Here is a 230,686-nt window from a genome sequence, read left to right as displayed (position 1 = left end):
CGACGGTCAATACGTACGAACAGCGCATCCTTAGGATCGAATTCAAAGTCTAACCATGAACCACGGTAAGGAATGATACGTGCGTTATACAGCACCTTACCTGATGAGTGGGTTTTACCACGGTCGTGATCGAAGAATACGCCTGGGCTGCGGTGTAATTGAGATACGATTACACGCTCAGTACCGTTGATCACAAAGGTACCGTTGTCAGTCATCAATGGGATATCGCCCATGTAGACTTCTTGTTCTTTAATATCTTTTACAGTGCCGGCCGCTGCTTCACGATCATACAACACCATGCGTAATTTAACGCGCAGTGGAGCTGAATATGTAACACCACGGATCTGACACTCTTTCACATCAAAAACAGGCTCGCCAAGCTTATAGCTGACGTATTGCAGTTCTGAATTACCAGAAAAGCTCTTGATGGGAAAAACGCTACGGAAGGCGGCTTCTAGACCGCGCTCACCGGTAGGATCTTGATCGGTGAACTTCTTAAAAGAGTCTAACTGAATAGACAAAAGGTAAGGAATATCCAACACCTGTGGACGCTTACCAAAGTCTTTGCGAATACGCTTCTTTTCAGAATAGGAGTAAACCATGGGTTTCCTCTGCTTGCGAGATGTGACCAAGACTGAACTTATAACAATCGTCATTAAATTCAGCACGTTTGCCCATCACCGTTGATGGCAAGAACCTAACCAGTAATCTCTGCTAGGGACTGCAAAATTTGGCGATAAACGGTGAAAAAAAATCGCCGACGCATATAGCGCAAAAAAGGCCGACGGTTAAAAAACCGCCAGCCTCCACCCAATTGGCTTGGGTGAGTAAGCTACATAATAGCTTACTTGATCTCTACTGTAGCACCAGCTTCAACCAGTTCTTTCTTCAGAGCTTCAGCTTCTTCTTTAGAAACGCCTTCTTTAACTGCTACTGGAGCAGCTTCAGACATTGCTTTAGCTTCTTTCAGGCCTAAACCAGTTGCGCCACGGATGGCTTTAATAACAGCAACTTTGTTGTCGCCGTGAGCAGTTAACATAACAGTGAATTCTGTTTGTTCTTCAGCAGCAGCACCTGCATCAGCAGCACCGCCAGCAACTACTGCAGCAGCAGCAGAAACGCCGAACTTCTCTTCCATAGCTTCGATCAGTTCAACAACTTCCATTACAGACATAGCTGCAAAGGCTTCTAAGATTTGGTCTTTAGTGATAGACATAACAAATGTTTCCTATTGTTCTGAATTCAATTTTATTAAGCAGCCAGCTTAAAATTAAGCGGCTTCTTGTTTTTGATCGCGCAGGGCGGCCAGAGTACGAACGAACTTGCCAGCAGATGCTTCTTTCATAGTCATCATTAACTGTGCTAGTGCTTCTTCGTATGTTGGCAGTTTCGCCAAACGATCAATGTCAGCTGCAGGGATGAAATTCCCTTCAAAGGCTGCGCCTTTAACTTCGAAGTTAGCTTGCTCTTTAGCAAAGTCTTTTAACAGACGAGCTGCAGCACCTGGGTGCTCGTTAGAGAAAGCAATCAAAGTTGGGCCAGTGAACGTTTCTGCTAGGCACTCAAATGCAGTACCTTCAACAGCACGACGAGCTAGAGTGTTACGTACTACACGTACATAAACACCAGCTTCACGAGCTTTTTTACGCAGACCGGTCATAGCACCTACAGTTACACCGCGTGAATCAGCGGCTACTGCAGATAGCGCACCTTTGGCAGCTTCGTTGACTTCAGCAACAATCGCTTTTTTGTCTTCGAGTCTTAATGCCATTGGCTTTACTCCTGGATTCCACCTAGGGTATTCCCCTAGTATTTACCATACTAAATACTTATGTATTTAGTGACTTACGGTGCAGATTATCCAGTAAAAAAATTTAGCTGGGGCCTGACACCGTCTACGCAGGAAATTAAGTAAACCAATAAGGAAAACACCTGCGGTCTTGGACGGAAGCCCGTTTCACAATGCGTTACGCATCAAAAAACAGGCTTCAACCCACAAAGTGCGCGCATTATAGACTAATGCGCGCACTTTGTAAAATTAGTTAGCTGTATCGAGAGTCGCTTGGTCGATAGCTACACCTGCACCCATAGTGGTAGAGATGCTAACTTTCTTCACGTATACACCTTTAGCAACTGCAGGCTTAGCCTTTTTCAGTGCAGAGATTAACGCTTCCAAGTTTTCTTTCAATTGAACTGGTGTGAAATCCACTTTACCGATAGTAGTGTGGATAATACCGTTCTTGTCGTTACGGTAACGAACTTGACCAGCTTTAGCGTTCTTAACGGCTTCAGCAACGTTTGGCGTTACTGTGCCAGTTTTTGGGTTAGGCATTAAACCACGTGGGCCTAAGATTTGACCTAACATACCAACAACGCGCATTGCATCTGGAGATGCGATAACTACGTCGAAGTTCATTTCACCGGCTTTGATTTGCTCAGCCAGATCATCCATACCAACGAGTTCTGCACCAGCAGCTTTTGCAGCTTCAGCATTTGCACCTTGTGTAAATACTGCAACGCGAACTTCACGACCAGTACCGTGTGGTAATACAGTAGCACCACGAACGTTTTGGTCTGATTTACGTGGGTCGATACCCAGGTTAACAGCAACGTCAACACTTTCAACGAACTTAGCAGTTGCTAATTCTTTTAACAGAGCAACAGCGTCGTTGATTTCGTATAACTTAGTACCGTCAACTTTCTCGCGGATTACGCGCATGCGTTTAGTTAGTTTTGCCATTATATTAACCCTCTACAACCAAACCCATTGAACGCGCAGTACCTTCGATTGAGCGAGTCATCGCTTCAACATCAGCACCAGTCATATCGGCCGCTTTCAATTCAGCAATTTCTTGAATCTTAGCACGAGCGATAGTACCTACTTTCTGAGTGTTTGGACGTGGAGAACCTGATTTCAGGCCTGCAGCAGTCTTCAGTAAGTAAGAAGCTGGCGGAGTCTTAGTTTCGAAAGTGAATGAACGGTCACTGTATACAGTGATCACGACTGGAATAGGCATGCCTTTTTCCATTTTTTCTGTACGGGCGTTGAACGCTTTACAGAATTCCATGATGTTCACACCTTTCTGACCCAGAGCTGGACCAACTGGTGGTGAAGGGTTCGCAGAACCTGATTTCACTTGTAGCTTAATATAAGCATCAATCTTTTTTGCCATCTGACATTTCCTCAGTTTGGGTTCAAACGCGCATCAGCGACATGCCGACGTGCTCCCCCGAAAACAACGGGGGCGGATTATATAGAAATCCGCACCCGTTGCCAAACGGATTTTTGTATTTAATTTAATCAGCCTTTTTCGACCTGATTAAAATCGAGCTCAACCGGTGTAGAACGACCAAAGATCATTACTGACACTTTTACGCGGCTCTTGTCATAATCCACTTCTTCAACGGTACCGTTAAAGTCAGCAAATGGACCATCACAAACACGCACCACTTCGCCCGGCTCGAAAATAACACGGTGAGTCGGTGAAGCTGTGGTTTCTTGTAAGCGACGCAGAATTGCATCCGCTTCTCTATCTGAAATTGGGGCAGGACGATCAGAAGTTCCGCCAATAAAGCCTAAAACACGCGGGATGCTTTTGACTAAATGCCAGCTGTCATCGTTCATTTCCATCTGGACTAACACATAGCCAGGGAAAAACTTACGCTCGCTCTTACGACGCTGGCCTGCACGCATTTCGATGACTTCTTCAGTCGGAACTAATACTTCGCCGAAGTACTGTTCCATGCCGTGCATTTTAATGTATTCAATCAGTGACTTACAAACTCGGCCTTCATAGCCTGAGAATGCCTGCACTACATACCATCTTTTTTTAGCTTCTTTAGCTTCAGTCATTCGAGGTGCCTATACGCCAGTGATGAAATTGACAATGTGCATTAACACTGCATCTAAACCCCATAAAACAAGGGCTAAAATACCTGTTGCAGCAAGGACAATAAAAGTGGTGTTAAGCGCTTCTTGACGTGTTGGCCATACGACCTTGCGCACTTCAATTTGCGACTCACGAGCGAACGCTAAGGCTTTCTTACCCTTTTCTGTTTGCAGGGCAATAAAACCAGCAATAGCGAATGCAACGATAACAGCCAGTGCACGGATCACGGCACTTGTCTCGCTATACATCTGATTGCCAATAACAGCAGCGGCCAGCAATAGGATCGCTAAACCCCACTTCACGATATCCAGAGAGTTAGTCTGGTTTTCAGTATTTGTTGTCATCGGTTATTCCGTTACTCAATACGGCCTGAGCTTGAGCACAATAATTAGGGACATACGACCCAGTTACAATACGCTTTAGATACTCTGCATTCCGAATACCCTTAGAAACGCATCATGTTGCATAAGCTCAGGGTCAAAAATCGGCCATAGATTGTATTCTTATTCGACTTTGTTAGCAAGGATGCACAGCCGTTGCAACCCACAAAACCTAGTAAATAATCGACTTAAACAAAAAAGGAAGCCGAAGCTTCCTTTTTCAGTACTATAGCAAGTTCGCGATTAAGCGAAAATCTTAGCTACAACACCAGCGCCTACTGTACGGCCACCTTCACGGATTGCGAAGCGTAAACCTTCGTCCATCGCGATTGGGCAGATCAGAGTCACTTTCATCTTGATGTTGTCGCCTGGCATTACCATCTCTACGCCTTCTGGCAGTTCGATAGTGCCTGTCACGTCAGTTGTACGGAAGTAGAACTGTGGACGGTAGCCTTTGAAGAATGGAGTGTGACGACCACCTTCTTCTTTTGACAGAACGTATACTTCTGATTCAAAAGTAGTGTGTGGGTTGATTGAACCTGGCTTAGATAATACTTGACCACGTTCTACGTCATCACGCTTAGTACCACGTAACAGGATACCACAGTTCTCACCTGCACGACCTTCGTCAAGCAGCTTACGGAACATTTCAACACCAGTACAGGTTGTCTTAGTGGTTGCACGGATACCAACGATTTCTACTTCGTCACCAACACGTACGATACCACGCTCAACACGACCTGTTACTACTGTACCACGGCCAGAGATTGAGAATACGTCTTCGATTGGCATCAGGAATGGCTTATCGATATCACGCTCTGGTTCTGGAATGTAAGAATCCAGTGCCGCCGCTAATTCGATGATCTTAGCTTCCCACTCTGGCTCGCCTTCAAGGGCTTTCAGAGCAGAACCTTGGATAACTGGTAAGTCATCACCTGGGAAGTCGTATTCTGATAACAGTTCACGTACTTCCATTTCAACTAATTCTAACAGCTCAGCATCGTCAACCATGTCACATTTGTTCATGAATACGATGATGAATGGTACGCCTACTTGGCGAGACAGCAGGATGTGCTCACGAGTTTGTGGCATTGGGCCGTCAGTAGAAGCTACTACCAGGATCGCGCCGTCCATCTGTGCAGCACCAGTGATCATGTTTTTAACATAGTCAGCGTGGCCTGGGCAGTCTACGTGTGCGTAGTGGCGAGTTGGCGTATCGTATTCGATGTGAGAGGTATTGATGGTAATACCGCGCTCACGCTCTTCTGGAGCGTTATCGATTTGAGAGAAGTCTTTAGCTTCACCACCGTAGGTCTTAGCCAGTACGTGAGAGATAGCTGCAGTCAGAGTGGTTTTACCATGGTCAACGTGACCGATGGTGCCCACGTTAACATGGGGCTTATTACGTTCAAATTTAGCTTTTGCCATGGTATTGCCTCAATCCAAGAGTCTTGGTGATGAAAACATACATATAGAAAAAATCCGATGCATATAAATGACATCGAACCGATTATTTAGGTATAGGAGCTTAATTTAGAAAGGCTGGTGCTGATAGGCAGATTCGAACTGCCGACCTCACCCTTACCAAGGGTGTGCTCTACCAACTGAGCCATATCAGCAACTAAATTTGGAGCGGGCAGCGGGAATCGAACCCGCGTTATCAGCTTGGAAGGCTGGAGTAATACCATTATACGATGCCCGCGCAACCTAACTAAGGCTACCTAACTACCTAGAAAATGGTGGAGGGAGAAGGATTCGAACCTTCGAAGGCGGAGCCGTCAGATTTACAGTCTGATCCCTTTGGCCACTCGGGAACCCCTCCAGTAAAATGGTGCCGGCACCAAGAGTCGAACTCGGGACCTACTGATTACAAGTCAGTTGCTCTACCAACTGAGCTATGCCGGCAAATCATTTCGGAACGGGATATTAGGTAAATGTGTGCCCAAGTGCAAGCAAAAATCGACGATTTGTTTAAAAAAAGCAATCAAATGATGCTTTTTTACACTTAAACCTAGGCTGTCGTGCAATTATTCTGCGAATACTCAAGCGTGACCAATAAATGGGGCATCGAGAATAGATTTTATATTGTCGATACTTAAGTCATGGTGTACTGTGCGATCCCTAAGCCGAGGAAAGCCTATGACGTCAAAAAATCCAATTCAAAAAGCACTCTATCTTGCCTTTGAGCGCGCGCAATGGTCTGTTTTACGGGACGCAGTGCCGATGACACTGAGTGAACAAGACTTGGAAAATTTGCGCGGTATTAATGAGAAGGTCTCCCTCTCAGAAGTTACCGACATTTACTTGCCACTCAGCAGGTTACTCAATCTCATCGTAAAATCGAAGCAACAACGTGGCTTAGTCTTGGATGAGTTTCTCGGCCAAAAACCCTCAAGTAGCCCTTATATCATTAGTATCGCCGGCAGCGTTGCCGTAGGTAAAAGTACCACAGCGCGTATTTTGCAAGCCTTGCTGCGCCACTGGCCTGAGCATCCTAAGGTCGATTTAGTCACTACTGATGGTTTTTTATATCCTTTGGCTGACCTAAAGCGCAAGGGTTTACTGCAGCGTAAAGGCTTTCCCGAAAGCTACGACATGAAGATGTTGGTAGAATTTATTTCGGCGGTAAAATCGGGGCAGGCCCATGTGAATGCGCCTATCTACTCCCACGTGACTTACGATCGTATCCGCGGCCAGCATCAAACGGTCTCTCAGCCCGATATTTTGATCCTAGAAGGACTCAATGTACTGCAAACCGGCTTAGATTCACCAGTAGATATACGCCGCCCCTTCGTCTCCGACTTTGTCGACTTCTCCATTTACGTCGATGCCGAAGAGCACTTATTAAAGCAGTGGTATCAGGAGCGCTTTTTGCAGTTCCGCAAAGGTGCCTTCAGTGATGAAAAGTCGTATTTTCATCACTATGCCAGCCTAACAGATGATGAGGCGAATGCCATTGCAGCGAAGATTTGGGACACGATCAACGGCCCCAATTTGCAACTCAATATCCAGCCGACAAGAGAGCGGGCACATCTGATCCTGCAAAAAGGCCAGGATCACTTGATGTCCCACGTATTGTTACGCAAATAATCTATCTTGGTCTTAAACTGATTTCACCGCCGATGTATGCCTGTGTGCCATCGGCGGTTTCAAGTAGCACTGCGCCCTGTTCGTCGACACCGCGGCAAATACCCTCAACATGATTTTCACCCATGAGCAAACGGATCTCTTTGCCATAGAATAGATCAGCCGCTTGCCAACGCAGTTTGAATGCCGCCAGTCCTTCTCGCTCAAAGAGTTGAATGTCTTTCTTCAGCTGCTTTTGCAGCGCAATCACGAGGTCCGTTTTATTCGGCATAGTCGCTAACGCGGATAAATCGCTCCAAGGCTGGTCTATGCCTTTTCCTTGGTCTTCTGACATGGCCATATTAACGCCAATACCAATGATCAATTGGCACTCGCTGTCCGCCTGACCTGACATTTCAATTAAAATCCCAGCAAGCTTTTTATAATTCAGGTAAATGTCGTTTGGCCATTTCACGCCGATATTATCTACCCCAAAGGATTTCAATACCTCGACCAAACTACAAGCCACCACTAGGCTTAAGCCCATCGCCTGCGCCATCCCCTGGGGGAATGACCAAAACTGCGAGAAATATAAGTGATGCCCATATGGAGAAACCCAAGTACGGCCGCGACGACCTCGCCCTGCCGACTGGTACTCCGCGACACACAGGTCGCCACTCTTAAGCTCACCCGTATGACTTAACATAAATCCGTTAGTACTAGGGATCTCATCAAAATAAAAGCAGCGATTATCAATCGACTGAATTAACCGCGCTGAGTCGATGAGGGAGATGGGGTTCGCTAACTTGTAACCACGGCCTTTGACACTGTAAATTGCCACGCCGTAATCTTCCAAAGCATCCACATGCTTACTCACCGCCGCACGAGAAACACCCAGTTGTGTCGCCAATTCTTCACCCGAGACAAAATGTTCGCTCGACAGCAATCCCAGTATTTCGCGTTTTCTCACCCAGTTATCAGACATCGAGACTCGTCTCCCCTGTTAATCCCATAATTCTTGGCTCCGCTTCGAGCTTAACACCAAAAACCTCATTCACTCTCGTAATCACATGCAATGCTAATCGACAAATATCTTGGCCAGTCGCATGGCCTAAATTGACTAAGACTAAAGCTTGCTTCGCATGCACGCCTGCATTCCCGAGGGCAAAGCCCTTAAGACCCGCGTGCTCAATCAGCCAACCCGCAGCCAGTTTAACCTCTCCATTGGGTTGCGCATAACCGACGATACTCGGGAAACGCGCAGCAAGCTGCATATAAGTCGCTGCGCTTACGATAGGATTCTTAAAGAAACTGCCTGCATTACCTAGCACTTCTGGATTAGGTAGCTTTTCGCTCCTCACTTCACAGACCCGGTCAAAAATCTCCCTTGGGGTCACTGTCTCAGCAGTAAATGATTGCAACGGACCATAGGCCAATTTCGGTTGCCAAGCTTTAGGAAGGCGCAAACCAACGGCGGTAATCACAGCTTTGTCGCGTAAGCTGCCCTTAAATATCGACTCCCGATAGGCAAACTCACACTCATCGACTGTAAGTCTTAGCAAGTTACCAGACGCGAGGTCCAGATATTCGACCCAATCACAAATATCGCAAAGCTCAACGCCATAGGCGCCGATATTTTGGATCGGAGCCGCACCAACGGTGCCAGGGATCAGCGCTAAGTTCTCAAGTCCTGGCATATTCTGATTTAAGCTGAACTGAACCAACTCATGCCAGTTCTCACCCGCCTCAACAGCAAGGTAAAAGTGAGTGTCATCTTCCGAGCAGGAAATGCCCTTAGACAAAACTCGCACTACAGTGCCATTAAAATCATCGGTGAATACGATATTGCTGCCGCCACCGAGTACGAGCATAGGTCGCTTAGACTGATATAAGGATAAACAGGCCGATTGCAGCTCAGCCTTGGAATGGACTTCAATCAAGGATAAGCAGGATTGCTCCACGCCAAAAGTATTAAACGGCTTTAGCGAATATGGAAAAGACATGATGATGTTCTGCCGCGACAAAAGCGACATTGTAAACGCTTCACCCTAGAATTGCAGCAAACTGAGGTCGATCGGTCAAAGCAGACAAATAAATGAAGCAAGATCTTGAAAAAGAGTAAAAATAACAGTGGAAGTGGCAGTTAAGAACGCTAAATGCAAAAAAGCCAGCTTATGCAGCTGGCTTTTTTGTTTCATTAGGCGCTTGGCAATGACCTACTCTCACATGGGGAGACCCCACACTACCATCGGCGCGATTGCGTTTCACTTCTGAGTTCGGGATGGGATCAGGTGGGACCACAATGCTATTGTCACCAAGCAAATTTGTTATTTACTACCTGTCTTATTGTCGCAGGCAGTAAATTAATTCGGAAAGCTGGTTTGAGTTGCACTTCTTAAGTGTTTGTATTCAAGCTAAGAACTGTACGACCTCCAGGGAAGGAGGAAGTACTGGAAAATGTCTGGAACATTTTCAGTAAAACCCATCTGGGTTGTATGGTTAAGCCTCTCGAGTCATTAGTATCAGTTAGCTCAACGCCTCACAACGCTTACACACCTGACCTATCAACGTCCTAGTCTCGAACGGCTCTTTAGTGGACTTAAAGTCCAAGGGATGACTCATCTTGGGGCTCGCTTCCCGCTTAGATGCTTTCAGCGGTTATCGATTCCGAACATAGCTACCGGGCAATGCCATTGGCATGACAACCCGAACACCAGCGGTTCGTTCACTCCGGTCCTCTCGTACTAGGAGCAACTCCCCTCAATCATCCAACGCCCACGGCAGATAGGGACCGAACTGTCTCACGACGTTCTGAACCCAGCTCGCGTACCACTTTAAATGGCGAACAGCCATACCCTTGGGACCGACTTCAGCCCCAGGATGTGATGAGCCGACATCGAGGTGCCAAACACCGCCGTCGATATGAACTCTTGGGCGGTATCAGCCTGTTATCCCCGGAGTACCTTTTATCCGTTGAGCGATGGCCCTTCCATTCAGAACCACCGGATCACTATGACCTACTTTCGTACCTGCTCGACGTGTCTGTCTCGCAGTTAAGCTGGCTTATGCCATTGCACTAACCGTACGATGTCCGACCGTACTTAGCCAACCTTCGTGCTCCTCCGTTACTCTTTGGGAGGAGACCGCCCCAGTCAAACTACCCACCAGGCACTGTCCTTAACCCCGATTAGGGGCCCAAGTTAGAACATCAACACTACAAGGGTGGTATTTCAAGGACGACTCCACGAGAACTAGCGTTCCCGCTTCAAAGTCTCCCACCTATCCTACACATGTAGGGTCAATGTTCAGTGCCAAGCTATAGTAAAGGTTCACGGGGTCTTTCCGTCTAGCCGCGGGTATACGGCATCTTCACCGCAATTTCAACTTCACTGAGTCTCGGCTGGAGACAGCGTGGCCATCATTACGCCATTCGTGCAGGTCGGAACTTACCCGACAAGGAATTTCGCTACCTTAGGACCGTTATAGTTACGGCCGCCGTTTACCGGGGCTTCGATCATGAGCTTCTCTTGCGATAACCCAATCAATTAACCTTCCGGCACCGGGCAGGCGTCACACCGTATACGTCATCTTGCGATTTTGCACAGTGCTGTGTTTTTGATAAACAGTTGCAGCCACCTGGTATCTGCGACTGCCGTCAGCTTAGGGAGCAAGTCCCATCACCAACAGCAGCGTACCTTCTCCCGAAGTTACGGTACCATTTTGCCTAGTTCCTTCAGCCGAGTTCTCTCAAGCGCCTTGGTATTCTCTACCCGACCACCTGTGTCGGTTTGGGGTACGATTCCCGCTAACCTGAAGCTTAGAAGATTTTCCTGGAAGCATGGCATCAACTACTTCATCCCCTTGGGGACTCGTCATCAGCTCTCAGTGTATAGTGACCCGGATTTGCCTAAGTCACCCACCTACCACCTTAAACGCGGACTACCAACGCCGCGCTAGCCTAGCCTTCTCCGTCTCTCCATCGCAGTTAGCGGAAGTACAGAAATATTAATCTGTTTCCCATCGACTACGCCTTTCGGCCTCGCCTTAGGGGTCGACTCACCCTGCCCCGATTAACGTTGGACAGGAACCCTTGGTCTTTCGGCGAGGGGGTTTTTCACCCCCTTTATCGTTACTCATGTCAGCATTTGCACTTCTGATACCTCCAGTGTGGGTTACCCCTTCACCTTCAACGGCTTACAGAACGCTCCTCTACCGCGCAACCCTAATGGATTGCACCCGTAGCTTCGGTGGTATGTTTAGCCCCGTTACATCTTCCGCGCAGGCCGACTCGACTAGTGAGCTATTACGCTTTCTTTAAATGATGGCTGCTTCTAAGCCAACATCCTAGCTGTCTAAGCCTTCCCACATCGTTTCCCACTTAACATACACTTTGGGACCTTAGCTGACGGTCTGGGTTGTTTCCCTTTTGACGACGGACGTTAGCACCCGCCGTCTGTCTCCCGGATAGCACTCTTTGGTATTCGGAGTTTGCAAAGGGTTGGTAAGTCGGGATGACCCCCTAGCCTTAACAGTGCTCTACCCCCAAAGGTGTTCGTCCGAGGCGCTACCTAAATAGCTTTCGAGGAGAACCAGATATCTCCCGGTTTGATTGGCCTTTCACCCCCAGCCACAAGTCATCCGCTAATTTTTCAACATTAGTCGGTTCGGTCCTCCAGTTGATGTTACTCAACCTTCAACCTGCCCATGGCTAGATCACCGGGTTTCGGGTCTACGCCTTGCAACTAAACGCGCAGTTAACACTCGGTTTCCCTACGGCTCCGCTATTCGCTTAACCTCGCTACAAAACGTAAGTCGCTGACCCATTATACAAAAGGTACGCAGTCACGGTCTCAAGAACCGCTCCCACTGCTTGTACGTATACGGTTTCAGGTTCTATTTCACTCCCCTCACAGGGGTTCTTTTCGCCTTTCCCTCACGGTACTGGTTCACTATCGGTCAGTCAGGAGTATTTAGCCTTGGAGGATGGTCCCCCCATATTCAAACAGGATATCACGTGTCCCGCCTTACTCGTTTTCATCAAAGGTTAGTTTTCGTGTACGGGGCTATCACCCTGTGCCGCTGGACTTTCCAGACCATTCCACTAACACCCCTCTGACTTAAGGGCTAATCCCCGTTCGCTCGCCGCTACTAGGGGAATCTCGGTTGATTTCTTTTCCTAAGGGTACTTAGATGTTTCAGTTCCCCTCGTTTGCCTCATGTAGCTATGTATTCACTACATGATGACCGCTTATGCGGCCGGGTTCCCCCATTCGGACATCGTTAGCTCAAATGCTTGTTACTAGCTCGCCAACGCTTTTCGCAAGTTACTACGTCCTTCATCGCCTCTGACTGCCAAGGCATCCACCGTATACGCTTAGTCGCTTAACCATACAACCCAAATGAGTTTCACATCACTTGCGTCGTTGCGACCAGCTGGTTTTACTTGTCTCATCTTCGACCAAGAAGATGGACTCGCCTTAGACTTGAATATTCAAGACACTTAAAAAGTGTTTTAAGAACTCAATTTTTTCGTATTAACACAACGACAGACATCATTGTATTAATTACTATCAGCTTTCCAAATTGTTAAAGAGCGGGCTTAAAAAAGCCAAAGATAATTTTCAGTTTATCTTTGGCATCTCTAACCAGATTGCAGTAAATGGTGGAGCTATGCGGGATCGAACCGCAGACCTCCTGCGTGCAAGGCAGGCGCTCTCCCAGCTGAGCTATAGCCCCATTTACATGCAGTGCGAGTATCAGATGTCCCAACCCTCAAAGGATTGGTGGGTCAGAGTGGACTTGAACCACCGACCTCACCCTTATCAGGGGTGCGCTCTAACCAGCTGAGCTACAGACCCATCGTTTACTCTATCTTCTATCAAGCAAATCTGTGTGAACACTCAACAAACATCAAGTTAGTCGTATAGGTAAGGAGGTGATCCAGCCCCAGGTTCCCCTAGGGCTACCTTGTTACGACTTCACCCCAGTCATGAACCACAAAGTGGTGAGCGCCCTCCCGAAGGTTAAGCTACCCACTTCTTTTGCAGCCCACTCCCATGGTGTGACGGGCGGTGTGTACAAGGCCCGGGAACGTATTCACCGTGGCATTCTGATCCACGATTACTAGCGATTCCGACTTCATGGAGTCGAGTTGCAGACTCCAATCCGGACTACGACGAGCTTTGTGAGATTAGCTCCACCTCGCGGCTTTGCAACCCTCTGTACTCGCCATTGTAGCACGTGTGTAGCCCTACTCGTAAGGGCCATGATGACTTGACGTCGTCCCCACCTTCCTCCGGTTTATCACCGGCAGTCTCCCTAGAGTTCCCGCCATTACGCGCTGGCAAATAAGGATAGGGGTTGCGCTCGTTGCGGGACTTAACCCAACATTTCACAACACGAGCTGACGACAGCCATGCAGCACCTGTCTCAGAGTTCCCGAAGGCACTAAGCTATCTCTAGCGAATTCTCTGGATGTCAAGAGTAGGTAAGGTTCTTCGCGTTGCATCGAATTAAACCACATGCTCCACCGCTTGTGCGGGCCCCCGTCAATTCATTTGAGTTTTAACCTTGCGGCCGTACTCCCCAGGCGGTCTACTTAATGCGTTAGCTTGAGAGCCCAGTGTTCAAGACACCAAACTCCGAGTAGACATCGTTTACGGCGTGGACTACCAGGGTATCTAATCCTGTTTGCTCCCCACGCTTTCGTGCCTGAGCGTCAGTCTTTGTCCAGGGGGCCGCCTTCGCCACCGGTATTCCTCCAGATCTCTACGCATTTCACCGCTACACCTGGAATTCTACCCCCCTCTACAAGACTCTAGTTTGCCAGTTCGAAATGCAATTCCCAGGTTGAGCCCGGGGCTTTCACATCTCGCTTAACAAACCGCCTGCGCACGCTTTACGCCCAGTAATTCCGATTAACGCTTGGACCCTCCGTATTACCGCGGCTGCTGGCACGGAGTTAGCCGGTCCTTCTTCTGTAGGTAACGTCACAGCTGCAAGGTATTAACTTACAACCTTTCCTCCCTACTGAAAGTGCTTTACAACCCGAAGGCCTTCTTCACACACGCGGCATGGCTGCATCAGGGTTTCCCCCATTGTGCAATATTCCCCACTGCTGCCTCCCGTAGGAGTCTGGGCCGTGTCTCAGTCCCAGTGTGGCTGATCATCCTCTCAGAACAGCTAGGGATCGTCGCCTTGGTGAGCTATTACCTCACCAACTAGCTAATCCCACCTAGGTTCATCCAATCGCGGAAGGCCCGAAGGTCCCCTCCTTTCCCCCGTAGGGCGTATGCGGTATTAGCAGTCGTTTCCAACTGTTATCCCCCACGACTGGGCAGATCCCTAGGCATTACTCACCCGTCCGCCGCTCGCCACCTCAGGAGTAAACTCCCTTGTGCTGCCGCTCGACTTGCATGTGTTAGGCCTGCCGCCAGCGTTCAATCTGAGCCATGATCAAACTCTTCAATTAAAAGTTTTGTGAACCCTAAGGTTCGGCTCAATGAATTCTGATTTGTCGTTTCAACTCGAAAGTCAAAACAAACTGTACATATTGCTATGAACACTCATTCATTGATTTAAATTTTGATTACTCGCCAAACGGCAGAGTAATTTCGATTAACTCAACACCTGTGAGTGTCCACACAGATTTGCTTGATAAATTGTTAAAGAGCGTTGACCATCGCCTTATCGTAAGTGATTTCAGCGGGTCAGGGCTGCGTATTCTACGCATTCCCGTTTTTGCGTCAAGTAGTTTTTGCAACTTTCTTTTCGCTCATCGAGGAGTGAATCACTCGATGAACTGACACTTGAAACTGCGTATCGCTGTCTGCCGTGTCAGTGGATGCGCATTATAGGGAGCTGAACTTTTTGTGCAAGGGCTTTTTTCGCTTCTTTAAATCGTACGTCGATATTTTAAACATCATGTCTATTTTTTATCTCTTTCTGCTTTGTTATTCGATTTAAAAGCGAATTTTTATCTGAGAAATGATAATTCACGCTCAATTTTTCGGCAGCGGTCTAGTGTAAAAGTAAATAATTCATTACCATATGACTTGCTGTTAACAGTTATTTATCATTTTCTATTTCATTCAGAGAGCATTTATATGCAAAAGTCATTTCTTATTGTTTTGGTTATTGCCATTCTCGGCGCAATCGCGCTATCTCAATTTGCAACTACATTACCTGCGTACATCGCTTTTGTTGCTGGCGTTATCATTACTACTCTCGTTTTTAAATTTGTCCCAGAGACAAACCAAGCTCAAGGTGCAGATGAGCAATATGTTGGCCCGACCATGACACTCTATGTAGGCAACTTGCCTTATCGTGTCCATGAGGGTGAAGTGAAGGTTCTGTTTGGTGAGTTCGGCCCCGTCAACTCAGTACGTTTAGTACGTGATCGTAAAACGGGTCGTCGTAAAGGGTTTGGCTTTGTGGAAATGTCCGAGGCGGGAGCTCAAAAGGCGATGGTCAAGTTGAACGATTTCAACTTCCAAGAAAGAACCTTAAAGGTTAGAGAAGCGAAGACTCAAGATTCGGAAGCTGCCGACCGTACAGGTACCGATGAATAATCCGCGTTAATTTATCCGTTTGAGTTGATTGTGGTGATTCGCTCTAGGGTTGAAAAGCCACAATCGACTAACGTGGTCGCTAATCCCTCACTGATTTCTGCTTTAGTATAAAACGCCTGCATAAGTAAATTACTGTGCGCGTCTTCTTCCTGAACTTGCTCATCACTCTTAGTCTCAGCCAACAAGGTTTTGACTCGCTTGGCGATAGCCTCTCCAGAATCGAGCAAGGTGACACCTTGGCCTAATACCTGTTGCAGTTCATCACGCAGCATGGGGAAGTGAGTACATCCAAGCACCAAAACATCTAAGTCCGCTTCGACTATTGGTGATAGCACCTGTGTTAACCGCACCATATCTAATTGGCCGGTAGCAATCTTCTGTTCGGCCATTAGCACTAATTCGGAAGATCCGAACAGCTCAACGTGGCAATCATCGGCAAATTGGCTAATGAGTTCGTAGGTATAGTGACGCTTGACCGTACCAGGAGTGGCCAGCAAACCAATACGCTTACTTTTAGATAACTGCGCCGCGGGTTTAATGGCGGGGACAACGCCCACCACAGGAATAGATAGAGTGGCACGCAGCGCGGGCAGCACAACAGTACTCGCGGTATTGCAAGCTACGACAACAATGGCAGCGTGGGTACGCTCGACAACTTGGTCGATGAGCGCAACACAACCCGAGATAAGTTCCTGCTCTTCCAATTCGCCATAGGGCAATCTGGCATTATCGAATAAATAGCAGTAATCGTGATGTGGGAGCAGTTTGCGAATTTCGGCCAATACGGATAGACCGCCGATGCCAGAATCGAATACTAATATTGGTTGCGACAAGCCCGTCTCCAGTTAATTCGTTGCCCCATGCGCGGGCGGATTTTCCCACAGCTTTGCTCAAACCGCAAAACCAAGATGCTGGACATTCGTGTCACCTAGTATAAAATTTGCGCCCCAATTTACAGCCACGGTGAATCGACAATGAACTTAGCAGCAATGGATCCCACGACCTATGATGCGCAACTAACGGCAAAGCGTATCAAGCTAGAGCAAGCCTTTGCCCAATTTGAGACACCGAGTGTTGAAGTGTTTGCCTCAGAACCTGCCCACTATCGGATGCGCGCCGAGTTTCGCGTATGGCACGAGGGCGACGATTTATACTATTACATGTTCGATAAAGTATTGAACGACAAAGTTCGTTGCGATCAATACTTACCCGCGAGTGCCTTAATCAATCAGATGATGGCGGCTCTGATCACCGAGTTAAAACCGAACCACAGCCTACGCCATAAACTCTTCCAAGTTGATTTTTTATCAACGCTCAGTGGTGAGATTTTAGTGTCACTGCTGTATCACAGACAGCTTGATGATCAATGGCGCAGCGAAGCCGCTGCACTTAAAGCCAGATTGAGTAGCCAATTTAAGGTCAATATCATTGGCCGTGCGCGCAAACAGAAAATCGATTTAGATAAAGACTTCGTGGTTGAGTCACTGCAAGTGAATGACAAAGTTTTCCATTACAAACAAATCGAAAACAGCTTTACCCAGCCAAATGCCAAAGTGGCTATCAAGATGCTGGAGTGGGCTATCGACGTGACTCAAAATAGCCAAGGGGATTTACTGGAGCTTTACTGTGGTAATGGCAACTTCTCCATCGCGCTGGCACAAAACTTTAATCGCGTGCTCGCAACCGAGTTGGCTAAACCTTCAGTCGATGCTGCCCAGTACAATATCGAAGTCAACAATATCGATAATCTGCAGATTATCCGTATGTCGGCGGAAGAATTTAGCGATGCGATGGCGAAAAAGCGCAGCTTTAGACGCTTAGAAGGCATAGATCTGGATAGCTATGTCTGCAACACCATTTTTGTCGACCCACCACGAGCAGGTATCGACCCTGCCACGTTGGAGTTAGTGCGAGGTTATGAGCGGATCCTGTATATCTCTTGTAATCCCGACACCTTGAAAGACAATTTGCAGCAATTAAATCAGACTCATAAAGTCACCCGTTTTGCCCTGTTTGATCAGTTCCCTTATACCGATCATATGGAAACAGGTGTACTGCTTGAGCGTCGTTAAGCGACTCTATGTACCTAAAAATAAAGGAGCCAATGGCTCCTTTATTTTTGGGTTAAATCACAATTTCACTTAACGATGCTCAACCTTATGTTGTAAGGCTTCGGCGCCCTTCGCCACCATACGTAATTGCATCACCAGTTGATCGGCAAGCACTTTACGATCGGCACGCTTCATATCCAGTGCCGACGCTCCGGCGTTAAACACTAAGGTCACGAGCGCTTCTGCCTGTGCTCTGGCCAGTATAGGCGTGCGGCCCGCCGTCGCTTCGGTGTAATGGGCCAGTTCAGAGATAAAATGTTCAATCTCACGGGCTACCGCCGCGCGGAAGGCCGCCGAAGTCCCTGAACGCTCATGTAATAAGATTCTGAAAACGTTTGGATTAGAATCAAGTACTTCCATAAAGGTATCCACAGAAATGCGGATCACACTGCCCCCGGCTTCGGCACGTTGTCGCCCCTTTCGCATCATCTGTCTTAGGGTGAGCCCGCCTTCGTCGACCATGGTCAACCCAAGCTCATTCATATCCTTAAAATGACGATAAAAGGATGTGGGCGCAATGTTGGCTTCCCTCGCCACCTCACGCAAGCTTAAGCTAGAGAAACTTCGCTCAGCACTGAGCTGGTTAAACGCCGCATCGACTAATGCCCGCCGAGTTTTCTCTTTTTGCTGTGCACGAATACCCATTATTCAATCCGCTAACTGAATGTAATGACGCGATAATACCGCTTTTGCGTCTGAAACACAGCCCCATCCACCTTGACCAAACAAGATTGCTAGGCTAAATTAGCTTACAGTTGTACGCTCAAATGCGGATATTGGAAACTATAATGAATAAACCCCCTATCATCTGGCTAAATGTCATCCTCTTTAGCCTCACCTTCCTCAGTGCAGTTATCCTCGTTCCTTGGTATGGCCTAACCCACGGTTATGGCGCCAGCGAATGGATTGCTTTTGTGGTGTTAGCCTTTGCAAGTGGTCTGTCGATCACAGCGGGTTACCATAGACTCTGGTCGCACAAGGCCTATAAAGCTCACCCTGCGGTACGTTTCCTCTACGCGCTTGGCGGTGCATTAGCATTACAAAACAGTGCATTACATTGGGCATCCGATCATCGCGTGCACCATAAGCATGTCGATGACAATGATAAAGATCCCTACTCGGCTAACATGGGTTTCTGGTACAGCCATATCGGTTGGATGCTGCGCGAATACCAAGCTCAACGTTACCATGACTACCAAAACGTGCGTGATTTGCAGAACGACCGAATCGTGATGTGGCAACACAAGCACTATCTCGCCCTCGTGATTCTGATGAATATTGGTCTGCCCGCGCTACTTGGCTGGTTCACTGGCAATATCGCTGGCATGTTGCTGATGGCGGGATTACTGCGCTTAGTCGTTGTGCATCACTGCACGTTCTTTATCAATTCCCTCGCCCACGTGTGGGGCAGCCAACCCTATACCGATAAAAACACCGCCCGTGACAACGGTTTTCTGGCGATGTTGACCTACGGTGAGGGTTACCATAATTTCCACCATATCTTCGAAAACGATTACCGTAACGGTATTAAGTGGTGGCATTACGATCCGACTAAGTGGTTGATTAAGGGTTTATCTTGGGTTGGCTTAGCCAAAGACCTACGCACCAGTCCACAGGAACGAATTGAGAGCGCACGCCTGCAGATGCAACTGCTGCATGCCAAAAATAAAGTGGTCCATCTGCCCAATGCCGATGAAGTGATTGAGAAAATCCAACAGGAATACGAGTTAATGAAGGAGCATTTACTCGAATACTATCAGGCAAAAAAGGCACTGTTAGACGCCAAGCGTAAACAACTGGTCGATCAACAGTTGTTACTGCAAGTCGAAGAATTGAAGACACGATTCCTCACTCAGCAAAAAAGCTGGAAGAGCCTCACGGCAAGTTATAGCTAGACCACAATTCTCGGTAAAAATCATACGGCCGCCTTGCATGGTGGCCGTATCCTATTATGATGATGCCTCAATCACTTTTTACAGGATGTAGGGCTCATGTCGAATTCCGCTGTATCTTCCGCCGATAGCATTAAACTCACAGAATATAGTCATGGTGCCGGCTGCGGCTGTAAAATTTCCCCTAAAGTACTGACTACGATTCTTGCCTCGCAGCTGCCTGTATTTACCGATCCTAACCTGTTGGTTGGCAATCAAAGCCGTGATGATGCAGCCGTTTATAAGCTCAACGATGAAATCGGCATTATCAGCACTACCGACTTTTTTATGCCTATCGTAGATGATCCCTTTACCTTTGGCCGTATCGCCGCCACCAATGCCATTAGTGATATCTATGCCATGGGTGGCACGCCCATGATGGCGATTGCGATTCTAGGCTGGCCAGTGAACAAACTCCCCGCCGAGATTGCACAGCAAGTGGTTGATGGCGGCCGTCAAGCCTGTATGGAAGCTGGGATAATGTTAGCCGGTGGTCACAGTATCGATGCGCCTGAGCCAATCTTTGGCCTTGCGGTCACAGGGCAAATCGCCCTCACAGATTTAAAACAAAACGATACCGCAAAAGCGGACGATCGCTTGTATCTCACTAAACCTATCGGTATTGGCATTCTCACCACGGCACAAAAGCAGAAGAAGCTCAAAGATGAAGATAGCCAAATTGCAGTAAATGCCATGTGCCAGCTCAATAGCATAGGCGCCAAAATCGCTAAGATTAAAGGCGTGAACGCCCTCACCGATGTCACAGGTTTTGGGCTTGCAGGCCATCTACTGGAAGTATGCCAAGGCGCTAAGCTCACCGCTAAACTTAATCTGGATGCCGTGCCACTCTTACCGCGCGCCCTCGACTATCTAGCGCAAGGCTGTATTCCCGGTGGCACCCATCGTAACTACGACAGTTATGGCGAACACTTACCCACACTTACCGATCATCAAAAAGCCATTTTGTGTGACCCACAAACCAGTGGTGGCTTGCTAGTGGCAGTGTCGAGTGAGGCCGAAGCGGAACTGGTGGCGCTACTTAATGCCCATCAAATTGAGCCTATCTGTATTGGCTCGCTAGAAACGCCCACCTCCACCGCCAATGTGGTGCTGTGTTAATGACAACTAAGCTCATCCCCGCCCAGCAATATCACGATATCTTTATCGCTGGGCAGCCATTAATCGACTTAAGGGCGCCAATCGAGTTTGACCGCGGCGCTTTTCCTTCCTCGGTAAATCTGCCGTTAATGGTTGATAAGGAAAGGGAAAAGGTCGGCACTTGCTACAAAGCGCAAGGACAGCAAGCCGCGATAGCCTTGGGCCATTCCCTCGTGCATGGCGTGGTAAAACAGCAGCGTATTGATGCTTGGTTAAACTTTTTATCTGCAAACCCAGAAGCTTATCTTTACTGCTTTCGCGGCGGGCTACGCTCACAATTAACTCAGCAATGGCTGCAAGAGGCAGGCGTTACCGCGCCTTATGTACAGGGCGGCTACAAAGGCATGCGCCAATATTTAATTGGTGTCATTGAGACGGCGCCAAGTCAGCAACCTTTGCTAAGCCTGAGCGGTATGACGGGAAGCGGTAAAACCGATTTTTTAAGACTGCGTAAAGAAGCAATCGATCTCGAAGGCATTGCCAATCACAGAGGCTCGAGCTTTGGTAAAAACATCGACCCACAACCGACACAAATTAACTTTGAAAATCAGCTCGCCATTGCCCTGCTTCGGCATCAATTAGGCAATCACGCCTGTTTGTTGCTCGAGGATGAAAGCTTTTTGATTGGCCGCTCGGCGCTGCCGCAAAGCTTTTATAGCGCAATGCAGACGGCCGATATTGTGGTACTCGAAGAAGACGATGACATCAGGCTAACTCGTTTACTCGATGAATACGTTCATAAAATGCATCTAGGATTTAGCGAACGTCTCGGCTTAGAGGCAGGTTTCGAAGCCTTTAGCCACTACCTATTACAGAGTCTTGGCAGCATTCGCAAACGTCTTGGCGGTAAGCAATATCAAGAGTTGCAAGACATGATGCAACAAGCACTGTCGCAGCAACTCAATCAAAACCAAACCTCACAACATATGGCCTGGATAAGCCTGCTACTGCACAAGTATTACGACCCCATGTACGAATACCAATTGCAAAAGAAAGCCGGCAATATTCTGTTTAGGGGAAGTCACCAAGCCATGCATGAGTGGCTGGATAACTATTAATAAAAATAGAAAATACACCGCCGCACAATGGCGTACAGCGGTGCTTTTCCTGCAAAACTAATACGTTGAAATAGTGATATCTTCGTAGTCGTAATTGTCAAATTTAGTCGAACGTATAGAATTAGTGCTGCGGCTAGACTTACTCAGCTCAGAGCGTAAATCATATAAATCAGCCATACCACTATAACCCCATACATAGAAACTCATCGATGTCATCGACGAATCATCAAAGGCCGCTTGTAGGTGCGCAGGCAAATCTAAATCAGGAATAGAACCCTTCAGCGGGCCTGAAATAGACCAGTAATCATTGCTTTGCGATAAGGTTACCTGCACCCCTTGCATACGATTAGCGTTGAAACTGAAGTCATAATTTGTACTTCCTGCATTACCAATTGTACTCATTAAGCGTGTAACTTCACTTAGCATTAGATTTTCATTTAATGGTAAATTTAAGCTTAAGTTATTTGAAACATCTGCAACGGCTCTCCGAGTTAATCCGACATAACTCATAGTTCCAATATCATTTCCACCGAGATCGATTTGTTGTGATGCAGACACGAGATTGCGATTAAAAAGCTCGGGGAATAGCTGAACTTCTCTTGTAGGCCATGAAATCCAATTTTGTCGACCGTATTCTGTTTCAGAATAACTACGTAAAAAATAGTTACTGCTATTCACATCTACATTGAGCAAAGTACCCTCATGACTCGCCCCTTCAAACATACTGCTTGAAAGTGAAATAACTTGCGATAAATCAAGCTCATTGGGATCTATACTAGCTGCATAAGCAGCAATACCACCCTGCTTAGGAATTAATATAAAGTTCACCGGCGCGAATTTATTGTCACGCTTACACACATGCAATGGATTATTGGTGAGCGCTGGATTGATATAAGCATTATTACCATAAAGATAGTAGTTACTATAAACAGTAGCTATCTCGCTTGTATCTAAATTGACATCACTACAGTCACAACCATTATTTAAATTTTCATCGGTAAATCGATATATACCATAATCACTGGCTTTAGCATTTAAATCTGTCTGGATCCGCCAAGAAGAGCTACCATTCACAAACTCTTGTGCCGCGACCGTTAAATGTGATGCTTCACTAGACCAAGGGACATCGACATGTCCCTGCGCATCACTCTTATAAGAGTTCAAAATACTACCGTCACGTCGATGAACAATCACATCAACACCTGCTTTCTTTTCTCTTATATTACACATTGACGCTGTGCTCTCGACATCCATTGTGAGTCGAGGTGATGTAGGATTTCCTCCATCGGAGTCATCTGAGTTTGAATCACCAGACCCTCCACACCCACTTAGCACAAGTACCAAAGCGCCTATATAGCATCCCTTTTTCATGACCAAACTCCAACATTTAAATTGTTATCTATATGTAACTTTTTTAACTGAAGGATTACACCATATCTCAATTTCGTAAAGCAAGTAGGTTTACAACTTGCTGCCGTAGATTTGCGCGACTAGTGGACGCTCCCAGAATAGGGCCATCAATATCCACCGATACCTTGGACCAGAAGCGTTTCGGCATAGTAGTCAATGCATGGCCATCTTTATGACTAAAGTAAGAACCCCACAGTCCATTGAGCGCCATAGGGATCACCGGCACGGGATCGCGAGCGAGGATTTTATCTATACCGGGGCGAAACTCGCCGAGTTCACCATCGGGGGTTAAACGACCTTCGGGGAAAATACACACCAATTCGCCATCCGCTAACGCCTCATGAATCGATTCAAAGGCTTGATTGTAAGTTGCCTCACTCTGACGCGGCGAACAAATCGGGATTACTCCTGCATGGCGGAACAGGTATTTCAGCACTGGGATTTCACTGATAGATTTATCCATCACGAAACGAATCGGCCGGGTCGAGGCTCCCATAATGATCAACGCATCCACATAGCTCACATGGTTACAGACTATGATGCCAGCGCCTTCTTTAGGGATCTTTTCTCGCCCAGTCACAGTCACCCGATACATCACATGGCTGAGTAAGTAACTGATAAATCGTTGTGTAAACTCAGGCACCTGCGAATACACGTAAAGCGCAACCACAAAGTTCATCACCGCCAGCAGCAGGAACAACTGTGGAATACTCCAGCCCACCACTCCAAGCAGCAGCATAGACAACAGCGCCGACGCCACCATAAAGAGCGAGTTCATAATGTTATTCGCGGCAATCGCTTGCGCACACTCTCCCTTAGCGGAGCGCGCTTGAATAAAGGCATACAGAGGCACAATAAACAGACCACCGCTGACACCAATCATAAAGAAGTCCAACATCACTCGATAATGCTTCGGCTCGGCAATAAAGGAGTGTAAGCCATAAACAAACTGCGCATCCGCTGGTGCTGGCGGAATCGCCCAAAGTAAGTCCACACCAAACACAGTTAACCCGAGCACCCCAAAGGGCAGCAAACCTAACTCCACATGGCCAAAGGAAAAACGCTCACAGACAAAGGAGCCCACCGCAATCCCGATAGAGAACATCCCCAGTAGAAGCGACACCACAGTCGCGCCAGAGTGCAGGTGCAGCTTGGCAAAGTTAGGGAACTGGGTCAGATATGTGGCACCCAAAAACCAGAACCAGCTAATGGCGAGGATGGCCATCCAAATCGAAGGCGTTTGACGTGCCTTCTTTATGGTGCGCCAAGTGCCTGATAATGGGCGAAATTGGATTTTCTCTACTGTGCCCTGCGGCGGTAAAGCTGGGATCGCGCGGCTAGATAAATACCCCGCCAAGGCAAGGCTCGCGACCGTGATGGCCGACCATAGGGTGGCATTGTTTTCAGACACCAAAATCCCAGCACTCAAGGTACCAATCAAGATAGACAAAAACGTCCCCATCTCAACCCAGGCATTGCCCGCCACTAACTCATCCTCTTTTAAGGCTTGAGGTAGGAGGGAATACTTGACCGGGCCAAAATAGGCTGACTGACTACCGGTTAAAAACAGCAGTAATAACATCATCATGTAATTTTCGCTCACGATGGCCGCGGCGGCGCTGAACATAATGATGACTTCGAGCAGTTTTAAGCGACGGATAAGTTTGGCCTTATCCATATTGTCGGCCACCACGCCTGCATGGGCCGAAAATAGGAAAAACGGCAGGATAAAGACCCCTGCAGCCAAATTGACAAACATGTCGACACTAATAGGTAAGTCGTTGACTTGACTGAAGGTAACCAGCAGCAACAACACATTTTTATAGATATTGTCGTTAAGTGCCCCAAGGCATTGGGTAGCAAAATACGGTAAAAAACGTTTTGTTAGCAGCATGACTCTTCCCTCTGATAACCCATTCCCTGTAAATACCCTGTCACATGACTCTCTAACAAAGCGGGTAAAGATGCCGTATCGGCAAACAATTTATTATCCAGTGATAAGGCAGTGAGGCCGTGGATGCCGCCCCAGAGTACTCGGCTCATTTGGAGTTGCTGCTCAGCAGTTTTATGGGGGAACAACAGGGCTAACTCACGTTCAATTAACCTGAATAAACCTGCGATAAGCTGGCCTTGGGATTCGGGCAAAGGTTCTGAGTCGAGTAGCTGCAGTTCAAATACCAACTTAAAACATTGGCGCTGTGCATGGGCAAACTCAGCGTATTTTTGCGCCATGCTAATGATTTGATTGCGACTATTCTCAGCATTTACCTCGGAGAGCTCATGCATCAGTGCCTGCAACGTTGCCTCAGAAACGGCTAATAGAAGGTAGTTATAGCTACCAAAGATATTGATTAAGGTACTCGGCACATAGCCAATCTGGCTAGCAATCTTGCGCAAACTCAGCTCCTGTGTCCCTTGCTGTTGCAGCAGCGCCATTGCCGCTTCTATTGCCATAGCACGAATCTCATCATGACTATGTTCTTTGCGTCTCGCCATAGGTCTCACTCCCTGTTGAATGCAGTGAGATTAACAGCCTAAAAAATAAAAAAACAACGTTCAAAATAAGTTTATTTTGCGTACAGCATGAAATAAAAGGCATAAAAATGAGGGAAGAAGGGCTAACTTTGAGGTAATCGCTCGATGGGAACCTTGGAAGGAATTTAACTTTCAACGCATAAAAAATGGCGCCCTCAATCGAGGGCGCCATTTCGAGGTTGAACTTTTACCTAGCAGCAGTGATAACTCATCACGACTCTATCGGCCCCGGCGCCAAAATAGTCCGCTTCGAAGGCGGTATCGACAAATCCTAAACGCTGATATAAACCATGGGCAGGATTATGGGGATCGACGGTTAAATCCACCCGCTTAACCTGAGACGGTAGTTGGGTTAAACATTGCTGGATTAATTGTTTACCAATACCTTGGCCGCGGGCTTGCTCACTCACTGCTACGGAGAGAATCCACATACAGGCAGGGTCGCTACTTTGAGCGCAGAGCAAATAGCCTAACAGCTCCCCGCCATCATCTACGGCAACCAGAAACTGCTCAGGCCAACAATCAAATCCCTGACGGAAGAAAAAGTCGGGATAACAATGATCGCCAAAGATAGCCTGTTCGAGTTGAAAAACATCGGCTAACTCTGACTTTAATACTGGACGAATCGACTGCATGTAAAACTATTCACCAATTAAAATTTTATCCCACTCTAAATTGGGCGCACCAACAACAATAAAGTTAGGATTTTCAAGCGTCTCACGCTCGTTGTAGGTTAAAGGTTGCAGCTCGGTATCCATGAGCTGGCCACCCGCTTCCTCAATAATGATCTGCGCGGCACCGGTGTCCCACTCCCCCGTTGGCCCGACTCGCACATAGCAATCGGCGCGCCCTTCGGCAACCAGACAACTCTTCAGGGCCGCACCGCCCATGACCACCAACTCACAATGCTTAGGCTGATTGAACAGGGTCAACACGGATTGGGGATCCTGACGACGACTCACAGCTAACCTAAGAGAAACTTGCTCACGATGCTGAATTTGCCGACTACTGATACGCACTTCCTGCTTATCGGTGCGTTTATAGGCGCCTAAGCCCGCAATGGCGTAATAACACACCTGCGTCATCGGCACATACACAACACCCATTACCGGACGATTGTGCTCCACCAGCGCGATGATCACCGAAAAGTCACCACTGCCCGCAATAAACTCCCCCGTGCCATCGAGAGGATCGACTAACCAATAACGTTTCCAGCCTTCGCGCACGCTTAGGGGAATATCGGCAGCCTCTTCGGACAGGATAGGAATATCGGGTGTCAATGCGGCTAAGCGCTCACAAATCAGCTGATTCGCCGCTAGGTCCGCCGAGGTGACAGGGGTATTATCAGACTTGGTTTCTCGTTCAAAATTACCCTTGAGGTAAATCTCACGAATAGTGCGACCCGCATCCGTTGCTATCGCAATCACCTCGTCGATTAACTCTTCTGGCTTCATAACCACTCCAATCGCAAACTTCGCGAATGATTTACAAGCACTCAGTTGCTGAACGCTTTAACGAAAAAGATTATTTAAGTTGTAGGTGTTTCTGCGCTAAAAACAATGCGCTCACACTACGAGATTCGGAAAAATCGCTATTATCGAGTAACGCTTCCCACTCGGCCAACGCCCAAGGCACTACATCTATGGGTTCAGGCTCATCGCCTTCTAGGCGGCTTTCATATAGATCTTCTGCGATGAAAATTTGCATCTTGCTAGAGAAATAACCCGGCGCAAGACTAAGTTCTTTCAACAGTGTCAGTTTACGCGCCCCAAAACCGATCTCTTCCTGTAATTCTCGATTGGCCGCCTCGATAGCTTGCTCACCAGGGTCGATTAATCCCTTAGGAAAACCTAGCTCGTAATTATCTGTTCCAGCGGCATATTCACGGGCTAACAGCATGTTGCCTTGATGAATGGGTACCACCATCACAGCGCCTCGGCTACCCCCCTTCATCCGCTCATACTGGCGCTCGACACCGTTGGAGAATTTAAGATGAACCTGTTCAATTTGAAACAAGCGGCTCTTAGCGACAACTTCGGTATGTAAGATTTCCGGCTTATGGTGCCGCTGCGACATAACTGCCCCTGGATAAAAATAGCAACAAACTAACTAGGATAAGTGACAATCTTACTATCCTGTCTTTAATCTACAACCTGAATTTAGTGCGGCTATTCCAAAGACCACCACCCAAGCCACGGGATTTAAATCACATACTCAGCCAAGACAAAGGAGAAACGGTTAAAACTTTTCGCTTTTTACCGCGAAAATTCACCAACAAAAAAGGGGCTAAGCCCCTTTTGATGTATACATACGCTAAAACTGATAGCGCAAATTGAGTTGATAACTCAATAGATCATTCGGTTCGATATCTATGTATTGATAACCTAAACCCACGGACCAAGCATCACTAAATTGGTAACTAAAACGCACTCCCGCATACCAATCAGTACCATCCAAATCAGTCTTGATCCTGGTATTGCCCATGGTACTGCTAATATCGGCTTGCCAATGGAACAAGCCAACGGGTACTTCAAAGCGCCAACCTTGATGCTGCAGTAGGGTGAATCTCAGGCCCAACATGACCCCATCGGCAAGCACTGGGGTGACGGTTTTCACCAACTCATGGTATTGCTCCGGCGTTAAAGTTGCGCCCTTAATTTTCGCGCTTCCTTCACCAAAATCTGCATAGCCCAGTTCTAACGCTACGGTCGGCGTCCATTGATAACCCAGACTCACCCCAAATGCGGTATCCGAGTCATCGACGTTGATGAGCTGTCCCTCTCCGACTTGGACGTTCAACTCAGGCAGAGTTTTATCGGCCTGCGCTTGGCCAATGAAACCCTCAACATACCAGTCTGTTGCCTGTGCCTGTTGCGTCACACTGAGCAATAACAGGCTGCCTAAAGCAAATCGCTGTAACTCTCGGCGGCGCAACATGGCGCACGCTAAGATGAATGCCAACCCCCATAAGGTCATACTGCCACCTCCTGACTTATTATCGATAATGACCTCTTGATAGGCTTTCACTGTGATAAGCACTTGTCCTGTCGCTTCACCACCTTGGCCGTCGCTAATCCTATAGGTCACGGTATCCACGCCATCGAATCCTGTTTTAGGGATATAGCGCAGTTTATTCGCTTCGATAGTCACGGCGCCTTGTTGAGCCGTCGCACTTAACAGAGTCAACGTATTACCATCCACATCGGTGTCATTACTCAGCACGTCGATAAGCAAGCTGGTGCGATCATCGGTGGCGGCGCTATCGTCGACAGTCACAGGTGCTGTGTTGCCATTTACCACTATCGTCAACTCACTACTTGCCGTACCACCTTTGCCATCGGTAATGCTATATACCAACACATCGGTGCCGATAAAGTCTGCCGCCGGCGTGTAACTGATCCGTTGGTCCGCTAACACTGTGGCAGTACCAAACTCACTAATCACTTGAGTGATGCTCAAACTATCCCCATCACTATCCGTATCGTTGGCAAGCACGTTCACATCGATACTTTGGTTCCAGGCAATTGCTGCCGAGTCGGGATTGGCGACGGGCAAGTGGTTACCATTGAGCATCACAGCCACGCCACTTGGGTCAACAATAGTACGGTTAGCCACACCATCATCATCGTTAGGGCCGCCGTCTTCGATGGTTAACTGCACACACCAATGGCCTTCGGTTAATCCCGGCGTCCAACGGCTATCCCCCGGTGGAGGGCAGAAACCACGCTCACCTTCGGTACTGGCAACAGTGTTGTTTGCATCAATCACAAAGTCTCGCCAGCCCGCTTGAGCATTGAACTTGCGATAGACGGCATTCGCAGGAACGGGCGAGCGTTGTGGTAATACTAAGCTATAGCTTTGGCCCTGTTGTGGTAGGCCCGTCGCGATAAAGTCGAAAATACCACCAACATTGGCTGCTAAAGCATCTTCAGTCACGACTTCAGGTTGTAGCTGCATGCCGCTCTGCCCACGTCTTAGGGCAATATTCCCTAAACGTAAACAGACGCCCGCCTGCCCTTCGGCCAAGAAGTAAACTGGCTGCAATTCACCTTCAGGCATCACATTACAGTCGTTATTCGCATCCAAATAATCCGGAATACCATCGCTATCGCTATCGCTATAGCCTTCTTGAACATCGGGGATTAAATCGCCATCCGTATCGGCACTCGTCAATGCGGCTAAACTTGGACGCACTACGATGTACACTGTTTCGGTACTAGACAGCACAGGCGAACCATCATCGGTGGCAGTTAGGCTCACGGGATAAATCCCCGGAGTCACCGCTGCTGGAGAGAATGCCATGCCTGTCGAATCCGCTTGCAAACTTAGCGCGCCGCTTGCCCACGTCAGCGTTAATGTATCTTGCTCATTGGCATCGGATGCTGTGGCACGGATATGCACATCACCGCTATTTTGCGCGACAATGACTTGCTGCTGGCCAGCTTGAGTCACCGCCAAACTGACCTGTGGTGCAATATTAGCTTCGGTAATCACAACTTGGGTCTGCTGCTTACTACCAAGATTCAAGCTTGGATCTAGGCTGATAAGCACCTCTTCATCCCCTTCGGTCACACCATCATTCAGGGTAGTAAAGTGGATTTCCGCCATCTGTCCCGAGGTTATCTCGACAACACCATCAACCAAATCATGGTCGCTGCTATCGGCTGAACCGGATACTGTGAATGGAATACTCAGCGGATAACTCGGCGCCTCACCATTGAGATGAACACTCACAGTCACTTGGTTACCTTCGGCTACCACTTGATCTTTGCTCAGTGAAATCAATGGATTGACTTTGACTTTCTGCGCTTTAATCGCCTTATTACCCTCGCCATCCACTGCCTGCCAATAGGCTAAGTAGTTGCCAGGGGCGAAGAACAAGCTCTTATTCACCAGCGACACAGGCAATGGATGGCCATTACGGTCAACCGCCTTGGCAAAACCGAGTTTCACCCGCGTAAACAGGCCAGTCGCATTCACCTCAACATCATCAGGTAGAGTGATCACGGGTTGACTCGCTGAGTCAGTGCCTTCAATCAGCACATTCACTTTGGCGGTTGCCCGCCCTTTGTGACCATCGCTGATGGTATAACGCAGAGCCACAGGCCCCACATAAGCCTCGGGCGCGGTAAAACTGAGCCCATCTGAGGTGATTTGCACACTGCCAATATCTGCAGCAGCGCCATCAATCGTTAGGGTGTCCCCATCAACATCCACATCATTTGCCAATACGGTCAGTGTATAGGTGTCATTGGGGGTACTGGTTAAGGTATAGCTGTCATCGACAGCTTGAGGATCGTCGTTCACTGGCGTAACCGTAATGGTGACAGTCGCAGGCTCTGAGCTTAACTCTGCATCTTTAGCAATAAAGCCAATAGAATCAGTACCATTAAAATCCTTCTCAGGCGTATAGAGCCAGACACTACCATGTTGCTCTAAGGTACCAGAGGCAGGTTGCGCGGTGATCTCATAGGTCAGAGGATCATTATCGACATCCTCAGCGGCAAGCGTGATCATCAGCGAACTATCTTCCTCAAGAGTCACAGTCTGATTGGTCGCAATTGGCGCATCGTTAACATTAGCCACCACAATCGTAAAACTCTGGTCTGCGGTTAAACCATCCACATCCGTGGCGCGTAGCAATACCGCATGACTGCCCACGTTAGCGTTACTTGGGGTACCACTCAGGACGCCCGTCGCCACATTGAAGCTCAGCCAACTTGGGAGTGTGACGGCACTTAACGTGACACTGTCGCCCACATCACTGTCCGTCGCGACCAAGGTGTAGCTGTATGCCGCATCTTGAGTGGCACTGGTGAGTGCGGTTGAGCTGATGGTTGGTGCATCGTTAACGTTTGCCACCACAATCGTAAAGCTCTGGTCAATCGTCAGACCATCCCCGTCCGTGGCACGTAGCACCACCGCATGACTGCCCACGTTCGCGTTAGTTGGGGTACCACTCAGCACGCCTGTCGCCGCATTAAAGTTCAGCCAGCTTGGTAAGGTCACGGCACTTAAGGTGAGACTGTCGCCCACGTCGCTGTCTGTTGCGACCAAGGTGTAGCTATAGGCTGCATCCTGGGTCGCACTCGTTAACGCCGTCGAACTGATAGTCGGTGCATCGTTGACGTTTGTCACCACAATCGTAAAGCTCTGGTCAATCGTCAGACCATCCCCGTCCGTGGCGCGTAACAGTACCGCATGACTGCCCACGTTCGCGTTAGTTGGGGTACCACTCAGCACGCCTGTCGCCGCATTAAAGCTCAGCCAGCTTGGGAGTGTGACTGCGCTGAGAGTCAGACTGTCACCTACATCGCTGTCCGTCGCTACCAAGGTGTAGCTATAGGCCGCATCTTGGGTTGCACTCGTTAACGCCGTCGAACTGATAGTCGGTGCATCGTTGACGTTTGTCACCACAATCGTAAAGCTCTGGTCAATCGTCAGACCATCCCCGTCCGTGGCGCGTAACAGTACCGCATGACTGCCCACGTTCGCGTTAGTTGGGGTACCACTCAGCACGCCTGTCGCCGCATTAAAGCTCAGCCAGCTTGGGAGTGTGACTGCGCTGAGAGTCAGACTGTCACCTACATCGCTGTCCGTCGCTACCAAGGTGTAGCTATAGGCCGCATCTTGGGTTGCACTCGTTAACGCCGTCGAACTGATAGTCGGCGCATCGTTTACGTTTGCCACCACAATCGTAAAGCTCTGGTCAATCGTCAGACCATCCCCGTCCGTGGCGCGTAACAGTACCGCATGACTGCCCACGTTCGCGTTAGTTGGGGTACCACTCAGCACGCCTGTCGCCGCATTAAAGCTCAGCCAGCTTGGGAGTGTGACTGCGCTTAAGGTCAGACTGTCGCCCACGTCGCTGTCTGTTGCGACCAAGGTGTAGCTATAGGCTGCATCCTGGGTCGCACTCGTTAACGCCGTCGAGCTGATAGTCGGTGCATCGTTGACGTTTGTCACCACAATCGTAAAGCTCTGGTCAATCGTCAGACCATCCCCGTCCGTGGCACGTAGCACCACCGCATGACTGCCCACGTTCGCGTTAGTTGGGGTACCACTCAGCACGCCTGTCGCCGCATTAAAGCTCAGCCAGCTTGGGAGTGTGACTGCGCTTAAGGTCAGACTGTCACCTACATCGCTGTCCATCGCCACCAAGGTGTAGCTATAGGCCGCATCTTGGGTTGCACTCGTTAACGCCGTCGAACTGATAGTCGGCGCATCGTTTACGTTTGCCACCACAATCGTAAAGCTCTGGTCAATCGTCAGACCATCCCCGTCCGTGGCACGTAGCACCACCGCATGACTGCCCACGTTCGCGTTAGTTGGGGTACCACTCAGCACGCCTGTCGCCGCATTAAAGCTCAGCCAGCTTGGGAGTGTGACTGCGCTTAAGGTCAGACTGTCGCCCACATCGCTGTCCGTCGCTACCAAGGTGTAGCTATAGGCCGCATCCTGGGTTGCACTCGTTAACGCCGTCGAGCTGATAGTCGGTGCATCGTTGACGTTTGCCACCACTATCGTAAAGCTTTGGTCTGCCGTCAAGCCATCCACATCCGTGGCGCGTAACAGTACCGCATGACTGCCCACGTTCGCGTTAGTTGGGGTACCACTCAGCACGCCTGTCGCCGCATTAAAGCTCAGCCAGCTTGGGAGTGTGACTGCGCTTAAGGTCAGACTGTCGCCCACATCGCTGTCCGTCGCTACCAAGGTGTAGCTATAGGCCGCATCCTGGGTTGCACTCGTTAACGCCGTTGAACTGATAGTCGGTGCATCGTTGACGTTCGCCACCACAATCGTAAAGCTCTGGTCAATCGTCAGACCATCCCCGTCCGTGGCACGTAGCACCACCGCATGACTGCCCACGTTCGCGTTAGTTGGGGTACCACTCAGCACGCCTGTCGCCGCATTAAAGTTCAGCCAGCTTGGTAAGGTCACGGCACTTAAGGTGAGACTGTCTCCCACGTCGCTGTCTGTTGCGACCAAGGTGTAGCTATAGGCTGCATCCTGGGTCGCACTCGTTAACGCCGTCGAACTGATAGTCGGTGCATCGTTGACGTTTGTCACCACAATCGTAAAGCTCTGGTCAATCGTCAGACCATCCCCGTCCGTGGCGCGTAACAGTACCGCATGACTGCCCACGTTCGCGTTAGTTGGGGTACCACTCAGCACGCCTGTCGCCGCATTAAAGCTCAGCCAGCTTGGGAGTGTGACTGCGCTGAGAGTCAGACTGTCACCTACATCGCTGTCCATCGCCACCAAGGTGTAGCTATAGGCCGCATCTTGGGTTGCACTCGTTAACGCCGTCGAACTGATAGTCGGCGCATCGTTTACGTTTGCCACCACTATCGTAAAGCTCTGGTCAATCGTCAGACCATCCCCGTCCGTGGCGCGTAACAGTACCGCATGACTGCCCACGTTCGCGTTAGTTGGGGTACCACTCAGCACGCCTGTCGCCGCATTAAAGCTCAGCCAGCTTGGGAGTGTGACTGCGCTGAGAGTCAGACTGTCACCTACATCGCTGTCCATCGCCACCAAGGTGTAGCTATAGGCCGCATCTTGGGTTGCACTCGTTAACGCCGTCGAACTGATAGTCGGCGCATCGTTTACGTTTGCCACCACAATCGTAAAGCTCTGGTCAATCGTCAGACCATCCCCGTCCGTGGCGCGTAACAGTACCGCATGACTGCCCACGTTCGCGTTAGTTGGGGTACCACTCAGCACGCCTGTCGCCGCATTAAAGCTCAGCCAGCTTGGGAGTGTGACTGCGCTTAAGGTCAGACTGTCGCCCACGTCGCTGTCTGTTGCGACCAAGGTGTAGCTATAGGCTGCATCCTGGGTCGCACTCGTTAACGCCGTCGAGCTGATAGTCGGTGCATCGTTGACGTTTGTCACCACAATCGTAAAGCTCTGGTCAATCGTCAGACCATCCCCGTCCGTGGCACGTAGCACCACCGCATGACTGCCCACGTTCGCGTTAGTCGGGGTACCACTCAGCACGCCTGTCGCCGCATTAAAGCTCAGCCAGCTTGGGAGTGTGACTGCGCTGAGAGTCAGACTGTCACCTACATCGCTGTCCATCGCCACCAAGGTGTAGCTATAGGCCGCATCTTGGGTTGCACTCGTTAACGCCGTCGAACTGATAGTCGGCGCATCGTTTACGTTTGCCACCACTATCGTAAAGCTTTGGTCTGCCGTCAAGCCATCCACATCCGTGGCGCGTAACAGTACCGCATGACTGCCCACGTTCGCGTTACTTGGCGTACCACTCAGCACGCCCGTCGCCGCATTAAAGTTTAGCCAGCTTGGGAGTGTGACCGCACTGAGAGTCAGACTATCGCCCACATCGCTGTCCATCGCCACCAAGGTGTAGCTGTATGACACACCTTGGTTAACGGTTAACGTTGGTGTGCCATTAATGACTGGTGCGCCATTGGGTTTTACCGTGTTACTCGCCGATGAGGCACTACCTAAACCAGCCGAATTTGTCGCAGCTACAGTAAATGAATAGGAAGTACCGTTGGTTAATCCAGAGATAACAATGGGCGAAGAGCCGCCCGATGCAGTAATGCCGCCAGGAATCGAGACTAAGGTATATCCACTAATGGGCGCGCCACCACTAAATCCTGGAGCGGTAAAACTCACTGAGGCTTGAGCATCACCCGCTGTCGCGGTACCAATGGTTGGCGCACCAGGGGCTACTGCACTCACAATAAAGGAACGACTGACCTGAGCCGCAGGCAAATAACTGGCATTACCAGACTGGTCTGCATTGATGGTACAGGTACCAACTGTCAAAAAGGTCATAGCCCCATCATTGGTGATGGCACAAACACCCATTGTGGATGAGGTAAAAGTTGGCGTTAAACCTGAATCTGAAGTAGCGCTAAATGTTGGCGTCGAACCAAAGTTCTGCGCACCGGGGTTATTGAAAGTAATGGTCTGGCTTGCTTTGGGAGTAATAGAGTTTGATACAACTGACGCTGGGCCAGTACCTGCCGCATTATCAGCCCTTACAGTAAAAGTATAGGCCTGACCATTGGTTAAACCATTCACGACAATAGGGGAACCTACCCCATTCACTGGCAATACATCAGGCGGACTGACACTAACAGTATATCCGGTAATGGAAGTTCCACCTGTATTAACAGGATCCGTAAAGGACACACTAGCCTGGGTATCCCCAGCTATAGCAGCAACACTGGTAGGCGCTCCAGGCAAGGCAGGATTAACCGTAAAGGTCCGGGATACTTGATGAGCAGGTAGATAGGCAGAATTGCCAGGCTGGTCCGCATTAATAGTGCAGGAGCCAGCAGTCACAAATGTCAATGTTGTGCTATTGACCGTACAAACACTGGTAGTGGATGAAGTAAAGGCGACAGTCAAACCGGAATCAGCTGTTGCTGTCAACATCGGCGAAGTACCAAAACTTTGCGCGCCAGGGTTAGCAAAGGTAATAGTTTGCGGTGACGCTGGCGTAATGGAATTGGATGCAGCCGAGGCAGAACCTGTTCCCGCCGAGTTGGTCGCAGTGACCGTAAAGGTATAAGACACGCCATTTGTCAGGCCAGTAACCGTAATGGGTGAGCCAGCACCAGTCCCAGTAGCACCGCCAGGGTTGGCAGTGGCTGTATAGCCAGTAATTGCAGCACCGCCAAAACTTGCGGGTGCAATAAAGCTAATCGATGCCTGAGTATCCCCAGCGGTGGCAGTGCCAATCGTTGGAGCTCCAGGCACCACAGCATTTACTGTAAAGGTTCTGCTGACAGTGGTTGCCGCATGGGTAGAGCCATCACCGACTTGATCAGCATCAATGGTACAAGAGCCAGCAGTAACAAATGTCAATGTTGTGCTATTGACCGTACAAACCCCGGTAGTCGATGAACTAAAACTGACGGTTAACCCCGACGTGGAAGTTGCGCTCAGGGTTGGACTGCTACCAAAGTTCTGTGCACCGGGATTTGCAAAGGTAATAGTCTGATCAGTCATCGGAGTCGAGGAACCAGAGGTAGCGGAGGCTGCACTGGTGCCTATGGCATTGGTCGCAGTTACCGTAAAGGTATAGGCGGTGCCGTTTGTCAGGCCAGTTACTGTTATCGGAGAAGACGTAAATCCATTACCACCAGCAGTAATACCATCAGGGCTGGATGTCACGGTGTAACCAGTAATCGCCGAGCCGCCGTTATTGGACGGTGCAGTAAAGGCGACGGAAACCTGTCCATCACCCGCTGTTGCAACCCCTATGGTGGGTGCATCCGGTGCAGTTGGAATGGCTACCGTATGGGGCGTGCCACTGGTATAAGCTGCTGGGCCAGCATTGCCAGCCGGATCAGAAATATTGGTGGAACCATTCAGGTTGAGCTTTATCGTGCCATTGCCAGTAATACCACTCACCGTCACTGTCACACTGGAGCCCGAACCAGCAGATACACTAGCAATCGTGCCTGTTGCACTACCCGTAGTTCCCAAAGCGAAATCGTCAGTGGAAATATTGCTGACAGACTCACTGAAGTTCACGGTGAAATCAACACTGGTATCAGTGGATACTGCTCCACCACTTGGGGCAGTACTGGTCACAGAGGGCACGACACCATCCACCACCAAGGCTTTGTTAGCGCCTAATGAATTAGCCGTTCCGGGTGAAGCCAGCGTCAGGGTTGCGTTGTTGGTAGCCGCATCGCGAATGGTACCGCCATTTAACGACAATGAGGTGGTTGCGACATAATCCAGATCGGAAGAGTTATCACCAGACTGGATGGTGTAGCTAAACGTAAGTGTGCTTGAACCGCTACCGCTCGCATAATTAATCGTTCGATCTGTTGTGCCTGTTTCAAGGGTTAATTGCGGCGTACCAGTGACATTCACCACTTCACTAAAGTTAACTTGAATACTGATGTTATCGCCCACTTTATAAGTGCCATTGGCTGTACTGGAATTGGCCGAGGCCACTGTGGGCACAACACCATCAATCACCAGGGCTTTATTTACTCCCAGAGAGTTGGCCGCGCCGGGTGAAGCTAGAGTCAGAGTTGCATTATTACTTGCCGCATCTCTGATGGTGCCACCATTGAGCGTAAGTGAGTTGGTAGTTACATAGTCCAGATCAGCACTGGTATCGCCTGCCTGCACCGTATAGCTAAAATTGAGTGTGCTTGTACCCGTGCCACTAGTGTAATTGATTGTGCGGTCTGTCGAGCCTGTCTCCAACGTCAACTGCGGAGTGCCAGTCACGTTCACATTTTCACTGAAGTTGACTTGAACAGTTATAACATCACCTAATTTGTAGGTGCCATTTGCAGTACTGGAATTAACAGAGCTGACAGTGGGAGGGGTGATATCAGGAACCGTATTAAATACGAAGCTATCAAATATATCAAAATAACCGCCGCTATTTGAAGTAATAACTACCTTGTCAACATTATCAAAGGGATTGTTGTTTAACGTTACAGTAAATGAGCCATTAGCCTGACCAAATCCTGACCCAGTACTTTGAGTCCCCACAGATGATCCGTCTCTAAAGCCCTCAACCGAGGCAAAACCACCACCAAATGCATTGATGTAAAAACTAACGAAGTCAAATTCATTGCCCGAGGTGGTTTCGACAGTAATTGTTTCAACTCCAGAATACATACCTGCAAATACCCCGGCAGAATTACTCTGACCATCATCCGTATCCTGAAACCAGTTAGCGGCGCTGTAAGTTATTTTAAAGTCACCCTGTGTAAAAACATTTGATCCATGATCTGCACTCTCAATAAAACCAGAAGAATTAAAGTCTATAGTGACATTGGAAGGAATTGAGGCTGCATAGCCATTTATACTGAGTAATGCGACTGCTGCAAAACACAGCCGAGCGATCCACTTAATGCCCGTATTTATTATGACAAATCTACAAGCAGAAGTTTGATATCGGTCATCGGGATAACCTGTTTTGCAGCGTGACATACTAAGTTCCTTAAAGCTGTGCACGAGGAATTTGATTTAATTCAAGAAGCTAAAATCTAGTACTCCAGAAGGTTTTCCTCTCTAGATTACTAAGATATTTTAATAGCAATTATCCGCCGTTAATTACGCGACGGATAAATACCCTCCAACGCGATAATAAAATTCATTCCCAGATAGGGATTGCGAATTCCGACAGGCAGCCCCCCGCCGACAGGACCAACGGTTACTGTGCCTGTAGGTGTTACGCTACCCTGCACTCCACCGAGGCTGGCCTTTGTAGAGTCTGGCGCCGTACCAGTAAACAACCCATTAAACGCAACATTTGCAGGCCCCGCCTTAGCTGTCGTAGCAGAGAGGTAGGTAGTTGCGCCCGTTGCCGGAGGAACCATTGCAGTGGCCGTAGTGGTAGCAACATCAACAGTTGCTGCCACACTACTTGCATTGCCAGTGAAAGTAGCTGTTGGTGTATGAATAGGTAGCTGATTGGTTGTGAGATTGATGTTCTCAGCACCCGAGCTCTGCCCGAGAACAACTGTTGTCAAACCTCCCCCAGTTCCAGTACCCACAGGAGTACGACTTTGCAGATTAGGCAATCCAAAGGTTGTGGTGCCATTGCCACCATAGTTTGTACCCAGAAGAGAGAAGAGCGCGGTGTAGGTGGAAATGGCCAGTAACTGTCCATTGCAAAGCGCCCAGCCACGCGGAGCGAAAGTACCAGCGAACATGCGGATTTCTCCAATAAATGGATCTGCCATTGTATTTCTCCTTAAATAACGATTTTGTCTATGTAACGTCTTTTAATGGTTTAATTACTCACGACAATTAATCGACAGCGAGTTCCTTCTGCTGATTACAACATCATCCGCATCACACATTGGGGAGGGTATTATGCAACACAATTAAAACAGCTTAGTTACAACTAAACATATCTGAAAAATCGGCAAACACAATTAAGCAGAAATAATTTTGTGTAAATTATCAGCCGACGTTTAAGGCCACTGCATTGACTCATAGGTTTCGGAACTGCTTTGAAACTGAAATCCATGCCGTAAATAGAGTGATTTAGCTTGAGTATTTTCACTCTCTACTGATAAATGAACAGGCAACTGACGTTGGCTCGCCTCAAGCTTAACCGCCTCCAATACCGCAGAGCCTAAACCGCGGCCTCGCATGCTTGGCGTAATAATAAAATCAACAAGATGAACCCTATGCTCATTAAGATCGAGCATCAGTTTGCCGACCGCTTGTTGCTGATAAAACAAAATGTAGCTGATGGCATGTGGATATTGTTCCCGATAGGAGACTTGTTGCAGCCGATATTGTTGCTCCAACATGTTCTGTGCGATATCAAGGGGTAAACCAAGCTCATAGAAGAAGGTTTTAGTCGAATAAAAAAGCTCGGCCATAAATAGGTTATCGTTTGCGTTAGCAGGCTTAATACTCAAGCCAGTTAATGGATTTAACTCAGCTAGCATCATGGTTTTTTTCTCGAGCTAAAGGTTGCAACAGTTGCTCATAAGCATTCAATAACAGCTGCCATGAGATAGTTTGTGATTCATTTAATAGGGTAGATTGCGCGGGTACCATGGGCACAAACAATTGCCCTTGCCGCTTAACATCAAAGCGCCAGTGGTGTTGCCAGTGCTCGATATCTTCTTCAGCTAACGGCCAGTCTAGAATGGCCGAAAGTATGCTGGGTTTAAGTGCATTTAATTGTTGATAATCCATTAAGATGCAACGACTTGATTGATAAAGTGCAGCGGTTTGCTGGGTAAAACCATGTAACACACCCATTCGAAATACGTCTAAACTAAGCTCACCATGCGTGTTTTCACTAAGCGGCAATGAATAGGGGAATACAGCCTTCACCCGTCCCGCCATATGCATCCCAGCCTCTCGTTGATGCGAAGCCAAAATATCTCTGGGATGGCGCATCAGACATAGCACTCGACTATCAGGATAGAGTTCTAGCAACATGGGCCAACAAGCTAAATCCCACGCATTCCACTTGATCACTAGCTCACACTCATCAGGCCTCAACCGCCCTTGTAGCCTTAAACATAAATCCACCAGCTGCGGTATTAAGCTCGAAGGCCAAGCATCATGGTGCATCACATCGCTGCAGAGCATAGATTCGGATAACACTCGGCACGTTTTGAGTAGGGAAAAACTGCTAGAAACCAGTGTTGACCCACAACGGGACCAATGGAAAATCATCAAATTCGGATTGATCGAAGGCAGACTTTCGCGTTGGGATAGTAAGGGTTCGAGCAAGGTTTGAGGTTGGATAAAACTGGCCAGTAAACCACGGCGAGCATCGCAGATATCGTCCTCCAAGAAAGGCTTTGATAACCGCTGAAAGACAGGAACCCAACTGGTTGTTTTGGTTTGAGCATGATAACGAGAAGGAAACCAAACTTGGCTAAAGCGTGCTAAATCCGGAATGAAGCCTTGTTGCTGCAAGGCAATAAATGCCAGCATCTGCTCTAAATTTAGCTCGGGCCAATTGAGGAAGTCGGCCATCAAAGTAATAAAATGCTCAACATCCTGCGCTTGATGCAGTAAAAACAATGATTCAGGCTGATGCAGCAATTGCCAATAGCGTTGCTGCTGTTCATGAATATCAATCATTGGCTAGCCATTGGGTAGAAGTTAATGTACTGCACCATGCGGGGTAACAGGCCTCGATTTGGCGTCGGTCCATGGGGCAATGCATGGTGCCAAATAATTAAATCCCCTGCATTTGCCGCAATGGGTTTAATGGACCACTCCTCCCAACGCTGTTGCTGCAACTCAATATCAGTCTTGTTTCGTTCCTGTAGCCAGGTTTCTATTTTGAGGTGAAAGCCGGGAACACAACAAAATGCCCCCTGCTCGGCAGGGGTATCTGTCAGATAAATCAATCCTTGAGTCCCAAATGGCACAGGTAGTTGCAGTGGCATGTCCCAATGCATATTGGGGCCAGGAAACTGCCAAGTGGGCGTTTCAGGAGGATTAAAACTCACTCTATCAGTTGTCATCACTAAATCGGTACGCTGCCATAATTGTTCAAAGACTTGGCGGATTAGCGGTGTTTGCCGATTGGCATCGAGGATGGGATGACGAAATAACTGCAGCATGATTTTCTGCATCAACTCATGGGACTGGTACCAAGTTGATGGATCATTTTCATTCGCGCCAAGCTGCTGCCAAATCACGGCTCGACTCGCCGCACATTGCGCTTTTGACAACACTTGCGGGATGACTATATAACCTTCCCGTTGCCAAGAGGAGAGTTGGGCGTCGGTAAGCACTTGAGGTAAAGCTGCACCATAAGCTAGCTCTGTATTGCCGCTTTCTGGCTCAGCTTGGGATAAGGCACGCAATCGCTGATTGATGCCAACGATATCCGCTGTAGTCAGCTGAGTTTGCCTTTGAACGAAGGCGATAAAATCAGCCTGTGTATCATATTGATAGAGCGCCTTCATCCCAGGCTCTAATCCAATGCCGCACAAATCCAGCAGCGCTTTATCTAGGTTCCATTCTCTCTCAGTAACCTCATTGACCTGTCCACGCTTTTGCAACTGAATTTTTTGCCATAGTCGCTGCAAGTGATAAATCCCCAAACAACTCAAATCCTCACTGCCAACAAGTGGCAATTTCTGCTGCTGATATTGGAAGATAAAATCGGGATAGGTTCCCAGCTCGTAGCTAAAGTCCACTCGACTCAGTGGTTTAAGCCACAGGGATTTTTTATATTGAGATAGGGTTAATTGTGATTGATTTTCAAGTAATTGGTGTTCGCCATAGACCCTGATTTTTGTCGTCAATTTTAGGTTTATGGGTTGAGGATCATAATCGGGTAACAATAAGCTCCCCGCTAACCCACTTCTGTCACCTTGAGCGAGCAAGCGGGCATGGGCTAAATCGAGACAGAATAAAGGGCCCAAATATATTGGCGGCTGCTCTTTTAGCTCGAGCCACGCATCCAACTCAATCGACTCGGGGATCAAACATCCATCCTCTGCTAAAAAATGCTGTAGATGGCTAAAAATCTGTACCTGCGGTTCCTGTTGCAGCAGGTGTTTCATGGTTTCAGAAATAATTAGATCAAAGGCTTGTGTTGATGCTGGCCGCCAAAGCGTAGCGTCAGCACAGATAAGCGCATCGACACGATCCGCTACATCGAAATATGCCAGTAGCTTTTCCACACTCTCCAATGACGCTCGATGAATGTCGAGTATGGTTACTCGCACTTGCTTAGCCGTAAATAGCGGTAATAGGGCCAAAATTAACCAAGCAAAAGGCCCGGTTCCGGCATAGAGTATGTGCACTGGTTGGTTCGAGTTAGCTTTAAGTTTGTCCTGTATCGCTTGATGAATTCCCTGAATAAACACTCTGCTACGCTCGGGATCTTCTGCACATTGCGCCGCAGTTGTTGGAGATACCGCCTTGCCAAAAGGGGTCATGCTGGCCTCAGTATCGAGAAACAACGCCGGGTGCAGCTCCAACCCTGTCAATTGGCATAACTGCGCCAGCATTGGATCGATAAGCCGCTTAGCCTCCCCCGCAGAGTGAGATTGCAGTAGCGCCTGTGCAAACAGCTTTAATCTCAAAAGCGCCTCGCGCTGCCCTGCATCAGGCTTTGATCTTGGCATCATGGATAAGCTCCTTTAACCACGAGTTGACTTCACAGTCGATCACCAAATTGATTCTGGCCTCCACACCTTTGTTCGCGACCCAATGGGTTTGGTCGGCATTGATATACCACAGCTCCCCCGCCTGCATAGGCACACGCTTATCGTCCACATAAAAATGCAGTTGGGCGTGGGTTTGAATGGGAAGATGCAATCTTGCTTCGCCTTGCTCTAGGGATAAGCCTTGATCCCTATGGGGTTTGATTTCAGCACCAGCGTGTAAACGCATTAAGCGTACCGATTTAACCGAGCAAGCAAGGGATTGAATAAACTGCAGCAGCACGGGGCTCGATTCTAATGAGGGCAAGTTATCCCAATCTGTTGCGGCACTAATTGAAAAGGCCTGCAAAATAGGGTGCGCGACTCGATATTCCTCGGCGCAGCGTAGGGCCAACACATCCCAACCACCCTGCGAGCCCGCGTGATAATCCCGCTGGTTTATGTGCGGCAACCACTCATGCTGCAACAAAGAAGTGAGTTCTTGCTGTAAACTAGTGATATTCGGGGCTTGGGTAAGTAAGGCAAATGAGCAGATATCCATATCCAAGTGTCTCATTTTTAGACAAAAACGAATTAATCAAGCCTAGCACAAAGTGTCATGCTGACAAGATAGGCTAATGTAAACCTCATTCTGAGCCGAGTGAACCACACAGGACATCCCATGTTTGACTGGAAGAAGATTGATACTGTACTGCTCGATATGGATGGCACCCTGCTCGACCTGCACTTTGATAACCATTTTTGGTTGAGTCTGGTACCGCAGGAGCTGAGCAAGCAACGGGGATTAAGCCAGAGCCAGGCACAACAACTGGTAGAAGAAGCCTACGGCAGAGTCGCGGGCACGCTCGACTGGTATTGCCTCGATTATTGGCAATCCGAGTTACAACTCGACATTATGGGGCTTCACCGTAACTTAGTTGACCGTATTCAGCTGCGCCAAGACAGCATGCCATTTCTCGATGCCCTTGCCGCCGCGGGTAAAAAACGCATCTTAGTCACCAATGCCCACCCTAAGAGTCTTACGCTTAAGCTGGAGCACACTGAACTGGCAAGCGGCTTAGATGCGATGATTTCGAGCCATGAAACAGGTTATCCCAAGGAACACCCACAATTTTGGCAAACGCTATTTGAAAAATTCGCCCTAGTGCCTGAGCGCTGCCTGTTTATCGATGATAGCGAGCCTATTTTGAATGCAGCGCGCTTAGCGGGCGTAGGTCATCAGCTCGGGATCTGCAATCCCGATAGCCAGAAACCGACCAAAACCTTCAATGATTTTCCGGCCATTAGCGACTATCGCCTGCTGTTTGCCGATCTAGCGGGTTAATCCTTTAAAAACAAAAGGCACCCTAAGGTGCCTTTATCGAATCAATCACAAACTTACTGAAGATTAGAGCCCAGGAATACGCCCCTGATAAACCACAGGGAAGTAACCATCGCTGCCACGCTTGCCGAGCATCCCGAGGGATTTACGCATATCTTCTGGCTGTTCGTTGGTTTCTTTAATCTTAGCGGCAACCTTAACCATATTGCCTTCATCTAGCTGCAGCGTGCCGATAATCCCCAACTGGTTTTTGCTCTCATCGGTGGCGAGCTGGGCTTTACCCTCAACACAACTTAGCCCCAACTCGATATTACCCAGTGGATAATTACCGAATTGGTTCTTCACATTGGTTTGATTTAAAAACAACTTGCCCGATAGCTGCTCGCACCAAGGTTTACCTTGTTCTAGGGTTTCGACCAGCAGGCTGACTTCACCGTTAATTTCGGTTCTAAAGGGCAGTTTAGCATTGCCAATCAAGAAACTATCGGGCGCCTCAAAACGCAATCCTTGAGCGCTGATACCGCCCATAGACCAAGTGATTAACCCTTTGGCACTCACTGGGGTTGCACGGCTACCCACTTGAAAATCCAGCTTCACTTTACCCAAAAACAACGCCCAAGGGCTCAGCTCCCAGCGAACTTGTTCCAATTGGCGTTGCTGCAAATTTAAGGTTTCGATGCTGCCAGACCAAATACTGCCGCTCACCCCAGAAATCCCTACGTTTGCAGGCAGTGGTGCGAGGCGCACAGCGACACTGGCGGGAAATAACGCCAGCAAAAACACTAAATAAACCAGTACACCTATAATGATTTTTTTTATCAAACTCACAGCTACACCTTAACCTATTGCGCTAGTTGGATACGTCTTACTTTGACATAGCCAGGCGCGTCGGCCTCTGCCAAATCAACACTCTCAAGTGATAGGCCTTTTTTCTGCACTAAGTCACTCAAATAATTCAGTAAGGCATCGAATGGCACATCATCCATCCACACTTGTATTTTATCGCCCTGGGGCTGCATGCGAGTGATCACTAATCCGTAAGTGCCCGCCGTTTGGTTAACGACCGAGCTTAAGCTGCCTGACATTGTCGGCTTAGCGCCGCTTTGTTTTAAGCCAGCGATTTTATTTGCCGTTTGCTTTACATAGGTCAGAGTCTGCTGCTGCGCCGTTAAGTTGCGCAGTGCATTGGCTTCGGCATTGGCAATGGGTGTCCAGATGCCCCAGTAAAACACGCCGATCACTAAGAAAACGGCGCCGAAGCCGACGATTTGCTGCTCGCGCGATGCAAGCCCTTGCCACCAAGTCCGCAAATTATCCATCTTATTTGCTCCTCAAGGTTAAGGTGCTGGTGACCTGATCTTCACCGCTGTTCATCGTACCGCCGTCCATTTGGAAGCGACGGCCGACTATTTCTTTAAACTTCTCAATTTGCGCGTAATTCTTAGCCGTGACTTGCATACGGATTTCATTACGTGCGCTCTCAAATCTTAGGGTGTTTGGTTTCAGCTCGGGCACTTGTTTAAAGGCGTCCTGTAAACCATCGAGCATCGCAAAAAACTCAGCACCACTGCCTTGCCCTTGGAGTGCTCGTAATTGGCTTTCCATCTGCGAACGTAAATTCACAATGCGTGAATTCCCCGGCACCACTTGTTGATAAATGGCCTCACTCTGCGCCTTCAAATCGGCAATCTGACCATTCACCTGATGAATGGTTAAGCCCTTATTCACTAAGGACAAGACAATGGCAACACCTAACACGATTGCGGCATTTTTCCACTGCAACAGATGCTTACTGTATTCGCGCTTCGGCGTATACACACCCGTGAGTAAGTTGATGGGCGCATGTAAAATGCCACGCGCCAGTACCAACATAGGTAAATCGAGCGGCTGTGGCTTAAGTTCAACGCCGTCCAGCTCCATCTCAGTGTAACTGGCGACCGACACTTCGTCGGCCTGCGCCGTCAGTTGCTTCATCGCGACTGGCAGCCAAGGTAAAGGCAGACTGTGGCCAGTCCCTAATCCTGTACGCAGTAATAACTCGTTACCGAAACGCATGGCCGCCCATTGGCATTCCTGCAATGGCAAGGCGAGGCAATCAGGCACGATACGCTTCACTTTTAAACCCGCTTCGGCCAAACAGCTGAGCCAAGTTTGCATTTGCTCATGGGCAACGGCCACCACACTGAGGGCATCGCCATTGCGCGGGCCAACGGTAAAGTGCATCGCATCCACATCGTCGGCAATAGTTTCTTCCAACATAAAAGGCAGGGCTTTTAAGGCTTGGCGTTGGCCTTTTTCGGGCAGATTCACGCTGGTGAGCGTCATAGCGGAGGCTGGCACCAATACATCGATAGGCCGATTTCCCGCGCGCTCGGTTAAGGTTGATAAACCTTGGGCGTTGGCAAGTTCACCAGAGGCGATAATTTCTTGTTCTTGTTCGGACCAAACCAGCCAAGAGCATGCCTGCTCTGCGGTTCTGCCTAAGCGAATAAATAGCCGTTCACTCACAGTTTTTCTCCACCAGCTTCCATCTTAAAAGATTGAGCTTGTTTGCTATTATTTTTGTCCACCAAACTGACGGGTGAGCACATCCATTTTGTTACCGCTGCCCTTTTTGAGCACACTCTCCATCCTAAAAATGGCGTTATCGACCTTAGCGCCCGAGGCGAGGAGGAAGTACTGACTGTCCACCACAAAACTGGACTTCATCGCATCTTCCCACTTAATCGACCCCATCGAGGAGGATTCATAAAAATCATCGATCTTGGCAAAACCATCGCCGGGGCGTTGGTTGATAATGCTTTCGGCCTCACCAACCGATATCTGATTATCCAGCATGGCCGCCAGCAGCGCCGCTTGCTCGACATCAATGGTGTTCACGTTTAACAGTTGTCTGTCATTCCCTGGGATGACGCAAATATAAGGCAATAATTTCAAATAAATATCTTGGGTGTAACCTATCACCGCCCGCAGCTCACTCCTGTGATTCATCAGGGTATTCGCGGCGCGATATGGCACATTTCGCGCTTCGTACTCGGCGTCTTCGGCGCCATATGGGCTCGCGACAGTGTCCTCGTCGATATAATCCTTTAGGGTTTGAGTTAAATGATCTGCGGTAAAATCATCCATCCCTAAACTCACTAATAAGGCTTTGTATTGCTTTGCCGCTAAGGGCAATTTAGGTTGACCGTTTTCCACATCTTTTGTGGTGACGGACAAAGCATTTAAGTTAAAACACGAACGCATATCGGTGATCTTGCCTGCAATCTCACCATATTCCGCCGGAAACACCACGTCGCTCATGGCCCAATATTGTTGCTTGTGCACACGGCCTTCCGAATCGTCCAAGTCCTGCTTGAGGATCTTCTTCGCCAGCTCTTCGGCAGAAATTGCGTACCAATAGGCCTGATCGTACTGGGCTAAGTTTAAGGTGCGGCGCATTGACAACTGATTTCGGCTGGTAATATTGGTGGCGATAATCACCACCATGGCCACGATCAGCAACACCACAATCAGCGCGACGCCACGTTGTTTAGCAGGATTTCGCCTTATCATGCGCCATCCTCATTTTCAGGGTCACCTTTGCCGGGGTCTTCTTCTCCGTTACCCGAGCCATCGCCATTATTGTCTTGGTCGCCGTTGTCGTCTTTATTGTCATCGGCGTTGTCGTTCTTGTTGTCCTCATCATTGGATTTCTCTGGCGCCGCCGCGCCCAAGGGCAACATAAACTTACGTTGAATTTTGCCTAAGCCTTCAATCTCAATTTCCATTGCGATGGCTTTGGGTAACTTGGTCGCCTCGACCTTGCGCTCCCATTTGTCCTCCATAAAGAAGGAATACTCGACCGAGAGCACCTTGTCGATAATCACAGTCTTCATTGGCTCGGCACCAAATTCGGGCTCGGGATACGGAAAGTACCAACGCTCTAATTTTCCTTCGCGTACCACGTAGGCAACCGACTGTATGCTGCCACGGGGCAATAAGCCGTCGGGGTTGAGCCAGCCTAAGCGGTAAAACACTAAGGCCTCTGATTCCGAATCTAAAATATCGTTACCCGTTTGGAACACTGTGGTACCACGGCCGCCTTCGAGTAATCTGGGTGTCCGCGCCACCATCTGCCCAAGGTCGCGCTCAATCGCGCCAAAGCCCTGCTGCAATGCCTTTAAACGCACCGAGAAGTTACGGGTCACTTCATCGTTGGTCAGCACAGTGCTAAGTACCGCATTGGCGGCTAAACCTAACATGGCAAAAATCGCAATCGCGATCAGCATTTCCAGCAGGGTAAATCCCTTATGAGCCTTAGTTTGTTTTAAGGACATAACTGCTCACTTGTGCTGCAATACGCTGATAACGCTCATCTTCACTGACACTAATGCGGATCATGCGAAAGTTATCATCCGTGGTTTTCACCACTTCTTTACGCCAGTACCAATCCTTACCCGCGAGTTCTACCTGCCCTTCTTTTTTGCCTAATTCGGGAAATTGCGGATCGAGTCTGGCGTCGACCATTTGATTATCCGCCACCCATTGGGCAAGAGTGCGTGACTCCAGAATCGGCATATTCGCCATCTGTTCACCTAAGCTTTTGGTGATAGAGACGGCGGCGATGGCAAATACCGCCAAGGCCACAATGACTTCGAGTAGGGTCATACCCTTAGCGTATTTCATCGGGTCGCCCTAGGGTTAAACGGCCAAGGGCATCGCCCACCACTAATACATCGAGTGGCCCCTTGTCGGTCTTGGTCATAAAGCTCAGTTCGAAGGCGCTCATTTCACCACTCGGAAACAGCAAAATCTGCGGCTCTGGATGCTTTTTCTTATCTTCCGCAGAAGGCTCGATTAAGGGCTCGTCGAACCACGACTCGTCCTTCTCATCCTCCTGCACTAAAGGTAAACCGTCGAGCACCAGATTCAGCACGACGCCGGGTTCCATTTGTTTTTCAGACAGAATCCTGTCCTTCTCCAATGGATTCCATTTACCATCTTTATAATAAACAAACTGATAGCTGGTCTTTTCCACCACGATACCGATAAATTGACCGCTCAATACGGTTTCATCCAGCACTAGCTCTGTGGCGGCGATAAATTGCTGCGCATTTTTTTCCAGCGCCTGTTGTGAGCCTGAATTGCCAATAGACATAGTCACCGCTGCAGCGGTGAGTCCCATTAACAAAATCACCAGCATCACCTCCATCAAGGTGAAGCCGGCGTGGCGCAGCGTTAACATCTTATTGGAAGTTCTGTAAGTTCCAGTTACCGATATCGTCTTCGGTACCTGGTTGACCATCTGGGCCTGCACTAAAGATATCTAACTTGCTGTTTTCGCCTGGGCTTAACAGTAAGTAGTTATTGCGCCATGGATCCTGTGGCAAACGCTTAACATAGCCTTCTTCACGGTAGTTACGTGGCTCAGGTGAAATGGTTGGTTTTTGCACTAAGGCTTCTAAACCTTGTTCAGTCGTTGGATAAACACCGTTATCTAACTTGTACATATCTAAGGCGTTTTCGAGCGCCACTATGTCAGATACCGCTTTCTGTTGGTCGGCTTTATCTTTGTTGCCCATCAGGTTTGGCACCACCATAGACGCCAAAATACCGAGGATAACGATTACCACCATCACTTCGAGTAAGGTAAAACCCTTGTGCTTTTTGTTCATTTGCATCGACTACATCTCCTAGAAAAACCTGCGCCATCTCTGAGTCCAAAGAGGCAATAATCCATAAATTAAAAACTAGCCACTAATCAAATTGTTCAGTGCCAAAATAGGTTGCAGAATGGCCATCACGATAAAGAGTACAACCCCCGCCATGCTCACCACCAACATGGGCTCGAACACACCCAGCGCCAGTGTAACATTACTCTCAAATTCCCTATCTTGGTTATCCGCAGCACGCTCAAGCATTTCCTCGAGCTGACCACTCTTCTCCCCCGAGGCGATCATATATAACATCATCGCAGGGAATAGCTTAGTGTTAGTCAACGCTGCACCTAGGCTAGTTCCTTCCCGTACGCGCGCCGTGGCATCATCCACCGCCGCTCGCACCCGCACATTTTGCAATACTTCGCTGGCAATGCGCATCCCATCTAACAAAGGTACTGAACTGGCGGATAAAATACTCAAGGTTCGCGCAAACCGCGCGGTATTGAGTCCTTTACTCACTCGGCCAATCACCGGCATTTTTAGCAAAAACGTATGGTATTTCATCTTGAAAATCGGTGACTTAAGTAGACGCTGGAACACCACCAGCAAAATACCGATAGCCAAGATAACAAACAGACCATAGTGTTGGACAAAGTCTGAGGCGGCAATTAAGAAGCGGGTTGTAGCGGGTAACTCGGCGCCCATATGCTCAAATTGGCCAACCACTTTTGGCACCACGGCGGCCAATAACACTGATACCACCCCAATGGCGACTATCGTCAGCATAATGGGGTAAATCATCGCCTGTTGCAGTTTGGACTTCAGCTGCTGGCGGCGCTCGGTGTAATCGGCTAAGCGGTTCAGCACCACTTCTAAGTGGCCGGATTTTTCACCCGAGGCCACCATGGCGCGGTACAAGTCATCGAAAATATGCGGAAATTCGGCAAGAGAGTCGGCCAGACTATAGCCTTCCACCACGCGGGAACGCACCGCCATGATCATGCTGGCGAGACGCGCCTTCTCACATTGCTGCCCCACCGCCTTGAGACACTCCTCAATCGGTAAGCCCGCCGCAACTAGCGTGGCGATTTGACGGGTGATCAACGCTAATTCCGCCACCGAAATCCCGCGCTTAAAGGGCGAGAATCCGGTGCCTTTTGACTTGGCTTCCTTTTCGGTGACTGGCAAAATCTCCAGCGGCATCATGCGTTGGTCACGCAGCTGACTACGGGCATGTCTGGCGGTATCCGCCTCAATCACCCCTTTTAGCTGTTTTCCCTTGGCGTCCAGCGCCTTATATTCAAATGCTGGCATAGCTTACTCCTCGCGGGTCACCCTCAGGACTTCTTCTAGAGTGGTGATACCTGAGAGCACCTTGCTCATGCCATCGTGGCGAATGCTTGGCACCGACTGGCGGATATATTTCTCAATCGCCAGTTCGCCACGTCCACCGTGGATCAGCTCGCGCACATTATCATCGACCAGCAACAGCTCATGGATACCCGTACGACCACGGTAGCCACTGCTACCACAGGCCTTACAGCCATTGGCGCGGTAAATATGGCGATGATCGTCTGCTGCCATTCCCAGCAGCTCACGCTCACGCTCATCGGGCACATGCTCTGTCTTACATTTTGGACAGAGAGTACGAATTAAGCGCTGGGCTAGTACCCCGAGCAAACTCGATGAGACTAAGAAAGGCTCTACGCCCATATCCTGCAAACGGGTAATCGCGCCAGAGGCCGTGTTGGTATGCAGGGTTGAAATCACTAAGTGACCAGTCAAAGATGCCTGCACCGCAATTTGGGCGGTTTCTAGGTCACGGATTTCCCCGATCATCACCACATCCGGGTCTTGACGCAGAATCGCACGCAGACCACGGGCGAAGGTCATGTCCGCCTTAGTGTTCACTTGAGTTTGACCTATACCTTCTAACTCGTATTCGATCGGGTCTTCAACGGTTAAGATATTGGTATCTTTAGAGTTAATCTCGGTAAGACCCGCGTACAGCGTGGTACTCTTACCCGAACCCGTAGGGCCTGTCACCAGAATAATGCCGTGTGGACGACGGATAATCTCGTCAAACTGGGCACGGATACTGTCGGTCATCCCCAGTTGTTTTAAGTCCAAATTGCCAGCGTTTTTATCTAACAGACGCAGCACCACACGCTCGCCATGGCTCGATGGCATGGTCGATACCCGCACGTCCACCGCACGACCCGCAATCCGCAGCGAAATACGGCCGTCCTGTGGTACACGTTTCTCGGCGATATCGAGACGCGCCATGACCTTAATCCGCGACACCAAAAGGGATGACAGCTTACGATTCGGTTTAAGCACTTCCTTCAGCACACCGTCGATACGGAAACGCACGACCAACTGCTTCTCGTAGGTTTCGATATGGATATCCGAGGCTTCTTCTTTAATCGCTTCAGATAACAAGGCGTTAATCAGCTTGATAATAGGCGCATCATCATCGCCTTCGAGCAGATCTTCGGTTTGCGGCAGCTCTTCGGCGAGGGTGAATAAATCCATCTCGTTGCCAATATCTTCCATCAGCTGCTGCGCTTCGGAGGAGTTGGCTTGATAGGCCTGGGTTAATTTCGCCTCAAACTTGCCCGGCTCGAGCAAGACCAGCGGCAAATCCGCGCCCGAGTAGCGGCGCGCTTCGAGCATGGCTGCTAATGGGGTTTTGGCGGTATAAAACAGGTTCAAGGCACCATCATCGCCATAGGCTAAAATCACCTCATGGCGATGGGCAAAGGCAAAGGGTAAACGCTCTTTGCTGCTGGAGCGAAATACCTCATCACCTTCGGCTTCAAGCCCTAGTTCGTTAGAAACTAGGCTTAAATCCTCGACTTGGGTTACTTGTATTTCACTCATTGTGTTTTGTCTTTGTTCTTGTTTTCATCCAGCGACTTGAGGGTCGAGTCCGTTTTACGCATCTGAGTTTCTAACCCTTTACCTTCTTTGTAACGATCTAAAATGTCGTTCACTTCGGGCGGCAGATATTCAGATTGATTCCATTCTTCCAGAATTGGCACTTGAGTATTTGGCATCAGGTTCACGCCGCGCTCTTGCTGCTCAAGTTGTAATGCTCTGAAATAGTTGTATTTACGGCCTGCGATACCTTCCATAGTCACACCATCACGGATAATGGTGGGCTTGATAAAGATCATCAGGTTCTTTTTGGTCTTCTTACTGGAAGAAGACTTGAATAAGTGTCCGAGCACCGGAATATCGCCGAGGAATGGCACTTTCTGCACGCTTTCTTGGACTTCTTCGTTAATCAAACCACCGAGCACCACGATTTGTCCTGAGTCGGCCATTACAGTGGTGGTTAAACGGCGAGTCGCGAAGGAGATATCTACACCCGTGTTACCGTTTACGCCCGAGACTTCTTGCTCAATCGCAAGCTTAACCGCGTTGCCTTCGTTGATTTGAGGCACCACTTTTAACTTCACCCCAACCTCTTTCCGTTCAACGGTTTGGAATGGGTTACTGTTGTTTGAGCTGGCGGTAGAACCCGTCAGAATCGGCACTTCGTCACCGACGATAAACGAGGCTTCTTGGTTATCCAATGTCGTAATCGAAGGTGTTGCCAGAACGTTTGAGTTGGTATCGGCCGACACAGCTTGAACTAGGGCGCCAAAGTCGCCCATGGCCACGCCCCACGCCATACCATTCACTTTACCTAAGGCTTGGGCGAGTAAAGTAACATCGCCTTTAGTATCAGGGTTTTTACCGATCACTTCCCCCGTACTAGGGTTGGTAATATAAGTCCCTTCTTTATCTTGTGCCTGCCAAATACCAGCGCCAATTTCACCAATGGTTGGGCCTAAGTTATTGAACTGAGTGCCACCATCCGCTTTCGCGGCCCATTGCACCCCAAAGCCGACGTTATCGCCTTCGGCAACTTCCACGATAATGGCTTCAACTAATACTTGAGCGCGGCGAATATCGAGTTGGTTGATCACGCTCTCGATTGTGCGCATTTGATCTGGCTCGGCGCTGATCACTAAGGCGTTGGTATCAGTGTGGGCCATAATATTGATTTCATTACGACGTTTACCGCCAGCTTGGGCGCTTGGATCTTTTTCACCCTCAAGCTTTTGCGCAAATCCGGTCAGCACTTCAACCAAGTCTTCAGCCTTGGCATAACGTAAATAACGTACCTTAGTGTTACCCGTGCTAGCCTGCTCGGCATCGAGGCGATGGATAAGCTCAACCACGCGTTGGCGGCTCTTTTCATCACCACTGACCACGACGGCGTTAATACGCTCGTCGGCAACAACCTTAGGCGCTTGTCCTGGGAGCTGCGCTTGGTTAGCTGTCGCGCGGTAAAGGGTATCGATAATTCGCACCATTTCACCGGCTGAGGCGTATTCGAGCGGCACTACTTGTACCGAGGTATCACCCTGTTTATCTACACGGCGAACGATTTCGACTAACTTGTTAACTACAGCGGCGCGGCCTGACAGCATCAGTACGTTCGATGGGTCGTAGTTCACTACGTTACCGCCACCGGCGTTATCGTTTAACTGACGTAACAACGGCGCTAACTGCTTGGCTTCGGTGTTATACAGCGCCACGATGCGGGTGACCATTTCATCACCTAAACCTGGGTCGTTGTCGTTAGCAACACGAATCGCCGCGGTTTTCGCATCTTTGTCTTTAATGACTTTGATGACGTTGTTTTCCATCTCGACGATGGCATAACCGTAGACTTGCAACACGTTGAGGAAGAATTGGTAATACTGCTCATCGTTGAGCAGATCATAACTGCGCACGTTGATCTTGCCGCGAATGGTCGGGTCAACAATGATGGTTTTATTCAGGTTTTTACCAACAATGTTGATAAATTCTTGGATATCAGTGCCTTTAAAGTTGGCCGCATATTGTTCAGACCAAACAAATTGCGAGGTCAGCATAGTGGCGCCTGCCACAACTCCAGCAATCAGTTTGCGTCGAATCCGTTTGTTATTCATTATTTTACTTTCCTCTAACGCGTGTTATTGCGGCAAACTAAACATGATTTCAACCAATTGTCCTTCCCGCTCAACCATGATGGAAACTTCAGTTAATTCAGGCAATTGGCTCATCATTTCTAACGCCTGACTCATCACAGTCAGGTCGTATCCATTAATCGATTTAGCAAGGTCATTGGGTTTAAAGCCCGCTTGCTTAAAAAGGTTCACATCTTTACCCGGGTTTAAACGGTAGCCCACGACGCTTTCGCCCTGTCTAACGGGAGAAATCGCAATGTAATCGGTAATTTTGCTGGGATCGGCTAAGAGTTCACTGCGGGATTCGGCCAGCTCTTGGGAGATTTCAGTATTTTTGCGTTGATCAACGCGGCTAACCACTTCTGCCTTTTCACTCTTAGCCTTTTGTAATTGCTGATTCGCTGGGCTTTGGCTGGTGTAAACCAGACCATCGAGCATCAGGGTCTCGTAACGGCCCGCGTTAGTGATGATAATCCGGTCGGCATAGACTTCTTTTAACGACGCCGATGTGCCTTTGATCTTATCGCCTAGGCTGTAGGTTTCTTGGCTGCCGCTGGACTCGATAATCGCGAGACCCTTTTGATCGGCGGTTGAAGCCACCACACCCGTTAATTGAATAGAGAGGGAAGTCTTAGGCGCATCGGTCACAGTCTCAACCACTTCCACTTTGGGTTTATCCGATTTGGCATCGGCTCTACCAAACAGTGCAAGCTGCTGTAATCCCGCAAGATCAACTTGCCCAGCGCCTTTGCCCGTCGTCGTGACAGCCGTTGGCGACCAAGCCGTTGGGGATGAGGTACTAGGTACGAGTTTCCATGTAATTTGCGCGGCTAAGAGTAAACTCAGAATAAAACCAAACCAGAAAACAACCTGACTCAATGGCTTATGCGGGATACCTGCAGCTTTAGCGATAACTTTATCTAATAAATCCATATTTATGTGGACCCTCAATACAGGTCTCTGTTCTGATTATAAAAATTAGAATGTTCGCCACATGCTAACCTAGGCCGCATTTGGCAACAACCCCATAACAGTATTGCAATTGGCGAAAATTGGCCATTTATGCTAACTTTGCCCGCCTCAAAAGGGTGTGAAGCACACCACCCTTTAACATCATCGCAATGCGACTTAGGCATTTTATTGCTCAGCATGTGAGCTCATCGAGCTTTTATCTTGGAGACACTATGACGCAAAGTTCAGGCGACAGTGGCAGCGTTCGACTCGATAAGTGGTTATGGGCCGCACGTTTTTATAAAACCCGTGCCATTGCCAAAGAAATGATCAACGGCGGCAAAGTACATTACAACGGTGCTCGTACCAAATCTAGTAAGAATGCCGAGATAGGTGCCGTCCTTAAGATACGACAGGGATATGACGATAAAGAGATCGTCATAAAAAAATTATCTGAAATGCGCCAAAGCGCGACGATTGCGCAGGAATTGTACGAAGAAACGGCTGCTAGTGTGGCCAAGCGTGCGGTAAACGCCGAAGCAAGACGATTGAATATTCTCAATAATCCTGCGCCCGACCATAAACCGGATAAAAAGCAACGACGCCAACTTATCCGTTTTAAAGAATGCTAAGAATTACGTAAAAGTTACCTAACAGTGAGATACAAGATGATACAAGATATTTTAAACCGCTACCTGTTCGACAATGCCGATGTGCGTGGTGAACTCGTACAGTTACAAGACAGCTATCAACAGGTGATTGGCTCACACGCTTACCCACCCGTGTTGCAAATCCTGCTGGGTGAATTGCTGGCGGCAACGTCGTTGTTAACCGCCACGTTAAAATTCAGTGGCGATATCAGCGTGCAGCTGCAGGGTAACGGCCCAGTATCACTGGCGGTGATCAATGGCAATAACCAGCAGCAATTACGCGGTATTGCGCGCTGGGAAGGCGAGTTAGCCGACGATGCTAGCCTAGCCGATCTGTTTGGCCAAGGTTATATGGTTATCACCCTGACACCAGATGAAGGCGAGCGTTACCAAGGCGTGGTCGCCCTCGACAAGCCAACCTTAGCCGCCTGTGTTGAAGACTACTTTAACCAGTCAGAGCAATTACCTACTGCACTGTGGTTATTTGCCGACGGTAAACAAGCTGCGGGTATGTTCCTGCAAGTATTACCAAGCCAAGAAGACCACAATGCCGACTTCGAGCATTTGTGTCAGCTGACCGCGACCATCAAGGCGGAAGAGTTATTCACCTTAGATGCGCAGGACATCTTGCACCGCCTATATCACCAAGAAGAAGTGCGTCTGTTCGATCCTATCGAAGTCAGCTTTAAATGCACTTGCTCACGTGAGCGCAGCGCAGCCGCGATCAAAACGATTGATCAAGCCGAAGTCGAAGCCATTCTGGCCGAAGACGGTAAGGTCGAAATGGGTTGTGAATACTGCAATGCGAAATACGTATTCGATGGCATTGATATCGCAGCTATTTATGCCAACGGCACCGGCTCAAATACCCAGCAGTAAGTCAAAATTGACTGTTAAAAGGGCACCTTAGGGTGCCCTTTTTTGTACCGCCTCAATGATCCAGCTCACACTTTACCCACGGATAGGATACAATCGGCACACTTTGTCCCCTAGCACGCCTCGGGCGATAAATAAAAGCAAAATCGGCAGACGATCGATTAAAAAAATAACCTTACAAATACAAGTCAATGGAGACCTCACTATGGCGGATGGATTAAACCGCGTTCACTACAACCCCTCAACAGCACAACTGGTCGAATTTGCCCTGCTACGCGGCGAAGGTGAATTGACTGCAAACGGCGCACTGGTTGCTAAAACCGGTACCCGCACAGGTCGCTCTCCTGGCGATCGCTTCATTGTAAAAGAAGACAGTTCAGCGGCTGACATCGAATGGGGCCCCGTCAACCAAGCATTTGAACCCGGTGCTTTTGAAGGATTATGGGCGCGTGTAGAAGCATTCCTCGCCGATAAAGAGTTGTTTGTATCTGACCTCGAAGTCGGTGCAGACCCAGAACATTACCAGCCAGTGCGTGTGACGACTCAATACGCTTGGCACCAACTGTTCGCCCGCAACCTTTTTATCATCCCAGAAGAATTTAACCGTCAAGACAAGCCTGTATGGCAAATCATCAACGCGCCAGACTTCGTCTGTGTTCCTGAGCGTGATGGCACCAATTCAGATGCAGCGGTGATCTTAAACTTTGCCGAGCGCAAAGTGTTGCTAGCGGGCCTGAAATACGCTGGCGAAATGAAGAAGTCGATGTTCTCTGTACAAAACTTCCTGCTGCCAGCCCAAGGCGTATTGCCAATGCACTGCTCGGCAAACGTAGGTAAAGACGGCGACACTACCCTATTCTTCGGTCTGTCAGGCACGGGTAAAACCACCCTGTCTGCGGATCCAAAACGCTTCCTGATCGGTGACGATGAGCACGGCTGGGCACCAGGCGGCGTATTCAACATCGAAGGCGGCTGCTACGCCAAGTGTATCGATCTGAGCCAAAAGAACGAGCCAGTGATTTGGGATGCGATTCGCTTCGGTACTGTGCTGGAAAACGTGGTAATGGACGAGCACCGCGTGCCTAACTACAAAGACAGCAGCCTGACGGAAAACACCCGTGCAGCTTACCCACTCGAGCATATCGCTCAGCGTAAAGAAGACAACCGTGGCGCCGAGCCGCACGCAGTGGTGTTCTTAACCTGCGACGTGTCTGGCGTATTACCACCGGTTTCTATCCTGAGCAAAGAGCAAGCGGCTTACCACTTCCTCTCTGGTTACACCGCTAAAGTCGGTTCGACTGAAATCGGTTCAACCTCAGCGATTCAGTCAACCTTCTCTACTTGCTTCGGCGCGCCTTTCTTCCCACGTCCTGCGGGCGTGTATGCAGAGCTGCTGATGAAGCGTATCGAATCATTCGGTAGCCAAGTGTACTTAGTTAACACTGGCTGGACTGGCGGTCCACACGGTATTGGTAAACGTTTCGATATCCCAACGACGCGCGCAATTGTCGATGCGATTGTCAGCGGTGAGCTGAAAAACGTCGAAACCGTACACTTAGAGACACTGAATCTGGCCGTGCCTGTCGCGGTACCCGGTGTAGACACTAACCTACTCAACCCAGTGAACACTTGGAGCGATAAGGCACTCTACGCCGAATACGCCCAAAAACTGGCCGAAGCCTTCACTAAGAACTTCGCTAAGTACCAAGTGTCAGATGCCATCCGAAACGCTGGCCCAAAGGCATAAGCGGTTAGCGGACTCATTTAGATAATGTAATCAAACACATTGTTGAGTAAAAAGCGCGGGTTCAGCGATGAACCCGCGCTTTTTATTTGCCTGTTGATTTTATGGCTAAGAACCAGCCGCATAAAGTCACTGCGATAGATTTTTTATGTGTTTTATTTCTTATCGATTAGTTAAACCAAGCTTAAATTAATGCTGCGTTTTTATAATCACAGATAACAATCATCATTTTTTAGGAAGCGGCACCCAAATGGAAAACCATAAACCTGTCACTGGATTCCAGCGATTTCTCAATGGCGTCGAAGTCGTCGGCAATAAACTGCCCGATCCGGCGGTGTTATTTGCGATGTTTCTGGGCCTAGTCTGGCTGATCTCTTGGGGATTATCGGGTGTCAGTTTTGATGAAATCGACCCTCGTACTGGCAACCCCATTCAAGTCGTGAATATGCTCGAAGGCGGCGCGCTAACTGCATTTACCTCGAACATAGTCTCCACTTTTGTGACTTTTCCACCGCTCGGTGTCGTGCTGGTTGCTATGCTGGGGCTTGGCGTGGCTGAGCATACTGGTTTTATTAATGCTGGCCTGCGCTCGATTTTATCTGTGACCCCCAAGATGTTACTCACTCCGGTATTGATCGCCGTGGGAATCCTGAGCCATGTCGCGGTTGATGCGGGTTATGTACTGGTTATCCCGCTCGGCGCGGTAATCTTCTATGCCGCGGGTCGTCATCCCCTAGCCGGTATTGCCGCCGCTTTTGCTGGCGTATCCGGCGGTTTTTCTGCGACCGTGGGTGTGCCATCGAGCCTTGACCCTATGTTAGCGGGCTTAACTCAGGCAGCGGCAAGATTATCGGCCGACCCAGCGGCTGCCACATTAACGATTAACCCACTAAATAATATCTTCTTTACGTCGGCCTCAGCCGTGTTAATTATCTTAGTTGGTTGGTTCTTAACGGATAAAGTAATTGAGCCGCGCCTAAAAAACACGGCGGTGAATGGCGATCCCAGCACGCTGCCAACGCTTGATGAGCTGGCCCCTCATGAGCGCCGCGGTCTCAAATTCGCTATGGGCGCCATGTTGTTATGTGCCTTAGGGCTACTGTTTACCGCCTATGGTGACAACTCTGCCTGGCGTGGTACCGATGGCGCACTGACCAGTGCTTCGGCTCCCTTAATGCGCTCCATTGTGGCGATTATTTTTGTGTTCTTCCTCGTGCCAGGCATAGTCTATGGCTATGTTGCGGGCACGGCGAATAACCACAGAGCCATTATTCAAGGCATGAGTAAGTCCATGAGCGGCATGGGTTATTACATTGTCATGGCCTTCTTCTGCGCCCAGTTTATTTATGCCTTTGGTCAATCCAATTTAGGCGCATTAATGGCGATTAAAGGTGCGTTGGCGTTGAAAGAATTGGCCCTTCCTATGGGCGTAACATTAGTCGGGATTGTGTTTCTCACCGCGTTCGTCAATCTATTAGTCGGCTCGGCATCGGCCAAATGGGCCTTGATTGGTGCCATCATGGTGCCCATGTTAATGGAGCTGGGCGTATCGCCAGATTTGACTCAAGCCGCTTACCGCGTTGGCGACTCGTCGACCAATATCATTACCCCGCTGATGCCTTACTTTCCGTTGATTGTGGTGTTTTGCCAAAAATACGTTAAGGAATCAGGCATTGGCACCTTAGTGGCGCTGATGTTGCCGTTTTCAATCAGTTTTCTGCTGCTTTGGAGCGGTTTCTTACTCGCTTACTGGGCCTTAGGTCTGCCATTAGGAATTGGCAGTTCACTCTCCTTCCCGGCACTATCTTAGCCTTAGTATGAATATCGCTTGGCAGAGACGTCGGCTGAGCGATCGCAGATAAACAAAATGGCGCCAACTCGACAAGAGCTGACGCCATTTTTATATCCATTGAATCAAACGATTGGGCTTACTTCATATCCGATCTCAATACTAACTCGACACGGCGATTCTGCTGCTGCCCCGCCTCATCACTGTTACTAGCAACGGGAGCATGTTCACCTATGCCTACGGCTTCCAATTGTTGAGTTTGAATACCATGACTCGTGGTCAATAACTTCACAATCGCCACCGCGCGGCGTTGGGATAGACCTTGGTTATAGGCTTGATTACCTTTGTCATCGGTATGACCCACCACATAAAATGCACGCTTAGGATTTGCCTTTAAGTAACTGGCAAGCACCTCGACAACGGGCTGCGCCTCGGGCAACAACTTGTCGCTATCGTACTCAAATAACAGCCCTTCTAAGGCAACATGCCCCTTGGCTTCGATTTGGTCGGTCAGCGCCTCAAGATTGATCCCCACACGGTCATCCTTAAGCTCAGTCTCCTCTAACACCCGCAAGTCGGTCCATAACCCGCCGATATAACCAAGGGTATAAGTGCTCACATGCACATTCCCCTCGGGGCGCGTTAAGGTATACCAAGCATAAAACTGGCTGTCTTCGTTACCAATGTTCACTAGAGAATCGATGGCTTGGATAAACCTATCCTCCCTACCGCAGGCCTTTCCCTGACACTCAAATTGCGTCTCGAATCCGAGCTTAGTCAATGCCACCTTGTAGTTAGTGAACACCTCGTAACCCGAATATTCCTTTGGTATTGAATAGCCATTTTGAGTCAACTTACCCGCACGCTCCACCAGCACAGGCTTATTGCTTGCATCCATTGAAGACACAAAGGCAGTGCTCGCAAAGCCTTGGCGTTTAAAGTCCTGGATATAGCTTCCCTTTAAGCGGCTGATAAGCGGATGATCCTCGGCGCCGTTGGTATCCTTCTTTTGATTATCTTTAAACTCGATTTGCTTAGGCGCCTGCTGCAAAAATGCAGCATTAACTGTGACTAAATCTAGCGGCTCGGGGATCACCTCGAGCGTCGTAATATGAATACCCGCAGAACTCTTCAGATTTGCGGCTTGTATGGCAGTATAAAACTCTTTTTGCTCATTCTTCATTCGAGCAAACAAGTAACCACTTTCAACACCAATAACACCATCTAACAGGGCAATTTGCTCTTCCAATAGGCGAGAATCACCACAGGCCTCAAGCAGACACTCGAATAGGACCTCACCACCAAGCTTTTTAATCTGCTCACGGTAATTATCGAGAATATGCGCAGGGCTATATTCGGGCGCTAATTTGTATTTTTGCTGATGGACCTGACCGAAGATGGGCTTAAAACGATAGTCAGACCTTTGTTCACCCGCGCTGATAATAAAGGGATATTCGGCATAATGGCGCGTCAATTCATCCTTTAATTTCGCCGTAGGAAAAGGCGTAAATAATCCCTCATCCGCCGCCATTAATGACAATGGCATTAGGCTCGTCGACATAGCCAATAACCCCGCTAAATAACTCCGCTTAGAAACACGCATCAATATTTACCCTCCATAGAAATACTGCTGCGAAAAGTAACACTAAACGGATTGCGCAATAACAAATATGAAACAAGTTAATACTTTAGCGTGATTGAGGCGATGGGTTGTACAGGCAAAAATAGCTGTCGAAAATGCAGACTGATTTAAAAACAGCCGCATTTTGACCGGAAGGATACCAAACGTTGTCGTGAAAGGGATTTCACATCAAGCCGCATGTTTTATCACAAGCGGCGTCGATTTTTATCCACTCAGACCGATACTCTCGCCCTTCTTAGTCACCTAGGCTCATGCTATTTGGCTTGGCCACGAATAACACTGCAATACGTTGAATACTCGACGTTATCAGATGACTCCACGCTAACTTAGTGCAATGGAAATTGCCGAATTGATGTAAGGACACAAGATGTTTAAACCTAAACTGCTCTCTTTGCTGATCGCCACCAGTTTGCTGACGGCATGTTCTGGCTCAGACGATAAAGATGACACCACCACGACGCCAGAGCCGACGCCTCCTACTGAATACGCACATAAAGTCACAGGTCAGGTCACTTATATCGGCGCTATCGCTGGGGCCAACGTGTGCGTGGATCTTAACCAAGACTTAAGCTGCTCAGAGGGTGAGCCGAGCACTACTACGGACACTGACGGTAAATATCAAATCGATTGGAAAAGCGCGACCGAAAATCCTAACTATTACCTGCTGGCTAATTGGATTGATAACGCGCCTTCATCTGCACGCTCAGCATTGGCGGTGAGCTCCGCCGCAGCTCACCCCAACGCCACTACAGGTGGCATGAATATCGTTGCCCTGCCCGATCATGCGGGTCATATCAACGCGCTGACCAATATTGAGTTTTCACGCTATCGTAAGATGATTGAGGCAGACTTAACGCCACAGCAAGTGATTGAGTTCCGTGCCAGACTCAAATCCTTATACGCCACTGGATTTAAACAAGTCGAAGCCGATTTATTTAGTCTTTCGCCCGAAATCACCCTGCAACCCACATTTATCGACACCCTGCTGTTACACGATTATCTGCTAAACCTCACCAATGAGCGCACAGTGGAAATTTTGGCGGCTATCGAAGTGTTAATCGCCGCATTTGAAGCCTTCGAGAATTTAATCCTAGGGTACGGCTTTGGCACTGAGGCTTATCTGCAAACCAATCCCGTTGCCGTCACCAATAAGGTGGAGAGCACCTTAGTGTCCTTCGGTTATATGGAAGCGCCGGTTGATGGTAAGGCGATGAACAGCACTGACTGGGATACAGTGTTTAGCAGCATGCTCAATCATACCGACGCATCTCATGTGCTCAATATCGCCACCGTTCGCAACAGCCACTTTGTCAGCTTAGATTATGGTACTGCTGACCAAACTCTTACTGGGGTATTTTCAGGTGACGCTGTGATGATCTTCGACAACTCGTCTGGAGAGGAGGTCCCTACCGAATGCTGGAATGAGCCGATGAAAAAATGGATCAATGCCTCGCGTAACGACCAAGGGTATGTCCTTAAAGAACCTGTGATTGAAGGTAACAAAATAAAGACCGTGTATGCTGGCACTGAAATCCCTGTCGAAATGAATTTCCATAAGTATCAGAACACTGCTGCTGACTGGCAAGATTTGCTGGCAAACCTTCCGAGCGACCTCAAACTGGCGTCACTCAGCTGGCCTGCGCAAATATATCGCATGGATATTAAACAAACGGCCGACGTGTTATGCCGCGAAGAAGATCCCATCACCTATGAAACGGGTGTTGAAACCACGAGCGAGCTTTCTACTAGCTTAATCGTAGAGCTATTGTGGCCCTTCGCTTACCCCGAGAGTTACGTTGAGGACTCAACGAATAAATTCACCATTCTCGATAGCTTCGGTCAGCCTGAAAGCCAACATGAATGGAGCATTAGCACCAGTCCAAACGGCGGCAAGCTGCTAACTATCACTGAAATTGTGGAGGATCCGATTGCGAGCCAGATGGTGCAACCTCGCTACTACCTTGTGACCTCAAACTTGCTGACTGAAGTTGAGCTAAACACGGCATTTGATACGACTGACAATAAACAGTTATATCGCTTTACCTACGACCAAAGCTTCAGCAATACCCTGTACAACCACTTTAAGTCGCTAGCAAAATAAACCTTACTCCCTCCGCGCCCCTGAGTTGATTCCTCCGGGGCGCTTATCTCAACTTAAGTCGCGACGCTCTGCAAAGAGCCCATCAGAGGCTGATAAACGCATCTCGCTCATAGTAAAAGATGATCGCTTCAAGCAGTTCCTGTTCACTGGGCTGCGCTTTTTGCTGCTTAAGATTATCAATCACATCCTCGATTTGATCCGTATTTAGCAGATAACCATAGTCACTGTGGCCTAAGCCATCCTCAAAGGCATCAATTTCGGCATCTGATAGATCCCTATCAGCCACTATCGGGAACAATAACGTGGTCAGCTGTAGGGATTCACCTTCATCAAGATCTTGATAAACCAGCCAATAACTTAATCCCGGTTGTTCGATGCACTTTCTTATCCAGCACTGTAACGACTCGGGCTGACCGAAAAATGAGGTGATGTTCATAATGTCCTCGAAATGGTGTTGTCATAGTAAAACCGAGTGAGTCAAAGAGTTGCATGGTCATAGAGGCTATTCACCACTATCAAGATGCATACAAGTAAGAGATGGGAGTTCTCGCGACTCAACCCGCCCCAAGAATACGAGAGGATATCTGCGTCCATCAAAGCCAAAATCACAATTCATCAATTCGATGGACAAAACCCAAACCAAAATTAAATAAACATCATTTTACGGCATGTATTTTTAAACATTATCCATTTAGACATGGTGTTATTTAGGTTTTGGTTATTTTCAAACCAAGGTTGGTGATGTTTCACAAAACCCGTTACGCCAACTGTGATACCTTAAGCGCCCAAAAACGTGTCAGGGCTGAGCTTTTACGCCAAAAGCGAGGGCAAGCCTGTAAATAGATAACTAGTCTTAAGACACAAAATGCCGCGGTAACTGGGGAGTTTCGCAAGAATGAAGAGCAAGAGTTTATTAGGCAACATTGGTGTGCAAGTGGTTATTGCCATGATTATTGGCGCACTGGTTGGTTTTACCATGGGCGAAAGTGCGAGCATCTTCGCACCACTGGGCACCATTTTTATCCATTTAGTCAAAATGCTAGTGATCCCACTGGTGCTGGTGTCTATCATCAGCGGCGCCGCCAGCCTAGGCGATAGCCCCTCGGCGGGTAAGATTGGTGTCGGCACCTTCGGTTTCTTTATTGTCACCTCGGGGATTGCCGTTGCCTTAGCATTAGTCATGGGCAATATGTTTACCCCCGGCGCGGGTGTCGACTTTACCGCCCATAGTAGTAGCGGCCTGATGGAAGTCACCGCCGAACATGGCGCACTGCCTGGGGTAATGGATACCTTTATTGGCATGATCCCAACCAACGTGTTCGAATCGCTGACTGGCGGGAATATCCTTCAAATTCTGGTGTTTAGTATATTTTTCGGTATCGCACTGACCAAGGTCAAAGGCGATGGCGCTAAGCCCATCATGGCAGCGTTAAATACCGTCGTCGACGCCTTTGTGTGGATGATTAACTGTGTGATGGTGATTGCGCCCATTGGGGTGTTTGGCTTGATGGCCGATTCCGTCGGCACCTTCGGTTTCGATGCCTTAGAAGTGGTGTTTAAGTTGTTTGCCGTGTTTGTGGCCGCGATTCTGATCTACGGTTTTGTGTTCTTCCCCTTAGTGGTGCAGCTGTTTTCTAGGGTATCGGCACGCCAATTTATTTCGGCGATGAAAAAACCTCAGGTGATGGCACTGTCGACGGCTTCATCCATGGCGACGCTGCCGGTGAATATGGAAACCTGCGAAGAAGATCTTAAGGTTTCTAAGGCTACAACCGCCTTTGTGCTGCCTTTAGGTGCCACCATCAATATGAGCGGCAACGCGATTTACTATGGTTTAGTCGCCATGTTCTTCGCGCAGATGTACAACGTCGATCTGTCGATGACGGCCTATGCCGCAATTATCTTTACCTCAACCTTAGGCGCCATTGGCCAAGCGGGTGTGCCCGGTCCATCATTTTTAGTGGTTGCCGTGCTACTGGCCGCCGGTATTCCCATTGACGGTTTACCATTGTTATTCGCCCTCGACCGGGTGTTTGACATGATCCGCACCGCGCTCAACATCACGGGTGACGCCGCCTGCGCCGTGATTATGGATAAGTACACCGCAGAGCCAAGCTCGAACTAACTGTGCGAATACATTGATATACCAAGGCTTGAATAGGCTTGCTTATTCAAGCCTTTTTTATGGTTTAAACTTCGAGATACCGCATCTTATCCCACTGATTTTGTATCACTTAATGCAGATTAATGTGATCTTGGCGACGCCTTGGGCTAAGCTCAAACGGCGCCGCCTCGCAATTTGTATTTCTTTATCCGCCAAGCCACACGAGCACGATGCCTTTCTGCGATAATGGCCTGGCTACCATCAGTCCAAAGGAGTGTTGCATTATGTCCGTTTTTGCCCCTGCAAGCCCTTTTGCCGACTTTATCTATCGTCATTTCCGTGCCATTCACGCCCTTAAACTCGGCCTCGCCCTGCTGATAGCCGTCACCATTAACGCCATTTGGTCGCCGCCGCATTTTATTTGGAGCATGGTGACCATTGTGATCATTATGATGAGTCTGCCACAGGTGGGTGGTGCGATTGAAAAGTCGCTGCAACGGGCGGTAGGCACTTGTTTAGGTTCGGCTTATGGCGTGATGTTAGTGGCCACTATCGACAGTTATTGGCTGATAATGGGGCTGCTGATCTTAGGGGTGACGCTGATCTGTTTTATCTCGGCGGGGCGCTACAGTTATGCCTATCTGGTGGCGGGGTTCACCATTATTATCGTGGTGGGCGATGCGAACCACGACACCTCAGAGGCGCTCTGGCGCACGGCGAATATTCTGCTCGGCTGTGTTATCGCCATTCTGGTGTCGCTGTTTATCTTCCCGATTAAGGCCAAACAGGACTGGCGCAGCCAGCTCGCCAATGCCATCGACAGTATGGCCAAGGTACTGACCCAACATCTACAGGCCCCCGCCAACCATGATTTAGATTTTCGCGCCGAACTCGAGGCGGCGATGAAGGCGGTATTAACCCAGAAGAAACTGTTTTTCTCCCTCGAGTGGGAAAGCCAAACCCTGAAAAAACATAAAGTGCTGCTGGCAGAATTAGTCAATAAACAAGTGCGGCTGATCACCCTACTCGAGTTATTGCCTTTGAGTCGTTGGCAAGAAGCCGACAAAGAGGCATACCACCAAATCAACAAAGTCGCCGCCGAGCTTACGGCGTATCTTCACAGGCTGAGTGAATTTGTTGCAGGCAAAACAGCCACATTGCCCACACTACCAAATGCATTAGAGCAAGAGTTGCAACACAGATTACAACTTAGCTTGGCCGCTCAGACGCCAAATTCGGCCCCTTTCGCCAATGAAGTCGCGCAGGGATTTGCCCTCACGGGATACGGCTGGCTTATCTATCAACTCGCCATCGCCGTCGAAGCCCTCTACGCCGATATCGAGATTATCGAAATCGCCTATAGCGGACAAACCGTGTTACATAAAACCGCCAAGCCTTCATAGGCTGTTAGCACGGGGAATGGCAGCGAAAATCACTCAGTCAGATCAAGATAAACCCTTGGCAGCCCTTGCACTCGCAGGGGCTTAATGAAAAGATACCGCCCTAATAAAAATTCGATGTGTGGACTGTTTCATGCGCTTGTTTTCCCCTTCCGTTATCGCCATTGCCTGCTTATCGGCGGGTTCACTATTCACCGCCCAGTTAGCCGTTGCCGCAAATGCCGAAGTCGCGCAGCCTGAAGTGACGACTGGAGCAGCCAACGCTGAGGCCGCTAAAATCGACGCGGTTGACACCAGTGCCGAAAGCAGCGTTTCGCCCGCAACAGAAGCGGCTCCCGAAGCCGCAGTGACAGCGACACCGACTCGCGCCAATACCTTTGTGAATGATGCCATTCTCCCGCCGAGCATCACGTGGCACGGTGCCAGTGAGTCGTTGTTACTCAGCGCCGATAACGAATGGGCGACGCCTTTCGAGCAAAGCAACGGCACCGAAAGCCCAAGCTATGACGACACCATCACTTGGCTCGACCGATTGGCGGCCGAAACCACCAAATTGCAGAAAGTCAGCCTAGGTAAGAGCCCTCAAGGGCGCGACATTTGGATGTATGTCGCCAGCAGTGAAGGCATTAACGAATCGGCACGTCTAAAGCAAAACACTAAGCCGACGATTCTGGTGCAGGCAGGGATCCACGCGGGCGAAATCGACGGTAAAGACGCCGGCATGATGCTGCTGCGGGATATAGTCAAAGGCGACAAGAGCGATCTGCTCGAAAAGGCCAACTTGCTGTTTGTGCCTATGTTTAGCGTCGATGCCCATGAGCGCAGCGGCGAATTTAACCGCGTAAATCAACGTGGCCCGGTCAATATGGGCTGGCGCACCAATGCCAATAATCTCAACCTGAACCGTGACTACGCCAAGGCCGACACCTTAGAAATGCAGCATATGCTGCGGGCAATCAATGTGTGGCAACCGGATCTGTATATCGATGTGCATGTCACCGACGGTATCGACTACCAGTACGACATCACCTTCGGCTACAACCTCGCCCAAGGCTTGAGTCCTGCCAGTTTTCGCTGGCTCGAAAATAGCTACCGCCCAGCGGTCGAAGCGGCATTAACCGCCCAAGGCCATATCCCAGGTCCACTGATTTTCGCCGTCGACAATACCGATATCACTAAAGGCATGTCACTGTGGAACCCTAGCCCACGCTTCTCTAATGGTTATGGTGATGCCCGCCATCTGCCCACTATTTTGATTGAGAACCACAGCTTAAAACCCTTTAAGCAGCGTGTACTTGGCACCTATGTGATGCTAGAGCAAACCCTAAAAACCGTTGGTGACCAAGCGACCAAGTTAAAGAGTGCGATTCAAGAGGATAAATACCGCGCCTCGCCACTGATCACATTAACGTGGAAATCGGCACCACTGGCTAAAGGCTGGGATTTTAAAGGCATAGATTACAAGTTAGAGCAGAGTTCGATTAGCGGCACCGAGGTTGTGCGCTGGACGGGCGAGCCTAAGCTGTACCCCAATTTACCTGTGATTGCCGAAACCGTGCCCGATATAAAAGTCACTCGCCCGAGTGCTTACTATATTCCCGCCCAGTGGACACAAGTGATCGACCGCTTAAATCTACACGGCATTCGGATGACGCGTTTAAGCAAGCCAACAGAGCTTAAATTGCAGCAACACAGCCTGAGCAATCCGGTGTTTAATACCAAAGCGTTCGAGGGACGACTCACAGTGAAGGCCGACTCTACTCTGGTCAAACTGACCACCACCTTGCCTGCGGGCACAGTGAAAATCAGCACAGATCAACCCTTAGGCGATCTGGCGATTTTACTGCTCGAGCCACAATCACCGGACTCGTTACTGCAATGGGGCTTCTTCAACCCTATCTTTACTCGTACCGAATATATTGAGGATTACGCCGTAGAGCCGCTGGCTGCCAAGATGCTGAAGGAAGATCCAAAGCTGCAGGCAGCATTTAACAAAGCGCTGGAAAACCCAGCGTTTGCCGCCGATCCCGAGGCACGCTTACGCTGGTTCTATGAGCGCAGCCCTTACTACGATAATCAATATCTTAAATATCCAGTCTACCGTAGCCGTTAATCCTCGCAGTTAAAAACGGCAAGGATTAAGCAGGCTTACGCGCGCTTATGCTATACACCAAGGGCACATGTTGCCCTTGGTGTATTAGTACATAACGGCTATCGGCTTGCGCCTCTAGCCCTGCGAAACAGTTATAGGGGCTAAACGCAAATTCGTGGAAGAACTCCAGCACTAAACCCGCCTGCAACAAGGCATTGGTCACTTCAGACAAGCTATGGGACCAGCACATTAAGGTCTGCTGCTCATCACCGGCATTCTCGGTATAGGTCCCTTCCTGCTCAATATCTGGCTCACCGCGATTAAAATAGCTATATCCATCGAATAGTTGCTGCGCCGGATGAAACTCGGCCATGTAAAACTGTCCGCCGGGCTTTAAACACGCCGCAATGGTCTGCGCCCAGAGTGTTAAATCCGGCAGCCACACAATGGCGCCATAGGAGGTAAAGACAATATCTTGCGGCTCAACCTTGCCCGCCACACTGTAAACATCGCTACAGATAAACTCGGCGGACAATTGCGTCTGCAGCGCCAGCTTGCGCGCCTCAGCAATCGCCACCTCGGATAAATCGACCCCAGTCACTTTTGCGCCCATTCGCGCCCACGACAGGGTGTCTAAACCAAAATGACATTGCAGATGCAGTAGACTTTTGCCCGCCACCGCAAGCTCATTTAATTCAATTTCCGTTAGAGATGTTTTGCCATTCAAAAAGCCTTCAACATCATAAAAATCAGAGGTTAAGTGCACTCGAGTGCGGGCATCCCAAGCGATTTTATTGGTCATTAAGTAATCCATATGAATCCTTTCTGGTTATGCTTTTAGTCACGTTGGCTGAATGGACACACGCTAACCGAATAAGTGAGTAATTTCACCACTCTTTGGGAAAAATCACTCATTCAACGGACATGTCCGCCCGCACCGTATCGGACACATTTACAGTATTTAGCTGAAAATTAAGGAATTTGAAAGTTGGCATAGGATGTGCTATCTCTCGACATAGCAATTATCGCCATAGACTCCGCACTCTGCAGCTTATCGAGTGTCGATAACAAGGAAGAAGAAAATGTCACTACGCCCTTTTATATTCACCCTCGGATTTGTCGCCGCCTTTACCGTTGGCGTGTCACTCACTGGCTGCATTATCAATGTGAACGCCGCCGGCATGCCGGATTTAGACCATCAGCAACGTGAACTCAGCCTCGATGCTCAAGACCTGCAGGAGCTCGTCGCCGAAACTGGTGCAGGCAGCCTTGAAATAATCGGCGTCGAAGGCCTAACCCAAATTAAGTTAGTGGCTGATATCTATAGCAATGACGATAGCAAAGTGATTCTCACCCTTGAGAAAAAGGCTAACAAAGCCCAGCTTAAGGCCGACTTTGAATCCCATAGCAGCTTTAGCAATTATTCACCCTATATCGACCTTAAGTTACAAGTCCCCGCTGGATTAGCACTGGACATTGACGATGGTTCGGGTGCGATTTTGATCAACAAGATGACGGCGGATATCAAGGTCAAGGATGGCTCGGGCGAACTGGTTATCCATGGCGGCAATAATGTCAGCATCGACGATGGTTCTGGCGCGATTGAAGTCAGCCAAGTGAACGGCAATCTCGCGATTGTCGATGGCTCTGGCGGCATCCAAGTCAATGATATTAAAGGCAGCATCATCATCGATGACGGCTCTGGCGAAATCAACGTCGCCAATGTGCAAAACACAGTCACCATCAACGATGGCTCAGGCGATATCAATGTGGTGAACACTAAGGGCTTAACCATACTCTCGGCAGGTTCAGGGGATGTGAGCTTCGATAAAATCGATGGCCCAGTCAGTAAACACTAAGCCCGTTAGACCAACAGCGTTACCGCTCAACCAACTTCCCGGCGTAGAGACTGATGTTGCAGTACCCAACCAAATGTCAGTCTTCTACCCACCCCCTTTTGCGTTACCGTTCCATGGACATTCTTATGCACTTTATGCCACTAACCCCTTGTAGTGGCATCTTTTTTGCGTCTGAGACTTTCTCAGACTCAATTTTGTCCAGTAGATTCGGTAACGGTTCGAGGAGCCAATAGGCGGCATCATGGCTTCTGGCTATTGTATACCCTAATTGCCTGCCGCAGGCTTTCGCACTGTTACGCCAGTGACTCGCCGTGGATACGTCCTTGTAGGCTCTACTAAAACATCCATGTTTTAGAAGGTCACTGGCGCAACAATGCTGGGTTTGGTGCAACCATTGATAGTCGAGTAATACCTATCCTTACGTTTTCTCGGTGCTGACTGTTAATCCCACAAGAGTTTTGCCAGCTCGACCATTCCCGTAAGAATATTTAACAATGGGTGTCTCGATAAACTCTCGTCTTTCTGGAACCTAGCGCATGTTAGAATTTTAATCAGATAGGAAGTTACAGCAGTGGGAAAATCCATTGATAACGCAGCCTTATTTGCCGCTTAGAGCACAAAGTAAAGCTATCAAATTGGTGATTTTCTTAGACCTCAGTCGGCTGAGCAATTAGCATTTCCTGATAACTGCACAATCTACGGTCTGCTTTATAGAATACTATTTCGAAATCTTTACGGATTGGACCGCTTTTGGGGAAAGTACCTTTGATTCGGTTTCTAACTTGAGCCCCTGCCGGATGTACAACAAAGTCAGCCACTTCTAGAAGAGACAAGCATGCATCCTTGGTTGCATACATAACTTTTCTAGGAATAATCCCATTATCAGAGCTCATTTGATAAGCACTGAAATAGCTACGCGTTGCCTTCCCAATTCTTTGTGAATCTTCAATTACAAATACAACTTCAGACGGATTAGTTAGCGATGCAAATTCGCACACTTGATGCATCACAGACTGCACTAATAGGTGTAAGTTATCAGTGCCACTTCCATTTTCAAAACTGATTGCAGACATAGTTGCAAATCTGAAGATGGGTGAATTCGTAAAAAAGGACTCTAGAGCAGATAATTGATCTTTTGAAGGATTCTTTAGCTCTGCAGCGTGAAGCGGTTTATTCCTCCCAGAGAAGTAACTGTCTTTGATCATTGACCATGGTTCTTCTATAAACCGGAAATAATCCCTAGCAAGTACAGCGCATCCACCCAATCCGAAAACCGGAAAATTCTTATCAGCATAATTCTCGCATCCAGTTTCATCGATACCAACAACAAGAGCTGTATCTGGAAGATGATAGCTCCCATTTTCGTGTTCGAAAGATAGCATTCCGATACTCTTAGTTCTGTGGTCTAAGGTCTTATATTTATGCATTACGCTGTTTGCAAAACATAACCCGCTTGTCGGGCTTAGCCGCTGCCACACTCATGTTAATTGGTATGAATGATGCTATCGGAATTTGCTTTTGTAGGATAGCTGTTTTCTATGCGGCTCAAATCGTATTCACTTGATATCGTTTTAGCTTTATAAGTTTAACAAGATACCGATTGTTAGATTTAACTCCCAGCATACACAGATGTCGACGAGATTAAGCACTGTCATGAACGTGACCGTTGGCGACATGGATGCCGCCGTCGAGCCTATAGGGATACTTCTTGTTAAATGAAAGGGCGGCGTGTCACTGGAATGGCAGTGCTTAATCATTACACGTATACACCAATGATTTAGCTCTTTTATCTCGCACTATCTATGTTCAGCAGATTCAATCAACGCCAGCTTTTGATTGCGGCTTAACTTTTTAACTGCGATTTCACGCCTTAGCGCATCGCTGCGAGTGCCGACTGGTTCTTGATACATTAGGGTTAATGGCCCTTTGCCGCGCAGGTACTTTGCAGCTTTGGGACTGCTTGATTGATGTTCGTTAAAGCGGCGTGCGACATCTGTGGTGATGCCTGTGTATAAGTGACCATTGGCGCAGCGGATAAGATACAGATACCACATCGAGACTTGTTCTATCTCTGATGTTGCGCCTTGCTCCGAAGTAACAGCTTGCTCAGCACCTAGCGCTTCTGGCTTGCTCGACAGCTGAGCTTGGTTAGCAGCTTGAGTTTGGCTAGCCCCTTTTTTGGGGCTAGCCGAGGGAGTTGAATTAGCAGCTTCAATCACTAAATCGGTCACCCGTTGGCGCCTACTTAGTCATGCCGAGCAGGCTTAAGAAGAAGGCATATTCCTGCGCTGTGTCTTGATACTGGCGGTAACGGCCACTCTTGCCACCGTGGCCAGCATCCATATTAACTTCGAATAACAACACCTTATCGTCCAGTTTGTACCATTTATTTTGCACTTCACGCAGTTTTGCTACCCATTTCGCAGGCTCGAAATACTGCACCTGTGAATCATGCAAACCTGTGGTGACTAACAGGTGTGGGTATTCATGGTCGGCAACATTGTCATAGGGTGAGTAGCTGAGCATATAGTCGAAATAGGTCTTCTCGTTTGGATTACCCCATTCATCGTACTCGTTGGTGGTGAGCGGAATCGACTCATCGAGCATGGTCGTCACCACATCCACAAAGGGCACATGCGCCGCGATAGCAAAGTACTTTTCAGGCGCCATATTGGCAATCGCGCCCATTAACAGCCCGCCGGCACTGCCACCCGAGGCCACCACTTTATTTTTATCGCCATAACCTTGCTCGGTTAAGGCAGTGGTGACATCGATAAAGTCATTAAAGGTATTCTTTTTATTCAGCAACTTACCCGCATCGTACCAAGGGCGGCCGAGCATTTCGCTGCCGCGCACATGGGCGATGGCATACACAAAGCCACGGTCGAGCAGACTGACCACCGACGACGAAAAATCAGGTTCTACAGTGTAACCGTATGAACCATAACCATATTGATACAGAGGGTTAGTGCCATCTTTCTTGAACTTATCCTTACGATACACCAAGGACACTGGCACCTTAGCGCCATCGCGGGCGGTAACAAATAAACGTTCGGCGCGATATTGGCTGGCATCGAAGCCGCCGAGCACTTGTTCCTGCTTGAGTAGATCGCGTCTATCGGGATTGCTTAAGTGGTACTCATAAATCGCCTCGGGCGTGGTCAGGCTCGAGTAGAAAATCCGTAACTTATCGCTATCTTGCTGGGCGTTCACATCTAAACCGAGCACATAGGCGGGCTCGTCAAAACTCAGCTCAAAGGGCTTTTGACCATTGAATGGCATCACTTTAATCCGCGTCAGGCCATTCTCGCGGGTTTGAATAATCAAATAATCCTTCAGCACCAGCTCGTCTTCGATACGCGCATTGGGATTATGGGCAACCACTTCCTGCCATTTGGATTTATCGGCGGCATCCTTAATCGCCACTTTCATCAAACGGAAGTTTGTCGCCTGCCAGTTGGTGAGAATGTAATAGCTATCGCCCAGCTTAGAGACGCTGTATTCATGGCCTTCTTCCCGCGCCAGCACAGGTTTGAACAGGCTTAAGGGATCGTTAGCATCCAGTACCGACACTTCGCTAGTGGTGGTGCTCTCGTGGAACAGCACAATTTGCGACTCGTCTAAACTCTTGCCGAGGGAGATGTAATAAGCATCATCTTGCTCCTCATACACCAACACATCGCTCGATTGTGGCGTGCCGAGTTCGTGGCGATATACACGGTAGCCGAGCAGGGTTTGCAGATCTTTAGCGATATAAAACACATGGCGATTATCATTGCCCCAAACGATACGACCCTCTGTGTTTTCAAGCACATCGGTGATCATGGCGCCGGACTCAATATCTTTAAAATAGATGTGATACACGCGGCGGCTTAGCACATCTTCACCGAAGGCCAGCATGGTTTCATCTGGGCTGACGCTGACGCCACCTAAACCATAAAACTCATGGCCCTTGGCGCGCTCATTCACGTCCAGCATCATTTGCTCAATCCCGTCACTGCCTTTGCGAGCGATCAGCGGATATTCGCCGCCCTCTTGGTAGCGGCGATAATAACTGTGCTGGTGCCATTGGTAAGGCACGCTCGACTCATCGGCAACGAGGCGCCCAGTCAGTTCGTTAAAAAGCCCATCCTGCAATGACTTAAGCGGTTTAAAGTAGGCTTGGGTATAACGGTTTTCGGCATTCAGATGCGCCAACACCTTAGGATCTTGGCGTTTATCGTCGCGCATCCAGTAGTAATCGTCGGTGCGCGTGACCCCGTGCAAGGTCATCACATGGGGAATTTTTTCCGCAACGGGCGCAGAAACTAGCCCTTTTGGAGTGGAGCAACCGGGTAATAGCATAGCGAGACCTAAAGTAAGCAGCAGAGTGCGCATTTATACGTCCTTGTGACGTTCAAACACCATCGAGGGGCACGACGGCAAGCCAATAAGTTGATGTGTCGGATATGATATACCCAAGCTAGCGCTTGTTGCGAGTTTCCTAAAGATGATGCTGCTTTAAGCTTGGCGGCCAGTTGTGCGCTTGCGCAAACATTGCCCAATTTATGGCGCGATTTTATTGCCATTCCAACTAAATAGGCGCAACATAACCGCGTTTTTAGGCCAAGGCCTAACAACAATTCTCAGGGCGGGGTGAAACTCCCCACCGGCGGTAAATAGTGTTGTGAACGTTTTCACTCCCACTAAAGCCCGCGAGCGCCCGAACGCAATTCGGGGTCAGCAGATCTGGTGACTTAGCTTGTCTCGTGATGGTTAATGCCTATCGAGCGCTACTATTCCAGAGCCGACGGTAATGGACTGTTTGCCATCATAGCAACAGTACTGAGTCCGGATGGAAGAGAATGTAAGACAACATTAGGATACGGGCGCTTCGTTTCAGCCAATGAGCGAAAGCTACCGCCGTCTAAATGTTAGCCTCATATTTTGCAATGAGCCGATGTAAGCCATTGAGCTTAAATGGGTCTATTGCTACAGCTCAATCCCTTTGGGGTAACGGCTGTATTTCTGCACGCCCTGATTCTGGAAATTCCCATGTCGTATTTTTGAAGGATATTAACCATGAATCAGTCTTTACTTGCTCCTTTTGGTACTGCTATCGAACGCGTTGAAGCGGGTCTTGAAGCCCTGCGTCAAGGCCAAGGTGTGTTGGTCGTCGACGACGAAGATAGAGAAAACGAAGGCGACTTAATTTTTGCCGCCGAGTCACTCACCAATGCTCAAATGGCTATGCTTATTCGCGAATGCAGCGGTATCGTGTGTTTGTGTTTACCAGATGAAAAGGTCAAAGCCCTTGAGCTGCCACCTATGGTAGAAAACAACTCGAGCCAATATGGCACCGCCTTTACCGTGAGTATCGAAGCCAAAGTAGGTGTTACCACTGGCGTTTCGGCTGCTGACCGTGTCACCACCATTAAAACCGCTATTGCCGACAATGCTAAGCCAAGCGATTTAGCGCGCCCAGGCCATGTGTATCCACTGCGCGCCCAACCCGGCGGCGTATTAACTCGCCGTGGCCACACCGAAGGCACTATCGATTTAATGCAACTGGCCGGACTCAAACCTGCGGGCGTGTTATGTGAAGTCACCAATCCCGATGGCACTATGGCGCGTCTGCCAGAAATTATCGCCTTTGGTGCCGAGCACAATATGCCTGTGCTGACGATTGAAGATATCGTTATTTACCGTAAGTCGTTATTAGCCAACGTTGGCTAATTAACCCCCAAAGCGGGATGCTAGTTAAAGGACGTCGGCTCTGCCCACGTCCTTTTTTATTTAGCAAACATCATGCTAAAAAGCGGGAGAATTTGTATCAAATTAAGCCCAATATCACAGACAAACAAAAGATTCGTTTGCTAGGAGAGCAAATACACTAATAAAAATAGTATGTTAGTTATATATAATAAATCTCTGAATTTCGTGAGCTAGATTAGATATCCATAAACTAGGGGTCGCGACCCTCTTGCTTCTATGTTAAATATCCACACCCAGTGCCCGGTCTTTTTTCACTTTTAACACATCAAGGTTTTGCCTTGATTTTTTATGTCTCCAACCGGGCAAAAGTAGGAGTAAGTTTACATGCCATCCACGCTACAGCATCTCAGCCTGAAGCAGAAGTTGATTCTGTTTTCACTGCTACCTTTGCTGATGATGAGTATTTTTGTGTTGTCGCGGATGTATGTGCTGGTGAAGGAATATCGCTCCGCCAATCAGAACCATCTGGCAATCCAAGCGACCGCCCAAACCACCGAACTACTCTACCAACTGCATAACGAATACGGCCTCAGCGTCCAGCTTTCTGCCCCCGGTTCCCCCCAAGAAGAAACACGCCTGCTACAGCAACAACAGATAACCTCAGACGCCTTAGATACCCTGCTCAATGGCTCAGCCTTAAGCGCTTTAATGTCTGCCTTGGGTCGCAATCAACTCGCCGCCGCGCAGTTGCAGGAGCAGCTCAATACCCTAACCCTGTTAAGTCATAGGCTAGCATCGGGGCACCAAGAGGCACTCGACCAACATCCTAAGGCCTTTATCGATTTGTATAACCAGTTCAACACGGAATTGGTCAAACTTATCCAGCAATTACAGTTACAAACCAACGATATTGCGCAATCTCGCGCCTACACGGATTTGCTTAACTTATTGATGGTGCAACAACTGGCGGTAAAAGAGCGTAGTGCGATTAATCGAATGCTGCTGTCGCAAACGCTGAACATTAACGACTACCGCGCGATCAGCACTATCATGTATGAATATGGCCAAGCCATAGAACATGCCAGCAACGCCTCGATTTCTGACCGTCAGTCCTTAATCCGCAAGGTGCAAACCTCCCCCGAGAATCTGCGCATCCTCAAGATTAGCCAACAAATAGAGCAACAAATCCGCGTCAGTACCTTAGTGCAAAATATTAATGCTCATTTAGGCTACGGTGGCTTGATTGACAGTTTTCAGGATTACCTCATCAAGGGCGATGCTGCCTCGCTAGAGAAATTTACTAAGGCGCAGGCAATTATCCAGCTGAATCTCGATGAACTAAATCATGAAATCCGCAATATTCCCGAGCTCAAAGCGGCGGTCAGGACGATTGAAGACAGTGTCGATCAATATCAATTCTGCATGTCTAAACTGCAACAGTTGAAGCAACAGCAACTGTCACTCGAAGAAATCACCGCCCTCGCCCAAGTCAATGATAGCGGTCTGAGCGAGGCCATAGACAAGCTGTTAATGCCACCGCATCCCGTCAGCAGTAAGCACTGGTGGTCACTCACCAGCGATAGGATCAATAAGTTGCACGCCATCAGTGATGAAATCACCGAAAAAATGGCGCATCAGAGTGAGGTTGAGCAGACTAAGTCACTCAGTTTGCTCGGGTTATATCTATTCTCCGCGATTTTTACCGCGGCAATTACCCTCTGGCTCGGGCGCAAAATCATCCGCAGCTTTATGGTCAAAATCACTAAGATTGCCAATGATATGCAGCAAATGGCCGCCGATCCGCAGCTCAATATCAATATCGATGCCTCTGGCACCGACGAGCTGGCCCGCATGGCACAAGCCATGAATCGGATGATCAGCGAGCGCCAAAAGGCCAACCATGCCCTAAGCCGCGCCGCCGCCGTATTTAACTATTCCGCCGAAGGCATTATGGTCACGGATGCCGATAACCATATCGAGTTGATTAACCCGGCCTTTAGCCAGATCACCGGCTATAGCCTCGAAGAGGTGAAGGGCCGCAGCCCCTCGATTTTAAGCTCGAATCGCCACCCGCATCATTACTACACCGCCATGTGGGAAGCGCTGCATAAAGAGGGCAAATGGGAAGGCGAAATCTGGAATAAACGCAAAGATGGCCAAGTGTATCCCGAGTACCTCGCCATTACTGTGGTGCGTAATGAACAGGGCGAAATAATCCAACATATTGGTTTATTTATGGATATCAGTAAGCGCAAGCAATACGAACAAGACCTCTGGTATCAGGCAAACTTCGACACCTTAACAGGTCTCCCCAACCGTAAGTTGTTTAACGAGCGCCTGCAGCATGAAATCCAACTCGCCCAACACGACTCCCGTAAGCTGGCGATTCTGCTGATCGACCTAGACCAATTCAAATATATCAATGATGTGCAGGGCCATGCGACGGGCGATCTCCTGTTGCAAGACGTGGCTAAGCGGCTTGAAAATATTGCCGGTAAGAACGACTTTGTCGCCCGCATCGGTGGCGACGAATTTGTGCTTATTCTCCCCCGCGTTACCAATGAGTTCGCGATTGAGCATATGGCGAGCCGGATCATTGAAACCTTAGCCACGCCCTTTAACTTAAATGAGCGGGAAATCCAGATCTCGGCCAGCTTCGGCATCGGCGTCTACCCCGAGGACGGGCTAGATGTGAGTTCGCTGACCCGCAATACCGAGATGGCCATGTATCAGGCCAAAGATGCTGGGCGTAATAACTTTAAGTACTTTACCTCCGGCATGAATCAAGCCATGTTTGCCCGCATGGAGCTGGAACAACGACTGCGCCGCGCCGTGGCACAGGATGAATTTACCCTCTTTTATCAACCGATTGTCGATATGAAGACGGGACAAATCTGCAGCGTTGAGGCACTGATCCGCTGGCAAGATCCCGACTTAGGACTGATCCCACCAGACCAATTTATCGCTATCGCCGAGGAGACAGGGCTTATCGAACCTATGGGCGAATGGGTGCTCAACCAAGCCATGCACGATTTAAGACAATGGCAGCATATGGGACTCAACCTGAATGTCGCCATCAATGTTTCTAGCCGTCAGTGCATTAATACCCGTGGTATCGGCTTCGACCAAGTGTTACAGGAATGCTTTAACCGTCACCATATCAATCCTAGAAACGTGCATATCGAGATCACCGAGAGCATGCTGATGGGCGATGCCAGCCACTGCTTAAGCACCCTCGAATCAATCCGCCACTTAGGCTCGCAGATTTATATCGATGACTTTGGCACTGGCTATTCATCATTGAGTTATTTGAAGAAATTCCCAATTTCGGTCATCAAGATTGACCGCAGCTTTGTCGAGCACGCCCTCGAAAACTGTTCTAACGCCAATCTGGTCAAGGCCATTGTGATGATGGGGCAAAGTCTTGAGATGGAACTTGTCGCCGAAGGAATCGAAACCGAGGCCCAATGGCAGTTTTTGCGTGACTTAGGCTGCCACTATGCACAAGGCTATTTACTTTCGAAACCGCTGCCATTCGATGAAATAACCCCATTACTCGGCCAGACCTTGCCGAAAATGTTGCATTTAGAGCAGCGAGAGAAATGCGTAAACAGTTGATATAAAGGTTCATTAAGCTGAATGATCGCCAACAAAAAAGCAGCCTAGGCTGCTTTTTTATCATCACAATGGCGCTTAGGCCTGTGGCTGGCTTTGGGGGTTCATAATGCTCTCACCGCCTTTTGATGCCAACTTAGCTAAATCTTTATCGATAAAGAACAGTGCTTTACCATCTTCGCCCACTAAACGGATCTTATCGACGATCGACTTAAACAGCTTTTCTTCTTCGTGCTGCTCGGCCACATACCATTGCAGGAAATTGAAGGTCGAATAATCTTGGTTTGAAAAGGCAGCATGAGCCAAGGCATTGATCTTACTAGTGATCAGTTGCTCGTGTTCATAGGTCAGCTCGAATAACGCCAGCAGCGAATCAAACTGCGACTGCGGCGCTTCAATTGCACCCAGTAGCGGCAAGCCGCCAGTTTCGCTCACATAAGTGAACAAACGACGCATGTGGCCCATCTCTTCATCCGCATGTTCGCGCATAAATTTTGCTGCGCCTTCAAAGCCTTGATCTTCACACCATGCACTCATTTGCAGGTATAAATTAGAGGAGAAGAACTCCATATTAATTTGTTCATTCAACTTTTCGATCATGGTTGCAGACAGCATAGTTAATCCTCTTGGGCATTCGAACTGAAATCTTGGCACACATTGTCATGAAGGGCGTCGCCAAAAGCAACAAAATTTACCTTTGTTTATTGAGCTAAGTTAATGATTAGTTGATAAAAATGATTTTCATTTGTTCACAGACTCGCGTTTAGCGCCGCCTGAGCTGTAGTGCAAAATCACAAAGTAGAAGGATTCACCTTAGGCAACACTTAAGGGGGAAACTGTCTGACAAATCACATAAACTCCTATGCAGATCATAGCCAAGCAAGCACAGCGTGGCATAATAGCCCCCATATTTGCCCAATCTTTTGCCCATAAGGAAGACCCGATGTCCGTGAAAGCCGATCCTTGTTCGCAACCTAGCTTAATGCATCCAGATCAAGCCATTCCCCTTCTGCTTGAGCAGGTTAGCCCAGTGTCAGACACAGAAGTCGTTACTCTTCCCCACGCGCTTGGCCGCGTTTTAGCGGAGGATTTGGCTTCTTGTATCGATTTACCGCCCTTCGATAACTCTTCGATGGACGGCTACGCCTTTCGCTTTGCCGATTTAGCGACTGACACCAATCAAACCACGCTGACACTGATTGGCAGCTCATTTGCGGGCCATGGTTTTGAAGGTGAAATCCCCCCTCACTCCTGCGTGCGCATTATGACGGGCGCGCCAGTGCCTGCGGGTTATGACACAGTGCAAATGCAGGAAGAGACCCAAGCACAGGGCAACCAAATCCAAATCAATCACCCTAAGGCTAAGGGCGCCAATGTTCGCTGCCGTGGTGAAGAATTGCTGCAAGGCACAAAAGTGCTGAAAGCGGGCATCGAAATTAAAGCCGCTGAACTGGGAGTACTCGCCACCATTGGCGTGAGTCAGGTGCGGGTTTACCGCCAACTCAAAGTCGCGTTTTTCTCCACTGGGGATGAACTGCGCCCCGTGGGCAGCGACTTAGCACCGGGACAAATTTACGATTCAAATCGTTATTCCATCCAAGGCTTACTCAGCCGCGCCAATGTGGAATGGTTGGATTTAGGCGTGATAGCCGACGACCCAGAGGCCATTCGCCACGCATTTCGCCATGCCGCGAGCCAAGCGGATATGGTGTTAACCTCGGGCGGCGTCTCGGTCGGTGAAGCAGATTTTACTAAGCAAATCCTTGATGAAGAAGGCAAAATCACCTTCTGGAAACTCGCCATTAAACCGGGCAAACCCTTTGCCATGGGACGCATAGGCAAGGCGGTATTCTGCGGCTTACCGGGCAATCCCGTGTCTTCCATGGTGACCTTCTACAAGTTGGTGTGGCCCATTCTGAATAAGATGCAGGGCTTAACCCCGAAGGCGCCACTGATGCTTTCCGCCACTCTGACAACTCCCGTGCGTAAACAGCCCGGCCGTGTCGAATATCAGCGCGGCATTTTATCCCGCAATGCACAGGGCGAGTTGGAAGTGGCCATCACGGGCAGCCAAGGTTCGGGCATGTTGACCTCTATGAGTCTGGCGAATTGTTTCGTACTGCTGGAGCAATTCCAAGGTGACACCCCAGTGGGCACGCAAGTGACGGTTGAACCTTTTAATTCAGTGCTCTGCTAAGGTACGCCTCGATGAATGAACAACTAGAGATCCTCAGCGACGGCGAACTCACCCGCTACAGTCGCCAAATCTCAATCAAGGCGATGGATATCGACGGCCAAGAGCGCTTAAAACTCGCCAGAGTCTTGATGATTGGCGCCGGCGGTTTAGGCTGCGCGGCGGGGCAATATCTCACCGTTGCGGGCATTGGCGAGCTGACTCTAGTGGATTTCGATACGGTCGAACTCTCTAATTTGCAGCGCCAAGTGCTGCATCAGGATGCGACTATCGGCCAACCTAAGGTCGAGTCGGCCAAGCAGAGCCTTAACCGACTCAATCCTCACGTTAAAATCAATACCATCAATGCGGTATTGGATGACCATGAGATCGACGCCTTAGTCGCCAGCCACAGTATCGTGGTGGATTGCACCGATAATGTCAGTGTGCGTGAGCAGTTAAATCAGAGCTGTTTTAAGCACAAGATCCCGCTGGTCTCAGCCGCCGCAATTCGTATGGAAGGCATGGTTACCATCTTCGACTATCAAGCGCAAACGCCTTGTTATCATTGCTTTAGTTCACTCTTTGGCGAGCAACAACTCAGCTGCGTCGAGTCGGGCATTCTCGCCCCCGTGGTCGGCATGGTCGGCTGCTTACAGGCGGTTGAAGCCATTAAAGTGATTGCGGGGATGGGCAAGACACTCGCAGGACGAATATTGATGATCGATGCCATGACCATGGAATTTCGCGAAATGAAACTCCCTAAACAACCCCGCTGCAAGATTTGTGGTGAATAACAGAGTAACCTTCAGCACTTAGCACGCTTTCTACAATTAAGGATATAAAAATCAATGGATTCTGAAAACAGCGTATTCGACCGCCGCACTACCGATGACACTCTCATTGGCGCGGGTCTTTATAATTTAGTGATTGGCTTAACCCTACTCTGGGGTTTTGCCGTGAACTATATAATGGTCAGCCATATCGACCCCGAAGCAATTGCCAGCGTTAACCCTTGGATTTTCTTTATCGGTTACTTCGCTTCGTGTTTCTTTGGGATTTACTTATTTCAAAGTTCGAGTAACCCCCTCGTCAGCTTTATTGGCTACAACTTTGTGGTCGTGCCCTTTGGCTTGATCATTAATATGGTCGTTAGCCAGTACGACCCCGAGCTGGTGACCGAGGCGATTCGAATCACGGGCTTAGTCACTATCGCCATGATGTGTTTAGGAACACTGTTCCCAGCCTTCTTCCAGAAAATCGCTGGGGTGCTGACTATCGCATTGTTATTAGTGATAGTCGTTGAACTGATTGAAATATTTATCTTTAAAACCCACCACGGCATTTTGGATTGGATAGTTGTGCTCATTTTCTGCGGCTATATTGGCTACGATTGGGGCCGTGCGAATCAAATCCCAAAAACCGTCGATAATGCTGTCGACAGTGCCGCCGCTTTGTATATGGATATCATCAACCTATTTCTGCGTATCCTGCGGATTTTAGGACGTAAATAAGTCACTCAACGACAAGGAAAACAGCATGAAATTTACCTCACCACTGTTAATCGGCCTGATCATATGCGGCAGCTTAGTCGGCTGCGGCGAGAAGACTGAACCTGCAACTCAGGCGCCCGCCGAAGTAACAACCGAAGCCAAAGCTGGCGCTAAGGTGCAAATCGCCAACCCAGCCGCCGAATATTGCGTCTCACTGGGCGGCACTTCAGAAATCCAGAAGACAGCTGAAGGTGAACATGGCATTTGTACTTTACCAAGCGGTGAAAAAATTGATGAGTGGGCGCTATTTCGTCGCGACCACCCACAGGAAAACGCCCAGTAATTGAGGCTAGTAAAAAAAACAGGCGCACTCGGCGCCTGTTTTTATGCCCCGCTGATGACCTGATTACGCCACTGCAAACGTTTAGCCTGCGAATGGAAACTCCATGCGAGCACCCGAGTGACCTTATTGCCCTGCTGCATTTCAATGGTTTTTACTGTATCGACACCCAACTTTTCCAAAGCCTGATAACAGGGCTTTAGATTCTCCTGCTTCGACACTAAGCTGGTAAACCACAAACATTGCTCGGCAAACGCTTGGCTCTCGCGGATCATAGTGGCTAAAAATTGCTTTTCTCCCCCTTGGCACCATAACTCCGCCGCCTGACCACCAAAGTTTAAGGTCGCGCTGGTCGCTTTAGGCTGCTCACCACGATTGAGTTGCAGATTACGCACCTTGCGCAGCGAGCCTTCACTCGCTTCTTTTAACGAGCCATGAAAGGGAGGATTACACAGAGTTAGCTCGAAGCGGTCAGAGGCCTGAATGATCCCCTTAAAGACCGCCTTGTCATCCTGCTGCCGCCTTAAGGATAAGTGCCCCTGCAAACTCGGGTTATTGTCGATAATCCGCTGCACATTGATGAGCGACTGAGGATTAATATCCGAGGCGACAAACTGCCAGTCATACACTTGATGCCCTAAGATGGCATAAACGCCATTCGCCCCTGTGCCAATATCTAAGGCATGAATCGCCGCAGCGCGCTTAACTTTGGCACCCTCAAATAAGAGATCGGCCAAGTAATGCAGATAGTCGACCCGCCCAGGAATTGGCGGGCACAACGCGCCCTTGGGGATATCCCAAAATGCCAGACCATAATGATGTTTCAAGAGCGCCGCATTCAGGTTTTTTACCGCAAAGGGATCGGCAAAATCGATAGATAAGGCGCCGTAGGGCGTGGGCCGGACAAAGGCTTTTAGCTTAGGAAAACTCGCCATCAGGGCCGGAAAGTCATAACCATTAATGTGCAAATTACGTGGATGTAAGCGCTTCTGCTCGCCGTGCTTCGCTTTGAGCTTACTCGCCGTTTTAGGTTTGGTTGTTTGAGGTTTAGCTAGCGATTTGGGCGTGCTTGGCTTACCCCTTTTACCTGCGGATGACATCGCGAGTTTAGCGGCAGTTTTAATGGCGGGTTTAGGCATAATGACTTATCAACAAGGGCGGGCTAATCCAAGGATCAGCCCTCAAACATATTGGCGGAATTAATCGTAAAGATAGGAGGTAAACAGTAGGTTGACCACTAAGGGCTTACCCGCTTCTTTGGTCAGCAGATTATTCACCGTATCGAAGCACTCACGGCGGATTTCTTCACGGCCAGTGAGGGACTTAATCTTTTCTTCGGCCTGATTACCAAGCACTTCGATAATCGCGGCGCGCAGCAGCGGATCGTGGCGCTCGACAATGACGAGATCATCGGGATTTTTGACCATCAGCTCGACACTGATCTTCACAAACCCCAGTTTTTTGCGGTTTGAAATATAGTTAGTCACGATTTCGGGTTCGAAACCGTAGTAAGCATAATCCCCAGCGGGAGTCGCTTCTTTCTCGTCGGCCGCATATGCACTCAATACAACACTGAATAAGATCAGGCAGGCTGATAATAATTTTTTCATCGCGGTTTACTGCTCCCTAAAAACAATAATGGTCAATGGAAGAAACTTCCCAATCTATCTGGTAGACTGCCGACGTTTGCTTATATTGTAACGAGTATTTAATGAATGTGACCAGCTTAAGCTTCCCCTATGGCGAATCTATTCAATGGTTTTGTGCCGATAATGCCAAAAATCTTCCCTCTTCTCCCCTTAAGGAATGGTTGCTAGCACCGGGAAGCCTGACACAAAAGCTCAAGGGCTGTTGTGATAAGTTCGAAGTCAAAATCCTCGGTGAAGGCCAATGTGCCCCGCTCGAAGGGGAATATCCCAAGCAAAATGCCGTTTGGGTGCGAGAAGTGTTACTCTGCCTCGATTCCGTGCCTTGGGTCTTTGCTAGAACTTTGATCCCGCAATCTTTATTATCGACCCGCCAAGCCGATTTTTTAGGCCTAGGTACACGCCCACTGGGTGAATTATTGTTTAGCCAAGACAGTTTTGTGCCCGGTCGCATCGAAATAGCCCGCTTTACCACCGACAGTCGCCTCGCTCAGCTCGCTCAGAGTTTAGCGCAAAACGTCGAACACGAGCTCTGGGGCCGACGCCGGTATTTTCACCATGACGAGGAGGAAATGTTTGTCAGCGAAATGTTCCTCCCGGCCGCAGTGCAAGCGATGGCTAGGCTATAGTCCTAACCTCTAAGCTAAAACAAAAATGCCTCTATATCAGAGGCATTTTTCGTAAACATATCCGCTTATTTGTGCTGACGGCGCCACGCAAAGCCACCGAGCAGCATCAGACTCAGCCAACCTAGACTGCCACCACCGCCGCCACTCGATGTTTCAGCAGGCGTCGTTGGTGCTGTCACGGTAACGCTTGAACTGCTGCTCGCGGTAGCGTTTTGAGTATCTTTCACCGTCAGTGTGACAGTGTAAGTGCCCTCGCTAGTGTAAGTGTGGGTTGGCGATGCCGAAGTGCTTGAGGTGCCATCGCCAAAGTTCCATGTATAACTTAGGCTACCAACGCCACCTGCCGAGGTGTTGCTAAAGTTCACCGTGAGCTGGTTGGCACTGGCACTAAAACCAGCGGTTAAGGGAGTTAACGCTGGATCAGCATTCGCATTAGCTAAACGGATCACCGCTGTGCTGTTATCGCTGGCTTGAGAGACCACTTGCATCGTCAAGCCCAGTTTTTGCAACACCATACCCGATTGAGGTTGTAGCGGTGCACTGTAATCGAAACTATCGTCAAACAGGCTCACAGGCTCGAGGTTATTATCGCCGCTGTAAGCAGTTTGTCTTACCGTACTAAAGGCTGCATCACGGATTTGCACATCGGTCGAGTTGTTGCCAATCATGTTCTGATCCGCATCTATCACCCCAATCAAACCGTGGCCAGGATGATCAGACACATTGTTATCGTAGTAACTAAAATCCTCTAACCACAGGAGTACTCCGGGATCAAAACCTTTACTCTTTAATCCAGCATCGACACCATTATGGCTGCGTAACTGGATAAGATAACGGGATGCAGGGCCTGGGCGAGTGTCGGTAATACGATTGTAACCTGCCAGAGTGGCTTTACCCGCAACCTCGGCATTATCGGCATACAACTCAGTTGCACCTTGCTTGATGCTGATATTGTCGATAGTGATACCCGACTCGGTTGTCGCCTCATCGGTCACATAGGAAAATTCAATCGTCACAGCTTTGCCAGCGTAGGCTGATAAGTCATATTCCAACCCCACCCAAGCATCACTGCCTACTGCGGTCGAAATACTCGATGAGTTACCCGTAATAATATGTCGGGCACGGTTAATCGCGTTGACGGACTTAGTGTAATTACCCGCAATCGCCACACCGTCAACTTTGACCTGCATATAGTCGTAATCGGCTTCAATTTCCCAACTCGCCTGCATCGCAAGAGTGAGTTTTTCACTCGTCGCCGGCAAGTTTGCCGTAAAGTTCATGCTGTTGCTCAGCATATTTCCTTGGCCCGAATAGTACTGGTAACTCCCTTGATAGGGCGTTTTAAAGGCAATCGGAGCAGCAGGGAGAGGAATCGACACCTGATTCACTAGGTCTTGATTTGACGCCTGATTCAGTGTCACTTCCATACCAGATCTAGGAATACTGTCTAAGTTGATTTCACGCTCATTCAGCCATTTACCTTTATATTTTGTCTGTAAATAGGAGCGTGCATAGGGGCTAAAACCGCTAGGCTTAGTTCCCGCAAGAGCGCCGGTCCAGCTACCCGAAGACATTAAAGACCAATAACCCACTGGTGAGCCGTCTTGGTTATCGTTTTCTGTAGTGTCATACTCATCGGGCAAACCCAGATCGTGGCCAAACTCATGGGTACATACTCCGGTTGCCGCATCGATTGGTTGAATAGTGTAACCAAAGAGTTTTTTAGTCGTCCCCGGCAGGCTATAACCTTGCGTGCTTTGGTCAACGTAATAGCGATGCGACCAAATCGCGTTATCCCCTAATTTACCGCCCCCGGTTTCTTCCCCAATACTCGAGTGGAAAATCATCACATGGTCAATTATGCCATCAGGCTCATTTAGATTGCCGTTATCATTAAAATCGTATGGGTCTTCAACATCATAGGTGGCGAGTTCCGCCTCCGACATATTGGCAACCGCTTGGCTGACCGCCTCTTTAACCAGCTCAGTCACATTTGCATCGCTTCCCCTGCCAGCATTATTCGCGCCATAGTAATCGGCATTTTGGCTCGCGGTGTACCAACCTTTCACATCGCCCGTGAAGAAGAAAGTCTTGCCCGAAACAGCTTGGTAATATTGATAGGCCGAATCTAAGGTCTGCCCTTGAGGACCATTAAAACCTGTGGTGGAGAAGAGTAAATTTTTATAGTGAGAAGCGGGGTAACTGGAGTAATACATGTCGGTATCACTCGCCGTTAAACCATTGTTGTTATACTTTAAATCAGGAAAATCAATTAGAACGGTTAATACCTTCACCGTTTTAGTCACGTCTGCATCCGCTAACACCCGCTGTGCGGGGGCGCGCATCATCGCCGTCGACTTGGCTTTTTGCAGCCTGTCCTGCTCGGCCTCAATCACCATTCTAGGCTCTTTGGGCTGGGCTAGGTTGGCACGGGCAATATAGGCTTCAACGGCCTCTTGCTTAACGCTGTCGCTAGCATCAGCGGAGACTTCGCCCCGCTTGATCAACCAATAGAGGATCCTTTCTTTATTAATGACCCCTGCATCCGCTGGCGTATGATTAGGCGCCGCAATACTTGCGCCACTCAGCAAGGCCAACATCAATCCTAACGCTGTGATACTTCTTGAACTTCGCATTACTCTTCCTTCCGTCACAATGTGCGCTGTAGCCAAGCTATTTTCTAAGGCTAGTGCCTATTTGCTCTATGGCAAGTTTGTTTTTGGCGGCTCGCGATCTTGAATACCTTCCCCAATTTCGGGGAGATATAAAAACATATCAGGACTACTTTTGCGTAACAACTTGATACATTCAGGGATGGGATTCTTTTTATGTTTTGTCAGCCGTTATTCAGCAAACGCTCCTCATTGCCCCTTAGGCATAAAAAAACCGCATTAACGGGCGTCAATGCGGCTCTTGCAAAACAGACCTAAGTTTAGCTGGCGGTTTTCATATAGTTTGAAACCCCATCGAGGAACATTTGCACCGATATCATCACCAGTACCATGCCCATCAAGCGCTCAACAGCCGTTAGGCCTTTTTCACCCAACATACGGGTAAAGAGCTTATAGAACATTAGGATAACTGCACTCGCTCCCCACGCAGACACTAGCGCTATCGTCCAGTCCCCCATACGAGAGCTGTCGGTATGCGCGAGTAAAATCAGCGCGGCCAGAATCGATGGTCCCGCCATCAACGGAATGGCCATAGGGACGATAAAGGGTTCCTCTCCCGCCGCAAGACCAACCACGCCGCCCGGCTGAGGGAAAATCATTCGAATGGCGATCAGGAATAGGATAATCCCGCCAGCGATGCTGACTGACTCGGAACGTAGATTTAAGAAACTGAGGATGGCTTCGCCGGCATACAGGAAGGCCAACATGATCAATAATGCGAAAATCAGTTCGCGGATCAAAACCCTACGACGTTTTTTCGGGTCGATATGCCTTAAAATCGACGCGAAAATCGGTAAATTACCGAGGGGATCCATGATCAAAAACAACATTACCGCAGCAGAAAATATATCCATTTAACGTTATCAACACCCAAGCCAACATGAGCCGATATTGTATAACTTTTTCGCGTTACAGATGTGAAAAATTATCTATAAAATTCCTAATGATGGCTCTAAGCCAGCGTGCCATTGTCAATTTTCCCCGCCAAATGCCAAGCCGCACTGAGATTACGCCCTCGAGCGTTAAAGGGATTTCTGCGCCTGCAATGATAGGTCATTGTCGCTTGAGTAAATTGCCAGTAAGTCGCTGCTCATTTTGATTACAACTGGTATACTATGGCGTTTTTTCAGCAAAATTCGTGGAATCCATGCTCTATCTTCTCGCTAGCTGTATCGCACTATTAATCGGACCACTGTTTTATCGCTACTTTTCATCGGGCAGCGGCTTACAGAAGGGACTCGATGGCTTTATCTTCGTCTCTTTAGGCGGGCTAGTGCTGATCCATATTTTGCCTGAATTGCTCGAGCATGGCGGCCTATTGGCCATCGTCTTTGTCGTCCTTGGCCTCTGGGGACCAACCGCCAGCGAACGCTTATTCCACCGCTACTCGGAGATCACCCATAATCTGACCCTGTCACTCGGCATTGGCGGTCTTTTATTGCACACCATCACAGATGGCGGCGCTATGGTGCTGGCGCAGCAGGATGGCAATTCCAGCCTATTGGCGCTCGGGGTGATATTGCATCGCCTGCCCGTCGGCCTCGCGATTTGGTGGTTACTCAAGCCTCAAGTCGGAACCCGTTGGGCAAGTCTCGTATTAGTCGCCATGATGTTGCTCACTGGCGTGGGTTATTTCGCGGGCGAGCAATTATTATCCCAGCTCAGTTTAGATAATACCGTTTATTTACAAGCCTTTGTGACAGGCTCAATCCTGCACGTTGTGCTGCATCAACCCCATGGTCAACACGATACCGATAAGCAAGGCCAGTATGAATATCAGGCCGGTATCGGCAGTTTATTGGGGATTGGATTGTTGATGGTGCTGTTACTGATGGATTCTGGCGGCCATGACCATGCTCACCACGATCACAGCACCGAACAGCTAACCACTTGGTTAATGACCATAGCGCCGGTACTTTTACTCAGCTATGCCGCGGCTGCGCTGCGATTCCAGTTTGGCTTAACCCCACAGGATAACAGCCTCGCTCGACGCTGGTTCCAACGCTTGGCGGGTCCTGAGGCGCTTGTGCTTACCGCGTTACTGCTCGGCCCTTGGTTAGCGTTATTCCAGCTACTCGTGGTGTTTATTATGAGTGCTTATCTGGCACACGCTCGAGTCGAGATTACCGATCCCCACAGCAAGTTGCCCCACAATGCGCTGCGCTTTGGCTTTGCCCATCTGGTTGATCGCAGTGCCCCTTGGGTGCTCCTTAGCCTAGTGCTCGTCAATCTGATCGGCCATCCTTCGGTACCGTTAAGCAATCCTATGTTGCAGATTGCCGTACTCTTGTTGGTCTTTTTACCTATGCGCTTCTGTAATTTAGGCGCAGCAGTACTGTCGATTGCCCTTGCCTACAGCGGCTGGAGCCCACTTGCCATCATACTGCCTCTAATTGCTGCGCCCGTGCTGAACATCGCCCAACTTAAACTTATGAGCTGGCCGCAGCGTGGTGTTTTGCTGACTATTATTGCCGTATCACTGGTAGCAGCCCTTAAGTTACCTATGTGGTTCTCCTTGGTCACCTTGCCTGAGGCGATTAACTTGGCCGCCTTGCTAGTTCTATCCGGTTTATTTGCCGCGAGTTTACTGCGCCTAGGACCACGTAAGTTCTTACGTCGCCTGATGATGTTAAAACCCGCTACTCATGGTCATAAGCACGGCCATGATCATGCACACGCGCATGCCGCGGCTACAGAAACCGCCCATAGTCACGGCCATGGCCATACACACTCTCATTCACATCAGAGTGGCGGCCACAGCCATAGCGATGCAAATAAGCACCATCACTAGCACTGTTCATTTGATCACAGACAGGCTAAGTTAATCCTACTCCTAGGATAAATTTAGCCTGTTATGTGCATACTCTTCGTCGCCCTTAAAACTCATCCCCAGTATCCGCTGATCATTTGCGCGAATAGGGATGAGTTTCACCACAGACCCACAGCCCCAGCACACTTTTGGCCACCGGAGCAGAATATGCTCGCGGGCAAGGACTTGCAGGCAGGTGGCACTTGGTTTGGGGTGAATAAACAGGGGCAAATTGCGGGAGTCACTAACCTGAGGGTGGCGCAAAAGTCCCAAGAGCCAATGCGTAGCCGCGGCGAGCTGATCATTAAAGCCCTAAGCTCGGGTTCGCTTATCTGTCCTAACTGGCTTGAGGAACACGCCGAAGATTATCAGCCATTTAATCTCGTGTTTGGCCAAGGCACCAACCTCTATTGCTTCAACAGTCTTAAGCGGAACACGGTAAAACTCACGGCAGGATTCCACGCCATTAGCAATGGCGCGCTCGATGATATCTGGCCGAAAATGGCTAAGGGCCAACGCTCGCTCGAGGCCCTTATCCAACAATCGGAACCGCTTGAGCTAGAGTCGCTGATTAAGTTAATGCAGGATGATTCGCGTCCAGAGGATAACGAGCTACCCGACACTGGCGTCGGGCTAGAATGGGAACGCCGACTCGCGGCAATTTATATTCGTCACCCCGACTATGGCACCCGCTCCACCAGCATTTTACTGCAAAATGCCCAAGGGGAAGTCCAGTTTACCGAAGTAAGATATGACGGTAAGGGTCGGCGACTGGGACAGCAGGACTTTCACTTCACCCTGCCATCGCAATTACCTAAAGAGCCGGAATGTCTCGCCAATTTTTAGCGGTTCAGTCCGAACTGTGGTCCATAGTGATCACCCAGCGGTCATCAATTTTTTCCACCAGCAGGGTAAATACCCCCGTGGGCGCATCCTTTTGCCGCTTTAAATCCCAACGCCCAACTACCATAGCGGCGTAGTTACTGAGCATTTTGATTTCTTTGATGGTGAACTTCAGTTCACCCAGCGCCTCTTTATTCGGATAGTTTTTCTTGTAGGCGGCAAGGGTTTCATCCCAGCCGTAACGAAACTTTCCATTAGAGACAAATCTAAGCTGTTCGCTCTTCCAATAACCCTGCATGTAAGCGTCAAGATCGCCGCGGTTCCACGCATCTTCCTGACCTTTTAGCATTTGGGCAATATCATCCGTCGGCACTGCACTCACTTGCCCAACAAACAGCAACATCAGTACCGCGAAGCACCGTAAAATGTGTTTTTTCATCAATCCCTGTCGCAACATAGTATCGCTCCCCAACTATCAGGTTAGACTGTACTATAACCAAATTGGCGCAGACTATCTTGTCAAAGCCGATTTATAATTAAAAAAAGCTAATGATATTATTCATTTTTCGACTCTGAGCACCAAATTATGTTTACACATTTATGCCGCTGGCTACTTAAGATTTCAGGCTGGCAAATCCAAGGGCAGTTACCCTCTCAAGCCAAATACATTGTGATTGTTGCGCCACACACCAGTAACTGGGACTTCATCATCGGCGTGCTCGCCCGCGGCGCCTTAAACACCCGCATACACTTCCTCGGTAAGCATCAATTGTTTATTCCGCCTTGGGGTTGGTTCTTCCGTGCTATCGGTGGCAGCCCAGTGGACAGGCGTAAAAACAATAACTTAGTCGATGCTGCGGTGCAGTTATTTGCCACCCAACCCGACTATAAACTCGCGCTCGCCCCCGAAGGTACTCGCAGTCCAGTGACTCGCTGGAAATGCGGCTTCTACCATATCGCCTCCAAGGCGCAGGTGCCCATAGTGCCAGTGGGCTTAGACTTTGCCCGTAAGGCCGTGGTGATCCAACCGCCACTGCAACCAAGGGAAATCGAGCAAGATATGGCGGAAATCCTCAGTTTTTACCGCAGCATTAAAGGGCGTCATCCCAAAACGATCCCCGACTATACGCCAGACAACAGACGTTAACGCCTGAGGAATCACGGAGCAAAACATGCAGACCGAAACTTGGTTACTCTACCTTTTTGCGATTGTGTTGATTGGGATTTCCCCCGGGCCTATCGCCATGTTGTCTATGTCCCACGGCATTCATTTCGGTAAAAAACGCAGCATAGCCACAGGGCTTGGCAGTGTCAGCGCCGCGCTAGTGCTGATGGCGGCTTCGGCGGCAGGATTAGGCGCGATAATCAGCGCCTCGGAATACGGCTTTAGCCTACTCAAATGGTGCGGCGCCGCCTATCTGGTGTTTTTGGGCATTAAGTTATTGCTCACTAAGCAACAAGGGCAAAAGCTGGAAGTAACGAAAACCGAAGGAAAAGGGACAGCGAAGCAACTCTATAAGCAGGCGTTTTTAGTGGGGATCAGCAATCCTAAAGACTTACTGTTTTTTGCGGCGTTATTTCCACAATTTATCGATTTAACCGCACCACAAATGCCGCAACTGACGATTCTTGCCCTCACCTGGGCGCTGGTCGATTTTAGCTTTGTGATGCTGTACGCCTCGATGGCGAATGTGCTGGCCCCGAGCCTAAAGGCCAGCAACAAACTGCATTGGTTTGACCGTACCAGCGGCGGCGTATTTCTCACCCTCGCCGCCATCTTAGTCAGTCGGGATTAGATTAGCCCTCGACTTTCACCGATTTTAGACTGCGGATATCGTTGCCTGTCGGCGCTTGGAAGGCCTGTAAACCAAACTCGGGCAATACGGCAAAGATATGGTCGAAGATATCCGCTTGTATCGCCTCATAAAAAGCCCAACGGGTGTCATTGGTAAAGATATAAATCTCTATCGGTAAACCTTCGGTCGTGGGGGCCAGTTGGCGCACCATCAGGGTCATATCCTTATGTACTTTATCGTGGCGTTGCAGGTACTCCTGCAAATAGGCGCGGAAGGTGCCGACATTGGTCAGATGGCGACCGTTGACCTTCATGTCCAGATCCGACACTTTGGCATTCGACTCTTGAATTTCACTGATCTTGGCGGGGAAATACTCTTTCAAGCAATTGATTTTACTGAGGCGATTTCGCTCTTCCTCAGATAAAAACTTAATGCTGTTGATATCGATATTGACCGCACGCTTGATACGGCGACCGCCCGATTCAGACATACCGCGCCAGTTACGAAACGCATCCGACACTAAGGCATAAGCGGGGATCATGGTGATGGTCTTATCCCAGTTACGCACTTTGACCGTGGTTAAGGACACTTCCTCCACCGCACCGTCAGCGCCGTACTTGTCCATTTGGATCCAGTCGCCCTTGCTCACCATGCGGTTGGCGGCGAGCTGAATGCCCGCCACAAAGCCCAAAATGGTGTCGCGGAACACTAACATCACAAAACCCGTTGCCACACCTAAACCGCTGAGGAAGTACACGGGGGACTGATCCGCCAGTACGGAAATCGACACGATCAGACCGACGAAGAACAGGAAGAGTTTAATCAGCTGCACAAAGCTTTTTACCGGCAAGCGGCGACTGACCAGATTGACATCGGAAATCTCATTAACCGCATCGAGCCCAGCGTAAATGGCGCGGATCATCAGGATAACCAACCAAATACTCAATAGACGGTCGACTAAACTGCTAAGCACGGGGTGCTCGGTTAAGGTAATGGGCACTAGCAGGTTAAGCACTATCGCGGGGACTAACATCGCCAGCTTTTCGAGCACTTTATAGCGCATAAACACATCGTCCCACGTCGCCTTGGAGCGCAGGATCACCATGTTCACCGCGCGGATCACCCCTCGGCGCATAATAAAATAGGCAATGGCCGCCACCAGCACACAGGCAAGCAGCATAATGCTCGTTGAAATGCTGTCGGACGGTTGGCTGTCGATCCCGACACTCGATAACCAGCCCGAGATTTCAAGGCGAATTTCTTGATCCACAATCTACTCCTAGAGAAACGGCTGGATTATCTGCCCAATCAAGCCATCCCAAGATAAAACCATAAGGTTGCGAGAGCATGACGCGCTCACGATTGAACCTAGCAACAAATATTTCACAACCATTTATTTTTCAAACGATTTTAGCATTCGAGGCCAAGAGCTTAAAGCGCATCACGGTTGAAAATGCCAGATTGAGTCCAGCATCCATAGCGCAGCAGCTAATGGCCTAGCAGCTATTGCTCAAGTTTGGCCTGCGCCTGATCCAGTTCAGCTTGAGCCTCTGCCACCTTTTGGCGTTTTTTATTGATTTTATCCATAGACTTACCCACAGCTATCGCATCTGTCAGCTCATTTTGACGTTCGACGAGTTTAGCTTCTAAGGTTTCAACCTTGGCTAAGCGCTCTTGGTAAAGCTTGTCATCGTCACAGTGAGTTAGCACGGCTTGGCGCGCCTGCTCTAACCCCTCTGCTTTTGCTTGATTACCCGCGGCTTTAGCCTCAACAAGCTGTGTCTCAATTGCCGCTAGCTTTGCAGCACAGCCTTTAGGGGACTCATCCTGCGCCAATGCCGCGCCACTGCACAACAAGACTAGCAAGCATCCGTATCGACAAAACATAGGCTCCTCCTTTAGGTGGCAATATTTAATCCTGCGATAGGCTTGATAGTGCCATAGCTTATAACCACAAGCTGTATTTGTGCTTAAGTAAAATCGACTTTCTTGGTACAAATGCGACTTAGGCAGTGACTTAATAGCAATAAATTGTTTATGTTAGGGCAAAATATTGACTCAGACGGATATCGGAGCCAGAAACCATGCCCAGTTCATTTCGCCTCAGCGCGCTCAGCTCATTATTGCTGCTCTCTTCATCTGTGATGGCCGCCGATGTGGCAACTATCACCCTAGAGAATGGCGCTCAGGTCAGACTCAAAGATGACTTCACTTGGGAATATATCATCACGGAAACCAAAGTCGCGGCAGCGCCAGCGGTTGCCACAGTTGCTACCCCAACTGCCGCGGTGACATCAACCGCAGCGGCCACAGCAGTAGCCAGCAGCACACCCGCCATTGAAGCTGCCCAACCTGTCACCACACTAACCGCTAACGCCATTGCGCGCCCCGAGCTCTTAGGCTCTACCGCCAAAGATGGCATTAAAGTCACCTTCAACGAGAGCCAATGGAAGGGCGATAAACTCGGCCTGACCTTCGAGCTTGCCAGTACTAGCGGTGAGCACGTGACCTTAGTTGAAGTCGAAGCTAGCTTCTTTGCCGATGATGGCACCTTGCTCAAAACCGAAAAACTGGAAGTCTGGGAAGCCATTTTCCGCATGCCAGAAACCTACCTACGTAAAGGCGAGCAACGTAAGAGCCCAGTGGTTTGGGTCGAAGGCGTCGATAAAAACCGTTGGCAGAAACAACTGATTAATCTCAAAATCACTGAGATTAACTCGCGCTAGTCCGACGAATGAGGTAAGGAATTGGAGTTAGCTTTCAATTCCTTACAAACTCAAACGGCTGTTATCAGGCGAATAAGCTACAATTGCCAGCATGCCATCATTCCCCATATGAGCCAGATGCAAGATGCCCAATAGATATTCATCTCTCGCTCTTACACTCTGGCTCTGTGGTGTTAGTCACCATGCCATTGCCGATACGGTGTTTCTCACCAATGGCGATAAAATTACCGGTGAGATTAAAGCCCTAGATGAGCAAAATCTGGTAATCAAACCCAGCTACGCCCCCAAAATCACTATCGAACGCAGCGCGGTTCGCAGCTTTGAAACCCGTGAGCCACAGCCCTGGAGCATCAATCGCTCAATCAAAGAGGTAACGGTTCAAGCTTCTGAATTAGATAGCTTTGTGCTGATAGACGATCAGCAAACCCCAATCAGCGAGTTAATCTATTCGGAACTCCTGAGTGACTCGGATTGGCACTACAGCGGCAGTGTAGAGGCCGCCATCGATGTCACCCATAACAGTAAAAACACTCAAAAGCTGCATGCTAAGGGCGATGTGACCGCCGAAACCTTAAACTGGCGTCATAACCTCAAGAGTGAAGTCCGCTACGAGACCGAAGACAAAACCACTAAGCGTAATACCCTCGAAGCCCATTACAGCCTCGACTATTTGATCAGTGACCATTGGTTTTTGCGGCAAGAGGATTATTATCAGGAGGATAAGCTCAACCTCGATATCCGCAGCTACTACGCCGCATTGGGTCCGGGTTATCGTTTTTGGGGTGTCAACCGCGACAAACTCGACTTTGTACTCACCTACAACCACTTCTGGCTAGATTATCAAGTGTTTACCTATGAGCTAAATGCTTGGGCGGCAACCGTCAACTACAAGCAATATTGGTTCGACGGCGTGTTAGAGACCTATGCGGATTTGCAAATTGCCTTCCCCGATATTCCTACCATCGAATATATTTCTGACTCGACGTTTGGGCTTAAGTACCTGCTGACACAACAGATTTACCTCTCATTCAAATACGATATCAATGAGACTAAATCCGCTGTGCAGCATTCGCGGGATATTTCCTACAGCCTAGGCTTAGGGGTTAACTTCTAAATTTACTGGGGTTTTACCACGCAGGTCATTTCTGGCGCTTCGTATCCCCAGACAATTTTGGCTTCGCCATGGTGTTCCCACAGACTCTCATTTCGGCCTTGATACTTAGCGCCGCTGCCACTGGGCTGAACAAACATCAAGGACGTTTGATCGCCACGCTCGGCTATCAGAGTGGCAGGCTCAGTCTTAAAGTAACTGACCACGACTTCATTCGCCGGATTACCGTCGCAGACGTAAAATATCGGCCCAGTCATTTCCACGAGACGATACTGCGCCTGTAGCTCGGCAATCCGCGTCTGGTAACTCGACTCGACACAGGCGCGTTTATCTTCGCTCTTCCAACATTCATTACGGCCTTTGACCCAGCCCCGCTGCATGGCTTTTAGCATAGGAGGTTGCTCATTCTTTGCCTTATCAGCAGCTTGCGCGTATACCTCGGCGAGTTGCTGATCGAGCTTAGTCAAACCCGCATCCTGACACACCAGCTCTTCGATACTGCCTGCCTGAACCTTGCCACAGTCAAAGGAAGGCTTTTCTGCGGCCATAGCTGGGACACTTAAGGCCACAGCTAAAAGCCCGGCCGCTCCTGCGGTTTGCATATTGATTCTCTTGGTAAATGTCATACCCGTGATTCCCTTTATCTATTGCTTATGGCTATCTGTTGCCCATAGCTAACGCCACCTTGGCTTAACCTAAGCTGACTTAAGCTCAATCCCCCTCTTTGAGCGAGCAAAAATCAGCACTTAGCCACAAATACCAGCCAATATTAGCGCTACAAGCTAACGGCTTTGCACAAACTCGAGTAAGTGTAGTGCAGCCACAGACGTTATCCCAAGAGTGTCCACTGAACGGACAATCGCGCGGACACATTTATAGTCATAATGCGGACACTTTAAACTTTTCACGCGGACACAATTTTTATCATGCTGATAAATAAAGAATATTTAGTTGGCACATATTCTGCCTAGTCAGTGGGTCACCACACTTATCCCTATACAAGGAAGCATTATGAACACTCACACTAAAGTATTCGGCGGTTTATTGATCCTCGCACTTATCCCCTGTGGGATTTGGGCAGCCCAACAGGTAAGCACTCTGTCATCTAGCGACACCAACATCTCGATCAATAGCCGTAACTATCCTAACTTTTCGTGGATTTATGTACGCCAAGATGGTGAGCTCACGATAGGCGCGGGTGAGAGCCAAGATTGGAATAAACTCAAACGCCAAGGCAATGCTTATCAAACCGACTATCTGTGGGTCAAAACCGCAGGGAATAGCTATGTGATTACCGATCCAGCCCTTGTAAATCAAGTGAAAGAGGCGGTGCGCCCGATGCAGATCCAAGGCGAGAAGATGCAGCGTCTGGGTGAACAAATGCAGGTTAAGGGCGATGCCATCAGCGCCGAAACCAGCAAACTCTTAATCAATCTCGCCTCAAGTGAAAAAGATACTGAGGTTAACGCGCAAATTGAAAGCCTAGGCGCGTCGATGGAAGTGATGGGCAAAGAGATGGAACAACTCGGCGAAGAGCACCAAGCATTAGCCGATGTGGCCGAGAAGCAGGTTTATGAGCTGGCGCAAAACGCGATAAAAAATGGCACCGCAGTACTAACACCTTAAGCCATTTTTTAGCACTTAAAGGTAAATTATCGGTTATTCCAGTTATAGAGATTGAATTTCCTAGTGAAATTGACTATTTTCACGCCGCTTTGTTATTTCACTAGGAAAAGGATCAACATGGAACAAGCGATTAGCACAGGGAACGACAACCCCATTCAAATGGCCGATACCGTCTATTCGAAAGAAAAGTCACTGTTTGCAATTTTAGCGATTATTTCAGGGCTAATTTGGGCCGTGCTGATCTTAGCCACCAAAGGTCTCGCCCTGATTTATGTGCTGATGTTTTTCATCATTTACCTCTTTACCCACTCGGCGTTTATCAGCTACTTAAAGGGCACGGCGGTTGAAATCAGCCCTGAGCAGTTCCCCGATTTACACAAGCAATACCTCGCCTGCTGCGAGCGTTTAGAGATTAAAGAACCGCCTCGCGCCTACCTGTTAGCCGCCGATGGCATGCTAAATGCCCTCGCCACCCGCTTTCTGCGCCGTAACTACATAGTGCTGTTCTCATCGATCGTGGATGCACTCGAGTCCGATAAAGATGCCCTTAACTTCTATATCGGCCATGAGCTGGGCCATATTCGCCGTAACCATATTGGTAAAGAGCCACTGTTAGTGTTCGCTACTTGGCTGCCGTTAGTCGGCGCAGCCTATGCCCGCGCCTGTGAGTACACCTGCGATCTACACGGTCTGCGTTGCTGCAATAGCCTACGTTCGGCCACCAATGCGGTTGCCGTATTAGCCGCTGGGGTTGAACAGTGGAAACGGATGAATGTGGATCAATATATTCGCCAAACCCAAGAGTCGAGCGGATTTTGGATGTCCTTCCATGAGCTGAACAGCAGTTATCCATGGCTGACAAAACGTATGGCAAGAGTACAAGCAACCGCACAGGGCAAAATGTATGCAGCGCCTTCTCGTAGTGTATTCGCCTACCTCTTTAGCCTGTTTATGCCACGTATGGGCACAGCGGGCGGCGGGATTATCATCCTTGCGGCCATTATCGGTGTGGCCGCTGCGGTCGCGATTCCCGCATATAAGGAATACCAAGAGAAAGCGGGCGCTGCCAGCATTAACTATGATGATGCCAACTACGCCACCAGCACCCCGCAAATGGACACTGTACCCGCTAACGTGCCCGATGCTGCACTGGCTATCGAGCATATAGACCAGTTACATCAATCATTAGCGCCGATTACCGGGGTGCTGGCTCAGTACTACCAAAGCCATAAAGCTTGGCCGACCGAGTTAGAGCCGCTAGGTTTTAGCGATGAGCAGCTAACCACCTTTAACCTTTATTCCGAGGGGATTGTTGGTTTTGTTGCCGGCGAAGCCTTAGGAGATTATCAAGGTTATGAGGTGTATCTATCACCCCAAGTTGACGAGCAAGATAATGTCACTTGGGTATGCAGCAGTAACGGTATTCCCGACGAATATTTACCTGCCGATTGCCAAGGCTAAGATCAAAAAGCGCTGCCAATGCAGCGCTTTTTATTTGTCTTAATAGCCCTATTCGGATAGCTCAATTAACGCTGGATCAGATACCGAATCGTTGGCCCGTTCTGTTCAATCTCTAGCACTTTATAGCCATGATTCTTGGCATCGAGTGGAATATTATTGATTGACTGCGGACAGTCACTGATCACTTCTAATATCTCCCCTGGCTTCAGTGTCGGCATGGCCTCAAGGGTTGCCACTGCGGGGTAAGGGCACGGCTCGCCCACCATATCGAGTTGATAATCTGGAATATATTGACTCATTACGCCGCCTCCGCGATCAATTGTTCATCCCGCTTCGCTTTACGGGCAAAGAAACGTTTTTCCCACAGCAACATGGCCGCAAACGACAGCGCCAGCAGCAGATAAGTCAGCAATAAACCGCCCTTATCACCAAAGCTTGAAAGCAAGTTAACCTTGTCCCAACTTGTGGCTAATGGCTGGGCTAAATCATCCCAGTAATAGGCCAGCAGGGTTGAACCCAGTACGTTACCTAAACCAACCCACCAGAAATGCACTTGGCCTTCGACGGCGCGATACATCCAACCCGTCTCACAACCACCCGCCAGTACAATGCCAAATCCAAACAGCAGGCCACCAATCACCGCATTCGGGCCGGCCCACATGATTTTGGGCGGCACACCTAATTGCACATAGCTATAAATCCCGATGGCACTCACCGCCATACCGAGAATAATTGCCTTGGCCATATGGGTGCGCCCGGTGATCCACATATCACGAAATGCCGAGGTAAAGCAGATTTGTGCCCGCTCAATCAACAGACCAAAACCCACACCGCAGAGCATAGCGATACCCAGCTTAGGCGCATTGAACATTGTCAGTAATCCCCAGCCGATAATGGCCGCGAACACTAACATGCCGATACGAAAACGTCGTCTCGCTTGGTTTTCATCCTGTTTAACCGAGGTCGCCTTATCGACTTTCTTCAATTTCACCGGAATGCGAAACATAGGCAGTAGCGTAAAGCGCGCACCAAAGTAAGAACCCGCAGCCGTCGCCAGGGCAAAAAACCACGCATGTAAGGAAAACTGCGGAATCCCAGTGAAGAAGGCTGCTAAGTTACAGCCCATCGCCAAGCGCGCCCCAAAGCCAGCAATAATGCCGCCGATTAACGCCTGAGCGATGCGGATACGGCTCTGTGGCATACGCAGTTTGACGTTATTCGCCCACAGCGCCGCCGCAATACAACCACCAAACATGCCGATGATCATCATGCCGTCGATACGGTCTAAGGGAGAACCCTGTAAACCAATCACCTTGAAATAACCCCAAGTTTCAGGATTTGCACCAACCAATTGCAGTAAGTGCCCGCCCCAGCGCGTAAATTCCCCCGTAACAGCCCAAAAAGTACCAGTTAACCCAAAATAGTAAGTAGAAAGGATACCGGCGGCGATAACCGCAGGCATAGGTGCCCAAAAACGGACTAAATATTGTTGTTTAAATTCTTGCCATGTCATGTCATTACCCTAATGAACGAGACTATAAAAAATAAGCACGAGGCTTATACCCGTTGCCACACAAGCAAGGCACCATCCCTTAAAAATAAGGCGCTAAAGAATCTTAATTGTGTGGCGACACGCTTTAGATGGCTTTCGCTAGACAACCACGATTTACTCCCGATAACCGATAGCTATGGGTGTAGAGCGTGGCTCTGCCATTACGGCAAAAACCGATAAGCGTGATGTTGCTTTTCTCTGCTAATTCCAACGCCAGTGAAGTCACGGCGGACATAGCAAACAGAATTTGGATATTGGCACTGGCGGCCTTTTGCACCATTTCGAAACTGGCGCGGCTAGTGAGCAACACGGCGACAGGTCGCTCTGCCTTACGCATTGAAAATCCACCGATTAATTTATCCAGTGCGATGTGCCGACCTATGTCCTCGAAGGCGGCGATGATTTGTCCTTCCGCATCTAAGCCCATGGCGGCATGGGTCGCCCCCGTAAGCTTAAAGTGATGTTGATTCTCTTTGATCTGCTCTAAGGCGAGCTGCAGATGATCGATATTAAATCTGGCGTCCGAGTCCACACGAATAACGGGTTTAACCGCCTCTTCTAGCTGCGCAACACCACAGAGTCCGCAACCCGTGCGCCCTGCCATATTACGCCGCTGCTGCTTGAGTTCCATAAAGCATCTTTGGGTGATCTCTACCTGAATGAGCACGCCTTCGGGAGTAAACTCCAGATCCACACCTTTGATTTCATTCACATGGGAAACAATCCGCTCCGACAAGGTAAAGCCAATCGCGAACTCTTCGAGATTTTCTGGGCTGGCGAGCATCACAGTGTGGGCGATGCCGTTATACACCAGTGCCACTCGCACCTCGTTAGCCACATAATCGGTTAACTCGGAAGCCTGCCCCTGTTCTAAAAGGGTCACCTTTCTTTCAGTAACCACGGCGTGTGAATGATATTCCATAGCGACCCTCTAAAATCATAAATTCAAATAAAAACAATTGGTTTGCCAATAAAGTTCGACTCAAGTCACAAAGTGGCTAACTAAATACGAATGCACTTGATTCAGGTTTATGCATTTTCTACTATCGGTTTGTCTTCTATTGGAAGAACGTCGTCTCCGGTGAGGCGTCCGGACTTCAAATCCGGGTAGGGCTGCCAGCAGTCCTGGGTAGGTTCGACTCCTATGTTCTTCCGCCAATTCTCATGGGAATAAAACAGTTCCCCATCCCGAATCTCCCGACTGTTACTGCGATACTTCCTACGGGTAAAACCACTGCGGTCAAAAAACTCCAACAGCTGAATACTGACCTTGCGGCCTAGGCCAATCAGATCCTTAAACTCTGCGGTTTCGAGCTTGCCGTGGGTTTCCACATGCGCTCGCACCAGATTGGCGTAATGACACAACTGCTCGCTCAGCAGATATCTATCCTTCACTACGGCGGTAATAAAGCCCTGTTGCACCAGTTGAAAACATAGCAATCTGAGTTTGGCGGGCTCGAGTTCGAGATATTCCCCCATCTCAGTCACCCACACGGGCGAGGTTTGCTGCGCCAACCAAGGGGCCAAGCGTTGCCAGCATTGCTGCGCCTCGCTATCGAGGACAATCCTGTGATCCGCCAGCTGCAGCAAGGCGCCGCGCAGTACCATCTGCCCTTCTTGGCAGAGACTATCGAGCACCTTATTGGCAAGCTCGCTAGGCAATACGTTGTGGCTCATGCGTTGCAGGCGATTACGCCCCAGCCCCAATTGGTCGGGGTGCTGTTGGTGGTATTCACGTAACAGATCGATAAACTGCTGTTTTTCTTGCTCAAGTAACTGGGTCGATAGCCCATAGGCTCCGAGGCGAGTCAGCCCCGCCTGCGCCAGCATGGCAGCCAGCCCTTCATCGGTTAGCTGCCAACGCCAACGGATTTCATCAATACTGAGCGCCTCAGTCTGACCGAGTAGCGCCAGCACATTCACCGGATTGGAGAGCTGAGCCAGCTGTTGCAACTTACTGACACGCTCCGGCGTACGCTTCTTACGATTGGGAACTTTTAATGCCAGCACCCGCCCAGCGCCCAGCGTTTGCTTGCCACCAATATGCCTGAGCACTATCGGGTCGTCCTGACATAGCAGCAATGGCTTATCGAGCACAATTTCGGCCAGATAACGCCCCTGCTCATCGGCTTCATCCAGAAGCGATACTCGCCCTAGGGTATGGTCGGCGCCGTGGTGACAATGCACATTTTGCCAATGGGTTAAGGGTTCGAAACTGCGAATTTGCACTACAGGTCTGGCGCACAGCTCCGCCTGAGGCAGGCTGCTTAACCAGTCACCGCGGGCGGGCGCCCTGTGGTTATCAACGCCAGTAAGATTTAAGGCGACCCGAGTGCCACTCAAGGCTCTGTGGACTTCCATCCCTTGGCAATGAATACCGCGCACCCGTAATTTCGCTTTTTGCCCAGAGCTGTAGAGGCTATCGCCGATACACACACTGCCGCTAATCACAGTGCCCGTGACCACACAGCCGGCGCCTTTAACGCTAAAGGCGCGATCGAGCGTCATCCTAAAGCTGCTGGCATCTTCCGCTTGGGTCGATTGCAACTCGGCAATATCCAAAATATGTTGCTTAAGGGTATCTACCCCCGCATCGCCTGCATCATTAGCGCAAACCTCAAATACGCCACTGGCCTCGATACCGTATTCAGCAAGCAGCGCCATTCCCTCTAGGGTCAACTTGGCGGCGGTTTGGTCATCGACCAAATCCCGCTTGGTCAGCACTAAGGTCAAACTGTTTAGCGGTAAAAGCGCGAGGATTTGCAGATGCTCGCGGGTTTGTGGCATCACGCCATCGTCACAGGCCAACACCAGCAGCGCGTGGCGCACGTGGCTCACGCCTACCAGCATATTATTGATAAATTTTTCATGGCCGGGCACATCAATAAAGGCTAAGCGAGTGCCATCCCGCAGTGGCATAAAGGCGTAACCGAGATCGATGGTCATGCCACGGCGTTTTTCTTCGGGGAGCCTGTCGGTGTTCATCCCCGTTAAGGCACGGATCAACGTGCTCTTGCCGTGGTCGACATGGCCCGCGGTGACCATAATCATAGCTGCACACCTAAGGTGCTGAGTTCGGCTAACAACTCGGCCTCATCATCGATACCGCGCAGATCGAGGCGAAGTTGATCTTGGGTCATACGGCCAATCACAGGGCGCTGCGCCTGCTTAAAATGCTGCTCGAGCAACGTTAAACTGCCGCCCTCTTGCGCGTTAAAGCACAGGGCGATTGAGGGCAAAAAGGTATCGGGCTGCGAGCCGCTACCGACTTGGGTTTGGCACTCCACTAGCTCGATGCCATAACTCGGTGCAAACAGCGGCTCTAAGGCGCGCTGCAGACGCTCACCGATTTGACGTAACTCAGCTTGGCTGCGGGCAAATTTAGCCATAATCGGCAGTTCCCGATCCAAGGTTTCGGGGTTCAAATAGTGGATCAGCGTCGCCTCGAGCGCCGCGAGAATCAGCTTGTCGCAGCGCAATGCACGCTTGAGCGGATGACTTTGAAGTTTGTTGATCAGCGCCTGTTTGCCGACAATCAAACCCGATTGCGGGCCGCCAAGGAGTTTATCGCCGGAGAAGCTAACCAGATCGACCCCATCCGCCAGCATGGCTTGGGGAGTCGGCTCTTGTTTCAGGCCAAAACGGCGTAAGTCGGTGAGTGAACCACTGCCAAGATCCGAAATCAGCGCGACCCCACGCTCGCGGCAGAGTTGGCCTAATCTGGCCTCATCCACCGAAGCGGTAAAGCCACTGATATGGTAGTTGCTGGTGTGCACCTTCATGATGGCGGCGGTATTTTCGGTGATCGCCTGCTCATAGTCCTTAAGGTGAGTACGATTAGTGCTGCCAACTTCCACTAAGATACAGCCCGCTTGGCGCATAATGTCAGGAATACGAAAGGCGCCGCCGATTTCCACCAGCTCGCCGCGGGAGACAATCACTTCTTTACCCGCCGCCACCGCCGACAACATCAGCAACACAGCAGCGGCGTTGTTATTCACCACGCAGCAGGCCTCAGCTCCTGTTAAGCGCTGGATTAACCCACTAATGGCATTATCCCGATGGCCGCGTTCACCCGCTGCCAACTCAAATTCCAGCGGCGTGGGATAACGCATCACAGAGGTCACCGCCCGAATGGCCGCCTCAGACTGCTGGGCGCGACCAAGATTGGTATGCAGGATAGTTCCCGTGAGGTTCCACACGGGCTTAAGACTATGGCTATAGTCCTTAGACAATTGATCAACCAAATATCCGTTCAATAATGACGGGTTAGCACACCAAGCGGGTAAACGTCGCTCCTGAGCTATCAGCTCACGCGCCGTGCGTAACTGGCTATCCAGCGCCGCCTTTACCGCCGCTTTACCATAGCTTTGCAGCAGGGGCGCCAATATTGCATCGGCGAGCAGACTGTCCATCGACGGCAGCGCGCGGTACAGGGCTTGGGGTGTATCGGGTACTTGGGTCATCATTTGTATCATCTTGATAAATATAAGGGGAAGGACTCGGTGAGCCCTTCCCGACTTTGGTTATTGCTCAGTTTCGTGGGCCAGTAGCAATGGATTGACAGTGGTCGCCCCAAAGCCCTTGGCATTTAGCTCACTGTCGAGCATCAGGGTCGCTAAGTCGTCGGCCGCCACATCCATCAGCGGTGACTTTTCGACGAACAGCATCTTGGTGTAACCATGGCATTCATCGCAGCTCTCGATGCGCACCTGCGCCTTAGCATCATCGAATGACCAGAGCGTCGTCCCTTTATCCTGACCGCAGCTAGTGCAGTGGGCGCGAATGTAATGCCATTCGCTCTCGCACAAACTGCAATGCAGATAACGCAGACCCGCTCGCGGCTGGTCGACGATTACGCTCGCCACAGGATGACAGCCGCAAATCGGGCATAGGTTCTGCTGCACGACTTTGCGTTGATCGATCCGTTTAATCACCATAGGTGCCCAATGGGACCAGTAGACCCCCATCGCCGCCCAGATAAACAAACTGAAGCGTGCGGGGACTTCGCTCATATGTCCCTGACGCAGTGCACTGCCCCAGGAGGTGAGTTGCTCTGGAGATTGCTGCATCAACAAACGCAGCACTCGCGCCATATCCTCATCCACCTGCGGCAGCAGATCGCTTAACAGTTGTTGTAGCAGTCCTTGCCAGTAGCTATCTGCCTCTGAACCCAAGTGGGAAAGCGGAATCGCTTCATCTTTCCCCCAAGCGAGAAGCTGACCGAAGTCAGCCTCCGCCGCCAATCTGGCCTGAATCGCAACCACACGGCGGCATAGCTCAAAGTAGTCGGCCAGCGGCGAGTCCTTGGCCAACGACAACAAACGCTGCGCCCGTCTGTGATACACAGTTTTAGGGTCCACCGCCTTTAAGGGTTTAAGCTCCAGCGGCGATTCGCTGCCGGGGACCATAGGTATCTCGGCTGTATGACTCATTAATGTTTCTCCACGTCCGAATGTTCATCCAACATCAGCGGATGATGTTTACGGCACCAAGCCTTAGAGACCTTGCCGTAAAGCATGCCTGTGATAGAACCTTCCACCCAGGTCGCCATCCAAAAGTGCACCATCACAAACATCAGCATGATCAAGGCACAAATGGCGTGCAGCACGATTGCCCAGCCCACCACAGTGGCCGAGAAGTAAGGTGCAAAGTAGGGTTGCCACATGATGAATCCCGTCACGGTTAAGGTGATGGAAGTCAGTACAAAGGCACGGAACAGCACTTTTTGACCAGGGTTGTAATGGCCGATAGGCGGGATTTTTTCCTCGTTCTCGAACATCACGTCCTTGATGGCGAGCATCCAAGCCAGATCGTGTTTTTCCCATTTGTTGTGGTGGTAATAACGCACCAACATCAACATCAGCGGTAAACACATCATCAGGCCGGCAATTGGGTGAATAAACTTCGCCAATTGCGGTGTGCCCGCTATCGCGCCCAACCATTGGAAGGAGGGATAGAAGAAGGAAAAGCCCGTCAGAAAGGTGACTAGCCCCACGGCCACAATGAACCAATGACAGATGCGGTCGAACAGTTTGTGACGCACTACCATTTCTTGCTTGTTATGCTTGCTCATTTCTTGGCCTCCTCTTCCGCTTGCGCCTTGTCCTCTGGCGGCTGATAGCCGGGTTGATCCTCTTCCACTATGTTGCGACCGACGGTGATCTTATGCAGGCAGGCCACTGCCGCCGTTGCAAGCAGTCCGACAGTACCTAGTGGTTTCACCCAGTCCTGCCACAGGGTGACAGACAATGGGATTTGCGGATCCTTTGGCATTTCGTAGGTTTCAGGCTGAGTGACATCGTGCAATATCATCAGCATGCCTGTGCCACCTACGCCCTCAGGGTTGTAGAGTCCCGCCTTAGCAAAACCGCGTTCTTTTAGCTCGTTAACACGCTTTTCTGAGTAGAACAGCATGTCTTCGCGCGTGCCAAAACGCAGCGCACCCGTGGTACAGGACTTCACGCAGGAAGGCTCCAGCCCAACAGCCAAGCGGTCAGAGCACATAGTGCACTTGTAGGCTTTGTTGTCGACGGCGCTGATCTTCGGGATATCGAATGGACAGGCACTGGCACAATAACCACAGCCAATACATTTGTCCGAATCGAAATCCACAGTGCCGTTGGCATGTTGAACAATCGCGCCAGAGGTAGAACAGGCCTTTAAGCAGGCGGGATCCGCACAGTGCATACAAGCACTGTGGGTAAACTGCCAACGTAATTTGCCTTGGTCTTCGATCTCGTTGTACTTCATCAAGGTCCAGCACTCTGGCGACAGAGATGCTGGGTTTTGATAAGTCCCTTGGAACGAACCCACTTCTTCACGCAGGTCATTCCATTCAGAACAAGCGACCTGACAGGCTTTACAACCATTACACTTAGTCGCGTCAAACAGCTTCGCAATTTGCTTCACGCCACCGACTCTCGCCTGTGCAGGCGGAGTCGCTTGCGAAGTGCCGGAACGTTGAATGATATCTTGAGTCGCCATTATCAGACCTCCGCCTTTTCAACATTCACGAGGAACGCTTTGTACTCAGGCACTCCCGTGTTGGCATCACCCATCTCAGTGGTAAGGACGTTACAGCTATAGGCCTTACGTGTTAGCGCGTTATGGCTACCGTGACGTGGAATACCGAGTGTGTGTACCGTTTGACCATTGACCTGCAATGGGCGCATACGCTTAGTCACTAAGGCTTTAGTGAGAATGTGGCCACGTTTCGAGCTCACTTTCACCCAATCGCCATTCTTAATGCCTTTTTCTGCCGCCAATTGCTCATTCATTTCCACAAAGGTCTCTGGCATGGCAATCGCCGCTAAACGGCAATGTGTCGTCCAGAAGTTAAAGTGTTCTGTGAGTGAGTAAGTGGTACAGGCGTAGGGGTATTCCTCTTTAGTACCTATGGTGTCTTTCACCCCTTCGAACCAACGCAGCACAGGGCTGTGCACCACATTCGGATGCAGAGGGTTGGTGCCGATGGGCGATTCGACCGGCTCGTAATGCTCTGGGAACGGCCCTTCTTTCAGCAGTTTGAGCGCGAAGAAACGACCCACGCCGTCAGCCTGCATAATGAAAGGATGCGCACTTTCCTGTGGATTCAACTTGGCATTGAAGTCGGGCACGTCTATCCCTTCCCACTTGCCGTCTTTCCACTCGACAATCTTACGGTGCTCATCCCAAGGTTTACCGTTCACATCACAAGAGGCACGGTTGTAGAGGACGCGGCGGTTAAGCGGCCATGCGAAGGCCCAGCCCGGCGTAATACCTTTACCCGATGGGTCATGGTTATCGCGGCGAGCCATTTGGTTACCGGCTTCGGTCCAAGAACCCGCGTAAATCCAACAGGCACTCGCGGTACTGCCATCGGCCTTCAGTTCAGCAAAGCTGCTGATCTGACGCTTAGTCGCAACATCGTAACCATTCAACTCTTTCGTCAGTTCGATAGAGCTTGGGTTGTGCGGATCGATATAGTTCCAGTTAATCGCTTCAATGGGCTCAGGCAGTTTGCCGCCCTCTTCGCGATAGAGGTGTTTTAGCTCCTGCAGCAGACCAGAGACAATCTCTGAGTCCGACATTGCTTCGCCTGGAGGATTAGCGCCTTTATAGTGCCATTGCATCCAGCGGCCAGAGTTAACGATCGAACCTTCTTCCTCTGCGAACACGGTCGCAGGTAGGCGGAAGACTTCGGTTTGAATGCTGGCGGTATCGACCTCGTTAAAACCGGGTTCGTTTTGCCAGAAGGTGGCGGTTTCCGATGACAAGTTATCAAGCACGACTAAGTACTTAAGGTTACTCAGCGCCTTGATGTTCTTGTTACGGTTAGGCATAGAGTTAATGGCGTTAACCCCTTGCACGATGCAACCGTTCACTTTGCCACGGTACATCATGTCCAGATGCTTACCGAAGTCATACATCTGATCCCACTTAGGTAACCACTGATAACCGAACTCGTTTTCAGGCGTCGCGTTTTCACCCCAGAAGGCTTTAAGCAGGGACACATAAAACTTCGGATAGTTTTGCCAGTAGTTGGTTTGGCCTGGGCGCAATGGCTTAGGCGTATTCGCCGCCAAGTGAGCCGCTAAGGTTGGTTCTTTATCGTTTGGCAGTTTAAGGTAACCGGGTAAACTTTGAGCCAGTAGCCCCATGTCGGTTGAACCTTGAACGTTGGCGTGACCACGCAATGCGTTAACACCACCGCCTAACTGACCAATGTTGCCCAGTAATAACTGGATCATCGCCATAGAACGGATGTTCTGCGCACCTTTACTATGGTGGGTCCAGCCCAATGCATACATAAAGGTTGCCACACGATCTTTAGTATGAGTGCTCGCAATGGCGTCACATACCACTTGGTAGTCCGCTGTTGGCGTACCAGTGATATTACTTACCGTTGCAAAATCATAACGTTCTACGTGTTGTTTGAGTAAGTTCCACACACAACGCGGGTGCTCAAGTGTTTCATCCACTTTGGCATAGCCGTCTTCGTCGAGTTGGTAGAACCAGGATTCTTTGTTGTACTCGCCTTTTGCTTCATCAAAGCCAGAGAATAGACCGTCATGGAAGTCAAAATCATCCCGCACCAGATAACTGGCGTTGGTATAGGCTTTCACATAATCGAAGTTAACTTGATTGGTCGAAATCAAATAGCGAATCACACCCAGAAGGAATGCTATGTCAGTTCCTGAGCGGATTGGGGCATAGTGATCTGCCAATGACGCACTGCGGTTGAAACGTGGGTCAACCACAATCAACTTAGCATTGTTATGCTGCATAGCTTCTGTAACCCAGCCGAATCCGACAGGGTGAGCTTCTGCGGCATTACCGCCCATAATAATCACTACGTTAGAATTTTTAATATCGATCCAGTGGTTGGTCATGGCACCGCGCCCAAATGTTGGAGCAAGACTTGCTACCGTTGGGGAGTGTCAGTTACGTGCAATAGTATCGATAGCCACTAGGCCTAAAGCGCGCGCAAATTTTTGTGTCGCTAAGCCACTTTCATTGGCCATACCGGATGAGGTCATCATCCCTGTAGTTAACCAACGGTTAACCGTTACGCCATCGGCGTTTTTCTCAATCAGGTTCGCATCACGGTCATCTTTCATTAAACGAGCAATACGTTTAAAGGCATCATGCCAGCTGATCCGTTCCCACTTGTTGCTGCCGGGAGCGCGATATTCTGGATACTGTAAACGGTGTGGACTGTTAACATAGTCCACAAGGCCTGCACCCTTAGAGCACAATGCACCTCGGTTTACTGGATGATCGGCATCACCCTCGATATGGAAAATAGCATGCTCAGAGTTTTTGCCCCCACTGCCTTGGCTGTACATCAGCAGGCCACAACCGACCGAGCAATACGGACAGTTGTTACGGGTTTCTTTGGCTCCGATCAGCTTAAACTCTCGCACTGCTGCATAGGCCTTTTCGGACATCAATCCCAGCGCTGAAATCGCTGAGGTTGCCGCTCCGGCCGCACACAGTTTAAAAAACTGGCGTCTGTTCATAGCGTTCTCTCACACTTTTGTCGTTATGAGTTTGGTAATTGCAGTGGTAACGCTGCAATCGTTTGAGTGAGTCAACAAAGCCCCCACTTAATCTAAGATTATCCTTAAAGTGAAAATAGATAACAAATAATGACATGAGATCGAGATCTCAATTCACCACCTACAGAATAAACTACTGCTGAATAAATTTTAAATTGACATTTTCAGCACTTAACTTCGTAAAAATTACACAAAAAAATATATAAACCCAAAAGCTACCAAAAGACATTTTGTCCACCACTCAATAGGCATTTTGTCTCACAATGGTATATTAAGGTTATATAGAATGTGTATTTAAAGCCGAAACGAAATAAGAGATGATTAAAAACACCTCAAATTTACTGGTTTTGGATGGATAGACAGCCATCAAAGCTGACAATGTAAAGATTGGATAAAAAAGCACTCATCCTGCGGTGTTAAACACACCTAAAGTACAAAGTGCAAAAACAGCGAAATCGCCGCATAAGATAGACAAAAGGCATAGCAAATCGCTATGCCTTTCACTTTATTGATCGCTTGCTTCAGCACTTTTCACCCGCTGATGGGTTATCGGCGCCAAAGACTGTGCATTACAGACTCGGCAATACGCCTTGGGGCAAGTAAGCATTGAAGCTGGCGGTATAAAGCAGATCCGTTGCCGCATCGATATCCGGCGCAAAGTATCTGTCTTTATCATAGTAGGCAACCACTTCGCGTAGCTCGGCCTTCGCCTGCGCCACTGCTTTGCTTGGCATTAATGGCGCGCGGAAATCCAAGCCTTGGGCGGCCGCCAATAACTCAACCGCTAACACGCCACGGGTGTTTTCGCTCATATCCCGTAAACGGCGCGCCGCAAAAGTCGCCATAGACACATGGTCTTCTTGGTTGGCCGAGGTCGGTAAACTGTCGACCGATGCTGGATGGGCGTAAGTTTTGTTTTCAGAGGCCAATGCCGCCGCCGTCACTTGGGCGATCATAAAGCCCGAGTTCACTCCACCGTTTTTAACCAGGAAAGGTGGCAGTTTAGACAGACTAGAGTCGATGAGCAGCGCGATACGACGCTCTGCAATCGCGCCTAATTCGGCAATCGCAATCGCCAAGTTATCGGCTGCCATAGCAACGGGCTCGGCGTGGAAGTTACCGCCGGAGATAATATCGCCAGTATCTTGGAATACCAACGGGTTATCGGTCACGCCATTGGCCTCAGTGCCTAACACCTCGGCCGCTTGGCGGATTTGGGTTAAACACGCACCTAATACCTGTGGTTGGCAGCGCAGTGAGTAAGGATCTTGCACCTTCTCGCAGTTGATGTGGCTCAAGCTGATTTCAGACTCTTCGCCCAGCAGATGACGGAACACCATGGCCGCATCGATTTGTCCTTTCTGACCACGGGCCGCATGAATGCGTGGGTCAAACGGACTGCGGCTACCCATGGCTGCCTCGACGCTCATGGCGCCAATCACTGAGCTTGCAGCAAACAAGTCTTCAGCGTGGAACAAGCCTTCCAACGCCAGTGCCGTGGAAGCCTGAGTACCGTTGAGCAGGGCTAAGCCTTCCTTCGCGGCTAAATCGATTGGCTTTAGGCCAGCGATTTCTAAGCCTTCGGCGGCCGAAATAATCTGACCTTGATAGCTCATCTCGCCTTCACCCAACAGCGGCAAACACATATGGGCTAACGGCGCTAAGTCGCCAGAGGCACCCACAGAACCTTTTTCAGGCACGCAGGGGTAAACCTCGGCATTCACTAGGCTGATAAGGAAATTAATCACTTCTAAACGGATACCCGAGAAGCCACGGCTTAAGGAGTTGATCTTTAACACCATCATCAGGCGCACGGTCGCGTCCTGCATGTATTGGCCCGTGCCCGCAGCGTGGGATAACACGATAGAGCGTTGCAGTAATTGCAGATCTTCCGGGGCAATCTTAGTGTTGGCCAGCAGACCAAAACCCGTGTTGATGCCGTAAACGGTGCGACCTTCATCCAACACCTTTTGCACGATTTGCGCGCTGGTGTTGATATCATTTATCGCCTCAGGCGCCAGTTCGAGTGTCAGCTTATGGCGGCTGATTTCACGCAGTTGCGCCAGACTTAAACTGCCGGGCGTTAATACTAAATGATTGACTGATTTCATTTTTACATCCGTATTCTTGTCGTTGTTTTTCACGGTTTGTGTTGAATTGTTAGTCTTTAAGCATGGGCAGATCTAAGCCCTGCTCTTTTGCACAGTTTTTCGCGATCTCGTAACCCGCATCCGCATGGCGCATCACGCCTGTCGCAGGGTCGTTCCACAGCACGCGGCCAACACGTTTAGCGGCGGCCTCAGTGCCGTCACATACGATCACTACACCCGAGTGTTGACTAAAGCCCATGCCCACACCACCACCGTGGTGCAGCGACACCCAAGTCGCACCGCTGGCAGTGTTTAGCAGAGCGTTCAGTAATGGCCAATCAGATACTGCGTCTGAACCGTCCATCATAGACTCGGTTTCACGGTTAGGGCTGGCGACTGAACCTGAGTCTAAGTGGTCACGACCAATGACGATCGGCGCCGACAGCTCGCCGTTTTTCACCATCTCGTTAAAGGCTTGAGCTAAACGTGCACGGTCCTTTAAGCCCACCCAGCAGATACGCGCTGGTAGACCTTGGAAGGCGATACGTTCACGGGCCATATCTAACCAGTTGTGCAGATGAGGATTGTCAGGGATCAGTTCCTTCACTTTGGCGTCGGTCTTGTAGATATCCTCAGGATCGCCAGACAGGGCCACCCAACGGAACGGACCAATACCTTCGCAGAACAGTGGGCGAATATAAGCAGGCACAAAACCTGGGAAATCGAACGCGTTTTTAACGCCAGTTTCGAAGGCCATTTGGCGAATGTTGTTACCATAGTCTAAGGTCGCCGCGCCTGCCGCTTGCAGTTCCAGCATGGCTTGCACCTGTACCGCCATCGAGGCTTTAGCCGCTTTAACGACGGCGGCTTCATCAGTTTTACGCATGTCAGCCGCTTGCGCCATAGTCCAGCCCTGTGGCAAATAGCCGTTCAGCGGATCGTGGGCAGAGGTTTGGTCGGTGACAACATCAGGAGTAATGCCACGCTTCACTAATTCGGCAAAGACATCGGCGGCGTTAGCCAGCAGGCCCACTGATACGGGTTTGCCCGAGGCATTGGCGTCGTTGATCATCGCCAAGGCTTCGTCTAATGAAGTGGCCTTTTTATCCACATAACGGGTACGCAGACGAAAATCGATACGGGTTTCATCCACTTCACAGGCAAGCACAGAGAAGCCCGCCATAGTACCAGCCAGTGTTTGCGCGCCGCCCATACCCCCTAAACCACCGGTGAGGATCCACTTACCGGCAGCCACGCCGCCAAAGTGTTGTTTTGCCACGGCAACGAAGGTTTCGTAGGTACCTTGGACAATGCCCTGAGTCCCGATATAAATCCACGAACCCGCGGTCATCTGGCCATACATGGCCAGACCTTGCTTATCTAACTCGTTAAAATGTTCCCAGTTTGCCCAATGTGGCACTAGGTTAGAGTTAGCAATCAGCACGCGTGGAGCATCGGCGTGGGTACGGAATACGCCCACAGGTTTACCCGATTGCACCATTAAGGTTTCGTCGTCTTCGAGGCGTTTTAGCACTTCGATAATCTTGTCGTAGCAGTCCCAGTCGCGGGCCGCGCGGCCGATACCACCGTAAACCACTAAATCCTCTGGGCGCTCGGCCACATCGGGATGTAAGTTGTTCATTAACATGCGCATTGGCGCTTCGGTTAACCAGCTTTTGCAGCTTAATTGGCTACCATGGGGCGCAATAATGCGGCGGCTTGAGTCGTGTCGCTTGTCCATTGAGATGTCCTCTTTCAACCTGTTGAACTCACTCGCCATTCGGCTAAGTGCTATTGTTTTTATTGTGTTTTTGTCGCTAAACATCGGATGAATGCCATTAGCCTTCACCGCTGCTTGCGTACGTTATTTATTGAATGTCAGGTGTCCGCCGAGCTTAAAGCGGCTCCCTGGGTGTACTAATTTGGCAAAACTCACCACCCCTTGGCGCGACCAAGTGCGGCGTGAAATCTGTAAACAGGGCTCAGTCGCCGGAATGGCTAACCTCTGCTGCAACTCGCTACTGGCAATAATGGCTTCGATGGTGTGGTGCGCCTCGGTCAGCGGAGCCACCTGCGACAGGTATTCATGGGGTGTCTGCTCGCTAAAGTCCTGCTCTAAGTAATCAGGCGCAAAGGCGGGATTCACATAACGCTCCTCGACTTGGAGCGGCACGCCCTGCTCGCAATGCACTAACACCGAATGAAACACCGGACTTCCGAGCTCCAGCGCCAGTGCGATGGCGATAGGCGCGGTGGCATTCACTTGTCTCAGTGCTAACTGCTGCACACTGTAACCATGACCACGATCTTTGATTTCGTCGGCAATGTTGCGGATAGCCAGCATGGAGGATTGCGACTTTCGCCCGGCCACAAAGGTGCCCAGCCCCTGCGAACGCTCAAGCACACCGTTATCCGTCAGCTCGGTCAAGGCGCGACGCGCCGTCATACGGCTACAGACAAACAGTTCGGCTAGCTGGTTTTCCGAGGGGACACGGGCATTTTCTTCCCACTCACCAGACTCGATACAGCCAATGATATATTGCTTAATTTCTGCAAACTTAGGCGTAGCCAAAACACTTCCTCAAGATCAAATCTACCTAGGTTTGGCATGGTAGATACTCACACACCAAAACACTGAGCCACTTTCAAACGTTCAAAATTGCGGCTACAATCCTAGCTTGTATATACAAGTAAATACAAGCTAGCTCACATAACTTTCGATAATAAAGAGTTTGCGGGGCCAAAAAGCCAACGCAGCGAGGGATAACAATGTCTTGGGATCAGGTTTGGATAGACGTTAACGTAGCAACAATGGACCCTTCCATATCAGCACCTTACGGCGCAATTACCAATGCAGCTATCGCAGTAAAAGACGGTAAAATTGCCTGGTTAGGCCCACGCAGCGAGCTGCCCGCCTTCGATGTGTTGTCCATTCCTGTTTACAGGGGCAAGGGCGGTTGGATCACTCCGGGGCTGATTGATGCCCACACCCATTTAGTGTTTGCCGGTAATCGTGCCAACGAATTCGAGCTACGCCTAAAGGGCGCTACCTACGAGGAAATCGCCCGTGCTGGCGGCGGCATTATTTCCACGGTTAACGCCTGCCGTGAAGCCGATGAAGCCGAGTTATTTGATCTCGGTCGCCAGCGTTTAAACGCCTTGGCGAAGGAAGGCGTTACTACGGTTGAGATTAAATCAGGCTATGGTTTAGATACCGAAACCGAACTCAAAATCCTGCGTGTTGCCCGCGAACTCGGCCAACATCACCATGTGGATGTGAAGACCACCTTCCTCGGTGCCCATGCGGTGCCGCCCGAGTTTAAAGACAATAGCGACGGCTATGTCGACTTAATAATCAATAAGATGCTGCCTGCGGTGATTGCCGAAAACCTCGCCGATGCGGTGGATGTATTCTGTGAAAACATCGCCTTTAACCTAGAGCAAACCGAGCGCGTGCTGAGCGCCGCCAAAGCGGCTGGCCTGCAAGTCAAACTGCACGCCGAGCAATTATCCAATATGGGCGGCTCTGAATTAGCCGCACGCTTAGGGGCTAAGTCGGTTGATCATATTGAATATTTAGATGAGGCTGGTGTTAAAGCCCTAAGTGAAAGTGGCACCTGCGCCGTGCTGTTACCGGGCGCGTTTTACTTTTTGCGGGAAACCCAAAAACCACCTATCGACTTATTGCGTCAATACGGTGTGCCTATGGTGCTCGCCAGCGACTTTAATCCCGGCTCATCGCCCATCTGCTCGACCCTGCTGATGCTGAACATGGGTTGCACCCTATTCCGCTTAACCCCAGAGGAAGCGCTTGCGGGTTTAACATTGAATGCCGCCAAGGCACTAGGGATTGAAGAGAGTGTCGGCAGCTTAGTGGTTGGTAAACAGGCGGATTTCTGTCTGTGGGATATCGCCACCCCAGCACAACTCGCCTATAGCTACGGCGTGAATCCCTGCAAGGATGTAGTTAAAAACGGTAAGTTAGTGCATCAATAACCCGCATTATACTGACATAAACAATAGGTTATTAGAGACAGCTTATAACCTATTGATGTGCTTAGCCATCTAACATGAATATTGAGAATTAATTGGTTATACAGCTTTGCAATATTAAATTTAATCTCTTTCGAAAAAAATAAAGTGAACAGCATGCCTTACACCATATTAATTTCTGAAATTAATGACGTCATAAGAAAATTCAACATTTTCCTAGCTAACGATAAATCAATCCCTCTTTTGTCTCAGGTTAATGGTGAATTGCAATCAGAATTAATTAAAGTTGTGCACGGAAATTGGAATGCCTTTCCCTTTCCAAACGCTCAACGGCGAGGAGTTTATTTTGCTTTTGGAAAAAAACAGGATACCAGTGAACTGGGGTTGTACATTGGTAAAGCCTCATTCAACTCAACTATTGGGAAGCGTCTATACAGCCATTTAAGAATCCATGCAGATGCTGAATTTTTTACAATGAAAGGAGCAAACGACCAAGTTTTTATCATTGAATACTTAGCCTCCATAGATTTGGACGCCTTGAATATGCATTTCATGGCCTCAAGCCTAGAGGAATACTTAATTTCTAATCTCACAAACAAATTGCTATTGATGAATGTTACAGGTGCAAATGGCTAAAGCAGGCTACAATACGCCTGCAAAAAATGTACTGTGCATTTTAATTTTTGTCAGCTAATCCTAACAGGGTTTATTGGTTTTCTAACTGCTCATCTTGTTGTTTTACCAACTTATGCTCGCCTTCATTACAGCCGATTTTCCAGTAACTTGATGTATAAAAATGGCTTTTCGGTAAGTCGTATGTCTGCTTAAGCAGCTTTCTTAGGGCGCGCATACTGCTAAATTCGCAGGCGAGCCATACGGCGCCTTGCCCCTCGAGTTTTGGCAACTGAGCAATGCGTTCGGCCAAGGGCTTACCTTCTGGGTCGGCCTCTGGATTAATCACCCAATGCAATTGCACATTGCTAGGATGCACTAAGGGCTGAATATCGGCTTCACTTAGCACCTCAATCACAGTGTAACCCACTGCATTGCTTGGCAATTGCGCCAAGTTCACACTGATGGCGGGCAAGGCCGTCATATCCCCTGCCAGTAAAAACCATTCTGCGTCTAAGTTGATCAATTTTTTCAGTCCTGGGCCACCGATTTGGATGCTATCCCCAATCTCGGTCGACTTTGCCCAACGGGATGCGGGGCCATCGGTATCGTGCAGCACAAAATCCACATCGATTTCATTCATCCGCTGCTGACGAATGGTATAAGTGCGCATTAATGGCCGCTCATCCCCCGGCTGCGGAAACAGTAATTTGATATAGGCGCTTTCTTGATCGGCGGGAAAACCTGCAAAGCCATCGCCACCTAAAGTGATACGCAGCATATGTGGCGTGACTTGGGTTTTACCTATCACGGTCAATTCGCGCGGGGCGGGTCTGTTCATACTTAAACTCCAAAAAGATAAATGGCACTCAATGGTTAGCTTTCCGCCACACTATCGCTGATCTGGTTGGCAATACGGATAAACACCGCAATTTCATCCTGATCGAGTGCTTGGGTCATATGGGCAACGGTGGCTTTTTCGGCGGCAATAATTTGCGTCATCAACTGCTCACCCTGCGCCGTCGGTCTCAATAACTGGCTACGGCCATCCTTAGGATTATCGACTTTTAGGATATAACCAGCCTGCTGTAGCTCATTGAGCACCCGCGTAATTTGAGCTTTATCCCGTTGCATGCGTAGGGCAATAGATTGCGCCGTGGCCTCGGGATGACGGCAAATCCCCTTGAGCGCCCGAATATGGGTGACAGGTAATTCAATCTGCTGCGCAGCAATATCCGCACGCAGCTGTTTTTTGTAGGCATGCACTAATCTGTGCAAGGTTTCACCGAGGGAAATAGCAGACATAATGACATCTCGAGATAGTTGACATTATCAACAATATCGAGATTGATTGACTATGTCAACTAAATAGCAGTTGGCGAATTACTGGCTAAGCCCAAAAATTTACAAGCATGAGTCAATCCAAAGCACTCACTAAAACGAGTAACAAAATTCTTGCGGTTTAGATGCAATAAACTGCTAGGATAACCGTTCAAATTTGAGCTTGATCACACTAAACACGGTTTAACGCTTGAGGGGTCTGTTCGATAACGGATTTGCCTCAATGTCTTTGTATGAGTAACCCGATGAAAAGAATAATAAATGCTTTAATGCTGGCCATGTTAGCAACGGGCTGTAGCGATCCAAACCCAACACAGACCAATCAAACCGCTGAGCAGGCCAAGGCCGAAAAGGCCGTCCAAGTATTGAGCCTTAAGCAACAACTCGCGCCAATCACCCAGCGTTATTTTGCCCTTAGACCCGAAATCGCCACCTATTATGGCGTGGCCGAGGATGAAGCAGGCAAGGATGTACTCTCTAAGCTGACCGATTACAGCCCATCGGGGGAAAATCATCGCCGTAAAGCGCTTAAGGCCATATTAACTGAACTCAATGCTATCGATGCCAGCCAGCTTAGCGCCTCGGAGCAAGTGAGTTTAGGCTCGATAAAATCTGAAATCGCTGGCGCCCTGCTGCCAGCCGAAACCGTGGCCTATGGCACTATGCTCGGTGAATACGGTGTTTGGTTTTTACCATATGTTGTCAACCACTTATCTGGATTGCATGTTGAATTTCCGGGGTATATGGAAGATAAGTTTGCGGTCACCACCCCTGAGCAAGCTAAGGCCTATCTCAACCGCTTAACCATGTATCCTGCCGCCATGGGCACAGTTATCGATAAGCTAGATCAAGACGTGCAAATGGGCGTGATCCCACCCGATTTTATTATCGATAAGACTATAGCCGTGTTGCAGCAACAATTAGTGCACCATGCTAATGAACATCCCTTGGTCAGCAGTTTTAAAGCCAAATTAACCGCCGCCCAAGTACCAGAAAGTGAGGCGTTGGTGAACTCAGCCGCCGAACTGGTGGAGACCAAATATTACCCTGCGACGCGCCAGTTGATTTCCGCACTGCAAGCCGTGCGCCTCAAGGCCACCCATGTGGCGGGACTCGGACACCAACCTCAAGGCGCTAAACTCTACAAGGCGATGATTAAGCACCTCGCCAATTCGGAGATGACCCCAGATGAGATCCACCAACTTGGATTAGACGAAGTTGCCCGCATTACCACCGAGATGGATGTGTTACTCAAACAAGTGGGTTACCGCAAAGGCACAGTTGGCGAGCGCATGCAGCGATTGCTTAAGGATCCTAAATACATCTACCCCAACACCGCCGAGGGTAAACAGCAATTAATGACGGATATTCACGGCTATCTGACGAAAGTGAACGCCAAATTACCGTTGTGGTTTGGGCTGTTACCGAATCAAGAGGTTGCGGTTGAAGCCGTGCCAGACAGTCGCGCCGCCGCAACCAGCGGTGCATTTTACGATGCGCCTTCTCAAGATGGTTCGCGTAAGGGCACCTTCTGGATAAGCCTGTACGATATGGCGGCGCTGCCCTCCTATTCGCTGCAAACCTTAACCTACCACGAGACCAATCCCGGCCATCATCTACAGACGCTCATCGGTCTGTCGGATACCTTGCCGCTGCTGAGTACCATTTTTTACTCTAATGCCGCGGGAGAAGGTTGGGCGCTGTATGCAGAGCGCTTAGCCGCCGAGATGGGCATGTATCAGGATAATCCGATTAATGACCTTGGCCGCTTGCAGTCTGAGTTACACCGCGCGGTGCGCTTAGTGGTCGATACGGGTATGCATGCCAAGGATTGGAGCCGTGAGAAAGCCATTGATTATGCAGTGGCGACTGAGGGAATACACCTATCTGAAGCCACGGGCGAAATCGAGCGCTATGTGGTTTGGCCGGGGCAAGCCTTAGGTTACAAGCTGGGCGAGCTGAAAATTATCGAATTGCGCACTAAGGCCAAAAAAGCCTTGGGCGATAAGTTTGATATTAAAGTCTTCCACGACAGGCTGCTTGAAAATGGCGCCTTGCCCTTAGATTTATTGGAGCAAAAGATGGATCTGTGGCTCGAATCCGCTAAGGCGGCCAATGCCGCCGCCGAGACCAAGGTGTAACTCGGGTAAAACCACTCAAATCATCTCAATATAGGGGCAGCTTAGGCGGCCCCTGTCTTTTTACGGCTCCCTATGCTTTTACGTTTCAGGTTAATCCGCAAAACGACGCTGATACTTGCCGCTTAAATAGCGGATCACCACAAAACCGATAACACCTGGCAGTGTCCACGACAGCAGACGCAAATTGCCATGGTCGATAAACAAACGGCTGCCCCCAAAGGCGAAAAAGGCGGTGTAACAGGCGATACCCGAGCCAATCATGGCGCCTAAATGCTCAATCCACCATTCTAATTTGGTCAAAGTCGCCTTAACGCTATAATGCAGGAATCCCGCCCCAACCGTAGTGCCTAACAGGCCGAAAATCATCGCGAGGATCTGCTTTTCTTGGTATCCCCATATCGCCATCACAGGGCCAAGTAACGTCAAGCTCAGCATTAACGACAAATGCAGAGGCGATTTTAATTGCTGACGCTGCGCCTTGTAACGCAGAACCAACACGCCATGCCTAACGGTTACGAGGGTTAATAGGCTGATATAGATGAGAAATATCCAAGCATTTTTACGATCCGTAATCTGCGCTGCTAAAGCATCGGCGCTGGCCGCAGGCTGTTTAATCACCGCGAGCGGATCAATGAGGCCCGTCGTTGCCATCGCCACGCCCGTCGCCGCCACTGTGTACATGGCATAAACATAATAACGGCCAAAACGACTATGGTTCGCGCTGCCTTTTTTCAGCATGGTGTCCCGTCCTGAAATACGTTGACATAAAGAGGATTTCTTTATGACAACATTAATTAACTCAAGCCGTAAGCGCACACAACGAGATTACACCTTAGCCTTTAAATTAGGCGTTGTAGAGCGTGTTGAAAAAGGCGAAATGACGTACAAACAAGCCCAAGCCCATTTTGGTATTCAAGGCCGTTCAACGGTACTCGTTTGGCTTAGAAAACATGGTAGACTCGATTGGTCGAAACCTTTTCAGCATCCCCTAATGTCTAAGTCAAAAGAAACCCCTGCCGAAACGATCAAGCGCCTTGAACGTGAGTTAGCAGAAGAGAAACTGCGTAACAAAATCCTCAATGGCATGGTTGATATCATGGACAATGAATATGGAGCAGGCCTCAGAAAAAAGTACTTATCCGGTACGTCTGGCAAGCAAAAAGCAACGGCGAAATAACCCTCGCTGCCGCATGTCGTGCTGCGGGTATGTCTAGGCAAGGTATTTATCAGGCAGTTGCTCGAATGGAAAGTCGTAGAGCTGAGCTATCGGTCATCAAAGACTGGGTCCAGTACTGGCGTAAATATATGCCAAGGTTAGGGGCCCGTAAGCTCTACACGTTGATAAAATCCAAGCTGGTTGAGCACGATATTAAACTCGGGCGAGATGGGTTCTTTACCTATTTGAGAAGTGAAGGTTTACTGGTTAAACCGAAGAAAAGCTACACAAAAACCACGTTCAGCAAACACTGGATGAAGAAGCATCCTAATCTGCTGAAAGAGGAAGGACTGCATGATGCAGGGCATGTACTGGTCAGTGATATCACCTATATTGAGTCAGACCAAGGTGTGCACTACCTGTCACTGGTCACCGATGCCAGTTCTCGTAAGATAGTCGGTCATCACGTGAGTAAAGACATGAAAGCCGAGAGTGTGGTGAAAGCGTTAAAAATGGCCATCAAAGATAAGCGCTATATCGGCAACGCGGTGCATCACTCAGACAGAGGCTTACAGTACTGCTCAGCCGTTTATCAGAATGCGCTTCAGGCGAGCCAAATCCAGCCGTCAATGACGGATGGTTATGATTGCTACCAAAATGCATTAGCAGAAAGAGTGAATGGCATACTGAAGCAGGAGTTTTTACTGCACCGATGTAGGACATTTGCGGAGCTGAAGATACTTGTTAGAGAATCGATAGCAATATACAACAATATGAGACCGCATCTGAGTTTGAATATGGACTCCCCTAATCAGGCGCACAATAGAAAAGGCCAGCTACTGGAGCTGGCCTAAAAACTGTCAACCTATCTTAGGACGAGACATGGCAGGCATCCAAAATAACACTAATGCCAGTGCGCCCGCGGTAATATGCACAAATTGCGACAGGGTGAAAATCGTGTTCATCATCAAGCTCCATCAAAGTTTGAAGCTTGATATTAACGAGCACGGGGAGTCACCCATAAGTGCCAAAAGTCATGTTTTAAGCTGTCGCATAGAGCAGCTACATTCTGTGGCTGCAATTGAGGCGACTGTCGCTATAACCCGGTATGTTTATCGAGTCTTAAGGTATCGATGATCGAGAAGGTATAACCTAACTCGGTAAACATCCGCTCGATATTGAGCTTAAAATCGATGGGGCGATCTAAATCGAGTTGATTGATAAAGAAATGGTGTTTTGTCGGGATCTTAATCAACAATTGTTTTTGATAGAAACAGGCTTCAACCTCGGCATTTAACTCGCGGCCCAGAGCCAAGAGATTTTCCATCATCAAGGGATTGAGTAAGTAGCGCGCCTCAACTTGGTCGCTGCTATACACCTCAAAACAACGCTCGAAACGTACATCCTCAAGCTTGACCCGCGACAGCTTTGTCTTAAACCCCTCAATACGATTTTTTAAACTGCCCTTATCCGTGACTAACAAGGTCGTACCGTTGAATCGCTTAGGAATATTGCACACCAGTAGCACACCATTGAAGATGGTCTCTCGCTCAACCGAGCCGTTATTGTTCGATTTAGTGTTGTAAGCATCGACCTCATAAAACTGGAACGGCACCTTGTTATAGGTTCCCTTAAGGCAATTTTGTGCATACTGTTTATCGGTTTTAGGCAGCAACCCCAACTCAAGGAAGGTTGAGAAGTCCACCTTAGGCTCCCTCGTTAACGCATAATCATTGCCAAAGTACTTGAGACTAATGGGATAGAGTTTTTCAAAGGCGGCATTATAGAGTTCATTGCTTTCCTTTCCCGAGGCAATCGCCACTAACGCTATCACGGGAGTCGGCAGAAACGCGCCAATCATCAAAGGCACAAAATAATCCATAGGCACCAGCATAAACTGCACCCCGAGCAGCCCAGCGAAGGCACCCAAAATCACCGTGATGCATATGTAGTAGATTGGGGTGGTGAACTTGGCATTTTCACGCCGCCTTTGGTTCACGCCTTCACGCTTTGCTTCAAACGGGGCGCATTTAGGGGCGATTTTTTGTTTGTAATACTTCTGAAAGGGAATACGGTGATCTTCGGGAATATCAAATTCAATCGAACTCATTGGCTCCTACTCTTACGACTCAAATCCATTTAGGCCAATGATTTTACGGATTTTATTTCAGCAAGGCCAGTTTAAGGCCAACAAATGACCGATTAAGCCCGAGCAAGCCTGCGGCTACGGCGCTGCAATAAGCCAAAAATAATCAGCACTCCAAAGGTGGCGCTAAATAGGGTTAAGGCTCTGGCTAAGCCATAAAAATCAGTAAGACTAAAGGAAACCCCATCCGCCCACAGCACTAAGGAACCTAAGGGTAATTGCATCGCCACCGCTGCATACCAATCGAATGGCAATCGAGGAAAAAGCCGCTGATAACTAAATAACATCAGCCCAGAGAGCAGCAATAATAAGCCCGCATCATGGGCACCTAACCCCAGATAAACTGGGCTAGTGTGGCTGAGGTTATCGACACTTCCGAGCAAGGCGTACATGTAGCCCGCCGTAGCAACCAGCGCGAAACTCACAAAGCTTAATACCGCCAACAGAATACCTAAGCCAAATGCGGGTAAATATTTCATAAACAGTCTCATCAGTGCAGAACTCGCTCGACCTCATTCCTAAAACCCTAAAGGAGAACAAATTCAGTCGAAAGATAGTAAAGCTACAATAACAGCCAAAATTTCCCTTAGCTATTAAGACCATAGTCTTATGCCGGCAACAAACTGTGGGATCATAAACAGCATAATTCTCCCCACTAAATCCAGTATTTCATCCATATCCACTAGATAAGCCTCTAAAATTCCTCATTTAATTAAGTTTCAGTCGAATAGCTGAGTGATATGGTGCACAATCTCCCACGGTCTAAGGGCGAAATCCACTAGCCAATTACCCCAATAACGCTTAGGATCGGGGTTGCATTTTTTAGCCAACATATTGTGGAGTATCAAAACATTATGGGTATCAGAGCCATAGTCGTAGACACAGCAGGCACCACGACAGACCTAACCTTTATCCAAGATGTGCTATTCCCCTATTCTGTCAAAGCCTTACCAGACTTTTTAGCGCAGAACCAACACAATGTCTTGGTGGAAAACTGTATCTGCGACACCCGAGATATCGCCCTCGAACCCGATGCCAATTTAGCCCGCGTGACTGAAATTTTGCAGCAATGGGTACATGAAGACCGCAAAGCGACCCCACTCAAGACCCTACAGGGTTTGATTTGGAAGCAAGGTTACGCCCATGGCGAATTTACAGGCCATATCTTCCCCGACTTTATCGAAGCGGTTAACCGTTTTAGCGCGCAAAAACTGCGTATTTACAGCTTCTCTTCGGGTTCAGTTGAAGCCCAAAAACTGCTGTTCAGCCACAGTGATGGCGGCGATTTAACCGAAATGTTTAGCGGCCATTTTGATACCCGTACCGGTAACAAATTAGATAAACAAGCCTACGCTAACATACTCAACACCATCAGCTTAAGCCCTAAGCAAGTGCTGTTTGTGTCCGACGTGGTTGAAGAGCTTAAAGCCGCCGAAGCCGCAGGCATGATGACCTGCCAAATGGTGCGCGACAGCAAACAACGCACCGGCGATTATCGCACTATTAACAGTTTCGATGAGCTAGTGATCGACTAACATCGGCACTGCACACAAAAAGCGACCCAAGGGTCGCTTTTTGTTTATCGGGCAAATCAAATCTACCTGTCCGCCGGGTGATTCACCCCATCGCAAACCGGCACATCGCCTAATTCATAGGGATTAACGCCTTCGAGGCAACCAAGGTTATAGCCATATTCATTGGGATTAGAGCGCCTTTGATGATGGGTATAAATGCCGCACACGGAGCAGAAGTAATGTTTGGCCGTTTTGGTATTAAATTCGTAGCACTTTAATACGGTCTCGCCTTTGATAATCTTCAATCCCTCTAGCGGCACTGAGCCGACAATAGCCCCCTTGCGCCGACAGATAGAGCAATCACAGCGCCTTGGCTTTTCAATGCCATTGGGCAGCGATAACTCCAACACCACGGCGCCACAGTGGCAACTGGCGAGATGCTTTGCTTGGATATGAGTATTGCCAACTTGTTTAATCACTTAAGCTCCTTTTGATTAACGCCCCAACCTGCCATGCCGTTCAACTTGCGCTTGCCAGTTTTGCACTTGCTGCGCCTTGGCATTGATCACTGGCCCCAACATTTGACTCTTGGTGCGCTTAAAACCACTAAAGGCTAAGGTCGCGATATCTAATTGCTTTAGGGCGGGCGCGCCCTGGAACCACTTGTAATACCAAGGCGGCGTATCCATGGTCATGATAATGCGTGAGGTTCTCCCCTCGAGCAGCCGATTGGGAAAGGTTTTCCCCTGCTGATACTGAAAAGCAAAACCGGGTAAAAATGTTCGATCAATTAATCCTTTAAACTTGGCGGGTACGCTGCCCCACCAAATGGGCACCACAATCACTAGATGCTCGGCCCAGAGAATAGCCTGCTGAAAGCTTTGCAAATCCGCCTCTAATGGCTGTTCTTGATGGTATCCGTGCGCCAAATTAGGCTCAAATTCCAACTCGCAGAGCTTTAACAGACGCACCGAATGCGACTCGCCCGCAGCCTTGGCGTAAGTGTCGGCTAAATGTTCACACAGGCTATCGGGTTTGGGATGGCCAGAAACAACCAGAATCTTTTTTGTCATAGTAAAAACCTTGAGTATTCAATATGACAACAGCTTAAGCTCTGCCCCTAGGGGCAGAGTCAAGCTTGGAATTAGGCGCGGGATTCGCAGGTATCCAAACCATCAATACAGGCATCGAGCCTGACTAATTTATCTTCTAATTCGCTAATCTGCCGCTGGAAATCGGCTTTGATATTCAATAAAAACTGCTGCACAGACTCAAGCTGTGCCGCCTGCTCCCCCTCGGTAAACAAGTCTTTAAGTTGCGAGAGTTTGATACCTAAGGTTTTGGCCTCTTTGATCAGCAATAACTGCTTTATATCGGTTGCGCTATAAGTGCGATAACGCCCCTTACGGATCGGCGCACTGATCAGTCCCCACTCCTCGTAGAGGCGAATCGCCTTGATCGACAGGCCAGTTTGCTTCGCCACAGCACCAATATACATAGTATTTAATCCATTAAAATAATTGAAAAAATCATCATAAACCTCCAAGCCTTAGCCAGCATATCACCGCGCTTTAGGCTTGTCGCTCGCACTTTATACTGCTAGTCTGGCTGCCTTAAACGAGCGTTTTAACTAGAGCTTTTGATTAGAGCTTTTGACTATGAGTAATGCAATGGAAAGTCCAACACTAAGTCCAATGGAAAAGTTTCTCGCACAGCACACTATAGTGACCGAAATCCCCGTGGCTTGGGGCGAAATGGATGCGCTGCAACACGTCAACAACGTGGTCTATTTCCGCTATTTTGAAACCGCACGTATCGACTTTTTCAACCGCCTCTTTCCACTCGATGCCCTGTATAAATCCGGTGTTGGTCCAGTGATTAGCGAAAATCAGGCCCGCTATAAACGTCCAGTAACCTTCCCCGATACGCTATTGGTCAGCGTGAGTATCAGCGATATTCAAAGCGACAGATTTACCATGCATTATCAGGCCTTTAGTAAGCAGCAACAGGCCATTACGACCTTAGGTTCTTCGGTCGCTGTGATGTTTAACTTTAAAACTGGTCAAAAAGCCGAGCTTCCCACGGAATTACTCACCATTCTTAAACAACACGAGCAAGCTTAAGCTACCGAGTCTATGGCAACATTGCCATAACACTTTAGGCCATATCAGAGGGAGGCTGTATGTCAGAAAAAGCGCCAATAGAAGTCGTTGTTGAGCATCAACAGGATAAACAACGCTTTGTGATCCCCGTTGACGGGCATGAAGCCGTGCTGGAATACCGACTCAATGGCCAGCACATCGACTTTAACCGAACCTTTGTGCCCGACGAGCTACGCGGCAAAGGCCTTGCCGAACGTTTAGTTCGCCATGGCCTAAAGTGGGCCAAAGCCCAAGATTTTGAGATAGCAGCCAGCTGTTGGTATGTGCAGAAGTTTTTGAAATAACAGGCTTCGCAACAGGTGTGCTAAATCCAATAGACTGGATAGTGGCGTTTGGGATCGGTGGAGAGATTATTCACGACCAGCGCCACCAGCAACAGCAGTAGTGAGCCGAGAAAGACCGGCATCAACGCATAGAGAAATCCGAGTTGATGCACGTTCTCACCGCCTATCACGGCAATTAATGCCGTAGCGCCGCCCGGTGGATGCAGCGTGCGAGTTAAATACATCAATGCGATGGCTAGTGATACGGCTAACGCACTCGCAAGCACCATATAATCGGCAAACACTTGATAAACAGCCACACCAATCAGTGCCGATAACACACTGCCGCCAATCAAGTTACGTGGCTGAGAAAACTCTGCCAGCGGCGCGCCATAGACTAATACCGCCGACGCCCCAAATGAGCCAATCACAAACATAGTGCCGAGCAGATTATCGCTCATATAACTGGCGAGACTGGCGACTAAGTAAATGCCGCAAAAGGCTCCTACCCATGACCAAACGATCTTTTTCAGGGGTTGTCGTGGCGGACAGATGTCCTTAGAACGCATTCGGGTGAAGTAAAATCTCATGCTAAATCCGGCCGGGAGGAATAAAGGCGCGGATAAGTGATCCGCATCACGTTTGCGGCCGCCACGTTAACGTTTTCACCGCGCAATTGCAATTGTGCGGTGAAAGCGAATATCAGACTTATGCAGCTTCGCCGTTCAGGCTAGCCAGGATTTCACGAATATCTTCGGGGATGGGGCGGCTTTTTTCGCAGCTGTAGTCGTAGTGCACTAAGGTAGTTTTCACTTCGGCGGTTTTATTACCCGCTTGCCAACAGGTTTGAGTCAGCTCGAAGCTGCTATTGCCGATACGGCTGACATAGGTTTTCACCGTCACGCTCTTGCCGTAATAAGTCGGCGCGATAAAGGCCACGGTAAAGCCTGCCACTATGAGGTTCCACTGATGCAAATCCAACTCGGGATTAAAAATCTCGAAGATTGGCGTGCGCGCCGCCTCGCACCACACGGGGATCACTGTGTTGTTGATATGGCCTAGACCATCGGTTTCGGTAAATCTTGGGTGGATTTCGAGGCTGTATTCGGTGACTGACATGCAAACTTCCCTTTTGTTGTTCTTATACTTTTATGCTGTGAATGGGATAAACGAGGTGCTTGCCCCGTTTATCCCCACCAAGCCTAACAGAAATAAGAAGCGCGATGCTAGAACTGGCAACTCGCGGTCTCTGGGGTTTGCTTGCCATTGGCATCGTACTTTTTCATACAGCCAGCCTTACCCATATCGAATATTTTTTCGTATTTGAGCTTGCCACTGCTGTCGTAGGACTTAAACACACCATGGCTTTTAGGGTTTTCTAAGTGATAGATTTTGCGCCCCTTGGTCACATGGGAAAAATCCGAGAATCCGGGTTCCTCTTGATAGATAACCCCGTTCATATAGCGCTTATGCACCACATGTTGCTCATCGATACGCAGCATTTCGCTGGCTAACTTACCATTTTGGTCGTAACAGACTTTATCCACGGCATAATTGCTGTCGAGATCCTCGATACAACTCACGGCACCATTATCAAAATACTCCCGCTGGATACCACAGCGCGCAATGGCGTTATCCCAGAAATAGGGTTCACCGTTCCAGGTTTCGCCTTCTTGCTGGCAATAGTTCCACAAGCTCTTTAACTGGCCGTTCGGGTAGAAAGTGTAATGGGGTCCAGAAAGACGGTTATTGATAAGATGACCATATTGCACGAGCGAATAGCCGCCGTCGGTGGAATAGCGGATGCTTGGGCCGTATTCCTGACCCGCTTTATAAGTCTGCAGGGACATTAAGCGACCGTTAGAATCGAATCGATATTCTTTATCGACTGACCCATTAGTGTAATAGCTTAATTCGGATAGGCGGCCGCCACGATATACACGTTGCTCACCATCCTTAATTGAAGTGGTTTCAGCATTTTTTGAATTTAACACCCCCTCACAATCGCCTGCGTAGGGTTCTTTTCGCATCATGCATTCATCCTGCGAGGGTTTAAGTGTTACGGCGTCATTAAACTTATACTGACTCAACTCATTCAGATCGCCGTTAGGCTCGAGCCACATTTGTGGGCCATCCAACTCACCTTGACGATAATTGGCAACATTGCTGACGATATTTGGCGCTGAGTACCATAGACTTTCTCCGTGAAGGCGGCCTTTTTCGTAATGTTTAAGGGCGAACATAAAATTATCTTTATTGAATAGCTTAGCCTCACCTTGGCGTAGGCCATTCTCATAGTTGACTTCGGTCTTGTAGAGATAAGTCACCGATTGCTTAGTGGTAAAAGCATCGTTCTCATCGGGCGTTCGAATATAGACCCAAGTACCTGAACGTTTACCATCGAGGTAGCGGCCTTCACCGGTTTGAAACCGATAGTCCCCTTGAGTGGCCTTTTCCACCCAAGCGCCTTGTTTCACGCCCTTTTGGTATTGGCCTTTGCTGCCATCGGACTCAAGCCACTCGCCATCTTTTACGCCATTGAGATAAATGCCCTTTTCGGACAACTTCTTCGCGCCTTCGGTACTGGAATCGTAATCTGGGGTATAGACTTCACTCGGGCCATCGGGCACGCCCTTGTTGTAGTGAATAAAGCCGTAGTTATCGGCGTCATCCATCATGGACTGCAACACCCATTTACCCTGCTTTTGGCCGTCGAGGTACTCGCCTTCCCAATAGGTTTCACGGCCGTCGGCTTCAATCCACTTACCCACTTGCTTACCCAGCTTATAGTCACCGGCATACATCACACTGCCATTGCGGGCATCGTAGGCGGCAAAGTGACCATCAAGCTCACCCTGCACATAATGGGCTTCACTGGCAACGCCAGCCCAAGTACTGCCCATACTCATGAATTCGTAAAAAGGCCCAGTTCGCGGGATTTTTTCGCTGCCATTTTTAAGCCAATCGATGTCGTCGGCCTCGTAACCAATGGCCACCAGCATAAAGCTGCTATCTTCTTCGACGTAGGCGCTGCGATCAAAGGTTGCCACCAGACTGTATTTTCGTTCACGCCCCTCGGCATCCTTATCAGTGCGAGTCAGGGGATAGCGCAGCTTGTATTCCACTGCGGTTTTTACATCCGTTGCCGTGCCTTCAGAGTTGCGATAACCAATTAAGGTCGGTTTGAGTTTAGAGGTACCATCAAGAATCGCTTTAATGTCAGGATCTTGGACACCCTCAGCCTCATAGGTCATACGGTACTGCTGCGGTGGTAACTGGCTTAAAACTTTGCGAACGCCGCCAACGGTAAAGGTGCTAATGGTGGGTGCGACTTCATCGAGCACGGCTTGCAGGCGCGGCAGTTTAGTCAACTCCTCGCCCTCAAAACCATAACCCCGTAGATGCTGGCCATCGGCATCCTTGAGCATGACGATCACCTCTTTAGTGCCGCCCTTGTCGAAGTCATAGTAAAACACCGCCACGATTTCGACGCGGCCGTAATCGTCAATGCGTACACCAGGCGCATCGCCGTAGAGCATTTCGCCCCATACCTGTTGATCTTTTTGATAAAAATTGAGCCATTGGCCATTGGGAAGATCCACGGGACCGTGAACCATTTTGTCATATTCCGCCGCAAGTGCAGCAGGAATAACCGCAAAAGAAGAGAGCAACACCGCACCAGCCGCGGCGCATAAACGACGAATCGAAAGTTCCATTTAACTATCCTTAACACCGACACCTTGCGCCTCGTGCGCACCAGTAAGCGGGGCGAATTTTAAGCGAAGTCTGATGCTTCAGGAAGTGGCTGACACAAAAAAGGCCGCTAAGCGGCCTTTTAAGATCAAAGATTTAACAATCAATTATTGTACATAGCATTAATTTCATGGGCGTACTTGTGGTAAATCATTTTGCGGCGCAATTTCAGCGTCGGGGTGATTAATCCCGCCTCCATCGAAAAGGCTTCAGGCAGCAGGGTAAACTTTTTGATTTGCTCAAAACCCGCCAACTCTTGCTGTAAATGCTTTAAGCGCTGCTCGAAATGTTCAACCACATGGCTGTGACGCAGCAGCTCGATAGGCGACTCGTATTTCAAGCCCTTATCCTTGGCCCAGGCTTCGAGGGATTCAAAGGCTGGCACAATCAGCGCCGTCACATAGTTACGGGCATCGGCAATCACAGCCACTTGTTCGATAAAGGGGCAACGGCCCACTGTGCCTTCAACCCGTTGCGGAGCAATGTATTTACCGTTGGAGGTTTTCATTAACTCTTTGATGCGGTCGGTAATAAATAAATTGCCATTGGCATCGAGTCGTCCCGCATCGCCGGTCTTTAACCAGCCATCTTCGAAGGCAGCTGCGGTATCTTCGGGGCGATTGTAATAACCGCGCATCACAGTGTCGCCACGGACTAAAATCTCATCGTCCTTACCTAGCTTCACTTCGATTTCGGGTAAGACTTTACCGTTCGAACCCGCAACTCGGTTATCTAGGGTATTACAGGTCACAGTGGCGTTCGTTTCCGTCATGCCGTAACCACAAAGTACCGGAATACCAATGGCATGGAAGAAAGACGCTACGTTTAAATCGAGAGCGGCGCCACCGCAGGGCATAAACTTTAAGCGCCCACCGAGCACGGCTTGCAACTTGCTGTAAACCAGCTTGTGCGCTAAACGCCATTGCAAGGATAACCATAAACCGCCCTTAGCGCGGCCTTGGCTCACCTCAAACTGGCGTTCGCCGACGCCCATGGCCCAAGCAAACAGTTTTTTACGGCCTTCGGCGGATTTAGCGACCTTATCCTGCACTGCGCTGTAAACCTTCTCGAGGAAACGCGGTACCACGCACAGGGTATGCGGACGCACTGCGCTGATGGCCTCTTTCACTCTTTGGGTGTTTTGCAGATACACGTTGTGGCCGCCACGGCACAGCACGTAGAAGCTCCAACCACGCTCAAACACATGGCTTAGCGGTAGGAAAGCTAACGACACATCGCCAGTAGTAAACGGCAGGATCTGATCGTGCTGACGCACAGTCGAAGCCATATTGCGGTAATCCAGCATCACGCCCTTAGGGTCGCCCGTGGTACCAGAGGTATAAATCAAGGTTAACAGGTCGTCGAGATTGGCATCCTTTAAGCGCTGCTCAAGCTCAGCACTCTGGCCATATTCTTTGGCTAACAAGCTGTCTAAATGCTGATGTTGAGCCTTGTCCTGCGCCAGCTCAACACTCGCATCGAACACAATCACATGCTCTAGGGTCGGACACTGTTTTTGCAGCTCACAGGCCAGCGCATATTGCTTAGCGTCGTCAACAAAAATCACCTTGGCCGCCGCATCGTTAATGATAAAGCTGGCTTGCTCTAAGGTACTGGTCGGGTAAATGGGGACCACAACGGCACGGCTTTTCAGGGTACCTATGTCGGCACAGGTCCATTGAGGGCAGTTTTGCGACAGGATCACGCAACGGTCTTGCACTTGTACGCCAAGTTCAATCAACACCTGTGCAATTTTATGGCTGATTTGATCGAATGCCTGCCAACTGACTTGATGCCAAGGCGCAGCCATTTCAAAACCTTCCAGCGCTATAGCCTCTTTTAATGACTGGCTTTGCTGCTGTAATAGTCGAATTACGTGATATTGTTCGAGAGACATGAGTGACTCACCTTTTAGCTTACAAGTGTACCGCTTTTGCGGCATTCTACCTGAAGGCAAGCTAAAAACTAAGAGTTTTTGCTCTAATCTTGTGCAAATGTCGCCCAAATCACGCCATTTCAGGGCAATTAGAGCCCGGTAATGTCGCCCTGCCAGAGCTTTTTACTGCCCCAAATCAGTGCGATTTGCCCAAGGATCAGCAGCACCAGATTACCCAGCGACCAATAGAGCAGACTTCCATCGTGTTGCAGCGCCGCGAGGCTAATAGACACCCAGAGCGAATGCCCGAGCACCACCAGCATGGTCAGGCTCACCTGCAATACGCGGCGACACAAACAACCTAGCCCTAACACTAAGGCGCAGGCCCAATACGTGCTCATCACTATGTGCGCCAGCAGAGGCAAGCTCAAATCACCATCGAGCCAAGTGACAAACAGACTGCAGATTAACACGCTCAAACTGAGCAGAAGCAGCAAGCGTTGTTGACCACGACCAAAGGCCTTAACTAAGCCAGCACGGCCGTCGAAGCTTGGCATCAACAGCAGCATTTCAGTCGCCCGAGAGCGTTGTACACGGCTCCAATGCACCAACGAGCAACTAATCACACTAAATTGTGCCAGTAGCAGTAATACCGGGAAGTTCCAATGCAGCTCGTGGGAGACGATCCCAAGCCCGATGGTTAGCACGGGGAGCAACAGCAGCAACACGGTCAGCATAGGACCGATAAAGAAGTTAACCGGATGCAGATAACGCTCTAACCGAGTCAATATCCGTATGGATTGCAGGCTAGGCAGCCAAAACCAGCCCATTTCCAAGCCGTTAAGATACACACTTCGTGCCTCTACCCGCCAAGGTAACACTAAGCATCGGCGCCAAATTAAGGCCGCTAACACAAACAGCACTATGATGCTTAGCCACAGCGGCACTTGCTCCGCCAACTCGTTGGAAAACGGCACTAAGATAAACAGTAAAAATGAGCTGTAAAACCATTGGGTTTGCCGCAGGCACAGCAAGATAAACCCTAGGCTTATCCCTTGGGCAAAGACCAGTAACGACAGAGTATCGGTCAGGTCAAACAGCACGCATTGCAACACCGCAAGGCTAAAGGCGCCTATCAGCATCACTTCACACTGGATAAAAATATTCTGCCGATAACGGGGGATTAAGATGGAGCACTCACTCGCCATCAGGCGGATCAGCTGCCATGCCACCGCTGCCGAGGTAGACACTAGGCCCATAGTGACAAAAATATCGAAACTCGCCTTTTGCCCCGCCCATCCCGCTAACACGCTCAGGGCCAAGCCAAATATGCCAGTGCCTATAAAACTCACGCTGCCCACATCAAAAAACCATAGGCGCAACATACCGTTAAAAGGATTGAGCGAATGGCTAGTACCGATGCGGGTCGTTGATTCTGCTATGGGTTTCGCGGCACTCATTTGTGCAGCTCCACAAAGAGTTGTTCCAAATTCAGCGCTTCGCTGCGCTGCACGCCGGGCAAATTAAGCTCCACATCGCCCCTATCCACCAGAACAGAATCGCCATCGCGGCTGAGGATACGCACCTGCTCAGGTAACTCGGCGCCCTCCGCGAGTTTGACTAAACGCACCTCTTCCCGTAGGGCATCAATCTCCTTAAACAGCACTAACTCGCCCTGTTTAATCAGGGCGACATGGCTCGCGACCCGTTCTAAATCTGAGGTGATATGGGATGAAAACAACACGGCCGAGCCGGATTCGAGGGCTAAGTCGAACAAATCGACCATAAACTTGCGTCTGACTATCGGGTCGAGGCTGGCCACGGGTTCGTCGAGGATCAGCAACTCGGGGCGATAGGCCATCGCCATGATCAAGGCCAGGGATTGACGCTGACCAACGGACAGGCGCTGTACCTGTTGAGTCACATCTAATTCGAAGCGGGTGAGCCAATCCTGCTCTAACTGCATGTCCCAGTGGGGATAAAAACTGCGGTGCAAATCGAGGGCACGTTCAACGGTAAAGCCTTCATAACCAAAGGGTTGCTGCGGCACATAGCCTAAGCGTTCCTTAGCAGCAGAAGAAAGCTGCTCCGGCGTTTCGCCTAAGGTGCGGATTTCGCCCGAATCCGGCGAGAGGATCCCCAAGGCGCAGCGCATTAGGGTCGATTTACCCGCACCGTTTTGTCCCAATAGACCGACCACCATACCGGCCGATAAACGTAAGGTCAGATCCTTGAGCGCACGTTTTTCGCTGGCGCCTTTGCCACGAAACACTTTGTTTACGTTAGAAAACTCTAGTATTGGGGTACAGTCTTGGTCCATCGAATTGCGTCCTTTTTATTCTCGTTTTCGCTTAGCTCGACTCAGGCTACCAACGCTCATTAATCAATTGCAGTAATTCGGGCAGACTCACGCCCAGCTGCTTTGCCTGCGCCAGCAAGGCATCTAATTGCGGCTCGAGCAGACTCACGCCCGACTCCATCGCCTCGGTACGCGCCGCGACCCTAGTCGCCTGACCACGGCGACGTTCTAGCCAACCCTGATCGACCAATTGCTGAATCGCGCGGGACACCGTCATCGGATTGACCGCAAGATATTCAGCAATTTGGCGCACTGAGGGTAATACGTCTTCCTCTTGCAACTGGCCGCCCACAATCAAGCGCACGATTTGCTCGTGTAATTGCTTGTAAATTGGCTCACCACTGCTGGGGTTGACATTTAAAAGTTCTAACATTAGTCTTTACACACTGTATTAATACATTGATACACCGATACACTGTATTTAAAGTAACACACTCATCCTGAAATGCAAAAAGGAAAGCGCTCATGATAGATAGCATGATCCACAGGAAGTCCCATAATGCCAGCGCTGACGTGGCAATGAAGCGCGTTGATACTCGCCAGCACTCGGGCAAGTTAAGCAAAAGCATCATCAGTTTGAGTGCGCTGATGCTCGCCATGGGTAGCGCCACGGCTTGGGCGAGCGACAACTCAGTAAAGCCCACTGAATCCGCCAACACCTGTTATGTGGAGGGCGTGTCGGACCGCTTAAATTGCGGCTTTGTCACTGTGCCCGAAAACCCTAATAAGCCCGATGGCAAACAGATCCAAGTGCATTATGTGGTCTTGCCCGCGGTGAAAAACGTCAACCACGAAGAGGCTTTACTGGCGATCGCCGGCGGCCCAGGTCAATCGGCCATAGATAACGCGGCAGGCTTCGATAGCATGCTGAACAAAGTGCGCCAGCAGCGCGATATTCTGCTAATCGATCAACGCGGAACGGGGCGCTCCAATGTGCTCAATTGTGACGCAGGCCCACAATCGCCACTGTCCTTCGACGATGATAATGTCGATACCTTGGCCGAAGCGCAAAAATGCCGCGATCAATTCCCCGATACTGATGTCACCCAATATGGCAGCCTCAATGCGGTGCAAGACTTCGAAGCCGTACGCGCCCAGTTAGGCTACAAAAAACTGCACCTCTACGGTATCTCCTACGGCACACGTATGGCACAGCTCTATATGCGCTTATATCCCGAGCACTTAGCCACAGTCACCATAGACGGTATTGTGCCCATGCAGCAGAGCGTATTGGAGATTGGCTCGGCGATTGAACGTGGCTTTGACTTGCTGTTTAAAGACTGCCAAGACACAGCCGCCTGCCATGCCGAGTTTCCTGAGCTCAAGGCCGAGTTTGACCAAGTAGTCGCTAAACTCAGCCAAGGGCCAGTGATGGAGCAAGTGCACGACCCAGTGACGGGAGAAAAGACCCTACTCACTATGACGCGCTCAAAGTTTTACGGCGCGATCCGCATGGCGCTGTATCAAACCAATGTACGCGCCTTAGTGCCCCATGCGATTCATCAGGCCGCTAAGGGTAACTACCAACCATTACTCGGGTTATTTGCCTTAACTACGGATAATGCGGGTATGGCAATGGGCATGCACGCCTCAGTCGTCTGCGGTGAAGACATACATCGCATCACCCCTGCGATGCGCGAACAGGCCAAAACCTCCTATGTTGGCAAAACCATGCTCGAAAGCTTAGAAGCATCGTGCTCTGTGTGGAAGGTGCCGCCAGTCGATGCCAACTTTAGCGAGCCTATCAAGAGTGATATCCCCACCCTGTTGCTATCGGGCGAAATTGACCCAGCAACCCCACCGAGCTGGGGAGAACTGGCGATGGAGAAACTCACCAACGCCAAACACTTTGTCGCACCTTATGCGACCCATGGTGTAGCCTATCAGTCCTGCGCCAATAACTTAGTCGCCGAGTTAGTGCGTACTGGTTCGGTCAATGATCTCGATGGTGAATGTTTGAAGAAGGATGTGCGCCGTAGCTTCTATTTAAACGCCAGCTCGGTTGAGCCACTCGCAACCGAAGATGCAACCCACTCTTCCAAAGATAAGCCCAAGGATAAGCCCAGCACTGGAGCCAAGGAGTAAGTCATGATCAAAGTATCCCATCTTTCTAAGCGCATCGGCGAAGTGCAGGCCTTAAACGATTTGAGCTTCGTGGCCGAAAACGGCCAGATCACCGGCCTACTCGGCCCCAATGGCGCGGGCAAAACCACCTGTTTGCGCACGATTTTCGGTCTGTTAAAGCCCGATACTGGCACGGCTGAAATTGAAGGTATCGACGTTGCCATCGACCCGATTGGCGCTAAGCAGCAATTAGGATTATTCCCCGACCCGTTCGGTCTGTATGAGCGCTTAACACCGCGGGAATATATCCGTTACTTTGCCGAACTCAGCGGTTTATCCGCGAGCGATGCCAAGGCGGCCACAGATAATGTCATCGCCAAACTGCGTCTCGAAGATATCAGCGATCGCCGCTGTAAAGGCTTCTCCCAAGGGCAAAGAATGAAGACCGCCCTCGCCCAGGCCATAGTCCACAGCCCGAGCAATATTATCCTCGACGAGCCGACCCGCGGACTCGATGTGATGAGCACTCGCTTGCTGCGCGACATTCTTATCGACCTTAAGAATCAAGGGCATTGCGTGCTGTTTTCCAGCCATGTGATGCAGGAAGTCGCGGCCTTGTGCGACCAAGTGATCGTGATGGCTCAGGGCCGAGTAGTCGCCATCGGCAGCCCAGACCAGCTCTGCGCGCAAACGGGTAAGGCCTCACTCGAAGATGCCTTTATCCAGCTGATCGGCACCGATGAGGGCATTGCCGCATGATGACTCACTGCATTAACGCTCACATAAATTGCGATAACGCCTGCTTCGACCTAATGGCGAACAGACAAACTTGGGATAAGGAATAATCATGAACAAAATCATCGCAATGGTTCGCAAGGAACTGATAGACGCCGCCCGCGATAAACGCTCTGTGATGGCGGGACTCTACTACGCCATAGGCACGCCGCTGATCATGTGTGGCCTATTTATGGTGCTTATCGGCCAACTGACCAGCCCTGACGATCTGAAAATCAGCATCACTAACCCCGACAAGGCGCCGGACTTAGTGAGATTTTTATCCAACAAAGGGATTACTCAGGGCGAAGCAGGCGCTAAGGATCTGAAAGCCATCGAGCTGATTATCAGCCCCGACTATGCCAAGCAGATGAACCAAGGCAAAGGCGCAGAGATAACTATCGTGGCCGATAACTCAGAGGAAAAACTGCAAAACTCGATTCGCCGCTTAGAGAAACAGTTGCAGGCCTATAGCGCCGAAATGGGCAGCCTACGCTTAATCGCCCGTGGCATCGACCCTCGAGTGGTGCAGCCACTGAAAGTGAATGTGCATGACCAAGCCACGACCGACTCTAAGGGCGGGATGATCTTAGGCATCGCCATTTTCACTATGATTTACTCAGTGTTTATCTCGGGGATGAATCTGGCTATCGACACCAGCGCCGGTGAGCGTGAGCGCAACTCCTTGGCATTGTTACTCAGCCATCCGCTGACCACACGCCAGTTAGTGCTCTCTAAAATCATCGCCGTCGGCCTGTTTGCCCTGCTCGGCTTAGTGTTGATTTTACTGGTGTCTAAGGTCGCCTATACCTTCGTGCCTTGGCAGGAACTCGGCTTTAGCGTCAGCATCACCAATGAGTTTATGGCGCTAATGTTGCTGGTCGGTATCCCCGTCGCGCTGATGGCTGCCTGCCTGCAATTGTTTGTGTCCTTTATGGCGAAAACCTTTAAGGAAGCCCAGTCCTACCTGACCATGGTGTTGTTTGTGCCCTTGGCGCTATCGATGGCGGCCAGCTACAACATAGCGCCGGACATACTGCAATGGTTGCCAGTATCCGGTCAGCAACAGGCGCTGATGGACTTTATCAAAGGTAAGGACATGAGCATGCTGCAACTGCTGGTATCGACGCTCGGCACCTTAGCCATCGCCCTCGTCTTGGCGCTTGGTATGGAAAAATCCTTAAAGAGTGAAAAAGTGGTCTTCGGCTTATAACACTATCGACCCAAGGGCGCACCGCGCCCTTGGGTTAAAGGGGTCAGTTATGGAAAACGAATATGTGCTGATGGTGATCATGGTGACTTTTGTGGTGGGCGTGAGTGCCACAGAAATGTTTAAGCATTATCTAAAAATCCGCCAACTGGGCGGCGGAAATGATCGACAGCTTGAGGATAAACTCACGCAACTGAGTTTACAGAATCAAGTGCTTACCGAGCGTGTGCAAGTACTGGAGCGCATAGTGACAGACGCAGAGAACGACACTGCCAAGACATCTCTGGCGCAACAGATTGACGCGCTGAAATAGCCATTAATGCAGTTCAGCCTCGCAGCAGTTGTCGCTATCAAACTCATATTGCTGAGTATTAAAGCGCTGCCTGTAGGCCCTCGGGGTTAAGCTCGTTAGCTGAATGAATAATTTGCGAAACGAGCTGACATCCTCATAACCCACACGGGTGACCACTTCCTCTAAGCCTAAACTGGTCGTTTCCAATAGGCGTTTTGCCTCATCCACCCGCAGACGCTGCACATAGCTGGCCGGAGTCTCGTTTAATGCCTTTTTAAAGCGGCGAATAAGGGTGCGCTTACCTAAAGCAAATTTATCAGCAATATCATCTAGTAACAGCGGTTCGGTTAAATGATGCTGCATCCATTGCTGCACATTCCAAATCACCTCGTCCTTATGGCTTGACGTCATCAGATCCATGGTCATAAAGGGTTGTTGGGATTGGCGATTAGGATCAATCAACAGGATTTTTGCCATCTGGCTTGCTAACTGCTCACCCACCAAAATGTGCACTAAATGCAGGGCGAGGCTCATATTCGAGGTTGTCGCCCCCGCGGTATGCAGATGGCCGTCGGACACCACCAGCTTGTCCATCCGCAGGTTCACCTTGGCAAAATGTCGCTGAAACATCTCATTCAGCCACCAGACGGTGGTCGCTTCACGCCCGTCCAGCAGGCCGGAGGCCGCTAAAATCAAGGTGCCAGAGCAATAGGCCGCCAATGGTTTACCTGAGTCGGCAAACAGCCTTAACGGTTCGAATAAGGATTCAAAATCATGAAGATAGTTTTGAAACTCGCTTTTATTGGTCACCATGGCCGAAGCCAAAATCACCGCATCGGAGTGCAGAATATCATTCGGGGTATTAAGCCCAACGGCAGGCACTTTAATACCTTGATTCGTTAGGATATCACCGCCATGACTCGAGACCACTTGGCACTCAAACAGGTCTTGTTCGGCCTGTGGATTGACTCGCCGCCAATAGGTATTGCAGAAACTAAACACATCGAGAAAACCAATAATCCCGCTGGCAACCGTATTGTCCGTCGCCAAAATAGTGATCCTTTTCATCCCAATGCCCTCGCCAGCCTCATCATGCATTGAGTCTAGCTTACTGGCTAAAAATGTCACTACTCACCCTAAAATTGTCAATAACGACACTTCAAGCCCAATGCGGGAGTTTTTAGACTGTGCTTAAACCTCCAGCACACAGGACGACACTATGACACAGCGCACCCTCAGCCAGTTTAAACGCCTGCTGGCCTTTGGCTTACTCAGCCTCATTTGGGCACTCTTGCTCTGGTTAAACTTCAGCATTGCGCCCAATGCCTTCGCGCATTTTGTGGCTATCCCAGTGCTGTTTATCGCGACAGGTGTATCGGCGCTGCTGATCACCAGCAAGCCACCAACTCCGAACAAGCCAATAAAAAACCCAAGCTAGGCTTGGGTTTATGTCATATAGCTGTGCGGCGCGTTATTTTGCCTTAGGTCTAAAAGGCTTAATCACGGCTTCGTTACACTCGAGGTACGGCCCTTCCATCAGGTCGATGCAGTAAGGGATGGCGGGGAACACCGCATCTAAACATTCACGGATAGATTTTGGCTTGCCCGGCAGGTTCACAATTAATGAATCCCCTCGCAAGCCCGCAGTTTGGCGCGAGAGAATCGCCGTAGGCACAAACTTTAACGACTCGGCGCGCATCAACTCGCCAAAGCCCGGCATCATGCGATCGCACACGGCCTCAGTCGCCTCAGGCGTGACATCGCGTTTTGCTGGACCAGTGCCGCCCGTGGTCACAATCAAGCAGCAATCTTGCTCATCTGCCATCTTGATCAGGGTCGCTTCAATCACATCCTGCTCGTCGGGGATCACTTGATAAATCGGCTCCCACTCGCTGGTGAGGTAATCATTGAGGGTGTCGATAATGGCCTTGCCCGAGATATCCTCATAAATCCCCGCACTGGCACGATCGCTTACCGTAACAATCCCGATTTTTGCTTTGCTCATAGGAAATCCCCAATCATGTTGAAATAAAACCAATCGACCGAAAGCAGAGGAGAAACCTATGCTCCTTCGACTATAAGCCGCAGCTAAAATAGCATAAATGCTCGACTAATGGGGCAAGTAAAACGTGATGAAGTTCGCGCAATAGGCTCGAAAAAAAGCTAAGGCAAGCAATCACTCACCTCAGCTTGATGGTTTGCAGGAAGTGTTAACTCACCTGTGACAATGTGGGCAAGGCAGGGAAAGCGCCCTTCTGCCCACAGGTTACGGCGCCGCAACGCACCGCAAACTCAATCGCCTTGCGCAACTGTGCCTGACATGCGAGTCGATGTTTTAAGGTTAAATGCTCGAGATCAAACGCCAACTCAAAACCCAGTGCAAACAAAAAACCCGCCATAAAGCTGTCGCCCGCCGCCGTGGTATCAACGGCTTTAATTTGGGGGACTGGCACACTAAATCGTTCATTCACTGTGATGCATTGCACTGGATTGGCGCCGTCCGTAATCAAAATAACTTCAACACCGTGCGCCAAACAAAACTGCAAATAATCTTCGAAACTCTTATTCCGCGTTAACGCTAAATACTCAGCCTCTTCACGGCTCATTTTCAGTACCTGAGTGTAACGAAAACACTGCTCAACCCGCTCAGCAAGCAATGCGGTATCGGGCCAGAGTGATAAGCGCAAATTAACATCAAAACTCACTATCTTATTGAATGAATTCGCACAACAAGCGCCGTAGAGACTCGCGTTAAAAATGCTCGCTTCGGTAAAGGTATTGGAGCAGAGATGAAAAATATCCATCTGTTGCCATGGAATGGCATCAAAATGGCGCGGGCTATAGCAAAGATCGGCAGTCCCTTGGCGGTTAAACTCAAAGGTCCGTTCGCCATGCTCATCCAAATTTACCACCACAGTCGCCGTTGGCGCCTCCGGCACTTGGGTCAAGTAATCCGTTACAACCCCTTCATTCGCTAGGGCTTGTTTTAACATAGCCCCATAATCATCGGTGCTGATGCCGCCGGCAAAGTAACTCTTGCCCCCCAGTTTGGCATAACCCACAGCCACGTTTGCAGGCGCGCCGCCCGCAATGGCTTGATGGGACTTGCCGCTAATATCTGTGGGCAATAAATCCACTAACACCTCACCGAAACTGAGTAATACCGTCATATGGATCCCTTTATGTCTCTAATGGTTAAGCAAAAAGCCCATGCTTGATGGGCCTTTTAAATTGTTGGTTTTAAGCCTCAAACCCGCCGGAGTTAAAACTCGTATCTCAAGGTTGCACTCGTGGTTCTGCCATTAATGGTGCGAGCACGGATAATATTGTTATCAGGAATCGAACCCTCTTCAGCTTCGGTGATACCCGTGGCGTCAAACAGGTTGTTGACGTTTAACGAGACGCTTAAGGCCTGAGTCAAGTTGTAGGTTGCAAAGGCATTGACCTGATTATAACCATCAAACTTGAGGTCATTATTATCCTGTGCATAGGAGTCAGTAGTGCCAATCAGGTTGATGCCCACTGAACCTTGGTCAAAGTTATAACGGCCCATCAGTGAGTAGATAAAGTCGGCCTGTCTTCTTGGGGTATTCCCCACAACGTCTGGCGTTAACGCATCCTTGGCAATTTCAGCATCTGTCCAAGTGACATTGCCCCTAAAATCGAAGTCACCGATAAAATAGGCCGATTCAATTTCAATACCTTTGGCTTTGTACTTACGGTCGAAGAAACGCTGACTGGTCGCCTCGAAGTTTTGCTCTTCGGTCTCTGAATAGAAAGCGGTCGCGAACACAGATAAATCATCGTAACGGTACTTAACGCCTAACTCATATTGATCCACATTATCGACAGCGTCTTCTTTTGCCACTGAACCATCGGCACGAACCTTACCAAATAACAGGCGATCCGCATTGGCACGGCCACCATGACTCAAGCGACCAAAGGCGGCTAAATCACTGTCAAACTGATAGTTTGCGCCGAGTGAATAGGAGGTGTAGCTCCAGTCATAATTCACGGGTTGCGGATTGGCATTATCGATAGAAGAGACGCTCTGCTCAGGAATAGAGATAACGCCATCCAAGTTCATATCCACTTGCGATTGCACATTACCTGCGTAGTAACCACTGGCATCACCGCTGTCGTACCGCACACTGGCATCCAACGACAAATCCCCAAAACTTGACGCTACCGCAAGATAAGGCGCCTTAATGTTGTATTCGGTATCGTAATTACGTTGGCAACAGTTGCCCCAATAAGGCACACCATAGCCGTAGAGCCCAGCATCGGAATAGGCGGTACCATCGGCGGCCACCACATCGAGCAATGCGGCGTTATCCCCTTTGACTTCCATCAGATAGGAGTTCCACATCCAGGTCATATTGATATTTTGGGTGGCATTGTAATAACCCAGAGTAACGCTGGTATCGTCAAAAGTTTTCGTTAATTTTAAGTCGTTTACGATTGAGCCAAAGTCATTCATCTTGACGTCGAAGGTATGGATACGCATGGCGAGTCCATCCATAGGATTGCCCGCATCGGGACCATTGGCATAAATCAACTTGGCGCCAGTGCCGGCAATACTGGCCGCAATGTCGGCACCATTAGCCACTTCGGCAGGGAATGGCGCCATAAAATTACCGCTCACATCCGAGAAACGGAAACGGTTTTCGACCTGCCAATCATTGCCTAAATCAAAAGACGCCTCTAAACCCACAGAGTTAACCTCAGGGTTCATACCATCGCGCATATCACCGCGACGACGCTCACCATCGGCGCCCAAACTCAGGGTTGAGAGGAAATAAGCTGATTGAATAGCATCGGATTTCGCATTAAAACCTGGGACAGAACTACCGTCCGAATACATTGGCATAGGTAAGTAGCCAATACTCTTATCATCTAAGTGTTTAAAATAAAGACGAACATAGCCACTATCGAACTCTTTGGTAATGTTGGCTTTTACCTGGCCGCCCTTGTTGGCATCATAACCAGCTTGGCGAGGACCTTCGCCAGTCCGCACAAATCCCCCCACATGGAAACGCAGGCTATCATTGATACTCGTGCCATATTCAAAGTCAGTACGGAAGGTATCGTAGTCCAAGCCAAAGGTGGTAGACACGCTGCCAGCATCCGAGCTCCCAGTTTTACTGATCACGTTAATAATGCCGCCGGGAGCATTACTCGCCGCAGTGGATGCCGAACCACCACGAATAGATTCAATAGTTTGCACTGTAGAGTCTAAACGTAAAAAGATATCCGCATTACCAAAGGCAATATCGCCAAACTGCAGAATTGGTAAACCATCTTCTTGGATTTGAAGAAACTTAGCACCACCCGATGCCACAGGTAAGCCACGGACCGCAATGTTAGCATTACCTTCGCCGCCCGTTGATTCCACCTTCATCCCCGGAATGATCCGGAACGCTTCGGCGGATGAACGTGGAGTACTAACCTCCAACTCCGCGAGTGATACGCTGCTAACTGACACGCTCGAGTCCATGACGCGAGTACCACGGGCCACGCCCGTAACAGTAATGCGCTCAAGGCCTAACGCATCTTTCTTGGTTTCTTCCTGCGCGGGTGCATCGGCAGCCCAAAGCTGAGAACTCACCAAGACGGCGATGGTACTTAACAAGAATTGTTGTGATGTGCGATTTATCATTATTTATGTCCCCACCCATATTTTGAGAAGCTGCCTATATCTCCCCACGGCAACTTCTACTGAATTGTTGTTAATCGATTAGTGAGTCTTGTTTGGTTCCCAAAAACATCTTAATCGATTAAGTTAACAAGTTAGCAACTAAATAACAAAAAGCAAGTGCGTTTTTTGTACAAGCCAACAAACTTAAAGTGGGAACAGCTGGCAATTAATTGATTAATCGAAAAAATGTGACAGAAAAAATTTTTCTGTCACATTTCAATTCAAGCGGTTTCACGGCTTAACAGAGCTTGAGAAGGATCTTTAATCAGATTAACCCCCGCTAACAGGCACAACAAAACGGCAAACCCGGTTGCGAGGTAAAAGCCATACTTCACATGGCCGAAAATATCCCCAACTAACCCCATGCACAGGGGAGCCAACGCCGCAGAAACCGCGGTAAAAAACAGGATAACTCCAGCCACAGAGCCGTGCTGTGCCACGGGGAAACAACTGATCCCCTTGGAGTTTAAAGTGGGATACATCATTGACATAAACAGCCCTGAGAGGGGCAAGAGAATAACAGCGGCCTCAACGCCATAGAGCATTGAACCGAGGTAGCAAAGGCTGATCGCTAAGCTAAACCAGAACATAACCTGTTGCCACGAAAAGTGATTTAATATCCACCCACCCAAAAACCGTCCACCCGCTCGCAGGGTAAAAAAGATGGTCAAGGCATAGGCCGCAAGTACTGTGTAATCCCCCTGATACTCTTGCAGCAAGCTAGGCATCCATACATAAATCGCCACTTCGGTGGCCACATACAAACCAATAGCAAGGGAAAACCCTAATGCATAAGGATTTTTCATCATACTGAAGGTATTCGTCAGATTAATTGTTTCCGTTGAAGATCGCTTAACCTGCGGATAATCGGCCCTAAACGCTAACCAACAGAGCAGCAGACAAAACACACCCGCCCCAAAATACAAATACTTCCATGACACACCACTGATAAGCAGATAGCTGACGATGGCTGGCCCCACCATGGCGCCGACCCCAAAAAAACCTTCGACCGTATTCATGGTGCTGGAATGCTGTTTTGTCGACCGAGAAATATCACCGATCAGGGCTAAGGCCCCGGTTTTAAATACCCCTATTGCCAAGCCCACCAAGGCCAATAGCAGCAGGAAATAATAAAACGACTCCCCAAGCGCAAATAAAAAACAGGCAATGGCGAACAACAACAGCCCTAATAAAATGGTTAGTTTACGCCCTATTTTATCCGCCAAAAAACCGAGGAATAGACCACTTATTGCAATAAAAATCATCGGCATATAATGAAAGGCGCTCGCCTGTGATAAAGAGAGGCCAAACTCAGAAATCAGCTGAGGAATGATCACGCCCACGGCATCTGAGGTCATAGCGAACATAAAAAACATTAAATACGTCAGCACTCTAATTCGAGTGTGATGGCGATTTTCTACAGAATTTGAATCACTTACCATACTGTTTCACCTTATCGTTATCGCGCTAAATCCCCCTTGAAGCTAGCTAAGCCCCAAACAGCTTTAGGCATTATTTATGTACAGCAGTGAGCTAATCCCCCCAAAACCAAGACTAACTCAAAAATCTAACAAACCACTTGAATAATGTTTCACATTGGTTAAATATACAACTTAATCGATTAAGTTTGTTTGTGCAATTTATAAATAACCGCCAGCAAACTTTACTCTGGGAAGGCTACTAAAGCGTGGGCAAAGTATGAAAAATCAAGTGCAATTGATCACCTATGTCGATCGGATAACCGGTGCCGGACTCAAACAACTCAAAGCCTTACTCGATAATGAGTTAGATGGTTTATTTGGGGGCGTTCATCTACTGCCATTTTACTATCCCATCGATGGCAGCGATGCAGGGTTTGATCCCATAGACCATGTACAAGTGGACTCACGCTTAGGTGATTGGGACGATGTCAAAAGCATAGGCGAAGCGTTCGACATCATGGCCGACTTGATCGTTAACCATATGTCCGCAGAATCTCCCGAGTTTAAAGATGTGCTCAAACATGGCAAACAATCGGTTTACTGGGATTTATTCCTGACCAAGGACAAGGTATTCCCAGAGGGATTAAGTGAACAGGATCAAAAAGCTATCTATCGCCCCCGCCCAGGAAGCTGCTTTAGCACTTACACCTTAGCGGATGGTTCAACGGAAGAATTTTGGACCACCTTTACCCGTAACCAGATCGATATCGATGTTAACTCAGCTGCAGGTAAGGATTATTTAAACCGCGTATTGGCGCGATTTAACCACAGCAAAGTCAATTTAATCCGCTTAGATGCCGCAGGTTATGCGATAAAAAAACCCGGCACTAGCTGCTTTATGATTGAGGAATCCTTCGAGTTTGTGGATAAATTAGCGAAACAGGCCAATGAGTTAGGTATGACAACCCTAGCCGAAATCCACTCCCATCATATGACGCAAATCGATATCGCCAAACGAGTGGACATGGTTTACGACTTCGCCCTGCCACCGCTCATCCTGCACACGCTGTTTAGCCAAGATTGTAGCGCCCTGAGTCACTGGCTAGACATGGCCCCTCGCAACTGCATTACCGTTCTCGATACCCACGATGGCATTGGTATTATCGATGTCGGCCCAATGGATGGCTTACGCGGATTATTGAACGAAAAACAAATCGATAATCTGGTCGAAACCATACACGGCAACAGTCAAGGCGAGAGTCTACAAGCCACTGGGGCGGCCGCCAGCAATGTCGATTTGTATCAAATCAACTGCACCTATTACGATGCCCTAGGGCAAAATGATCTAGATTACTTGATGGCGCGAGCAATTCAGTTTTTCGCACCGGGTATTCCTCAGGTCTACTACACAGGCCTGCTTGCCATACCAAACGACATGACGTTGCTGAATCAAACCCACGTCGGCCGAGACATTAATCGCCCCTATTTAAACCGGGAAAAAGTGCAACAAGCCCTGCAAAAACCTGTGGTTAAAGCCCTCATCCAATTGATTAAACTGCGTAATAATAGCGCAGCATTCAATGGCCGCTTTTCGATGGCTGCAAGTGGAAAAACACTAACTCTCACATGGTCTGCACAAAATGCATCGGCCAGTCTTAGTCTCGACTTTGCCCATAAACAAGGGCTGATCACCCTACTTGATGAGCAAGGCATCGAAACCCAAATCGCATTAGCAGACCTGCTCACTCAAGCACAGGCCTAATGCAGAACAAAAACAAAAGGCGCTTAATTAGCGCCTTTTGCATATAAAACTGATTGTATTAACAGCTTTTGCCTAAACGTAGTTCATACCCTAATACCTGAGCATGCACGGCATCGTCGATAAACATCTGCGCTGCCATTTGGCCTTTTTGTTCCGAGTATTGGTAAACCGTGGTCAGTGGTGGAGTTGAGCGAGTCGCCTCATCAATACCATCAAATCCCACGACACGAATATCCTCCGGAATCGCTAATCCCATGGCCTGCGCCTCACCCAGCACGCTGAGGGCAATTAAGTCGCTCATACATAAAAATACATTGGGTCTTGGGGTTGAGTTTAATGCCTCCTTGGCCGCAATCCGCGCATACTCCGCATTACTTTCTGGAATATTCCAAATCCGATCATTACCAAGGGTGACACCCGTTTCCTCAATCGCCTGTAAATATCCCTGCAACCTCTGGTGCGCAATCGACATATCGATTTCGAGCAAATTCAAATCGTAAACTCGGCAAGTTAAATGGGTATCGAGTAGCCTCAATCCCAATATTGCAACTTGATCGGAGGGAGATTTTAACGCCAATTTTGCCACCTCATAGGCGGCTAACTTATTGTCAATGCTGACAGAAGCGTTGCGGTGGATATCAAAGTCCACTGTAACCACCTTCTTCTTAACCTGTTTTAATTGCTCGGCGAGCAAGGCATTGCGCGGGCGACCATAACAAATAAACCCATCCACAAAATCGGCCACCGCATTCACACTGTCGGAGCTGCCAGAAAATAGCAGTAAGTTGAGTTTTTCCCGCTCCAATACCGAAGCCACCCCCTTCATAAACTTACTGGCGACAGGATCGGACACCATATATTCAACACTATCGGACAGTACCAGCGCGACGGTATCAAATTTGCCCCTACGTAGGGACTGCGCCGCCTTGTTTGGGCCAAAATACCCCAGTTTAGAGCAGGCGGCTAAAATCTCGTTGCGACGTTTTTCCGATAGCTGATCGGGACGATTAAAAGCATTAGAAACAGTGGCGTTAGAGACACCTAGCTCGTTAGCTATGCTCTTTAAAGTCCAGTTTTTAGTTGTCATGCAGAATTCCTGGCAAAGAATGGGGTCACAGCGGAAGCTAACCTACCGCAAATACTACACAGCTTAAATCCGTCGTGCACCAACAAATCTACTCATGATCCCTAAGCGCAGTCGCAGGCGAGAGATAACCCACAATCGCCGAGCTGAGCGCCACCAGAGCCGCCGCGATAAAACCCCATTGGAAGGCGTGATGCACAACCTCTATGGGTAACTGCTTTATTGCCGCAATTCCCACCTGCGCCCCGTCAAGCGGCAATAAGCCATATAGCAACAGACTGAATAAAGCCGTACCAATTGCCGCGCCCATGGAACGACTCAAGGACACCATGGCGGTGATTTGGCTTAAACGCGCCTTGCCCGACACGCTCTGCACCACTAGCTGCACGCTGGGCATCACAGTCCCTAAGCCAATGCCCACCAGCACACCTAAAGCGCCAATCAAATTCGCATTCGGCGGCACTAAACCGATTAAGAGCAAACCGATAAAGGCTAAGCCCATGCCGAAGGTCGGCAACCATTTAGGCGCCACATCCCGACTCAACAGCCTGCCAGCGATGGTGGAACCTGTGACAATGCCAAAGGTCATTGGCATCAGCAGCAAGCCCGTTTTGGCCGGATTGGTGTGCAGACCGACCTGCAAGTAAATGGGTAAAAAGAAGATCATCGCAAACAGGCAGGCGGCAAACAGCGCGGCCGTGAAGAGCGGCATATAAATGGCTTTATTGGCGAGTAAATCCAGAGGTAAGAAAGGACTCTCACGCCGACGCTCCCACCACAACAGAACAAGGGCGCCCACACAGATAAATCCCATAAAGCCTAAGCTTGTGGCCGATAGCCAAGCAAAGTCTTGCCCCGCCACAGACAACCAATACAACAGCGCTGTGATGATCGTGGGAAATAACAGTACGCCGAGTAAGTCAAACCGCCCTTGCCGCACCGGTTTAACACTCTGTTTATGCAAGCGATTAAGTCGCCAAACCGCCAGCATGACCAAAGGAATATTCGCCCAAAATAACCAGTGCCAAGAATAGGCATGCACCACAAAGCCACCAATCACAGGGCCGCCAACACTGGCGAGGGTAAACATAGCGGCAAAATAACCCTGAAAACGTGCCCTTTGTCGTATCGGTACTAATTCCCCCACTAGGGATTGGGACAGACTCATCAGCCCGCCACCGCCGAGACCTTGGAGGATCCGCCCGGCAATCATATGGTCCATCGTACTGGCACTGGCGGAAACGATTGAACCCAACGCAAACACCACTAAGGCGATCATCAGGATTTTAGCGCGGCCAAAGTTATCTCCTAGCCAGCCGTAAATAGGCACACTGGCCGCCATCGCCAGCATATAACCGATAGTGATCCACGAGGCTTGCCTGAGGCCGCCAAGATCTTCCACTATGGCAGGGGTTGCGGTAGCGAGTAGGGTTTGATCGACTGCTGCCAGAAACATGGGCAAGAATACGGCGGAAAAAATCGCCAGAAAAACCGAGGTGGGCAGAGGCTCATGTTGGGACGAAGCAGACGCAGGGGTCATAGAGTCTCCACCTGTGATTAAGGCTTAAATTCGCCTTGCATTCCAATACTTTGATGCCCAATAACTATTTAGCAGACTCGAAATTTTCACCCCTTGGCTCGTCGAGACATGGAGGAAATTATTCCCGCCCACATAAATGCCAACATGGTGCGTGCTCCAACCCGTTTTGAAAAACACTAAGTCGCCTTTACGCAGTTGGTCCCGCGCCACGGGTTTGCCGAGGGCTTGCTGTTCTTCTACTGTGCGCGGCAGAGTCATGCCCAACATCTTTTGATAAGCGACCGACACAAAGGCCGAGCAATCAATGCCTTTTTTAGTGCCGCCACCTAGGCGATAGGGTACGCCGCGCCATTCGGAATGGAAATCGGCGATATTGCTATCGTTCCAAACGGATACGGGTTCAACTTGCTTCACCACAGGCTTAGGTTCTGGCGCGCTCGCACAGGCGCCAAGACCTAAAGCTAAGATAACTATCAGTAATCGTTTCATTAGCGTAAAACTCATCGCAGGCAATTCTTGCGTAATATGGGTGCTATCAAAGCGATAACGAAAATATCGTGAAAAAACCGATGGTAACAGCCTAAGCTAATCCCAAGCTTAAAACTATAACGCCGTCCACAATAAACGAATACCCACCAGCACCATTAAAATCAAGATGATGCGTTTAAACAACCTATCGCTGATCTTATCTTGAATCGCCAACCCCAGTTTTACGCCTAACCAAGCCAAAGGCGCAAGTAATAGCGAAATCAGAATGTTACCTTGGTTAATTTGCCCGAGCAGACTGTAGGGCACCAACTTAACCAGATTCACCACCGCAAAAAATACCACTGCCGTGGCTAAAAACTCTGGCTTGGCCAAGCGTAACGGCAGCAAATAGGCATTGAGTGGCGGCCCGCCCGCATGGGCCACAAAGCTGGTAAAGCCTGCAGTTAAGCCGCAGAGCCGCCCCACGAGTGGCGAAGGCGTTGCTTGGGTTTTATCCCCTAATATCAAGCCATAAAGACCAAAACCTAAGGACACACAGCCTAAAATTGCCCGTAAATAATCTTCGTTTAAGCGGTCGAACAGCCAATAGGCTATGCCTATGCCCACTATCGCCGCGGGTAAAAGGATCCATAATTGGCGAGGGTTATGTTGGCCCCACCAGGAGCGAACACTTAAAAAATCCATATAAATCAGCAATGGCAACATGATTGCCGCAGCAGTTGCCGGGCTTATGGCGAGCGCTAATAGAGGCACGGTCAGGCCACCGACGCCGCCGGCAAAACCCGATTTAGAGATCCCAGTGATCAACACCGCAGGAATCGCCACCAGCCAAAAAACAGGGTCTGTTAACATCCCTTATTCCCAATATTGCGTTAAAGTCATTAAGGTCGAGCAAAGAGTAACAGGCCTTGAGGGCGATAACACGCCTCGCTGCACCAGCATAAATGTTAAGTCTATCCGTGTCTAAATGAAGATAAGAAGTCGATATGAGTCAAATGCAAACATCGCCATTTTACGGCGGCCCAAGGGAATGCCCCGTCGAAGATGGGCGGATCCAAATCCAGCATATTGCTCCCAAAATCAGTGATGTGGGCGGGATACCCGTGGCGCGGGCGATTCCACAAAAACCGCGTCGACTCATAGGACCTTGGTGTTTTCTGGATCATATTGGCCCAGTCACCGACGGCCCCTTAATGAATGTGGGCGAGCATCCCCATATCGGCCTTCAAACCTTCACTTGGATGCTGGAGGGGGAAATCATGCACAGGGACAGCCTAGGTAGCGCCCAAGTGATCCGCCCAAAGCAGGTCAATCTGATGACCGCGGGCCATGGTATCGCCCACACCGAAGAGTCCATCGAAGGTCATCGCACTATGCATGCGGTGCAGCTATGGATTGCGCTGCCGCTGGAGCACAAAGACACAGCCCCGAGATTCGACCATTATCCCCAGCTGCCCACTTGGCAGGAGGCGGGCGTCGAATTTACCCTATTGATAGGCTCGTGGAAGGATAAACAAGCGCCAACGCTGCACTTTTCACCAATCGTCGCGCTCGATATCTTCGCCGCAGAGGCGACACAACTGACGCTCAGGCTAGACCCGCGATTTGAATATGGCCTAATGCCACTCGAAGGCAGATTCGATATCGACGACGAGGCCTTTGATAACAATAACCTCGCTTACCTTGGCATGCTGCGCGAGAGTGTGACGCTCGACCTTCACCCTGGCGCACGTTTACTGCTGATTGGCGGCGCGCCCCTCGCCGATACCGTCAGTATTTGGTGGAATTTCGTCGGCCACAGTAAGGAAGATATCGCCAGCGCCCAAGCCGATTGGGAGGCCAAGTCCCCACGTTTTGCCACTGTGCAGGGTTATAACGGCAAACGCTTAATGCCGCCGCCCATCCCTTGGTAGCCCAAGCCTTTCATGCGTTAGCGCGAGGTAACCGAGCTAGATTGCCTCGCGTAATGGCGGTATTTGCAGCCACTATCCAATGCAACTTGGCGAGCAGAACCGCCAGCCTGATGTAAATGCCAGACAACATTCACAAGCCAAACCCCAGAAAATTTTACGGATTTTTTACGCGCTATCCCTACAGGCCTTTGCTAGAGTAGCCTTAACTTCAGCAACGCCTTAGCCGTTATGACTTTTGCAAACACAGCCTCCATCAACCAATACTGGCGCACGCACCCCGCGTTATTTACCGCCATGTTGTTAGTGATTGCTTTGCTCACAAGCTATTTGATTGATTACTTTTCAGGCTCGGCCATTGCCGTACTGCTTATCCTGCAATTAGCCGTGGTCGCCGTGGCCCTGCAATGCAGCGCCAACTACGCCTATTTTGTGGCCGTGTTTGGCGCAGTGAGTTTCAATTTTTTATTCACCACGCCGCGCTATTCGTTGCAGATGTTCAACGTCGAAGACATAGTCAATCTAAGCGTGTTTTTGCTGGTCGCCCTCACTAGCAGCAAGTTAGCCGAACATTACCGCCGCCAGCAGCAGGCACTCGAACAGGCACAGCTCAGAAATAGCATTTTGCTCTCAGTCTCCCACGATTTACGCACGCCGCTTGCGACCATTATCGGCACCTTAACCACGCTGAAAGAATACCAAGCTAAACTCAGCCCTAAGCAAAACGAGGAGCTTATTGACTCGGCCGCCGCCGAGAGTCATCGCCTGCACCAATATATCGAAAACCTCTTGCAGGCGACCAAGTTACAACATGGCGTGCTCAAATTTAGCCTAGACGAAGCCAATCTACGCGAAGTGTTACAGCGTACGATTGCCCGCTTTCAAACCGCGCAACCTAGGATCCAAATTCATAGTGAGCCAGAACTTCCGCCATTAATGATTTGCAGCTCTTTGATTGAACAGGCGATTTTTAATGTGCTCGACAATGCCCTGCGCTACTCGCCCGCAGAACTGCCTGTCACGGTAAACCTGTACCGCCACCAACAGCTGCTACGCATCGATATTCAAGACTTAGGACAGGGGATAGCGCCAGCCGACGCCGAGGCCATTTTCGAGCTGTTCTATCGTCAACATCCCTCGACCGATGGCGGTGCGGGATTAGGCCTAGCGGTCGCTAAAGGCATTATTACCGCCCACAGGGGCAGCATCGGCGCCGAAAGTGTCGCCCAAGGCAGCTTGATCCGCATCGCCTTACCCATAACCACGGAGGCGGCATAAATGGCTTATAAGGTCTTAGTGGTGGATGATGAGCCGCAAATCCATACCTTTATGCGGATCTCACTCGAAGCGGAAGGCTTTGAATACTTAAGCGCCACCAGCATAACCACGGCGCTTAAACAATATCAAAGCCACCAGCCGCACCTTATCGTGCTCGACCTCGGCCTGCCCGATGGCGATGGTATCGAATTGCTCCATGGGCTACGCCAGCAGGATAAGACCCCAGTGCTGGTGCTCACCGCCCGCGATCAGGAGGAAGAAAAAATCCGCCTGCTCGAGGCAGGCGCTAACGATTACCTGAGTAAGCCCTTTGGCATCAGGGAATTAATCGTGCGTATCAAGGTATTAGTCCGCGACCTTGTGGATACCTCAAGCACCATCGATATGCTGCAATTTGGCCCGCTCACCCTACAAAAGAGCAGCCATCAATGCTGGCTGAATCAACAGGAAGTGGCGCTCACTAAAAAGGAATTTGCCCTGCTCGCCCAACTCATGTCCCACCCGGGGCAATTACTGAAACAGAGCGATCTGCTGCGCAATATCTGGGGCGAGACTCACCAAGAAGATAGCCACTATCTACGGATTTTAGTCCGCCAGCTGCGTAAAAAGCTCAACGACAGCGACGAACAACAGCTGATCAAAACCGAGCCCGGCTTAGGGTATCGACTCACCGACCTCGGCCCGCCCTAGGCCAGCTCGCCTCACTCTTTAGCTCAACCACAAAAGGATATGAAATGGCACATTTTACTGTCATCGGATTAGGCCGCTTCGGCGTTGCCGCGAGCCTCGAACTCATCCACTTAGGCCACACGGTTACCGGTGTCGATAGCGACCCAAAAATCGTTGAAAAATATGTAGAAAGTCTTACAGAAGCGGTGATTTGCGACTGCGCCGATGAGGCGTCGCTGCGCGAACTCGATCTGACCAACTGCGAGGCCGTGCTGGTCGCTATCGGTGAGGATATGCAGTCTAGCCTGCTGTGCACGCTGGCACTGAAAAACCTCGGCGTGCAGACGATTTGGGTCAAGGCCAGCACCAAGGCGCACCATACCATAGTGTCGAAACTCGGCGTTGCCCGTATTATTCATCCCGAGGAAGAAATGGGGATCCGCGTCGCCCAGTCGCTTAACTACCCTATGGTGAATAACTTTCTCGCCATCGGCGATGGGCTTTATATTGTTGAAATCCATATTAAAGCCCAGTTACATCACACCACTGTTGGCCAACTGCTCGGGAGCTTGCAGGAGCACAGCGCCGATGAGCAAACCAATGTCCCACGCAATCCTAAGGGCAAGGTAGCGGCGCTGATGGTTAAGCGTGAGCACAACGTATTTAGCAAGATTGATAGCGACTTTAGCCTGCACACAGAGGATGCCCTATTCCTCTGCGGTAGCCGTGCCGAGTTAAAACAGCTCGCACCAAGGTTGGTGTAACGTGGTTCAATGGCATCCTTCGCTCACCCTAGAGCACACACCTAAAAGCGGTAAAAAACTCTTTGGCGCGCCGCCCTTTATCTTAAGTGTTAGTTTTGCTCTGCTGATCTTAATTGGCACTTGCTTGCTTAAACTGCCCATCGCCACCGAGTCACCAATTACTTGGCTACAAAGCCTCTTTACCGTGACCTCGGCGGTGACGGTCACAGGGCTTGTTGTCGTCGATACTGGCAGTGTGTTCACGCCCTTTGGCCAAGTGATTATCGCGCTGTTAATTCAATGCGGTGGCCTAGGCTTGATGACCTTTGCCATAGTCACGCTAATAGCGCTGGGCGGTAAGATAGGTTTCTTGCAGCAAACGGTGGCGAAAGAAGCCTTTAATCAAACCGATACCTCCACCTTAGTCTCGACTGCTAAGGCCGTGCTGATGTTTTCACTATTGGTTGAAGCTGTGGGAATGCTGATTTTATCCGTCTACTGGAGCGGCGAGCTGGGCTGGCAAACCAGCCTGTTTCATGGCTTCTTTTATACTATTAGCGCCTTTAATAACGCGGGTTTTGCCCTAAGCCCAGATAGTTTAATCCCCTATGTGGCCGACCCAGTCGTTAACCTCACCATCACAGGTTTATTTATTGTGGGCGGCCTTGGGTTTTCGGTGTGGATTGACCTCAAGCGCAATAAACGTTGGGCTAAACTCACCGTCTACAGCCGCATGATGATTACCGGCACCATACTGATCAATGCCGTAGCAGTGATAGCCATTTACCTGATTGAGTACAACAACCCCAACACCCTCGCGCCCTTAAGCGAACTAGGCAAATGGTTAGCCTCTTGGTTTCAAGCCGTAACCCCGCGCACCGCAGGCTTTAACACCCTGCCCATAGACCAACTCGAGGATGGTTCCACCCTATTGATCTTAGTGTTGATGTTTATCGGCGGCGGCTCCCTCAGCACCGCCAGTGGCATTAAGGTGGTGACCTTTATGGTGTTAATCCTCGCCACCTACGGCTATTTACGCCGCGATGAAGCTGTATATGTGTTTAAGCGCGAAATCCCCAAAGACACCATTAGCAAGGCGCTCGCCCTAACGATGATCTCCATCGGCGTCACTTGGCTGGCAATATTCGCCCTCGTGCTCACAGAAAAAGCCCCGATAATGGATATCGCCTTCGAAGCCGTATCCGCCCTCGGCACAGTTGGGCTATCCCGAGGATTAACAGGCAATTTATCCAGTGCAGGCCAAGGAATTATTATCTTTATGATGTTTATGGGGCGCCTCGGCCCACTGATGTTGGCCTACTTCCTTGCCAACCCAAGGGTAAAAAAGCTGCGCTATGCAGAAACCAAATTAGCAATTGGCTAAGGATTGGTTGGTGGGTGATACATCAAATTGACAGACCATCAGAGGTTTGTCACACAGAGCCATTGCGATAATCGATTTGTGTGAGTCCATCTAGAACGGATGGATTCACTCGCTCATTTACGGACAAAAAGAGTGTAAAGCATGGATTTGGTAGGACTGATGAAGAGGGTCAAATTTGGAACTTAGCTCTTTAAACGCTGACTGATAGGCGAGCCATGGCATTTGCTCGACGACGCGGTGAATAGAAACCTTGGGTTTCTAAGCTTATGAACGAGAGCCATGGAAGGCGAACTGGCCGTTAAACACGGATGTTGTTCAAGTCCATCCGTGGATGCTCGACCGCCCCGTCCGTGGTGCGGACGGTCGTCTCGCTAATCACCATGGATCACCTCTTTAGCATCGGCGTAACCTGTTCGTTTTGAAAGAAGATTAGTAACTCGTTTAGGGACAATTCTGAGTTAGCCGCAGAGGAGTCAATTTACCGTTCAGATAACTTTTGGTATCCCAAAAATGAAAATCGGCAACTTAATTTGAGCTACCGATGATGAGAGCTTTTGGAGCATATTGAGTTTAATCCTCACCAATTACGGTAAGGTATTTTTGACTTGTTAACAATAATCTGCCCTGCGAGCCTTTGCTCTCTAAGGTAAAGCTCCAAACCTTGAAGAGCTGTGTCCATATTCTTGTTAGGGCCAATTGTGATCGATTTGATTGCTCTTATGTCAAAAGGTAACTCTAAGTAAGGAATCAATAGATTTTTGCTAGTACGAAAACTGAGTGGATCATTAACAAAAATTGGTGTCGTCAGAGTAGTTCCACCTGAACCAACCTGCACTATATTGGTATTATGTCTATTGCTGTTTGAATATGTGCATAGCCTTACTTCTTGTTCTTCGAGGAAGTGTTCGTTTTTACATCTAAGACAAAAATGTAGGAAACTCAGATACGTTTGATAAATTCGGTCGGCGTTCGGCGAGTGATTTTGGAATAATCCGTTAATGCAATGTTCGGCATGCAATTGAGATTGACGAGCTTTTTCACTCTGATCATAAATACATTCTTCGAAGGTTCTAACAGGCTGAATACCAGGGTTAATGACAGAACTTCTGAGTATGTCATCGTCAAATTCTATGCAGTAACCACCTTCTTGTGGGCAGTAGCTACGCCATTGCGATAGCATGTCAGGCGATTTAGAAAATGAACAGGATAGGGCTAATGTGTCATTGAGATACTGAAGAATAACGCCAACTTGTGCTCTTTGGGTGCTATTTGCGTTGATGTTTACGAGGTGTTGTTCGATATCCTGTTGGAGCATATGATAGCCGTCGATAAACTCATGCTCATCATTCAAAAATTCATGACCAGTTAGCCATAGCTTTTTGTGCTCTAGTAGCCCTCGCACAGCGTTGATGTCAGTATAATGATAAAGAGAATTTGGCATAACTCATTGGTACTTTTGGGTTTTAGTTAGTTGATATGTTCTTCCTACTAACCCTTAGATTCAATAGATTTCTCAGTTTGTTTTTCGGATAACATTTATTTGGGGAGTGTACTTAAACAAAATTTGAATTATTTTTTGTTCTAAGGCGTTTTGGGGCAAAAGCCTTTAGCCAGATGAACAGTTCAATGATCGTTAAAATTGCCATTGTTGCAACAGTGTCCGTTGGCGGCGTTTACACTTCCATGTATTGCAGATGCCGCCGTCGAGCCTATAGGGATACTTCTTGTAAAATAAAAGGGCGGCGTGTCACAGGGGAAATAGTGACAATGTATACAACGCCAACTTCCTTGAATTGTTATGTGCAGAAAACAAACTTAAATTTACGTATTCCACCGCGCTAACTGAGAATTTCCCAATATAAATTCGATCTCATTTTGCGACAGTACATTTGCATCTTCAGATTCAAGCACTTTAATATCTAAATGACATCCCATATTGGCACAAAAGAACTTTACTATTTTCAATCTAAAACTAGTAAGTTCATTCACTTCTAACTCTTTGCTTGCGCTACTTAGCAACTTGAGAGCATCAGCTCTTATACGGACGTATTCTTCATCAACCCAATGTTCATCTGAATCATCCTCAAAATTGTTATGACAAGCGATTTCTAGTTCATTTAATTTTTCTAAATATTTCTTCAAACTTTATTGTTCCCAAACAGACTAAACCGCTTGTCCAGCCGCCACGCCAGATGCCCAAGCCCATTGGAAGTTAAACCCTCCCAACCAACCGCTGACATCCATCACTTCGCCGATAAAAAACAGGCCAGGGACTTTTATGGCTTCCATGGTTTTGGAGGAGAGTTCATGGGTATCTACGCCGCCGAGGGTCACTTCGGCGGTGCGATAGCCTTCGGTGCCATTCATTAACACAGTCCAGCGGTGCAGATCGTCGACTAACTTGGCACGCTCTGCATGAACCAGCTGATTTAAGGCTTTGTTGAGTAAAGCCTCATCGAATAACACTTCCACCAGCCGCTTAGGTAACCACTGGCTCAAGGTATTACGCAGACTCTGTTTAGGATGTGCGGCCAGTTGTTGCTCTATGGCCTGCGCGGCATCCATATTGGGTAATAGATTGATTTCTATGGTTTCGCCTGCTTTCCAGTAGTTGGAAATCTGCAAAATAGCGGGGCCGGATAAGCCTCTGTGGGTAAAGAGCAGGGCTTCACTAAAGGCGGTGCCATCTTTGGCGGTAATGCGGCTCGGTACGGCAATGCCCGACAGCGGTTCGAAGCGAATTTTATCTTCGCTGTGCCAAGTAAAAGGCACCAGACCCGCGTGAGTTGGCAACACCTTAAGCCCAAACTGCTCGGCCAATTGATAGCCGTAGGGTGTGGCGCCGAGTTTTGGCATTGATAAACCGCCGGTGGCGATCACTAAGGAGTCGCAACTTAACTCGCCATTTGAGGTGTTTAGCTCAAAGCGACCAGCCTCAGTTTTGCTCACCGCCAGAATATCGGTGCGAAGTTTAATACTCACGCCCGCCCACTCACATTCGGTCAGCAGCATAGTAACTATCTCTTTAGCCGAGTCATTACAAAACAGCTGGCCATGGTCACGCTCGTGGTATTCAATGCCGTGGCGCTCAACCAGTTCAATAAACTGCTGCGACGGATAACGCGCCAATGCGGATTTGACAAAGTGTGGGTTGCCACAGATAAAGTTGGCGGGTTCGACTTTCAGGTTGGTAAAGTTACAACGGCCGCCACCGCTGATAAGGATTTTACGCCCAGCCTGCTTGGCATTATCGAGTACCAGTACATCACGACCTCGGTAACCCGCTGTTGCAGCACACATTAATCCTGCGGCGCCGGCTCCGATAATAATTACATCATGATGTTTCACACTTATACTCCAGTCGATAAATTAATTTGGCTATTGCCCATCATCCCAAATAGTTCAAAGACTGAGTGACAGTATTGGTCTTCAATATTGGGGTAGATATTCCGCGTTCAGCATCCAGCCTTGATGGATACAGCCAATGCAGACTGCTGCCTGTACATTAAGGCGATAGCGATCGGACATAAAAAAGGGCGCTATTTTAGCACCCTTTATTTTATTCAGCATCATCACGACTCGCGCTTTATTGCGCTGGCGTTTCTGATTTCTTTTCTCTGCTGAGCAGTTCTTTGGCGGCATCCAAGGGCGCTTTGCCTTGGTATAACACTTGGTAGATTTGCTCGGTGATCGGCATTTCGACGCCCATGCGCTTCGCTAGAGTAAACACTTCTTTAGTATTGCGATAACCTTCAACCACTTGGCCGATTTCGGCCTGGGCGGTATCCACATCGCAACCTTTACCTAAGGCTAAACCAAAGCGGCGGTTACGGGATTGGTTGTCGGTACAAGTTAACACTAGGTCGCCTAATCCAGCCATGCCCATAAAGGTAGCGGTACTTGCACCTAAGGCTTCGCCTAAGCGGGTTAACTCGACTAAACCACGGGTAATTAACGCCGTTCTGGCATTAGCACCAAAGCCAATACCGTCTGACATGCCCGCACCAATGGCGATAACGTTCTTCACCGCGCCGCCTAATTGCAGGCCGATAAAGTCGTCGTTAGCATAAACGCGTAAACGTTTAGGGCTGTGCAGCAATTCCACTAGCTCAGCGGTAAATTTGGGACAAGTACCCGCAACCGAAATCGCCGTAGGTAACCCCATAGCTAATTCCTTCGCGAACGTCGGTCCTGACAATACCGCCAGCGGATATTGCTCGCCTAACACATCACGGGCCACATCTTGCAGCAAACGTCCGGTTTCAGGCTCGAGTCCTTTGGTCGCCCATACGATGCGAGCATCTTGGCGTAACAAAGGTTTCGCTTGGGCCAGTACCGAGCCAAATACATGGCTAGGTACCACAACCAGCACATTATTGCTGGCCGCTAAGGCTTTGGCTAAGTCGGCTTCGATATGTAAACACTCGGGGAAGGCAATACCAGGCAAGAAAGCTTGGTTGCATTTGTCCTGAGCGAGCGTTTGCATATGGGCAGGATCGTGCCCCCACAACAAGGTCTTATGACCATTGCTGGCTAGAGAGATGGCAAGGGCGGTGCCATAAGAGCCCGCCCCTAACACAGTGATATCGGCAGAGTTTTTCATGTAATTAAGCGTTAGCTTCTTCGGCTGCTGGTGCAGCTGCTGCGGCTTGACGTTGTTGCACGTATTGTGCGAACAGAGCGTCGAAGTTTACTGGTGCTAAGTTCAGTTGTGGGAAAGTACCACGACCCACTAAGCTACCTACAGCTTCACGCGCGTATGGGAATAGGATGTTAGGGCAGTATGCACCTAATGAGTGAGCCAGTTGTGGCTCAGTCAGACCTGCGATTGAGAAGATACCCGCTTGTTGTACTTCACACAGGAATGCAGTTTCGCCAGCGTTTTGTGCAGTCACAGTCAAAGACAGAACCACTTCGTATACGTCGTCGGCTAATTTAGCGCTGCGAGTGTCTAAATCTAACTTAACTTCTGGATTCCATTCTTTTTGGAATACAGCTGGGCTGTTAGGTGTTTCGAAAGAAACATCTTTAGTGTAAACACGTTGGATGTTGAATTGTGGGGCTTGTTGTTCGTTGTTTGCTACTTCAGCCATAATTTCCTACCTATCCTATCAATGTTATGCCAACACTTATCTGGTTGGCTTTTTTGTCTATTTAGCTGGGCTTATGCTTTGATGCCTGAATGAGATCTCAGTACCGTCCCAACGTTCCCTTAACGGGGTACTTTTGAAGTCAATCTAAATACTTAATTTAAGCCCTTAGTGACCACAGGATTAGTATGCCAAACAATGATGACGCAACTGCTGCACAATCAATTAACTATGCAGCACAGCGCATAACTGCCGCCGACAACTTATCTTTTGCTTTTTGAAACAGGCATATTTGCTGCCTGCCATTCACCCATACCACCTTTCAAGTTATACAGGTTTTCAAAACCTTGTTTACTTAAAAGCTGAGCCGCTTGAGACGAGGTCATGCCAGCATTGCATACCAGTATAATGGGACTGCCTTTGAACTTTTCAAGGGCTGAAACCTGATTATTTTTGATATCCGCGAGCGTAACGTTAACTGCATCAACAATATGGCCCTTACGGAACTCGTCATTTGAACGCACATCCACGACTTTAGCGTCTTGTCTGTTCACCATAGTGGTGAGTTCTTGATGAGTGACATTTTTGATTTTAGAGAAGCTCGATTTGATCACACTGACCACAAGCATTACAAACAAACCCACCCAAGCCAGACTTAGCATAGTGTGAGCCTTAAAAAATTCGATATATTCTTGCATGGTTACAGCCCGTATAAATGGCGAAAAATTCGATAAGGGCACAGAGTATACCCATTGCCTTGGCAGATTGCAGCAGTTTAGTCACAGTTCTAGAACACAGCTCAGCCCTTGCGCCATCTCGCTTCTCTTGGCGCTCACAGAATCTGCTCAAATAGCGATTCGATGACCTTAATCTAGGTAAAGCGCTTTTTCGTACCCCGCTTACGTAGTAATATTTAACCAATTTCAGATTTCTTTAGCTTCCTTAAACTTTAAAGGTATCACCATGACGACAACTAAACGTCCAATTGCGTTGTTGATCCTCGATGGCTGGGGTTACCGTGAAAATACGCATATGAATGCGATTTACCACGCCAACACACCAGTACTCGACCGTCTCAACGCCCAATATGCCCACGGTTTAATTTCAGGTTCAGGCTTAGATGTAGGTTTGCCCGATGGGCAGATGGGGAACTCTGAAGTAGGCCATATCAACTTAGGTTCTGGCCGAATCGTTTACCAAGAGCTGACTCGTATCAGCAAAGCCATTGCAGATCATGAGTTTGAACAAAATCCAGCCCTTTGTGATGCCGTTGATGCGGCAGTCAAAGCCGGTGGCGCAGTGCACATTATGGGTTTGCTCTCTCCCGGTGGCGTACACAGCCATGAAGAGCATATCGAAGCCATGTGCCGTATGGCAGTGGCGCGCGGTGCCACTAAAGTGTACTTACATGCCTTCTTAGATGGTCGCGATACCCCACCTCGCAGCGCCAAAGGCAGCCTAAGCCACTTTGATGATCTGTTTACTACATTGGGCCATGGCCGTATCGCCTCAATTATTGGCCGTTACTTTGCCATGGACCGCGATAACCGTTGGGACCGTGTGTCTCAGGCTTACGAGCTGATCACTCAAGGCAAGGCGAAGTTCCAATACGATAATGCCGTGACCGCGTTAGAAGCCGCTTACGAGCGTAACGAAAACGATGAATTTGTGTCGTCTTCTGCCATTACCGACAGCGAAGGCAAGGTTGCCAGCTTAAACGATGGCGACGCGCTGATTTTCATGAACTTCCGCGCCGACCGTGCTCGTCAAATCACCCGTAGCTTTATCAATGCCGATTTCGATGGTTTTGAACGTGCAGTGACGCCAAAGGTTAACTTTGTAACGCTGACCGAATACGCAGCAGATATCAAAGCACCTATCGCTTATCCTTCTGAAAACCTAGTGAATACCTTAGGTGAAGTGCTGCAAAACCGTGGCCGTACTCAGTTACGTATCTCCGAAACTGAAAAATACGCCCATGTGACCTTCTTCTTCAACGGCGGTAAGGAAGAGCCATTCAACGGTGAAGATCGTATCCTGATCAACTCACCTAAAGTGGCAACCTACGACTTACAACCTGAGATGAGCTCAACCGAGCTGACGGATAAGTTAGTCGCAGCGATTGAATCCGCTCAATACGATGTGATTATCTGTAACTACCCGAACGGTGATATGGTGGGTCATACTGGCAACTTCGATGCGGCGGTTAAAGCCTGCGAAGCTGTCGATGCCTGTATCGGCCGCGTAGTTGACGCACTGGCGAAAGTGGGCGGCGAATGTATTATTACCGCTGACCACGGCAACGCCGAGCAGATGACCGACGAAACCACTGGCCAAGCCCATACGGCGCATACCAGTGAGCTCGTGCCCTTTGTGTTTGTTGGCCGTGACGCCACCATAGATGAAGGCGGTAAACTGAGCGATGTCGCCCCAACGATTCTGCACCTGATGGGTGAAACCATTCCCGCAGAGATGACGGGTAAGCCCTTAATCCACGTAAAAGAGTAGTTGTTACCTAGTGAGCACTCGACTCCCCGTTAAAGCCAGCATTATTGCTGGCTTTATGATGTTATCTTTCTCGGTCTACGCTTCTGATTTGGAGAAGCGTCAGTCCGAGTTGAAATCCATCCAAGCGCAAATCAACCAACAACAAAGCGCACTCAAAAACACCAGTAAACAGCGGGAAAAGTTACTCGCCTTGCTGCGTAGTGACGAAGAGGCCATTGCGGCGGCAGCTAAAAAGGTCAATAGCACCAAAAACAGTTTGGCGCAGATTGATACTAAGCTCGCTGAACTCAAACAACGCCAAGAAGAGTTAGAAACCCTCAAGGTCAGCCAGCAAAAAACGCTCTCAAAACAACTCTCGAGCGCCTATCTTGCCGGTAACCACGATTACACTAAGATGATGCTGAATCAGCAGAGTCCCGCCACGATTGAACGGATGTTGGCATATTACCAATACCTCAACAAGGCACGCATGAACTCGATTAACGAGTTAAAAAAGACCATCACCGAACTAGATGAAATTAAAGTCTCGCAAACCAGCAAGCAAAAACAATTAACTAAGCTGATGGCCGAGCAACAAGTGCAATCTAAGCGCTTGAACCAAGAACAAGATCAACGCCAGCTCACCCTAAAAGAATTACAGCGCACCCTGAATACCAAGGGCGCCGAACTCGAACAACTGCAAATTGAAGAAGCCAGCTTAAAACGAGTGGTTGAGCAAGCGCTTAAGGCGATGCGTGATAACCCCTCGATGGAAGGCTTCGATAAACAAGGCGGCAAACTCAAGTGGCCGACCAAAGGCCGCGTCAGTGCCAGCTTTGGCAGCCCAAGATCCGGCCAAGTGGTGTGGAAAGGCACTATGCTCTCCGCACCCGAAGGGCAAAATATTCGCGCGGTTTCTGGCGGCAAAGTCATCTATGCCGACTGGCTTAAAGGCTTTGGTATGGTGATGGTGATAGACCATGGTAAAGGTTACATGAGCCTCTACGGCCATGCGCAAGCCCTGTTAAAAAGCCCTGGGGATATGGTCAAAACCGGTGAAGCTATTGCTTTAGTCGGACGTTCGGGTGGACAGACAGAGCCTGGCCTATACTTTGAAATAAGGTATAAGGGGCAAGCGGTCGATCCAGCCAAGTACTGCCGTTAATCAGTACTCTCGCTAAGGTGGCCGTCCCCATCATCACAGGGGACGGCTATGAAACAACTAATCCGCAATATCGTCTGCCTTGGGCTCGGCCTAAGCCTAGGTCTGTCCATTAGCCTCTCCAGCCAAGAGAATGCCAAGTCATATCAAAGTGACTTCGACTACCCGCTATTGCAGGATGTATTAGAAACCGTCGAAACCTATTACGTTAAAACCGTTTCCAAAGATGAGCTGGTGCAAGCCGCCATTAAAGGGATTTTTGAGCATTTAGATCCCTATTCCAGCTTTTTAAATCACCAAGAATTACTCGACTTAAAAGACTCAAATCGGGGCGAATACTTTGGCTTTGGCTTTGAGGTCGCCAGCGATAAAGACCATATCAGCATTATCGCGCCCTTTGCCAATTCCCCCGCCGAACAGGCCGGTATCCAAGCGGGCGATATCATTATCAAGCTGAATGACACGCCAACCACCGAAACCAACCTTGCGGATATCCTCAATCAAATCAAACAACATAGCCTCAGCAATCAGAGTATTCACCTCACACTGAAGCACCATAATGATGACGCCCAGTTCGAGGTATCACTCAAACCCAGTACCATCACCATTCAATCTGTCACCAGCAAATTACTGGATGGTAATATCGGCTACGTTAGGCTCAGTAGCTTTCAAGAGAACTCCACCGAAGACATGGTGCGCAGTTTAAGCCAGTGGCAAAACGCGCATCTTACGGGTTTGATATTAGATTTACGTAATAATCCCGGCGGCTTGCTGGATCAGGCAATCAAAATCGCTGACCTCTTTTTAGCGAAGGGCCGAATCGTCTCAACCTCTGGCCGCTTTTTCGATGCCAACTCCGACTATTACGCCTCACCGCAAACCATGCTGACCAATGTGCCTATGTTAGTGCTGATCAACAAAGGCTCGGCCTCCGCCTCCGAAGTCCTCGCTGCCGCCCTGCAGGAAAATGGCCGCGCCAAACTGCTTGGTGAAACTAGCTTTGGCAAAGGCACGGTGCAAAGCCTGATCCCCATACTGAACGACGGCAATGCCATCAAGCTCACCATCGCCCAGTACAACACCCCCAGAGGGGAAAACATTCACGATATCGGCATAGTGCCCGACATTAAAGTTGCAACCGAAACTGGCTCCAATCAAAAGAATATGGCTATAATCGACGCCATCTCAGCACGAACCGATGTTAGCCAAGACAGCCTAGTCACCTCGGCAATCGCTTGGATGCAACATCATGACTAATAAGAAGAAATAGTGCGTCTATTTTACATATTGGCCCTTTGGGCTCTGAGCATTGCGCCAAGCAATGCGGCCCAAATCGCCTTGATCATCGATGATATTGGCTATCGCCACACCGACGAAGCCGTGCTGTCACTCCCAAGCGCAGTCACCTTGTCGGTACTGCCACACACGCCGCTCAGTAATAAATTAGCCAAAGCCGCGCACGCCAAAGGCCACGAGATTATGCTGCACTTACCCATGCAGGCACTCAATGGCAAAGCCTTAGGTGTTGGTGGTTTAACTAATAATATGAGCGAAGCACAGATACGTAGCAGTGTACTTGCTGCCATCGCCAGTGTGCCCTTTGCTAAAGGCGCCAACAATCATATGGGAAGCCTACTAACGCAGCTCGATGATCCTATGCTGTGGGTGATGGACACGTTAAAGCAGAAACAGCTCTACTTTGTCGATAGTATGACAACCAAGTTCACTAAGGCGGGAGATAAGGCAGATTCGCTCGGCGTGCCACTGCTACGACGCAAACTCTTTCTCGATAATGACGTCAGTGCCGCAGCATTGGAAAAACAGTTTAATTTGATGATAAGTCAGGCTCACTCGCAAGGCAGTCTGGTAGCTATCGCCCATCCTTACCCCGAAACCATTCACTTCTTAAAAACGAACTTAGCGCGCCTAAAGGCGGAAGGGATTGAGCTAGTGCCGACGTCAAGCTTGTTGCCCATCGAACTAGCCCATGAGAAAGGCACTAATCCAACTGTAAGACAGAAATAGTCATGTCTGGCAGCAGTGCCAACAGCTCATTTCGATTACTGACAATGTCCTGCAGGCTGTATTGATCTAGTACGTTTAAATACGCCTCAACGGCTTGAGCTAACACGCCCTTCAACTGGCAGGCGGGAGTAAAACGGCAATAGGGTTTGCTGCAATCAATCGGTGCCAGAGAGTTCTCTAACGCACGGATCAGCTGCCCTAGATTAATCTCGCTCGCCGGTTTCCCTAAACGAAATCCGCCCATTTTACCGCGTATGGTTTCCAGATAACCTAATTTGCCTAAATGATGCACAATCTTCGAGACATGATTTGGCGACAAATCAAATACCTCTGTAATCTCTGCGATCCTAAAAAGGGTTTTTCTATCGGGCTGAACCGCCAGATACATCAGCGTGCGAACACCAAAGTCGGTATAGCGTGTTAACTGCATAATTCACCTGTCAGCAATAAACTATTGAGATGTTTGAGTTTCAAGGTTTGTGATCAACCAGAGCGCCTCTTCATTAGAGTGTCCACAGACATCTAAAGAGGCGTCAAAATCACTACAAACCGCGGGACGATCAGGCGAGCCGAAAATCAAACATAAATTATCATCACTGAGCTGCACACAGCGTTCCCCAGCCGCCTTACCATTTGGCATACCTGGGATCCCACTGCTAATAGAAGGTGCAATACAACAAGCACCGCAGCCTAAACGACAATTCATTTTATTACTCGTAAAAGTTGGTAGACATTATAACGTTTAATTGATGTGAAGGCAGAAGCACAGTTCAATACTGCCAAGTGGCGCACAACCGCATTCCCACAAATGAAAAACTGACCTGTCCAGCCGTAAAAACTAGCAGTCTATCATAAAGAAAACCGCTAAACCCCTTTAATAAAAAGAGTGGTTTCAGAATAACTTACATAAACGAGGCTGAGTAAAACACCGCTGAAAATGAGTCTGAGTAGATTTATCCAGCGTATAAACGAAAAAAGCCTCATCTTTCGATGAGGCTTATCTCTTTGTGTTGGCGGAGCGGACGGGACTCGAACCCGCGACCCCCGGCGTGACAGGCCGGTATTCTAACCAACTGAACTACCGCTCCAACTCTGTCTGGTCATTGACCAAATTAGGCGCTTGGCGATGACCTACTCTCACATGGGGAGACCCCACACTACCATCGGCGCGATTGCGTTTCACTTCTGAGTTCGGGATGGGATCAGGTGGGACCACAATGCTATTGTCACCAAGCAAATTTGTTATTCACTACCCGTCTTATCTTGATGCAGGCAGTAAATTAAATTCGGAAAGCTGGTTTGAGTTGCACTTCTTAAGTGTTTGTATTCAAGCTAAGTACTTGTAAAACCCATCTGGGTTGTATGGTTAAGCCTCTCGAGTCATTAGTATCAGTTAGCTCAACGCCTCACAACGCTTACACACCTGACCTATCAACGTCCTAGTCTCGAACGGCTCTTCAGTGGACTTAAAGTCCAAGGGATGACTCATCTTGGGGCTCGCTTCCCGCTTAGATGCTTTCAGCGGTTATCGATTCCGAACATAGCTACCGGGCAATGCCATTGGCATGACAACCCGAACACCAGCGGTTCGTTCACTCCGGTCCTCTCGTACTAGGAGCAACTCCCCTCAATCATCCAACGCCCACGGCAGATAGGGACCGAACTGTCTCACGACGTTCTGAACCCAGCTCGCGTACCACTTTAAATGGCGAACAGCCATACCCTTGGGACCGACTTCAGCCCCAGGATGTGATGAGCCGACATCGAGGTGCCAAACACCGCCGTCGATATGAACTCTTGGGCGGTATCAGCCTGTTATCCCCGGAGTACCTTTTATCCGTTGAGCGATGGCCCTTCCATTCAGAACCACCGGATCACTATGACCTACTTTCGTACCTGCTCGACGTGTCTGTCTCGCAGTTAAGCTGGCTTATGCCATTGCACTAACCGTACGATGTCCGACCGTACTTAGCCAACCTTCGTGCTCCTCCGTTACTCTTTGGGAGGAGACCGCCCCAGTCAAACTACCCACCAGGCACTGTCCTTAACCCCGATTAGGGGCCCAAGTTAGAACATCAACACTACAAGGGTGGTATTTCAAGGACGACTCCACGAGAACTAGCGTTCCCGCTTCAAAGTCTCCCACCTATCCTACACATGTAGGGTCAATGTTCAGTGCCAAGCTATAGTAAAGGTTCACGGGGTCTTTCCGTCTAGCCGCGGGTATACGGCATCTTCACCGCAATTTCAACTTCACTGAGTCTCGGCTGGAGACAGCGTGGCCATCATTACGCCATTCGTGCAGGTCGGAACTTACCCGACAAGGAATTTCGCTACCTTAGGACCGTTATAGTTACGGCCGCCGTTTACCGGGGCTTCGATCATGAGCTTCTCTTGCGATAACCCAATCAATTAACCTTCCGGCACCGGGCAGGCGTCACACCGTATACGTCATCTTGCGATTTTGCACAGTGCTGTGTTTTTGATAAACAGTTGCAGCCACCTGGTATCTGCGACTGCCGTCAGCTTAGGGAGCAAGTCCCATCACCAACAGCAGCGTACCTTCTCCCGAAGTTACGGTACCATTTTGCCTAGTTCCTTCAGCCGAGTTCTCTCAAGCGCCTTGGTATTCTCTACCCGACCACCTGTGTCGGTTTGGGGTACGATTCCCGCTAACCTGAAGCTTAGAAGATTTTCCTGGAAGCATGGCATCAACTACTTCATCCCCTTGGGGACTCGTCATCAGCTCTCAGTGTATAGTGACCCGGATTTGCCTAAGTCACCCACCTACCACCTTAAACGCGGACTACCAACGCCGCGCTAGCCTAGCCTTCTCCGTCTCTCCATCGCAGTTAGCGGAAGTACAGAAATATTAATCTGTTTCCCATCGACTACGCCTTTCGGCCTCGCCTTAGGGGTCGACTCACCCTGCCCCGATTAACGTTGGACAGGAACCCTTGGTCTTTCGGCGAGGGGGTTTTTCACCCCCTTTATCGTTACTCATGTCAGCATTTGCACTTCTGATACCTCCAGTGTGGGTTACCCCTTCACCTTCAACGGCTTACAGAACGCTCCTCTACCGCGCAACCCTAATGGATTGCACCCGTAGCTTCGGTGGTATGTTTAGCCCCGTTACATCTTCCGCGCAGGCCGACTCGACTAGTGAGCTATTACGCTTTCTTTAAATGATGGCTGCTTCTAAGCCAACATCCTAGCTGTCTAAGCCTTCCCACATCGTTTCCCACTTAACATACACTTTGGGACCTTAGCTGACGGTCTGGGTTGTTTCCCTTTTGACGACGGACGTTAGCACCCGCCGTCTGTCTCCCGGATAGCACTCTTTGGTATTCGGAGTTTGCAAAGGGTTGGTAAGTCGGGATGACCCCCTAGCCTTAACAGTGCTCTACCCCCAAAGGTGTTCGTCCGAGGCGCTACCTAAATAGCTTTCGAGGAGAACCAGATATCTCCCGGTTTGATTGGCCTTTCACCCCCAGCCACAAGTCATCCGCTAATTTTTCAACATTAGTCGGTTCGGTCCTCCAGTTGATGTTACTCAACCTTCAACCTGCCCATGGCTAGATCACCGGGTTTCGGGTCTACGCCTTGCAACTAAACGCGCAGTTAACACTCGGTTTCCCTACGGCTCCGCTATTCGCTTAACCTCGCTACAAAACGTAAGTCGCTGACCCATTATACAAAAGGTACGCAGTCACGGTCTCAAGAACCGCTCCCACTGCTTGTACGTATACGGTTTCAGGTTCTATTTCACTCCCCTCACAGGGGTTCTTTTCGCCTTTCCCTCACGGTACTGGTTCACTATCGGTCAGTCAGGAGTATTTAGCCTTGGAGGATGGTCCCCCCATATTCAAACAGGATATCACGTGTCCCGCCTTACTCGTTTTCATCAAAGGTTAGTTTTCGTGTACGGGGCTATCACCCTGTGCCGCTGGACTTTCCAGACCATTCCACTAACACCCCTCTGACTTAAGGGCTAATCCCCGTTCGCTCGCCGCTACTAGGGGAATCTCGGTTGATTTCTTTTCCTAAGGGTACTTAGATGTTTCAGTTCCCCTCGTTTGCCTCATGTAGCTATGTATTCACTACATGATGACCGCTTATGCGGCCGGGTTCCCCCATTCGGACATCGTTAGCTCAAATGCTTGTTACTAGCTCGCCAACGCTTTTCGCAAGTTACTACGTCCTTCATCGCCTCTGACTGCCAAGGCATCCACCGTATACGCTTAGTCGCTTAACCATACAACCCAAATGAGTTTCACATCACTTGCGTCGTTGCGACCAGCTGGTTTTACTTGTCTCATCTTCGACCAAGAAGATGGACTCGCCTTAGACTTGAATATTCAAGACACTTAAAAAGTGTTTTAAGAACTCAATTTTTTCGTATTAACACAACGACAGACATCATTGTATTAATTACTATCAGCTTTCCAAATTGTTAAAGAACAATGCTTACCGGCAAGCGGTGCATTTCGCTCTCCCTTCTCTTTCGAGAAGTTCAACAAGCCATCTGTGTGAACACTCAACAAACATCGAGTTAGTCGTATAGGTAAGGAGGTGATCCAGCCCCAGGTTCCCCTAGGGCTACCTTGTTACGACTTCACCCCAGTCATGAACCACAAAGTGGTGAGCGCCCTCCCGAAGGTTAAGCTACCCACTTCTTTTGCAGCCCACTCCCATGGTGTGACGGGCGGTGTGTACAAGGCCCGGGAACGTATTCACCGTGGCATTCTGATCCACGATTACTAGCGATTCCGACTTCATGGAGTCGAGTTGCAGACTCCAATCCGGACTACGACGAGCTTTGTGAGATTAGCTCCACCTCGCGGCTTTGCAACCCTCTGTACTCGCCATTGTAGCACGTGTGTAGCCCTACTCGTAAGGGCCATGATGACTTGACGTCGTCCCCACCTTCCTCCGGTTTATCACCGGCAGTCTCCCTAGAGTTCCCACCATTACGTGCTGGCAAATAAGGATAGGGGTTGCGCTCGTTGCGGGACTTAACCCAACATTTCACAACACGAGCTGACGACAGCCATGCAGCACCTGTCTCAGAGTTCCCGAAGGCACTAAGCTATCTCTAGCGAATTCTCTGGATGTCAAGAGTAGGTAAGGTTCTTCGCGTTGCATCGAATTAAACCACATGCTCCACCGCTTGTGCGGGCCCCCGTCAATTCATTTGAGTTTTAACCTTGCGGCCGTACTCCCCAGGCGGTCTACTTAATGCGTTAGCTTGAGAGCCCAGTGTTCAAGACACCAAACTCCGAGTAGACATCGTTTACGGCGTGGACTACCAGGGTATCTAATCCTGTTTGCTCCCCACGCTTTCGTGCCTGAGCGTCAGTCTTTGTCCAGGGGGCCGCCTTCGCCACCGGTATTCCTCCAGATCTCTACGCATTTCACCGCTACACCTGGAATTCTACCCCCCTCTACAAGACTCTAGTTTGCCAGTTCGAAATGCAATTCCCAGGTTGAGCCCGGGGCTTTCACATCTCGCTTAACAAACCGCCTGCGCACGCTTTACGCCCAGTAATTCCGATTAACGCTTGGACCCTCCGTATTACCGCGGCTGCTGGCACGGAGTTAGCCGGTCCTTCTTCTGTAGGTAACGTCACAGCTGCAAGGTATTAACTTACAACCTTTCCTCCCTACTGAAAGTGCTTTACAACCCGAAGGCCTTCTTCACACACGCGGCATGGCTGCATCAGGGTTTCCCCCATTGTGCAATATTCCCCACTGCTGCCTCCCGTAGGAGTCTGGGCCGTGTCTCAGTCCCAGTGTGGCTGATCATCCTCTCAGAACAGCTAGGGATCGTCGCCTTGGTGAGCCATTACCTCACCAACTAGCTAATCCCACCTAGGTTCATCCAATCGCGGAAGGCCCGAAGGTCCCCTCCTTTCCCCCGTAGGGCGTATGCGGTATTAGCAGTCGTTTCCAACTGTTATCCCCCACGACTGGGCAGATCCCTAGGCATTACTCACCCGTCCGCCGCTCGCCACCTCATGAGTAAACTCACTTGTGCTGCCGCTCGACTTGCATGTGTTAGGCCTGCCGCCAGCGTTCAATCTGAGCCATGATCAAACTCTTCAATTAAAAGTTTTGTGAACCCTAAGGTTCGGCTCAATGAATTCTGAATCGACTTAACTTAATAAGTCGTTGTACATATTGCTATGAACACTCATTCATTGATGTAAATTTTGATTACTCGCCAAATGGCAGAGTAATTTCGATTAACTCAACACCTGTGAGTGTCCACACAGATTTCTTGTTTAGATTGTTAAAGAGCATTTTGACCACTCACTTCGCGTTACCGCTCAGCGGGTCAGGGCTGCGTATTCTACGCATTTCCCCAGTCGCGTCAAGGCGTTTTTGCAAACTTCTTGATGCTTTCGAACCAAGTGCACATTTTGCATTCGATTCTGACTCACACCGCATTCGCTTTCGCTGTCTGCTGTGTCAGTGGATGCGCATTATAGGCAGCGAAACTTTTTGTGCAACCCCTAATTTAAAGATAATTAGCTTTTTTACACTGTTCGTTGGATATTTGACCTGACCAGTCAGTTTTTAGCCTTTATAATGCGAAAAACCACTCAATTAGGGACTTTTTTATGTCAGGGCCACTCAGAACTTACCAAGGGATTCATCCACAACTCGGCGATAATGTGTATGTAGACTCTGCTTCGGTACTCGTTGGCGATATCGCTTTAGATACAGATGCCAGCATTTGGCCTATGGTGGCGGCGCGTGGTGACGTAAACCACATTCGTATTGGTAAGCGCTCCAATGTGCAGGATGGCAGCATATTGCACGTGACCCGTAAATTCGCCTCTCGTCCTGACGGTCATCCATTGATCATTGGTGATGATGTGACGATTGGGCATAAAGCGATGCTGCATGGCTGCAAGGTTGGCAATCGTGTATTAGTGGGGATGGGCGCGATTATCCTCGATGGCGCCATATTAGAAGATGATGTGATTTTAGGTGCGGGTTCGTTAGTACCGCCAGGTAAGGTGCTGCAGAGCGGCTACTTATATGTCGGCAGCCCTGCAAAACAGGCGCGACCTTTAACCGAAGCGGAATTGAAGTTTTTACCTGAATCTGCAGATAACTATGTGCGCTTGAAAAACGAATACTTGGCAGAACCTCAGCCAGAATAATGTTTCTATTAAATCGAGATGGCAGTATTTAAGCTGCCATCTCGCTTGTGTTGTGCTTAGCCTATTGCGTTGTACTTAGCCTAAGTGTACTGCGCCAAACTCATCAAACTCTTCTGCTTCAATTAAGGCTTCTGCCATTTCTTCCGCATCGAATCGCACCGCATCAAATAGCGCTAACACGGCAGACGCTTCATCGCTATTGGGCTGAGGCGAAAAATCATTTAACTGCGCCAGCTTCTGCGCGCTGATATAACACTTAATGTTCATTCCCTGCTGCTGGGCAATAAAGCAAATGTGTTTTTGGGTTTCATCCCAATGTTGCAGATCGGGGAATAAAATACTCTGATTCATCTTCTCTTCCTCTTGAGCCTCTATTGCGCGTCGACCTGCAGTTTGTCCCTGAGCAATTTAAGCACTCCTGAGGTATCTGGCTCGACGCCACGCCAAAGTGCAAAACTCTTCGCCGCTTGACCGACAAGCATACCCAGTCCATCAATCACTTGCGCTGCACCCTGTTGCAAAGCCCATTGATTAAATGCTGTTGGTTTGGCGCCATACATCATATCGTAGCAAGCCGTTTTGTTGCCTATGATGGACTGTGACAGTGGCGGTAACTCTCCCGCTAGACTCGCTGAGGTCGAGTTAATCACTAAATCGAACACCCCCGACAACTCTGACATCGATACAGCCTGGAGTTTATCGCTGTAGCGCCCTTCTTGTACTTGGCTGAAAATATCCACTAAGGCCTGTGCCTTACTTTGGGTTCGGTTAGTGATAACCAATTGCCCGACTTCAGCCTTGAGCAATGGCAAGATACAGCCGCGCGCCGCACCGCCGGCCCCCACCAAGAGTACCCGCTTATGCTGCAAACTGCCGAGATGGCGAACAAGATCGGCCACCAGCCCCAGACCATCGGTGTTATCACCGTAAATAGTGCCATCGGCCAACAAGCTTAGAGTATTGACCGCACCCGCCAATGTCGCTTCGGCACTTAAGCTGTCGCAGAGGGCAAAGGCTTGCTCTTTAAAGGGCACAGTCACATTCGCGCCCTTTCCTCCCGCCTGAAAAAATGCTCGTAAACTCGCTTCAAAACCATCTATGGGCGCCAGAATCGCTTCATAACTCAAAGTCTGCTGTGTAAGAGACGCAAACTGTCCATGAATAAAGGGCGATTTACTGTGACCTATCGGATTGCCAAACACGGCATATCGATCAAGCGCTGGCGTAGTTACTGAGGGCATATCTGTCATCTGCGGGATTCTATTGGCTGTAAGTGGCTTGCAGTCTAGCGTGCTTTTAGGCGGTAGCACAGCTTAATGGCGAGTCTAAGTTGTTGTACCTGACTTTAGCCCCCTGTTTCGCAGTGGCATTCAGGCTATAATGCGCGCATCAATATTGTAGATGCAGTGCAGTTAGACCTATGAACTGGCTTAAAAAGATTTTTAGTAAACACACAAGTGCGCCGGATGACAGGGATCCGAATCAGTCGAATGCCTATGATTTAATTGGTGGCGACAAAGTGATCCGTGCTATTGCCAATAGTTTTTATCAGAAAATGGCAAGCTCGGAAGAAACACGAGCCTTATTCGCGATTCACCGTGCACCGATTGCGGAGTCGGAGCAGAAGCTCTATGAGTTTTTAAGTGGCTGGCTCGGCGGTCCGCAGTTATATCAGCAAAAGTATGGTCATCCCGCATTACGCGCACGCCATATGCCCTTCGCTGTAGATGAGACGATGCGGGATCAATGGCTATTTTGCATGAAGTTTGCCATTGAAAAGCATATAAAAAAGCCAGAGCATCGCGCCGCTATCTATGAGGCGATTTCCACTCTGGCCGATCATATGCGTAATCAGTAAAGTACGATTACGCAATTCATATTAGCGTGCTTATACCCAATCTCGAGGCTTGAGGTAGTTATCGTAAAGCTCTGCCTCAGGGCTACCCGCCTCTGGCGTATAAGCATACTGCCAGCGTACCAATGGCGGCATTGACATCAAAATAGACTCAGTACGACCACCAGTTTGCAGGCCAAACAAGGTACCTCTGTCGTATACCAGATTGAACTCAACATAACGGCCGCGACGATATAACTGGAAATCACGCTCACGCTCGCCATAGGGAGTTTCTTTACGACGCTCAACAATCGGCGCATAAGCGGTTAAGAAGCCATTCCCCACCGCCTGCATAAAATCGAAACTCTTATCGAAGCCTGCTTGGTTCAAGTCATCGAAAAACAATCCGCCCACACCGCGGGTTTCATTACGATGTGGCAGGAAGAAATACTCATCACACCACTTCTTATATTTAGGATATACGTCGTCACCAAAGGGCAGACACAGATTTTTAGCGGTTTGATGCCACTCACGCACATCTTCTTCGAAAGGATAGTAAGGCGTTAAGTCAAAACCACCACCAAACCACCAAACGGGATCCGCGCCGTCTTTATGGGCAATAAAGAAACGCACGTTAGCATGGGTAGTTGGAATATAAGGGTTTTTAGGGTGAATCACTAAAGAAACGCCCATGGCCTCAAAACTACGACCCGCCAATTCTGGGCGATGAGCCGTTGCCGATGCGGGCATGGCCGCACCTGTTACATGGGAAAAGTTCACCCCGGCTTGCTCGAATACCGCACCTTGGGTTAAGACACGACTGGTACCGCCACCGCCTTCGGTGCGCGTCCATGAATCGGCAGCAAAGCTTGCCTGTCCATCCAATTGCTCAAGACCCGCACAAATTCGATTCTGTAGATCGAGTAAAAATGCTTTTACCACTGTCGCATCTGGCACGCTCATCTGCTTTTATCCTTTGCGTTATAAATCAGTTATTGTCCGTTACGTAATATCTTACCGCTGCGGGCATCAATAATGGTGGAGGGTTGACGCTGCTCGCCTAATGCCCCTAACACTAAGGCATCAATCTTACCCTCAAAGGCATTAAGAATTTCATCACCGCTCAGCGCAGGATCTTCGCCGGCTAAATTGGCGCTAGTCGAAACCAGTGGTTTACCTAAGGCTTGGCATAAAGCGCGCACTCCGTCATGGGCGGAGACGCGCACGGCGATAGAATCAAACTCACCACATAAATAGCGCGAAACATGCGGCTTAATCGGCATCACAAAGGTAAAGGGGCCAGGCCATTTAGAAAAGGCAAACTCGAGTTGCTCGGCGCTCAGCTGTGACTCATCGACATAATCCACTAACTGGGAAAACTCGCTCGCCACTAAGATAAGCCCCTTCTGCCAAGGACGTTGCTTTACCGCGAGTAATTTTTGGATGGCGGTGTCGTTGTCGGGATCGCAGCCTAAACCATAAACGGCTTCAGTGGGATAGGCGATAACGCCACCGTTAAGCACTAAGTCTTTAATTTCAGATGGGTGCAGCTGTAACATCTTAATATCACCTTATGAATTGAATCGATTTCTACAAACACGTTTTAGCCCTTGGCCACCCCATCCGTGGTCGATGGGGGATTATACCCAAGGGTGTTTATACGACCAAATCTTTAGAGCCAGATCACACTAAAGCGCGCGTTTGTATTTACAGCTTTTTTGCGGACATTCTAAACGCATCCCCGCGGCCCCTTTGCGCTCGACTAAAATACCAAAGCCACAACTCGGGCAAGTTTCGGCAACGGGAGGATAATTCACGATGAATTTACATTTGGGATACGCACTGCAAGCATAAAAACTCTTACCAAAACGGCTGGTACGATGCTCAAGCTTGCCAGTTTTGCATTCGGGACATGCCACCTCAGGTTTATCGTTCTCCTGATCTGGCCTTTCTATATGGGTACAACTGGGATATTGAGTGCAACCGATAAAGATACCGAAACGCCCCGATTTGACCGCTAACTCATGGCCGCACTCGGGACACTTGGAGCCTTCAATCACTTGGGTTTCAATCGATTCATGCTGCACTAAGGGACGGGTATATTGGCAGGTAGGATAGTTGTTACAACCAATAAAACTCCCATGTTTGCTATGTTTTACCGACAACTCGCTGCCACACTCTGGGCATAGCTCGAATTCTTTTTCCAGCGCGTGCTCATGGGCACTAAATAGTTGTTCATCGATCTTAGACATAATCATTACCACCAGTCATTGCGTCTAATCCGCAGATAACTCACCACACAGGTATTAACAAGCTTATGGCATCAAAAAAGGAGGGCTAGCCTCCTTTCTCATTATTCATCACATCGCAACGCTTAAGAATGTAGCCGACCTTCTTCAGGCTGCTCAAAAATTAAATCTTCCATTTGCTCATAGGCGGACTCATGGCCGGGCGCATTAAAGAGCACCATCAGAATCACCCACTTAAGATCTTCGAGGATCAAGGCAGGCTCATCGAGCTCCATGACTCTGTCGATCACCATCTCACGGGTTTCGACATTCAGCACTTTCACTTGCTCTAAAAATAGCAGGAATCCACGGCATTCCACGTCCAGCTTTTCCATTTCTTCTTTGGTGTAAATCCGAAATGAATGCTGATCATGATTGCACAGGTAAGGCTTATCGCTTTCCTGCAACTCAGCCAGACGCTCCAACCAAGTTAAGGCTTTCAAAATCTCTGACTGGTGAAAACCAGCACGAGTGAGTTCCTTGGTTAACTCGTCTTCATCCACTAACAGTTCAACTTCACTGTGAACATAGTTTTCAAATAGATACATGAGGATATCAAACATGGCTAGCTCCTCTTTACTCTGACGTAACCACCGGGTACTGCAACAACCCAACCTTGCAACTCAAGTTCAAGCATTTGTTCTAACACCAGATCTATCGTTTTCCCACTATGTTCGACTACAGCATCAATTGTTGTAGTTTCATAACCTACACTAGCTAACAGCGATGAAAATGGCAAATCACAAATCTCACCTTGCTGTATATGGTGGCGAGTGTTGACTTCTTCAAGGTGAAAAGCCGTCAAACTTACCAGCTCTTCCACTATATCGGCCGCACTCTCCACAAGTTTTGCCCCATCCCGCAATAAATCATGGCAGCCTTGATGAAAGCCGCCAAGAATCGAGCCCGGAACAGCAAAGACCTCACGCCCCTGCTCCATGGCCAACCTAGCGGTGATAAGTGAACCACTCTTACGGCAAGCCTCAACCACCAGCGTACCTAAAGAAAGACCGCTAATAATGCGGTTTCGTTTCGGGAAATTGCCCGCAAATGGCCCTATATCCGGCCAAAACTCGCTTATTATACAGCCTTGGTGCTGAATATCCTCATAAAGCTGCTTATGTCGACGCGGATAAATAATATCAATCCCAGTTCCGAGCACGGCAAGCGTTCTTCCTCCATGGTCAACACACGCTTTATGGGCGGCGCCATCAATCCCCATCGCCATGCCGCTGCAAATACTAAATCCTAGCGCTGACATCTCTCGAGCTAACTGATAAGCAACCTGTAATCCACCGGGAGACGCATTACGACTCCCGACTATCGCGAGCGAGGGGAGCAACAGCGCCTCAACACAGCCTTTGATAAATAAGACGCTTGGAGGATCGGGTAACTGTTTAAGTAATGGAGGATAAAAGGGATCGGTAAAACAAACGAGGTGATGCAGTTCAGACTGTTGTTGCCATTCGAGGGCTGCATCGACCCTTTGATAATCAATGACTAGGCTATGGAGTAGATTGTCAGACAAAGGGAGCGAGTGTCTCTCATGCTCCAATCTTTGCCTGAGGTCGTCCACATCCATGTGCGTTAATAATTGTTGTGTCCGAGCGGGTCCTAGCCCAGATACCGCATTAACAATTAACCAATCGACCAAATGTTCAGGGATTATTCACCTCTAAAGGCTAAGGAGTCCGGCGCGATTAATTTATCGTCGACCCGAACAGAACGTTCCGTCGAGACAACTAAACCTAAGCTCGCTTTATCAAATACCTTAAAGACTAAGAGTTTTCCATGGTAAATATCAGGCATCTTAATGGCGCGATCTGACGACAGTGATGCCACCACATTGTCATAGGCGGTGCGCTCGGCCGCAGGTACGGGTTGACCATCGTTATTGATCACAATTTCTTCGCCATCGCGGTAAATGGAGAACACTTCACCTGGCTCAACACCATCCTGCGTGCCTTTATCTAAGTACACCACATTTAGCTTACCCGCCTCACGCATTTTCGATTCAATCGCCAGTACGGTCGCAGGTGTCTTAAGCTCTGCAGGTTTTGGCGTAAAATAGGCAGACATTAAGGCTTCATCTTCCATCGGCAACGCCCTAAAACCCGCCTTGGTTTCACGGTAGTTGCTGAGGATTTTTACCTTAGACACTTTGCCAGATTCGATAACCTGGCCAGTCGATGCCAGAATCGCTTCTTGTCCTAAGGCTTCACCCGTTTGTTTATTGAAGAAGTCACGACCGCGTTCATACATGCCCAGCTTTTGGTTTAAGGGCAGTTCGCTGTCGATATAAATCACATCGCCAACCACATGGTGACGTGAAGGGCTCTCACCCGCGAGCACCATAGGTTGCTGTGCAAACCAGTCGGCATCCACCACACGGTTTTGCACCAGATAGTTTTGGATTAACGCTAAGTCAACCGCAGGAACCGCATTGCTCTTAGCAATCACGCGCCCCTCAGGGGTTTTGCGAATATGGGGTTTTCCCTCGTTAGCGCCATTGCGCACTAATCTGGGTTGGCCATCGATAAAGACTAAAGTGAGCTGATCGCCGGGGTAAATTAAATGAGGGTTAGCAATTTGGGGGTTAACATCCCATAAACGTGGCCACTTCCAAGGGTCATTTAAAAAGGTTGCCGAGATATCCCACAGGGTATCGCCCTTTTTTACCACATATGACTCAGGATGCCCTGCTTTCAGCGTGAGAGTATCAGCGGAAACCAACGTGCAATTAAATGTCATTAACGCAAGTAAAATTAGCCGTTTCATGGTGCGGTCCATGTTGTTTAGCTCTTAAATCGAGCTTTTACTGTTATTGATAGGCACTAAAGATTAAAATTAGCCCATTAGCCTCAGTCAGTATAACCAACTGATTGAGATTTGACAGACTTGTTAAGAGTTTAAGTATGGCACTATTAAAAGTTTTACGCTTTCCCGATGAAAGATTGCGAACTCAAGCGACGCCGGTCACAGAGTTTACTGCTGAGTTGCAAACACAAATCGATGATATGTTCGAGACCATGTACCAAGAAAAAGGGATTGGTCTGGCAGCAACCCAAGTCGACTACCATAAACAACTGATCGTGATGGATTTACAAGACGAGGTCGATCGTCCTAAAGTCTTTATCAATCCCGAAATTATTGCCAGTAGCGGTGATTTCTGTAACGAGGAAGGTTGTCTGTCAGTCCCAGGTATCTATGCCAAGGTCGACCGCGCCGAGTTTGTTACCGTTAAGGCACTGGATAGACACGGTAATGAATTCACCGTTGAAGCCGATGAGCTTTTTGCTATTTGTATTCAGCATGAAATGGATCATCTGAAAGGTAAATTATTTGTCGATTATCTGTCGCCATTGAAACGCCAACGGATCAAACAGAAACTTGAAAAAGCGGCCAGACAGGACGCCAAATAAGCATTAGGATCAGATTTGAAACCACTCAATATCATCTTCGCCGGAACACCGGATTTTGCCGCTCGCCATTTACAGGCGCTGATTAACTCACATCACAATGTGATTGCCGTCTACACTCAGCCGGACAGACCCGCAGGGCGCGGTAAAAAACTCACCGCCAGCCCAGTTAAAGAACTCGCAGTCAGCCACGACATTCCGGTTTATCAGCCGGGTTCACTGCGTAAAGAACCCGCGCAGCAAGAACTTGCCGCCCTCAATGCCGATATTATGGTGGTTGTCGCCTACGGCTTAATCCTACCTAAAGTAGTGCTCGACACGCCGCGTTTAGGCTGCATCAATGTTCACGGTTCTATTCTGCCACGCTGGCGCGGTGCGGCGCCGATTCAACGCGCGTTGTGGGCAGGCGATAAAGAAACCGGTGTGACTATCATGCAAATGGATGTCGGCCTAGATACCGGCGACATGCTACTGAAAACCTACTTGCCGATTGAAGATGATGATACTTCAGCCACCCTTTACGAGAAGTTAGCTCTGCAAGGGCCAGACGCGCTGCTGCAAGCACTCGAAGGTTTAGCCAACGGCACCCTAACGGCCGAGAAACAAGATGAAGTCTTAGCGAACTACGCCGAAAAGCTCAGTAAAGAAGAAGCGAGACTCGATTGGCGCAAATCCGCGACCCAACTTTGGCAAGAAGTTCGCGCCTTCAATCCTTGGCCTGTGAGCTATTTTGAGCACCAAGGCAATACCATTAAGGTGTGGCAGACCCAAGTCAGCACCACCAGCAGCAATGCCGCACCCGGCACTATTATCAGCGCCAGTAAAAAAGGCATTGAAGTCGCTACCGGCGATGGTGTGTTAACTCTGCTCAGCATGCAATTACCCGGTAAAAAACCACTCAGCGTGGCCGACATACTCAATGCCCGCGGCGATTGGTTTACCCCAAACACTCGTCTTAATAACGAGGCGCAATAATGATGAACTTGCGTGCACTGGCGGCCAAAGCCATCTTCGAAGTCTTAGAGAAAGGCGTATCACTTTCAGTTGCCCTGCCAGAACAGCAAAAGCATCTTGCCAGTGGTAAAGATAAAGCCCTGCTCGCAGAGCTCTGCTACGGCGTGATGCGCACCTTGCCGCAGATCGAAAAACGCGTGGCCGAGTGTTTAGCCAAGCCGCTGAAAGGTAAGCAAAGGATCATCCACCAGCTATTAATTGTTGGCTGTTATCAACTTTACTTCACCCGCATTCCAAGCCACGCCGCCATCTCCGAAACCGCCGAGGCCTGCCGTCAGTTAAAATTTGAGGGCATGGTAAAGGTGGTCAATGGCGTGCTGCGTAATATTCAGCGCCAATTAACGCCGCTAAGCACTGAGTCAGAGACCTTAAGCTACAACACGCCGGGCTGGTTAATTAAGCGCTTAAAAGCCGCTTATCCCGATAATTGGCAAGAGATAATCCAGCAAAGCCATGAGCGTCCACCAATGTGGCTACGTAACAATCGCCTCTCCCAAAGCCGCGATGCATATCTTGCCGCCCTGAGTGAACTTGAGATAGAAGCAAGTGCAGGCCTCAGTGATGATGCCATTCTACTTGCCCATCCCAAGGATGTGGCAACATTGCCGCGCTTCCACGAAGGTGCGGCCTCGGTGCAAGATGGCGCCGCCCAATGGGCCGCAACCCTGCTGGCTCCGCAAGCCAACGAACTGGTCCTCGATGCCTGTGCGGCACCGGGCGGCAAAAGCTGCCATTTACTCGAACTTGAGCCGAGCATCCAACTGGTCGCCGTCGATTTCGATGCTAAACGACTGGAACGCGTGCAACAGAACCTTGACCGTTTGTCATTAAAAGCGGAAGTTATTCATGGCGATGCAGCCAACATCGACTCATGGTGGCAGGGTGAACAGTTTGATCGTATCTTACTCGACGCGCCTTGCTCTGCGACGGGCGTTATCCGCCGTCATCCCGATATCAAGTGGTTACGCAAAAACCATGACATCGAAGAACTGGCCGAGCTGCAAAGACAAATTCTCGATCACTGCTGGAAGTGGCTCAAGCCCGGTGGCACACTCCTGTATGCAACTTGCTCTATTTTGCCGCAGGAAAATCGAGACCAAATTAGTGCATTTTTAGCCAGAACCGCAGATGCTAAGCTAGACACTCTTGCCCAGCAGGCTTCAAGCCAAGATATAGGTTGGCAAATCACGCCGGGACAACACAACATGGACGGGTTTTATTACGCCCGTTTATTGAAAGCGACCCATTAGGAAGTAAGCAAGGCCATGAAAATTATCATATTAGGTGCGGGTCAAGTCGGGGGAACCTTGGCCGAAAATTTGGTGGGTGAAAATAACGATATCACCATAGTCGATAGCGACAAATCCAGATTACGCGCCCTGCAGGATAAATATGACCTTCGCGTCGTGGCGGGCCACGGTGCCCACCCCGATGTACTCAAAGAAGCTGGCGCCGAAGATGCCGACATGCTGATTGCTGTGACCAACAGCGATGAATGCAACATGGTCGCCTGCCAAATGGCCTACAGCCTATTTGGTACACCGACTAAAATCGCCCGTATTCGCTCCGAACCTTATCTGGCGATGCGTGATAAATTATTTATCGACAGTGAAACCAAAAATAGTGAGGGGCGCCCTCGCGGTGGTTTTGTGATCGATGAACTTATCGCACCTGAGCAGTTAGTGACCGCTTACATTCAACGTTTGGTTGAATATCCAGGGGCACTGCAAGTGCTCGAATTTGCCGAAGGCCGTTTAAGTTTGGTTGCAGTTCGTGCCTATTACGGCGGCCCTTTGGTCGGTAATGCCTTGGCTGCGCTTCGCGAGCATATGCCAAATATTGATACCCGGGTGGCGGCGATTTTCCGCCAAGGTCGCCCTATCATGCCCCGTGGCACAACGATTATCGAAGCCGATGACGAAGTGTTTTTCGTGGCCGACAGTCGCCATATCCGCGCGGTGATGAGTGAAATGCAAAAGCTGGATAACTCCTACCGCAATATCATGATTGCTGGCGGTGGTAACATCGGCTTAGGCCTGGCTAAACGCCTCGAACGCACCCACTCAGTCAAGCTGATTGAACATAAGTTTGAACGGGCCGAAACGCTCTCTGAACAGCTTGAAAACACTACAGTATTTTGTGGTGACGCCTCAGATCAAGAGTTGCTGCTCGAAGAACATATCGACCAAACTGACGTGTTTATTGCCGTCACCAACGACGATGAAGCCAACATCATGTCCGCCCTGCTCGCTAAACGCATGGGGGCGAAAAAGGTGATGGTGCTGATCCAGCGTGAGGCCTATGTGGATATTGTGCAGGAAGCGAATATCGATATCGCGATTTCACCCCAGCAGGCGACGATTTCAGCCTTACTGACCCACATCCGCCAAGGCGATATCTGTAACGTGTATTCCTTACGCCGCGGCGCCGCCGAAGCGATTGAAGCCATTGCCCATGGCGACTCCAGCACCTCTAAGGTCGTTGGCAAGGCGATTGGCGATATCAAGCTGCCGCCGGGAACCACCATTGGCGCCATTGTGCGTAACGAAGAAGTGCTGATGGCCCACGACAAGACAGTGATAGAGCAAGGGGATCACGTGATTCTGTTCCTCGTGAACAAAAAGTTTGTCGGCGAAGTCGAGAAACTGTTCCAACCTAGCGCCTTCTTCTTCTAAGTCATCATCTTATGCTGAACTTTAGACCGCTATTGTTTATTTTGGGGCTGTTTCTGTCGATGTTAACAGCCTTTATGTTAGCGCCCCTGCTCCTTGCCGTGTTCAACGGTGAGGAAACCGTGGGCGCTTTCATGCTGTCGGCTTTAGTCACTGGGATTTGCGCCAGCCTCTGTTTGCATAACGGCCAGAGCAAAACCATTAACCTCAATATTCGCGATATGTTTCTGCTCACCAGCCTCACTTGGCTGATCGTGAGCCTGTTTGCCGCCATGCCTTTTACCTTGTACCACGGCATTGGCTATACAGACGCCTTCTTCGAGACCATGTCCGGCATTACCACCACAGGTTCAACCGTGCTCTCGGGCTTAGATACTATGGACCACAGTATCTTAATCTGGCGCTCGTTGTTGCAATGGCTCGGCGGTATCGGCTTTATCGTGATGGCGGTAGCGATTCTGCCCTTCTTAAACGTCGGCGGTATGCGGCTGTTCCGCACCGAGTCATCGGATTGGAGCGATAAGGCGGTGCCACGCACCCAAAACATGGCTAAGCATCTCTTTTTTATCTATATCTTGCTGACCGTGATGTGCTGTGTTGCCTACCATCTTGCAGGCATGACTTGGTTTCAAGCCATTAACCATGCGATGACCACACTGTCGACGGGCGGCTATTCGACCTCAGATAACTCGATGGCGGCGTTTTCGAATTCGGCCCATTGGGTTGGCGTTGTGTTTATGGCGGCGGGAGGCTTACCCCTGCTGATGTTTGTGCAGATGATCCAGCAGCGAGACTTTACCGTCTGGAACGATGCTCAAGTCAAAGGCTTCTTGTTTTTCCTCACTTTTGTGTCTTGTTTTATTGGCTTCTGGCTGTGGCAAACGCGGGATATCGCCCTTATCGACGCACTGCGCCTCTCCAGCTTTAACGTGGTTTCCGTGGTCACCACCACAGGTTATGGTTTAACTGACTACGGCGCCTGGGGCGCGTTTGCGAATATCGCGTTTTTATTCTTAATGTTTGTCGGCAGCTGCTCGGGCTCAACCTCTGGCGGGATTAAAATCTTCCGCTTCCAAATTGCCGGCGCCATTATGCGCGAGCAGTTAAAGCAGCAATGCCATCCCAATGGCATCTTCCGGGAGCGCTATAACAACCGTTTGATCAGTGAAGATATTGTGCGTTCACTGATCACCTTTGTGCTGCTCTTTATGTTTGTGATTGTTGGACTTTCGGTGATTCTGGTGCTGACTGGGCTAGACCCCATGACCAGCTTTACCGGCGCTATTACCGCAGTTACCAACGTTGGCCCAGGGCTTGGCCCCATTATTGGCACAGCGGGTAATTTCTCGACGCTGCCCGATTTGGCTAAATGGGCGCTTTCTTTGGGTATGTTGCTCGGCCGCTTAGAGATTTTAACCGTAGCTGTACTGTTCCATCCCAGCTTTTGGAAATACTAATCGTATAAATCAAAAACTAAAAATGCGCTCAGTGAGCGCATTTTTATTAGGCGGGTTCAGTAACCTCGACCAAGGTTAGCAGATGGTCGGCATAGACCTTCACATCTTCCCAGTCGGTATAATCGATCACCGCCTTAGGATCCGTTGGTCCTTTAGTGATTTTCATAATCAATTGGATCATCAGTCTGTCGTACCAGGGCCACGAGGGGTAATCCACCTTTCCGGCGATAATCTTCAAATCGGTGGGAGTCCAAGGTGATAACGCAATGAATTTTTGCAGGTATTTATTGTTCTCAGGGATGCGTTTCTCAGGGTTACGCGCCACCACGTTGACGCAGAAGAAACTGTTTGGCAACGCACTTAAGGCCGGAGCGTGTTGCTCTATAAACTGAAATACACTCTTATCGTAGGTACCATAGAGTACACAAGCCCCTAGCGCTACCAGTTGATAATCGGGCCAGTTAATCTTGGTTGCCGCCGCACTATTGATATCCACCAAGTCCACCTTGGCGCCACGCAGCGTGAGTTGCTGCGCAATCGCATTCGCTATCTTGGCCGTATGGCCACCACGGGTAAAATAAAGCACCAGAATGCGTGTCATGGGGTATTCCCGTTCAGTTAAAGTATGTCACCATTGTGGCAATCATTGGTTAAATAAACCCCTGATAGGATCACAAATCAGCGTTGTCTCATATTCTGAAATGCAAAAATTGAGATCTGAATTGCCGAGCAGTATGATTGCGTATAGAAATATGTTCAATTAGAATTATCTAATCAAAAGCGATAAAGTGAGTACCTTATGCAAAATGATATTGATGTAAATGCAATGGTAACTAATGCGGAAAGTGCGGCTAAATGGCTCAAAGCCATAGCGAATCCTTATCGCTTAATGATTTTGTGCCTATTGCTGGATAAAGAGCTGAGCGTGACCGAGCTGAATGCAACTGTGCCATTGAGCCAGTCGGCGCTATCACAGCATTTGGCGGTGTTGCGAGCCGAAGACTTAGTCGATACCCGTAAGAGCTCGCAGATTGTGTATTACAAGCTTAAGAATGAGCAAGTCACCCAAGTGATTTCGATTCTCCACAGCCGTTACTGCGCCGTATAAATCGTGTCAGGCGGTAACAATAAAGCCCTAGCAGAGACTAGGGCTTTATCATTTTTATAGCTTGCTAAAGTGTGCCCCAAAGGCTTCGACTTTACCCCAGTCGGTAAACTCGAAGGTGCCCTTCAGATCGGTCGGTCCCTTAGTCATCCACATGATAAAACGGATCATAGTACGGTCGAATAAGCCGTATTTAGGGTAATCAATCTTGCCCGCAAACACCGCCAATTGCTGTGGTTGCCACAGGGATAACTTGAGGAACTTTTGCATGTAAGGATTGGTTTCTGGCGTGTTCTTTAATGGCTTGCGCGCCACCACATTCACAGTAAAAAAGCCGTTGATTTTACTGTCCAGCACAGCATGATTGCGATTCACAAACTGGTAGAGATCGGGCCTATGTTTGCCATAACGAATGCTCGCACCAATCAATACTTTATCGAAATCAGCAAGGCTTAAGGCTTCGGCTTGTTCTAAGGTCACTAAAGACACCTGCTCACCCGCTTGTTCGGCAAGCGTTTTGATTTTGCGGCAGATTTCCAGTGTTTGGCCATCAATTGTCGAATAGATGATTAGTGTCTGCATGTTAATCCCTCCAGAAAGTTGGCGTGAACAAAATCAGCAAGGTAAAGACTTCGAGGCGGCCAAATAACATGGCTACCACCAGCACCCATTTAGCACCATCACCAATACTGGCGTAGTTACTTGCTACTTCCCCAAGACCCGGACCGAGGTTATTTAAGCAGGCCGCCGTGGCACTAAAGGCGGTAATATCATCTAGCCCCATAGCCATCAGCGCTAACATACACAGCACGAAGACTAAGGCATAGGCGGAGAAAAATCCCCACACGGCATCGACAACCCGGTCAGGTAATGCCTTGGAGCCGATACGAATCGAGAACATCGCCTTAGGGTGAACAAGGCGTTTAAGTTCGCGTGAACCTTGTAACAGCAGCAGGATAACCCGGATCACCTTAATCCCGCCCGCAGTTGAACCACCACAACCACCGATAAAGCTTGAGAAGATCAACAGAATCGGCAGGAACAGCGGCCACATATGGAAGCTTTCGGTACCAAAGCCGGCGGTTGTCGCCACCGAAACCGCTTGGAATAAGGCGTGATCTAAGGTTTCTTCTGGCGAGTCATAAATCCCTGAGTGATAAAGGGTTAAGAAGCAAATCGCCGTCAGCACCAACTGAATCGCCACCAGCATTTTGAACTCGGTATCTCGAAAATAGACTCTAAAATTGATCCCGCGACGCGAAAATGCCGCAAAGTGCACGCTAAAGTTCACCGCAGAGACAATCAAAAAGAACACGCAAATCAGGTTGATCACTGAGCTGTCGAAGTATCCCATACTGGCATCGTGGGTCGAAAAGCCCCCGATAGCGATGGTCGAAAACGAGTGACACACGGCATCGAAAACGCTCATTCCCGCCAGCCAATAAGCGCCAGCACAGGCAATGGTTAGCAATAGATAGATGTACCATAACGCCTTGGCCGTTTCGGCAATCCTCGGCGTCATCTTACTGTCCTTCACAGGGCCAGGAATCTCGGCGCGATACAGCTGCATGCCCCCAACGCCCAGCACAGGCAGAATCGCCACGGCTAAAACGATGATCCCCATACCGCCGAGCCATTGCAGCATATGTCGATAAAACAGAATGGCCTTAGGCAAGGAGTCCAGTCCGACAATAACTGTGGCTCCCGTGGTGGTCAGTGCGGAAAATGATTCGAAAAAACTGTCGGTCCAGCTGAGATCGGGCTGGCTTGAGAAGATAAAAGGTAAAGCACCGATGGAGCCAAGAACGGTCCAGAACAGGACCACAATCAGAAACCCCTCACGGGTTCGCAATTCCTCTTTGCAGCGACGATTAGGATACCAGAGCCAAAAACCGATAAATAAGCTGACAAAAAATGCCTGAATAAACGCAGTACCACCGCCATCGTTATACCAAATGGCGATTAAGGCTGGCGGCAGCATAGTGATGGAGAACAGGCCGATAAGTAGACCTATGATTCTTATTATGGTTTTGTATTGCATTCCGCGTGTTCAATTATTCCATTGGCTGCAAAGGTATTTTCAGCATTTTGCATATTTTGGCATAATTTACGCGGGCATCACAGCTCAAACTCTGCGCGCAGGCTGCCCTGACTCAAAGTTGCCAGCGATTCATTCAATATGCCCTGCTGCTGTTTGCCTATTTCAAAATGGATATCAACGGCTTCGGCAAATTGCTTATCGATGATCACCGCTTCTAACTGCTGCAGTAGATGCTCAACATCCCTTAATTGAGTGTAATCACAATGCTGTTTTGCCGGATAACGTAATTGCTTTACTCGCGTCGGCAATTGCCCTAAACCTTGGCGTAATCCCGAGGTATAGGCACGCACTAAACCGCCCACGCCTAACTTAGTACCGCCATAGAAACGCACGACCACGGCACCGACTTCACCGAGATTCGCGCCTTGTAATACTGCGAGCATTGGACGACCAGCGCTGCCCGCAGGCTCACCATCGTCACTCGAACCGATGGCAATGCTGTCGTTAGGCGCTCCTGCGATAAAGGCATAGCAGTAATGACTGGCGCCGGGATAATCTCGCTTTATGTCAGTAAGTACTAACTTCAGTTGTTCTAAACTCGTGCAATGAAATAGAAAAGAGATAAAGCGGCTATGCTTTATCTCTTCTTCTATCTGCACACTTTCACTCGGTATCAGATAACTTTCGAGCACTCGCTCTCCCTAAAATCACGCTAAGCCCAGTTCGCGGGTCATATTTTCGTTTCGATCTTGATGCACAATCACATTATCCTCGATACGAATACCACCGAAAGGTCGCAGCTCATCAACGGTGCGCCAATTGATCTGCTGACCACGGCTATCTTGTTTTAGCTCATTGAGTAAAGTGTCGATAATGTACAAACCTGGCTCCATCGTAAGCACTTGGTTTGGCGCTAAAATGCGGGTGCAACGCAGGAACGGATGGGCTTCTGGTGCAGGAATATGGGTACCACGCTCATCGAAGGAAAAACCTCCCACATCATGTACTTGCAAACCTAACATATGGCCGAGTCCGTGGGGGAAGAAGGCGCTGGTTATGCCTTGATCGACTAAGCCTTGGGCATCGCCCGTGGCTAACTCAAAATCCAACAGCATTTGCGCGACTTTGCCATGGGTCGCCAAGTGTAAATCGGGATAACGCACACCTGGGCGCATCATATCGATCAGTTCGAGCTGCGCCTTGTTCATAGCAGTGATTAATTCATCAAAGCGATTCTTCTCAAACGCATAGGTACGAGTAATATCCGACGCATAGCCAAAATAACTGGCTCCCGCATCGATTAAAAAAGATAAACGCCGCGCCGGATTTTGATGCTCGAGCGCGGTGTAATGCAAAATCGCCGCATTTTGATTTAAGGCAATGATATTACCGTAGGGCACTTCGTTCTCGCCCTGTCCCACAGCAGATAAATACTGCTGCTGAATTTCAAACTCGCTCGCACCGTTATAGAAGGCATTTTTAGCCGCTAAATGCCCTTGCACCGCGATCTGGTTCGCACGGCGCATACATTCGAGTTCATATTCGGTTTTAGTAGTGCGATGGAAATGCAGATAGCTCATCACAGAGTCAGGATTGCGACTGGTGAAACCCAGTACCTCAGCCACATCTAAATGCTCACCCAAATAAGCCCAGTTGGTGATATCGCTAGGCAATAGCTCGGCAACCTTATCGGCCTTAGTGAGTAACTTGATCTCAAAATGCTCGGTCCAGAACATCTCCGGCACGTCCGACACCTTATGCCAAAAATCCACTGGGCGATAAAAAATCAGTTGTGGCTTATCGCGACCATTCACCACTAACCAGCAGTTAGGGTTATCCAACACAGGTAACCAAGCCTTGAAGTGGGGATTGGCTTTAAAAGGATAATTAATGTCGTCCAAAAACATTCGATGTGGCTGACCCGAGTGGATCACTAAACCTGATAATGCTTCTCGCGATACAATTTCAGCGACTCGACGATTAAGCTCGGCGATGTGGGCATGATAGTGATGAGCCAAGTGATCCATGTGTCATATCCTGTAATGAACGATAGTTAATAAAAAAACCGAAAATCTGACTAAGCCATATAGGCTCAGTGTTTTCCTTCGCTAACGCCCTGTGATTTCACAGGTTAGCAAATTCTCGATTTAAGCCTATGCTTTTAATTCTAAAAATAAAATTATCCATTTAGCCAGCGAGCAATACCGCTAAAGTACAAATTCCCACCACGTACTCTTTGGCGTAATCTGGCACTTCTACACTTTGTGCAGTGTATCACAAAGCTGAAAATTCACTCTAGCCGATAAGAAATTAAACAGTCGTTTAAATTGGGTGTTGTAATTTATCGAATTTCGAAGCACACTGGCACACAACTGGTCAAATGATGGCCGAAGCTGCTGTGAGATAGAGAGTCGTACTAACACCAACAGATAATGGTGGGTATCACTTTTAAGCCAAAAGGAAGCAAGCAATGATCTACCAAAGTCCTACAATTCAGGTTGAGTTACTCGAGGATAATATTGCCAAGCTGTGCTTTAACGCACCCGGTTCGGTGAACAAATTCGACAGAGAAACACTCGCCTCACTCGATGCCGCATTAGACAGCATTAAACAACAATCAAACATTCAGGCTTTAGTGCTGACCTCAGGTAAAGATACCTTTATCGTGGGTGCCGACATTACTGAATTTTTAGGCTTATTCGCACAGGATGATGCGGTACTGCTCTCTTGGATTGAACAGGCCAACGCCGTATTCAACAAGCTCGAAGATTTACCTTTCCCAACCGCTTCAGCGATTAAAGGTTTCGCCCTAGGCGGCGGTTGTGAAACTATTCTGGCAACGGATTTCCGTATCGCCGACACCACAGCCAAAATCGGCCTACCTGAAACCAAACTGGGCATTATCCCAGGCTTTGGTGGCACAGTGCGTTTACCTCGTGTGATTGGTGCGGATAACGCCCTTGAGTGGATCACCACGGGTAAAGATCAGCGTCCAGAAGATGCCTTAAAAGTCGGTGCTGTCGATGCCGTTGTTGCGCCAGAGGCTTTAGAAGCCGCCGCCATTCAAATGCTAAAAGATGCAGTAGCAGAAAAGCTTGATTGGCAAGCCCGTCGCCAACGTAAGATGTCACCACTGACCTTACCAAAACTCGAAGCCATGATGTCTTTTACTACCGCTAAAGGCATGGTGTTTGCGGTTGCGGGTAAACACTACCCTGCACCAATGGCGGCAGTCAGCGTTGTTGAACAAGCTGCGACCAAAGGCCGCAGCGACGCACTGCAAATTGAACATCAAGCGTTTATCAAGTTAGCGAAAACCGATGTAGCCAAGGCGTTGATCGGTATCTTCTTGAATGACCAATTAGTCAAAGGCAAAGCTAAAAAAGCAGGCAAACTCGCCAAAGATGTGAAAAGCGCCGCCGTATTAGGTGCTGGCATCATGGGTGGCGGTATCGCTTACCAAAGCGCCAGCAAAGGCACGCCAATAGTAATGAAGGATATCGCTCAACCTGCATTAGATTTAGGTTTAGGCGAAGCCGCTAAACTGTTATCTGCGCAAGTTGCTCGCGGCCGCTCTACCCCAGAAAAAATGGCTAAGGTGCTGAACAACATCACTCCAGCCTTAGACTATGCTCCAGTTAAACATGCTGACGTGGTTGTCGAAGCCGTAGTTGAGCATCCAAAAGTGAAGGCACAAGTACTGGCGGAAGTTGAACAATACGTGAGTGAAGATGCGATTATCGCCTCTAACACGTCAACCATTTCAATCAACCTGCTCGCGAAAAGCATGAAGAAGCCTGAGCGTTTCTGCGGTATGCACTTCTTTAACCCTGTGCACAAAATGCCATTGGTTGAAGTTATTCGTGGCGAGCACAGCTCAGAAGAAACCATCGCATCTGTTGTTGCCTACGCCAGCAAAATGGGTAAAACCCCAATCGTTGTTAACGATTGCCCGGGTTTCTTCGTTAACCGCGTACTCTTCCCTTACTTTGCAGGCTTTAACGGCCTGCTCGCCGAAGGTGGCGACTTTGCCGCTATCGATAAAGTGATGGAAAAACAATTCGGCTGGCCAATGGGCCCAGCTTACCTGCTAGACGTTGTCGGCCTAGACACGGGTCACCACGCGCAAGCGGTAATGGCCGAAGGCTTCCCCGATCGTATGGGCAAATCTGGCAATGACGCGATTGACGTGATGTTTGAGAACAAGCGTCTCGGTCAGAAGAATGGTAAAGGTTTCTACGCTTACTCTGTAGATAGCCGTGGTAAACCAAAGAAAGATGTCGACCCAACCAGCTACGAGCTGCTGAAGGCCGCCTTTGGTGAGCAAAAAGCATTCGATGCGGATGAAATCATCGCCCGCACTATGATCCCAATGATTATCGAAACCGTTCGCTGTTTAGAAGAAGGCATTGTGGCATCACCTGCCGAAGCAGATATGGGCTTGGTCTATGGTTTAGGTTTCCCTCCATTCCGTGGTGGTGTATTCCGTTACTTAGATACTATGGGCGTAGCGAACTTTGTCGCCTTAGCTGACAAATACGCTCACTTAGGTGGTTTGTATCAAGTCACCGACGCCATGCGCGCCCTTGCAGCCAACAACGGTAGCTACTACCAAGCCTAATTAGCGGGAAAGGAATTTAATTATGAAACAAGCTGTTATCGTAGATTGCATTCGTACTCCTATGGGCCGTTCTAAGGCTGGGGTGTTTCGTAATGTACGTGCAGAAACACTCTCTGCCGAATTAATGAAAGGTCTATTACTGCGTAACCCGCAATTAGATCCCAATACTATTGAAGATGTGATTTGGGGCTGCGTGCAGCAAACCCTAGAGCAAGGCTTCAACATTGCCCGTAACGCATCATTGCTGGCAGGTATCCCGAAGACGGCTGGCGCTGTGACAGTCAACCGCTTATGTGGTTCTTCGATGGAAGCCATTCATCAAGCCGCTCGTGCAATCATGACTGGCATGGGCGACACCTTTATCATCGGTGGTGTTGAACACATGGGCCACGTGCCAATGAACCACGGTGTGGACTTCCACCCAGGTTTAGCCAATAACGTCGCTAAAGCGTCTGGCATGATGGGTTTAACCGCTGAGATGTTGGGTAAGCTTCACGGTATTACCCGTGAGCAGCAAGATGCCTTTGCAGTGCGTTCACACCAACGCGCTCACGCAGCGACAGTTGAAGGCCGCTTTGCCAAGGAAATCTATGGCATCGAAGGCCATGATGCTAACGGCGCGCTAATTAAAGTGCTGCACGACGAAGTGATTCGTCCAGAAACCTCAATGGAGTCATTGGCGGCGCTGCGCCCAGTATTCGACCCAGCAAACGGTACTGTTACTGCCGGTACCTCTTCAGCATTATCTGACGGTGCTTCGGCAATGTTAGTGATGGAAGAATCTAAAGCGCGCGCTTTGGGTCTACCAATCCGTGCCCGTATCCGCTCAATGGCAGTTGCAGGTTGTGACGCGGCAATCATGGGTTACGGTCCAGTACCTGCTACTCAAAAAGCACTGGCTCGCGCAGGCATCACAGTTAATGATTTGGATGTTATCGAGCTAAACGAAGCGTTCGCTGCTCAGTCTCTACCCTGCGTTAAAGACCTAGGTCTGCTCGATGTGGTAGAAGACAAGATCAACCTAAATGGTGGCGCGATTGCGCTTGGCCATCCACTGGGCTGTTCTGGTGCACGTATTTCGACAACGCTTATCAACCTGATGGAACACAAAGATGCGACCTTAGGTTTAGCCACTATGTGTATCGGTTTAGGCCAAGGTATTGCGACCGTTTTCGAACGCGTTTAATCCTTAACGATTCTTCCTTCAAAGCCGGACTCAGTTCCGGCTTTTTTATTTGCGATAGCGCCTTAATTATCTTCCTTTCTACTCAGCTTCAATTTGAAAATCAGGCAGTTTTCGACTTAACTTGATAAATATCCTTAATGCACTTCTCCGCATTTGACCGTCATTACGACACTGCTAAGAAGCATGGATGCGTTTCATTCTTTAGGCTACGAGAGGGATGTTCAATGCTGCAAACGGAACAAACGCTTTTCGAACAAATGCGGATCACTGAGCTTGAGATTGATTTTCGCAAGTCCTTGTTCTCTTTTACCTTAGCCGATGTCAGAGCACTGCAATCCTTCAAACCTGTGATTGAAGAGAACATAGATAAAATCGTTGATGACTTTTACGGTCTACAAACCAGTGTGTCCGAGATTGCTCTGCTGATCGGAGACTCCGATACCCTAGCTCGTTTACGTACCGCACAGAGACGTTATGTGCTCGACCTGTTTAATGGTGTGTACGATTTAGAATATGTAAACAACCGCCTGCGGATTGGATTGGTACATAAGCGTATCGGCGTTGAACCTAAACTCTACCTTTCTGCCGTTCATACTCTAAAAGAGTTGATTTATGCCGAGATAAATAACTCGGTTGCTGATGACTTGCAAAATGAACGCATTCGAGTCGCCATAGATAAACTTGTTCTCTTCGACGTCACCCTCGTCTTCGATACCTATATTCGAAGCCTAGTATCCGAAATTGAGAACGCCAAAGACAAGGCTGAACGTTACGCACAGAGCATGGAGAGCAAAGTCAAAGAACGTACACAACAGCTCGAAGAATTATCTCAAACCGACCCGTTAACGGGGCTATTAAATGTGCGACACCTGCAAGAAATTGGCACTCGCATTTTAAGAGCAGCTCAGAGACGAGCCGAACCAGTTAGCGTAATCTACTTAGATGTTGATGATTTCAAATCCTTTAATGATACCCAAGGCCATCGCTCTGGAGACGAAGTGCTTTGCGCCGTCGCGCAGGCCATCAAAGAAAGCACCCGCGTAGAAGATCATAGTTTTCGCTACGGTGGCGATGAGTTCTGCATCATCATGCCCAATTGTCGAGAAGACCAAGCCAGAGACAACTTTATCGAGCGCTTTAATCAGAATATTAAACTGCACCTAAACAACATCTCCCTCAGTTACGGTATTGTTGATACAGGCCCCTATGATTACGATGATGCCAATACCTTGATCCATAAAGCGGATCAAAAAATGTATAGCTATAAACGTGCTGCCAAGTTGCAGCAGCAAGGCTCAGTGTCGATTGCGGCAAATGATATAAAATCCGATATGCCTCAGTCCGCTTCTCAAGTAGGAACACCCCAAGCAGCAATTACGCCAACCATAGTGCATAGCATTCAACAACCTCAGGGAATAAACAAAGTTGCCGAGTAATAGAAATGTTCCACGTGAAACATTCAGCTGGCGGTAAACAAATTGGCAAGAGCAATGCCTAGCCCCATCACAAATTCAAGCCATCAACTTGGTTTATCCAAACCACTGGAGTAACATTAGCCAATTCTGTTTAACCGTTCAGTAGAGGTCATATGAACGACGTTTTCTCAACCGCACAACACAAACTGGATGCTCTTGGTTTACGCTGCCCAGAGCCGGTAATGATGGTGCGAAAGACGGTAAGACAAATGGCACAAGGTGAAACCTTGCTAATCATCGCAGATGATCCTGCGACTACACGTGATATTCCCAGCTTTTGTGAGTTTATGGACCACACACTGGTCGCCAGTGAAACCAGCCAAACACCCTATCAATATTTGATTAAAAAGGGACTCTGAGTCTCTACATCGACATCAGGATAAGGACATCAAACATGCCGAAACTAGTTGCTATCGCCTACAAAACGGTTAAACGCGGGCCAATGAACGAAGTGCTGTGCGCGAATGTCACTCAGCACAGTGGTGTCGAAAAAGATGTATTTGGTCGCCCGGGTAAACGTCAAGTCACAGTACTGTCGCTGCAACAGTGGCAAATAGCTTGTCAGAGCATAGATGCAAATTTACCTTGGACGACTCGTCGAGCAAATCTATTAGTCGACGGCTGTAGTTTTGGGGATGCGGATGTGGGTAAGCAGCTGCGCATTGGTGATCTCTGCCTCGAAGTGACGGGTGAGACTGCTCCCTGCAAGAAGATGGAACTGGCTCATGCTGGCTTGGAATCCGCCCTTACTCCCGATTGGCGAGGCGGCGTCACTTGTCGCGTCATCAATGACGCCATGATCCATATAGGTGATCCCGTTACATTAGACTAATCATACTTCGCGGAGAGTAAGCCACATTACTCTCCCACAGCTTCAACCCCTCGGTCATTAATTGAAACAGTATTTCCGTTTTCCTTACTGGGTATTTGTGCGATAACTTAGCGCTGCATTAACAAAAGTTTATCTAATCCGATAACAGCAAAGCCCTAGAATAACGATAACAGGACATAACATGTTGAAACCTAAGCTGACACCGCTTTATATCGCCCTGATGCTTGGCCTTAGTTCCCACACAGTACAGGCAACAGACGCCCAAAAAGCCAGTTGGAACGTCAATGCGCCAGCCAATGCCCCTCTAGAAAAAGTGACCATAGATGTAACCGAAGGCACTTGGATGAACATCAGTGTCAGCCCAGATGGTAAACATTTAGTGTTTGATTTACTGGGTGATATTTATCAAATCCCAGTCACGGGTGGCGAAGCAAAACCATTAGCCCAAGGCATCGCCTGGCAAATGCAGCCCGTGTATAGCCCGGATGGTAAGCATATTGCCTTTACCTCAGATGCGGATGGTGGCGACAATATTTGGATTATGGATGCCGATGGTAGCAATCCACGCACAGTCACGACAGAGACCTTTCGTTTACTTAACAGTCCTGCGTGGAGCCCTGATTCGGAATATTTAGTCGGTCGTAAGCATTTTACCGCCAGTCGGAGCTTAGGCGCTGGTGAAGTCTGGCTCTACCATGTCGCTGGTGGCGAAGGTGTTAAACTCACCGAACGTCCTAACGATGAAAAGGATTTAGGGGAGCCAGCCTATTCACCCGATGGCCGTTACATTTACTTCAGCCAAGATGACACTCCTGGCAAAACCTTCCATTATTCTAAGGATTCAGTAAACGGCATCTATAAAATCAAGCGTTATGATACCCAAACGGGTGATATCGAAATCTTGATCGAAGGAACCGGTGGCGCCATTCGTCCAACACCGAGCCCTGACGGCACCAAACTGGCGTACATCAAGCGAGATGATTTCCAATCCTCCTTGTATTTGCTCGATTTGAAATCCGGCGAAACCACTAAGCTGTATGGCGATTTAGAGCGCGATATGCAAGAGACGTGGGCAATACACGGTGTCTATCCCACCATGGCTTGGACCCAAGATAACAAAGATATTTTTTTCTGGGCTAAGGGCAAAATCAATCGCCTGAATGTTGCCAATAAAACGGTCACCAACATTCCCTTCAGCGTAAAAACCCAGTTAGATGTGCAGCCTTCAGTACGCTTTAAACAAGATATTGATAAGGATGTATTCGACGTAAAAATGCTACGAATGACACAAGTTTCACCGGATGGCAGCAAAGTCGCCTTCGAAGCATTGGGTAAAATCTGGTTGAAGACACTTCCCGATGGCAAGATGACACGCTTAACTGAGTTAGGTAACGACATTGAAGAGCTCTATCCCCAGTGGTCGCGTGATGGCAAAAATATTGTCTTCACAACTTGGAATGACCAAGACCAGGGCACAGTACAAGTGATCAGTGCAAAAGGTGGCAAAGCGAAACAACTTACCACTGAGACAGGCAAATACGTTGAGCCCACCTTCTCACCCAATGGTGAACTGGTAGTGTATCGCAAAACCCAAGGTGGACACCTTACACCTCGTACTTGGTCGCAGGAACCCGGCCTGTACAAGGTCGATTTAAAAACCAAACAAAATAAGAAAATTAGCGCTGAGGGTTATCAAGCACAATTCGGCGCTTCGGCCGATCGCATTTTCTTTATGAACACAGGTGATAACGACACGCCACAGCTTGCCTCAATTAACCTAGATGGGTTTGATAAACGCGTTCACTACAGCAGTAAGCATGCAACCGAATTTAGAGTATCTCCCGACGGCGAACAACTGGCCTTTGCCGAACGTTTTAAAGTTTGGGTCACCCCCTTCGCTAAACATGGTGAAACCGTTGAAATCGGCCCTAACGCCAGCAATCTTCCTGTTACTCAATTAAGTGTGCGGGCCGGCGAAAGTATCAGCTGGAATAGTAAGAGTAACCAACTCTATTGGACTCTTGGCCCAGAACTGTACCAAGCCAATGTGGATTCCCAGTATCTTAAAAAGGACGAGCAAGCTAAGCCAAGTATTATCAACTTGGGCTTTACCGAAACGGCCGATGTTCCACGTGGAACAGTCGCCTTTGTCGGCGGCAAAGTGATCACCATGGAAAATGACCAAGTCATCGATAAAGGTGTGGTCATAGTCAAAGACAATCATATTTTAACCGTTGGCGATGCAAACACGGCAATTCCAAAGGATGCGCAAGTTATCGAAATTAGTGGCAAATCCATTATGCCAGGCTTGTTTGATGCTCATGCCCACGGTGCACAGGCCGATGATGAAATCGTGCCACAACAAAACTGGGCACTCTACTCTGGCTTATCCCTAGGCGTGACAACCATCCATGATCCGTCAAACGATACTACTGAGATATTTGCTGCCTCTGAACAGCAAAAGGCTGGTCACATCGTTGGTCCACGGATTTTCTCCACTGGAACGATTCTTTATGGCGCCAATGCTCCCGGCTACACCTCACATATAGACTCACTCGATGATGCGAAATTCCATTTAGAACGACTCAAAAAAGTCGGCGCCTTTAGTGTTAAAAGCTACAATCAACCTCGTCGTAATCAAAGACAACAGGTTATCGCCGCCGCTCGCGAACTCGAAATGATGGTTGTGCCTGAGGGTGGCAGCTTGCTGCAACATAACCTAACCATGGTTGCCGATGGCCATACAACCGTTGAGCACTCGTTACCCGTGGCGAGTATTTATAACGATATTAAACAGTTCTGGAGCCAAACTAAGGTCGGTTACACTCCAACCTTAGTCGTCGCCTACGGCGGTATTTCGGGTGAAAACTATTGGTACGATAAAACCGATGTGTGGGCACATCCACGTTTGTCTATGTATGTGCCAAGCGATATTTTGCAGGCTCGCTCAATGCGTCGCCCCCATGCACCAGACAGTCACTACAACCACTTCAATGTTGCTAAAGTGGCGAATGAGTTTAATAAATTAGGCATTCATCCAAATATTGGCGCCCACGGTCAGCGTGAGGGTTTAGCCGCACATTGGGAAATGTGGATGTTCGCCCAAGGCGGCATGAGCAATATGGATGTACTGAAAACTGCAACCATCAACCCTGCCACCACCTTCGGTCTAGAGCATCAACTTGGCTCAATCAAAACCGGTAAGCTTGCAGACTTAATCGTTATTAATGGCGACCCATTAGCGGATATTCGAGTCACAGATAAAGTCACTTATACTATGGTCAATGGTAAGTTGTTTGATGCTGAGTCGATGAACCAGCTGAATGGTAACAAACAACAGCGTAAGCCATTCTTCTTCGAGAAAATCTAATCTCAACAAAGTAAAATAACAAAAGGCATGTTCCACGTGGAACATGCCTTTTTATTTTGGATTTAAGCTCAATTAGATGTATGACTTATTTGCCGCCACAGCAAGCATCATAGGCAATGCAATCAACTAGATGATCGTTCACCATCCCCACCGCCTGCATAAAAGCATAACAAATCGTCGGACCAACAAAGTTAAAGCCAAGCTTTTTTAATGCCTTAGACATTGCCTCTGATTCAGGTGTTTGCGCAGGCACCTGCGACATGGAGGTAAATTGATTCACCAATGGCTTGCCACCAACAAAGCTCCACAGAAATTCAGCAAAATCTTTGCCATCCGCAGTGTAGGCTAAGTAACCTTTTGCATTACGAATAATCGAATGGATCTTAAGGCGATTACGCACAATGCCTGGGTTAGCCATCAACTCCTCGACTTTAGCGTCGTCAAAAGTTGCAATCACTGCTGGCTCAAAATCCGCAAAGGCTTGTTCGTAGTTTTGCTGCTTCTTTAAGATAGTAATCCAAGACAACCCAGCTTGTTGCCCATCTAAACAGAGCTTGGCAAACAACTCCTTCGAATCATAAACTGGGCGCCCCCACACCTTATCGTGGTACTCGCGATACAAGGGATCATCACTGACCCAATTACAGCGGATTTCTTCCATGGCCTATCTACCTTAACGTTTTAACGAAGAAGGTAAAAAATAACCTACATAAGCAGAGATCTACAAGGTATAATCGAAACCATTTTCTATTAAAGCTGACGGCAGTAGACAAGTAGACATGACGACGAAACACGACGTAAAAACATTTCAGGGTTTCATTCTAACCCTACAGGAATATTGGGCGCAGCAAGGCTGTGCAATCGTTCAACCTCTAGATATGGAAGTCGGTGCAGGTACATTCCACCCACAAACTTTCCTACGCTCTTTAGGGCCTGAGCCAATGAGCAGTGCCTATGTGCAGCCATCGCGCCGCCCTACCGACGGCCGTTACGGTGAAAACCCAAACCGTCTGCAGCACTACTACCAATTCCAAGTCGTGTTAAAACCGTCACCGGATAATATCCAAGAACTCTATTTAGGTTCTCTGCAAGCCCTTGGTATTGATACACAAATCCATGATATCCGTTTTGTGGAAGACAACTGGGAATCACCAACATTAGGCGCATGGGGCCTAGGCTGGGAAGTCTGGTTAAACGGCATGGAAGTGACTCAGTTTACTTACTTCCAACAAGTCGGTGGTCTAGAGTGTAGCCCAGTGACGGGTGAAATCACCTACGGTTTAGAACGTCTCGCCATGTATATCCAAGGTGTGGATAGCGTGTACGACCTCGTATGGACCGATGGCCCCATGGGTCGCATCACCTACGGCGATGTGTTCCATCAAAACGAAGTTGAGCAATCGACCTATAACTTTGAGCACGCAGACGTCGACTTTATGTTTGCCCTGTTCGATCAATGCGAAAAGATGTGTCAGCATTTATTGTCGCTTGAAAAACCATTACCTCTACCCGCCTATGAGCAAGTGATGAAAGCCTCTCACGCCTTCAACCTGCTCGATGCACGCCACGCCATTTCAGTGACTGAACGTCAGCGTTATATCCTGCGCGTTCGTACCATGGCTAAAGCCGTTGCTGAATCCTATTATCAGGCACGCGAAGCGCTTGGCTTCCCAATGTGTAAGTAGAGGTAACACATGAATTTTGAAAACTTACTCATCGAGTTAGGCACTGAAGAACTGCCGCCAAAGGCGCTGCGTAAACTGGCTGAGTCTTTCTTAGCGAATTTTACCGAAGAATTAACCAAAGCCGATTTAGCTTTTAAATCAGCTGTTTGGTATGCAGCACCCCGTCGTCTCGCCATTAATGTGACAGAACTAGCACTTGCTCAAGCGGACAAAATCGTTGAAAAACGCGGCCCAGCTGTCAGCTCAGCATTCGATGCCGAAGGTAAACCAACGAAAGCCGCAGAAGGTTGGGCACGTGGTAACGGTATTACCGTTGACCAAGCCGAGCGTTTAGTGACCGATAAAGGTGAATGGCTGGTTTATAACGCCAAAGTCGAAGGCGTTGAAACCAAAAGCTTAATCGCTGCGATGGCGCAACGTGCGCTGGATAAGTTACCCATTCCTAAGCCAATGCGCTGGGGAAGCAGCAAGACACAATTCATTCGCCCTGTTCACACAGCCACTATGCTGTTAGGCAGTGAGTTAATCGAAGGTGAATTACTTGGCATTAAATCGGCACGTAATGTTCGTGGTCACCGCTTTATGGGTACAGGCTTCGAGCTTGACCATGCAGACAACTACCTGACGCTACTGAAAGAAAAAGGTAAAGTCATCGCCGATTACGAAAGCCGTAAAGCCTTAATTAAAGCCGATGCAGAAAAAGCGGCCGCTAAGATTGGTGGCACCGCAGATATCGAAGATGACCTGCTGGAAGAAGTCACCTCTTTGGTTGAATGGCCAGTCGTATTAACCGCAAGCTTTGAAGAGAAGTTCTTGAACGTGCCTTCAGAAGCCTTGGTTTATACGATGAAGGGCGATCAGAAATACTTCCCAGTGTTCGATGATGCAGGTAAGTTACTGCCAAACTTCATCTTTGTCGCTAACATAGAATCAAAAGATCCGGCACAAATTATTGCGGGTAACGAGAAGGTGGTTCGTCCACGCTTGGCCGATGCCGAGTTCTTCTTCAATACCGACAAAAAGCACACGCTGGAATCACGCTTACCGAGTCTTGAGACCGTCTTGTTCCAACAACAACTAGGTACTTTAAAAGACAAAGTCACTCGTATCTCTGCCCTAGCCGCCTTTATTGCCGAGCAAACTGGCGCTAACGCCGTTGATGCAGCCCGTGCTGGTTTATTGTCTAAAACAGACTTAATGACCAATATGGTGATGGAGTTTACCGATACTCAAGGCACTATGGGCATGCATTACGCCCGCCTAGATGGTGAAACTGAAGCCGTCGCCTTAGCCATGGAAGAGCAATACAAGCCAAAATTCTCTGGCGATACAGTTCCTACTGCAGCGGTATCTTGCGCAGTAGCCTTAGCGGATAAACTCGATACCTTAGTCGGTATCTTCGGTATTGGTCAGGCACCTAAGGGCGCTGCCGACCCATTCGCACTGCGCCGCGCCGCTATCGGTGTGCTACGCATTATCGTTGAGAACAAGTTGCCACTAGACTTAGTGACCCTGATTGCCAAGGCTCAAGAACTCCATGGCACTAACTTAAGCAACGCGAATGCAAGCGATGAAGTGCTTGAGTTCCTAATGGCGCGTTTCCGCGCTTGGTACCAAGATAAAGGTATCGAGGTTGACGTGATCCTCGCCGTATTAGCACGTCGCCCAACTCGCCCAGCTGATTTTGATAGCCGTATCAATGCGGTATCACACTTCAGAAGCTTAGAAGCCTCTAGCGCTCTGGCAGCGGCGAATAAGCGTGTGTCTAACATTCTGGCGAAAGTGGAAGGCGAATTACCCACCACGATTAACTCAGCTCTGTTAGCCGAAGCCGCAGAACAAGCATTAGCCGCTAAGCTTGCCGAACTGCAGCCTCAACTCGCTCCGCTGTTCGCTAATGCTGATTACCAACAGGCATTAACACTGCTGGCGAGCTTACGTGAAAGCGTTGACCAGTTCTTCGAAGACGTGATGGTTATGGCGGACGACGAAGCATTGAAAAACAACCGCTTAGCTCTGCTAAATAACCTACGTGAACAGTTCTTACATGTAGCGGATATTTCTCTGCTTCAGTAAGTTGCACGTTAGAGTGCCAATAAAAAACGCGCTTATAGCGCGTTTTTTATTGGCTGCAATATATTAAAACTGCTGAAGTTTTTCGTGCAACGCTTCGAATTGAGCAGGCTCGAGTCCAACCAAGGCTAACAAGTTGCTCAGCATATCTGCAGGCAATTTTCCCGCTTGCTGCAACATCGAAATCTCACTGATGATATTGGCGCGCCAAACCACAGCGGCAATTCCCTCATTCGGCCGAGTATGGACATGGGCTAATTTATCAAGCTCGGTTTCAAAGGTACTTGGCAATTGCCAATGCTTTGCCAACAAAGCACTTAAGGTGAGTGATTTTGCTGTCATCACTTGTCGGAATAACCAAGAATTTGGCTGCTCCCCCGGTTCTGCCTGCACAAAGGCATCGAGCAACATTTTAAAGATGGCGAGCTTACCCACATCATGCAGTAGTCCTAATAGGAATGCCGTGTCTCTATCTTCTTCACTCAGTTCGCTGGTTAAAAAGGCAACCTGCATCGAATGACGCCAAATTTCGGCACCAAAGCGCCGAAAATAAATGGGTTTAATATCGAGCATCTCACGCACTAGGCAACTCGTCACAAAGCGGCGTAACTGTTCACGGCCGAGCTGCACTAAAGCCTGCTGCAGGCTTGTGACCTCTCTATCTCCACGCTTAAAGGCTGGTGAGTTGCACAGCTTAAGCACTTCGACGCTTAGTAAGGGATCTTTCTCGATTAACGCCAACAAGTCCTTAGTATCAAACTGTGGCTCAGCTAACTTACGGTCTAATTCCAACACCTTAGAGGGAAGCTTAAGCACCTTTTCTGCTATCACTTGTGGCGATGCTAAGGCGAGCTCTATTTCTGCCATGACTCGCCGCTCAAGGTTATTGGCAACGCCACCAGCATCTTTGGTTCTGGCAGGAAACAACAGACTATAAAATAACGCCTCTAAGTCGACACTCACCACGGTATCAACGGGTTCTTCTTGGCGTTTAGGGGCTGAAACTTTGTCCAACGATTTACTGAGATCGGTTTGACTAAAGCTTTTAGGTCGCTCCAGTATTGTCTCTTCGCGGATATTAAAAATTTTATTAAATATGGACTTAATCAAGACGTTCCAACCTATTAGAGCTGAGTTAACTGACCCTGCATAATTATCAGTCCATTGTAGTTCATATACTAGTGGTCACATTATGTATTACGCGCAGCTTTACTATATGTCCCTAGACTTAAGGCTGCATTATCAAATCGAATGTTTCACGTGAAACCTTATTCCAAGTAGCCTTGATAGGCCTGTGCAATTTGCTTTGCCAACTCCGCATTGATTGGTGAATAAGCTTTAGCGGAAATAACCAGTGCGACGGCGACCACTGGCAAGGGTGGAAGTGTTCCAGAATCAATAATATTCAGTGGTGCCGATACACTGCATTCGGCCATGGCACTAATAGCCAAATTCTTAGCCACTATCGCGTTAAGAGCCGCAGCACTGCTGCTACAGGCTAACAACTGATAATGCCTATCTTGCTTCATCAATCCATCTAACGCCGCAATATGGAATTTACAGTCCTTTTGGAATAGCGCTATGGGTAAGGGATCGGCATCACTCAAGTTCGAACCACTCGCGCTCACCCAAACGCCTTTTGAGGTTTGTAATAAGTAGCCTTCATCGGACTCGGGCAAACGAGTCACTATCGCCGCATCGAGCTGCCCAGAATCCAGCATGATCCGCAGCTTTTGGCTCGAGGCGCAGGTAATTTGAAGATCGAGTTGCTTAATGTGACCATGTAACAACGCCACTATCCGCGGCAACACGGATTCGGCATAGTCATCTGGACAGCCCAAATGCAATTGTGCGCCGACTTGGGTCTGCTTAATGGTAGTGACAGTCTCATCGTGCAATTGCAGTAATTGCTTAGCGTACAAGCCAAAACGTTGGCCTTCGGTAGATAAGACTAAGTTTCGCCCCTCTTTTACAAAGAGCGTTTTTCCCAACTCTTGCTCTAAGCGCTTCATTTGCATACTGACGGCAGATTGAGTCTTATAGGTTTGCATTGCCGCACGGGTAAAACTCCCGGTATCGACAAAAGCCACAAAGCTGCGCAACGCTTCTATTTCCATAATATTTCCTATCAGAGATCAGTCTATCTATTCGTTTTGCTGATAGATGACATCAAATCTATTCGTTAGTCATGCAAAGTACAAGCGCCTATATTGATAAGCACAACCCCAAACAGGAAGGTGAAAATGGAACTCTACATTGGTAATAAAAACTACTCTAGTTGGTCGCTCCGCGCTTGGTTAATGGCAGAAAAATCAGGTATTCAGTTCGATGAAATCCTACTACAGCTCGATACCGAGAGCTTTTATCAGCGGCTCAAATCCATTTCGCCTACCCTAAAAGTTCCGACACTCATCGATGGAAATATCACGGTTTGGGATTCATTGTCGATTTGCGAATATATCAACGATACTTATCTTTCAGGCTCAGCTTGGCCACAAGACCCGAAACAAAAAGCTAAGGCTCGCTCCTTCGCCTGTGAAATGCATTCAGGCTTTCATGCCCTGCGAAATGCCCTGCCGATGAATATCCGTGCCCATCGTTATGTCGAATTAAGCCCTGCCGTATTGCAGGATATTGCCCGCATCGACAGTATCTGGTCACAGCAAATGGCAGAGTTTGCCACCGCCCAAGGCACTTGGTTATTTGGCAAGTGGTCGATAGCCGATATGATGTTTGCGCCGGTTGTGATGCGCTTCTTCACCTATGAGATTGAAGTCTCCCAAGCGAGTCGAGCCTATATGGAATTTATTGTGAGCCAACCGGAAATGCAGGCCTGGATACAAGCCGCCAAAGCCGAGACTGAAATAGTGGACATCGACGAAGCTGGTGTTGATAGATAATTTTCTACCAAACAAAAAGGGAAAGCTAAGCTTTCCCTTTTTTATCAATCACTAACGATATAGATCGTTAAACGTCTAAATGTTAAACATCTAAGTTAGCCACGTTCAGCGCGTTGGCTTCGATAAAGTCACGGCGTGGTTCAACTTGGTCGCCCATCAAACAAGTAAACAGCTGATCCGCACCAACGGCATCATCAATCGTCACTTGCAGCATGCGGCGAGATTCAGGATCCATTGTGGTTTCCCACAATTGCTCAGGGTTCATCTCACCCAATCCTTTATAGCGTTGGATGTAGAGGCCACGTTTGGCTTCGCCGATGGTCCAATCTAACGCTTCAATGAAGCTACCCACTTCCTTCACACGGTCGCCACGTTGCACATAACCACCGACTTCAATCAGGCCTTCAAGCGCCGCACCTAACTTACCAATGCGTTGGTAGTCGGTTGATTGGAAGAAGTCGTAGCTGAACAGGTAGTGTGTATCGATACCATGTTTACGGATAGTGATCTTCGGCAGATACACTTTACGCTCAGGATCGAGCACAGGCTCACCAGAATACAACACACCGCTGTTTTCTAATTCCACCAGCTCATGGATAAAGGCGTCGATACATTCCTTCATCTTGCCTTCATCCGCCAACATTTCGTTGTTGATCATTGGATGATAAAGCATGCGGTTGGTGATCTGAGTAGGGTAACGTTGCTCTAAACGGGCCACAATCGCTTCCACTTCGCGGTATTGAGTCACTAAACGCTCTAATGGCTCACCCGACATACCAGGCGCACCTTGAGATGGATAAATACTAGTACCATCTAACGCTTGAGTGGTCAGATACTGAGTCAGTGCCGCTTCGTCTTTGAGATATTGTTCTTGCTTACCTTTCTTCACTTTGAATAAAGGCGGCTGAGCAATATACACATAACCACGTTCAATCAGTTCAGGCATTTGGCGGAAGAAGAAGGTCAACAGCAAGGTACGAATATGCGAGCCGTCGACGTCAGCATCCGTCATGATGATGATGTTGTGGTAACGCGTCTTATCCGGGTTGTATTCGTCACGACCAATACCACAGCCAAGTGCAGTAATTAGCGTGGCAACCTCTTGAGAAGAAAGCATTTTATCGAAACGCGCTTTCTCAACGTTTAAGATTTTACCTTTCAGTGGCAGAATCGCTTGGTTCTTACGGTTACGTCCCTGCTTAGCGCTACCGCCAGCAGAGTCCCCTTCCACTATGTAGATTTCTGAAAGACCAGGGTCTTTCTCTTGGCAATCCGCCAGCTTACCTGGCAAACCACCTAAATCGAGTGCGCCTTTACGACGGGTCATTTCACGGGCTTTACGTGCCGCTTCACGGGCACGGGCCGCATCGACAATCTTACCGACGATTAACTTAGCATCGGCAGGGTTTTCCAGCAGATAGTCGTTTAGCTTTTCACCCATGGTTTGTTCAACCGCGGCTTTCACTTCACTAGACACTAACTTGTCTTTGGTTTGCGAGCTGAACTTAGGATCAGGCACTTTAACTGAAATCACGGCCGTTAAACCTTCGCGGGCGTCATCGCCAGTCGCGTTAGTTTTGCCTTTCTTGTTATAGCCTTCGTTTTCCATGTAGTTGTTGAGGTTACGTGTCAACGCACTACGGAAACCCGCTAAGTGAGTACCACCATCACGCTGTGGAATGTTGTTGGTAAAACAGAAAATGCTTTCTTGATAACCATCGTTCCACTGCATCGCCACTTCAACGGTAATACCGTCGTCACGCTCTTGCATAAAGTGGAATACGTCTTTGTTTACTGGCGTTTTATTACGGTTCAGGTAATCAACGAATGCGCTGATACCACCTTCGTATTTAAAGAATTCATTCTTATTGTCACGCTCGTCGACTAAGCGGATACCCACGCCTGAGTTGAGGAACGACAGTTCGCGCACGCGCTTTGCCAGAATCTCGAAGTGGAACTCAACATCGCTGAAGGTTTCTTCACTTGGCCAGAAACGGATTTCGGTACCGGTTTTCGTCGCATCGCCGATCACTTTGATTGGCTCGTCAGGAACACCGTGGGTATAAAACTGCTCGTGGACTTTACCTTCACGGCGAATGGTTAACTGCAGCTTTTTAGACAGCGCGTTAACTACCGACACACCCACGCCGTGCAGACCACCTGACACTTTATAAGAGTTATCGTCGAACTTACCGCCCGCGTGCAATACGGTCATGATCACCTCGGCGGCAGACACGCCTTCTTCCGGGTGAATCGCCACAGGAATACCACGGCCGTCGTCGCGAACGGAGACCGAGCCATCCACATGGATAGTAATAGTGATATCAGTACAATGGCCGGCTAAGGCTTCATCGATAGAGTTATCGACTACTTCGAACACCATATGATGTAGACCCGTACCGTCGTCGGTGTCACCAATATACATCCCAGGTCTCTTACGTACTGCATCAAGGCCCTTAAGGACCTTAATACTCGAAGAATCGTAACTATTCTCTGACATATTATTCTCTCAATGGTTATTCAATTACCGTTACACGTCCCTGTTCCACATGGAACATCCTACTGGGAGGCATGTGTAACGAATCGACTATTGCTGCAGGCTCAATGGCAGTGACAAACACTTGTGCACCAGTGTCCACTAGCTGCTTAAGCAATAGCTGCCTATGCTGTGCATCCAACTCGGATGGAAGATCATCCACAAGATAAATACTGTGTTTATCTATTTGTTGTTTGAGCAACTTTCCCTGTGCAATACGCAGTGCACAGACTAATAATTTCAATTGACCACGGGACATGGCATCCTGCGCCGGTAAACTACCTACACGAAGTCTGAGGTCAGCTTTATGGGGACCGCTGACGGTATGACCCGTAGCCAAATCTCTGGGATATTGGGATTCGAGAAGTTGTGCAAAATCCGTTTTGCTATCCCAGCCGCGAGTAAATGAAACCTTAACATCTACCTGCGGTAAAAACTCCCCGATTATACCCTTAAGTAGCTCATTTAACGAGTCTACATAACGGTTTCGTATTTCTGTGACCTGCTCGGTATAACGGACAAACTCCCTATCCCAATATTGGATTTGATCATAGGAAGAATTATTTCTAAGCAGTTGATTTCGTTGCTTTAGAACCCGTCTTACGTTCACCCATGCCGCATAAAACTGCGGGTCAGAATGAAAGGCACCCCAATCGATAAACTGCCGACGGGATTTAGGACCTTCAAACAGGAGCGAAAAGCTTTCCGGCGTGATCACTTGGATAGGTAAAGTTTCGGCTAATGTCGATAGCCGTTTCACCTTTTCTCCGTCGATTTTGACTTCGGTTTCGCCACTACGGAAACGTCGCAAGCCGATTTTACTGTCACCACGGGGTAAATTTAAGGTCGCAAACAGGGTTAACTTATCCTGTTCGTTATTGATCACCCGTTGGGATAAATGACTGCGAAACGAACGCCCCATCCCGAGAAAGTAAATAGCCTCAAGTATACTGGTTTTGCCGCTGCCGTTTTGGCCATAAATCAGATTGATCCCAGAACTTGGGCTCAGCTGCGCCAATTGAATATTGCGAAAAGAATCAATATTAAGACGGATAAGACTCATGCGTTACTCATCAAACCGCATCGACGGCTTAGGCCAAGACTCAGAACAGTCATCATACCGCAATTCACATCCATCCGAGTAAATAAGGCAACAAAGGATAAAGGCTTGAAGACATATACGCCGCTAAAAAGCGGCGTATGGCACAAAGTAGGCAATGGAATACTATAAGCGCATCGGCATAACCACATACATGGAATCTTCTTCCAGGTGGTTTTCCAATAAGGCACTCGAGTTACCATCGATTAAGGTGATACGCACATCATCGGACTTAAGGTTGTTTAACACATCCAATAAGTAACTGACGTTGAAACCAATTTCGAGTGGCTGATTGTTGTAATCCACATCGATGATTTCTTCCGCTTCTTCCTGCTCAGGGTTATTGGCGGTGATTTTCAGTAATCCCGCTTCTAACTGAATGCGTACACCGCGAAACTTCTCATTCGATAAAATAGAAGCACGGGTTAAGGCTTGTTTGAAGTGGTTACGGCTGGCGATAACGATTTTATCACCGCCCTTAGGTAACACACGGCGATAATCGGGGAAACGACCATCGACTAATTTACTGGTAAAAACTGTGGTGCTGGTGGTCGCACGAATCGCATTATCACCAATGGCAATTGCGATATCTAAATCATCGGCTTCCAACAAACGCGCCATTTCCATCACGCCTTTACGGGGCACGATCACTTGTTTTTCAGGCAATTGCGCATCAATAGTTCTGTGACTTAAGGCTAAGCGGTGACCATCGGTAGCAATGGCACGCAGCACATTACCTTCGGTTTCGAGCAATAAACCATTCAGATAGTAACGAACGTCTTGGTTCGCCATCGAAAACTGAGTCGCATCAATCAGTGACTTCAGCACGCCTTGCTTAAGGGTGAATTCGATTTCCGCCTGAAAGGCTTCCACATTGGGGTATTCTTCTGCGGGCAGGGTTGCCAGCGAGAAACGGCTACGGCCAGAGCGTAATAACCATTTGTTATCTTGTTGCTCGACCTTAAGCTCGCTTTGCTCGGGTAAGGATTTAACTATATCTAACAGTTTCTTAGCAGGAACTGTTGTACGACCTTCTTCGATATCACCATGAATGACCGCCTGGCCCACTAACTCAACTTCGAGGTCGGTACCTGTCATTTTGAGTGAGTGACCACTAACTTCTACAAGGAGATTTGCCAAAATAGGCAAGTTATGGCGTCTTTCTACCGCACCACAAACCAATTGAAGCGGCTTTAATAGGGCGTCCCTATCAATTGAAAATTTCATAGTGTCCAAATTCCTTGATTTTAAGAAGATAAGGTTCTAATCAAGTTAGCATAATCTTCTTTAATGTCGTGACTCTCTTCCCGTAGCTGAGCAATCTTACGACAGGCATGTAACACTGTGGTGTGATCTCGACCACCAAAGGCATCACCAATTTCCGGCAAGCTCTGGTTAGTTAATTCTTTGGATAACGCCATGGCCACTTGTCTAGGGCGCGCAACACTGCGCGAACGACGCTTAGACAACATATCAGCCATCTTGATTTTGTAGTATTCAGCTACGGTTTTCTGAATGTTGTCTATAGTGACTAATTTTTCCTGCAGTGCCAAGAGGTCACGCAGGGCTTCACGCACAAAATCAATTGTAATTGGGCGGCCAGTAAAGTTAGCGTTCGCGATAACGCGGTTTAACGCCCCTTCTAACTCGCGAACGTTCGAACGTAAGCGCTTAGCAATAAAGAAGGCGACTTCGTCGGGAAGATTGATACCGCTCTCTTGGGCTTTACGCATCAAAATCGCCACACGGGTTTCAAGCTCTGGCGGTTCAATCGCAACCGTTAAGCCCCAACCAAAGCGAGATTTTAATCTGTCCTCTACCCCGTCGATCTCTTTAGGATAACGATCCGATGTCAGGATGATCTGATGATTACCTTCAAGCAACGCGTTAAAGGTATGGAAAAATTCTTCCTGCGATCTGTCTTTATTGGCGAAGAATTGAATATCGTCGATAAACAGGGCATCGACACTGCGGTAGTAACGTTTGAACTCTTCGATCGCATTGTTTTGTAGCGCTTTCACCATGTCTTGCACAAAACGCTCGGAGTGCATGTACACAACTTTCGCATCGGGATTATTTTTGATGATGCCGTTACCGACTGCATGTAATAAGTGGGTCTTACCTAAACCCGTACCACCATAAAGGAACAGCGGGTTATAGGCACCACCCGGATTTTCAGCAACCTGCAGAGCGGCCGCTTTACCGAGTTGGTTAGACTTACCCTCAACGAAGTTGTCGAATTGGTAAGTGGGATTGATATTGCTGCGATGATTAGCGTTAGCAACAGGCTCAGTGGTATTAAATGAAGTCCCTACTGAAGCTTTAGTTTGGGGATTAGGCACACGCACAGCCGCAACTGGAGCTGGCTCAGGCTTTTTCGCTGACGGACGGCTACCGATATCGAAGCGTAACTTAGGTGCATCATTACCCATTTGCTCAGTAAAAAACTGATTAATGATATTGATGTACTTATCCCTAACCCAATCGAGCACGAAGCGGTTAGGCGCATAAAGCACCAAAGTATCTCCATCCATTTCGGCTTGTAACGGTCTGATCCACATACTGAACTGCTGAGCAGAAAGCTCGTCTTGCAGTCTTCCGATACATTGTTGCCAAAGTGAAACCGCCACTAAGTTATCCCCAAAAGATCATCAAAAAGAGGTGTATTCTATAGCGAGATCTCAATGATCGCTATCCTTAAAAAATAATTATCCCCAACAAGATCATTCTATGGAGATATCCCCGATCATCAAAGATCAAATTCGATCCTTTTATTCAACAAATAGGGCAAATCCCGCTTTATTAAGCGATCCACATTGATCTATAATGGCGCCCCTTTGATCTCTTGATAGATCCCCTTCACTACTACATGTAGTGCCAATACACAGAGTTATCCACATCTTCTGGTGTGTGCGGGAAATTGATCAAAGGATACACGGGCAGAAATAAGCCACTTGCTGACTTTCGTTGTTGACGGGGACAGGTAAAGTGATTACAATTCGGCCTCTTTTTTACCCTTACCTCTGTCACCAGAGATAAGGATATGTTCACTTATAACAAAGACGGATTGCCATCATGAGTAAACGTACTTTTCAACCTAGCAACCTGAAGCGCAAGCGTTCTCACGGCTTCCGCGCTCGTATGGCTACTGCAGGCGGCCGTAAGGTGCTTGCACGTCGTCGTGCGAAAGGTCGCGCTCGTTTATCTGCTTAATAAGTTAAGTAGGTAACTAGTTGACTAGCTATACCTTTACGCGGGAGTTACGCTTGCTAACTCCCGCGCAATTTAAATCTGTATTCTCTAATCCCATCAAAGCTTCTTCTGCTGAAATCACTCTGCTTGCTATTCCTAATTCGGAACAACATCCGCGTTTGGGTCTTACTGTAGCTAAACGCTATGTAAAACGCGCCAATCAGCGTAATCGCATTAAGCGAGTTATCAGAGATAGTTTTCGCCTCAATCAACACGACATTCCTCACCTTGATATTGTTGTGCTGGTCAGAAATGGGGTGATGGAAATGGAAAATGCAGAGATCAACAAGTTGATAGAAAAGCTATGGCGCAAACTCAGTCGCCGCTACAATGGCTAGCAACCACGTTTATTCGTGGCTATCAAATCTTCATCAGCCCCCTCTTAGGGCCTCGATGTCGTTTCAATCCCACATGCTCGCATTACGCCATTGAGGCAATAAAAGTGCACGGAACCGCGAAAGGTTGTTGGTTTGCATTGAAACGCATATTAAAATGTCACCCTTTGCATCCCGGCGGTAGTGATCCCGTCCCCCCTAAAAATGACAGGTGTAATAAATAGGCTATGGAATCTCAACGCAATATATTGCTAATAGGACTACTGTTTGTCAGCTTTTTGCTGTGGCAACAGTGGCAAGCAGACAAAGCTCCAAAACCCGTTGCAACCGAATCGTCTGTAGTGGCGAATGCAACCACAAATCACAGTGCTGATGTTCCAGAAGCAGACACAAGTGTCCCAGCAGCCTTAACGGCAACGCAAAATCTGATCACAGTTAAAACCGATCAGCTCGATGTACAAATCAACCCAGTGGGTGGTGACATCGTTTTTGCAGCTCTGGTTTCACACAAACTGGAACAGGGTAAAGACCAGCCATTTGTTTTGCTTGAGCAAACCAAAGATTTCACCTATATCGCTCAGAGTGGCCTGATTGGCCGTGATGGTATCGATAGCAGTGCTAAAGGTCGCGCCGCATTTGCTGCCAACAAAACTGAATTCACCTTAGCCGATGGCCAAGACACCTTAGAAGTACCACTGACCTATGTGGCTGATAACGGTGTGACTTACACCAAAGTGTTTGTCTTCCATCGTGGCAAGTTTAACGTTGATATCGATTACAAAATCAACAACACTTCAGCTGCTCCATTACAAGTTCAGATGTACGGTCAGATTAAACAGACCATCAAGCCATCTGAAAGCAGCATGATGATGCCAACTTACCGTGGCGCCGCGTTCTCGACTCAAGATGTACGTTACGAAAAGTACAAGTTTGAAGATATGAGCAAGAGCAACCTCAATCAACCGACTCTCGGTGGTTGGGCGGCGATGTTGCAACATTACTTCGTATCTGCTTGGATCCCACCAGCAACCGACAGCAACACCATTTTCTCGAGTGTCAGTGCAGGCGGTTTAGCTAACATAGGTTTCCGTGGCGCGGTATACGATATTGCACCGGGTGCGACTCAAGAAATTAGCTCACAATTTTATGTTGGTCCTAAGGATCAAAAAGCGCTATCTGCGTTATCTGATACCTTAAACCTAGTTGTTGATTACGGTTTCCTTTGGTGGTTAGCCGTGCCAATCCACTGGTTATTGATGTTCTATCAATCCTTTGTGGGTAACTGGGGTGTGGCAATTATCCTGATCACCTTAACCGTTCGTGGTTTACTGTTCCCGCTCACTAAAGCGCAGTACACCTCAATGGCGAAGATGCGTAACCTACAGCCAAAACTGCAGGATCTAAAAGAACGCTTCGGCGATGACCGTCAAAAGATGGGTCAAGCCATGATGGAACTGTACAAGAAGGAAAAAGTGAACCCTATGGGTGGCTGTTTACCTATCCTATTACAGATGCCAATTTTCATTGCCTTGTACTGGGTATTGTTAGAAAGCTTCGAGCTGCGTCACGCGCCATTTATGTTATGGATCCACGACTTATCTGTACAAGATCCATACTACATTCTGCCGCTGTTGATGGGTGCGTCTATGTTTGTGATGCAAAAAATGCAACCCATCGCACCGACCATGGACCCAATGCAAGTGAAGATGATGCAATGGATGCCAATGATCTTTACAGTATTCTTCCTGTGGTTCCCATCGGGTCTGGTACTGTACTGGTTAGTGGGTAACATTGTTGCCATCATCCAGCAGAAGATTATTTATGCAGGTCTAGAGAAAAAAGGCTTAAAATAACCCCAAGCGCTAGATAAGAGCTAACGGCTCAGCATATGCAAAAAGGCGGCTTAATGAGCCGCCTTTTCCTTTAGATGATTTGATCGAATTAATGGGTATTTCCGTGACAACTGACACTATCGTGGCACAGGCCACCGCGCCCGGACGGGGCGGCGTGGGTATCATTCGTATCTCTGGTGATAAGGCAACCGATGTGGCCATGGCCGTATTGGGTCATTTACCTAAACCCCGTTACGCCGATTACTGCGACTTTAAAAATGCTTCAGGCCAAGTGATAGACCAAGGTATCGCACTGTTTTTTAAAGGCCCTAATTCCTTCACCGGTGAAGACGTATTAGAGCTGCAGGGCCACGGTGGTCAAATCGTTCTCGATATGCTGATCAAGCGCGTATTAGAAGTCGAAGGCATTCGCATCGCCAAACCAGGCGAGTTTAGCGAACAGGCCTTTATGAACGACAAGCTAGACTTAACCCAGGCCGAAGCCATTGCCGACCTTATCGATGCCACCAGTGAGCAAGCCGCCAAAAGCGCGCTGCAATCACTGCAAGGTGAGTTTTCGAAGGAAGTCCATGAGCTGGTGGATCAAGTCACCCATCTGCGTTTATACGTCGAAGCCGCGATTGATTTCCCCGATGAAGAAGTCGACTTTTTAAGTGACGGCAAAATTGCCAACGCGCTCTACAAAATCATCGATAAACTCAGCGCCGTGCAGGCCAGTGCCAAGCAAGGCTCGATTATCCGCGAAGGGATGAAAGTGGTCATTGCTGGCAGGCCAAATGCGGGTAAATCGAGTCTGCTTAACGCCCTAGCGGGTAAAGAGTCAGCGATTGTCACCGAAATTGCTGGCACCACCCGTGACGTATTGCGCGAACATATCCATTTAGATGGTATGCCACTACATATTATCGACACTGCAGGTTTACGTGACACCACTGACACGGTTGAACAAATCGGTATCGAACGCGCGTGGAACGAAATCAACAGCGCCGATCGGGTGTTATTTATGGTCGATGGCACCACCACGGATGCGGTCGATCCCCATGATATTTGGCCCGATTTTATCAATCGCCTGCCCGCCAATTTAGGCGTGACCGTTGTCCGCAATAAGGCCGATCTCACCGGTGAGAACCTCGCCATGACCGAAGAAAAAGGTTACAGCGTGTATCGGATCTCGGCCAAAACCGGTCTAGGCGTAGAGGAATTAAAGCAACACCTTAAATCCTTGATGGGCTATAAGAGTAATCTCGAAGGTGGCTTTATCGCCCGTCGCCGCCACCTCGAAGCATTAGATGTTGCCGCAAGCCATCTACAACTCGGTAAAGAACAATTAGAGATTTACCTCGCAGGCGAACTGTTAGCGGAAGAACTGAGAATGGCGCAATTAGCCCTGTCTGAAATCACCGGCCGCTTCACCTCAGACGATCTATTGGGCAAAATTTTCAGCTCATTCTGTATCGGAAAGTAATTTCGCTTTAGCGTTTAGCTAAACGAGCAATAAAAAATCAGCCCACTAAGTTCGCTTAGGGGCTGATTTTTTATTTAAAGGCGCTTTGTCTTAAATAGTTTATCTAAACTTGGCGATAATGGTCCTGCATTTGATAGGACCGAGCATAGAGCGCGAAGATGGCAGCCGCCAAGATCGCAAATCCCGCAAAGAAGAACATTTGGAATGCCGTCACACTCATCCCGGTTTGAACAATTTGTTCCGTCACCGCAGGGCTTTTTACGCTCACATTGGCGAGTAATACCCAAAGGTTACCGACGGTCACCGATAAGGTCCAAAAACTCATAATAGTGCCTTTCATAGCCTTAGGTGCTTGGCTGTAGGCAAATTCTAAACCCGTTGCCGAAACTAATACTTCACCAAAAGTCAGTAAGGCGTAGGGTAAAATCTGCCAGAAGATAGACAGCGCCGAGCCACCGTCCATCATCAACTGAATCGTCCCAACCACAATCCAGCTTAAGCCAGTTATCGCGATCCCCGCGCCCATTTTACGCAGCGCAGTTAATTTCACGCCCATACGCTCAATAGCAGGATATAACACGAAGTTATTGAATGGAATCAACAGCATCACTAACAGCGGGTTTAATGCCTGCATCATCGCAGGTTCAAACCACGAAGGTTTAACCATATCGTTAGCCTGCAAAATCCAAGTCGACGCCTTTTGATCGAATAAGGACCAAAATGGCGTGACTAAGGCGAACAACACCAAAATACGTAGCACTGAACGTACGCCATCCACGGCCGCATCAGGGTGAACTCCCCTAGCGCGCTCAAGCTGCAATGACGCCCCAAAACCAACAAATCCCATCAGCAGCACCATAGCGCTACACAAACCAGCCACAATCCCTAGGGTCGGAATATTCACCAGCGCATAAGCGGCTGAAACACCACCAATTAGGGCTAACACTAAACCGATATTGGCTTTGCCTTCGGCCTTAGTAAGCAAGGCGCTGCGGATCACAGGTAAAAATCCATGGGGATCCTTTGGTTCTGGCGGCATATGCACATAACGTTTGCGGCCTAACCAGAAAAATACCGTGGCGATAAACATCAACACACCGGGGATCCCGAAAGCCACAGCTGCGCCAAAATTCTTGAGTAACAATGGCATAGATAAGGATGCGAAGAAGGACCCAAAGTTGATCGTAAAATAGAACATATCGAAGGCCTTTTGCGCCAAAGACTTGTTACTCTGATCAAACTGATCGCCCATAAACGAAGAAACTAAAGGTTTAATCCCGCCTGAACCTAAGGCAATTAAAAATAAGCCGGTGTAAAAGCCTTGCACACTGTGCTCAAAAATTGCCAAAAACGCATGGCCCACACAGTAAAGTAAGCTTAACCACAGAATAGTGTTGTACTTACCAAAGAATCTATCTGCAATCCAACCACCGAGTAAGGGGAAAAAATACACCCCAATGACGAACGAATGGAACACATCCTTTGCCACCGCTCCGCGAAGATCTTCGGGAATAGAGAGCAAAAGTGCCGTCATCAAGAATGGTGTTAGAATGTTGCGCATGCCATAAAAACTGAAACGCTCACACGCTTCACTGGCAATAATATAGGGTATTTGGCGTGGCCACTTTGGCGCATCGGCAGGAGTAGTCATCTGTTATCCTATTATAATTGTTATAAAAATTTACAGTCATAGGTATAAAACCTCGATTGCAGCCAAAGATACTAGCAGACTGCAAATCAATAGTGAGTAAATTTATACAGCAAAACACTGTAAGTAGATGTAAGCCCCAAAAATGATAGAAATTAACGACCATAGAGAGCAGTAACAATGACCAAGATCGCGATATTAGTCGGCACCACCCTCGGCAGCAGTGAATATATAGCGGATGAAATGCAGGCCCAGCTCACTCCATTAGGCCATGAAGTCGATACCTTTTTGAGTCCAACATTGGATGAATTGCAATCATATCCCCTTTGGATCATCGTTTCGTCGACCCATGGCGCCGGCGATCTGCCCGACAATTTGCAGCCATTTAATAAAGAACTGCTGCTAAACACACCGGATCTGACCCAAGTTCAGTTCGCCTTATGTGCGATTGGCGACTCAAGTTATGACACCTTTTGCCAAGGCCCAGAAAAGTTAGTTGAAGCGCTGGAATACAGCGGGGCAAAAGTCATTGTGGATAAGATCCAGATCGATGTACAACAGGATCCAGTGCCAGAAGACCCAGCTTTAGCGTGGTTAGCACAATGGCAAGATCAAATTTAAGATCCTCTTTTGGAAAACATACCAAACCACCCACAGTTTAGACCCTATTTATCCACAAAAAACTACTTTAATGTATATTTTTGTGGATAAGGTATTATTTAGATCTGATCAACCTCTGTGCTATTCACAAGCTGATCTGCTTAAAGATCCCCCTTGTGGATAAATAGCCGATCTATCCCCACCTTTTCTGGCAGTAGATCTCGGCTAGATCACAAGAATAAAAGCTCGTTACTGTTTGATATAAATAAGAAAATAAGCTTACCCACAGGAAAGTGCGATCCTAATAGTAAACATAGTAAGAAGATCTATATAAAGATCTTAAGATCTATTAGTCCCGATCCTATGGATCCATTTTCTAAAAATGATCATTCACCTCATTCAAAGCAAATGCTAAAATGATCGGCTCACGTTGGGTCTCTTAAGTTACTAAAGGTAGGGTCATGCATTTTCATGAACGGTTTGATGTTATTGTTGTAGGTGGTGGTCATGCCGGAACTGAAGCCGCATTGGCTGCAGCAAGAATGGGCTCTAAGACATTATTGCTGACGCATAATCTTGATACTTTAGGCCAAATGTCATGCAATCCTGCGATCGGCGGTATTGGCAAAGGTCATCTGGTAAAAGAAATCGATGCCTTAGGCGGTGCAATGGCGATCGCAACCGACTATGCAGGGATCCAATTTAGAACCCTAAACTCGAGCAAAGGTCCAGCAGTAAGAGCGACTCGTGCTCAGGCTGATCGCGCTTTGTATCGTCAGAAGATCCAAAATATTCTGCAAAACCAAGCCAACTTACGTATTTTCCAACAAGCCGTTGATGATCTGGTGGTTGATAACGATCGCGTAGTCGGCGTAGTGACCCAAATGGGCTTAGCCTTCGAAGCGCCTGCAGTGGTCTTAACCGCGGGGACTTTCCTCAGTGGTAAAATTCACATTGGTTTAGAAAACTACAGTGGCGGTCGTGCTGGTGATCCACCATCTATCGCACTCGCCCACCGTTTACGTGAGTTGCCAATCCGTGTTGGCCGCTTAAAAACGGGTACGCCACCACGTATCGATGCCAATACCATCGATTTTACCCAGATGACTGAGCAGAAAGGCGACACGCCATTACCTGTGATGTCGTTTATGGGCGATGTAAGCCATCACCCGAAACAAATTTCTTGTTGGATCACCCATACCAATGAAAAGACACACGATATTATTCGTGGAGGCTTAGATCGCAGCCCGATGTATTCAGGCGTGATCGAAGGGATTGGTCCACGTTACTGCCCTTCTATCGAAGACAAGATCCATCGTTTTTCAGATAAATCATCACACCAGATCTTTATCGAACCCGAAGGCTTAAACACCAACGAGATCTACCCTAACGGTATTTCCACCAGCTTGCCTTTCGATGTGCAGTTAAATCTGGTTCGTTCGATCCAAGGTATGGAAAATGCTGAGATTGTTCGCCCAGGTTATGCGATTGAGTATGATTATTTCGATCCAAGGGATCTTAAAAACTCGTTAGAAACCAAAACCATCAATGGTTTGTTCTTCGCGGGCCAAATCAACGGTACCACGGGTTATGAAGAAGCCGGCGCCCAAGGTTTACTCGCGGGGATGAACGCTGCACTGCAGGTTCAGGGCAAAGAAGCTTGGTGTCCTCGCCGTGATGAAGCCTACATAGGTGTATTGGTTGACGATTTATCAACCTTAGGGACTAAAGAACCCTACCGCATGTTTACCAGCCGCGCTGAATACCGCCTATTGCTGCGTGAAGACAACGCCGACCTGCGTTTAACCGCAAAAGGTCGTGAACTGGGTCTGGTGGATGATGCGCGTTGGGCCTCTTTCAGTGAAAAAATGGAATCGATCGAGTTAGAACTGCAACGTCTACGTAGCCAATGGATCCATCCAAATTCACCATTGGTGCCAGTGTTAAATCCGCATTTAAACACGCCTATCTCCCGTGAAGCGTCGTTTGAAGAGTTGCTGCGTCGTCCAGAAATGGATTACAGCAAGTTGATGCAGATTGAAGGTTTTGGTCCAGGACTTGCCGATCCACTCGCAGCCGAGCAAGTACAGATCCAAGTGAAGTACTCTGGCTATATCCAACGTCAGCAGGAAGAGATCAACAAAGCGGTACGCAATGAGAACACTGGTTTGCCATTGAACCTTGATTACAAAGAGGTTCCAGGGCTTTCAAATGAGGTTATTGCTAAGTTAAATAGCCATAAGCCCGAAACTATTGGCCAAGCATCGCGTATCTCAGGGATTACGCCAGCAGCGATTTCAATTCTGCTGGTGCATCTGAAAAAACGCGGTTTATTACGCAAGAGCGCGTAAAAGCTAGCTTAATCGCCAGTTTGGTCGCAGAAGGGAAGCATTCAGGCTTCCCTTCGACGTTTCAGGGCTTCATAATAGCCAGCGAGTTTATAATCGTATCTTTATTGAGGTTGTTCAGTGTTATCTGCCCAGTTAGAGGCCTATTTAGCCGAAATTAATCTGCCCGCCACGGCTGAGCAGAAAAAACAACTGCTTGATTTTGTTGGCATGCTCAACAAATGGAATAAAGCCTATAACCTAACTTCGGTAAGAGATCCTGAGGCGATGCTTGTCCGTCATATCATGGACAGCTTAGTGGTGTCGCCCCATTTGCAGGGTGAGCGCTTTATCGATGTAGGTACTGGCCCTGGGCTGCCCGGCATTCCCTTAGCGATTATGAATCCAGATAAAACCTTTGTGCTGCTCGATAGCTTAGGCAAACGTATCCGTTTTCAAAAGCAAGTGGCCTTTGAACTCGGGATCCACAATATTAGTTCGATAGAAAGCCGAGTCGAGGCCTATCAACCCGAGCAAAAGTTCGATGGAGTGCTCAGCCGCGCCTTTGCCTCAATCCATGATATGTTGACATGGTGCCATCACTTGCCTGCCGAGCATGGACAATTTTATGCGCTCAAGGGACTACTGAGTGATGAAGAGATGCAACAAATCCCCGCTGGATTTGTGGTGACCGAAACCATCGAACTCCAAGTGCCTAGACTCGATGAGCAAAGACATTTACTCAAAATAATCAAAGAATAACAGGCTTAAAGCTCCTCATTTCATATGGATTTTTAAGT

Annotated in this window: 196 protein-coding genes, 8 tRNA genes, 6 rRNA genes and 1 riboswitch (1 of these 211 cut by a window edge); of the genes, 82 read left to right on the top strand and 128 right to left on the bottom strand. The window is 48.9% G+C overall.

Features of this window, described 5'->3' with window-relative positions:
- The 12 genes from rpoB to SHEWANA3_RS00990 form a co-directional block, all read right to left on the bottom strand.
- Positions 1-602, bottom strand: the 5' end (the start) of a protein-coding gene (gene rpoB, locus SHEWANA3_RS01045) for a DNA-directed RNA polymerase subunit beta (protein WP_011715457.1). 3,436 nt of this gene lie to the left of the window's left edge; the window shows 602 of its 4,038 coding nt (coding positions 1-602); its start codon is at positions 600-602; its stop codon lies beyond the left edge, outside the window.
- Positions 603-844: 242 nt separating this feature from the next.
- Positions 845-1,216, bottom strand: a complete 372-nt coding sequence (gene rplL, locus SHEWANA3_RS01040) for a 50S ribosomal protein L7/L12 (protein ID WP_011624800.1) — start codon at positions 1,214-1,216, stop codon at positions 845-847.
- Positions 1,217-1,270: 54 nt separating this feature from the next.
- Positions 1,271-1,771, bottom strand: a complete 501-nt coding sequence (gene rplJ / locus SHEWANA3_RS01035; RefSeq protein ID WP_011070609.1) for a 50S ribosomal protein L10 — start codon at positions 1,769-1,771, stop codon at positions 1,271-1,273.
- 267 nt (positions 1,772-2,038) lie between these two features.
- Complete coding sequence (gene rplA / locus SHEWANA3_RS01030) at positions 2,039-2,740, bottom strand: 50S ribosomal protein L1 (protein ID WP_011715456.1); 702 nt, start codon at positions 2,738-2,740, stop codon at positions 2,039-2,041.
- A 4-nt stretch (positions 2,741-2,744) separates the two neighbouring features.
- A complete protein-coding gene (rplK, locus tag SHEWANA3_RS01025; RefSeq protein ID WP_011621019.1) occupies positions 2,745-3,173 on the bottom strand; it encodes a 50S ribosomal protein L11 in 429 nt (142 codons plus the stop codon).
- Between the two features lie 128 nt (positions 3,174-3,301).
- Positions 3,302-3,853: a transcription termination/antitermination protein NusG gene (gene nusG / locus SHEWANA3_RS01020; protein WP_011715455.1), complete on the bottom strand. Its 552-nt coding sequence runs from the start codon at positions 3,851-3,853 to the stop codon at positions 3,302-3,304.
- Between the two features lie 9 nt (positions 3,854-3,862).
- Positions 3,863-4,234, bottom strand: a complete 372-nt coding sequence (gene secE, locus SHEWANA3_RS01015; protein ID WP_011621018.1) for a preprotein translocase subunit SecE — start codon at positions 4,232-4,234, stop codon at positions 3,863-3,865.
- Positions 4,235-4,513: 279 nt separating this feature from the next.
- Positions 4,514-5,698 carry an elongation factor Tu gene (gene tuf, locus SHEWANA3_RS01010; RefSeq protein WP_011715454.1) on the bottom strand — a complete coding sequence of 395 codons (1,185 nt, stop codon included), beginning with the start codon at positions 5,696-5,698 and terminating at the stop codon, positions 4,514-4,516.
- A gap of 115 nt (positions 5,699-5,813) precedes the next feature.
- A tRNA-Thr gene (locus tag SHEWANA3_RS01005) sits at positions 5,814-5,889 on the bottom strand.
- Positions 5,890-5,898: 9 nt separating this feature from the next.
- Positions 5,899-5,972, bottom strand: a tRNA-Gly gene (locus tag SHEWANA3_RS01000).
- Between the two features lie 35 nt (positions 5,973-6,007).
- Positions 6,008-6,092, bottom strand: a tRNA-Tyr gene (locus SHEWANA3_RS00995).
- A 7-nt stretch (positions 6,093-6,099) separates the two neighbouring features.
- Positions 6,100-6,175: transfer RNA gene (locus SHEWANA3_RS00990), tRNA-Thr, on the bottom strand.
- Positions 6,176-6,409: 234 nt separating this feature from the next.
- Here SHEWANA3_RS00990 and coaA point away from each other — a divergent pair.
- Positions 6,410-7,360, top strand: a complete 951-nt coding sequence (coaA, locus tag SHEWANA3_RS00985) for a type I pantothenate kinase (protein ID WP_011715453.1) — start codon at positions 6,410-6,412, stop codon at positions 7,358-7,360.
- A 1-nt stretch (position 7,361) separates the two neighbouring features.
- On the opposite strand, the gene birA is transcribed toward coaA, so the two are convergent.
- From birA to SHEWANA3_RS00950, 7 genes are all read right to left on the bottom strand, one after another.
- Positions 7,362-8,321: a bifunctional biotin--[acetyl-CoA-carboxylase] ligase/biotin operon repressor BirA gene (birA, locus tag SHEWANA3_RS00980; protein WP_011715452.1), complete on the bottom strand. Its 960-nt coding sequence runs from the start codon at positions 8,319-8,321 to the stop codon at positions 7,362-7,364.
- Positions 8,314-9,339, bottom strand: coding sequence for a UDP-N-acetylmuramate dehydrogenase (gene murB / locus SHEWANA3_RS00975; protein ID WP_041412897.1), 1,026 nt, complete (start codon positions 9,337-9,339; stop codon positions 8,314-8,316). Before murB ends, birA begins: the two co-directional genes overlap by 8 nt.
- Positions 9,340-9,539: 200 nt before the next feature.
- Positions 9,540-9,655 (bottom strand): 5S ribosomal RNA (gene rrf / locus SHEWANA3_RS00970).
- Between the two features lie 176 nt (positions 9,656-9,831).
- Positions 9,832-12,724, bottom strand: a 23S ribosomal RNA gene (locus SHEWANA3_RS00965).
- A 272-nt stretch (positions 12,725-12,996) separates the two neighbouring features.
- Positions 12,997-13,072, bottom strand: a tRNA-Ala gene (locus SHEWANA3_RS00960).
- Between the two features lie 45 nt (positions 13,073-13,117).
- Positions 13,118-13,194, bottom strand: a tRNA-Ile gene (locus SHEWANA3_RS00955).
- Positions 13,195-13,264: 70 nt separating this feature from the next.
- Positions 13,265-14,807, bottom strand: a 16S ribosomal RNA gene (locus tag SHEWANA3_RS00950).
- The 16S, 23S and 5S rRNA genes sit together here with 2 tRNA genes alongside, the layout of an rRNA operon.
- A gap of 634 nt (positions 14,808-15,441) precedes the next feature.
- On the opposite strand from SHEWANA3_RS00950, the gene SHEWANA3_RS00945 reads away from it, so the two are divergent.
- Positions 15,442-15,906, top strand: coding sequence for an RNA-binding protein (locus SHEWANA3_RS00945; protein WP_011715450.1), 465 nt, complete (start codon positions 15,442-15,444; stop codon positions 15,904-15,906).
- A gap of 11 nt (positions 15,907-15,917) precedes the next feature.
- Here SHEWANA3_RS00945 and murI read toward each other — a convergent pair whose 3' ends face one another.
- Complete coding sequence (gene murI / locus SHEWANA3_RS00940; protein WP_011715449.1) at positions 15,918-16,739, bottom strand: glutamate racemase; 822 nt, start codon at positions 16,737-16,739, stop codon at positions 15,918-15,920.
- Between the two features lie 141 nt (positions 16,740-16,880).
- On the opposite strand from murI, the gene trmA reads away from it, so the two are divergent.
- Positions 16,881-17,978, top strand: coding sequence for a tRNA (uridine(54)-C5)-methyltransferase TrmA (gene trmA / locus SHEWANA3_RS00935; protein WP_011715448.1), 1,098 nt, complete (start codon positions 16,881-16,883; stop codon positions 17,976-17,978).
- A 69-nt stretch (positions 17,979-18,047) separates the two neighbouring features.
- Here the strand turns inward: trmA and fabR are convergent, their stop codons facing one another.
- Positions 18,048-18,662, bottom strand: coding sequence for an HTH-type transcriptional repressor FabR (gene fabR / locus SHEWANA3_RS00930; RefSeq protein WP_011715447.1), 615 nt, complete (start codon positions 18,660-18,662; stop codon positions 18,048-18,050).
- Positions 18,663-18,805: 143 nt separating this feature from the next.
- Here fabR and SHEWANA3_RS00925 point away from each other — a divergent pair, with 143 nt between their 5' ends.
- From SHEWANA3_RS00925 to mnmH, 3 genes are all read left to right on the top strand, one after another.
- The gene (locus SHEWANA3_RS00925) at positions 18,806-19,912 is read left to right on the top strand and encodes a fatty acid desaturase (RefSeq protein ID WP_041412484.1); all 1,107 of its coding nucleotides are present in this window, start codon (positions 18,806-18,808) and stop codon (positions 19,910-19,912) included.
- A gap of 96 nt (positions 19,913-20,008) precedes the next feature.
- Complete coding sequence (gene selD / locus SHEWANA3_RS00920) at positions 20,009-21,067, top strand: selenide, water dikinase SelD (protein WP_011715445.1); 1,059 nt, start codon at positions 20,009-20,011, stop codon at positions 21,065-21,067.
- Positions 21,067-22,164, top strand: a complete 1,098-nt coding sequence (mnmH, locus tag SHEWANA3_RS00915; protein ID WP_011715444.1) for a tRNA 2-selenouridine(34) synthase MnmH — start codon at positions 21,067-21,069, stop codon at positions 22,162-22,164. The genes selD and mnmH overlap by 1 nt, the downstream gene beginning before the upstream one ends.
- Positions 22,165-22,221: 57 nt before the next feature.
- On the opposite strand, the gene SHEWANA3_RS00910 is transcribed toward mnmH, so the two are convergent.
- From SHEWANA3_RS00910 to SHEWANA3_RS00855, 12 genes are all read right to left on the bottom strand, one after another.
- Positions 22,222-23,535, bottom strand: coding sequence for a hypothetical protein (locus SHEWANA3_RS00910; protein ID WP_011715443.1), 1,314 nt, complete (start codon positions 23,533-23,535; stop codon positions 22,222-22,224).
- A gap of 67 nt (positions 23,536-23,602) precedes the next feature.
- The gene (locus SHEWANA3_RS00905) at positions 23,603-25,468 is read right to left on the bottom strand and encodes an MFS transporter (RefSeq protein ID WP_011715442.1); all 1,866 of its coding nucleotides are present in this window, start codon (positions 25,466-25,468) and stop codon (positions 23,603-23,605) included.
- Complete coding sequence (locus SHEWANA3_RS00900; protein WP_011715441.1) at positions 25,459-26,070, bottom strand: TetR/AcrR family transcriptional regulator; 612 nt, start codon at positions 26,068-26,070, stop codon at positions 25,459-25,461. Before SHEWANA3_RS00900 ends, SHEWANA3_RS00905 begins: the two co-directional genes overlap by 10 nt.
- A gap of 230 nt (positions 26,071-26,300) precedes the next feature.
- A complete protein-coding gene (locus tag SHEWANA3_RS00895) occupies positions 26,301-26,744 on the bottom strand; it encodes an N-acetyltransferase (protein ID WP_011715440.1) in 444 nt (147 codons plus the stop codon).
- A 6-nt stretch (positions 26,745-26,750) separates the two neighbouring features.
- Entirely contained in the window at positions 26,751-27,563 is an 813-nt protein-coding gene (gene cysQ, locus SHEWANA3_RS00890) for a 3'(2'),5'-bisphosphate nucleotidase CysQ (RefSeq protein WP_011715439.1), read from the bottom strand.
- A 70-nt stretch (positions 27,564-27,633) separates the two neighbouring features.
- On the bottom strand, positions 27,634-28,185 hold the full coding sequence (gene nudE / locus SHEWANA3_RS00885) for an ADP compounds hydrolase NudE (protein ID WP_011621002.1): 552 nt from the start codon (positions 28,183-28,185) through the stop codon (positions 27,634-27,636).
- Positions 28,186-28,422: 237 nt separating this feature from the next.
- Positions 28,423-38,742, bottom strand: coding sequence for a putative Ig domain-containing protein (locus tag SHEWANA3_RS23090; protein ID WP_244096590.1), 10,320 nt, complete (start codon positions 38,740-38,742; stop codon positions 28,423-28,425).
- 434 nt (positions 38,743-39,176) lie between these two features.
- A complete protein-coding gene (locus SHEWANA3_RS00875; protein ID WP_011715437.1) occupies positions 39,177-39,812 on the bottom strand; it encodes a tail fiber protein in 636 nt (211 codons plus the stop codon).
- 234 nt (positions 39,813-40,046) lie between these two features.
- Complete coding sequence (locus tag SHEWANA3_RS00870; RefSeq protein ID WP_011715436.1) at positions 40,047-40,535, bottom strand: GNAT family N-acetyltransferase; 489 nt, start codon at positions 40,533-40,535, stop codon at positions 40,047-40,049.
- Positions 40,522-41,688 carry a hypothetical protein gene (locus SHEWANA3_RS00865; protein WP_011715435.1) on the bottom strand — a complete coding sequence of 389 codons (1,167 nt, stop codon included), beginning with the start codon at positions 41,686-41,688 and terminating at the stop codon, positions 40,522-40,524. The genes SHEWANA3_RS00870 and SHEWANA3_RS00865 overlap by 14 nt, the downstream gene beginning before the upstream one ends.
- On the bottom strand, positions 41,685-43,697 hold the full coding sequence (locus SHEWANA3_RS00860) for a phytanoyl-CoA dioxygenase family protein (RefSeq protein ID WP_011715434.1): 2,013 nt from the start codon (positions 43,695-43,697) through the stop codon (positions 41,685-41,687). Before SHEWANA3_RS00860 ends, SHEWANA3_RS00865 begins: the two co-directional genes overlap by 4 nt.
- Positions 43,675-44,274, bottom strand: a complete 600-nt coding sequence (locus SHEWANA3_RS00855) for an aspartyl/asparaginyl beta-hydroxylase domain-containing protein (protein ID WP_041412481.1) — start codon at positions 44,272-44,274, stop codon at positions 43,675-43,677. Before SHEWANA3_RS00855 ends, SHEWANA3_RS00860 begins: the two co-directional genes overlap by 23 nt.
- Before the next feature lie 120 nt (positions 44,275-44,394).
- Between SHEWANA3_RS00855 and yrfG the strand changes: the two genes are divergently transcribed.
- Positions 44,395-45,057 (top strand): GMP/IMP nucleotidase, encoded by a 663-nt coding sequence (yrfG, locus tag SHEWANA3_RS00850; RefSeq protein ID WP_011715432.1) that lies wholly within the window; start codon positions 44,395-44,397, stop codon positions 45,055-45,057.
- Between the two features lie 63 nt (positions 45,058-45,120).
- On the opposite strand, the gene SHEWANA3_RS00845 is transcribed toward yrfG, so the two are convergent.
- The 12 genes from SHEWANA3_RS00845 to gspC all read right to left on the bottom strand — a co-directional run bounded on the left by SHEWANA3_RS00845 (position 45,121) and on the right by gspC (position 56,635).
- Complete coding sequence (locus SHEWANA3_RS00845) at positions 45,121-45,882, bottom strand: type II secretion system protein N (protein WP_011624783.1); 762 nt, start codon at positions 45,880-45,882, stop codon at positions 45,121-45,123.
- Between the two features lie 14 nt (positions 45,883-45,896).
- Positions 45,897-46,373, bottom strand: coding sequence for a type II secretion system protein M (locus SHEWANA3_RS00840; RefSeq protein ID WP_011715431.1), 477 nt, complete (start codon positions 46,371-46,373; stop codon positions 45,897-45,899).
- A 1-nt stretch (position 46,374) separates the two neighbouring features.
- The gene (gspL, locus tag SHEWANA3_RS00835) at positions 46,375-47,562 is read right to left on the bottom strand and encodes a type II secretion system protein GspL (protein ID WP_011620997.1); all 1,188 of its coding nucleotides are present in this window, start codon (positions 47,560-47,562) and stop codon (positions 46,375-46,377) included.
- A 48-nt stretch (positions 47,563-47,610) separates the two neighbouring features.
- Positions 47,611-48,609, bottom strand: coding sequence for a type II secretion system minor pseudopilin GspK (gene gspK / locus SHEWANA3_RS00830; RefSeq protein WP_011715430.1), 999 nt, complete (start codon positions 48,607-48,609; stop codon positions 47,611-47,613).
- Positions 48,606-49,373: a type II secretion system minor pseudopilin GspJ gene (gspJ, locus tag SHEWANA3_RS00825; protein WP_011715429.1), complete on the bottom strand. Its 768-nt coding sequence runs from the start codon at positions 49,371-49,373 to the stop codon at positions 48,606-48,608. Before gspJ ends, gspK begins: the two co-directional genes overlap by 4 nt.
- A complete protein-coding gene (gene gspI / locus SHEWANA3_RS00820; protein WP_011715428.1) occupies positions 49,354-49,722 on the bottom strand; it encodes a type II secretion system minor pseudopilin GspI in 369 nt (122 codons plus the stop codon). The genes gspJ and gspI overlap by 20 nt, the downstream gene beginning before the upstream one ends.
- A complete protein-coding gene (gspH, locus tag SHEWANA3_RS00815; RefSeq protein WP_011715427.1) occupies positions 49,709-50,281 on the bottom strand; it encodes a type II secretion system minor pseudopilin GspH in 573 nt (190 codons plus the stop codon). Before gspH ends, gspI begins: the two co-directional genes overlap by 14 nt.
- A gap of 1 nt (position 50,282) precedes the next feature.
- Positions 50,283-50,717 carry a type II secretion system major pseudopilin GspG gene (gene gspG, locus SHEWANA3_RS00810; protein WP_011715426.1) on the bottom strand — a complete coding sequence of 145 codons (435 nt, stop codon included), beginning with the start codon at positions 50,715-50,717 and terminating at the stop codon, positions 50,283-50,285.
- A 69-nt stretch (positions 50,718-50,786) separates the two neighbouring features.
- Positions 50,787-52,010 (bottom strand): type II secretion system inner membrane protein GspF, encoded by a 1,224-nt coding sequence (gene gspF, locus SHEWANA3_RS00805; RefSeq protein ID WP_011715425.1) that lies wholly within the window; start codon positions 52,008-52,010, stop codon positions 50,787-50,789.
- A 3-nt stretch (positions 52,011-52,013) separates the two neighbouring features.
- Positions 52,014-53,579 carry a type II secretion system ATPase GspE gene (gene gspE, locus SHEWANA3_RS00800; RefSeq protein WP_011715424.1) on the bottom strand — a complete coding sequence of 522 codons (1,566 nt, stop codon included), beginning with the start codon at positions 53,577-53,579 and terminating at the stop codon, positions 52,014-52,016.
- The gene (gspD, locus tag SHEWANA3_RS00795; RefSeq protein ID WP_011715423.1) at positions 53,576-55,684 is read right to left on the bottom strand and encodes a type II secretion system secretin GspD; all 2,109 of its coding nucleotides are present in this window, start codon (positions 55,682-55,684) and stop codon (positions 53,576-53,578) included. The genes gspE and gspD overlap by 4 nt, the downstream gene beginning before the upstream one ends.
- A gap of 24 nt (positions 55,685-55,708) precedes the next feature.
- Complete coding sequence (gspC, locus tag SHEWANA3_RS00790) at positions 55,709-56,635, bottom strand: type II secretion system protein GspC (RefSeq protein WP_011715422.1); 927 nt, start codon at positions 56,633-56,635, stop codon at positions 55,709-55,711.
- Between the two features lie 251 nt (positions 56,636-56,886).
- On the opposite strand from gspC, the gene hslR reads away from it, so the two are divergent.
- The 4 genes from hslR (at position 56,887) to SHEWANA3_RS00770 (ending at position 61,733) form a co-directional block, all read left to right on the top strand.
- The gene (gene hslR, locus SHEWANA3_RS00785) at positions 56,887-57,285 is read left to right on the top strand and encodes a ribosome-associated heat shock protein Hsp15 (protein WP_011715421.1); all 399 of its coding nucleotides are present in this window, start codon (positions 56,887-56,889) and stop codon (positions 57,283-57,285) included.
- A 36-nt stretch (positions 57,286-57,321) separates the two neighbouring features.
- Complete coding sequence (gene hslO, locus SHEWANA3_RS00780; protein WP_011715420.1) at positions 57,322-58,182, top strand: Hsp33 family molecular chaperone HslO; 861 nt, start codon at positions 57,322-57,324, stop codon at positions 58,180-58,182.
- Between the two features lie 202 nt (positions 58,183-58,384).
- The gene (locus SHEWANA3_RS00775; protein ID WP_011715419.1) at positions 58,385-59,926 is read left to right on the top strand and encodes a phosphoenolpyruvate carboxykinase; all 1,542 of its coding nucleotides are present in this window, start codon (positions 58,385-58,387) and stop codon (positions 59,924-59,926) included.
- A 247-nt stretch (positions 59,927-60,173) separates the two neighbouring features.
- Entirely contained in the window at positions 60,174-61,733 is a 1,560-nt protein-coding gene (locus SHEWANA3_RS00770; RefSeq protein WP_011715418.1) for an AbgT family transporter, read from the top strand.
- Between the two features lie 118 nt (positions 61,734-61,851).
- Here the strand turns inward: SHEWANA3_RS00770 and SHEWANA3_RS00765 are convergent, their stop codons facing one another.
- Positions 61,852-63,315: an OmpA family protein gene (locus SHEWANA3_RS00765; RefSeq protein ID WP_011715417.1), complete on the bottom strand. Its 1,464-nt coding sequence runs from the start codon at positions 63,313-63,315 to the stop codon at positions 61,852-61,854.
- Between the two features lie 406 nt (positions 63,316-63,721).
- Between SHEWANA3_RS00765 and SHEWANA3_RS00760 the strand changes: the two genes are divergently transcribed.
- Entirely contained in the window at positions 63,722-65,455 is a 1,734-nt protein-coding gene (locus tag SHEWANA3_RS00760; RefSeq protein WP_011715416.1) for a hypothetical protein, read from the top strand.
- Between the two features lie 82 nt (positions 65,456-65,537).
- Here the strand turns inward: SHEWANA3_RS00760 and SHEWANA3_RS00755 are convergent, their stop codons facing one another.
- Positions 65,538-65,891, bottom strand: coding sequence for a hypothetical protein (locus SHEWANA3_RS00755; RefSeq protein ID WP_011715415.1), 354 nt, complete (start codon positions 65,889-65,891; stop codon positions 65,538-65,540).
- Positions 65,892-66,350: 459 nt separating this feature from the next.
- Here SHEWANA3_RS00755 and SHEWANA3_RS00750 point away from each other — a divergent pair, with 459 nt between their 5' ends.
- The 3 genes from SHEWANA3_RS00750 (at position 66,351) to SHEWANA3_RS00740 (ending at position 71,072) form a co-directional block, all read left to right on the top strand.
- Entirely contained in the window at positions 66,351-67,580 is a 1,230-nt protein-coding gene (locus SHEWANA3_RS00750; protein WP_011715414.1) for a dicarboxylate/amino acid:cation symporter, read from the top strand.
- Between the two features lie 263 nt (positions 67,581-67,843).
- A complete protein-coding gene (locus tag SHEWANA3_RS00745) occupies positions 67,844-68,962 on the top strand; it encodes an FUSC family protein (RefSeq protein ID WP_011715413.1) in 1,119 nt (372 codons plus the stop codon).
- Positions 68,963-69,092: 130 nt separating this feature from the next.
- The gene (locus SHEWANA3_RS00740) at positions 69,093-71,072 is read left to right on the top strand and encodes a M14 family metallopeptidase (RefSeq protein WP_011715412.1); all 1,980 of its coding nucleotides are present in this window, start codon (positions 69,093-69,095) and stop codon (positions 71,070-71,072) included.
- A 25-nt stretch (positions 71,073-71,097) separates the two neighbouring features.
- Here the strand turns inward: SHEWANA3_RS00740 and SHEWANA3_RS00735 are convergent, their stop codons facing one another.
- Entirely contained in the window at positions 71,098-71,865 is a 768-nt protein-coding gene (locus SHEWANA3_RS00735) for a class I SAM-dependent methyltransferase (RefSeq protein ID WP_011715411.1), read from the bottom strand.
- Positions 71,866-72,133: 268 nt separating this feature from the next.
- On the opposite strand from SHEWANA3_RS00735, the gene SHEWANA3_RS00730 reads away from it, so the two are divergent.
- A complete protein-coding gene (locus SHEWANA3_RS00730; protein ID WP_011715410.1) occupies positions 72,134-72,910 on the top strand; it encodes a hypothetical protein in 777 nt (258 codons plus the stop codon).
- 647 nt (positions 72,911-73,557) lie between these two features.
- Here the strand turns inward: SHEWANA3_RS00730 and SHEWANA3_RS00725 are convergent.
- From SHEWANA3_RS00725 to SHEWANA3_RS00715, 3 genes are all read right to left on the bottom strand, one after another.
- Positions 73,558-74,292, bottom strand: a complete 735-nt coding sequence (locus SHEWANA3_RS00725) for a DUF3800 domain-containing protein (protein ID WP_041412476.1) — start codon at positions 74,290-74,292, stop codon at positions 73,558-73,560.
- Positions 74,293-74,706: 414 nt separating this feature from the next.
- Positions 74,707-75,141, bottom strand: coding sequence for a GIY-YIG nuclease family protein (locus tag SHEWANA3_RS00720; RefSeq protein ID WP_086017231.1), 435 nt, complete (start codon positions 75,139-75,141; stop codon positions 74,707-74,709).
- Positions 75,142-75,151: 10 nt separating this feature from the next.
- The gene (locus SHEWANA3_RS00715; RefSeq protein WP_011715407.1) at positions 75,152-77,287 is read right to left on the bottom strand and encodes an oligopeptidase B; all 2,136 of its coding nucleotides are present in this window, start codon (positions 77,285-77,287) and stop codon (positions 75,152-75,154) included.
- 240 nt (positions 77,288-77,527) lie between these two features.
- A riboswitch (FMN riboswitch) is annotated at positions 77,528-77,760 on the top strand.
- Between the two features lie 211 nt (positions 77,761-77,971).
- Between SHEWANA3_RS00715 and ribB the strand changes: the two genes are divergently transcribed.
- Both ribB and SHEWANA3_RS00705 read left to right on the top strand, forming a co-directional pair.
- The gene (gene ribB, locus SHEWANA3_RS00710; RefSeq protein WP_011715406.1) at positions 77,972-78,625 is read left to right on the top strand and encodes a 3,4-dihydroxy-2-butanone-4-phosphate synthase; all 654 of its coding nucleotides are present in this window, start codon (positions 77,972-77,974) and stop codon (positions 78,623-78,625) included.
- 363 nt (positions 78,626-78,988) lie between these two features.
- Positions 78,989-82,222: an EAL domain-containing protein gene (locus tag SHEWANA3_RS00705; protein ID WP_011715405.1), complete on the top strand. Its 3,234-nt coding sequence runs from the start codon at positions 78,989-78,991 to the stop codon at positions 82,220-82,222.
- A 75-nt stretch (positions 82,223-82,297) separates the two neighbouring features.
- Here SHEWANA3_RS00705 and ftnA read toward each other — a convergent pair whose 3' ends face one another.
- On the bottom strand, positions 82,298-82,834 hold the full coding sequence (gene ftnA, locus SHEWANA3_RS00700; protein ID WP_011620966.1) for a non-heme ferritin: 537 nt from the start codon (positions 82,832-82,834) through the stop codon (positions 82,298-82,300).
- A 328-nt stretch (positions 82,835-83,162) separates the two neighbouring features.
- Between ftnA and moeA the strand changes: the two genes are divergently transcribed.
- From moeA to SHEWANA3_RS00680, 4 genes are read left to right on the top strand one after another with little or no spacing between them, the layout of a single operon-like run.
- A complete protein-coding gene (gene moeA / locus SHEWANA3_RS00695) occupies positions 83,163-84,416 on the top strand; it encodes a molybdopterin molybdotransferase MoeA (RefSeq protein ID WP_041412474.1) in 1,254 nt (417 codons plus the stop codon).
- Positions 84,417-84,427: 11 nt separating this feature from the next.
- On the top strand, positions 84,428-85,189 hold the full coding sequence (gene moeB, locus SHEWANA3_RS00690) for a molybdopterin-synthase adenylyltransferase MoeB (protein ID WP_011715403.1): 762 nt from the start codon (positions 84,428-84,430) through the stop codon (positions 85,187-85,189).
- A gap of 54 nt (positions 85,190-85,243) precedes the next feature.
- On the top strand, positions 85,244-85,906 hold the full coding sequence (locus SHEWANA3_RS00685) for a Bax inhibitor-1 family protein (RefSeq protein WP_011715402.1): 663 nt from the start codon (positions 85,244-85,246) through the stop codon (positions 85,904-85,906).
- A 25-nt stretch (positions 85,907-85,931) separates the two neighbouring features.
- Positions 85,932-86,228 carry a DUF333 domain-containing protein gene (locus SHEWANA3_RS00680; protein WP_011715401.1) on the top strand — a complete coding sequence of 99 codons (297 nt, stop codon included), beginning with the start codon at positions 85,932-85,934 and terminating at the stop codon, positions 86,226-86,228.
- Between the two features lie 41 nt (positions 86,229-86,269).
- On the opposite strand, the gene rlmF is transcribed toward SHEWANA3_RS00680, so the two are convergent.
- Both rlmF and SHEWANA3_RS00670 read right to left on the bottom strand, forming a co-directional pair.
- Complete coding sequence (rlmF, locus tag SHEWANA3_RS00675) at positions 86,270-87,364, bottom strand: 23S rRNA (adenine(1618)-N(6))-methyltransferase RlmF (RefSeq protein WP_011715400.1); 1,095 nt, start codon at positions 87,362-87,364, stop codon at positions 86,270-86,272.
- Positions 87,365-87,424: 60 nt separating this feature from the next.
- Entirely contained in the window at positions 87,425-87,835 is a 411-nt protein-coding gene (locus tag SHEWANA3_RS00670; protein ID WP_011715399.1) for a flagellar basal body-associated protein FliL, read from the bottom strand.
- A 101-nt stretch (positions 87,836-87,936) separates the two neighbouring features.
- On the opposite strand from SHEWANA3_RS00670, the gene SHEWANA3_RS00665 reads away from it, so the two are divergent.
- On the top strand, positions 87,937-88,500 hold the full coding sequence (locus tag SHEWANA3_RS00665; RefSeq protein ID WP_011715398.1) for a chorismate lyase: 564 nt from the start codon (positions 87,937-87,939) through the stop codon (positions 88,498-88,500).
- A 65-nt stretch (positions 88,501-88,565) separates the two neighbouring features.
- On the opposite strand, the gene SHEWANA3_RS00660 is transcribed toward SHEWANA3_RS00665, so the two are convergent.
- Positions 88,566-91,136, bottom strand: coding sequence for an immune inhibitor A domain-containing protein (locus SHEWANA3_RS00660; protein ID WP_011715397.1), 2,571 nt, complete (start codon positions 91,134-91,136; stop codon positions 88,566-88,568).
- A 296-nt stretch (positions 91,137-91,432) separates the two neighbouring features.
- A complete protein-coding gene (locus SHEWANA3_RS00655) occupies positions 91,433-92,026 on the bottom strand; it encodes a YhgN family NAAT transporter (protein WP_011715396.1) in 594 nt (197 codons plus the stop codon).
- Between the two features lie 293 nt (positions 92,027-92,319).
- Between SHEWANA3_RS00655 and SHEWANA3_RS00650 the strand changes: the two genes are divergently transcribed.
- Positions 92,320-93,963: a hypothetical protein gene (locus SHEWANA3_RS00650; RefSeq protein ID WP_011715395.1), complete on the top strand. Its 1,644-nt coding sequence runs from the start codon at positions 92,320-92,322 to the stop codon at positions 93,961-93,963.
- A gap of 63 nt (positions 93,964-94,026) precedes the next feature.
- Positions 94,027-94,827: an NRDE family protein gene (locus tag SHEWANA3_RS00645; RefSeq protein ID WP_011715394.1), complete on the top strand. Its 801-nt coding sequence runs from the start codon at positions 94,027-94,029 to the stop codon at positions 94,825-94,827.
- Positions 94,828-94,831: 4 nt separating this feature from the next.
- Here the strand turns inward: SHEWANA3_RS00645 and SHEWANA3_RS00640 are convergent, their stop codons facing one another.
- The gene (locus tag SHEWANA3_RS00640) at positions 94,832-95,281 is read right to left on the bottom strand and encodes a nuclear transport factor 2 family protein (protein ID WP_011715393.1); all 450 of its coding nucleotides are present in this window, start codon (positions 95,279-95,281) and stop codon (positions 94,832-94,834) included.
- Between the two features lie 129 nt (positions 95,282-95,410).
- Here SHEWANA3_RS00640 and SHEWANA3_RS00635 point away from each other — a divergent pair, with 129 nt between their 5' ends.
- Both SHEWANA3_RS00635 and SHEWANA3_RS00630 read left to right on the top strand, forming a co-directional pair.
- Positions 95,411-95,971: a lysophospholipid acyltransferase family protein gene (locus SHEWANA3_RS00635; protein ID WP_011715392.1), complete on the top strand. Its 561-nt coding sequence runs from the start codon at positions 95,411-95,413 to the stop codon at positions 95,969-95,971.
- Between the two features lie 25 nt (positions 95,972-95,996).
- Positions 95,997-96,620 (top strand): LysE family translocator, encoded by a 624-nt coding sequence (locus tag SHEWANA3_RS00630; protein WP_011715391.1) that lies wholly within the window; start codon positions 95,997-95,999, stop codon positions 96,618-96,620.
- A gap of 1 nt (position 96,621) precedes the next feature.
- On the opposite strand, the gene SHEWANA3_RS00625 is transcribed toward SHEWANA3_RS00630, so the two are convergent.
- Together SHEWANA3_RS00625 and SHEWANA3_RS00620 are read right to left on the bottom strand one after the other, a co-directional pair.
- Positions 96,622-97,890, bottom strand: a complete 1,269-nt coding sequence (locus SHEWANA3_RS00625; RefSeq protein WP_011715390.1) for a mechanosensitive ion channel domain-containing protein — start codon at positions 97,888-97,890, stop codon at positions 96,622-96,624.
- A 233-nt stretch (positions 97,891-98,123) separates the two neighbouring features.
- The gene (locus tag SHEWANA3_RS00620) at positions 98,124-98,507 is read right to left on the bottom strand and encodes a DUF1090 domain-containing protein (protein ID WP_011715389.1); all 384 of its coding nucleotides are present in this window, start codon (positions 98,505-98,507) and stop codon (positions 98,124-98,126) included.
- Positions 98,508-98,704: 197 nt separating this feature from the next.
- Here SHEWANA3_RS00620 and SHEWANA3_RS00615 point away from each other — a divergent pair, with 197 nt between their 5' ends.
- Both SHEWANA3_RS00615 and SHEWANA3_RS00610 read left to right on the top strand, forming a co-directional pair.
- Positions 98,705-99,346, top strand: a complete 642-nt coding sequence (locus SHEWANA3_RS00615; RefSeq protein WP_011715388.1) for a DUF3157 family protein — start codon at positions 98,705-98,707, stop codon at positions 99,344-99,346.
- Positions 99,347-99,470: 124 nt separating this feature from the next.
- Positions 99,471-100,460, top strand: a complete 990-nt coding sequence (locus tag SHEWANA3_RS00610) for a DUF481 domain-containing protein (protein WP_011715387.1) — start codon at positions 99,471-99,473, stop codon at positions 100,458-100,460.
- 2 nt (positions 100,461-100,462) lie between these two features.
- Here SHEWANA3_RS00610 and SHEWANA3_RS00605 read toward each other — a convergent pair whose 3' ends face one another.
- The gene (locus SHEWANA3_RS00605) at positions 100,463-101,083 is read right to left on the bottom strand and encodes an MliC family protein (RefSeq protein ID WP_011715386.1); all 621 of its coding nucleotides are present in this window, start codon (positions 101,081-101,083) and stop codon (positions 100,463-100,465) included.
- A 385-nt stretch (positions 101,084-101,468) separates the two neighbouring features.
- On the opposite strand from SHEWANA3_RS00605, the gene SHEWANA3_RS00600 reads away from it, so the two are divergent.
- Positions 101,469-102,083, top strand: a complete 615-nt coding sequence (locus tag SHEWANA3_RS00600) for a hypothetical protein (protein WP_011715385.1) — start codon at positions 101,469-101,471, stop codon at positions 102,081-102,083.
- Between the two features lie 117 nt (positions 102,084-102,200).
- Positions 102,201-103,544 (top strand): M48 family metallopeptidase, encoded by a 1,344-nt coding sequence (locus SHEWANA3_RS00595; RefSeq protein ID WP_011715384.1) that lies wholly within the window; start codon positions 102,201-102,203, stop codon positions 103,542-103,544.
- A gap of 65 nt (positions 103,545-103,609) precedes the next feature.
- Here SHEWANA3_RS00595 and yedF read toward each other — a convergent pair whose 3' ends face one another.
- From yedF to fdhD, 3 genes are all read right to left on the bottom strand, one after another.
- On the bottom strand, positions 103,610-103,843 hold the full coding sequence (gene yedF, locus SHEWANA3_RS00590; protein ID WP_011070517.1) for a sulfurtransferase-like selenium metabolism protein YedF: 234 nt from the start codon (positions 103,841-103,843) through the stop codon (positions 103,610-103,612).
- Positions 103,843-105,057: a selenium metabolism membrane protein YedE/FdhT gene (yedE, locus tag SHEWANA3_RS00585; RefSeq protein ID WP_011715383.1), complete on the bottom strand. Its 1,215-nt coding sequence runs from the start codon at positions 105,055-105,057 to the stop codon at positions 103,843-103,845. Before yedE ends, yedF begins: the two co-directional genes overlap by 1 nt.
- A gap of 124 nt (positions 105,058-105,181) precedes the next feature.
- Positions 105,182-106,018 carry a formate dehydrogenase accessory sulfurtransferase FdhD gene (gene fdhD, locus SHEWANA3_RS00580; RefSeq protein ID WP_011715382.1) on the bottom strand — a complete coding sequence of 279 codons (837 nt, stop codon included), beginning with the start codon at positions 106,016-106,018 and terminating at the stop codon, positions 105,182-105,184.
- 141 nt (positions 106,019-106,159) lie between these two features.
- Here fdhD and SHEWANA3_RS23540 point away from each other — a divergent pair.
- The 4 genes from SHEWANA3_RS23540 (at position 106,160) to SHEWANA3_RS23855 (ending at position 107,991) form a co-directional block, all read left to right on the top strand.
- A tRNA-Sec gene (locus SHEWANA3_RS23540) sits at positions 106,160-106,254 on the top strand.
- Positions 106,255-106,626: 372 nt separating this feature from the next.
- A complete protein-coding gene (locus SHEWANA3_RS23710) occupies positions 106,627-106,836 on the top strand; it encodes a hypothetical protein (RefSeq protein ID WP_232015336.1) in 210 nt (69 codons plus the stop codon).
- A gap of 660 nt (positions 106,837-107,496) precedes the next feature.
- Positions 107,497-107,769: a hypothetical protein gene (locus tag SHEWANA3_RS23705; RefSeq protein WP_244096589.1), complete on the top strand. Its 273-nt coding sequence runs from the start codon at positions 107,497-107,499 to the stop codon at positions 107,767-107,769.
- 93 nt (positions 107,770-107,862) lie between these two features.
- Complete coding sequence (locus tag SHEWANA3_RS23855; RefSeq protein ID WP_279587683.1) at positions 107,863-107,991, top strand: hypothetical protein; 129 nt, start codon at positions 107,863-107,865, stop codon at positions 107,989-107,991.
- 152 nt (positions 107,992-108,143) lie between these two features.
- On the opposite strand, the gene selA is transcribed toward SHEWANA3_RS23855, so the two are convergent.
- The 8 genes from selA to hutC all read right to left on the bottom strand — a co-directional run bounded on the left by selA (position 108,144) and on the right by hutC (position 119,801).
- The gene (gene selA, locus SHEWANA3_RS00570; protein WP_041412473.1) at positions 108,144-109,565 is read right to left on the bottom strand and encodes an L-seryl-tRNA(Sec) selenium transferase; all 1,422 of its coding nucleotides are present in this window, start codon (positions 109,563-109,565) and stop codon (positions 108,144-108,146) included.
- Between the two features lie 57 nt (positions 109,566-109,622).
- On the bottom strand, positions 109,623-110,531 hold the full coding sequence (fdhE, locus tag SHEWANA3_RS00565) for a formate dehydrogenase accessory protein FdhE (RefSeq protein WP_011620939.1): 909 nt from the start codon (positions 110,529-110,531) through the stop codon (positions 109,623-109,625).
- Positions 110,531-111,172, bottom strand: coding sequence for a formate dehydrogenase subunit gamma (locus tag SHEWANA3_RS00560; protein WP_011624735.1), 642 nt, complete (start codon positions 111,170-111,172; stop codon positions 110,531-110,533). Before SHEWANA3_RS00560 ends, fdhE begins: the two co-directional genes overlap by 1 nt.
- Positions 111,169-112,083, bottom strand: a complete 915-nt coding sequence (gene fdxH, locus SHEWANA3_RS00555; RefSeq protein ID WP_011624734.1) for a formate dehydrogenase subunit beta — start codon at positions 112,081-112,083, stop codon at positions 111,169-111,171. Before fdxH ends, SHEWANA3_RS00560 begins: the two co-directional genes overlap by 4 nt.
- 2 nt (positions 112,084-112,085) lie before the next feature.
- A complete protein-coding gene (gene fdnG, locus SHEWANA3_RS00550; RefSeq protein ID WP_157705907.1) occupies positions 112,086-115,100 on the bottom strand; it encodes a formate dehydrogenase-N subunit alpha in 3,015 nt (1,004 codons plus the stop codon).
- Between the two features lie 608 nt (positions 115,101-115,708).
- A complete protein-coding gene (gene hutH, locus SHEWANA3_RS00540) occupies positions 115,709-117,250 on the bottom strand; it encodes a histidine ammonia-lyase (RefSeq protein WP_011620934.1) in 1,542 nt (513 codons plus the stop codon).
- Positions 117,251-117,299: 49 nt separating this feature from the next.
- Positions 117,300-118,970 carry a urocanate hydratase gene (hutU, locus tag SHEWANA3_RS00535; RefSeq protein WP_011715379.1) on the bottom strand — a complete coding sequence of 557 codons (1,671 nt, stop codon included), beginning with the start codon at positions 118,968-118,970 and terminating at the stop codon, positions 117,300-117,302.
- Between the two features lie 123 nt (positions 118,971-119,093).
- Positions 119,094-119,801, bottom strand: a complete 708-nt coding sequence (hutC, locus tag SHEWANA3_RS00530; protein ID WP_011715378.1) for a histidine utilization repressor — start codon at positions 119,799-119,801, stop codon at positions 119,094-119,096.
- 197 nt (positions 119,802-119,998) lie between these two features.
- Here hutC and hutI point away from each other — a divergent pair, with 197 nt between their 5' ends.
- Both hutI and SHEWANA3_RS00520 read left to right on the top strand, forming a co-directional pair.
- Positions 119,999-121,225: an imidazolonepropionase gene (gene hutI, locus SHEWANA3_RS00525; RefSeq protein ID WP_011715377.1), complete on the top strand. Its 1,227-nt coding sequence runs from the start codon at positions 119,999-120,001 to the stop codon at positions 121,223-121,225.
- 153 nt (positions 121,226-121,378) lie between these two features.
- Positions 121,379-121,858: a hypothetical protein gene (locus SHEWANA3_RS00520; RefSeq protein WP_041412472.1), complete on the top strand. Its 480-nt coding sequence runs from the start codon at positions 121,379-121,381 to the stop codon at positions 121,856-121,858.
- A 70-nt stretch (positions 121,859-121,928) separates the two neighbouring features.
- Here the strand turns inward: SHEWANA3_RS00520 and SHEWANA3_RS00515 are convergent, their stop codons facing one another.
- Both SHEWANA3_RS00515 and SHEWANA3_RS00510 read right to left on the bottom strand, forming a co-directional pair.
- The gene (locus tag SHEWANA3_RS00515) at positions 121,929-122,675 is read right to left on the bottom strand and encodes a siderophore-interacting protein (RefSeq protein WP_011715376.1); all 747 of its coding nucleotides are present in this window, start codon (positions 122,673-122,675) and stop codon (positions 121,929-121,931) included.
- A gap of 35 nt (positions 122,676-122,710) precedes the next feature.
- Entirely contained in the window at positions 122,711-123,139 is a 429-nt protein-coding gene (locus tag SHEWANA3_RS00510) for a MarR family winged helix-turn-helix transcriptional regulator (RefSeq protein WP_011715375.1), read from the bottom strand.
- A 281-nt stretch (positions 123,140-123,420) separates the two neighbouring features.
- Here SHEWANA3_RS00510 and SHEWANA3_RS00505 point away from each other — a divergent pair, with 281 nt between their 5' ends.
- A complete protein-coding gene (locus tag SHEWANA3_RS00505; RefSeq protein WP_244096588.1) occupies positions 123,421-125,316 on the top strand; it encodes a DUF885 domain-containing protein in 1,896 nt (631 codons plus the stop codon).
- A 90-nt stretch (positions 125,317-125,406) separates the two neighbouring features.
- Here the strand turns inward: SHEWANA3_RS00505 and SHEWANA3_RS00500 are convergent, their stop codons facing one another.
- Positions 125,407-126,054, bottom strand: a complete 648-nt coding sequence (locus tag SHEWANA3_RS00500; protein ID WP_011715373.1) for a hypothetical protein — start codon at positions 126,052-126,054, stop codon at positions 125,407-125,409.
- 43 nt (positions 126,055-126,097) lie between these two features.
- Between SHEWANA3_RS00500 and SHEWANA3_RS23085 the strand changes: the two genes are divergently transcribed.
- Positions 126,098-127,326, top strand: a protein-coding gene (locus tag SHEWANA3_RS23085; protein WP_086017230.1) for an IS3 family transposase whose coding sequence is annotated in 2 segments (ribosomal slippage) — positions 126,098-126,449 and positions 126,449-127,326 — 1,230 coding nt in all. Because the reading frame shifts where the segments join, the coding sequence is not laid out codon by codon here.
- Between the two features lie 242 nt (positions 127,327-127,568).
- Here SHEWANA3_RS23085 and SHEWANA3_RS00485 read toward each other — a convergent pair.
- The gene (locus SHEWANA3_RS00485) at positions 127,569-128,582 is read right to left on the bottom strand and encodes a DUF3137 domain-containing protein (RefSeq protein WP_011715370.1); all 1,014 of its coding nucleotides are present in this window, start codon (positions 128,580-128,582) and stop codon (positions 127,569-127,571) included.
- Between the two features lie 92 nt (positions 128,583-128,674).
- On the bottom strand, positions 128,675-129,109 hold the full coding sequence (locus SHEWANA3_RS00480; protein ID WP_011715369.1) for a hypothetical protein: 435 nt from the start codon (positions 129,107-129,109) through the stop codon (positions 128,675-128,677).
- A 363-nt stretch (positions 129,110-129,472) separates the two neighbouring features.
- Here SHEWANA3_RS00480 and mtnC point away from each other — a divergent pair, with 363 nt between their 5' ends.
- Positions 129,473-130,153, top strand: coding sequence for an acireductone synthase (mtnC, locus tag SHEWANA3_RS00475; RefSeq protein WP_011715368.1), 681 nt, complete (start codon positions 129,473-129,475; stop codon positions 130,151-130,153).
- A 62-nt stretch (positions 130,154-130,215) separates the two neighbouring features.
- On the opposite strand, the gene SHEWANA3_RS00470 is transcribed toward mtnC, so the two are convergent.
- The 3 genes from SHEWANA3_RS00470 to SHEWANA3_RS00460 form a co-directional block, all read right to left on the bottom strand.
- On the bottom strand, positions 130,216-130,611 hold the full coding sequence (locus SHEWANA3_RS00470; RefSeq protein WP_011715367.1) for a GFA family protein: 396 nt from the start codon (positions 130,609-130,611) through the stop codon (positions 130,216-130,218).
- A gap of 15 nt (positions 130,612-130,626) precedes the next feature.
- Positions 130,627-131,205, bottom strand: a complete 579-nt coding sequence (locus SHEWANA3_RS00465) for an NAD(P)H-dependent oxidoreductase (protein ID WP_011715366.1) — start codon at positions 131,203-131,205, stop codon at positions 130,627-130,629.
- 71 nt (positions 131,206-131,276) lie between these two features.
- Entirely contained in the window at positions 131,277-131,630 is a 354-nt protein-coding gene (locus tag SHEWANA3_RS00460; RefSeq protein ID WP_011624722.1) for a MerR family transcriptional regulator, read from the bottom strand.
- Between the two features lie 196 nt (positions 131,631-131,826).
- Between SHEWANA3_RS00460 and SHEWANA3_RS00455 the strand changes: the two genes are divergently transcribed.
- A complete protein-coding gene (locus tag SHEWANA3_RS00455; protein ID WP_041412470.1) occupies positions 131,827-132,255 on the top strand; it encodes a thioesterase family protein in 429 nt (142 codons plus the stop codon).
- Positions 132,256-132,314: 59 nt separating this feature from the next.
- Entirely contained in the window at positions 132,315-132,578 is a 264-nt protein-coding gene (locus tag SHEWANA3_RS00450) for a GNAT family N-acetyltransferase (RefSeq protein WP_011715364.1), read from the top strand.
- A 20-nt stretch (positions 132,579-132,598) separates the two neighbouring features.
- Here the strand turns inward: SHEWANA3_RS00450 and SHEWANA3_RS00445 are convergent, their stop codons facing one another.
- From SHEWANA3_RS00445 to SHEWANA3_RS00415, 7 genes are all read right to left on the bottom strand, one after another.
- On the bottom strand, positions 132,599-133,147 hold the full coding sequence (locus SHEWANA3_RS00445; protein WP_011715363.1) for an HPP family protein: 549 nt from the start codon (positions 133,145-133,147) through the stop codon (positions 132,599-132,601).
- A 118-nt stretch (positions 133,148-133,265) separates the two neighbouring features.
- On the bottom strand, positions 133,266-133,676 hold the full coding sequence (locus tag SHEWANA3_RS00440) for a thioesterase family protein (protein ID WP_011624719.1): 411 nt from the start codon (positions 133,674-133,676) through the stop codon (positions 133,266-133,268).
- A gap of 107 nt (positions 133,677-133,783) precedes the next feature.
- Positions 133,784-136,273 (bottom strand): hypothetical protein, encoded by a 2,490-nt coding sequence (locus SHEWANA3_RS00435; protein ID WP_011715362.1) that lies wholly within the window; start codon positions 136,271-136,273, stop codon positions 133,784-133,786.
- A 140-nt stretch (positions 136,274-136,413) separates the two neighbouring features.
- The gene (locus tag SHEWANA3_RS00430; RefSeq protein ID WP_011715361.1) at positions 136,414-138,207 is read right to left on the bottom strand and encodes a long-chain fatty acid--CoA ligase; all 1,794 of its coding nucleotides are present in this window, start codon (positions 138,205-138,207) and stop codon (positions 136,414-136,416) included.
- A gap of 128 nt (positions 138,208-138,335) precedes the next feature.
- Positions 138,336-139,646: a hypothetical protein gene (locus SHEWANA3_RS00425; protein ID WP_011715360.1), complete on the bottom strand. Its 1,311-nt coding sequence runs from the start codon at positions 139,644-139,646 to the stop codon at positions 138,336-138,338.
- Positions 139,643-140,506 (bottom strand): ABC transporter ATP-binding protein, encoded by an 864-nt coding sequence (locus SHEWANA3_RS00420; RefSeq protein ID WP_011715359.1) that lies wholly within the window; start codon positions 140,504-140,506, stop codon positions 139,643-139,645. Before SHEWANA3_RS00420 ends, SHEWANA3_RS00425 begins: the two co-directional genes overlap by 4 nt.
- 46 nt (positions 140,507-140,552) lie before the next feature.
- Positions 140,553-140,918: a GntR family transcriptional regulator gene (locus tag SHEWANA3_RS00415; RefSeq protein ID WP_011620909.1), complete on the bottom strand. Its 366-nt coding sequence runs from the start codon at positions 140,916-140,918 to the stop codon at positions 140,553-140,555.
- Positions 140,919-141,010: 92 nt separating this feature from the next.
- Here SHEWANA3_RS00415 and SHEWANA3_RS00410 point away from each other — a divergent pair, with 92 nt between their 5' ends.
- The 4 genes from SHEWANA3_RS00410 to SHEWANA3_RS00395 all read left to right on the top strand — a co-directional run bounded on the left by SHEWANA3_RS00410 (position 141,011) and on the right by SHEWANA3_RS00395 (position 144,906).
- Positions 141,011-142,630 carry an alpha/beta hydrolase gene (locus tag SHEWANA3_RS00410; protein ID WP_011715358.1) on the top strand — a complete coding sequence of 540 codons (1,620 nt, stop codon included), beginning with the start codon at positions 141,011-141,013 and terminating at the stop codon, positions 142,628-142,630.
- A gap of 3 nt (positions 142,631-142,633) precedes the next feature.
- Positions 142,634-143,368 carry an ATP-binding cassette domain-containing protein gene (locus SHEWANA3_RS00405; RefSeq protein WP_011715357.1) on the top strand — a complete coding sequence of 245 codons (735 nt, stop codon included), beginning with the start codon at positions 142,634-142,636 and terminating at the stop codon, positions 143,366-143,368.
- An 88-nt stretch (positions 143,369-143,456) separates the two neighbouring features.
- Positions 143,457-144,596, top strand: a complete 1,140-nt coding sequence (locus SHEWANA3_RS00400) for an ABC transporter permease (protein WP_011715356.1) — start codon at positions 143,457-143,459, stop codon at positions 144,594-144,596.
- Between the two features lie 49 nt (positions 144,597-144,645).
- Entirely contained in the window at positions 144,646-144,906 is a 261-nt protein-coding gene (locus SHEWANA3_RS00395; RefSeq protein WP_011715355.1) for a hypothetical protein, read from the top strand.
- A gap of 3 nt (positions 144,907-144,909) precedes the next feature.
- Here SHEWANA3_RS00395 and SHEWANA3_RS00390 read toward each other — a convergent pair whose 3' ends face one another.
- Entirely contained in the window at positions 144,910-145,953 is a 1,044-nt protein-coding gene (locus tag SHEWANA3_RS00390) for a helix-turn-helix domain-containing protein (RefSeq protein WP_011715354.1), read from the bottom strand.
- Between the two features lie 151 nt (positions 145,954-146,104).
- On the opposite strand from SHEWANA3_RS00390, the gene SHEWANA3_RS00385 reads away from it, so the two are divergent.
- Positions 146,105-146,323, top strand: a complete 219-nt coding sequence (locus SHEWANA3_RS00385; protein WP_011620903.1) for a hypothetical protein — start codon at positions 146,105-146,107, stop codon at positions 146,321-146,323.
- A 33-nt stretch (positions 146,324-146,356) separates the two neighbouring features.
- Here the strand turns inward: SHEWANA3_RS00385 and mog are convergent, their stop codons facing one another.
- The 4 genes from mog to SHEWANA3_RS00365 all read right to left on the bottom strand — a co-directional run bounded on the left by mog (position 146,357) and on the right by SHEWANA3_RS00365 (position 152,025).
- Positions 146,357-146,890, bottom strand: a complete 534-nt coding sequence (gene mog / locus SHEWANA3_RS00380; protein WP_006083754.1) for a molybdopterin adenylyltransferase — start codon at positions 146,888-146,890, stop codon at positions 146,357-146,359.
- A gap of 205 nt (positions 146,891-147,095) precedes the next feature.
- Complete coding sequence (locus SHEWANA3_RS00375) at positions 147,096-148,055, bottom strand: carbohydrate kinase (protein ID WP_011715353.1); 960 nt, start codon at positions 148,053-148,055, stop codon at positions 147,096-147,098.
- Positions 148,056-148,147: 92 nt separating this feature from the next.
- On the bottom strand, positions 148,148-150,544 hold the full coding sequence (locus tag SHEWANA3_RS00370; protein WP_011620901.1) for a TonB-dependent receptor: 2,397 nt from the start codon (positions 150,542-150,544) through the stop codon (positions 148,148-148,150).
- A gap of 260 nt (positions 150,545-150,804) precedes the next feature.
- Positions 150,805-152,025, bottom strand: a complete 1,221-nt coding sequence (locus SHEWANA3_RS00365) for an MFS transporter (protein ID WP_011715352.1) — start codon at positions 152,023-152,025, stop codon at positions 150,805-150,807.
- Between the two features lie 256 nt (positions 152,026-152,281).
- Between SHEWANA3_RS00365 and gtfA the strand changes: the two genes are divergently transcribed.
- The gene (gene gtfA / locus SHEWANA3_RS00360; RefSeq protein WP_011715351.1) at positions 152,282-153,766 is read left to right on the top strand and encodes a sucrose phosphorylase; all 1,485 of its coding nucleotides are present in this window, start codon (positions 152,282-152,284) and stop codon (positions 153,764-153,766) included.
- 58 nt (positions 153,767-153,824) lie between these two features.
- Here gtfA and SHEWANA3_RS00355 read toward each other — a convergent pair whose 3' ends face one another.
- The 4 genes from SHEWANA3_RS00355 to SHEWANA3_RS00340 form a co-directional block, all read right to left on the bottom strand.
- Positions 153,825-154,853 (bottom strand): LacI family DNA-binding transcriptional regulator, encoded by a 1,029-nt coding sequence (locus SHEWANA3_RS00355; protein ID WP_011715350.1) that lies wholly within the window; start codon positions 154,851-154,853, stop codon positions 153,825-153,827.
- 88 nt (positions 154,854-154,941) lie between these two features.
- Positions 154,942-156,390, bottom strand: a complete 1,449-nt coding sequence (locus SHEWANA3_RS00350) for an MFS transporter (RefSeq protein WP_011715349.1) — start codon at positions 156,388-156,390, stop codon at positions 154,942-154,944.
- 24 nt (positions 156,391-156,414) lie between these two features.
- On the bottom strand, positions 156,415-156,879 hold the full coding sequence (locus SHEWANA3_RS00345; protein WP_041408656.1) for an NlpC/P60 family protein: 465 nt from the start codon (positions 156,877-156,879) through the stop codon (positions 156,415-156,417).
- Positions 156,880-156,993: 114 nt separating this feature from the next.
- Positions 156,994-157,731 carry a sulfite exporter TauE/SafE family protein gene (locus tag SHEWANA3_RS00340; RefSeq protein WP_011715348.1) on the bottom strand — a complete coding sequence of 246 codons (738 nt, stop codon included), beginning with the start codon at positions 157,729-157,731 and terminating at the stop codon, positions 156,994-156,996.
- 134 nt (positions 157,732-157,865) lie between these two features.
- Here SHEWANA3_RS00340 and SHEWANA3_RS00335 point away from each other — a divergent pair, with 134 nt between their 5' ends.
- The 5 genes from SHEWANA3_RS00335 (at position 157,866) to SHEWANA3_RS00315 (ending at position 162,863) form a co-directional block, all read left to right on the top strand.
- Positions 157,866-158,792, top strand: a complete 927-nt coding sequence (locus SHEWANA3_RS00335) for a pirin family protein (protein ID WP_011715347.1) — start codon at positions 157,866-157,868, stop codon at positions 158,790-158,792.
- Between the two features lie 228 nt (positions 158,793-159,020).
- Positions 159,021-160,067 (top strand): DUF4118 domain-containing protein, encoded by a 1,047-nt coding sequence (locus tag SHEWANA3_RS00330; RefSeq protein WP_011715346.1) that lies wholly within the window; start codon positions 159,021-159,023, stop codon positions 160,065-160,067.
- Positions 160,068-160,757 (top strand): response regulator transcription factor, encoded by a 690-nt coding sequence (locus tag SHEWANA3_RS00325; protein WP_011715345.1) that lies wholly within the window; start codon positions 160,068-160,070, stop codon positions 160,755-160,757. It begins immediately after the preceding gene.
- Positions 160,758-160,801: 44 nt separating this feature from the next.
- A complete protein-coding gene (locus SHEWANA3_RS00320) occupies positions 160,802-161,500 on the top strand; it encodes a TrkA family potassium uptake protein (protein WP_011624699.1) in 699 nt (232 codons plus the stop codon).
- 1 nt (position 161,501) lies between these two features.
- Positions 161,502-162,863, top strand: a complete 1,362-nt coding sequence (locus SHEWANA3_RS00315; RefSeq protein ID WP_011715344.1) for a TrkH family potassium uptake protein — start codon at positions 161,502-161,504, stop codon at positions 162,861-162,863.
- Between the two features lie 577 nt (positions 162,864-163,440).
- Here SHEWANA3_RS00315 and SHEWANA3_RS00310 read toward each other — a convergent pair.
- The 6 genes from SHEWANA3_RS00310 to SHEWANA3_RS00285 form a co-directional block, all read right to left on the bottom strand.
- Positions 163,441-164,304 carry a DUF2971 domain-containing protein gene (locus SHEWANA3_RS00310; protein ID WP_011715343.1) on the bottom strand — a complete coding sequence of 288 codons (864 nt, stop codon included), beginning with the start codon at positions 164,302-164,304 and terminating at the stop codon, positions 163,441-163,443.
- Between the two features lie 380 nt (positions 164,305-164,684).
- Positions 164,685-165,005, bottom strand: a complete 321-nt coding sequence (locus SHEWANA3_RS00305; protein WP_041412469.1) for a hypothetical protein — start codon at positions 165,003-165,005, stop codon at positions 164,685-164,687.
- Between the two features lie 21 nt (positions 165,006-165,026).
- Positions 165,027-166,211 (bottom strand): NAD(P)/FAD-dependent oxidoreductase, encoded by a 1,185-nt coding sequence (locus SHEWANA3_RS00300; protein ID WP_011715342.1) that lies wholly within the window; start codon positions 166,209-166,211, stop codon positions 165,027-165,029.
- 238 nt (positions 166,212-166,449) lie between these two features.
- Entirely contained in the window at positions 166,450-167,466 is a 1,017-nt protein-coding gene (gene gpsA, locus SHEWANA3_RS00295; RefSeq protein WP_011620883.1) for an NAD(P)H-dependent glycerol-3-phosphate dehydrogenase, read from the bottom strand.
- A gap of 4 nt (positions 167,467-167,470) precedes the next feature.
- Positions 167,471-167,956: a protein-export chaperone SecB gene (gene secB, locus SHEWANA3_RS00290; RefSeq protein WP_011620882.1), complete on the bottom strand. Its 486-nt coding sequence runs from the start codon at positions 167,954-167,956 to the stop codon at positions 167,471-167,473.
- A 260-nt stretch (positions 167,957-168,216) separates the two neighbouring features.
- A complete protein-coding gene (locus tag SHEWANA3_RS00285) occupies positions 168,217-168,651 on the bottom strand; it encodes a rhodanese-like domain-containing protein (protein WP_011620881.1) in 435 nt (144 codons plus the stop codon).
- Between the two features lie 265 nt (positions 168,652-168,916).
- Between SHEWANA3_RS00285 and gpmM the strand changes: the two genes are divergently transcribed.
- Genes gpmM through SHEWANA3_RS00265 form a run of 4 tightly spaced genes read left to right on the top strand, consistent with a single transcriptional unit; the run spans position 168,917 to position 173,627 of the window.
- On the top strand, positions 168,917-170,461 hold the full coding sequence (gene gpmM, locus SHEWANA3_RS00280; RefSeq protein WP_011715340.1) for a 2,3-bisphosphoglycerate-independent phosphoglycerate mutase: 1,545 nt from the start codon (positions 168,917-168,919) through the stop codon (positions 170,459-170,461).
- A 10-nt stretch (positions 170,462-170,471) separates the two neighbouring features.
- The gene (locus SHEWANA3_RS00275) at positions 170,472-171,605 is read left to right on the top strand and encodes a peptidoglycan DD-metalloendopeptidase family protein (protein WP_011624692.1); all 1,134 of its coding nucleotides are present in this window, start codon (positions 170,472-170,474) and stop codon (positions 171,603-171,605) included.
- A gap of 48 nt (positions 171,606-171,653) precedes the next feature.
- Positions 171,654-172,859 (top strand): S41 family peptidase, encoded by a 1,206-nt coding sequence (locus SHEWANA3_RS00270; protein WP_011715339.1) that lies wholly within the window; start codon positions 171,654-171,656, stop codon positions 172,857-172,859.
- 12 nt (positions 172,860-172,871) lie between these two features.
- On the top strand, positions 172,872-173,627 hold the full coding sequence (locus SHEWANA3_RS00265; RefSeq protein WP_011715338.1) for a divergent polysaccharide deacetylase family protein: 756 nt from the start codon (positions 172,872-172,874) through the stop codon (positions 173,625-173,627).
- Here SHEWANA3_RS00265 and SHEWANA3_RS00260 read toward each other — a convergent pair.
- From SHEWANA3_RS00260 to SHEWANA3_RS00235, 6 genes are all read right to left on the bottom strand, one after another.
- A complete protein-coding gene (locus SHEWANA3_RS00260) occupies positions 173,602-174,057 on the bottom strand; it encodes an Rrf2 family transcriptional regulator (RefSeq protein ID WP_011715337.1) in 456 nt (151 codons plus the stop codon). The two genes, SHEWANA3_RS00265 and SHEWANA3_RS00260, sit on opposite strands and share 26 nt — an antisense overlap.
- Positions 174,058-174,078: 21 nt before the next feature.
- The gene (locus SHEWANA3_RS00255; protein WP_011715336.1) at positions 174,079-174,333 is read right to left on the bottom strand and encodes a YkgJ family cysteine cluster protein; all 255 of its coding nucleotides are present in this window, start codon (positions 174,331-174,333) and stop codon (positions 174,079-174,081) included.
- Between the two features lie 305 nt (positions 174,334-174,638).
- A tRNA-Asp gene (locus SHEWANA3_RS00250) sits at positions 174,639-174,715 on the bottom strand.
- Positions 174,716-174,745: 30 nt separating this feature from the next.
- Positions 174,746-174,861: ribosomal RNA gene (rrf, locus tag SHEWANA3_RS00245) — 5S ribosomal RNA — on the bottom strand.
- Between the two features lie 128 nt (positions 174,862-174,989).
- Positions 174,990-177,882: ribosomal RNA gene (locus SHEWANA3_RS00240) — 23S ribosomal RNA — on the bottom strand.
- Between the two features lie 310 nt (positions 177,883-178,192).
- Positions 178,193-179,735: ribosomal RNA gene (locus tag SHEWANA3_RS00235) — 16S ribosomal RNA — on the bottom strand.
- A 515-nt stretch (positions 179,736-180,250) separates the two neighbouring features.
- Here SHEWANA3_RS00235 and SHEWANA3_RS00230 point away from each other — a divergent pair.
- Positions 180,251-180,799, top strand: coding sequence for a gamma carbonic anhydrase family protein (locus tag SHEWANA3_RS00230; RefSeq protein ID WP_011715335.1), 549 nt, complete (start codon positions 180,251-180,253; stop codon positions 180,797-180,799).
- A gap of 75 nt (positions 180,800-180,874) precedes the next feature.
- On the opposite strand, the gene SHEWANA3_RS00225 is transcribed toward SHEWANA3_RS00230, so the two are convergent.
- Both SHEWANA3_RS00225 and aroE read right to left on the bottom strand, forming a co-directional pair.
- Positions 180,875-181,150, bottom strand: coding sequence for a DUF1488 domain-containing protein (locus tag SHEWANA3_RS00225; RefSeq protein WP_011715334.1), 276 nt, complete (start codon positions 181,148-181,150; stop codon positions 180,875-180,877).
- 20 nt (positions 181,151-181,170) lie between these two features.
- On the bottom strand, positions 181,171-182,049 hold the full coding sequence (aroE, locus tag SHEWANA3_RS00220; protein WP_011715333.1) for a shikimate dehydrogenase: 879 nt from the start codon (positions 182,047-182,049) through the stop codon (positions 181,171-181,173).
- A gap of 170 nt (positions 182,050-182,219) precedes the next feature.
- Here aroE and SHEWANA3_RS00215 point away from each other — a divergent pair, with 170 nt between their 5' ends.
- Positions 182,220-182,657, top strand: a complete 438-nt coding sequence (locus tag SHEWANA3_RS00215; protein ID WP_011715332.1) for a group II truncated hemoglobin — start codon at positions 182,220-182,222, stop codon at positions 182,655-182,657.
- A 30-nt stretch (positions 182,658-182,687) separates the two neighbouring features.
- Here the strand turns inward: SHEWANA3_RS00215 and hemF are convergent, their stop codons facing one another.
- The 6 genes from hemF to SHEWANA3_RS00185 form a co-directional block, all read right to left on the bottom strand.
- On the bottom strand, positions 182,688-183,596 hold the full coding sequence (hemF, locus tag SHEWANA3_RS00210; RefSeq protein WP_011715331.1) for an oxygen-dependent coproporphyrinogen oxidase: 909 nt from the start codon (positions 183,594-183,596) through the stop codon (positions 182,688-182,690).
- Between the two features lie 29 nt (positions 183,597-183,625).
- Positions 183,626-184,192, bottom strand: coding sequence for an L-threonylcarbamoyladenylate synthase (locus SHEWANA3_RS00205; RefSeq protein WP_011715330.1), 567 nt, complete (start codon positions 184,190-184,192; stop codon positions 183,626-183,628).
- A 129-nt stretch (positions 184,193-184,321) separates the two neighbouring features.
- On the bottom strand, positions 184,322-184,885 hold the full coding sequence (locus tag SHEWANA3_RS00200) for a topoisomerase DNA-binding C4 zinc finger domain-containing protein (RefSeq protein ID WP_011715329.1): 564 nt from the start codon (positions 184,883-184,885) through the stop codon (positions 184,322-184,324).
- A gap of 122 nt (positions 184,886-185,007) precedes the next feature.
- Positions 185,008-185,484: a DUF494 family protein gene (locus SHEWANA3_RS00195; protein ID WP_011715328.1), complete on the bottom strand. Its 477-nt coding sequence runs from the start codon at positions 185,482-185,484 to the stop codon at positions 185,008-185,010.
- Between the two features lie 2 nt (positions 185,485-185,486).
- Positions 185,487-186,503, bottom strand: coding sequence for a DNA-processing protein DprA (dprA, locus tag SHEWANA3_RS00190; protein WP_011715327.1), 1,017 nt, complete (start codon positions 186,501-186,503; stop codon positions 185,487-185,489).
- 83 nt (positions 186,504-186,586) lie between these two features.
- Entirely contained in the window at positions 186,587-187,711 is a 1,125-nt protein-coding gene (locus tag SHEWANA3_RS00185) for a LysM domain-containing protein (protein ID WP_011715326.1), read from the bottom strand.
- A 125-nt stretch (positions 187,712-187,836) separates the two neighbouring features.
- Between SHEWANA3_RS00185 and def the strand changes: the two genes are divergently transcribed.
- From def to SHEWANA3_RS00160, 5 genes are read left to right on the top strand one after another with little or no spacing between them, the layout of a single operon-like run.
- Complete coding sequence (gene def / locus SHEWANA3_RS00180; RefSeq protein ID WP_011620865.1) at positions 187,837-188,343, top strand: peptide deformylase; 507 nt, start codon at positions 187,837-187,839, stop codon at positions 188,341-188,343.
- 15 nt (positions 188,344-188,358) lie between these two features.
- Positions 188,359-189,315 (top strand): methionyl-tRNA formyltransferase, encoded by a 957-nt coding sequence (gene fmt, locus SHEWANA3_RS00175; protein WP_011715325.1) that lies wholly within the window; start codon positions 188,359-188,361, stop codon positions 189,313-189,315.
- 2 nt (positions 189,316-189,317) lie between these two features.
- Positions 189,318-190,604 (top strand): 16S rRNA (cytosine(967)-C(5))-methyltransferase RsmB, encoded by a 1,287-nt coding sequence (rsmB, locus tag SHEWANA3_RS00170; protein ID WP_041412890.1) that lies wholly within the window; start codon positions 189,318-189,320, stop codon positions 190,602-190,604.
- Positions 190,605-190,619: 15 nt separating this feature from the next.
- Positions 190,620-192,029, top strand: coding sequence for a Trk system potassium transporter TrkA (gene trkA, locus SHEWANA3_RS00165; RefSeq protein ID WP_011620862.1), 1,410 nt, complete (start codon positions 190,620-190,622; stop codon positions 192,027-192,029).
- 11 nt (positions 192,030-192,040) lie between these two features.
- On the top strand, positions 192,041-193,483 hold the full coding sequence (locus SHEWANA3_RS00160) for a TrkH family potassium uptake protein (RefSeq protein ID WP_011715323.1): 1,443 nt from the start codon (positions 192,041-192,043) through the stop codon (positions 193,481-193,483).
- A gap of 46 nt (positions 193,484-193,529) precedes the next feature.
- On the opposite strand, the gene hemG (SHEWANA3_RS00155) is transcribed toward SHEWANA3_RS00160, so the two are convergent.
- Positions 193,530-194,084, bottom strand: a complete 555-nt coding sequence (gene hemG, locus SHEWANA3_RS00155; protein WP_011715322.1) for a menaquinone-dependent protoporphyrinogen IX dehydrogenase — start codon at positions 194,082-194,084, stop codon at positions 193,530-193,532.
- A 198-nt stretch (positions 194,085-194,282) separates the two neighbouring features.
- Here hemG (SHEWANA3_RS00155) and SHEWANA3_RS00150 point away from each other — a divergent pair, with 198 nt between their 5' ends.
- The gene (locus SHEWANA3_RS00150) at positions 194,283-194,591 is read left to right on the top strand and encodes a metalloregulator ArsR/SmtB family transcription factor (protein WP_011715321.1); all 309 of its coding nucleotides are present in this window, start codon (positions 194,283-194,285) and stop codon (positions 194,589-194,591) included.
- A 54-nt stretch (positions 194,592-194,645) separates the two neighbouring features.
- Here the strand turns inward: SHEWANA3_RS00150 and hemG (SHEWANA3_RS00145) are convergent, their stop codons facing one another.
- From hemG (SHEWANA3_RS00145) to pepQ, 4 genes are all read right to left on the bottom strand, one after another.
- The gene (hemG, locus tag SHEWANA3_RS00145; RefSeq protein WP_011715320.1) at positions 194,646-195,170 is read right to left on the bottom strand and encodes a menaquinone-dependent protoporphyrinogen IX dehydrogenase; all 525 of its coding nucleotides are present in this window, start codon (positions 195,168-195,170) and stop codon (positions 194,646-194,648) included.
- Between the two features lies 1 nt (position 195,171).
- Positions 195,172-196,629: a TrkH family potassium uptake protein gene (locus SHEWANA3_RS00140; protein WP_011620857.1), complete on the bottom strand. Its 1,458-nt coding sequence runs from the start codon at positions 196,627-196,629 to the stop codon at positions 195,172-195,174.
- Positions 196,630-196,706: 77 nt separating this feature from the next.
- On the bottom strand, positions 196,707-197,321 hold the full coding sequence (locus SHEWANA3_RS00135; RefSeq protein WP_011715319.1) for a YigZ family protein: 615 nt from the start codon (positions 197,319-197,321) through the stop codon (positions 196,707-196,709).
- Positions 197,322-197,336: 15 nt separating this feature from the next.
- Complete coding sequence (gene pepQ, locus SHEWANA3_RS00130; RefSeq protein ID WP_011715318.1) at positions 197,337-198,656, bottom strand: Xaa-Pro dipeptidase; 1,320 nt, start codon at positions 198,654-198,656, stop codon at positions 197,337-197,339.
- Positions 198,657-199,099: 443 nt separating this feature from the next.
- Between pepQ and fadB the strand changes: the two genes are divergently transcribed.
- The 6 genes from fadB to SHEWANA3_RS00100 all read left to right on the top strand — a co-directional run bounded on the left by fadB (position 199,100) and on the right by SHEWANA3_RS00100 (position 208,113).
- Complete coding sequence (gene fadB, locus SHEWANA3_RS00125; protein ID WP_011715317.1) at positions 199,100-201,250, top strand: fatty acid oxidation complex subunit alpha FadB; 2,151 nt, start codon at positions 199,100-199,102, stop codon at positions 201,248-201,250.
- A gap of 22 nt (positions 201,251-201,272) precedes the next feature.
- On the top strand, positions 201,273-202,436 hold the full coding sequence (fadA, locus tag SHEWANA3_RS00120) for an acetyl-CoA C-acyltransferase FadA (protein WP_011715316.1): 1,164 nt from the start codon (positions 201,273-201,275) through the stop codon (positions 202,434-202,436).
- Between the two features lie 224 nt (positions 202,437-202,660).
- The gene (locus SHEWANA3_RS00115) at positions 202,661-203,872 is read left to right on the top strand and encodes a diguanylate cyclase (RefSeq protein WP_011715315.1); all 1,212 of its coding nucleotides are present in this window, start codon (positions 202,661-202,663) and stop codon (positions 203,870-203,872) included.
- Positions 203,873-204,024: 152 nt separating this feature from the next.
- Positions 204,025-204,270 (top strand): sulfurtransferase TusA, encoded by a 246-nt coding sequence (gene tusA, locus SHEWANA3_RS00110; protein ID WP_011715314.1) that lies wholly within the window; start codon positions 204,025-204,027, stop codon positions 204,268-204,270.
- A 35-nt stretch (positions 204,271-204,305) separates the two neighbouring features.
- Positions 204,306-204,743, top strand: coding sequence for an MOSC domain-containing protein (locus tag SHEWANA3_RS00105; protein ID WP_011715313.1), 438 nt, complete (start codon positions 204,306-204,308; stop codon positions 204,741-204,743).
- 181 nt (positions 204,744-204,924) lie between these two features.
- Positions 204,925-208,113, top strand: a complete 3,189-nt coding sequence (locus tag SHEWANA3_RS00100; protein WP_011715312.1) for an amidohydrolase family protein — start codon at positions 204,925-204,927, stop codon at positions 208,111-208,113.
- 85 nt (positions 208,114-208,198) lie between these two features.
- Here the strand turns inward: SHEWANA3_RS00100 and SHEWANA3_RS00095 are convergent, their stop codons facing one another.
- Positions 208,199-208,774, bottom strand: coding sequence for a DNA-3-methyladenine glycosylase I (locus tag SHEWANA3_RS00095; protein WP_011715311.1), 576 nt, complete (start codon positions 208,772-208,774; stop codon positions 208,199-208,201).
- 118 nt (positions 208,775-208,892) lie between these two features.
- Between SHEWANA3_RS00095 and glyQ the strand changes: the two genes are divergently transcribed.
- Together glyQ and glyS are read left to right on the top strand one after the other, a co-directional pair.
- Positions 208,893-209,798 carry a glycine--tRNA ligase subunit alpha gene (glyQ, locus tag SHEWANA3_RS00090; RefSeq protein ID WP_011070431.1) on the top strand — a complete coding sequence of 302 codons (906 nt, stop codon included), beginning with the start codon at positions 208,893-208,895 and terminating at the stop codon, positions 209,796-209,798.
- 9 nt (positions 209,799-209,807) lie between these two features.
- Entirely contained in the window at positions 209,808-211,874 is a 2,067-nt protein-coding gene (gene glyS, locus SHEWANA3_RS00085; RefSeq protein WP_011715310.1) for a glycine--tRNA ligase subunit beta, read from the top strand.
- Between the two features lie 63 nt (positions 211,875-211,937).
- Here the strand turns inward: glyS and SHEWANA3_RS00080 are convergent, their stop codons facing one another.
- Together SHEWANA3_RS00080 and SHEWANA3_RS00075 are read right to left on the bottom strand one after the other, a co-directional pair.
- Positions 211,938-212,981 (bottom strand): HDOD domain-containing protein, encoded by a 1,044-nt coding sequence (locus SHEWANA3_RS00080; protein WP_011715309.1) that lies wholly within the window; start codon positions 212,979-212,981, stop codon positions 211,938-211,940.
- Positions 212,982-213,139: 158 nt separating this feature from the next.
- A complete protein-coding gene (locus SHEWANA3_RS00075) occupies positions 213,140-213,988 on the bottom strand; it encodes a LysR family transcriptional regulator (RefSeq protein ID WP_011715308.1) in 849 nt (282 codons plus the stop codon).
- Between the two features lie 126 nt (positions 213,989-214,114).
- Here SHEWANA3_RS00075 and SHEWANA3_RS00070 point away from each other — a divergent pair, with 126 nt between their 5' ends.
- A complete protein-coding gene (locus SHEWANA3_RS00070) occupies positions 214,115-214,771 on the top strand; it encodes a glutathione S-transferase family protein (RefSeq protein WP_011715307.1) in 657 nt (218 codons plus the stop codon).
- An 82-nt stretch (positions 214,772-214,853) separates the two neighbouring features.
- Here SHEWANA3_RS00070 and gyrB read toward each other — a convergent pair whose 3' ends face one another.
- The 4 genes from gyrB to dnaA all read right to left on the bottom strand — a co-directional run bounded on the left by gyrB (position 214,854) and on the right by dnaA (position 221,036).
- On the bottom strand, positions 214,854-217,271 hold the full coding sequence (gene gyrB, locus SHEWANA3_RS00065; RefSeq protein ID WP_011715306.1) for a DNA topoisomerase (ATP-hydrolyzing) subunit B: 2,418 nt from the start codon (positions 217,269-217,271) through the stop codon (positions 214,854-214,856).
- A gap of 16 nt (positions 217,272-217,287) precedes the next feature.
- A complete protein-coding gene (recF, locus tag SHEWANA3_RS00060; RefSeq protein ID WP_011715305.1) occupies positions 217,288-218,370 on the bottom strand; it encodes a DNA replication/repair protein RecF in 1,083 nt (360 codons plus the stop codon).
- Between the two features lie 162 nt (positions 218,371-218,532).
- The gene (dnaN, locus tag SHEWANA3_RS00055) at positions 218,533-219,633 is read right to left on the bottom strand and encodes a DNA polymerase III subunit beta (RefSeq protein ID WP_011620839.1); all 1,101 of its coding nucleotides are present in this window, start codon (positions 219,631-219,633) and stop codon (positions 218,533-218,535) included.
- Between the two features lie 20 nt (positions 219,634-219,653).
- Positions 219,654-221,036, bottom strand: coding sequence for a chromosomal replication initiator protein DnaA (dnaA, locus tag SHEWANA3_RS00050; protein ID WP_011715304.1), 1,383 nt, complete (start codon positions 221,034-221,036; stop codon positions 219,654-219,656).
- 445 nt (positions 221,037-221,481) lie between these two features.
- Here dnaA and rpmH point away from each other — a divergent pair, with 445 nt between their 5' ends.
- From rpmH to mnmE, 5 genes are all read left to right on the top strand, one after another.
- Positions 221,482-221,619, top strand: a complete 138-nt coding sequence (gene rpmH, locus SHEWANA3_RS00045; RefSeq protein ID WP_011070423.1) for a 50S ribosomal protein L34 — start codon at positions 221,482-221,484, stop codon at positions 221,617-221,619.
- 20 nt (positions 221,620-221,639) lie between these two features.
- The gene (gene rnpA / locus SHEWANA3_RS00040) at positions 221,640-221,996 is read left to right on the top strand and encodes a ribonuclease P protein component (protein ID WP_007652336.1); all 357 of its coding nucleotides are present in this window, start codon (positions 221,640-221,642) and stop codon (positions 221,994-221,996) included.
- Entirely contained in the window at positions 221,963-222,217 is a 255-nt protein-coding gene (yidD, locus tag SHEWANA3_RS00035) for a membrane protein insertion efficiency factor YidD (protein WP_011624661.1), read from the top strand. The genes rnpA and yidD overlap by 34 nt, the downstream gene beginning before the upstream one ends.
- 3 nt (positions 222,218-222,220) lie before the next feature.
- Entirely contained in the window at positions 222,221-223,846 is a 1,626-nt protein-coding gene (gene yidC, locus SHEWANA3_RS00030) for a membrane protein insertase YidC (protein WP_011715303.1), read from the top strand.
- Positions 223,847-223,949: 103 nt separating this feature from the next.
- The gene (gene mnmE, locus SHEWANA3_RS00025; RefSeq protein WP_011715302.1) at positions 223,950-225,311 is read left to right on the top strand and encodes a tRNA uridine-5-carboxymethylaminomethyl(34) synthesis GTPase MnmE; all 1,362 of its coding nucleotides are present in this window, start codon (positions 223,950-223,952) and stop codon (positions 225,309-225,311) included.
- A 103-nt stretch (positions 225,312-225,414) separates the two neighbouring features.
- Here the strand turns inward: mnmE and SHEWANA3_RS00020 are convergent, their stop codons facing one another.
- A complete protein-coding gene (locus SHEWANA3_RS00020) occupies positions 225,415-226,962 on the bottom strand; it encodes a POT family MFS transporter (RefSeq protein ID WP_011715301.1) in 1,548 nt (515 codons plus the stop codon).
- 177 nt (positions 226,963-227,139) lie between these two features.
- On the opposite strand from SHEWANA3_RS00020, the gene mioC reads away from it, so the two are divergent.
- The 3 genes from mioC to rsmG all read left to right on the top strand — a co-directional run bounded on the left by mioC (position 227,140) and on the right by rsmG (position 230,648).
- Positions 227,140-227,580 carry an FMN-binding protein MioC gene (gene mioC / locus SHEWANA3_RS00015; RefSeq protein ID WP_011715300.1) on the top strand — a complete coding sequence of 147 codons (441 nt, stop codon included), beginning with the start codon at positions 227,140-227,142 and terminating at the stop codon, positions 227,578-227,580.
- Positions 227,581-228,020: 440 nt separating this feature from the next.
- Complete coding sequence (gene mnmG / locus SHEWANA3_RS00010) at positions 228,021-229,910, top strand: tRNA uridine-5-carboxymethylaminomethyl(34) synthesis enzyme MnmG (RefSeq protein ID WP_011715299.1); 1,890 nt, start codon at positions 228,021-228,023, stop codon at positions 229,908-229,910.
- 117 nt (positions 229,911-230,027) lie between these two features.
- The gene (rsmG, locus tag SHEWANA3_RS00005; protein WP_011715298.1) at positions 230,028-230,648 is read left to right on the top strand and encodes a 16S rRNA (guanine(527)-N(7))-methyltransferase RsmG; all 621 of its coding nucleotides are present in this window, start codon (positions 230,028-230,030) and stop codon (positions 230,646-230,648) included.
- Positions 230,649-230,686 lie beyond the last annotated feature (38 nt).

The sequence above is a fragment of the Shewanella sp. ANA-3 genome, assembly GCF_000203935.1.
In the GTDB taxonomy this organism is placed as follows: domain Bacteria; phylum Pseudomonadota; class Gammaproteobacteria; order Enterobacterales; family Shewanellaceae; genus Shewanella.
This window is presented reverse-complemented; position numbering and strand designations above follow the sequence as displayed.

What these genes read in the sequence shown, in the direction of transcription:
- gyrB (WP_011715306.1), bottom strand. Translation starts at nt 217,271, where the DNA reads ATGTCAGAGAATAGTTACGATTCTTCGAGTATTAAGGTCCTTAAGGGC.
- SHEWANA3_RS00140 (WP_011620857.1), bottom strand. Translation starts at nt 196,629, where the DNA reads ATGCAATACAAAACCATAATAAGAATCATAGGTCTACTTATCGGCCTG.
- fadA (WP_011715316.1), top strand. Translation starts at nt 201,273, where the DNA reads ATGAAACAAGCTGTTATCGTAGATTGCATTCGTACTCCTATGGGCCGT.
- murB (WP_041412897.1), bottom strand. Translation starts at nt 9,339, where the DNA reads ATGTCTTTTCCATATTCGCTAAAGCCGTTTAATACTTTTGGCGTGGAG.
- secE (WP_011621018.1), bottom strand. Translation starts at nt 4,234, where the DNA reads ATGACAACAAATACTGAAAACCAGACTAACTCTCTGGATATCGTGAAG.
- fadB (WP_011715317.1), top strand. Translation starts at nt 199,100, where the DNA reads ATGATCTACCAAAGTCCTACAATTCAGGTTGAGTTACTCGAGGATAAT.
- SHEWANA3_RS00385 (WP_011620903.1), top strand. Translation starts at nt 146,105, where the DNA reads ATGACACAGCGCACCCTCAGCCAGTTTAAACGCCTGCTGGCCTTTGGC.
- SHEWANA3_RS00855 (WP_041412481.1), bottom strand. Translation starts at nt 44,274, where the DNA reads ATGGATATCTGCTCATTTGCCTTACTTACCCAAGCCCCGAATATCACT.
- SHEWANA3_RS00370 (WP_011620901.1), bottom strand. Translation starts at nt 150,544, where the DNA reads ATGATAAATCGCACATCACAACAATTCTTGTTAAGTACCATCGCCGTC.
- SHEWANA3_RS00070 (WP_011715307.1), top strand. Translation starts at nt 214,115, where the DNA reads ATGGAACTCTACATTGGTAATAAAAACTACTCTAGTTGGTCGCTCCGC.
- rsmB (WP_041412890.1), top strand. Translation starts at nt 189,318, where the DNA reads ATGAACTTGCGTGCACTGGCGGCCAAAGCCATCTTCGAAGTCTTAGAG.
- SHEWANA3_RS00335 (WP_011715347.1), top strand. Translation starts at nt 157,866, where the DNA reads ATGAGTCAAATGCAAACATCGCCATTTTACGGCGGCCCAAGGGAATGC.
- pepQ (WP_011715318.1), bottom strand. Translation starts at nt 198,656, where the DNA reads ATGGATCACTTGGCTCATCACTATCATGCCCACATCGCCGAGCTTAAT.
- SHEWANA3_RS00355 (WP_011715350.1), bottom strand. Translation starts at nt 154,853, where the DNA reads ATGACAACTAAAAACTGGACTTTAAAGAGCATAGCTAACGAGCTAGGT.
- hutI (WP_011715377.1), top strand. Translation starts at nt 119,999, where the DNA reads ATGTCTTGGGATCAGGTTTGGATAGACGTTAACGTAGCAACAATGGAC.
- selD (WP_011715445.1), top strand. Translation starts at nt 20,009, where the DNA reads ATGTCGAATTCCGCTGTATCTTCCGCCGATAGCATTAAACTCACAGAA.
- SHEWANA3_RS00665 (WP_011715398.1), top strand. Translation starts at nt 87,937, where the DNA reads ATGAATGTGACCAGCTTAAGCTTCCCCTATGGCGAATCTATTCAATGG.
- SHEWANA3_RS00450 (WP_011715364.1), top strand. Translation starts at nt 132,315, where the DNA reads ATGTCAGAAAAAGCGCCAATAGAAGTCGTTGTTGAGCATCAACAGGAT.
- SHEWANA3_RS00670 (WP_011715399.1), bottom strand. Translation starts at nt 87,835, where the DNA reads ATGAAAAAATTATTATCAGCCTGCCTGATCTTATTCAGTGTTGTATTG.
- SHEWANA3_RS00115 (WP_011715315.1), top strand. Translation starts at nt 202,661, where the DNA reads ATGCTGCAAACGGAACAAACGCTTTTCGAACAAATGCGGATCACTGAG.
- SHEWANA3_RS00770 (WP_011715418.1), top strand. Translation starts at nt 60,174, where the DNA reads ATGGAAAACCATAAACCTGTCACTGGATTCCAGCGATTTCTCAATGGC.
- rplL (WP_011624800.1), bottom strand. Translation starts at nt 1,216, where the DNA reads ATGTCTATCACTAAAGACCAAATCTTAGAAGCCTTTGCAGCTATGTCT.
- yidC (WP_011715303.1), top strand. Translation starts at nt 222,221, where the DNA reads ATGGAATCTCAACGCAATATATTGCTAATAGGACTACTGTTTGTCAGC.
- SHEWANA3_RS00430 (WP_011715361.1), bottom strand. Translation starts at nt 138,207, where the DNA reads ATGTCTCTCGAACAATATCACGTAATTCGACTATTACAGCAGCAAAGC.
- SHEWANA3_RS00410 (WP_011715358.1), top strand. Translation starts at nt 141,011, where the DNA reads ATGATAGATAGCATGATCCACAGGAAGTCCCATAATGCCAGCGCTGAC.
- SHEWANA3_RS00745 (WP_011715413.1), top strand. Translation starts at nt 67,844, where the DNA reads ATGTCCGTTTTTGCCCCTGCAAGCCCTTTTGCCGACTTTATCTATCGT.
- ftnA (WP_011620966.1), bottom strand. Translation starts at nt 82,834, where the DNA reads ATGCTGTCTGCAACCATGATCGAAAAGTTGAATGAACAAATTAATATG.
- SHEWANA3_RS00460 (WP_011624722.1), bottom strand. Translation starts at nt 131,630, where the DNA reads ATGTATATTGGTGCTGTGGCGAAGCAAACTGGCCTGTCGATCAAGGCG.
- mnmH (WP_011715444.1), top strand. Translation starts at nt 21,067, where the DNA reads ATGACAACTAAGCTCATCCCCGCCCAGCAATATCACGATATCTTTATC.
- SHEWANA3_RS00505 (WP_244096588.1), top strand. Translation starts at nt 123,421, where the DNA reads ATGAAAAGAATAATAAATGCTTTAATGCTGGCCATGTTAGCAACGGGC.
- rplJ (WP_011070609.1), bottom strand. Translation starts at nt 1,771, where the DNA reads ATGGCATTAAGACTCGAAGACAAAAAAGCGATTGTTGCTGAAGTCAAC.
- aroE (WP_011715333.1), bottom strand. Translation starts at nt 182,049, where the DNA reads ATGACAGATATGCCCTCAGTAACTACGCCAGCGCTTGATCGATATGCC.
- SHEWANA3_RS00740 (WP_011715412.1), top strand. Translation starts at nt 69,093, where the DNA reads ATGCGCTTGTTTTCCCCTTCCGTTATCGCCATTGCCTGCTTATCGGCG.
- SHEWANA3_RS00375 (WP_011715353.1), bottom strand. Translation starts at nt 148,055, where the DNA reads ATGACGGTATTACTCAGTTTCGGTGAGGTGTTAGTGGATTTATTGCCC.
- SHEWANA3_RS00600 (WP_011715385.1), top strand. Translation starts at nt 101,469, where the DNA reads ATGAACACTCACACTAAAGTATTCGGCGGTTTATTGATCCTCGCACTT.
- gpmM (WP_011715340.1), top strand. Translation starts at nt 168,917, where the DNA reads ATGACGACAACTAAACGTCCAATTGCGTTGTTGATCCTCGATGGCTGG.
- trmA (WP_011715448.1), top strand. Translation starts at nt 16,881, where the DNA reads ATGAACTTAGCAGCAATGGATCCCACGACCTATGATGCGCAACTAACG.
- hemG (WP_011715320.1), bottom strand. Translation starts at nt 195,170, where the DNA reads ATGCAGACACTAATCATCTATTCGACAATTGATGGCCAAACACTGGAA.
- yedE (WP_011715383.1), bottom strand. Translation starts at nt 105,057, where the DNA reads ATGACATGGCAAGAATTTAAACAACAATATTTAGTCCGTTTTTGGGCA.
- SHEWANA3_RS00645 (WP_011715394.1), top strand. Translation starts at nt 94,027, where the DNA reads ATGTGCATACTCTTCGTCGCCCTTAAAACTCATCCCCAGTATCCGCTG.
- fdhE (WP_011620939.1), bottom strand. Translation starts at nt 110,531, where the DNA reads ATGAGTCATACAGCCGAGATACCTATGGTCCCCGGCAGCGAATCGCCG.
- gspK (WP_011715430.1), bottom strand. Translation starts at nt 48,609, where the DNA reads ATGATAAGGCGAAATCCTGCTAAACAACGTGGCGTCGCGCTGATTGTG.
- gpsA (WP_011620883.1), bottom strand. Translation starts at nt 167,466, where the DNA reads ATGAAAAACTCTGCCGATATCACTGTGTTAGGGGCGGGCTCTTATGGC.
- SHEWANA3_RS00860 (WP_011715434.1), bottom strand. Translation starts at nt 43,697, where the DNA reads ATGATGCCAAGATCAAAGCCTGATGCAGGGCAGCGCGAGGCGCTTTTG.
- SHEWANA3_RS00910 (WP_011715443.1), bottom strand. Translation starts at nt 23,535, where the DNA reads ATGAAAAAGGGATGCTATATAGGCGCTTTGGTACTTGTGCTAAGTGGG.
- SHEWANA3_RS00635 (WP_011715392.1), top strand. Translation starts at nt 95,411, where the DNA reads ATGTTTACACATTTATGCCGCTGGCTACTTAAGATTTCAGGCTGGCAA.
- SHEWANA3_RS00630 (WP_011715391.1), top strand. Translation starts at nt 95,997, where the DNA reads ATGCAGACCGAAACTTGGTTACTCTACCTTTTTGCGATTGTGTTGATT.
- SHEWANA3_RS00330 (WP_011715346.1), top strand. Translation starts at nt 159,021, where the DNA reads ATGACTTTTGCAAACACAGCCTCCATCAACCAATACTGGCGCACGCAC.
- SHEWANA3_RS00875 (WP_011715437.1), bottom strand. Translation starts at nt 39,812, where the DNA reads ATGGCAGATCCATTTATTGGAGAAATCCGCATGTTCGCTGGTACTTTC.
- SHEWANA3_RS00500 (WP_011715373.1), bottom strand. Translation starts at nt 126,054, where the DNA reads ATGCTGAAAAAAGGCAGCGCGAACCATAGTCGTTTTGGCCGTTATTAT.
- dnaN (WP_011620839.1), bottom strand. Translation starts at nt 219,633, where the DNA reads ATGAAATTTTCAATTGATAGGGACGCCCTATTAAAGCCGCTTCAATTG.
- trkA (WP_011620862.1), top strand. Translation starts at nt 190,620, where the DNA reads ATGAAAATTATCATATTAGGTGCGGGTCAAGTCGGGGGAACCTTGGCC.
- SHEWANA3_RS00870 (WP_011715436.1), bottom strand. Translation starts at nt 40,535, where the DNA reads ATGATGCTAGCTGAGTTAAATCCATTAACTGGCTTGAGTATTAAGCCT.
- secB (WP_011620882.1), bottom strand. Translation starts at nt 167,956, where the DNA reads ATGGCTGAAGTAGCAAACAACGAACAACAAGCCCCACAATTCAACATC.
- gspI (WP_011715428.1), bottom strand. Translation starts at nt 49,722, where the DNA reads ATGAAATACGCTAAGGGTATGACCCTACTCGAAGTCATTGTGGCCTTG.
- rplK (WP_011621019.1), bottom strand. Translation starts at nt 3,173, where the DNA reads ATGGCAAAAAAGATTGATGCTTATATTAAGCTACAAGTGAAATCAGGT.
- SHEWANA3_RS00195 (WP_011715328.1), bottom strand. Translation starts at nt 185,484, where the DNA reads ATGTTTGATATCCTCATGTATCTATTTGAAAACTATGTTCACAGTGAA.
- SHEWANA3_RS00485 (WP_011715370.1), bottom strand. Translation starts at nt 128,582, where the DNA reads ATGAGTTCGATTGAATTTGATATTCCCGAAGATCACCGTATTCCCTTT.
- nusG (WP_011715455.1), bottom strand. Translation starts at nt 3,853, where the DNA reads ATGACTGAAGCTAAAGAAGCTAAAAAAAGATGGTATGTAGTGCAGGCA.
- SHEWANA3_RS00340 (WP_011715348.1), bottom strand. Translation starts at nt 157,731, where the DNA reads ATGTTAACAGACCCTGTTTTTTGGCTGGTGGCGATTCCTGCGGTGTTG.
- hslO (WP_011715420.1), top strand. Translation starts at nt 57,322, where the DNA reads ATGATACAAGATATTTTAAACCGCTACCTGTTCGACAATGCCGATGTG.
- SHEWANA3_RS00730 (WP_011715410.1), top strand. Translation starts at nt 72,134, where the DNA reads ATGTCACTACGCCCTTTTATATTCACCCTCGGATTTGTCGCCGCCTTT.
- SHEWANA3_RS00620 (WP_011715389.1), bottom strand. Translation starts at nt 98,507, where the DNA reads ATGTTTTGTCGATACGGATGCTTGCTAGTCTTGTTGTGCAGTGGCGCG.
- selA (WP_041412473.1), bottom strand. Translation starts at nt 109,565, where the DNA reads ATGATGACCCAAGTACCCGATACACCCCAAGCCCTGTACCGCGCGCTG.
- SHEWANA3_RS00455 (WP_041412470.1), top strand. Translation starts at nt 131,827, where the DNA reads ATGGAAAAGTTTCTCGCACAGCACACTATAGTGACCGAAATCCCCGTG.
- nudE (WP_011621002.1), bottom strand. Translation starts at nt 28,185, where the DNA reads ATGTCGCAGCGGCACCATAAGCCGGAAATCTTACATACCGAAGTTGTC.
- SHEWANA3_RS00725 (WP_041412476.1), bottom strand. Translation starts at nt 74,292, where the DNA reads ATGCTATCTTTCGAACACGAAAATGGGAGCTATCATCTTCCAGATACA.
- mtnC (WP_011715368.1), top strand. Translation starts at nt 129,473, where the DNA reads ATGGGTATCAGAGCCATAGTCGTAGACACAGCAGGCACCACGACAGAC.
- SHEWANA3_RS00465 (WP_011715366.1), bottom strand. Translation starts at nt 131,205, where the DNA reads ATGACAAAAAAGATTCTGGTTGTTTCTGGCCATCCCAAACCCGATAGC.
- tuf (WP_011715454.1), bottom strand. Translation starts at nt 5,698, where the DNA reads ATGGCAAAAGCTAAATTTGAACGTAATAAGCCCCATGTTAACGTGGGC.
- SHEWANA3_RS00160 (WP_011715323.1), top strand. Translation starts at nt 192,041, where the DNA reads ATGCTGAACTTTAGACCGCTATTGTTTATTTTGGGGCTGTTTCTGTCG.
- SHEWANA3_RS00865 (WP_011715435.1), bottom strand. Translation starts at nt 41,688, where the DNA reads ATGATTGATATTCATGAACAGCAGCAACGCTATTGGCAATTGCTGCAT.
- cysQ (WP_011715439.1), bottom strand. Translation starts at nt 27,563, where the DNA reads ATGAAGCCAGAAGAGTTAATCGACGAGGTGATTGCGATAGCAACGGAT.
- rplA (WP_011715456.1), bottom strand. Translation starts at nt 2,740, where the DNA reads ATGGCAAAACTAACTAAACGCATGCGCGTAATCCGCGAGAAAGTTGAC.
- SHEWANA3_RS00640 (WP_011715393.1), bottom strand. Translation starts at nt 95,281, where the DNA reads ATGTTGCGACAGGGATTGATGAAAAAACACATTTTACGGTGCTTCGCG.
- SHEWANA3_RS00425 (WP_011715360.1), bottom strand. Translation starts at nt 139,646, where the DNA reads ATGAGTGCCGCGAAACCCATAGCAGAATCAACGACCCGCATCGGTACT.
- SHEWANA3_RS00655 (WP_011715396.1), bottom strand. Translation starts at nt 92,026, where the DNA reads ATGGATATATTTTCTGCTGCGGTAATGTTGTTTTTGATCATGGATCCC.
- SHEWANA3_RS00105 (WP_011715313.1), top strand. Translation starts at nt 204,306, where the DNA reads ATGCCGAAACTAGTTGCTATCGCCTACAAAACGGTTAAACGCGGGCCA.
- SHEWANA3_RS00595 (WP_011715384.1), top strand. Translation starts at nt 102,201, where the DNA reads ATGGAACAAGCGATTAGCACAGGGAACGACAACCCCATTCAAATGGCC.
- SHEWANA3_RS00900 (WP_011715441.1), bottom strand. Translation starts at nt 26,070, where the DNA reads ATGGCGAGACGCAAAGAACATAGTCATGATGAGATTCGTGCTATGGCA.
- SHEWANA3_RS00755 (WP_011715415.1), bottom strand. Translation starts at nt 65,891, where the DNA reads ATGAACATCACCTCATTTTTCGGTCAGCCCGAGTCGTTACAGTGCTGG.
- tusA (WP_011715314.1), top strand. Translation starts at nt 204,025, where the DNA reads ATGAACGACGTTTTCTCAACCGCACAACACAAACTGGATGCTCTTGGT.
- SHEWANA3_RS00100 (WP_011715312.1), top strand. Translation starts at nt 204,925, where the DNA reads ATGTTGAAACCTAAGCTGACACCGCTTTATATCGCCCTGATGCTTGGC.
- SHEWANA3_RS00610 (WP_011715387.1), top strand. Translation starts at nt 99,471, where the DNA reads ATGCCCAATAGATATTCATCTCTCGCTCTTACACTCTGGCTCTGTGGT.
- SHEWANA3_RS00705 (WP_011715405.1), top strand. Translation starts at nt 78,989, where the DNA reads ATGCCATCCACGCTACAGCATCTCAGCCTGAAGCAGAAGTTGATTCTG.
- SHEWANA3_RS00285 (WP_011620881.1), bottom strand. Translation starts at nt 168,651, where the DNA reads ATGCAAGAATATATCGAATTTTTTAAGGCTCACACTATGCTAAGTCTG.
- SHEWANA3_RS00350 (WP_011715349.1), bottom strand. Translation starts at nt 156,390, where the DNA reads ATGACCCCTGCGTCTGCTTCGTCCCAACATGAGCCTCTGCCCACCTCG.
- SHEWANA3_RS00905 (WP_011715442.1), bottom strand. Translation starts at nt 25,468, where the DNA reads ATGCTGCTAACAAAACGTTTTTTACCGTATTTTGCTACCCAATGCCTT.
- SHEWANA3_RS00325 (WP_011715345.1), top strand. Translation starts at nt 160,068, where the DNA reads ATGGCTTATAAGGTCTTAGTGGTGGATGATGAGCCGCAAATCCATACC.
- SHEWANA3_RS00310 (WP_011715343.1), bottom strand. Translation starts at nt 164,304, where the DNA reads ATGCCAAATTCTCTTTATCATTATACTGACATCAACGCTGTGCGAGGG.
- SHEWANA3_RS00750 (WP_011715414.1), top strand. Translation starts at nt 66,351, where the DNA reads ATGAAGAGCAAGAGTTTATTAGGCAACATTGGTGTGCAAGTGGTTATT.
- gspJ (WP_011715429.1), bottom strand. Translation starts at nt 49,373, where the DNA reads ATGTCCTTAAAACAAACTAAGGCTCATAAGGGATTTACCCTGCTGGAA.
- mioC (WP_011715300.1), top strand. Translation starts at nt 227,140, where the DNA reads ATGACCAAGATCGCGATATTAGTCGGCACCACCCTCGGCAGCAGTGAA.
- birA (WP_011715452.1), bottom strand. Translation starts at nt 8,321, where the DNA reads ATGTCTGATAACTGGGTGAGAAAACGCGAAATACTGGGATTGCTGTCG.
- gspE (WP_011715424.1), bottom strand. Translation starts at nt 53,579, where the DNA reads ATGAGTGAAATACAAGTAACCCAAGTCGAGGATTTAAGCCTAGTTTCT.
- gspD (WP_011715423.1), bottom strand. Translation starts at nt 55,684, where the DNA reads ATGAATAACAAACGGATTCGACGCAAACTGATTGCTGGAGTTGTGGCA.
- SHEWANA3_RS00510 (WP_011715375.1), bottom strand. Translation starts at nt 123,139, where the DNA reads ATGTCTGCTATTTCCCTCGGTGAAACCTTGCACAGATTAGTGCATGCC.
- SHEWANA3_RS00440 (WP_011624719.1), bottom strand. Translation starts at nt 133,676, where the DNA reads ATGTCAGTCACCGAATACAGCCTCGAAATCCACCCAAGATTTACCGAA.
- SHEWANA3_RS00660 (WP_011715397.1), bottom strand. Translation starts at nt 91,136, where the DNA reads ATGCGAAGTTCAAGAAGTATCACAGCGTTAGGATTGATGTTGGCCTTG.
- gspF (WP_011715425.1), bottom strand. Translation starts at nt 52,010, where the DNA reads ATGCCAGCATTTGAATATAAGGCGCTGGACGCCAAGGGAAAACAGCTA.
- SHEWANA3_RS00760 (WP_011715416.1), top strand. Translation starts at nt 63,722, where the DNA reads ATGTTTAAACCTAAACTGCTCTCTTTGCTGATCGCCACCAGTTTGCTG.
- SHEWANA3_RS00515 (WP_011715376.1), bottom strand. Translation starts at nt 122,675, where the DNA reads ATGAACAGACCCGCCCCGCGCGAATTGACCGTGATAGGTAAAACCCAA.
- rpmH (WP_011070423.1), top strand. Translation starts at nt 221,482, where the DNA reads ATGAGTAAACGTACTTTTCAACCTAGCAACCTGAAGCGCAAGCGTTCT.
- SHEWANA3_RS00775 (WP_011715419.1), top strand. Translation starts at nt 58,385, where the DNA reads ATGGCGGATGGATTAAACCGCGTTCACTACAACCCCTCAACAGCACAA.
- SHEWANA3_RS00075 (WP_011715308.1), bottom strand. Translation starts at nt 213,988, where the DNA reads ATGGAAATAGAAGCGTTGCGCAGCTTTGTGGCTTTTGTCGATACCGGG.
- SHEWANA3_RS00395 (WP_011715355.1), top strand. Translation starts at nt 144,646, where the DNA reads ATGGAAAACGAATATGTGCTGATGGTGATCATGGTGACTTTTGTGGTG.
- yidD (WP_011624661.1), top strand. Translation starts at nt 221,963, where the DNA reads ATGGCGCAAACTCAGTCGCCGCTACAATGGCTAGCAACCACGTTTATT.
- glyQ (WP_011070431.1), top strand. Translation starts at nt 208,893, where the DNA reads ATGACGACGAAACACGACGTAAAAACATTTCAGGGTTTCATTCTAACC.
- yrfG (WP_011715432.1), top strand. Translation starts at nt 44,395, where the DNA reads ATGTTTGACTGGAAGAAGATTGATACTGTACTGCTCGATATGGATGGC.
- recF (WP_011715305.1), bottom strand. Translation starts at nt 218,370, where the DNA reads ATGAGTCTTATCCGTCTTAATATTGATTCTTTTCGCAATATTCAATTG.
- SHEWANA3_RS00840 (WP_011715431.1), bottom strand. Translation starts at nt 46,373, where the DNA reads ATGGATAATTTGCGGACTTGGTGGCAAGGGCTTGCATCGCGCGAGCAG.
- SHEWANA3_RS00185 (WP_011715326.1), bottom strand. Translation starts at nt 187,711, where the DNA reads ATGGACCGCACCATGAAACGGCTAATTTTACTTGCGTTAATGACATTT.
- SHEWANA3_RS00400 (WP_011715356.1), top strand. Translation starts at nt 143,457, where the DNA reads ATGAACAAAATCATCGCAATGGTTCGCAAGGAACTGATAGACGCCGCC.
- SHEWANA3_RS00435 (WP_011715362.1), bottom strand. Translation starts at nt 136,273, where the DNA reads ATGGAACTTTCGATTCGTCGTTTATGCGCCGCGGCTGGTGCGGTGTTG.
- gspG (WP_011715426.1), bottom strand. Translation starts at nt 50,717, where the DNA reads ATGCAAATGAACAAAAAGCACAAGGGTTTTACCTTACTCGAAGTGATG.
- hemF (WP_011715331.1), bottom strand. Translation starts at nt 183,596, where the DNA reads ATGAGCGTGCCAGATGCGACAGTGGTAAAAGCATTTTTACTCGATCTA.
- ribB (WP_011715406.1), top strand. Translation starts at nt 77,972, where the DNA reads ATGAATCAGTCTTTACTTGCTCCTTTTGGTACTGCTATCGAACGCGTT.
- SHEWANA3_RS00225 (WP_011715334.1), bottom strand. Translation starts at nt 181,150, where the DNA reads ATGAATCAGAGTATTTTATTCCCCGATCTGCAACATTGGGATGAAACC.
- SHEWANA3_RS00200 (WP_011715329.1), bottom strand. Translation starts at nt 184,885, where the DNA reads ATGTCTAAGATCGATGAACAACTATTTAGTGCCCATGAGCACGCGCTG.
- gspH (WP_011715427.1), bottom strand. Translation starts at nt 50,281, where the DNA reads ATGTTAACGCTGCGCCACGCCGGCTTCACCTTGATGGAGGTGATGCTG.
- SHEWANA3_RS00230 (WP_011715335.1), top strand. Translation starts at nt 180,251, where the DNA reads ATGTCAGGGCCACTCAGAACTTACCAAGGGATTCATCCACAACTCGGC.
- SHEWANA3_RS00020 (WP_011715301.1), bottom strand. Translation starts at nt 226,962, where the DNA reads ATGACTACTCCTGCCGATGCGCCAAAGTGGCCACGCCAAATACCCTAT.
- coaA (WP_011715453.1), top strand. Translation starts at nt 6,410, where the DNA reads ATGACGTCAAAAAATCCAATTCAAAAAGCACTCTATCTTGCCTTTGAG.
- SHEWANA3_RS00405 (WP_011715357.1), top strand. Translation starts at nt 142,634, where the DNA reads ATGATCAAAGTATCCCATCTTTCTAAGCGCATCGGCGAAGTGCAGGCC.
- SHEWANA3_RS00650 (WP_011715395.1), top strand. Translation starts at nt 92,320, where the DNA reads ATGCTCTATCTTCTCGCTAGCTGTATCGCACTATTAATCGGACCACTG.
- SHEWANA3_RS00390 (WP_011715354.1), bottom strand. Translation starts at nt 145,953, where the DNA reads ATGAAAAGGATCACTATTTTGGCGACGGACAATACGGTTGCCAGCGGG.
- SHEWANA3_RS00615 (WP_011715388.1), top strand. Translation starts at nt 98,705, where the DNA reads ATGCCCAGTTCATTTCGCCTCAGCGCGCTCAGCTCATTATTGCTGCTC.
- fabR (WP_011715447.1), bottom strand. Translation starts at nt 18,662, where the DNA reads ATGGGTATTCGTGCACAGCAAAAAGAGAAAACTCGGCGGGCATTAGTC.
- SHEWANA3_RS00735 (WP_011715411.1), bottom strand. Translation starts at nt 71,865, where the DNA reads ATGGATTACTTAATGACCAATAAAATCGCTTGGGATGCCCGCACTCGA.
- moeB (WP_011715403.1), top strand. Translation starts at nt 84,428, where the DNA reads ATGAATGAACAACTAGAGATCCTCAGCGACGGCGAACTCACCCGCTAC.
- SHEWANA3_RS00715 (WP_011715407.1), bottom strand. Translation starts at nt 77,287, where the DNA reads ATGCGCACTCTGCTGCTTACTTTAGGTCTCGCTATGCTATTACCCGGT.
- SHEWANA3_RS00680 (WP_011715401.1), top strand. Translation starts at nt 85,932, where the DNA reads ATGAAATTTACCTCACCACTGTTAATCGGCCTGATCATATGCGGCAGC.
- hslR (WP_011715421.1), top strand. Translation starts at nt 56,887, where the DNA reads ATGACGCAAAGTTCAGGCGACAGTGGCAGCGTTCGACTCGATAAGTGG.
- SHEWANA3_RS00205 (WP_011715330.1), bottom strand. Translation starts at nt 184,192, where the DNA reads ATGTTACAGCTGCACCCATCTGAAATTAAAGACTTAGTGCTTAACGGT.
- SHEWANA3_RS00150 (WP_011715321.1), top strand. Translation starts at nt 194,283, where the DNA reads ATGCAAAATGATATTGATGTAAATGCAATGGTAACTAATGCGGAAAGT.
- SHEWANA3_RS00420 (WP_011715359.1), bottom strand. Translation starts at nt 140,506, where the DNA reads ATGGACCAAGACTGTACCCCAATACTAGAGTTTTCTAACGTAAACAAA.
- fdhD (WP_011715382.1), bottom strand. Translation starts at nt 106,018, where the DNA reads ATGGAATATCATTCACACGCCGTGGTTACTGAAAGAAAGGTGACCCTT.
- moeA (WP_041412474.1), top strand. Translation starts at nt 83,163, where the DNA reads ATGTCCGTGAAAGCCGATCCTTGTTCGCAACCTAGCTTAATGCATCCA.
- glyS (WP_011715310.1), top strand. Translation starts at nt 209,808, where the DNA reads ATGAATTTTGAAAACTTACTCATCGAGTTAGGCACTGAAGAACTGCCG.
- SHEWANA3_RS00255 (WP_011715336.1), bottom strand. Translation starts at nt 174,333, where the DNA reads ATGAATTGTCGTTTAGGCTGCGGTGCTTGTTGTATTGCACCTTCTATT.
- hemG (WP_011715322.1), bottom strand. Translation starts at nt 194,084, where the DNA reads ATGACACGCATTCTGGTGCTTTATTTTACCCGTGGTGGCCATACGGCC.
- SHEWANA3_RS00365 (WP_011715352.1), bottom strand. Translation starts at nt 152,025, where the DNA reads ATGGTAAGTGATTCAAATTCTGTAGAAAATCGCCATCACACTCGAATT.
- SHEWANA3_RS00415 (WP_011620909.1), bottom strand. Translation starts at nt 140,918, where the DNA reads ATGTTAGAACTTTTAAATGTCAACCCCAGCAGTGGTGAGCCAATTTAC.
- mnmG (WP_011715299.1), top strand. Translation starts at nt 228,021, where the DNA reads ATGCATTTTCATGAACGGTTTGATGTTATTGTTGTAGGTGGTGGTCAT.
- def (WP_011620865.1), top strand. Translation starts at nt 187,837, where the DNA reads ATGGCACTATTAAAAGTTTTACGCTTTCCCGATGAAAGATTGCGAACT.
- SHEWANA3_RS00345 (WP_041408656.1), bottom strand. Translation starts at nt 156,879, where the DNA reads ATGAAACGATTACTGATAGTTATCTTAGCTTTAGGTCTTGGCGCCTGT.
- hutU (WP_011715379.1), bottom strand. Translation starts at nt 118,970, where the DNA reads ATGGACAAGCGACACGACTCAAGCCGCCGCATTATTGCGCCCCATGGT.
- SHEWANA3_RS00605 (WP_011715386.1), bottom strand. Translation starts at nt 101,083, where the DNA reads ATGACATTTACCAAGAGAATCAATATGCAAACCGCAGGAGCGGCCGGG.
- SHEWANA3_RS00095 (WP_011715311.1), bottom strand. Translation starts at nt 208,774, where the DNA reads ATGGAAGAAATCCGCTGTAATTGGGTCAGTGATGATCCCTTGTATCGC.
- SHEWANA3_RS00215 (WP_011715332.1), top strand. Translation starts at nt 182,220, where the DNA reads ATGAACTGGCTTAAAAAGATTTTTAGTAAACACACAAGTGCGCCGGAT.
- mog (WP_006083754.1), bottom strand. Translation starts at nt 146,890, where the DNA reads ATGAGCAAAGCAAAAATCGGGATTGTTACGGTAAGCGATCGTGCCAGT.
- SHEWANA3_RS00895 (WP_011715440.1), bottom strand. Translation starts at nt 26,744, where the DNA reads ATGCAGTCGATTCGTCCAGTATTAAAGTCAGAGTTAGCCGATGTTTTT.
- yedF (WP_011070517.1), bottom strand. Translation starts at nt 103,843, where the DNA reads ATGAGTCAATATATTCCAGATTATCAACTCGATATGGTGGGCGAGCCG.
- rlmF (WP_011715400.1), bottom strand. Translation starts at nt 87,364, where the DNA reads ATGCCTAAACCCGCCATTAAAACTGCCGCTAAACTCGCGATGTCATCC.
- gtfA (WP_011715351.1), top strand. Translation starts at nt 152,282, where the DNA reads ATGAAAAATCAAGTGCAATTGATCACCTATGTCGATCGGATAACCGGT.
- gspC (WP_011715422.1), bottom strand. Translation starts at nt 56,635, where the DNA reads ATGGATTTATTAGATAAAGTTATCGCTAAAGCTGCAGGTATCCCGCAT.
- SHEWANA3_RS00560 (WP_011624735.1), bottom strand. Translation starts at nt 111,172, where the DNA reads ATGAGCAAGCATAACAAGCAAGAAATGGTAGTGCGTCACAAACTGTTC.
- SHEWANA3_RS00765 (WP_011715417.1), bottom strand. Translation starts at nt 63,315, where the DNA reads ATGCGTGTTTCTAAGCGGAGTTATTTAGCGGGGTTATTGGCTATGTCG.
- SHEWANA3_RS00925 (WP_041412484.1), top strand. Translation starts at nt 18,806, where the DNA reads ATGAATAAACCCCCTATCATCTGGCTAAATGTCATCCTCTTTAGCCTC.
- SHEWANA3_RS00260 (WP_011715337.1), bottom strand. Translation starts at nt 174,057, where the DNA reads ATGCAGTTAACACGCTATACCGACTTTGGTGTTCGCACGCTGATGTAT.
- SHEWANA3_RS00480 (WP_011715369.1), bottom strand. Translation starts at nt 129,109, where the DNA reads ATGAGACTGTTTATGAAATATTTACCCGCATTTGGCTTAGGTATTCTG.
- SHEWANA3_RS00685 (WP_011715402.1), top strand. Translation starts at nt 85,244, where the DNA reads ATGGATTCTGAAAACAGCGTATTCGACCGCCGCACTACCGATGACACT.
- hutH (WP_011620934.1), bottom strand. Translation starts at nt 117,250, where the DNA reads ATGAAATCAGTCAATCATTTAGTATTAACGCCCGGCAGTTTAAGTCTG.
- SHEWANA3_RS00520 (WP_041412472.1), top strand. Translation starts at nt 121,379, where the DNA reads ATGCCTTACACCATATTAATTTCTGAAATTAATGACGTCATAAGAAAA.
- SHEWANA3_RS00320 (WP_011624699.1), top strand. Translation starts at nt 160,802, where the DNA reads ATGGCACATTTTACTGTCATCGGATTAGGCCGCTTCGGCGTTGCCGCG.
- dprA (WP_011715327.1), bottom strand. Translation starts at nt 186,503, where the DNA reads ATGGATGTGGACGACCTCAGGCAAAGATTGGAGCATGAGAGACACTCG.
- SHEWANA3_RS00270 (WP_011715339.1), top strand. Translation starts at nt 171,654, where the DNA reads ATGAAACAACTAATCCGCAATATCGTCTGCCTTGGGCTCGGCCTAAGC.
- SHEWANA3_RS23855 (WP_279587683.1), top strand. Translation starts at nt 107,863, where the DNA reads ATGCTCGCGGGTTTGTGGCATCACGCCATCGTCACAGGCCAACACCAG.
- fdxH (WP_011624734.1), bottom strand. Translation starts at nt 112,083, where the DNA reads ATGGCGACTCAAGATATCATTCAACGTTCCGGCACTTCGCAAGCGACT.
- SHEWANA3_RS23090 (WP_244096590.1), bottom strand. Translation starts at nt 38,742, where the DNA reads ATGTATTCTGGAGTTGAAACAATTACTGTCGAAACCACCTCGGGCAAT.
- SHEWANA3_RS00945 (WP_011715450.1), top strand. Translation starts at nt 15,442, where the DNA reads ATGCAAAAGTCATTTCTTATTGTTTTGGTTATTGCCATTCTCGGCGCA.
- SHEWANA3_RS00445 (WP_011715363.1), bottom strand. Translation starts at nt 133,147, where the DNA reads ATGAGATTTTACTTCACCCGAATGCGTTCTAAGGACATCTGTCCGCCA.